The following is a 227,338-nucleotide window of genomic DNA, read 5'->3' on the forward strand; positions in this document are numbered from 1 at the left end:
TGTCGATTGCAGTGCCGAGAACCTTTACCAGTTCGCCGTGATGGGCTCGGTGGCTGCCCAGGCCTTGGGTGTTCATCGCCCGCGCGTGGCGCTGCTGAACATCGGCACCGAGGACATCAAGGGCAACCAGCAGGTCAAGCTGGCGGCCACGTTGCTGCAGAACGCCCGCGGCCTCAACTATGTAGGTTTCGTCGAAGGTGATGGCCTGTACCGTGGCGAGGCGGATGTGGTGGTGTGCGACGGCTTTGTCGGCAACATCCTGCTCAAGTCCAGCGAAGGCCTGGCGACGATGATCGGTGCGCGCATCGAGGCGTTGTTCAAGGGCGGAGTGCTGGCCCGTGCTGCCGGCGCCTTGGCCATGCCATTGCTCAAGCGCCTGCAGGCCGACCTGGCGCCGGCGCGGCACAATGGTGCAAGCTTTCTGGGGTTGCAGGGTATCGTCATCAAAAGCCATGGCTCGGCGGGTGTGCAGGGGTTTCAGAGCGCCATTCAGCGCGCGTTGATCGAGATCCAGGAGAACCTGCCGCAGCGGCTGCATGGTCGCCTTGAAGACCTGTTGCCTTAGGCATTTCGCCGATGAAGTGCTTAAATGTGACCGCTTGGTCCGCGTATCCATCCAAGTTTTCAGATTCCGCGCCAGGCTAACGCCCGGCGTACCCTATCCGACGACAAGATCATAAGGGCTTGTTCAATGTCTGCATCCCTCGCATTCGTCTTTCCTGGTCAAGGTTCCCAGTCGCTGGGCATGCTCGCCGAGCTCGGCGCCCAGAAGCCGGTGATCGTCGAAACCTTCAAGGAAGCTTCCGAAGCTTTGGGCTACGACCTGTGGAAGCTGGTCCAGGAAGGTCCGGAAGAGCAACTCAACCAAACCGACAAGACCCAGCCGGCCATTCTTACCGCCTCCATCGCCTTGTGGCGCCTGTGGCTGGAAGAGGGCGGCGCAAAGCCTGCGTTCGTTGCGGGCCATAGCTTGGGTGAATACAGCGCGCTGGTCGCCGCTGGCAGCCTGTCGCTGAAAGACGCAGTCAAGCTGGTCAAGCGCCGTGGTGAGCTGATGCAGGAGGCTGTGCCGGCCGGTCACGGCGCCATGGCCGCAATTCTTGGCCTGGGCGACGATGAAGTGAAGGCCATTTGCGTCGAGGCGGCCGAAGATGAAGTGGTCAGTGCAGTGAACTTCAACTCTCCGGGCCAGGTAGTCATTGCCGGTAACGTTGCGGCGGTGAACCGTGCCATCGAGTTGTGCAAGGCCAAAGGCGCCAAGCGTGCCTTGCCGCTGCCGGTCAGCGTGCCATCGCACTGCGCCTTGATGAAGCCTGCCGCCGAGCGTTTTGCCGAGTCGGTCAACGCCATCGAGTGGAAGGCCCCGCAGATCCCGGTGGTGCAGAACGTCACCGCCGCCATCGCCGCCGACCTCGATGCGCTCAAGCACGACCTGCTGGCGCAGCTGTACCAGCCCGTGCGCTGGGTCGAATGCGTACAGACCCTGGCCGCCAATGGCGCCGTCAATCTTGTTGAATGCGGCCCAGGCAAAGTCCTTGCCGGCCTCAACAAGCGTTGCGCCGACGGCGTGACCACCTACAACCTCAATACCCCTGATGCCGTCGCCGCCACCCGCGCGGCGCTGGCCTGAATTGGAGAAGCTTGCATGAGCCTGCAAGGTAAAGTTGCACTGGTCACCGGCGCCAGCCGTGGCATTGGCCAGGCCATCGCCCTCGAACTGGGCCGCCAGGGCGCGACCGTGATCGGCACCGCCACATCGGCCTCCGGTGCCGAGCGCATCGGCGCTATCCTGAAAGAGCACGGCATCACCGGTACCGGCATGGAGCTGAACGTGACCAGCGCCGAGTCCGTCGAAGCGGTGCTGGGCGCCATCACCGCGCAGTTCGGTGCACCGGCCATCCTGGTCAACAACGCAGGTATCACGCGCGACAACCTCATGCTGCGCATGAAGGACGACGAGTGGTTCGACGTGATCGACACCAACCTGAACAGCCTCTACCGTCTGTCCAAGGGCGTGCTGCGCGGCATGACCAAGGCGCGTTGGGGTCGTATCATCAGCATCGGCTCGGTCGTCGGTGCCATGGGTAACGCTGGTCAGGCCAACTATGCCGCCGCCAAGGCTGGCCTGGAAGGCTTCAGCCGCGCCCTGGCGCGTGAAGTGGGCTCGCGAGGCATCACCGTCAACTCGGTGACCCCAGGCTTCATCGACACCGACATGACCCGTGAGCTGCCAGAAGCGCAGCGCGAAGCCCTGCAGACCCAGATTCCGCTGGGCCGCCTGGGCCAGGCCGAGGAAATCGCCAAGGTGGTTTCCTTCCTGGCGTCCGACGGCGCAGCCTATGTGACCGGTGCTACCGTGCCGGTCAACGGCGGGATGTACATGTAAAACTGCAACTCAATGTGACGGATTTCGTAAAAAAAGAGTCATACTGCGAGCCTAAAATCCGTTATAAAGCTGCAACCAGATTCCAGGCAGAGGGTCGGGTGACTAATTCGAAGGTGCGTTTAGCTTGAAAAGCGAACGTCTTTCTATAAAATTGGTCACCGGCCAGCTGCCTGACATATGTCCATTAGGAGTGAAAACTAGGTATGAGCACCATCGAAGAACGCGTCAAGAAAATCGTCGCCGAGCAACTGGGCGTCAAGGAAGAGGAAGTGACCAACGAGAAGTCCTTCGTCGATGACCTGGGTGCCGATTCGCTTGACACCGTTGAGCTGGTGATGGCTCTGGAAGAGGAATTCGAGACCGAAATCCCAGACGAAGAAGCCGAGAAGATCACTACCGTTCAAGCCGCTATCGACTACGTCAACAGCCACAAGGCCTAAGACGTTTTAGTCGACGCTACTTGTCGGGAAAAACCGCACTGCCTTTGCTGGCGTGCGGTTTTTTCTTTGCGAGCCCCCCTTGGCTCAAGGGTATCGTTCACCGCGCACCGAGAGCCTGTTGTCATTTCATTCCATCGCATGAATGCAATGCCAAGAGACTCTGTTATTAGAAAAGGAGAGTACTGTGTCGCGTAGACGCGTCGTGGTCACCGGTATGGGTATGCTGTCACCACTGGGTACCGATGTACCGAGTACCTGGCAGGGCATTCTGGCTGGCCGCAGTGGCATCGGTCCGATCGAACATACGGATCTAGCTGCCTACTCCACCCGTTTCGGCGGCTCGGTGAAAGGCTTCGAGGTCGAGCAGTACCTGTCGGCCAAAGAGGCCCGCAAGCTTGACCTGTTCATCCAGTACGGCCTGGCGGCCGGTTTCCAGGCGGTGCGTAATGCCGGCCTGGAAGTGACCGACGCCAACCGCGAGCGTATTGGCGTGGCCATGGGCTCGGGCATCGGCGGCTTGACCAACATCGAAGAAACCAGCCGGACCTTGCATGAGCAAGGCCCGCGGCGCATTTCGCCGTTCTTCGTGCCGGGTTCGATCATCAACATGATCTCCGGCTTCCTGTCGATCCACCTGGGGCTGCAGGGGCCGAACTACGCCATTGCCACCGCCTGCACCACGGGCACCCACTGCATCGGCATGGCCGCGCGCAACATCGCCTACGGTGAAGCCGACGTGATGATCGCCGGTGGCGCCGAGATGGCCGCTTGCGGCCTGGGCATGGGCGGCTTCGGTGCCTCGCGCGCGCTGTCGACCCGTAACGATGAGCCAAGCCGTGCCAGCCGTCCATGGGACAAAGGCCGTGACGGCTTTGTGCTGTCCGACGGTGCTGGTGCCTTGGTGCTCGAAGAGCTTGAACATGCCAAAGCCCGTGGCGCGACCATCTATGCCGAACTGGTTGGTTTCGGCATGAGCGGCGACGCCTACCACATGACCTCGCCACCCGATTCCGGTGAAGGTGCTGCCCGTTGCATGGCCAATGCCCTGCGCGACGCTGGCATCCAGCCTGAAGAGGTCAGCTACATCAACGCCCATGGCACCTCGACCCCGGCGGGCGATGTGGCCGAAGTGGCTGCGATCAAGCGTGTGTTCGGCGAGCATGCCTACAAGCTCGCGGTCAGTTCGACCAAGTCGATGACTGGCCATTTGCTGGGGGCTGCGGGCGCGGTGGAAGCGATCTTCAGCGTACTGGCAATCAACAGCCAGATGGCGCCGCCGACCATCAACCTGGATGAGCCGGACGAGGGCTGTGACCTGGACTTCGTGCCGCACCAGGCGCGCAGCATGCCGATCGACGTGGTGCTGTCCAACTCGTTTGGCTTTGGTGGCACCAACGGCTCGCTGGTGTTCCGCCGGTTCGCTGGTTGATGCACAGCTGGCTCGACGGCCAGCCGGCGGATGCAGTCAATCTGCAGAACCGCGGCCTGGCCTACGGCGATGGTCTGTTCGAGACCATCGCCGTGCGAGGCGGCCGGCCGAGCTTGCTGGCCGGCCACCTTGCACGCCTGGCGCTGGGTTGCCGGCGCCTGGCCATCGACGTCGACCTGGCGTTGGTCGAAGACGAAATCCGGCGTTACGCCAGCCAGCTAGGTGATGGCGTTGCCAAGCTCATCCTCACCCGTGGCGACAGCCAGCGAGGCTATGCCCCGGTTGCCGGTGCGGCGCCGCGGCGCATCCTTCAGGGTGGCCCGCTGCCCAGCTATCCTGTCGAACATGCCGAACTCGGTGTGCAATTGTTCCCTTGCCAGACCCGGCTTGGGGAACAACCGCTGCTGGCCGGCCTCAAACACCTCAATCGCCTGGAGCAGGTGCTGGCCCGTGCCGAATGGCAGGGCGGCGAGCATGCCGAAGGCCTGATGCGTGATGGGCAGGGCAGGGTAGTCGAAGGGGTGTATAGCAATTTGTTTCTGGTGCGTGACGGTGTGCTGCTGACCGCAGACCTCAGCCGCTGCGGCGTCGCCGGCGTGATGCGTGCCGCGTTGCTGCAGCAGGCCCAGGCATTGGCCATCCCCGTACAGGTCCGCGACCTGGCATTCGATGAACTGGAGCAGGCGGATGAGGTATTCGTGTGCAACAGTGTCTATGGTGTCTGGCCTGTGCGGGGTTTTGCCGCGCTGAACTGGTCGCCGGGCCCACTCACCCGTAAACTGCAGGCCGTTGCCCGTACGTTACTGGATACCTGAATTCGTGAGACGCAAATTCCTGCTGCTGCTGGAAATGGGGTTGATCCTGGCCGGCCTGGCTTTGGGCTGGTCGGCCTGGAAGGTCAACTCGGTCCTGGAGCAGCCCTTGCACGTGACGCAGGAGCGCCTGCTCGACGTGCCCAATGGCACCAACCCCAACCGCATGTTTTACCGCATGCAGAACGATGGGCTGCTCGATGACGCCTTCTGGTTGCGGCTTTACTGGCGCTTCAATATGGCTGGCACGCCCTTGCATACTGGGGAGTACCGCCTGACCCCGGGGATGACGGTCGAGCAGCTGTTCGACGCGTGGCGCCGTGGCGATGTGGTGCAGTACAACCTCACCCTGGTCGAAGGCTGGACCTTCCGCCAAGTGCGCTCGGCCGTTGCCAAGCACGAAAAGATCAAGCACACGCTGGACGGCCTGACGGACGCCGAGGTGATGGACAAGCTTGGCCACACCGGCGTGTTCCCCGAGGGCCGCTTCTTCCCGGATACCTATCGCTTCGTGCGTGGCATGAGCGACATCGAGTTGTTGCAACAGGCCTACATGCGCCTGGACGAAGTGCTGGCCAAAGAATGGTCGGAGCGCACCACCGACCTGCCGTATCGCGACCCTTACCAGGCGCTGATCATGGCCTCGCTGGTGGAGAAGGAAACCGGCATCCCACAAGAGCGTGGGCAGATTGCTGGCGTGTTCGTGCGGCGCCTGCGTCTGGGCATGATGCTGCAGACCGACCCGACCGTGATCTATGGCATGGGCGAGCGCTACAACGGCAGAATTACCCGTGCCGACCTGCGCGAGCCGACGCCCTATAACACCTATACCATGACCGGCTTGCCGCCGACGCCGATCGCCATGGTCGGGCGCGAGGCTATTCACGCTGCGCTCAATCCGGCCACTGGCACCAGCCTGTACTTCGTTGCCCGCGGCGATGGCAGCCATGTGTTCTCCGACGACCTGGACGACCACAATTCGGCGGTGCGCGAGTTCCAGCTCAAGCGGCGTGCGGATTACCGCTCGAGCCCGGCACCGCAGGCCCAGCCGGGTGCCAGCGAGGCCACCGAGCCCGATGCGCCCGCAGCGGACCAGCCGTCTGCGCAGCCTGAGCCCGACGCGGCCCCCGCGCAGCAATCGGCCCCGGCCGGCGACCCCGCAGCGGCCGATGCGCCGACGCCCGAAGAACAACCTTAAGGACTGCCTGTGAGCGGCTTGTTTATTACCCTGGAAGGCCCCGAAGGCGCGGGCAAGAGCACCAACCGCGAATACCTGGCGGCGCGCCTGCGCGAACATGGCCTGGATGTGCTGCTGACCCGCGAGCCGGGCGGTACACCGCTGGCCGAAAAGGTGCGCGAGTTGCTGCTGGCACCAAGCGATGAAAGCATGGCGGCGGATACCGAGCTGCTGCTGGTATTCGCTGCGCGCGCCCAGCACCTGGCGCAGGTGATCCGGCCTGCCCTGGCCCGGGGGGCGGTGGTGCTGTGTGACCGGTTTACCGATGCTACCTACGCTTATCAGGGCGGTGGGCGGGGATTGTCCGTCGAGCGCATCGCCACACTGGAGCAGTTCGTCCAAGGCGACCTGCGCCCAGACCTGACCCTGGTCTTCGACCTGCCGGTCGAAGTCGGCCTTGCCCGTGCTGCCGCACGTGGCCGCCTGGACCGTTTCGAGCAGGAAGGCCAGGCATTCTTCGAGGCGGTGCGCCAAGCCTACCTGCAGCGTGCCCATCGCGCGCCGCAGCGCTACAGCCTGCTGGATGCCGCGCAGCCCCTGGAGGCCGTGCAGCGCGCCATCGACGCACTGCTGCCGGGTATCCTGGAGCGTTGCCGTGGCTGAGGCCTACCCCTGGCAGCAAGCCATCTGGCAGCAGTTGGCCGGTCGCAGCCAGCACGCACACGCCTACTTGCTGCATGGGCCGCAGGGTATCGGCAAGCGAGCCCTGGCCGAGCGCCTGATGGCGCGTTTGTTGTGTCAGCACCCTCAGGGGCTGGATGCCTGCGGCACCTGCAAGTCCTGCCTGTTGCTCAAGGCCGGTAGCCACCCGGACAACTACGTACTGGAGCCGGAGGAGGCCGACAAGCCGATCAAGGTCGATCAGGTGCGCGAGTTGGTGGCCTTCGTGGTGCAGACTGCGCAGTTGGGCGGGCGCAAGGTCGTGTTGATCGAGCCGGTCGAGGCGATGAACGTCAATGCGTCCAATGCGTTGCTCAAAAGCCTTGAAGAACCTTCGGGCGATACCGTCCTGCTGTTGGTTACCCATCAGCCCAGCCGCCTGCTGCCGACCATCAAGAGCCGCTGCCAGCAGGTCGTCTGCCCGCAGCCCAGCCTGGCCCAGAGCCAAGCCTGGCTTGCCAATGCGCTGGCCGACAGCGATGAAACCGAGCGCGAAGAGTTGCTGACCCTGGCCGCAGGTTCGCCGTTGAGGGCGGTCAGCTTGCAGGCACAGGGCATACGTGAACAGCGCGCGCTGGTCACCGATGGGGTGAAGAAACTGCTCAAGCAGCAACAGTCCCCTAGCCAGCTGGCCGATGCCTGGAGTGGTGTGCCGCTGCTGCTGCTGTTCGACTGGTTCTGCGACTGGTCGCACCTGATCCTGCGCTATCAGTTGACCCAGGACGAAGAAGGGTTAGGCTTGGCCGATATGCGCAAGGTCGTGCAGTACTTGGCGCAAAAGAGCCGCCAGGCGAAGGTGCTGCAGGTTCAGGCGTGGGTCCTGGAGCAGCGCCAGAAGGTGCTGGGCAAAGCCAACCTCAATCGCGCCCTGCTGCTCGAAGCGCTGCTGGCTCACTGGCAGCAGTTGCCGGGCGCCCGCTGACTTTCCCTTTTATTCATGTGTGCCGTTATCCCATGCTCGTAGATTCCCATTGCCACCTTGACCGTCTTGACCTGAGTGCCCACCAGGGCTCGCTCGATGCTGCCCTGCAGGCTGCGCGTGAGCGCGGGGTCGGGCATTTTCTGTGCATTGGCGTCAGTGCCGACAACGCCGGGGCTGTCAAGGCCCTGAGTGAGCAGTACGCCGATGTCGACTGCTCGGTGGGGGTGCACCCACTGGACCTGGCGCCGGGTGAGACCCCAGCGCTGGAGTGGCTGTTGCGTGAGTTGGCGCACCCGCATGTTGTGGCGATCGGCGAAACCGGCCTGGACTACCACTACGAGCCGGAAGCGGCCGAGTTGCAGCAGGCATCGTTTCGCCTGCACCTGGAGGCATCGCGCCAGACCGGCAAACCGGTGATCGTGCATACCCGTGCAGCGCGGGCCGATACCCTCGCGCTGCTGCGCGAGGCGAACCTGCCTCAGGCCGGTGTGCTGCACTGCTTCACCGAAGACTGGGACATGGCCAAGGCGGCGCTGGACCTGGGCTATTACATTTCGTTGTCGGGCATCGTCACCTTCCGCAATGCTGACGCCTTGCGTGAGGTGGCACGCCAAGTGCCGGTCGACCGCCTGCTGGTGGAAACGGATTCGCCTTACCTGGCGCCGATTCCGTATCGGGGCAAGCCGAACCTGCCGCAGTACGTGCGCGAAGTGGCCGAGTATGTCGCCTCGTTGCGTGGGGCCAGTTATGAGCAGTTGGCGGAGCAGACCACGGCGAACTTCAAGCGCTTGTTCCCCTTGGCACGTGTGGTCTGAGGGCACCCCTTCAAACAGGCAAAAAAAACCCGGGTTCTGGGGGAGGGAATCCGGGTTAAGACCATTAGGAGTAAAACAAAGGTACGCGGTCCCTGAGCACCTTTATCGGCGCGCCACTTGGGGGGGATGCGCCGCGCCAACAGTTCAAGTATTGGTCAGGTTTGGCACAGTGCCAGTCCCTATTGGTCGTTTTTTAAACAGATTTGGAATACGCCCGGTATCCATCCCCGCTCTCAATGCATGGCCAGCCGGCGAACCTGCTGCACAGCTTCGTCAATTAGCTGCTCGCTGGTATAGAAATGCGGTGAAAATCGCACGCCACCGCCCCGTAGGGCACAAATTGTGCGCTCAGCCATCAATGCCTTTTGAATCTGCACGCTATCCTGCCCTTTGATACTGAATGTGACGATGCCCGCCCGCCTGTCGGGATCAGCGGGTGTCTGCAGCAAAACGCCAGGCACCGCAGCCAAGCCTTGATATAACTGCGCCACGCGCTGCTGCAAGCGCTGCGCTACCGTGCTGATCCCGACCTCCTCCAGCAGCGAAAGGCTCGCCTCCAGGGCGCAGGCACCGAGCATGTTCGGGCTACCACATTCAAAACGCCGCGCGCTACGCGCCGGTTGCCATTGGCGCCGCTCGAAATCGCCCAGGTGCTCCAGCATGTGCCAGCCATACGCATTGAGCTCAAGCTGCGGGCGTATTTCGGCGCGGCAATAGAACAGCCCCAACCCCTCGGGGCCGAGCATCCACTTGTGGCCATCGGCCATGGCGAAATCGCATTGAAAGCGCTGCACGTCGAAGGGCAGGGCGCCGACCTGCTGGATGGCGTCGACGCAAAACAGCACATTGCGTACCCGGCAACCTTCACCAAGGCGGGCCAGGTCAAGGCGCAGGCCGCTGCCGAATTGCACGGCGCTGATCGCCAGCAAGCGGGTGCGTGGCCCGCAGGCCGCCAGCAACGTGGCCTCGGGGTCGGGCCCCGCCAGGCTGGCCTGGATCACCTGCACGCCACGGTCGGCCAAGGCTTCCCATACGACGCGGTTGGAGGGGAATTCCTCGTCGCTGATCACCACTTGGTCGCCGTGCGCCCAGTCCAGGCCAAAAGCGACCAGCGACAGCCCCTCGGAAGTGTTCTTCACCAGGGCGATGTCGCCGGGCGAGGGGGCGTGGATCAGCCGCGCCAGCCGCTCGCGCAGGCGCCGCTCGGTCGCCAGCCAGGTCGGGTACTCGCTGGCACCCAGGCAAACGTTGTCGCGGGCAAAGCGTGCCACCGCCTCGGCAGCCCGGCGTGGCCAGGGGGCGATGGCCGCGTGGTTCAGGTAGCGCAGCCCCGGGGTTTGATCGAACTCATCGTGAAACATAGACATGGTTGGATGATCCGTGCAATTTCCCGCAAGTTAGGCATAATAAACCGCTTCGATCGTCAACCAGTCCTTCCTATGCAGAAAGAACCTCGTAAGGTCCGTGAGTTTCGCCGTCGCGAACAGGAAATCCTCGATACGGCGCTCAAGCTGTTTCTCGAACAGGGTGAAGACAGCGTCACCGTCGAGATGATCGCCGACGCCGTGGGTATCGGCAAAGGCACGATCTACAAGCACTTCAAGTCCAAGGCGGAGATCTACCTGCGCCTGATGCTCGACTACGAGCGCGATTTGAACGAGCTGTTGCATTCGGCCGACGTCGACCGTGACAAGGAAGCCCTGTCGCGCGCCTACTTTGAGTTCCGCATGCGCGATCCGCAGCGCTACCGGCTGTTCGACCGCCTGGAAGAAAAGGTGGTCAAGGGCAATCAAGTGCCGGAGATGGTCGAGCAGCTGCACAGCATCCGCGCCTCCAACTTCGATCGCCTGACCCAGCTGATCAAGGGCCGTATCAGCGAAGGCAAGCTCGAAGACGTACCGCCGTACTTCCACTACTGCGCGGCCTGGGCCTTGGTGCATGGCGCCGTGGCGCTGTACCACTCGCCGTTCTGGAGCAACGTGCTCGAAGATCAGGAAGGTTTCTTCCAGTTCCTCATGGACATCGGCGTGCGCATGGGCAACAAGCGCAAGCGCGACCCAGAACCCGCCAACTGACAGAGCAGGGCCGCTGCGGGGCCCTTGCAGTTGACCCGGCATGAACAAGGGGCTTGCAAAAACCTGATTTATGAGTCAGGTTTTGCCAGCCCCGCTTCATCCATGCCGGAGTCATCCATGATTGTCGATCGTCAAGGCAGGCGCTTTCGTAACCTGCGTGTCAGCCTGACGGCTGCCTGTAACTATGCCTGTACCTACTGCGTGCCCGATGGCAAGCGCCTGGTGGCGGCGCAGCACGAGTTGCCTGCCGAGGCGTTGGCGCGGGGCGTTGCCTACCTGATTGAAGCCGCTGGCATCGAGCGTTTGCGCATTACCGGTGGTGAGCCGTTGGTCAGCCCTAGGCTGGACGATTTTCTGGCTGCCGTGGCCAAGCTCCCCCTCGGCGATATCTCGCTGACCACCAACGGCCAGTTGCTTGCGCGCAAGTTGCCACAGCTACGCGCAGCAGGCATCCGCCGTCTGAATGTATCCCTCGATACCCTGGATCCACTGGCCTTTCGCCGCATCGCCCGCGGTGGCGACCTTGCCAGCGTGCTGGCGGGCATGCAGCAAGCCAGCGCGCAGGGTATGCAGATCAAGGTGAACATGGTGCCGATGCGCGGCCAGAACCTCGACCAGGTTCTGCCGATGCTCGATTACTGCCTGGCGCGGGGTTTTGAGCTGCGTTTCATCGAGCTCATGCGCATGGGCCATCTGGCCAATGACCGCAATGCTTTCCTGCAGCAGTTCGTTGGCCTTGACCACTTGCTCGGGCTGATCGGGGCCGAGCATGCCTACGAGCAGGTGGACGCGGCGGTGGATGCCACTGCCCTGCGCTACCAGGTCCCCGGTAAAGGCCATTTCGGTGTGATCGCCAACGAGAGCGTGCCGTTCTGCCGGAGTTGTTCGCGGCTGCGTTTGTCATCCACCGGTTGGCTGCATGGCTGCTTGTCGTCGAGCAATCGCCACTTTGTCGGCGACCTGTTGGAAAAGCCGCGTCATCAAGCGCTTCCCGCCTTGCAGCGGCTGCTGGTCAAGGCCCTGGCAGACAAACAGGATGTGGCGTTTTCCGGGGGGGTGACAGTGATGAAGGTGATCGGCGGCTGAGTCTGGCGCAAAAGCTGCATCCGCCGGCTATTCGCCGGTTTTTCGTCGCCGGCCACTGGAGGAAAGATGCGTAGCCTGGTCTTGCTGCTGGCGCTGATGGCGTTGGGCGGCTGCATGAATGTCAGCGATATGGGCGAGGGCGTCCGTTACCACATGAGCGATGCCGGTCTGCTCGACCACAGCGATACCCGCCGGACCCTATCAATCCGTCTGCAGCCCGACTCGTTCATCTTCATTGGCCAGGGCGCGTTCATGCCCCCCGGTAAAGGCCCGTTGCCGCGGCAAAATGTGGTGGCCGACGAGGCGTTCAAGGGTTTCGTCGAGTATTTCCCGCTGGTGCGCCGCGCCCAAGGCCCGCTTGGCCTGGAGGAAGCGATGGCCGAGGCGCGCTCGGTGGGCGCGGACTATGTGCTGTACACCCGTTTCGCGCGCACCGACGACCGTATCGGCAACGGTGACGAGTGGTATGACGAGCAGGCGGTCGACCGGCTGGGTTTGGATACCGGAGTGGTGCAGATGATGCTCATCGAAACCAATACCCGCTACCTGATCGACACGGCCCGCATCAAGAGTCGTGGCGGTTTGTTGACGTTCCACGACAACACGCCGGAAGATTTGCTTGCCGCGCCGATGCGCGAGTACGCTCGTAGCCTTCTGGGCATGAGCGAATGAGGCAAGTGTGATGAGCGATTCCGGCAAGGCCAATGATCTTCTGGCACAAATCCCCAAAGCAAAGGGGCTGCCGCCGGTGCATCTGTGGAACCCGGACTTTTGCGGCGACATCGACATGCGCATCGCCCGCGATGGCACCTGGTATTACCTGGGTACGCCAATCGGGCGCAAGCCGATGGTGCGGCTGTTTTCCACGATCATCCGCCGCGATGGTGATGACTACTTCCTGATCACACCGGTGGAGAAGGTCGGTATCCGTGTCGATGATGCGCCCTTTGTCGCGATTGCCCTGGAGGTGCTGGGCAGTGGTGAGCAACAGGTGCTGCGCTTTACCAGCAATGTCGATGACCAGGTCGAGGCGGGCCCGGCTAACCCGCTGCGGGTCGAGATCGATCCTGTTACCCAGGAGCCTTCACCTTATGTGCTGATGCGCAGCAACCTCGATGCGCTGATTCATCGCAATGTGTTCTATCAGCTGGTCGAGCTGGCGGTGCCGCGCATCATCGAGGGTGAGGAGTGGTTAGGGGTCTGGAGCCAGGGTGAGTTCTATCTGATCGGGCGTACCTGAGAGCAGGGGCCGTAATAGGCCTCCTGGTTTTTCGCCGCATTGGCCATTTTCCCCAGGCACCACCGGGCCTAACCTGCTGGCAGTCGCCCATCAGGAGTAGCCCATGAAACCCTCATCTTTTGCCATTGCCTCGCTCATCAGCATTGGCCTGCTCGCCGGCCATATCCCCGCCTGGGCGCATGGCGATGCCCCCGATCAGGTCCAGGTCCTGCAAGAAAAACTACCCAGCAACGCCACCGGTAAAAAGGCGGTGATGCTCACCGTCAGCTATGCCCCCGGCCAGGCGTCGCCCGCCCACCAACACCCTGGGGCAGTCATGGCCTACGTATTGGAAGGTGCGGTGGTTTCAAAGCTCAATGATGAGCAAGAAAAGACCTACAAGGCCGGCGAGTACTGGTACGAAGCGCCTGGGACCGTGCACAGTGTGTCGCGCAATGCCAGTAAAAGCAGGCCTGCCAAGCTGTTGGTGTGGAGCCTGGTGGATGAAGGCAAGCCTGTGACCGAGCCGCTGCAGCAGTAGCAGGGCCGGAAATGAAAAAACCTCCAGTGCTTGCGCAACTGGAGGTTTTCAGTGTTTGGCTCCGCGACCTGGACTCGAACCAGGGACCCAATGATTAACAGTCATTTGCTCTACCGACTGAGCTATCGCGGAATCTGCGTTCATCTTACTGATCACCAAGGGGAAGTCAAGCTTCTCCTCGGTAAACTAGAGCAGAATCAAACAGTTACAGGACTTCGACGATGGCCTTGGTGACCACGTGGATGTTGCTCTGGTTCAGTGCCGCTACCGCGATACGGCCAGTGTCCAGCGCGTAGATGCCGAACTCGTTCTTCAGGCGCGCGACCTGCTCTACAGTCAGGCCCGAGTACGAGAACATGCCAACCTGGCGGCCGACGAAGCTGAAGTCGCGCTTGGCACCGTAAGTCGCCAACAGCTCGACCATCTGCTTGCGCATGCCGTGGATGCGCTGGCGCATTTCACCCAGCTCGTCTTCCCACATCTGACGCAGCTCATCGTTGTTGAGCACGGTGGCGACGATGGTCGCGCCATGGGTCGGCGGGTTGGAGTAGGTGGTGCGGATCACGCGCTTGACCTGCGACAGCACGCGGGTGCTTTCGTCCTTGGAGCCGGTCACGATCGACAGTGCGCCCACGCGCTCGCCATACAGCGAGAACGATTTGGAGAACGAGCTGGAGACGAAGAAGTCCAGGCCCGACTCGGCGAACAGGCGTACGGCGAAGGCGTCTTCGGCGATGCCGTCACCGAAGCCCTGGTAGGCCATGTCGAGGAATGGCACGTGGCCTTTGGCCTTGACCACTTCCAGGACGTTTTTCCAGTCGTCCAGGGTCAGGTCGACGCCGGTCGGGTTATGGCAGCAGGCGTGCAGGACGATGATCGAGCCGGACGGCAGGTTGTTCAGGTCTTCGAGCATGCCGGCGCGGTTGACGTCGTGGCTCGGGGCGTCGTAGTAGCGGTAGTTCTGTACCGGGAAACCTGCGGTCTCGAACAGCGCGCGGTGGTTTTCCCAGCTTGGGTCGCTGATGGCCACCACGGCGTTGGGCGACAGGCGCTTGAGGAAATCGGCGCCAATCTTCAGAGCACCGGTGCCGCCAACGGCTTGCACAGTGACGACACGGCCGGCGGCCAGCAGCGGCGACTCGGCGCCGAACAGCAGCTTTTGCACGGCCTGGTCATAGGTGGCGATGCCGTCGATCGGCAAGTAGCCGCGCGAGGCATGCTGGGCAGCACGCTGGGTCTCGGCTTCGATCACGGCGCGCAGCAGCGGAATGCGGCCTTCCTCATTGCAGTAGACGCCCACGCCAAGGTTGACCTTGTCGGTACGTGGATCGGCGTTGAATGCTTCGTTGAGGCCCAGAATAGGGTCGCGGGGTGCCAGCTCGACAGCGGAAAACAGGCTCATTGTTACCTTGGCTCTGAATGGAGAGTGATAGGACGTACACGCTCCAGCCCGAATGCACTGAAGCGGTGCACAAACGGGGAGTCAGTATAGTGATACCGACCGGTCACTGCGACACTCTGGCACAGCTTTTCCAGGCATTTGCACAAATATTTTTTGACCATTGGTCTATTTGCCGTGTCCACAGCAATAAGCGATCACACCCGGGGCTTGAAACCGGCCCCGAATGGGCGCATTTGGGTATAGACTACTGGCTAAATTTACAGTTGCTGCAGCACCGCGAGGTCCCTCATGTCCGAGTTCCAGCTCGTCACCCGTTTCCAGCCGGCCGGCGATCAGCCCGAAGCCATTCGCCAGATGGTCGAAGGCATCGAGGCCGGGCTGTCGCACCAGACGCTGCTCGGGGTGACCGGCTCGGGCAAGACCTTCAGCATCGCCAACGTCATCCAGCAGGTGCAGCGCCCGACCCTGGTGCTGGCGCCTAACAAGACCCTGGCCGCGCAGTTGTATGGCGAGTTCAAGGCGTTTTTCCCGAACAACGCGGTCGAGTACTTCGTTTCCTATTACGACTACTACCAGCCCGAAGCCTATGTGCCGTCGTCCGACACCTTCATCGAGAAGGACGCGTCGATCAACGACCACATCGAGCAGATGCGCCTGTCGGCGACCAAGGCATTGCTCGAGCGGCGTGACGCGATCATCGTCACCACCGTGTCGTGCATCTATGGCCTGGGTAGCCCCGAAACCTACCTGAAAATGGTCCTGCACGTGGACCGCGGCGACAAGCTCGACCAGCGCGCCTTGCTGCGCCGCCTGGCCGACCTGCAGTACACCCGCAACGAGATGGATTTCGCCCGTGCCACCTTCCGCGTGCGGGGCGATGTGATCGACGTGTTCCCGGCCGAGTCCGACCTTGAAGCCATCCGTATCGAGTTGTTCGATGACGAGGTGGAGAACATCGCCGCTTTCGACCCGCTCACCGGTGAAGTCTTTCGCAAGCTGCCGCGTTTCACTTTCTACCCCAAGAGCCATTACGTCACCCCGCGCGAAACGCTGCTGGGTGCGGTCGAGGGCATCAAGGAGGAGCTCAAGGACCGCCTCGAATACCTGCACAAGGGCAACAAACTGGTGGAAGCGCAGCGGCTGGAGCAGCGCACCCGTTTCGACCTGGAGATGATCCTCGAGCTGGGCTACTGCAACGGCATCGAAAACTACTCCCGCTATCTGTCCGGGCGCCCCTCGGGCGCACCGCCACCCACCCTCTACGATTACCTGCCAGCGGATGCGCTGTTGGTGATCGACGAATCGCACGTCAGCGTTCCCCAGGTCGGCGCCATGTACAAGGGTGACCGCTCGCGCAAGGAAACCCTGGTCGAGTACGGTTTCCGCCTGCCCTCGGCGCTGGACAACCGGCCCATGCGTTTCGATGAATGGGAGGCGGTCAGCCCGCAGACCATTTTCGTTTCGGCAACCCCCGGCCCTTATGAAGCGGAACATGCCGGGCGGGTGGTCGAGCAGGTGGTGCGACCGACCGGTCTGGTCGACCCTCAGGTAGAAATCCGCCCGGCGCTGACCCAGGTCGATGACCTGTTGTCGGAGATCCGCAAGCGTGTCGATGCCGGTGAACGGGTGCTGGCGACCACGCTGACCAAACGCATGGCCGAAGACCTCGCCGATTACCTGGCCGATCACGACGTGCGGGTGCGCTACCTGCACTCGGACATCGACACTGTCGAACGGGTAGAAATCATCCGCGACCTGCGCCTGGGTACCTTCGATGTGCTGGTGGGCATCAACCTGCTGCGTGAGGGGTTGGACATGCCGGAAGTGTCGCTGGTGGCGATCCTCGATGCCGACAAGGAAGGCTTCCTGCGTTCAGAGCGGTCACTGATCCAGACCATCGGCCGGGCTGCGCGTAACCTCAATGGCCGGGCCATCCTCTACGCCGACCAGATGACTGGCTCGATGCAGCGGGCCATCGACGAGACCGAGCGGCGTCGGGAGAAACAGATTGCCTTCAACCTGGCCAACGGTATCGTGCCCAAGGGGGTGGTGAAGGACATCACCGACATCATGGAAGGTGCCACGGTGCCTGGCTCGCGCAGCAAAAAGCGCAAAGGCATGGCCAAGGCCGCGGAGGAGAGCGCCCGCTACGAGGCAGAGCTGCGCACGCCGGGCGAAATCACCAAGCGTATCAAGCAGCTGGAAGAGAAGATGATGCAGTTCGCCCGCGACCTGGAGTTCGAGGCTGCGGCGCAGTTGCGCGACGAAATTACCCAGTTGCGCGAGCGGCTGATTACCAGCTGATGCTTCGCCACCTGCACTGGCCTCTTCGCGGGGCGGATCGCCGCACAGCGAAGAGGCCAGTGCAGCTAAGCGCCCATTCAGTGCGCTTCGCCAGCCTTCAACCCCTCCGGCAGCTTGCGCGTCAGCAGCACTGCCACCATGCTCACCGCCAAGCCGATCCCGACAAAATGGAAGGCGTCGTTGTACGCCATGATCTGCGCCTGCCGCTCCGCCAGTTGTGCCAGGCGCTCTGCCACCTGCGGATTGCTCGGCACCAGTGACTCGCGCAGGTAGTCGAAGTACACCTTGGTCCGCGCATCCAGCAAGGTGGCAAGCAGCGCGATGCCGATGGCGCCCCCCAGGTTGCGCAGGCGTTGTCGGGTGGTAGCAGGCTGAACTGGGCGCCGGAGGCTGCGAACAGGCTGTTGACCCGACCCTCGACAGTGTCGTTCGCGCCATTGCTGGAGCCCGGTGCCTGCTCCCTGCTAACATCCCGCCTTTGTTTCATCTTTCGTTCGAGACCTTCCATGACCACCGTACGCACGCGCATCGCGCCATCGCCCACGGGCGACCCCCATGTTGGCACCGCCTACATCGCCTTGTTCAACTACTGCTTTGCCAAGCAGCACGGCGGTGAGTTCATCCTGCGCATCGAAGATACCGACCAACTGCGCTCCACCCGCGAGTCGGAACAGCAGATCTTCGACGCCCTGCGCTGGCTCGGCATCGAATGGAACGAAGGCCCGGATGTTGGTGGCCCGCACGGCCCTTACCGGCAGAGCGAACGTGGCGAGATCTATGCCCAGTACGCCAAGCAACTGGTCGATGCCGGCCACGCGTTCTACTGCTTCTGCACCGCCGAAGAGCTGGAGCAGATGCGCGCCGAGCAGATGGCCCGTGGCGAGACCCCGCGCTACGACGGCCGTGCCCTGTTGCTGAGCGCCGAGGAAGTACAGCGCCGCCTGGACGCCGGCGAGCCCCACGTGATCCGCATGAAGGTGCCGAGCGAAGGCATCTGCGTGGTGCCGGACATGCTGCGCGGTGACGTCGAAATCCCGTGGGACCGCATGGACATGCAGGTGCTCATGAAGAACGACGGCCTGCCGACCTACTTCCTGGCCAACGTGGTCGACGACCACCTGATGGGCATCACCCACGTTCTGCGTGGCGAAGAGTGGCTGCCGTCGGCTCCGAAGCTGATCAAGCTGTACGAGTACTTTGGCTGGGAGCAGCCGAAGCTGTGCTACATGCCGCTGCTGCGTAACCCGGACAAGTCCAAGCTGTCCAAGCGCAAGAACCCGACCTCGGTGACCTTCTACGAGCGCATGGGCTTCATGCCCGAGGCGATGCTCAACTACCTCGGCCGCATGGGCTGGTCGATGCCGGATGAGCGCGAGAAGTTCTCCCTGGACGAGATGGTCGAGCACTTCGACCTGTCGCGCATCTCGCTCGGTGGGCCGATCTTCGACATCGAGAAACTGTCCTGGCTCAATGGCCAGTGGCTGCGTGAGCTGCCGGTCGAAGAATTCGCCACACGCCTGCAGAAATGGGCGTTCAACAGCGACTACATGATGAAGATCGCCCCGCACGTGCAGGGCCGGGTCGAAACCTTCAGCCAGGTTGCACCGCTGGGTGGTTTCTTCTTCGAAGGCGCGCTGAAACTTGATGCCAAGCTGTTCGAGAGCAAAAAGCTGTCGGGCGACCAGGTGCGTCAGGTCATCCAGTTGATCCTGTGGAAGCTCGAAAGCCTGCGCCAGTGGGAGAAGGACCGCATTACCGGCTGCATCCAGGCAGTGGTCGAGGCGTTGGAGCTGAAGCTGCGTGACGCCATGCCGCTGATGTTTGCCGCCATTACTGGCCAGGCCAGCTCGGTGTCGGTGCTCGATGCCATGGAAATTCTCGGCCCGGACCTGACGCGCTACCGCTTGCGCCAGGCCCTGGACCTGCTCGGTGGCGTGTCGAAGAAAGAAAACAAAGAGTGGGAAAAGCTGCTGGCGACTATCGCCTGACGTGGCGTTAGCGCGAACCTGTGGGCGCAGGCTTGCCCGTTACCACAGGTTCAAATGCTCAGAAAACCATGGGAGAACAAAGGGCAGGGCGGTAAGTGATTGTTATCTGTGAAAAAACTTTTGGATAATTTCAAAAATTCGTTTGACAGCCGTGCAATCCGATCTTAATATGCGCCCCGTCCACAGCGATGAGCGAAACGAAACGCCAGCCACCCAGCCAGCGATTCTGCTCAAAGCGACATTGTGGGGCTATAGCTCAGCTGGGAGAGCGCCTGCATGGCATGCAGGAGGTCAGCGGTTCGATCCCGCTTAGCTCCACCACATTCCGCTTAGCAGCCAAGGCTGATAAGCAAGACCGGGTCCAGCAACCGGGTCTTGAAGGTAAGAAGGTTCGTCCCCTTCGTCTAGTGGCCTAGGACACCGCCCTTTCACGGCGGTAACAGGGGTTCGAGTCCCCTAGGGGACGCCAGTTTTGCACAAGCGATGTTTCATTGTGTCGCTGGGCCGAGAGGCTAGAAATCCGGGGCTATAGCTCAGCTGGGAGAGCGCCTGCATGGCATGCAGGAGGTCAGCGGTTCGATCCCGCTTAGCTCCACCAATTTTGCCGCGGTACGTGAAAACGGACCGGCACGAAGGTTACGTCCCCTTCGTCTAGTGGCCTAGGACACCGCCCTTTCACGGCGGTAACAGGGGTTCGAGTCCCCTAGGGGACGCCACTTTTACCCGCGTTTTGCGGGGCTTAAAGAGGCTCATTCGTATATTGGATGAGCCTTTTGTTTTCGGGGCTATAGCTCAGCTGGGAGAGCGCCTGCATGGCATGCAGGAGGTCAGCGGTTCGATCCCGCTTAGCTCCACCAATTTTGCCGCGGTTTGTGAAAATGAACCGGCACGAAGGTTACGTCCCCTTCGTCTAGTGGCCTAGGACACCGCCCTTTCACGGCGGTAACAGGGGTTCGAGTCCCCTAGGGGACGCCATGTTTACCCGCGTTTTGCGGGACTTTAAAGGCTCATTCGCTTATTGAATGGGCCTTTTGTTTTTTCCCCTCCAACTATTCCCGGTACCGACAGGTGGCTGAGAATTCCGCTTGCCAAAAAATATTACGCCTATCATATTACTAGCATAATATTTGAGGTGGCCATGAACGACAAAAAGAGCAAGACCCGCGAACGGATTCTCGAGGCAGCGCGCAGTGCCTTGATTCAACATGGCCCGGCAGAGCCGAGCGTCAGCCAAGTCATGGGCGCCGCCGGGCTTACCGTCGGGGGGTTCTATGCCCATTTCGACAGCAAGGACGAGCTGATGCTCGAAGCGTTCCGCCAGTTGCTGGGCGAGCGGCGGGCCTTGCTGGCCCAGGTCGACCCTAGCCTGGATGGCGAAGCACGCCGCGCCTTGGTGTCGGCCTTCTACCTCTCGCGCAAGCACCGCGACGCTGAAGTTCATGCCTGCCCGCTGCCCAACGCCCTGGGCGAGATGCAGCGGTTGCCAGAGGTGTTCCGCGAGGTGCTGGCCGAGCACATCGAGCTGATGACCGCGAAAATGGTCGATCGCCCCGAAGACAGCGACAAAGCCCTGGCCGACCTTGCACTGATGGTCGGTGGCCTGGCCCTGGCGCGTGCCCTGGGCACTGGCGAGCTGTCCGACCGTGTATTGCGTGCCGCCAAGTCGGCGGTGATCTGAATAACCACAAGGCGGGAGCAAGGCGATGACTACCCTGAGCTGGATTCGTGGCATCAATGGCACCCTGGGCCACCTGGCGCCGGAGCATGTGGCCGGCAAGATGCGCCGCGCCTTCATGACCCCGCGCACGCTGCCGCCAAGAGCGTGGGAACTGCCACTGCTGGCCAAGGCCGAGCGCATCACCCTGCGCTTCGGGCTTTCGGCGTTGCGCTGGGGCAAGGGCCCGACGGTATTGCTGATGCACGGCTGGGAAGGGCGCCCCACGCAGTTTGCCGCGTTGATCGAAACCCTGGTCCAGGCTGGGCACACGGTAGTTTCGTTGGAGGGGCCGGCGCATGGGCGTTCGCCTGGCCATCAGGCTCACGTGGTGCTGTTTGCCCGCGCGCTGCTGGAAGCGGCGGCCGAGCTGCCGCCGCTGCGTGCAGTGATCGGGCATTCCATGGGCGGTGCCAGTGTGCTGCTGGCGCTGCAGATGGGCTTGCGCGCCGAGGCGGCGGTGAGCATCGCGGCACCGGCGCGATTGCTCGGCGTGTTGCGCGGCTTCGCCCATCACCTGGGGCTGCCAGCGCGGGCGCGGGCAGCGTTCATTCGCCAGGTCGAGCGGGATGTCGGGATGCAGATCGCACGCCTGGATGTCAGTGGTTATCAACTGGAGCTGCCAGGCTTGGTGGTGCATGCCGCTGACGATGGCCTGGTGGCCGCCGAAGAGGCCCAGATCATCCACAAGGCCTGGTTCGACAGCCGCCTGATGCTGTTGGAGGAGGGCGGGCACCAACGGGTGCTGGCCGACCCGCGTTTGGGCGAGGCAGTGCTCGAGCTGTTGAGCCGTGCCAGTGCGCCGGCGCGGCAAAGCGCCTGAGCATCCGTTACACTCGCCAGGACCGTGGAGCGCAAAGCGCCGCAATCTCCCCCAAAGAAACCTCTCAGGAGCGCGCATGAGCTGGGACCTGGCAACACCCTTCATCATCGACCTGCGCGTCGGCAGCGAAGACATCGACGGCCTCGGCCACGCCAACAACGCCGCCTACGTCACTTGGCTCGAACGCTGTGCCTGGCGCCATTCCCAGCGCCTGGGTCTGGACCTGGCCGAGTACCGGCGCCTGGACCGCGCCATGGCCGTGGTACGCCACGAAATTGACTACCTGGCCGCCGGCTACGAAGACGACGAGCTGCAACTGGCAACCTGGATCATCGAATGGGATCAGCGCTTGCGCATGACCCGCCGCTTCCAGCTCAAGCGCCCACGCGATGGTGTGACCCTGCTGCGGGCGCAGACCACCTTCGCCTGTATCGAGTTGTCCAGCGGCAAGCCCAAACGCATGCCGGTCGAATTTATCGAGGGTTACGGCCAAGCGCTGATCGGTGCCTGAAGGCGTACGGTTTTTTGCTAGACTGCCGCCTTTTCCCGCCGAGACCCACACATGCAAATTGCCCTGGCCCCCATGGAGGGGCTGGTCGACAACATCCTGCGCGACGTCCTGACCCGAGTGGGTGGCATCGATTGGTGCGTCACCGAGTTCATCCGGGTGTGCGACCGCCTGTTGCCGCCTTCATCGTTCGACAAGCTGGCGCCTGAGTTGCGCCAGGGCGCAAGGACTGCGGCCGGCGTACCGATGCGTGTGCAACTGCTGGGCTCTGACCCGGTGTGCCTGGCCGAGAACGCTGCGCTGGCCTGTGAGCTGGGGGCACCGGTAATCGACCTGAATTTCGGCTGCCCGGCCAAGACCGTGAACAAGTCGCGTGGCGGCGCGGTGCTGCTCAAGGAGCCTGAGTTGCTGCATGCCATCGTCCGCGAGGTACGCCGAGCGGTACCGGCGGACATCCCGGTCACTGCAAAGATGCGCCTGGGCTTCGACAGCCCCGACGGTGCACTGGAGTGCGCCACGGCCCTGGCCGAGGGCGGTTCGGCGCACCTGGTGGTGCATGCGCGGACCAAGGTCGAGGGCTACAAGCCGCCGGCTCATTGGGAATGGGTGGCGCGGGTGCAGGATGTGGTCAAGGTGCCGGTGTTCGCCAACGGCGAGATCTGGACCGTGGACGACTGGCGGCGCTGCCGCGAGGTCAGTGGTGCCGAGCACATCATGTTGGGGCGCGGGCTGGTGTCGCGGCCCGACCTGGGCCTGCAGATCGCCGCTGCCCGCGACGGCCGGGCGTACCAGCCCATGAGCTGGGATGACCTGCTGCCGCTGCTGCGCGAATTCTGGCGTCAGGCCCAGGCCAAGCTGTCCCCGCGTTATGCGCCGGGGCGGATGAAGCAGTGGTTGGCGATGCTGACCCGCAGCTACCCAGAGGCGGTGGTGCTGTTTGCCGAGCTGCGTCGGGAAGATGATTGCGCGCGCATCAGCCGCTTGCTGGGGGTTGAGGCGCCGGCCTTCGAGGCATGCGTGGCCTGATCTGCCGCTGTGCAGTAAAAGCGGGAAAACAGAAAATTTTTTCGTAGCCTCTCTTGAAAGCCGTTTCACCGGCCATATCTTTTGAGTACGCGATGCCGAAGTCGGGTCGCGTAGTGACTTACTTGCTGAATCTCAGGAGTTTATGACCATGACTACCGCTTTCTCTCTCGCTCCACTGTTCCGTCATTCCGTTGGTTTCGACCGTTTCAACGACCTGTTCGAATCCGCGGCACGTAACGAGGCCGGTAGCAGCTACCCGCCCTACAACGTGGAAAAACATGGCGAAGACCACTACCGCATCGTGGTTGCCGCTGCCGGTTTCCAGGAGCAGGACCTCGACCTGCAGGTCGAAAAAGGTGTCCTGACAGTCTCCGGTGGCAAGCGCGACAGCAGCGCCGCTGAAGTGACCTACCTGCACCAGGGCATCGCCCAGCGTGCCTTCAAGCTGTCGTTCCGCCTGGCCGACCACATTGAGGTCAAGGCCGCTGGCCTGGCCAATGGCTTGCTCAGCATCGACCTGCTGCGCATCGTGCCTGAAGAAGCCAAAGCCAAGCGCATCCCGATCAATGGCGATAAGCCAGCGCTGAACTAACAGTCAGCCGGTCGGTAACGAGAAGGGCACCTCAGGGTGCCCTTTTCGCATTCCGGCATCAGAAATCTGCCGGTGCCTCCAGCAACATCTGGCGGAACTCCGACAATGGCAGTGGCCGGCTGTGCAGATACCCTTGGTACAAGTGGCAGCCCAACTGCTCGAGAAACGCCAGTTGCTCGGTCAACTCCACGCCTTCGGCGATCACCGCCAGGTCCAGGCTGTGGGCCATGGCGACGATAGCGCGGACGATTTCGGCGTCATTGGGGTCGATCGGCGCGTCGCGCACGAAGGTCTGGTCGATCTTCAGGGCGTCCACTGGCAAACGCTTGAGGTAGGTCAGTGACGAGTAGCCCGTGCCGAAGTCGTCCATGGCAAAGCTCACCCCGTGCCGCTTCAGTTCGCGCATCTTGCTGATGGTGTCTTCGAGGTTCTGGATGACGATGCCTTCGGTGATCTCGAGCTTGAGCATCTGCCGTGGCAGGCGGTAGTCGTCCAGGCTGCGCAGGACCCGCCCGACGAAATCGTTCTGGCGGAACTGCCGCGGGCTGATGTTCACGCACAGGCTGAAGTCATTAGCGTCGATCAACCCATCCATGAGCATGTGCGCGCACGCGTCGCAGGCTTCGTCGAGGATCCAACTGCCCACTTCCAGAATCAGCCCGCTTTCTTCCAGCACCTGGATGAACTGCGCCGGCGGCTGCTGGCCGAGTTGCGGGTGGTGCCAGCGCAGCAATACCTCGGCACCAACGATACGGTTGTCGCGGGCATCCACCTGGGGCTGGAAGTGCAGGGCCAGCTCACCCCGGGCCAGCGCCAGGCGAAGGTCGTTTTCCATGCGCAAGCGCTCGCTGGCGGCCTTTTGCATGGTGGTGTGGAACAGCTGGGTGGTGTTGCGCCCGGAGTCCTTGGCCCGGTACAGGGCAATATCGGCGCGTTTGAGCAGGTCTGCCGGGGTGGTGCCGTGATCGGGGATCAGCGCCACGCCGATGCTGGGGGTCACCTGCAGGCGTTGGCCATCCAGCGACATCGGTTCGGCCAGCAGCTCACGCAGGGTATCGGCCAGATCGCGCACCTTGCTTTCGACCTGTTCGCGGCTGCCTTCCAGGCCGCTAAGTAGCACCACGAACTCGTCGCCGCCCAGCCGCGCCACGGTGTCTTCCAGACGCACACTGGCCTCCAGGCGCGCGGTGATGATCTTCAGCACGGTGTCGCCCACCGGGTGGCCGAGCGAATCGTTGATGTGCTTGAAGTGATCGAGGTCGAGAAACAGCAGCGCACCTCGCAGGTTGTGGCGTTTGAGCAGGGCGATCTGCTGGCTCAGGCGGTCCATCAGCAGGGCGCGGTTGGGCAGGTTGGTCAGCGGGTCGTGGTACGCCAGGTGGCGGATCTGCGCTTGGGCATTCTTCAGCTGGCTGACGTCGCGGGCGGTCAGCAGCAGGCAGTCGGTCTCGTTCAGGGTGATCGGTTCCACCGACACTTCGACGGTGAGGATATCGCCGCGCTTGTTGCGCCCGAGCATCTCCCGATGGTGCACCCGGCCCCGCTCCTTGAGCTCGGCGAGCAGGGCGCTGCGCTGCTTGTCGTCGGCCCAGATGCCCAGCTCGTAAACGCTGCGCCCGACCACTTCCGCCGCGCTGTAGCCGGTCAGCCGGCAGAACCCGTCGTTGATTTCCAGGTAGCGGCCGCTGTAGCGCTCGGTGATGGTGATGGCGTCAGGGCTGGAGTGGAAGGCCTTGGCGAATTTCTCTTCACTGGACTTGAGCGCCGCTTCGGCGCGTTGCTGCTGGGTAATGTCGCGCAGGGTGGTGACGCTGCAGGGCTGGTCATCGACACTGATCAGGCAGCTGGATATCACGCAGGTCAAGGGTGAGCCGTTGCGGTGGTTGACCACCACGGCCACGTTGCTCAGGGCCTGTTCGCGGATCACTCGCTCGATGCGTTGCGCGCGTTCGATGGACTCTGCCCACAGGCCGATTTGCTCGGCGGTGTGGCCGATCACCTGGTCGGCGTTCCAGCCGAAGGTCTGGGTGAAGGCCGGGTTGATCTCGATGAACTGGCCGGTGTCCTGGCGGGTCACGCAGATCGGGTCTGGGCTGACCTGGAACAGGCTGGCGAACTTTTCTTCCGAGGCACTCAGGCGCTGTTCGCGCTCTACCTGGTCGGTGATGTCCAGCAGCGTGCCAGCCATGCGCAGGGGGTTGCCCTGGTCGTCCCGGTACAGCCGCGCACGGCTTTCGATATAACGCGAAGTGCCGTTGTCCAACTGTACCCGGTAGGTGATCTGGTAATTGCCTGCAGGCCCTTCGCGCAGGCTGCGGTAGGCCTGGCGCATGACGTTGCGCTCTTGCTCCGGCACACCTTCGAAAAAGGCATCGAAGGACTCATGGAAGGGGATGGGGTCAAGGCCGTGCAGTTGCGCCGCGCGGGCCGAGCCATACAGCATGCCGCTGGGGATGTGCCAGTCCCAGGTGCCCAACTGCGCCGAATCCAGGGCCAGATCGAGTCGCTCCTGGCTGTCCTTGAGGGCCTGCTCGGCGCGCTTGCGCTCGGTGGTGTCGACGAAGGTGCTGAGCAGAAAGGTCACGCCCTCCAGTTCGATGCCCTGGGTGCAGAGGATGCCGTCATGCACCTTGTCGTTGCTGGCCCGGAACTGCACCTCCAGGTTCAGCGGGCCGCTGCTGGCGCGGGTGGCGTCGAGCATCTGCTGGCGTTGCTCGGGGTGCACCCACAGGCCCAGCTCCAGGCTGGTCTTGCCGATTACCTGGCTGCCCGGCCAGCCGAACATGTCCTCGAAATGCTGGTTGACCTCGAAGATCATGCCGTCGTGGCGACGGGTCAGCAGGATGGCATTGGGGCTCAGGTGAAACAGCGTGGCGAAGCGCTTTTCCGAGTTGATCAGCGCCGTTTCCCGCTCGCGCTGGCGAGTGATCTCGCGGATCACCCCGATCATCTGCGGCCGGCCATGGCGGTCGTGGGTCAGGCTGCCGTTTATCTCCAGCCAGTGCAGGCTGCCATCCGGCCAGCGGATGCGGTGGCGCATGGCCTGCTCCACGGGCTCGCCGTTGACCACTGCCTGGAACAACTGGCGGGTGCGCGCGCGGTCTTCCTCGGGCAGCAGGTCGAGGTAATCGATGTCGTTGGGCAGCGGGCGTTGCGGGTCGAAGCCGAACAACGCCTGGGTGCCGCGTGACCAACTGACCCGACCGGTTTCGATGTCCCACAGCCAGGCCCCCAGGTGGGCACCGTTAAGCGCGGCCAGCAGCTGTGGGGCGTTTTGCCAGGCCTGCTCGGATTCCTGAGGGTCAGCCGCAGAGATACGCGGCAGGCGCGGAAAGCGGTTTGCTGATTTGGGCATTGGTACCAGACCTTTGGCGTTTGAGGCGTCCTTGAGTTGGAAATGCCGAACTGACGACCGGTCAGGCGGACCCTGCGTGACTGTCGAGCAGGGCCATGAAGGCCCTCGCCGCATTCGATAGCGTTCGCTCCGTGTGCAGTATGTAGCCTAGCTGGCGCGACAGCTGTATGCCGGGTAAAGCGATAGGTGCAACCTGATCGTCGAGCATGGTGCGGGGCAGCACGCTCCAGGCCAGGCCAATGGAAACCATCATCTTGATGGTTTCCAGGTAGTTGGTGCTCATGGCGATGTTCGGCGTCAGCCCCTGGCTTTCGAACAGGCGCTGGACGATGTGGTGGGTAAAGGTGTTGCCGCCCGGGAACACCGCCGGGTGGCGGGCGACATCGGCCAGGCTGACCGCGTGGTTGCTGGCCAGTGGGTGCTCCGGTGCCGCCACGAAGTCCAGGGCGTCGTTCCAGACCGGGATCGCCTTGATCAGGTGGTGGGGCTCGGGTGCCAGGGTGATGACGGCAATTTCAGCGCGGCCATGGAGAATCTCGTCGTAGGCCGCTTCTGAATCCAGGAACTGAATATCCAGTGCCACCGAGGGGTGCTGCCGGGTAAAGGCCCTTAGAAGCGGAGGCAAGCGGTGCAAGCCGATATGGTGGCTGGTGGCCAGGGTCAGTCTACCGCTCACCTGTCCCGTCAAATTGGTCAGTGCGCGTCGAGTATCATCGAGCACATTGAGTATTTGATAGGCCCGTGGCAGCAACGCCCGACCGGCTTCGGTCAGGGTCACTTCACGCCCCAGCCGGTCGAACAGGCGCACGTCCAATTGCTGCTCAAGGCCGGCGATGCGTTTGCTGATGGCAGGCTGGGTCAGGTGCAGGCGTTCGCCGGCCCCGGAGAAGCTGCCGGTTTCGGCAATGGCGATAAAAGCACTGAGGTTGGCCAGGTCCATCTCTCTGATTCCTGATGGTTATGCAAAGCATGAAAATTATGAATTTGAGTTATTCAATCTATCGCCATAGCATCGTCCGTACAAGCCAAGGGGTCTTTGGCATAGAAAGACGCTGATGAGGAACAGTCTGATGGCTGGCAAAACGCTCTACGACAAACTCTGGGAAGCCCATGAGGTCAAGCGCCGTGATGACGGCTCGTCCTTGATCTACATCGACCGACACATCATCCACGAAGTGACGTCGCCCCAGGCCTTCGAAGGCCTGCGCCTGGCGAACCGCAAGCCATGGCGCATCGACACCAACATCGCCACGCCCGACCACAACGTGCCGACCACGCCAGAGCGCAAGGGCGGTATCGAGGCCATCGTCGACCAGGTGTCGCGCCTGCAGGTGCAGACCCTCGACGAAAACTGTGACGAGTACGGTATCGTCGAATTCAAGATGAACGACGAGCGCCAGGGCATCGTCCACGTCATCAGCCCGGAGCAGGGCGCTACCTTGCCGGGCATGACCGTGGTCTGCGGCGACTCGCACACCTCCACCCACGGTGCATTTGGCGCCTTGGCCCACGGCATCGGCACCTCGGAGGTCGAGCACGTGCTCGCTACCCAGTGCCTGGTCGCCAAGAAGATGAAGAACATGCTGGTGCGCGTCGAAGGCCAATTGCCTGCCGGTGTCACCGCCAAGGACATCGTCCTCGCCATTATCGGCAAGATCGGCACCGCGGGTGGCAACGGCCACGCCATGGAATTTGCCGGCAGCGCTATCCGTGGTTTGTCCATGGAAGGCCGCATGACCATCTGCAACATGTCGATCGAGGCTGGTGCCCGTGTCGGCTTGGTGGCGACCGATGCCACCACCGTTGCCTATGTTGAAGGTCGCCCCTACGCGCCGAAGGGCGAGCAGTGGGAGCAAGCGGTAGCGTCTTGGCAAGACCTGGTTTCCGATGACGACGCGGTGTTCGACACCGTGGTCGAGCTGGACGCCGCGCAGATCAAGCCGCAGGTCAGTTGGGGCACTTCGCCCGAGATGGTGCTGGCGGTTGACCAGCGCGTGCCGGACCCGGCCGCCGAGGCCGACCTGGTCAAACGTGGCTCGATCGAGCGTGCCTTGAAGTACATGGGCCTGACCGCCAACCAGGCGATCACCGATATCCAGCTCGACCGCGTATTCATCGGCTCCTGCACCAACTCGCGGATCGAAGACCTGCGCGCCGCAGCCGAAATTGCCAAGGGCCGCAAGGTCGCTGCCACCGTCAAGCAGGCCATTGTCGTTCCGGGCTCGGGCTTGGTTAAGGCGCAGGCCGAGCGTGAAGGCCTCGACAAGATCTTCCTCGAAGCCGGTTTCGAGTGGCGTGAACCGGGTTGCTCGATGTGCCTGGCGATGAACCCGGACCGCCTGGAAAGTGGCGAGCACTGCGCCTCGACGTCCAACCGCAACTTCGAAGGCCGTCAGGGTGCCGGTGGCCGTACCCACCTGGTCAGCCCGGCCATGGCTGCCGCCGCCGCGGTGACGGGCCACTTCATCGATGTACGCGAGTTGATCCAAGGGAGCGCAGCATGAAAGCCTTTACCCAGCACACCGGCCTTGTCGCGCCATTGGACCGTGCCAACGTCGACACCGACCAGATCATTCCCAAGCAGTTTCTCAAGTCGATCAAGCGCACTGGCTTCGGCCCCAACCTGTTCGACGAGTGGCGTTACCTGGATGTGGGCCAGCCCTACCAGGACAACAGCAAGCGCCCGCTGAACCAGGAGTTCGTGCTCAACCACGCACGCTACCAGGGTGCCAGCGTGTTGTTGGCGCGGGAGAACTTCGGTTGCGGCTCCAGCCGCGAGCACGCGCCCTGGGCGTTGGATGAATACGGCTTTCGCAGTGTCATCGCACCGAGCTTTGCCGACATCTTCTTCAACAACAGCTTCAAGAACGGTCTGTTGCCGATCATCTTGAGCGATGAGGAAGTCGACGAGCTGTTCAAGCAGGTGGAAGCCAACCCTGGCTATCAGTTGACCGTCGACCTGCAAGCCCAGGCCGTGACCCGTCCTGATGGCAAGGTGCTGCACTTCGAGATCGATGCCTTCCGCAAGCACTGCCTGCTCAACGGCCTCGACGACATCGGCTTGACCTTGCAGGACAGCGATTCGATCAAAGCCTTCGAAGGCAAGCACCGCGCCAGCCAGCCCTGGCTGTTCCGGGATGCCTGATTGACCGGCTCCCACATTGGCAACGCTGCCGATGTGGGAGCGGGTTCGCCGGCGAAGCCTGCATAGGCAACACAACACCAAAAGGATTGCCCCATGACCAGCACCACCCACACCGATGTGGTCCAACGCCAGTTCGGCGAACAGGCCAGCGCCTACCTCAGCAGCGCGGTACATGCCCAGGGCACTGAATTCGCCCTGCTGCAAGCCGAGCTGGCAGGCCATGCCGAGGCGCGTGTACTGGACTTGGGCTGTGGTGCCGGTCATGTCAGTTTCCACGTCGCGCCTCTGGTGGCGGAAGTGGTCGCCTACGACCTGTCGCAGTCGATGCTCGACGTGGTCGCCAGTGCCGCTGCCGAGCGTGGCCTGGGCAATATCACCACCGAATGCGGTGCCGCCGAGCGCCTGCCGTTCGCCGACGCCTCGTTCGACTTCGTCTTCAGCCGCTACTCGGCGCACCACTGGAGCGACCTGGGCCTGGCCCTGCGCGAAGTGCGCCGCGTGCTGAAGCCGGGTGGGGTGGCGGCGTTCATCGATGTGCTGTCACCCGGCAGCCCGTTGCTCGACACCTACCTGCAAACGGTCGAAGTGCTGCGCGACACCAGCCACGTGCGCGATTATTCTGCCGCCGAGTGGCAGCGCCAGGTCAGCGAAGCCGGCCTGCACGCCCGTAGCCACACGCGTCAGCGCCTGCGCCTGGAGTGGAGCTCGTGGGTAGAGCGCATGCGCACGCCCGAGCCGCTGCGTGTGGCCATACGCCAATTGCAGCAAGCCATGGGTGAAGAAGTGCGGCAGTATTATCAGATTGAAGCCGACGGCTCGTTCAGCACCGATGTCATCGTGTTGTGGGCCGAGCGCTGAGTTTATTTCGCTGCGGCCGAGCTGGCCGCAGCGCTTGAATGGATAGAGGAAAGCATGAGCAAGCAGATTCTGATTCTCCCAGGTGATGGCATCGGCCCGGAAATCATGGCCGAGGCGGTCAAGGTGCTGGAGCTGGCCAACGACAAGTTCCAGTTGGGCCTGAGCCTGGCGCACGACGTGATCGGTGGCGCGGCCATCGACAAGCATGGCGTGCCGCTGGCTGACGAGACCCTGGAGCGTGCGCGCCAGGCCGATGCCGTGCTGCTGGGCGCCGTGGGCGGCCCGAAATGGGACAAGATCGAGCGTGACATCCGCCCTGAGCGTGGCTTGCTGAAAATTCGCTCGCAACTGGGCCTGTTCGCCAACCTGCGCCCGGCCATCCTCTACCCGCAACTGGCCGATGCGTCCTCGCTCAAGCCAGAAATCGTCTCGGGCCTGGATATCCTCATCGTCCGCGAGCTGACCGGTGGCATCTATTTCGGTGCGCCACGTGGTCAGCGTGAACTCGAAGGTGGCGAGCGCCAGGCCTACGACACACTGCCCTACAGCGAAAGCGAAGTGCGCCGTATTGCCCGCGTCGGTTTCGACATGGCCCGTGTGCGCGGCAAGAAGCTGTGTTCGGTGGACAAGGCCAACGTCCTGGCTTCGAGCCAGCTGTGGCGCGAAGTGGTCGAAGACGTGGCCAAGGACTACCCGGATGTCGAACTGAGCCACATGTATGTCGACAACGCTGCCATGCAGTTGGTCCGCGCGCCCAAGCAGTTCGACGTGGTAGTGACCGACAATATGTTCGGTGACATTCTGTCGGATGAAGCTTCCATGCTGACGGGTTCCATCGGCATGCTGCCTTCGGCGTCGCTGGATGCCGACAACAAAGGCATGTACGAGCCGTGCCACGGCTCGGCGCCAGACATCGCCGGCCAGGGCATCGCCAATCCGCTGGCGACCATCCTGTCGGTGTCGATGCTGCTGCGTTACAGCTTCAACCAGCAGGCTGCAGCAGAGGCCATCGAGCAGGCCGTCAGCCTGGTGTTGGACCAAGGTTTGCGCACCGGTGACATCTGGTCGGCCGGCTGCGACAAAGTAGGCACGCAGGAAATGGGCGACGCAGTAGTCGCAGCGCTGCGGAATCTGTAATCTCTCTGGCCCGCCACCGTTTTTGGTCGGTGGCGGCCCACTTTTAGCAAAGGTGTAGTTGCGATGAAACGTGTAGGTCTGATCGGTTGGCGCGGTATGGTCGGTTCCGTGCTCATGCAGCGGATGCTGGAGGAGCAGGATTTCGACCTTATCGAGCCGGTGTTCTTCACCACCTCCAATGTCGGTGGCCAAGGCCCGAACGTGGGCAAGGATACAGCTCCGCTCAAGGACGCGTATTCGATTGAAGAACTCAAGACCCTCGACGTGATCCTGACTTGCCAGGGCGGCGACTACACCAACGAGGTCTTCCCCAAGCTGCGTGAAGCTGGCTGGCAGGGTTACTGGATCGATGCCGCCTCGTCCCTGCGCATGCAGGATGACGCGGTCATCATCCTCGACCCGGTCAACCGCAAGGTCATCGACCAGCAGCTCGATGCCGGCACCAAGAACTACATTGGCGGCAACTGCACGGTCAGCCTGATGCTGATGGGCCTGGGCGGCCTGTTCGAGGCCGGCCTGGTCGAGTGGATGAGCGCCATGACCTACCAGGCAGCTTCCGGTGCCGGCGCGCAGAACATGCGTGAGCTGATCAAGCAGATGGGCGCCACCCACGCGGCCGTGGCCGATGACCTGGCCAACCCGGCCAGCGCCATTCTGGACATCGACCGCAAGGTTGCCGAGACCATGCGCGGTGAAGCGTTCCCCACCGAGAACTTCGGTGTGCCGCTGGCCGGCAGCCTGATTCCGTGGATCGACAAGGAGCTGCCGAACGGGCAGAGCCGTGAAGAGTGGAAGGCCCAGGCCGAAACCAACAAGATCCTCGGTCGTTTCAAGAACCCGATCCCGGTCGACGGTATCTGCGTGCGCATCGGCGCCATGCGATGCCACAGCCAGGCGCTGACCATCAAGCTGAACAAGGACGTGCCGCTGGCCGACATCGAAGGCATGATCAGCCAGCACAACCCATGGGTGAAGCTGGTGCCGAACCAGCGAGAGATCAGCATGCAAGAGCTGACCCCGACCAAGGTCACCGGTACCTTGAACATTCCGGTGGGTCGCCTGCGCAAGCTGAACATGGGCTCGCAGTACCTGGGTGCGTTCACCGTGGGTGACCAGCTGCTGTGGGGCGCCGCCGAACCGCTGCGCCGCATGCTGCGGATTCTGCTGGAGCGTTGATCGCTCTGGTTTGACCGAAAACCCGCGCTGGCGACAGCGCGGGTTTTTTTATGGTGGGTTACGCCTGGTGGCAAACGAATGGCTGTGTTGGCCTCGTCGGGGCAATGCGAGTAAAGTGCCGCTCCCCGTTTCGCCTGAGGCAGCCCGTAGCATGAACCCTTCTCTCGATATCGCCGTCGTCGGCGCCACCGGCAGCGTCGGTGAAACCCTGGTACAGATTCTCGAAGAACTGGCGTTCCCGGTCGCCACCTTGCACCTGCTGGCCAGCATGGAGTCCGCAGGCAGCAGCGTGATGTTCGCCGGCAAAAAGCTCAAAGTCCGCGAAGTGGACAGCTTCGATTTCGCCCAGGTCAAGCTGGCCTTCTTCGCCGCAGGCGCGGCGGTCAGCCGCAGCTTCGCCAGCAAGGCCCTGCAGGCAGGCTGCACGGTCATCGACCTGTCCGCCGGCCTGGACGATGCCCTTGCCGTGGTGCCTGAAGCCAATGCCGAACGCCTTGCCGGCTTGACGCTGCCTGCACGCATTGCCAGCCCTAGCAGCGCAGCCGTTGCCCTGGCCGTTGCGCTGGCACCGCTCAAAGGCTTGCTGGACATCGAACGGGTTCAGGTGATGGCCGCGCTGGCGGTGTCCGCGCAGGGGCGCGAAGCGGTCAGCGAACTGGCCCGGCAGACCGCCGAGCTGCTCAACGCCCGCCCCCTGGAGCCGCGCTTCTTCGACCGCCAGATGGCGTTCAACCTGCTGGCCCAGGTCGGCGCCGCCGACGAACAGGGCCACACCGCGCTGGAGCGGCGCCTGGTCAGCGAATTGCGCGTGCTGCTCGGGCAGCCTGAACTGAAGATTTCGGTGAACTGCGTTCAAGTCCCGGTGTTTTTCGGCGATAGCTTCAGTGTGGCTGTGCAGAGCCGTCGCCCGGTCGACCTGGCTGCGGTCAACCAGGCCCTGGAGTCTGCCGACAGCGTCGAGTTGGTGGAACGCGACGATTATCCGACCCCGGTTGGTGACGCAGTAGGCCAAGACGTGGTCTATGTTGGTCGTGTACGCCATGGTGTCGATGAAGACCAGCAGCTCAACCTCTGGCTGACCACCGACAACCTGCGCAAGGGCGCGGCGCTCAATGCTGTGCAGGTGGCACAATTGTTGATTAAAGACAGGCTGTAAAAGATACTGCGAGCACTTTTGTCCTGCTCTGCATGCAGGTTTCGGGACGATTCATACAAGGGAAGAGGTCATGCTTCGAATTCGCAAACTGGTTCTGGCCATGGCGGCTGCCTCGGCGCTGTCGTCGGGTATGGCCAATGCCCTGGGCCTGGGGGAGCTGACTCTCAAGTCGGCACAGAATCAGCCGCTGGACGCCGAGATCGAATTGCTCGATGTGCGCGACCTCACTGCCGCCGAGGTGGCGCCAAGCCTGGCGCCGCCGGAAGAGTTCAGCAAGGCGGGGGTGGCCTTTCCGACTTACCTCGAAGACCTGACGTTCACACCGGTGATCAACCCCAACGGCAGGAGCGTGCTGCGCGTCACTTCCAGCCAGCCGCTGCCGGGCTCGGTGGTCAAGTTCCTGGTCCAGGTGATGTGGCCGCAAGGGCGACTGCTGCGCGACTACAGCGTCCTGCTCGACCAGGCCAAGGCGCAGGGCAAGCAACCGGCGGCGGCCAATGTGGCGCCGGCGGTGACGGGTGCGAGCAACTACACCACCCAGCGCCGCGACACCTTGTGGCAGATTGCCGCGCGCAACAGCCAGGGCGGTTCGATACAGCAGACCATGATCGCGATCCAGGCGCTGAACCCGGACGCCTTCATTGGCAACAACATCAACCAGTTGAAGGTTGGCCAGGTACTGCGCCTGCCCGATCAGCAACAGGTGCAGAACATCCCTCAGGGCGAAGCGGTTCGCGACGTGGCCGAGCAGTATGCGGCCTGGCGTGAGGGCCGGCGCCTGGGGCCGCGTGCCCGCCAGCTCGACGCCACCCGCCGTGGTGCTGCCGACGCGGCGCCGGAGCGCATTGCCCAAGGTGACAACCTGCGCCTGGTCAGCCCCGGCAACCAGGCTGGCGCAGGGCAGGCCAAGGCGCTCAATGACAAGCTGGCCGTGGCCCAGGAAAGCCTCGACACCAGCCGCCGTGACAACGATGAGCTCAAGAGCCGCATGGCAGACTTGCAGAGCCAGCTGGACAAGCTGCAGCGTCTGATCGAGTTGAAGAACAACCAACTGGCCCGCCTTGAAGCCCAGGGCGCAGCCGGCACGGCCCCGGTCGCCGCCGCGCTGCCAGGCGAGCCAGCACCCACGAAACCGGCGGCAAATGCCCAGCCAGTGGTCAAGCCTGCGCCGGCCGCTGTCGACACCGCGCCGAAAAACGTGCCTGCCGCCAATGCTGCGCCGGCTGCCCAGCCGCGCGGCGCCTTCGACGATGTGCTCGGCAACCCCTTGATGCTGTGGCTGATTGCAGGGTCTGCGTTCCTCGTGCTGCTGCTTCTGCTGGTGCTCTTGATGCGCAAGCGCAAGGCTCAGGAAGAGGCAGAGAAACACCTGCGCATGGCGCGGGCCTTGGCTGAGGAAGAGCAGGGTGCGGGGCTGGACATGGCCTCCGACAGCTTTGAAGGCCTGGATGTTACGGCACCGAGCGTCACGCTGTCGCCAGCCGTGGTCGCGGCCTCCGCCGCAGCTGCCGCCGCCGCGGAAAAACCTGCGGCCCCGGTCACCGAGCCTGTGCTTGAGCCCGACGCCACTGCCGCGCTGCTGGCCGAGGTCGAGCAGAGCGTTGAAAGCGGCCGTCTGAATCATGCCGCCGAGCTGCTCGAAACCGCCCTCGCCGCAGAGCCCGGCCGTGATGAGCTGCGCCTGAAGCTGATGGAAGTGTATGCCCGCCAGGGTGATCACAGTGCGTTCGTCGAGCAGGAGCGTGTGCTGCCGGCCACCGAACAGAACGTGGCTCAGGTTCAGGAAATCAAAGGCCGCTTCCCAGCCATGCTGGGTGTGGCCGCCGCCGGTCTGGGCGCGGCAGCGCTGGCTGCTGAAATGGATGAGCAGTACGTGCAGGGCCTGCTGCAGGACCCGCCTGAGGCACCGGTGGTTGAAGACGTTGTTTCCGAGGGCATGGCAGAGCAAGCGCTTGAGCCTGAGCCAGAAGACGAACCAGCGGTACTGGAGCAGCCCGATTCGGTCGCTGAGGCAGCGCTGGATGACATCGTCGAGCCTGAAACCGAGGCCTTTAGCGAAATGCCTTCGCTTGAGGAATCGGACCTGGACAGCGCCTTCGATCTGAGCCTTGACGAAGACCTGCCCGAGGAAGATCCACTGGCAGCGCCGCTGTTGGACGAGCCGGTACTGGACGAGACTGTACTGGATGAATCGGTGCCGGATGAGCCCGTACTGGACGAGGTGCAGGTAGAGCAACAGCCGGCCGTCGTGGATGCCGAGCTGCAAGCCGAAGCCGAAGCCGATGCTGATTTCGAAGCGATGCTGGCGCAGGCCGAGCCGCAGCCGGTTGCGGACCTGGACGACTTCGACCTTGATGTCAGCGAGCCGGTTGCCCCGGCTGTCGCCGATGAAACCCCGGTGGATGTCGCCGCCGAACTGGCCGCCTTCGACAGCGTGCCGGAGTTCGAGCCGATCTCCGAGCTCGACCTGCCGTCCGATTTCGACCTGTCGCTGTCGCTGGACGACGATTCGCCGGCCGCGAAAAGCTTTGCTTCGGAGCTGGACGACGTCAACGCAGAGCTGGACAAGCTGTCGCAGAACCTCGAGTCGCCTTCGCTGGAGCCGCACTTCACCACTGAGGATGCAGTGGCGCAGCCGGAGCCCGAGCCGCTGGATGACCTGGACTTCGACTTCTTCTCTGGCAGTGACGAAGTGGCCACCAAGCTCGACCTGGCGCGTGCCTACATCGACATGGGCGACCACCAGGGGGCGCGTGACATCCTTGATGAAGTGGTCAAGGATGGCGACGGGACCCAGCGTCAGGAAGCCGAGGAGCTGTTGTCCCGGTTGGTCTGATTCTACTGCTGAAGCGTTGTCGCCGGCGTGTCGGCGACAGGGCCATGACAGGCGTTACCCCCAACGGCAGCCCAACAGGGCTGCCGTTGTCGTTATAATCCCGCCATTGCGTATTCACCACAGGTTTCATGCTCTTGGACATCATCGACACCGCCGCCGAATCCGCGGCCGAAGGCTACTCCCGTATCGCCCTGGGCGTGGAATACAAGGGCTCGCGCTATCGCGGCTGGCAGCGCCAGGCCAGTGGTGTGCCCAGCGTCCAGCAAGCCCTCGAGCAGGCCTTGTCGAAAGTGGCGAACGAGCCTATCTCGGTGATCTGTGCCGGGCGCACCGACGCCGGGGTACACGGCTGCGGGCAGATCGTGCATTTCGATACGCGCGCCATCCGCGACGAACGCGCCTGGACCCTGGGTACCAATTTCAACCTGCCCCACGACATCAGTGTGGTCTGGTCGCGCCCGATGCCGTCAGACTTCCACGCCCGGTTCAAGGCCACGGCGCGGCGTTACCGCTACGTCATCTACAACGACCCGATCCGCCCGGCACACCTGGCCGAGGAGGTGACCTGGAACCACCGCCCGCTGGATGTCGAACGCATGGCCGAAGCCGCCGCGTTCCTGCTGGGCACCCACGACTTCAGCGCCTTCCGCGCCAGCCAGTGCCAGGCCAAGTCGCCGATCAAGCACATCCATCACCTGCGCGTTACCCGCCATGGCCAGATGATCGTGCTGGACGTGCGTGCCACGGCGTTCCTGCACCACATGGTGCGTAACATCGCCGGTGTCTTGATGACCATTGGCGCGGGCGAGCGGCCAGCCACCTGGGCACGTGAGGTGCTGGAGGGGCGCAATCGCCGTGAAGGCGGGGTGACGGCGCATCCGTACGGCCTGTACCTGGTGCAAGTGGAATACCCCGAAGCCTTCCAATTGCCCAAGCGTTACATCGGCCCACACTTTTTGACCGGCTATGAGGCATTGGCTGACTGACGGACGAAAAGTCATTTGCTAACATCCGGCCTTTCACCGCAATAGCAGGGTTCGCAGTCCATGAGCAACGTTCGCAGCAAGATCTGCGGTATTACCCGCATCGAAGACGCGCTGGCTGCCGCCGAGGCGGGGGCTGATGCCATCGGCTTCGTGTTCTACGCCAAGAGCCCGCGCGCCGTGGACGTGCGCCAGGCGCGTGCGATCATTGCCGAGCTGCCGCCATTCGTGACCACGGTCGGGCTGTTCGTCAACGCCTCGCGCTGCGAGCTGAACGAGATCCTCGAAGTGGTTCCGCTGGACCTGCTACAGTTCCACGGCGACGAAACCCCGCAAGACTGTGAGGGTTACAACCGCCCCTGGATCAAGGCCCTGCGGGTGCGCCCAGGCGATGACCTGGAGGCGGCCTGTCGGCTTTACGCTGGCGCCCGGGGTGTGCTGCTGGACACCTACGTGCCCGGCATACCTGGGGGCACTGGCGAGGCCTTCGACTGGTCGCTGGTGCCGGCACGCCTGAGCAAGCCGATCATCCTTGCCGGTGGGTTGTCTGCACAGAATGTCGGCCAGGCCATTGCCCAGGTGCGGCCTTATGCGGTGGATGTCAGCGGCGGGGTGGAACAGGCCAAGGGCATCAAGGATGCGGCGAAGATCGAAGCCTTCATGCGCGCGGTGAAACAGGCGTGACAGTGGATGTGACGGTTGGCGGCGCACCATCGTCCATAGCTATCGCAGCCCCAACGGGGCGGCCGTCGGTGCGACGGTCGAACAATACATTAACGGTGGAGCGGCGCGCAGGAAGCCCCGGCGGCCGGTCCATCATCGTTTCATAAAAGATATTGAGCTCAAGGGCAGGGCAGGCCGGTCACGCTGGCCCCCGCCCGCCGATACTGGAGAAAGAAAGCATGAGCAACTGGTTAGTCGACAAACTGATCCCTTCGATCATGCGTTCCGAGGTGAAAAAGAGCTCGGTGCCTGAAGGCCTGTGGCACAAGTGCCCGGCTTGCGAGGCCGTGCTGTATCGTCCGGAGCTGGAAAAGACCCTGGATGTCTGCCCCAAGTGCAACCACCACATGCGCATCGGCGCACGTGCGCGTATCGACATCTTCCTCGACGCCGAAGGCCGTGCCGAACTGGGCGCCGAGCTGGAGCCGGTCGACCGCCTGAAGTTCCGCGATGGCAAGAAGTACAAGGACCGCCTCACCGGTGCGCAGAAGCAGACCGGCGAGAAAGACGCCCTGATCTCCATGAGCGGCACCCTGATGGGCATGCCAATCGTGGTCAGTGCGTTCGAATTCTCCTTCATGGGCGGCTCCATGGGTGCCATCGTCGGTGAGCGTTTCGTGCGCGCCGCCAATTACGCCCTGGAAAACCGCTGCCCGATGGTCTGTTTCTCGGCCTCTGGCGGTGCGCGCATGCAAGAAGCGCTGATCTCGCTGATGCAGATGGCCAAGACCTCGGCCGTGCTGGCGCGCCTGCGTGAAGAAGGCATCCCGTTCATTTCGGTGTTGACCGACCCGGTCTACGGCGGCGTTTCCGCCAGCCTGGCGATGCTCGGCGACGTCATTGTCGGCGAGCCAAAGGCACTGATCGGTTTTGCCGGCCCCCGCGTGATCGAGCAGACCGTGCGCGAGAAGCTGCCAGAAGGCTTCCAGCGCAGCGAGTTCCTGTTGGAGCATGGCGCCATCGACCTGATCATCTCCCGTGGCGAGCTGCGCCCGCGTCTGGCCCGCCTGCTGGCGCAGATGACCGGCCAGCAAACTCCGGAGCAGGCACGTGAGGCGGCTGCGGTCGCGTGATGAAACAAAGATCCCTGGGCGAATGGCTCGCCTACCTCGAACAGTTGCATCCATCGGCCATCGACATGGGCCTGGAACGTTCGCAGAACGTGCTTGCCCGCCTTGCGCTGGGCAAGCTGGCGCCGCGCGTGGTAACCGTCACCGGTACCAATGGCAAAGGCTCCACCTGTGCCTTCGTCGCTGCGATGCTGCGTGCCCAGGGGCTCAAGGTTGGCGTGTACAGCTCGCCGCACCTGTTGCGTTACAACGAGCGGGTGCTCATCGATGGCCAGGAGGCCAGTGATGAGCGCCTGTGCGATGCCTTCGCCGCCGTCGAGGCGGCGCGGGGCGAAATTTCCCTGACCTATTTCGAGATGGGCACCCTGGCGGCGTTCTGGTTGTTCTACCAGTCGAAGCTGGATGCCGTGGTGCTCGAAGTGGGCCTCGGTGGCCGTCTGGACACCGTGAACGTGGTCGATGCCGACCTGGCGCTGGTAACCAGTATCGGCGTCGACCATGTCGACTACCTGGGTGATACCCGTGAGTGCGTCGCCTTCGAGAAGGCCGGTATCTTCCGCGCCGGCAAGCCGGCGCTGTGTGGCGACCTCGACCCGCCGCAGCCCTTGCTGGACAAGGCACAGGAGCTGGCAGCGCCGTTGTACTTGCGTGGCCGTGATTTCGACCTGGCAAGCAGCGACGCTGCCTGGCACTGGCGCGGGACCACGGCCGAAGGTGGCCGGGTAGAGCTGCGCGATCTGCCATTGCTCGACCTGCCCATGGAAAACGCCACCTTGGCCCTGCAGGCCTATTTGTTGATGGGCCTGCCATGGGATGCCGGGCAAATCCGCCAGGCATTGCTCGATACCCGCATCACCGGGCGCCTCGATCGCCGCCAACTGAACTGGCAGGGCACGCCGGTGGAGTTGCTGCTGGATGTGGGGCATAACCCGCATGCCGCCGCCTACCTGGCGCGGCGCCTGGCCGCTCGACCGCCTAAGGGGCGCCGCCTGGCGGTGTTCGGCCTGCTCGCTGACAAGGACCTGCAGGGCGTTGTCGAACCCTTGCAGGGGCTGGTCGATGACTGGGCGGTGGCACCACTGGATACACCTCGCAGCCGTCCGGCCGCAGAACTGGCGAATGCCTTGACGAACCTCGGCGCCTCGGTGAAGTCTTATGCCAGCGTCGACGCCGCCCTCGAAGGGCAATGCGCGCAGGCGACGGCGGATGACCAGATCCTGCTGTTCGGTTCGTTTTTCTGTGTCGCCCAGGCCCTGGAGTGGTTGGCGCGGCAGGCCCCGGAGGGTTGAGTAGATGGCAGTGCTGGATAAAGGGATGAAACAGCGCATGGTCGGTGCGTTGGTGCTGGTGGCGCTGGCGGTGATCTTCCTGCCGATGCTGTTCACCCGCGAGGACGAGATGCGCCAGGTACGGGTTGAAGCCCCGCAGGCACCGGCCATGCCGAGCCTGCCCGAGGTGAAGGTGGAGCCGGTCGCCGTGCCGGAACCTCAGGTCATTCCTGAGGAGCCACAGCAGCCCCCGGTAGTGATCGACGAGGCTACTGCGCCAGCGAGCACGCCAAGCCAGCCGATCACGCCGTCGCCACAGACCCAGGCCCAGGCCGCCAAGCCGTCAGTGCCCGCACAGAAGGTGGAAACCAAGCCCGCCGCTGCGCCGGCGCCTGCCGTCGCAGTAGCCAAGCCCGCAACGCCGTCCAAAATCGACGTCAATGGGTTGCCGGTGAGTTGGTCCATCCAGCTGGCCAGCCTGTCCAACCGCGCGGGGGCAGAAAGCCTTCAGCAGACCTTGCGCAGCCAGGGCTACAACGCCTACATCCGCTCTGCAGGCGGTATGAACCGGGTGTATGTCGGGCCGCTGATCGAACGCGCCGAGGCCGAGCGTGTGCGTGATGCAATCAACCGCAAGCACAGCCTCAAAGGCTTCGTGGTGCGTTTCCAGCCTGAACGCGGTTGATGGTGCCAGCGCGGTCCGCTCCCACAGGTATCGCGCAGTTGCTGATCGGCCCGACATTCCGCTTACTCCCAGCCCGCTGCTCTGATAAAATGCGCCGCCTCAAACGTCTGTAGGCGGCACCGTGGCATTTACCTGGGTTGATTGGGCGATCATTGCGATCATCGCCGTCTCCACACTGATCAGTCTCAAGCGCGGCTTCGTCAAGGAAGCCTTGTCCTTGCTCATCTGGATCATTGCCGGTGCGGTTGCCTGGATGTTCGGTGGCTCGCTCTCGGTGTATCTTGAAAGCTATATCCAGACACCGTCGATGCGTACCATCGCCGGTTGCGCCATTCTATTTGTCGCCACCCTGCTGGTGGGGGCCATGATCAACTTCCTCATCGGCGAGCTGATCCGCGTGACCGGGCTGTCCGGCACCGATCGTTTCCTCGGCATGGCCTTCGGCGCCGCGCGGGGGGCTTTGCTGGTGGTGGTGGCCATCGGGCTGCTCAGCCTGGGGCCGGTTCAACAAGACACCTGGTGGCAGGAATCACGCCTGATACCACAATTTCTCTTGGTCGCTGACTGGTCGAAAAACCTGATTCTCGGTTTCACCAGCCAGTGGATGTCCAGTGGGGTGATCAGCACACCGGCTGATCTCCCGTTCAAGGAACAGTTGCTCGGGCCTGCAAAGCCCTGAGCGCTATTCACTCAAGTTTCGTCAAAGTAGGGGTTGCGTCGCATGTGTGGCATCGTCGGTATCGTCGGTAAGTCGAACGTCAATCAGGCGCTGTATGACGCGCTTACGGTCCTCCAGCACCGCGGCCAGGACGCTGCCGGTATCGTGACCAGCCATGACGGCCGGTTATTCCTGCGCAAGGATAATGGCCTGGTGCGCGACGTCTTCCAGCAGCGCCACATGCAGCGCCTGGTGGGCCACATGGGCATCGGCCACGTGCGCTACCCGACCGCGGGCAGCTCGACCTCGGCCGAGGCCCAGCCGTTCTACGTCAACTCGCCGTACGGCATTACCCTGGCGCACAACGGCAACCTGACCAACGTCGAGCAGTTGGCCAAGGAGATCTACGAGTCCGACCTGCGCCACGTCAACACCAACTCCGATTCGGAAGTGCTGCTGAACGTGTTCGCCCACGAGCTGGCCGTGCGCGGCAAGCTGCAGCCAACCGAAGAAGACGTGTTCGCTGCAGTTTCCCACGTGCACAGCCGTTGCGTCGGTGGCTACGCGGTGGTGGCGATGGTCACCGGCTACGGTATCGTCGGTTTCCGTGACCCGAACGGTATTCGCCCAGTGGTGTTCGGCCAGCGCCACACCGACGAAGGCGTGGAGTACATGATCGCTTCCGAAAGCGTCGCCCTGGACGTGCTCGGCTTTACCCTGATTCGCGACCTGGCGCCGGGCGAAGCGGTGTACATCACCGAAGAAGGCCAGCTGTACACCAAACAGTGCGCGAAGAGCCCGAAACTGCAGCCGTGCATCTTCGAACACGTCTACCTGGCCCGCCCGGACTCGATCATGGACGGCGTCTCGGTGTACAAGGCGCGCCTGCGCATGGGTGAGAAGCTGGCCGAGAAGATCCAGCGCGAACGCCCAGAGCACGACATCGACGTGGTCATCCCGATCCCGGACACCAGCCGCACTGCGGCCCTGGAGCTGGCTAACCACCTGGGCGTCAAATTCCGCGAAGGCTTCGTCAAGAACCGCTACATCGGCCGTACCTTCATCATGCCCGGCCAAGCCGCACGCAAGAAGTCGGTGCGCCAGAAGCTCAATGCCATCGAGCTGGAATTCCGCGGCAAGAACGTGATGCTGGTGGACGACTCGATCGTGCGCGGCACCACCTGCAAGCAGATCATCCAGATGGCCCGCGAAGCGGGCGCCAAAAACGTCTACTTCTGCTCTGCAGCCCCTGCGGTGCGCTACCCCAACGTCTACGGCATCGACATGCCGAGTGCTCACGAACTGATCGCCCACAACCGCACCACCGACCAGGTGGCCGAGTTGATCGGCGCCGACTGGCTGATCTATCAGGACCTGCCTGACCTGATCGAATCGGTCGGTGGCGGCAAGATCAAGATCGAGCACTTTGATTGCGCGGTGTTCAACGGTGAGTACGTCACCGGCGACATCGACGCGGCCTACCTCGAGCGTATCGAGCAGGCCCGTAATGACCTGGCCAAGGTGAAGACCCAGGCGGTCAGCGCGATCATCGACCTCTACAACAACTGATTAGGGAGCGACGGCATGACGGATCAATGGGATGCCGGGCGCCTGGACAGTGACCTCGAGGGTGTCGGTTTCGACACCCTGGCGGTGCGCGCCGGGCAACACCGTACACCGGAGGGCGAGCACAGCGAAGCGATGTTCCTGACCTCCAGCTATGTGTTTCGTACGGCCGCCGATGCGGCGGCACGCTTTGCTGGCGAAGCGCCGGGTAACGTCTATTCGCGTTACACCAACCCGTCCGTGCGCGCCTTCGAGGAGCGCCTGGCGGCCATGGAAGGCGCCGAACAGGCCGTGGGCACCTCCACCGGCATGGCGGCAATCCTGGCGGTGGTGATGTCGCTGTGCAGCGCGGGCGACCATGTACTGGTATCGCAGAGCGTGTTCGGCTCGACCATCAGCCTGTTCGAGAAGTACTTCAAACGCTTTGGTGTGCAGGTGGACTACGTGCCGCTGGTCGACCTTGGCGGTTGGGAAAAGGCCATCAAGGCCAATACCAAGCTGCTGATCGTCGAGTCGCCGTCCAACCCGTTGGCCGAGCTGGTCGATATCGCCGCCCTCAGTGAAATCGCCCACGCCGGTGGTGCCATGCTGGTGGTGGACAACTGCTTCAGCACCCCGGCGCTGCAGCAGCCGCTCAAGCTTGGCGCTGACATCGTGTTCCACTCGGCGACCAAGTTCATCGACGGCCAGGGCCGTTGCATGGGCGGCGTGGTGGCGGGGCGTAGCGAGCAGATGAAAGAAGTGGTGGGCTTCCTGCGTACCGCAGGCCCGACCCTCAGCCCGTTCAACGCCTGGATCTTCACCAAAGGCCTGGAAACCCTTCGTTTGCGCATGCGTGCGCACTGCGAGAGCGCCCAGGTACTGGCCGAATGGCTGGAGCAGCAGGACGGCATCGAGAAAGTGCATTACGCCGGCCTGCCAAGCCACCCGCAGCACGCGCTGGCCAAGCGCCAGATGAGCGGCTTTGGCGCCGTGGTGAGCTTTGAGGTGAAGGGTGGCAAAGAGGGCGCCTGGCGCTTTATCGACGCCACGCGGATGATCTCGATCACCACCAACCTGGGCGACAGCAAGACCACCATCGCCCACCCGGCCACCACCTCCCACGGCCGTCTGTCGCCGCAGGAGCGTGAAGCGGCGGGTATCCGCGACAGCCTGATCCGCGTTGCCGTGGGCCTGGAAGATGTCGCTGACCTGCAGGCTGACCTTGCACGCGGGTTGGCGGCACTGTGATTGAAATCAGAGGCGGTGCACCGGGCCATAACGGTCGGGTAGCCCTGGTGACCGGTGCCGCTCGCGGTATCGGCTTGGGGATTGCCGCCTGGTTGATCTGTGAAGGCTGGCAGGTGGTGCTAAGCGACCTGGACCGCCCGCGTGGGGCCAAGGTAGCCAAGGCGTTGGGTGACAACGCCTGGTTCATCACCATGGACGTTGCCGACGAGGCGCAGGTCAGTGCCGGGGTGTCCGAGGTACTGGGGCAGTTCGGGCGGCTGGACGCGCTGGTGTGCAATGCAGCGATCGCCAACCCGCATAACCAGACGCTGGAAAGCCTGAGCCTGGCGCAATGGAACCGGGTGCTGGCGGTCAACCTCAATGGCCCGATGCTGCTGGCCAAGCATTGTGCGCCGTACCTGCGTGCGCACAATGGGGCGATCGTCAACCTGACCTCGACCCGTGCGCGGCAATCCGAGCCTGACACCGAGGCCTACGCGGCGAGCAAGGGCGGCCTGGTGGCTTTGACCCATGCCTTGGCCATGAGCCTGGGCCCGGAGATTCGCGTGAATGCGGTGAGCCCGGGCTGGATCGATGCGCGTGACCCTTCCCAGCGCCGTGCCGAGCCGTTGACCGAAGCCGACCATGCCCAGCACCCGACGGGCAGGGTAGGGACGGTGGAAGACGTTGCGGCGATGGTGGCCTGGCTGCTGTCGCGGCAAGCGGCGTTCGTCACCGGCCAGGAGTTTGTGGTCGATGGCGGCATGAGCCGCAAGATGATCTACACCTGAGCTGTAACACTATGAGTTGTAAAGGAAAGGGGCCGAGAAGGCCCCTTTTTTGTTTTTTCGGTGGCGCCTATGCCAGTGGTGTAGCGATGGCAGCAGGCTTACCCTTGAACACGCCAACAGGAACAACCCAAATGGCACAGGGTGTGGAAACCGCTTTTTTGCCTTTTTTGAAAAAAATTCAATGGGGGTATTGACTTAGCATCGGTACCTGCGTAAATTTCGCGGCCTCAGCGAAGCAAACGCAACAAGCAACATCGCGGGGGTGATTAGCTCAGCCGGGAGAGCATCTGCCTTACAAGCAGAGGGTCGGCGGTTCGATCCCGTCATCACCCACCACTTCCTGAGCGTTCCTGACGCAAGACGCTTCGAAAGAAGCCGACCGCCAGAGAGGAACAAGGCCTGATAAGCCACTATGCGCAGCGGTAGTTCAGTCGGTTAGAATACCGGCCTGTCACGCCGGGGGTCGCGGGTTCGAGTCCCGTCCGCTGCGCCACTTTTTAGTAACAGATGGGTGCCTTGCACCGGTCTGAGACCGAAAGGCAAATATGCCTGAGGTCGATCCCAGTTTCAATCGGGCGCAAGCCTGAATGATACGCAGCGGTAGTTCAGTCGGTTAGAATACCGGCCTGTCACGCCGGGGGTCGCGGGTTCGAGTCCCGTCCGCTGCGCCATCTTCGCTTCGAGGCCCCTTGAACGCCTCGAAGCAACAAAAAGAGCGATCAACGTGTCGCTTTTTTTGTGCCTGATAAAACTGTGCCTCTGGCCAGTAAGCAGGCAAAACAGGTTTCACCGGGCGCAAGCCCAAGCGATACGCAGCGGTAGTTCAGTCGGTTAGAATACCGGCCTGTCACGCCGGGGGTCGCGGGTTCGAGTCCCGTCCGCTGCGCCATCTTCGCCTCGAGGCCCTGAACACCTCGAAGCAACGAAAAAAGCGACCTTAGGGTCGCTTTTTTCGTTTTCACGGCCTGCTTGGCCACCTTTACACGAAGCTGACAGACTCTTCACGGATGAACGGTTTCAGTGTCTGTGCGCGCTGATGCACAATAGGCACCTTCTCGACTTACCCGGAATTCGCAATGACCAGATCATCCGTCTTTGGTGCGCTCGGGCTGGCCCTGGTGCTGGCGGGCGTGACCGGTTGTTCCTCGAAAAAAACGGCCATCTACGAGCACGAGAACTTCGACGACTCGGGGACGTTCTCGCGCAGCTTTCCGGTGACCGATGCCGGCTCCTGCGAGGCCGCTCGCCGTGCCTTGCTCAGCCAGGGCTATATCATCACCAGCAGCGGTGCCAACCAGGTTACCGGCAACAAGAGCTTCCAGCAGAACAGCGAAAACCACCTGCAGATCAGTTTCAACGTCACCTGCGCGCCAGACGTGAGCGACGAACAGCGTTCGACCATGTTCGCCAACGCCCTGCAGGATCGCTACAGCCTGAAGAAGTCCAATACCTCCGCCAGCCTGGGTGTGGGCGTGCTGGGTTCGGTGTCGATGCCGATCGGTTCGAGTGACGACTCGATGGTCAAGGTGGCCAGCGAGACGGTGACTGCGGCGCAGTTCTACGACCGGTATTTCGCACTGGTGGAGAGCTATCTGCCCAAGCCCAAGAAGGTCAGCAAGGCCAAGGTCGAGCCTGACGCGCCTGCGCCGAAGGTAGAAAAGCCCGCCGTTGACCTGGGGCTGCCAGAGCAGGCGGCTGCCGCCCCAGCAGCGGTTCCCGCGGCCGCCCCAGCGCCTGCCGCCGTTGCCCCGGCCGCCGAGGTGCCAACGGCGCCTGTGGTCAATGACAGCCAGGGCTCGCAACCTGTAGCACCGCCGGCAGAACCGGCACCGATCCAGGCGCAACCTGCTGAAGCCCCGCCGGCCACCCTCTGAGCCTCTTTGCGCCTGCGGCTACGCGCGGGCACAGCACACATTCCCTGTTACAGACGGGCGGCGATAGCGCGCTCGATACCTGCTACGTTTACTTCTCATGAGCTTGTCATCATTCCTTCACCCAACCTGCTTAGGTTGAAGGCGACACCTACGAAGACAGATGAGAAAAGAGGACGCAGGGCAATGGACGAATATCAGGAAGAGCTGCTCGAGTTCCAGGCATACGAACTGGATACCCCGGAACCTGCCGAGGACGCCACCGAGCTTTAGCCGGCCTGCCGCTGACTGCGGCGAAACTCCCCCGGCGTGAGGCCGGTCCAGCGCTTGAATGCGCGCTGGAAAGCCTCTGCCGAAGCAAACCCCAGCAGATAAGCGATTTCGCCGAAAGCCAGCGCCGTGTCACGGATGTAGGTTTCGGCCAGGTCGCGCCGTGTCTCGTTCAGCACGTCGCGAAAGCGCGTGCCCTCCTCAGCCAGCTTGCGCCGCAATGTCCAGGTGGGCAGTTGCAGGCTCTGGGCCACTTCGTCCAGGTCCGGTTCGCGGCCGCCATTGAGTAACGGGCCAAGCAGGTGCGTGATGCGTTCACCCAGGCTGCGTACCCGTGTGCGCTGGAGCAACTCGGCTTCGCAGAGTTGCAGCAGGTGCTGCCAGGTGCTCGGGCAATGCTGCGGGTTGGCTATCTGTAGCGTGGCGCGGCTCAGGCGCAGTTGATTGCCAGCGGCTGCGAACTGCACCGGGGTACAGCACAGCGGCTGATACTGAGTGGCATAGTCGGGCGCTGCAAATTCAATATCCAGCCGTTCGGCCTGCAGCATGGTGCCTGTCAGGTCGCCCAGTTGTGCCAGCCAGCCGGCGAGCAACGAATCGACCACGAAACGGTTGTACGTGTTGTACGGGCTGATGGAGTAGAAGCGCAGCCAGGCGCCCTGGGCATCTTCCTGAAAGCTTGAGTGGCCTCGGTAGTTGGCAGCGTACAACGGCTCGAAGCGCAGCAAGGTGCGCGCCGCTTCGCCCAGGGTGGGCGCCTGGGCCGCCGTGATGCCCGCCAGGCCGGCATGGGCCAGGCGGCTGAGGCGCCCCATGTGCAGGCCCAGGGCTGGGTCTGCGCAGAGCGCGATGGCGGCATGCCCAAGGTGCATGTAGCGGGGGATCGACAAGCGTGCGCCCGCTTCGGCCAGGCGCGCAGCATCGAGGCCATAGCGCTGCAGCAGGGGCGCTGGGTCGTGGCCCAGCGCGCGCACAGCCTCGGCCAATGGCTGGACGAAGCCTACCGACAAGTCACCCAGGCGCACGCGGGGGCGGGCCACGGGGTCACAACCACAGGTTCAGCAGGCGGGCGCCCTGGCTAGGGTTGCCCGCCAGCAGTTCGCCCGATTGATGGGCAAAGCCCTGGCCGTCGCCGGCCTGCTCCCAGAACTGCCCGCGCATGAACACGCTCATGCTGCTGACACCTGCGCCAGCCGCCTGGGTCAGGCGCTGCCAGGCGGTTTGCTCGCTTACCTCGCCACGCTGCAAGGCAAGCCCGGCCGCCGCTTGCTGGTGGCGGTTGCCGCGCCAGGGCGCCTGCCAGCTACCTTTGCCGCTGAGGAACACCGGGTTGGCGATCAGTTGGACCGACTGTTGCTCCAGTTGCTGGTGGTTTTCCGGGTACCAGCTGTCACTGCCGATCAGTACACCGAGGCGCCCGGCGGGGGTTTGCAGGACCTGCAGCGGGTGCTGGCGGCCATCATGGATGTAGCGGCGCATTTCGCTGTCTGGGTACTGCTGGCGCTGGGGCTGGCCCAGCAGCGAGCCGTCGCCGGCAAACACCACGCTGCTGTTGTACAGCGGGCCACTGCCGGCGTGCAGCACGCCCTGTTTGACATAAGGGGCAGGGAGCACGATAGAGCCAGCCACCAGGGTTACCCCAAACTCCTTGGCCAGGCCACCGAACAGCTGCTGATAGTCGGCGGCCATCTGCTCGGCCTTCATGCGCAGGTGCGCGTCGGTGCGCCAGTCGTCGGCGTTGGCGCGCAGCATCGCCAGGCCATAGCGCAGCGGGTTGCTCAGCTCCAGCCATTGCAAGGCCTCGCGGCTCTGCGTGACCTGGTACAGCTCGTTCTTTTCGCCGCGCGCCCACAGCCAGGTGCCGATGTGCTCTGGCAACACCACCACCGTGCGTGGGCCAACCAGCCCCTGCATTCGGGCCTGCTGCAGATAGGCCGAGAGCTTGCGGTGCAGGCGCTGCAGGTTCTGGTAGTCACTTGGGTAAAGCAGCGGCTCGACGCCCAGCAGGTTGCCGTGTTCGCCCGGCACGCCATGGTTGAGCGCGAGCTCGATGCGCAGGTCGGACAGGTAATGGCCTTCCGGGCGCTGCTGGGTCCAGAAGCCGTAGCCGCACACGGCGGCGATCATCACCAGCGCCAAGGCGCTTGCCAGGAGTTTTCGCATGAAGCGGTACTGCGCCTTGGAAGTCAGAGTTGTCTAGGGTAGCCGTGCTGTGAGGCAGGATCAATAAGTTGTCAGTTTCGATCATTGAGCCTGTTCAAACGCCTGTTTAATGTCATCGGCAGATAAACGACGGGCCCGCCGGCTGGCGAGGTACCCGCATTCCGTGATCACGCCACATGGGGACCTTCCATGGCTGCCGACCTTTATCCGCACCTGCTCGCACCGCTCGACCTCGGCTTCACCACCTTGCGCAATCGCACCCTGATGGGCTCGATGCACACCGGCCTTGAAGAGCGGCCCGGTGGTTTCGAGCGCATGGCGGCCTATTTTGCCGAGCGCGCCCGGGGTGGCGTCGGCCTGATGGTCACCGGCGGCATCGCGCCCAATGATGAAGGTGGGGTCTATTCTGGCGCCGCCAAGCTCAGCACCGAAGAAGAAGCCGACAAGCACCGCATCGTGACTGACGCGGTACACGCCGCGGGCGGCAAGATCTGCCTGCAGATCCTGCATGCCGGGCGCTACGCCTACAGCCCGCGCCAGGTCGCGCCGAGTGCCATCCAGGCACCGATCAACCCGTTCAAGCCCAAGGAGCTGGACGAAGCGGGCATCGAGAAGCAGATCGCCGACTTCGTCAATTGCGCCGTACTGGCCCAGCGTGCGGGCTACGATGGCGTCGAGGTAATGGGTTCGGAAGGCTATTTCATCAACCAGTTCCTCGCTGCCCACACCAACCACCGCACCGACCGCTGGGGTGGTAGCTACGCCAACCGCATGCGCTTGGCCGTGGAAATCGTCAGCCGCGTACGTGAGGCCGTGGGCCCGAACTTCATCATCATCTTCCGCCTGTCGATGCTCGATCTGGTCGAGGGTGGCAGCACCTGGGATGAAATCGAGCTGTTGGCCAAAGCCATCGAGCAGGCCGGTGCGACCCTGATCAACACCGGCATCGGTTGGCACGAGGCGCGCATCCCGACCATCGCCACCAAGGTGCCGCGTGCGGCGTTCAGCAAGGTCACCGCCAAGCTGCGGGGGGCGGTGAACATTCCGCTGATCACCACCAACCGTATCAACACCCCGGAAGTGGCCGAGGCGGTGCTCGCCGAAGGCGACGCCGATATGGTCTCCATGGCGAGGCCGTTCCTGGCCGACCCGGACTTCGTCAACAAGGCCGCCGCCGGGCACGCTGATCAAATCAACACCTGCATCGGCTGCAACCAGGCCTGCCTGGACCACACCTTTGGCGGCAAGCTGACCAGTTGTCTGGTCAACCCGCGCGCCTGCCACGAGACTGAGCTCAACTACCTGCCTGTGCGCGCGGTGAAGCGTATTGCCGTGGTCGGTGCAGGCCCAGCCGGCCTGGCGGCCGCCACTGTGGCCGCTGAGCGTGGCCACCAGGTGACGCTGTTCGATGCCGCTGGCGAGATCGGTGGGCAGTTCAACGTGGCCAAGCGGGTGCCGGGCAAGGAAGAGTTCTTCGAGACCCTGCGCTACTTTGCCAACAAGCTCAGCAGCACAGGCGTGGACGTGCGCCTGAACACCCGCGTCGATGTACAGGCGCTGGTGGACGGCGGCTTCGACGAGGTCATCCTGGCCACGGGTATCGCGCCACGCACCCCAGCGATCCCGGGGGTGGAGCACGCCAAGGTGCTCAGCTACCTGGATGTGCTGCTCGAACGCAAGCCGGTCGGGGCGGCCGTCGCGGTGATTGGGGCCGGCGGTATCGGTTTCGATGTGTCCGAATACTTGGTGCATCAGGGTGTGGCCAGCAGCCAGGACCGTGACGCGTTCTGGCAAGAGTGGGGCATCGACACCCAGCTTGAGGCCCGCGGTGGCGTGGCCGGAATCAAGGCCGCGCCGCACGCGCCGGCACGCCAGGTGTACCTGCTGCAGCGCAAGGCGTCCAAGGTAGGTGACGGTCTGGGCAAGACCACCGGCTGGATCCACCGCGCGGGGCTGAAGAACAAACAGGTGCAGATGCTCAATGGCGTTGAATACCTGAATATCGACGACGCCGGTTTGCACATTCGTGTCGGCGGCGGTGAGCCGCAACTGCTGGCGGTGGACAACGTGGTGATCTGCGCCGGGCAAGAGCCGCTGCGTGAGTTGTACGACGGGCTGGTGACCGCAGGGCAGTCGGTGCATTTGATCGGCGGCGCGGACGTGGCAGCGGAGCTGGATGCCAAGCGGGCGATCAACCAAGGCTCGCGCCTGGCTGCCGAGCTTTGATAGGGCCGGGGGCTGCTTTGCGGCCCCCCGCTGTTTCACTGATAGACTGATGAATCAGCCTCAGGCCCCGATCCATGTCCATCGATTTCTTGAACCTCCCCCAGGCCCCTCTGCACCCCCTGACCCTGCCTTGGCTACAAAACGCCAATGTCGAAGCTGCCATCTTGCGCCTGGACCTGATCGACCCCCTGATCAGCGGCAACAAGTGGTTCAAGCTGCGCCACCACCTTGCACAAGCCCATGAAGCAGGCGCCCCCGGCCTGATCAGCCTGGGCGGTAGCCACTCCAACCACTTGCACGCCCTGGCCGCCGCCGGCAAACGGTTTGGCTTCGCCACCGCCGGCTTGCTGCGTGGCCATGCCCAGGACACCCCGACGGTGCGTGATCTGCAGACGCTGGGCATGCACGTGCACTGGCTGGGCTATGGTGGCTACCGTGCTCGCCATGAAGCGGGGTTCTGGCAACCCTGGCAGGCACGTTACCCCGGCTGGCACTGCATCCCCGAAGGCGGTGGCGGCATGGCGGGCGCGCAAGGCTGCGGTTTGATCGTCGAGCAAGCGCGTGCACAGCTCGCCGGCATCGGTTGGGACGATTACAGCGCCTGGTGGCTGGCCGTGGGTACCGGTACCACGCTGGCTGGCCTGGTGCTGGCAGAGGCCGGCGCGCATGACGTGCACGGCGCGCTGGCGGTGCCAGGCGATCATGGCGTGGCGGAGAATGTGAGCCAACTGGTCGGCGACAGTGGTTATAGGCTGCACGATGCCAGCCGGGGCGGCTTTGCCCGGGTCGACGACGAACTGTTGGGGTTCATCGACGCCTGCGAGCGCAGCACCGGCGTGCCGCTCGAAGCGCTCTACACCGGCAAGGCCTTGCTGGCGCTGCGTGAGCAGGTCGAGGCCGGCGTATTCCCGCCCGGCACCCGCCTGCTCGTGCTGCACACCGGTGGCCTGCAAGGCCGACGCGGTTACTTGTAGGGCAGCATGCGCAGCAGCGTGTTGTCGCGTTGCACGTAGTGGTGATACAGCCCGGCCAGCGCATGCAGGCCGATCAGCCAGTAACCCCAACTGCCGACGCGCTCATGCCAGCCTTTGATGAACTTGGCTTGGTCCGGGTCTGCGCCGATCAGGTGGGGCAGCTCGAGGCCATAGAAGGGTACCGGCTTGTCGGCGGCGCTGAGAATCAGCCAGCCGGCCAGGGGCAGGCCGATCATCAACAGGTACAGTGCCAGGTGCATCAGGTGGGCAAGGCCGGTCTGCCATGCAGGGGGCTTGGGCAGAATGGGCGGGGTGGGGCGGCTCAGGCGTACCGCCAGGCGCAGCCAGACCAGCACGAACACCGTCAGGCCCAGCATGAAGTGCAGGTCCTTCATCAGGTTGCGCTCAGCGCTGTCCTTGGGGAACAGGCCGCGAAACTCGATGCAGGCATAGACGGCGGCCAGCAGCACCAGCATCAGCCAGTGCAGGGCGATGGACAGGCGCGCGTAATGAGGCGTCGGGGTGAGTGAAACCATGCTTGATCCTCGTCATCAGGTTTAAGGTGGCGCTCTTGCTGGCGCTCACGGGTAACTGTAACTGCTGATTTGAGGGGATGCTTTGCGCTGGGTCGGTGAAAGGTGTTTGGCCGGTGGGGAATCGCTTGAGGTTTTCAGCGCCTACGAGATCGAGCGCCGCGCGGGCGGCGCTCGATCTTCTGGGGGGGGGCGCCACAAACCTCAAGCCCTGCGCACAAACCCACCTACTCGCTCAGCGCCGGCCAGCCATCGGCCACCAAAAATACCCGCTCTACTTCATGCCAGGCCCCATCGGCCTGCATGTGCAACCTGACCAGCATCTGCGCCGGCGCCTGCTCATCCAACCCCGCCAGCCAAGCCTCGAACTGCTGCACTGTCCAGCACGCCTCAGCCGTGACCCGCGCTGGCGCCAGCCAGGCATTGCGCGGCAGGGGCTGCCAACGTTCAGCTGTGGCCCTTGGCCAATCCCGCCGGCGTAACCAACGCCCGCGCAGATGCAGCGGGTTGGCCCCCTCAGGCGGTTCTGCATGCCCAGGCCATGGGTAGAACAGATAACCCGCAAGCCACAGATGCGCCTGCACCTGCTGCACGCCAAGCCCGGCCAGCGCCACACGGCTGTGCGCACCACTAGACATGGGCAACTGATGCCCGGCCAGGTGCGCCAGCTTGCTGCCCAATCGGTCGTAACACCCCGGCCCGAGCCACTGTGCGGGGTCGCGACCACCGCTGTGGTCCGGCCCCAGGTAAAGCTTGATCGCCAGCTCCAGGTGGTGGGTGCCTTCAGCGTCGCGCAGCAAGATATCCAGCTCGCCCAGCGTGCGCCCACCTTCGCGGATCGCCAGGTTGGCCGCCAGCAGCTCGATACCCGGCGCCTGGCCCAGGGCGAACTGCCACAGGCTTTCGTAGTAAAGCCCCAGGCGCCGGCTGGTCAGCCTCGCCAGCCCGTCACGCAGCGGCTGGTCATCGGCATCCAAGGCCAACAACCAGGCTTTCAGGCGCTGCGGCTCATCGGCCCAGCCACTGCCTGCCAGCGGGTGGCGCTGGGGGCAGGGCGGGGCGCTGAGCAGCGGTGGGGACAGCAGTGTCCAGGCCAGGTCGCGCACGGCAGGGCGGCGCAACTGGCGGGGCAAGTCGTGGAGTTCGGCGAAGGGCATCATCCAGCGAGCATAGCCGGTTTGCCGCTGCCCGGTCGTTTCGCCCATAATCGGCGCATAGTCACCCGCCGCAGAGCCTCGCAGGAGCCCCATGGAGCAATTTCGCAATATCGGTATCATCGGACGCCTTGGCAGCTCACAGGTGCTCGACACCATTCGCCGACTGAAAAAATTCCTCATCGAGCGCCACCTGCATGTGATCCTCGAGGACACCATCGCCGAAGTGCTGCCCGGCCACGGCCTGCAGACGTCCACGCGCAAGCTGCTGGGCGAGGTCTGCGACCTGGTCATCGTCGTTGGTGGTGATGGCAGCCTGCTCGGCGCCGCCCGCGCCTTGGCCCGGCACAACATTCCGGTGCTGGGCATCAACCGCGGCAACCTGGGCTTTCTTACCGATATCCGCCCCGACGAGCTGGAAGAAAAGGTCGCCGAAGTGCTCGACGGCCACTACCTGGTAGAAAACCGCTTCCTGTTGCAGGCCGAAGTGCGCCGGCACCACGAGGCCATCGGCCAGGGCGATGCGCTCAACGATGTGGTCCTGCACCCCGGCAAATCGACGCGGATGATCGAGTTCGAGATCTACATCGATGGCCAGTTCGTCTGCAGCCAGAAGGCCGACGGCCTGATCGTCGCCACCCCGACCGGCTCGACCGCCTATGCGTTGTCGGCGGGCGGCCCGATCATGCACCCCAAGCTCGACGCCATCGTCATCGTGCCGATGTACCCGCATACCCTGTCGGGCCGGCCTATCGTGGTGGACGGCAACAGCGAACTGAAGATCGTCGTGGCCAAGGACCTGCAGATCTATCCGCAGGTCTCCTGTGACGGCCAGAACCACTTCACCTGCGCCCCCGGCGACACCATCACGGTGAGCAAGAAGCCGCAGAAACTGCGCCTGATCCATCCGCTGGACCACAATTACTACGAAGTCTGCCGTACCAAACTCGGCTGGGGCAGCCGCCTTGGCAGCAGGGACGACTGATGCTCGATCCGGCGCGAAGTTTCGACATCATCGGTGACGTGCATGGTTGTGCGCTGACCCTTGAACGCCTGCTCGACGCCCTGGGTTACAAGCGTGTGGCGGGCGTCTGGCGCCACCCACGGCGCCAGGCACTGTTCCTCGGCGACATCGTTGACCGTGGGCCGCGTATCCGTGAGGCCTTGCACATCGTGCACGACATGGTCGAGGCCGGTCAGGCGTTCTGCATCATGGGCAACCATGAGTACAACGCCCTGGGCTGGGTTACCCCGGCCCTGCCCGGCAGCGGCAAGGCCCATGTGCGCGAGCACACGCCACGTCACGCCCGGCTGATCGACGAGACCCTGACCCAGTTCGCCCACCACCCCGGCGACTGGCATGACTTCGTCAACTGGTTCTATGAATTGCCGCTGTTCGTCGACGCCGGGCGCTTCCGCCTGGTGCACGCCTGCTGGGACCCCCGGTTGATCGAGCCGCTACGCCAGCAATATCCGAATGGGCGCATCGACCAACACTTCATCCAGGCCTCGGCCGTGCCCGGCAGTTTCGCCGCCACGGTGTGCAATCGCCTGCTGCGGGGCACCGACATGCGCCTGCCGGACGGGCTGACCCTGACCGGTGGCGATGGCCTGACCCGCGCCTTCTTCCGCACCAAATTCTGGGAAGAAGACCCGCAAACCTATGGCGACATCGTGTTCCAGCCCGATGCCCTGCCCGAGGCAGTCGCCAGCACGCCGCTCAGCCATACCCAGAAGAACGCCCTGCTGCGCTACGCCGAGGACCAACCCTTGCTGTTCGTCGGCCATTACTGGCGCAGCGGCCGCCCGGCGCCGATACGCGACAACCTGGCCTGCCTGGACTACAGCGCCGTGCTCTATGGCAAGCTGGCAGCCTATCGGCTGGATGATGAAACCCGGATCGACCCGCACAAGTTCGTCTGGGTCGACGTCGATCGCCCACAGGCCAATCAATGAACATAATCGAAGTGATGCGCCTGCCGCTGTCGGTCGACCTCAGCGGCTTCGTCCATCTGCTGCAGCGCTTGCAGGTGCCGCACCGGGTCAGCGAAGAAGGCGATGCCCAGGTGCTCTGGGCGCCCGATACCCTGGCCGAAGACGTGCTGCAACTCTACCAGCGCTTCCCGGACGGCAACGCCGACCTTGAGCTTGCCCAGGCGCCAATGGCAGCGGCTTCAACCGCGACTGCCGCCACCCAGCCCTCCCTGAAGGACCAGGCAAAAGCCTGCAAGGTCACCACCGTGATCCTGCTGCTGTGCTTCATCGTCGCGGGCCTCACCAGCCTTGGCGAAAACTTCTCGACCATCGGCTGGTTCACCTTCCTCGATTTCCGCGTACAAGGCGACTACCTGTACTTCACCCCACTGGCCCAAGGCCTCGCCGAGGGCCAATGGTGGCGCCTGGTGTCACCGATGCTGCTGCACTTCGGCGTGCTGCACCTGGCCATGAACAGCCTGTGGTACTGGGAGCTGGGCAAGCGCATCGAACTGCGCCAGGGCCCGTGGCTGTTGCTGGGCCTGACCCTGTTGTTCAGCCTGGTGTCCAACCTGGCCCAGCACTACACCAGCGGCCCGAGCCTGTTCGGCGGCCTGTCTGGCGTGCTCTACGGCTTGCTTGGGCATATCTGGCTGTACCAGTGGCTGGCGCCCAACCCGCACTTCAACCTGCCCAAGGGCGTGCTGGTGATGATGCTTATCTGGCTGGTGGTGTGCCTGACCGGGGTGGTCGGCCAGCTCGGCTTTGGCCAGATCGCCAATGCCGCCCACGTTGGCGGGTTGCTCATCGGATGCCTGACAGGGCTCTTGGGTGGCGGGATGGCCCGGCGTAAACTGTCGGCTTGAATTAGGAGACGCTATGTCCACTTTCGCGCAAATGATCGAAAACATTACCCCCGAAATCTACGAGAGCCTGAAAACGGCCGTGGAGATCGGTAAATGGTCCGATGGCCGCAAGCTCACTGTCGAACAGAAAGAGCTGTCGTTGCAGGCCGTGATCGCCTGGGAGATGCAAAACCTCCCCGAAGATCAGCGCACCGGTTACATGGGCCCGCAGGAATGCGCGTCGAAGTCGGCGCCGATCGCTAACATTCTGTTCAAGTCGGACTCGGTACATTGATCGAACTCGCTCGTGGCTCTTTGAGCAAGATGGCAGTGCGCCTGGAAGCACCGGTCGTGCAATACAGCTTTCGCCTGGGTGAGGAGCAGGTACCGGTCAACCCGTTGATCGGCCAGCGCCTGCGCCTGGAGTACCTCGGCGCCATTCATTGCAGCCATTGCGGCAAGCGCACCAAGACCAGCTTCAGCCAGGGTTACTGCTACCCGTGCATGACCAAGCTGGCCCAGTGCGACATTTGCATCATGGCCCCGGAACGCTGCCACTACGACGCCGGCACCTGCCGCGAGCCGTCCTGGGGCGAGCAGTTCTGCATGACCGACCACGTGGTCTACCTGGCCAACTCGTCGGGGGTCAAGGTCGGCATCACCCGCGCCACCCAACTGCCCACCCGCTGGCTCGACCAGGGTGCCAGCCAGGCCCTGCCGATCATGCGCGTGGCCACCCGCCAGCAATCAGGTCTGGTCGAAGACGTGCTGCGCAGCCAGGTACCCGACCGCACCAACTGGCGTGCACTGCTCAAGGGCGACGCCGAAGTGCTGGACCTGGTCGCCATCCGCGAACAGATCTTCGATGCCTGCGCCGACGGCCTGCGCGAGCTGCAGGCACGCTTTGGCCTGCAGGCGCTGCAGCTGCTGCCGGATGCCGAAGTGGTGCAGATGCGTTACCCGGTCGAGGCCTACCCGACGAAGATCGTCAGCTTCAACCTGGACAAGAACCCGGTGGTGGAAGGCACGCTGCTGGGCATCAAGGGCCAGTACCTGATTTTCGACACCGGCGTGATCAACATTCGCAAGTACACGGCCTACCAGTTGGCCGTGCTCCAGTAAAAAGGACCTGCACATGCGTACCGAACAACCGCAAGTGATCTACCTCAAGGACTACCAGGCGCCCGAGTACCTGATCGACGAGACGCACCTGACCTTCGAGCTGTTCGAGGACCACACCCTGGTCCATGCGCAACTGGTCATGCGCCGCAACCCGGCACGCGGTGCCGGCCTGCCGCCACTGGTGCTCGACGGCCAGCAGCTCGAACTGCTGCGCGCCTCGCTGGACGATCAGGAGCTGCAGCCAAGCGACTACCAGCTTGAAGCCGACAGCCTGACGGTCCACCCCAGGGCCGAGCGCTTCACCCTCGACACCAGCGTGAAGATCCACCCCGAGAGCAACACCGCGCTGGAAGGCCTGTACAAGTCCGGCAAGATGTTCTGCACCCAGTGCGAGGCCGAGGGCTTTCGCAAGATCACCTATTACCTCGACCGCCCGGATGTGATGAGCACCTTCACCACCACGGTGATCGCCGAGCAGCATCGCTACCCGGTGCTGCTGTCCAACGGCAACCCGATCGGCAGCGGGCCGGCTGAAGAGGGCCGGCACTGGGCGACCTGGGAAGACCCGTTCATGAAACCGGCCTACCTGTTCGCCCTGGTGGCCGGCGACCTGTGGTGCGTCGAGGACAGCTTCACGCGCCAGTCGGGCCGCGACGTGACCCTGCGTATCTACGTCGAACCCGAGAACATCGACAAGTGCGACCACGCCATGGTCAGCCTGAAGAAGTCCATGCGCTGGGACGAGGAAGTCTACGGCCGTGAGTATGACCTGGACATCTTCATGATCGTCGCGGTCAATGACTTCAACATGGGCGCCATGGAAAACAAGGGCCTGAACATCTTCAACTCGAGCTGCGTGCTGGCCCGCGCCGAAACCGCCACCGACGCCGCCCACCAGCGGGTCGAAGGCGTGGTCGCCCACGAGTACTTCCACAACTGGTCGGGCAACCGCGTAACTTGCCGCGACTGGTTCCAACTGTCGCTCAAGGAAGGCTTCACGGTGTTCCGCGACGCCGAGTTCAGCGCCGACATGAACTCGCGCACGGTCAAGCGCATCGAGGACGTCGCCTACCTGCGTACCCACCAGTTCGCGGAAGATGCCGGCCCCATGGCCCACCCGGTACGCCCGGACAGCTTCATCGAAATCTCCAACTTCTACACCCTGACCGTGTACGAGAAGGGTGCCGAAGTGGTGCGCATGGTCCGCACCCTGCTGGGCGCCGAGGGCTTCCGCAAGGGCAGCGACCTGTACTTCGAACGCCACGATGGCCAGGCGGTGACCACCGACGACTTCATCAAGGCCATGGAAGATGCCAACGGCGTCGACCTGACGCAGTTCAAGCGCTGGTACAGCCAGGCCGGCACGCCGCGCCTTGAGGTGAGCGAAGCCTATGACGCGGGTGCCCAGACCTACAGCCTGACGTTCCGCCAGAGCTGCCCGCAGACGCCGGACAAGGCCGACAAATTGCCGTTCGTGATCCCGGTCGAACTGGGCCTGCTGGATGCCGAAGGCAACGACCTGTCACTGCGCCTGGCCGGCGAAGCCGCCGCTGCCGGCAGCAGCCGCGTGCTGTCGGTGACCGAGGCCGAGCAGACCTTCACCTTCGAAGGCATCACGGCCAAGCCGCTGCCCTCGCTGCTGCGTGGTTTCAGCGCGCCGGTGAAGCTGAGCTTCCCGTATGACCGCGACCAGCTGATGTTCCTCATGCAGCATGACAGCGACGGCTTCAACCGCTGGGAAGCGGGCCAGCAACTGTCGGTGCAGGTGCTGCAGGAGCTGATTGGCCAGCATCAGCGCGGCGAAGCGCTGAAGCTCGACCAGCGTCTGATCACTGCGCTGGGCACCGTGCTGGGCAACACGTCGCTGGACGCTGCCATGGTCGCCGAGATGCTGTCGCTGCCGGGCGAGGCCTACCTCACCGAGATCAGCCAGGTGGCCGACGTCGATGCCATCCACGCCGCCCGCGAGTTCGCTCGCCAGCAGATCGCCGAGCAGTTGTTCGATGGCCTGTGGGCGCGCTATCAGGCGCACCGCGAGGCCTCGCGCAGCACGGCCTACGTCGCTTCGGCCGAGCACTTCGCCCGCCGCAGCCTGCAGAACATCGCCCTGTCGTACCTGATGCTGAGCGGCAAGCCGCAGGTGCTGGAAGCGACCCTGGAGCAGTTCGACCAGTGCGACAACATGACCGAACGCCTGACGGCCCTGGCGGTACTGGTCAACTCGCCGTTCGAGGCTGAGCGGGCCAAGGCGCTGGCAACCTTTGCCGAGCACTTCAAGGACAACCCGCTGGTCATGGACCAGTGGTTCAGCGTGCAGGCCGCCAGCTCACTGCCGGGCGGGCTGGCGCGGGTCAAGGCGCTGATGCAGCACCCGGCGTTCACCCTGAAAAACCCGAACAAGGTGCGCGCGGTGGTTGGTGCCTTTGCCGGGCAGAACCTGGTCAACTTCCATGCGGCGGATGGTTCGGGCTATCGCTTCCTGGCAGACCTGGTGATCGAGCTGAATGCGCTGAACCCGCAGATTGCTTCGCGTCAACTGGCACCGCTGACCCGCTGGCGCAAGTATGACGCTGCGCGTCAGGCGTTGATGAAGGGCGAACTGGAGCGGATCCTCGCTTCTGGGGCGCTGTCCAGTGATGTGTATGAAGTGGTGAGCAAGAGCCTGGCTTGATTGCCAGTGGGGCCGCAAAGCGGCCCCAGCCTTTCATGTGCTTAACAAAACATAACGTCCCGCTCGTTGTATCCGCGCAACGTTCCCCGCTACGATCCACTCAAGCTATTGCAGGCCTCTACCACAGGCTTTTCGCAGTACCTGCAAGGCATTGACCCACTAAGAAGAACACAACAGGGGACAGTCATGAGGGAGCAGCTGATGGCGCAGCCCAGGCGTGGTGCCTGGCCGCTGGCCGCCGGTGCGATGCTGGCGCTGGCATTGGGAATGTGGACGGGCAGCGTCGAAGCCGCTGCCGCCGACGAATACTCGACCGAATCGGCCAAGGCCAGCCAGAGCCTGCTGATCGACGCCGTCCACGCCGGCAAGCGCCTGGTAGTGGTGGGCGATCGCGGTCATATCCTGTTCTCCGACGACCAGGGCAAGACCTGGACCCAGGCGCGGGTGCCCACCCGGCAACTGCTCACCGCCGTGTTTTTTCTCGACGACAAGCGTGGCTGGGCAGTCGGCCATGATGCGCAGATCCTCGCCAGCACCGACGGCGACGCGACCTGGAGCAAGCAGTTCGAAGACCTTACCCGTGAAGCCCCGCTGCTCGATGTCACCTTCCTCGACGCCCAGCACGGGTTTGCCGTAGGTGCCTATGGCGCCTTGCTGGAAACCCGCAACGGCGGCCAGCACTGGCAGGACGTCGCCGAGCGGCTGGACAACCCCGACCAGTTTCACCTCAACGGCATCGCCGTGATCAAGGAAGCCGGCCTGTTCATTGTCGGCGAGCAGGGCAGTATGTTCCGCTCCAGCGACAACGGCCAGGCCTGGGCCAAGGTCGACGGCCCTTACGATGGTTCGTTGTTCGGCGTGATCGGCACCGCCCAGCCGCAGACCCTGCTGGCCTACGGCCTGCGCGGCAACCTGTTCCGTTCAACGGACTTCGGTGACAGCTGGCAGCCGATCGCGCTCAAGGCCGCGCGCGGCGCACTCGAATTCGGCCTGGCAAGCGCTACGCTTGTCGAGGATGGCAGCGTGGTGCTGGTCGGTAACGGCGGCAGTGTGTTGCGCAGCCATGACGACGGGCAAACTTTCAGCGTCTACAACCGCGCCGACCGCATCGCCCTGGCCGGCGTCACTGGCCTGTCCACGGGCGGCTTGCTGCTGGTGGGGCAGGGTGGTGTGCACCTGGCCACCGCCGAAGGTGCCGACCAGGCTGCCGAGGAGCCGCGCCCATGACCAGCAGGGAGAGCATCACCATGCACCCGCATCATCAGGACAAGGCCACGCTGCTCGAACGCCTGATCTTCAACAATCGCCCCGTGGTCATCGCCCTGTGTGTGCTGGTCAGCATTTTCCTGTTCTGGCAGGCCACGCAGATTCGCCCCTCGACCAGCTTCGAAAAAATGATCCCGCTCGAACACCCGTTCATCGAGCAGATGATGGAGCACCGCAACGACCTGGCCAACCTCGGCAATACCGTGCGTATTTCCGTGGAGGCGGTCAACGGCGACATCTTCGACAAGGACTACATGGAGACCCTGCGCCAGATCCATGACGAGGTGTTCTACATCCCGGGTGTCGACCGCGCCGGGCTGAAGTCGCTGTGGAGCCCCAGCGTGCGCTGGACCGAAGTGACCGAAGAAGGCTTCTCCGGTGGCGAGGTGATCCCCAATACCTACAATGGCTCGGCCGAAAGCCTCGACGCGTTGCGCGACAACGTGCTCAAGTCCGGCCAGGTCGGGCGCCTGGTGGGTAACAACTTCAAGTCCACTATCGTTGACGTGCCGCTGCTGGAGAGCTACCCCGACCCGCAGGACCAGGGCAAGCAGGTCAAGCTCGACTACCAGCAGTTCTCGCATCAGCTGGAAGAAAAGATCCGCGACAAGTTCCAGGCACAGAACCCCAACGTGAAGATCCATATCGTCGGCTTCGCCAAGAAGGTCGGCGACCTGATCGACGGCCTGGTGATGGTGGTGATGTTCTTCGGCGTGGCCCTGGCCATCACCTGTGTGCTGCTGTACTGGTTTACCTGGTGCATCCGCAGCACCATCGCCGTGCTCATCACCACCCTGGTGGCGGTGGTCTGGCAACTGGGGTTGATGCATGCGGTGGGCTTCGGCCTGGATCCGTATTCGATGCTGGTGCCCTTCCTGATCTTCGCCATCGGCATTTCCCATGGGGTGCAGAAGATCAACGGCATCGCCCTGCAGTCCAGCGACGCCGACAACGCCCTGACTGCGGCCCGGCGCACCTTCCGCCAGCTGTTCCTGCCCGGGATGATCGCCATCCTCGCCGATGCCGTGGGCTTCATCACCTTGCTGATCATCGACATCGGGGTCATCCGCGAGCTGGCCATCGGCGCTTCGATCGGTGTCGCGGTTATCGTCTTTACCAACCTGATCCTGCTGCCGGTGGCGATCTCCTATGTCGGCATCAGCAACAAGGCCGTCGAGCGCAGCAAGAAGGATGCGACCCGTGAACACCCGTTCTGGCGCCTGCTGGCCAACTTCGCCAGTGCCAAGGTGGCGCCGGTGTCGATTGGCCTGGCCTTGGTGATGTTCGCCGGTGGCCTGTGGTACAGCCAGAACCTGAAGATCGGCGACCTCGACCAGGGCGCCCCGGAACTGCGCCCGGACTCACGCTACAACCAGGACAACAACTTCATCATCAGCAACTATTCGACCAGCTCGGACGTGCTGGTGATCATGGTCAAGACGCCGTCGGAAAGCTGCTCGATCCACTCGACAATGGCGCCGATCGACGAGCTGATGTGGACCATGGAGAACACCCCGGGCGTGCAGTCGGCGATCTCGCTGGTGACCGTGTCCAAGCAGGTGATCAAGGGCATGAACGAGGGCAGCCTGAGATGGGAAACCCTGTCGCGCAACCCGGACGTTCTCAACAACTCCATCGCCCGCGCCGACGGCCTGTACAACGCCGACTGCTCGCTGGCGCCGGTGCTGGTGTTCCTCAACGACCACAAGGCCGAGACCCTGGAACGGGTTACCGCCGCCGCCAAGGCCTTTGCCGACAGCCACAACAAGGAAGGCCTGCAGTTTTTGCTGGCAGCCGGCAACGCCGGGATCGAGGCGGCCACCAACGAGGTCATCAAGTCGGCCGAGCTGACCATTCTGGTGCTGGTGTACATCTGCGTGGCGGTGATGTGCCTGATCACCTTCCGCTCGTTCGCCGCGACCTTGTGCATCGTCCTGCCGCTGGTGCTGACATCGGTGCTGGGTAATGCACTGATGGCCTACATGGGCATTGGCGTGAAGGTCGCCACCTTGCCGGTAGTGGCCTTGGGCGTGGGCATTGGCGTGGACTACGGCATCTACATCTACAGCCGCCTGGAAAGCTTCTTGCGCGCAGGCCTGCCGCTGCAGGAGGCCTACTACGAAACCCTGCGTTCGACTGGCAAGGCCGTGTTGTTCACGGGGTTGTGCCTGGCCATTGGCGTGTGCACCTGGATCTTCTCGGCGATCAAGTTCCAGGCCGACATGGGCCTGATGCTGACCTTCATGCTGCTGTGGAACATGTTCGGTGCGCTGTGGCTGCTGCCGGCGCTGGCGCGGTTCCTGATCAAGCCCAAGAAGATGGTGGGCAAGGAGGGTGGGTCGATTTTCGCCCACTGATTGCTGTATCTGGGGGCCGCATTGCGGCCCCAGGGTTATAATGCCGGCACTTCTCTAACTGGTATCCCCATGTCCCCCCTTGCCACCGCCCTCGCAGCCTGCGACATGCTGCTGATCGACGGCCTGCACGCCTTCGACTTCACCGCCAACGAAACCGGCCTCACCGTCGAATGCATGGACGGCCGCCAGCTGCGCCGCTGGGCCTTCACCGCCGAACAGGTCGCCGCCGCCATCGCCACGGGTGACGAGTGGCAGCTCAGCGATGCCCAGGGCGAGCATCGTCTAGTCTGTATGAGTGCCTTTCGTGCCCCGGATGAAGACGACGATGAAGCGAATCTGGACGAGCCTGCTGACCGCTAGCCTGATGACCCTGACCCTCAATGCCCAGGCTGCCACACTGCTGGTGGGCAGCTACACCGATGGCGCCAGCCAAGGTATCTACCGCTACCGGTTTGACAGCACGACAGGCCATATCGACCCCACCCCGCAACAGGTGGTCAAGAGCGTGAGCCCCTCCTGGCTGGTGCTCTCGGCCGACCAGCGGCAACTGTTCGCCGTCAACGAAACCGTTCAGGGCCACGTCAGCAGTTTCAGCGTGAGCAGCAAAGGCGAGATCAAACCCCTCAACCAGGTGGCCAGCCGGGGCGACGAGCCAACCCACGCCAGCCTCAGCCGCGACCAGCGTTACCTGTTCGTTGCCAATTACGCGGTCAAGCCAGACCCCGGTGGCAGCCTGGTGGTGATCCCGGTGGCCAAGGACGGCAAGCTCAAGGCGGTGGTGCAGCAGGCCCGGCACAAGCCAAGTGGCGCCAACCCCGAACGCCAGGCCGGCGCCCATGTGCATTCGCTGGTGCTGTCGCCGGATGGGCAGCACCTGTATGCCAGCGACCTGGGCGCCGACAAGGTGTTCATCTATCGCTACGATGGCGCCAGCGCGGACCACCCACTGACCCCGGCGATTCCTGCTTCAGTGGCCTTGCCGCCGGGCAGCGGCCCGCGCCACCTGCTGTTCGACGGCAAGGGGCGACACGCTTACCTGACCCTGGAAATGAGCGCCGAGGTGGTGATGTTCGATGTTCAGGAAGGCAACCTTGTCGAACGCCAGCGCCTGCCCCTGACCGAGCGCCAGGATGCCGCGGCGAAAGCAAGTGGTGGCTTGCACCTGTCGGCGGACGGGCGCTTCCTGTATGTCAGCAATCGGGGCACGGCCAACGAGATCGTGGCGTTCAGCGTAGGTAAGGATGATGGCCAACTGGCGTTCTTGCAGCGCCGTTCGGTCGAAGGTGATCACCCTCGGGAATTTGCCCTGGACCCCAGCGACAACTTCCTGCTCGTGGCCAACCAGAAGAGTAACCAGATTGTGGTCATGCGCCGCGATCCGCGTAGCGGCAAACTGGGGGACACGGTGCAGACGCTGCCACAGGATGCGCCGTCGGACCTGAAATTCATCGAGTGACTATCGATCAGCGTGATAATGGTTACTGCCGCAATGAATTTCTAGCGGCGACCTTGGCGGCGTAAGTTTGACCCAAGGCCCAAACGGGCCAACGTCAAACCACCGCCGTCGAGGTAAGCCCAGATGAACTTCAATCTCTTCCCGGTCATCGCCGCATCCGCCATCTCCGCTTCGGTCGTGCTGCCGGCACAGGCCCATGCCGACACCAGCAGCAAGGCGTCCAGTACCCACAGCTATACCGAGCAGTACCTGCGCCAGAGCGCGCATTTTCATGCAGCCTTGAGTGGCAAGCACGGCCACTGAGCACTACCCGGCTTTTGTGTAGGAGCGGCCTTGCGTCGCGAACAGGGCTGCGCAGCGGCCCCAGCAATCTGTGTAGCGACACAGAACTTGGGGCCGCTACGCGCCCCTTTCGCGACGCAAGGCCGCTCCTACACAAGGGCCATGTCAGGTCACTTGGCCATGACAGCCTTGAACAGGTCCGACGCCAGCCACCCCTCCAGCCAGCTCCGCACCCGCGGATAAGCCGCCTTGGCGAACCACTGCGGTTCGACCCCGGCAAACTGGCGCATCAGGGGCAGCAACGCGGCGTCGGCCAGGCTCGGGTGATCGGCCAGCAGGTAAGCCCGGCCTTCAAGCAATGCTTCGAGCGCTGCCAGCCAGGTTTCGGCCTGCTGTCGGTAGTGCTCGCGGGAATGCTCAGGGTATCGCTCGGCGTACTTGTACAGGTTCACCTGCGCCTTGAACGTGGAGTCGTTACGGGCGATTAGCGCCTCGGCCTGTTGCGCCGCCGCCGGGTCCGCCCGTAGCCGCCAGTCCTGCGGGTCGTTGCGTTCCAGCGCCCAGCGCATGATATCCAGGCTTTCCTCCAGCACGCCGGTACCGGTGTCCAGCACCGGCACCGTACCCTTGGGCGACAACGCCAGCAGCGCGGCCGGTTTGTTCTTCATCGCCACTTCCTCGACCCGTACTTCGCACCCGGCATAGCGCAGGGCCAGGCGCGCGCGCATGGCCCAGGGGCAGCGGCGGAACGAGTAGAGGATCACCCGCACACCTCGACGTCACTCAGGCCGTTGCCCTGGCGGCGCACCTGGATCTGCACCGGGATGCGTTCATGCATCTCCTGCACGTGGGAGATCACCGCGACCTTGCGGCCCTGAGCCTGCAAGCCGTCGAGGGCATCCATGGCCAGTTGCAGTGATTCTGGGTCGAGGCTGCCGAAGCCTTCGTCGATGAACAACGATTCGATGCGCAGGGTGCTCGAGGCCATCGATGCCAGGCCCAGTGCCAGGGCCAGCGATACCAGGAAGGTTTCACCGCCCGACAGCGAATGCACCGAGCGCAGCTCGTCGCCCATCTCGGTGTCCAGCACCAGCAGGCCCAGGGCACTGCCGCCGCGCTTGAGGCGGTAGCGACGCGCCAGTTGGCGCAACTGGCTGTTGGCATGGTGCAGCAGCAGGTCGAGGTTGTAACCCTGGGCGATCTTGCGGAACACATCGCCAGAGGCCGAACCGATCAACGCATTCAGGCGCGCCCAGCGCTGCCATTGCTGATGGGCCTGTTCGATGTCCTCTGCCAGCGCCTGATACGCCAGTTGGCGACGCTGGTCTTCGGCCTGGGCGGCGCGCAGCTCGGCGCACTGCTGTTCATGGTTGGCCAGCAACGTGCGCAGAGCTGCGAGGGACTGCTCAAGGTCTTCGGCCGTGGCCTCGACGCTGGCTTGCGCGGTATGTTGCTGCAGGCGCTGTTCACGCTCCTGCAACAGCACGCGGCCTTGTTCGATGGCCTTTTGTGCAACTTGCAGACGCTGGCGCAGTTCGCCCACTTGTGCGTCGTCCATGGCCAGCAGGCGGTCGAGGCCGCTATCGTCGAGCTCGGGGTGTGCGGCGCGCCACTGAGCGATTTCACCCTGCAACTGCTGGTGTTCGTGGTCCAAAGCCTGCTGGCGGGTGCTATTGGCCTTGAGTTCGCCGGCCAGCTGCAGGGCATGGGTGCGGGCCTGTTGCAACTGCTCGGCAGTCTCGGCTTCGCCTGTGCGGGCGTGCTCTACCTGTTGCTCCAGATGGCGTTGCCAGTCCTCGGCACGCGGGTGTTCACCCAGCAGCTCGGCCAGGGCGGCGCGGGCCTTGTCCATCTGTTCGGCCAGCCCGCTGACCTGCAGTTGCAGTTCTTGCTGGCGCTGCACGCGGGTTTGCTGCTGGTCGTGCAGGCGCTCCAGCTGTTGCAGGCGCTGCTGATGTTCTTGCAGTTCGTCCTTTTGCTGGTCCAGCTGTTGCTGGCGCTGGGCGATCTGCTGGTCGAGGCTGAGGAAGGCCTGCGCCGGCTCATCGCGCAGGGCCTGCAGCACAGGGGGCGGCAGCAGGTTGGCGAAATCGGCCAAGGCCTGCTCAAGGCGTTCCTGGTCGGCGGCCAGGGCTTGGTGCTGCTGGTCCAGGCGGCGTTGTGCCTGCTGTTGGGCTTCGCTCGCGGCTTGCAACTGCTGATTGAGGCGGGTGGCATCCCTTTGCAGGGTCAGCAGCGTGGCTTGGCGCTGTTCGTCACGGCCGATTTCCTGGTCGAGGCGGCGCAGTTGGCTGTCCAGCCAGGCACTGCGGGCCTTGTCTTCATGGGCACTGAGTGCGGGCCACAGGGCATGGGCCGCCAGTTGCTCGGCCAGCGGCTGCAACTGCTCACTCAGTTGCGCCTGTTGATGCTGATACTCCTTGATCTGGCCATTGACCACACCCACCTGGGTGCGCAACTCGATCAGGCGGCTATTGAAGCGCTCGACCTGTGCCAGGGCCGTGGCTTCTTCGGCCTGGTCATGCCGGCCCAGGCTTTGCAGCAGCGCTTCGGGCTGATGGAAGGGATGCTCGGCGCTGCCACAGACCGGGCAGGGTTCGCCCTCGTGCAATTGCGCACGCAGTTCTTCGACGCTGGTGCTGCGCGCCAAGCGCTGACGTTCCAGCAGTTGCCGGGTGAGCGCCAGCGCCTGCTCGGCAGCTTCAAGCTCGGCCTTGGCGGCGGTGCCTTCGCCAATCAGTTGCTGGCGTTGCTGCAGGGCCAGTTGCTGGCGTTCGCGCAGTGACTGGATACCCTGCTGCAGCTCCTGCTCGCGGGCATGCAGGCGCGACAGTTGTTCCACGGCACGTTGCTGTTTGCGGTTTTCCTGCAGCATGCCGCCCAGCAGGTCGAGCTGTTCGGCCAAGGCCTGGGGCTCTGCTGCGGCTTCGCGGAACAGCACTTCGAGTGCGTCGCGCTGGGTTTGCAACTGCGCATTGGCCTGGCTGGCCTGGGCCTGCAGGCCCGGCAGCTCTTCGCCGCCCTGGTTCAGGCGGTTGCCGATCTGCAGCAACTGTTGCAGCTGTGGGCGATAAGCCTGCCAGGCGCTGGTGAGGGCAGCCAGGGGGGCACTCTCGGCCAGGGCAGTGTCGATCTGCGCCAGTTGCTGCTGGCTGCGCTGCTGGTGCTCGGCCAACAGCTGCAGTTGTTGCTCGAGCTCGGCGGCGGCCAGGTCGGCCTGCTGGCCGGCCTGGCGGGCCTTGGTCAGTTCTTGCTCCAGGCGGGTGAGGGTGTCTTGCTCGGCGAAGGCCTGGCGCAGGCGCGGGGCGTTGTCGCCCTGGCTGGCCTGGGCCTGGCTCAGCGCCTGACGGGCTGATTCGAGGGCCCGTTCAAGTTCGCCGATGCGGCCTTGCAGGTCGCTATGCTGGCGGTGTTGTTCGCTGAGCTCGCTGGCCAACGGCGCGAGCTGCGCCGCCAGGGCCTGCTGACGGTGGAACTGGTGGCGCTGGGGCGCCAGGCGCTCCAGGCGCTCCAGGTCCAGGCGCTGATCGGTGAGGTGCTGCCAAGCCTGCTCGGCGGCCTGCAATGCTGAGCTGGCTTCGCCCTGCTGTACCTGCAGCTGGCGCTGTTCATCGAGCCAGGTACGTTGTTGCTCGAGCTGGCGCTCTTGCGCCTGGTCGGCCTTGAACTGCTGCTGTGCCTGCTCCAGGCGCTGGTCGAGTTCGGCGCGGGCATCGCTCGGCATGGGCAGCAGGTGGCTGGCGCGGTCCTTCAGGGTACTGTGCGCCTCGCCGGCCTCGCGGGCCTTGCTGAAGGCACGCTGGCCAAGGCGGGTATAGATCGCCGTGTTGGTGAGCTTTTCCAGCAGTTCGCTGCGTTCCTTGTCGTCGGCCTTGAGGAAGGCGCCGAACTCGCTCTGGGCCAGCATCACCGCGCGGGTGAACTGCTCGAAGTTCAGGCCCAGGCGCGCTTCGACCAGTTGCTTGTATTCCTGCTTGCCACTGGCCAGTACCTGCTCGCTGTCCAGGTCATAAAAGCTCTGGCGGCTGTGCTGCAGTTTACCGTTGGCCTTGTCGCGGGCGCGGTTGGCTTCCCAGCGGGCACGGTAGCGACGGCCGTCGATGCCGACGAAGTCGACTTCGGCGAAACCGCTGCCGGTGCCTCGGCGCACCAGGTTGCGTGGGTCGGAGGTCGGGATCTCGCCGTCGGCGTCCGGCACCTTGGCTTCGCGGCCAATGTCGTTGAGCCGGGGGACAGTGCCGAACAGGGCCAGGCACAGGGCATCGAGCAGCGTGCTCTTGCCGGCGCCAGTCGGGCCGGTGATGGCGAACAGGCCGGCGCTGGCCAGCGGCTCGGCGGTGAAATCGATGTCGATCGGGCCGGCCAGGGATGCCAGGTTCTTCAGGCGGATGGCGAGAATCTTCATGGCTGTTCCTCTTCCAGCTGTGCGTCCTGCAACAGCAGGGCGAAGTCGGCCAAGGCCTGTTCATCGGCGGGGTTGCCGTAGGCTTGCTCCCAGGCGCGGCTGAACAGGTCTTGCGGGGTCATCTGGGACAGTTCGACGAAGGCCAGGTCGTCGTCCTCGGCGCTGGCGCGCCCGGCATATTCGGCGCCAATGCGGATCAGCCGCACGGCTTTGCCTTGCAGGGCGCCTTCGATTTGCTGGCGCAGGTCGGGCTGCGGTTCGTCCAGCACGACGCGCACTTCGAGCCAGGGCTGGCGGTTAGGGTCTTCGAGCAGGTCGATCACCGGCAGTTCGGCCAGCTGTGCCAGCAGCTCGCCGAGCGGTGCCGGGCCGATGCGTTGCAGGGCCACGGCGCGAGGCACCGGGCGCGCTTCGACGCTGACCAGCTCGGCGCCGTCCAGCTCTACCTCCAGCACCTGGTGCGGGTAGTTGATCTCGGCGAACGACAGTGGGATCGGCGAGCCGCTGTAGCGAATGCGGTCTTCGCGGTTGACCTTCTGCGGCTTGTGCAGGTGGCCCAGGGCGACATAGCTGATGGCCTTGTCGAACAGCTTGGCCGGCAAGGCCTCGGCGTTGCCGATGATCAGGCTGCGCTCGGAGTCTTCCGACACGGCGCCGCCGGCCATGTGGGCATGGCTGATGGCGACCAGCGCCTGGTCCTTCTTGCGTTTTTGCAGGGCGGCGGCAATCAGTTGCTGGTGCACCTGGGTGATGCCTTGCAGGTAGTCGTCACCCAGCTGCGGGCCGGTCACTTCCGCGGGGCGCAGGAAGGGCAGCGCCAGGCACCAGGCGCTGATTTTGCCGCGGGCGTTGGTCAGTGGGATCAGCAGGCGCTCGGCATCCAGCTGGCCTTCGTCGAGCCAGTGCACACGGCCCAGGGCGTGGGTGCGCAGGCGGCGCATCAATGCTGCGGGCAGTTCGATGCGCGAGCCGGAGTCGTGGTTACCGGCGATCATCACGATGTCCAGCTTGGGCTGTTGCTCGTGGGCCTGGACGATGAAGTCGTAGAGGCGCTCCTGGGCTTTGACCGGTGGGTTGACCGTGTCGAAGATGTCGCCGGCGATCAGCAGCGCATCCGGCTGGCGCAGGTGCAGTTGGCCGAGCAGCCAGTGGAGGAAGCAAGCGTGTTCGAAATCGCGTTCCTGGCCGTGCAGGCTTTGGCCCAGGTGCCAGTCGGAGGTATGAAACAGACGCATGGATGACCTGTTGGTGTCGAGTCGAGCAAGCGGGGGGCTTGGCTTGGATGATGGGCGTTGCGCAGAGGGGTATGGTAACTCAATGGTGGGGGAGAGGGGCATGCCTGAGGGGGATTGCCTGTGGGGGAATGGATGTGGGGGTACAGGTGCATGTCATGAGTCTTTCAGCGCCTATCAGATCGAGCGCCGCCCGCGCGGCGCTCGATCTCATAGGCCCTGAGTACGTTGTGGCAAGCACCTGCCAGCCCCGGCGCTCGATCTCATAGGCGCTGAAAATGCCAAGCCCTGCACCCGCTGCAGCCCACATGTCACTTCGGATACAACGGCGGCAACCCCCCCGTATCCCCGGAAGGCAGCAGCACCTGCTCGGCCGGCGGAATGGTACCGATCGCCCGCCACAAATCCTCACCCTGCCAATACTGGCCACTCTCGCTATACAAAGCCCCATTCAGCCCATCCAGCGCATCGGACAACGGCACGAAACGCGCCGCCATCTCCGCCAGCGTCTGCGGTTGCTGGCGTGCCCAGGCGTCGAGCGCCTGGCGCGTGGCCTGCGGGTCGTTGGCCTGGCAGGCGCGCTTGAGGTCGTCCAGCAGGGTGCGTGGGCTGGGGCCTTGTTGCGCGGCGCGCAGCACCGCCGGTTGCGAGCGCGCCCGCCACCACAGGGTGAAGCCTAGCAGCGTAGTCAGGGCCAACACCAGCGTGGCAAGCTGCCAAGGCCACAGCAAGCCGCTGCCAGAACGGCTGTCGCCGACCGGGGTGTCGGCGCTCAGCGCCGGGTTGTCCTGAACGTCCAGGGTTCGCGCCGGCAGGCTGGTGTGCTCGAGGTGATCTTCACGGGTGTTCCACCACGATACTTCCAGCGCTGGCAGGGCCAACTCGCCACTGTGGGTAGGCACCAGAGCCTCACGCTCCTCGCGGTTGGCGGTCATGCCGCGGTCGTTGATTTCGTTGCGCAGCAGCGGCTGGTCGGGGTAGCGGCGCAGGCCGGTGATCTCGGTGGCCGGCAGCGGCGGCAGCTGAGTGCTGGACAAACCGTCAGCGCGCAGGGTGATGTTGCGGGTGAGGGAATCGCCAATCTGCGTCTGCTGGCTGCCTGGGTCGGGGTTCCAGTGCTCTTCAAGGGTCAGGCTGCGTGCGGGCAGCCACGGCGCACCGGCCGGCCAGGCCGCCGGAATCGGGCGCACGGCGAGGCGCAGCGGCAGCGAGCTGACCTGCACCTGGCGGCCGGCACGCGGCGCTGCGGCGGGCGACTGTTCGTCGTCGACGCTGGCGGCGGCGGTGGCGGTAAAGGTCAGGGGGGGGATTTCCAGGCCGCCGCTCTGCTGCGGATAGACGGCATAGCGGGTTTCAATCACCCCGTGGCGCACGCCGTTGATTTCCTTTTCGTAAGTGCGCGACTCGCCCAAAGGCTCGACCTTGGCGTTGTCCAACTGCAGCGGGCTGAGGCTGCTGTCGTCATACAGCGCCACCGAATGGTAGATGCGCAGGGTCAGCACCGCCTGGGCCTGGACATACACATCGGTGCTGTCCAGGGTCGCTTCGATGAACACTTGGGAGGCGCTGTCCTGGCGGCTGGCATCGGCCTGCAGCACTTGCAGGTCGATGGCCTGGCTGCGTGACTGGCCCAGTTGCAGTTCCGGGATGCGCAGGCTGCCGCTGCGCCGTGGCAGCAGGGTGATGATCCAGCGGGTGCTGGCGCGGGTTTCGCCGTCGAGGGTGTGCAGGCTGTTCAACTGACGAGTGCCACGCACCTCGAAGTCGCCCTCCAGGGCACGCAGGTCGGGCTTGCCAAACTGGGTCACGTCCTGGCTTTCGAGGGTCAGTTCCAGGCTTTCGCCGGCGCCCAGGCGGGTACGGTCGACGCTGGCTTGCAGCATCGGTTCGGCCTGGGCCAGCAAGGCCCATAAGAAACCGAGGAGAAAGACGCCGAAGCGACTCATTGTGGGTTGTCCTGATGCAATTGCTGTTCATACCAGAATTTGCGCCGCAGCAGTTCCGCCGGGTTATCGGGGATCTCCCGCAGCCACTGTTCAAGGGCTTGACGCTGTTCGGCGTCGAGGCTGGTGGACACTGGGCGCTGGGGTGGCTGGATGATGTCGTCGGCGGCGCCGCCCTGGTTGCCCGGTGTGGCCTGGCTGTTGTTGCTGCCTTCGCCGGGTTGTTCGGCGTTGGCGTGTTCGTCACTGCCGGGCGTGCCCTGTGCGGGGTTGCTGGCCGAGCTGCTGTTGCCTTCGGTTTCGCTGCCGGGTGTGCCTTGGGCTTCGCTGCTGGCGGCTTGTTGTTCGGCCTTGGCCTCACGCTGTTGCAGCATTTGCTGGACCAGCGCCTGGTTGTCCAGTGCCGGTTGCAGGTCGGGTTGGCGCTCCAGGGCCTGGTCATAGGCGTCCAGCGCGGCTTCCAGCTCACCACTGCGGGCCAGGGCATTGCCTCGATTGTAGTGCGCTGCCGCCGTATTGCCTTCGGAGAAGGCCTGGGCGGCACCGGCGTAATCGCCGGCCTGATACAGCGCCATGCCGCGCCATTGCGCGTCCTGGAAATGGCGCGCGGCGCTGGCCGGGCGGTTCTGTTCGAGCAGGCGCTGGCCTTGCTGGTCGGGGCGCAGCCACAGGTCATTGAACTCGAACGCCTGGCTGGGCTGCGGCAGGGCCAGCAATAGCGGCAGGCAGAACAGCCAGCCGCGACGGCCGGCGCAGGCTGCCAGCAGCAGCAGTGGAATCAGCAACCAGTAGCCCTGGTCTGCCCAGCTATCCAGTTGCAAGGTCTGGCCGTCGTTCCGCAAGGCGCGCGGGTTGTCGAACAGGCCCAGGCCGCGCAGGTCGAGGTCGTCGACCCGGGCATTGCGGTAGCGCCCGCCGGTGCTGCTGACAAATGCCTTGAGGCTGGCGCTGTCCAGGCGTGGCAGCAGGATGCCGCCCTGGTCATCCTTGAGGAATTCGCCGTTGGCCTGCCGCACCGGGGCGCCGTCGCGGCTGCCGATGCCCAGCATCAGCAGGCTTGGGCCCTGGCGGCCGAGGGCCTGGACGATGCCTTGGCGTTCCGCTGCGCTGAGCGAGGAGCCAATCAACAGCAGGCGGCCTTGCCCCAGGCCGCTCTGGGCCAGCAAGGCCAGGCCTTTTTGCACCGCCAGGTCTGCGCGCTGGCCGGGTTTGGGCATGATCGACGGGTCGATCGCCTCCAGCAGGTTGCGGGTGGTACCCAGGTCGTCGGACAGCGGCACCAGGGTGTGGGCGGACCCTGCGTAGACGATCAGTGCGGTCTGGCTGTCGTGGCGGTGTTCGAGCAGGTCGAGGACCTTGCGCCGGGCCTGCTCCAGGCGGTTGGGTGGGCTGTCCTCGGCGAGCATCTGTGGGGTGAGTTCAAGCAGGATCACCAGCGGGTCGGCCGGGCGTTGGCGGTTTTCTTCCACGCGTTGCCAGCTCGGCCCGAGCAGCGCCATGACCACCAGTGCCCAGGCCAGGCCCAGCACGACCCAGGGCAGTTTGCTGGTGCTGCCGCTGCCGCCCCCAAGCAGCACGGCATGGAAGGCCGGCGGCAAGATCATCTGCCAGCGCCCGGCGCGTTTGCGCCGGTGCCAAAGCTTGAACAGCAGCCAGCCGAGCAGCGGCACGACCAGCAGCCAGAGGGGGCGCAACCATTGTGGCCAGAGCTCGATCATCGCCGCCTCCTCAGCCGCAGGCGTTTGAGGCGCTGGCGCCATTCCGGATGCGGCTGCAGAAAGCGCGGTTTGCGCAGCAGGCGCTGCAGACGGTTGTCGGGCCATTGCACGGCCACTACCAGCAGCACGCTGAGCAACAGCGCCAGGGCCAGGGGCCAGGCATACAGGGCCTTGGCGGTGCGCGCCTGGGTCGGTTGCTGGGCCACCGGCTCCAGTTCGTCGAGGGCGTCGCCGATGGCGTCCAGTTCGGCGCCGTCGTGGGCGCGGAAGTAGGCGCCGTGGGTCATGTCGGCGATTTCCTTGAGCGAGGCTTCGTCCAGGTCAAGGCTCGGGTTGAGGCCCAGCAGGCCAGGAGTGCCGCTGGCCTCGGGGTTGGCACCGATGCCGATGGTATAGATGCGCACGCCTTCCTGGGCGGCCAGGCGGGCGGCGGTCAGCGGGTGGATCTGCCCGCCGTTGTTGGCGCCGTCGGTGATCAGCACCAGCACCCGGCTCTGTGCCGGGCGCTGGCGCAGGCGCTTGACCGCCAGGCCGATGGCGTCACCGATGGCGGTGTTCTTGCCGGCGATGCCGATCTGCGCTTCGTCGAGGAAGGTACGCACGGTACGCCGGTCGAAGGTCAGCGGGGCCTGCAGGTAGGCCTGGCTGCCAAACAGGATCAGGCCGACCCGGTCGCCTTCGCGGTCCTGAAGAAAGTCGCCCAGCAGCGCCTTGACCAGGTCGAGGCGGCTGATCTCGTCGTCCTTCCACTGCATGTCGGGGAAGTCCATCGAGCCCGACACATCCACCGCCACCAGCAGGTCGCGACCGCTGGCCGCCACCGGTACTGGGTCGCCGAGCCATTGCGGGCGGGCTGCGGCCAACAGCAGCAACAGCCAGATGATGACGATGGGCGCCTGTTGGCGCCAGGTCGGCAGGTTGAGCCGCGCCCGGCGCCCGGCAAGGCCTTCCAGCTCGTTCAGGAAGCCCACCTTGAGCACCGGCTCGCCACTGTCGGCGGCGGGCAGCATCATGCGTGCCAGCCACGGCAGCGGCAGCAGGGCGAACATCCACGGCCAGGCCAGTTCAAACATGCTTGCGGATCCAGGTTTCGACAGCCTGGCTGAGGCCGACGATGGCTTTGTCGTCGAGTTTGCACTCAGGCTTGTAGGCGCCTTCGACCAGCACCATCCAGCGGGTCAGGCCGGCGGCCGGGCAGCGGTTGTCGAGAAATGCCAGCCACTGGCGACCGTTGAGCGTGTGGCTGTTGGCACCGGGGTAGTGGCTGCGGCACAGGCGCTTGAGCAAGCCGTTGATCTGCTGCAGCCAGGCGCCGGCCGGGGCTCCGTCATAGGGGCGCGGCAGGCGAGCAAGTTCGGCCAGGGCGGCCACGCGCACTGGATCGAGCGGTTGCTCGGCACGCACGATGCGGCGTTTGCCGGGGCGCCAACGGCGCATACGCCACAGGCCCCAGGCAAGCAGCGGCAGCAAGGCCAGCAACACCCACCAACCCGGTGCCGGTGGCCACAGGCCGATTGCCTCTGGGGTGATCAGCGGGTGCAACTGGTCCAGCGGGTTCATTTACTGCTCCCCGCGCGCTGGGCGTTGAGGTACTCGCGCAACTGCTCGATCATCTCGCTTTGGGTGCTCAGCGGCATCAGCACCACGCGCAGCTTCTGTGCCATCAGTTCCCAGCGCTCGATACGCGACTCGGCTTGCTGGCGGTAAGCCTGGCGCAGGCTGGCGTCCAGGGTGTCGAGCTCCAGTTGCGCGCTGCGCTGGGCGAAGCGCAACAGGCCGGCAGCGGGCAAGGCGTGGTCGAGCGGGTCGGAGACGGGCAGCAGCAACAGGTCGCAGTGGCGCGAGAGCATGGCCAGGTGTTGCTCGACCTGGTCGGTCAGCGCGCGTTCGTCGCAGATGATGATCGCCAGGCTGCCAGGGCGCAGCACTTCGCGCGCCCGGCGCAAGGCCAGGCCAAGGCTGTCGGCCTGGGGCGTGGCTTCGGTGTGCAGCGACTGGTTGACCTTGGCCAGGCGGTTGAGCAACTGCAGCAGGCTCTGCTTGCTGCGCCGCGGCTTGATTTCGTGGTGTTCGTTGTCGCCGAACACCAGCCCGCCAATGCGGTCGTTGTGCCCCAGCGCTGCCCAGCCGAACAGTGCTGCGGCCTGGGCTGCCAGTACCGACTTGAACATCAGCCCCGAGCCGAAGAACAGCCGCTGGCTCTGCTCGACCAGAATGAAGATCGGCCGCTCGCGCTCTTCATGGAACAGCTTAGTGTGTGGCTCCTGCGTGCGCGCGGTGACGCGCCAGTCGATGTTGCGCACATCGTCGCCGGCCTGGTAGACGCGCACCTGGTCGAAGTCCACGCCGCGTCCGCGCAGCTTGGAGTGGTGCAGGCCCACCAGCGGGCTGCGCTGGCCGGGCCGGGAAAACAGCTGGATTTCGCGCACGCGGTGGCGCATATCGATCAGCTCGGCAAGGCCGATACGGATGCCGGGCTCGGCCAGCTGCGCGGTGGGCATGGGCTCAGGCAACGGCGACGACGTCGAGGATACGCTGGACCACCCGGTCCTGGTCGATCCCCGCAGCCTCGGCCTCGAACGACAGGATGATGCGGTGGCGCAGCACGTCGAACAGCACCGCCTGGATATCCTCGGGGCTGACGAAGTCGCGCCCGGCCAGCCAGGCATGGGCACGTGAGCAGCGGTCCAGCGAAATCGAGCCGCGGGGGCTGGCGCCGTAGGCGATCCAGTCGGCCAGTTCGGTGTCGAATTTGGCCGGGGTGCGTGTGGCCATCACCAGTTGCACCAGGTATTCCTCGACGGCGTCGGCCATGTACAGGCCGAGGATTTCCTTGCGCGCGGCGAAGATCGCCTGCTGGCTGACCCGGCGCTCGGGCTTGGTCTCGCCGCCCAGTGCTTCGCCGCGGGCCTGCAGCAGGATGCGCCGCTCCACCGCAGCGTCCGGGAAGCCGATTTTCACGTGCATCAGGAAGCGGTCGAGCTGAGCCTCGGGCAGCGGGTAGGTGCCCTCTTGCTCGATGGGGTTCTGGGTGGCCATGACCAGAAACAGCGGTGACAGGTCGTAGGTACTGCGGCCCACGCTGACCTGACGCTCGGCCATGGCTTCGAGCAGCGCCGACTGGACCTTGGCCGGGGCGCGGTTGATTTCGTCGGCCAGCACCAGGTTGTGGAAGATCGGCCCCTGCTGGAACACGAAACTGCCGGTTTCCGGGCGGTAGATTTCGGTGCCGGTAATGTCGGCAGGGAGCAGGTCGGGGGTGAACTGGATGCGGTGGAACTGCGCTTCGATACCCTCGGCGAGCTCCTTGATGGCCTTGGTCTTGGCCAGGCCGGGGGCGCCCTCGACCAGCATGTGGCCGTCGGCCAGGAGCACGATCAGCAGCCGCTCGACCAGCTTCTCCTGGCCTAGGATCTGGGAGGAAAGAAAGGTGCGCAGCGCGATCAGCGCTTCACGGTGTTCCATCGGCGACGGTTCCTGGTATTGGGCCGCAGGCGCGCTGGGGGCAGCTGCCTCGGCAAGGGGTGATACTTTAATCTATCCGGGGGGGTGGCGACTAATGGCGGCTGGCAAATTTATCCAGGCCGTCTGAGCATCATGCGTGAGTTGGCGCTGCGCGCGGGCGTGCCGTTTGCCGAGTTGGGCAACGATGAGGCCTATGCAGTGCCGGATGAGTTGGGCGAAATCAGCCGCAAGCTGCATGATTTTGCCTTGGGGCGTAGTGACCACGCGCATTTGACCGAGCAGGAGCAACGGCTGTTGCGCGAGCGCTACACTCATACATCGGCGAACTGGAACCCTGTTAAAGGGCTGCGCAATAGCACGCTTGACCTGCTGTTCGTCAACCGGCCCGGTGAGGCGGGGCGGGTGGTGCACTCGGGTGGCAGTGTCCGTGGCTGAGGGTAGGAGCGGCCTTGCGTCGCGAAAGGGGTGCGAAGCAGCCCCAGGATCTCAGCTTCGCCGTATAGATTGCTGGGGCTGCTTCGCACCCCTTTCGCGACGCAAGGCCGCTCCTACAGGGGCGTGCGTTACTGGGGTGCGAGCGCGTCCAGCAGCCCTTTGAGGTAGGCACTGCCTTGCGGGTCCAGCGGCTGCAGGGGCAGTCGCGGTGCGCCCACATCCTGGCCCCGCATTTTCAGCCCAGCCTTGATGGTGGTGGGCAGGCCACGGCGGGTGATGTACGCCAGCAATTCGTATTGGCGGTAGAACAGCGCACGCGCCTCTGCCAGCTCGCCGTTCTGCACGGCGTCCCACAAGGCCAGGTTCAACGCGGGGATCAGGTTTGGCGCTGCGGTGCACCAGCCCGTGGCACCGGCAACCAGGGCTTCCAGGGTGAGCGGGTTGCAACCGTTGTAGAACGCCACCTTGCCTTCGGTCGCGGTGTACAGGCGGTGCATGCGCTGAATATCACCGGTGCTCTCCTTGACCATGGTGACATTGGCGACTTCGCCCAGAATACGCAGGATCAGCTCTACCGACAGGTCGGTGCCGCTGGTGCCCGGGTTGTTGTAGAGCATGATCGGGATGTCGATCGCCGCGCCGACCGCTCTGTAGTGGTCGACCACCTCGGCCTCGGTCAACTTCCAATAGGAGACGGGCAACACCATCACCGCCGTGGCCCCGCACGCCTGGGCCAGGCGGGCACGCTGCACGGTACGCGCGGTGGTCAGGTCCGAGACGCTGACCACGCTGGGTACACGGCCGGCGACCTTCTCCAGGCTGAAGCGAACCACAGATTCCCACTCGCTATCGGACAGGTAGGCGCCTTCGCCGGTACTGCCCAGCGGGGCGATAGCGTGCACGCCGGCCTGGATCAGGCTGTCGATGGATCTACCCAATGCGTTCAGATCGACCGAGCCGTCTGCCGCGAAGGGGGTGATGGTGTAGCCGATGACGCCGCGAATTACAGGTGTAGACATGACCAGGTACCTTTGCCGTTGTTCAGGAAGGGGGACAACTTCGATCAGCCCAGGCAGTCGCCATGGGCACGCAAGGCACGACGCGCGTAATAGCTGAACGCGGCGCCATGGCGTTTTGGCGTGGAAATCCAGTCATGGGCTTCTTTGCCAAGTGCTTCGGGGATCGGGCGGATCTCACCGGCGCCCATGGCCAGCAGCTGCATCCTGGCGGCGCGTTCGAACAGTAGAGCAAGCACACAGGCTTCCTCGATCGAGCGGCCGGCGATCAGCAGGCCATGGTGTGAAAGCAGGATCGCCCGCTTGTCGCCGATGGCCCCGGCGATGATCTCGCCTTCTTCATTGCCCACCGGCACACCCGGCCATTCCTTGAGGAAGGCGCAATCGTCGAACAGCGGGCAAAGGTCCATGTGCGAGATGGCCAGCGGCACTTCGAGCATCGACAGGGCGGCGCTGTGCAACGGGTGGGTATGGATGATGCAGTTCACGTCGGGGCGTGCGCGATACAGCCAGCTGTGAAAGCGATTCGCTGGGTTGGCCATGCCGTGGCCGTGCAGCACGTTCAGGTCTTCGTCGACGACCAGCAGGTTGGAGGCCGAAATCTCGTCGAAGCCCAGGCCAAGCTGTTGGGTGTAGTAGGTGCCAGGCTCCGGCGCCCGTGCGGTGATCTGCCCGGCCAGGCCGGAGTCGTGGCCGCCGTCGAACAGGATTCGGCAGGTCAGGGCGAGTTTCTGCCGCGGGGTGTAAGTGTTGTCGGCCAGCGCAGTCAGCATCTGCTGCTGGGCATGTTTGACGAGCTGGTCCTTGGGGGTCTGCATGGTCGTGGTCACGGAGAGTACCTGCATGAGAAGGCGGTAATGACTACCTGGCTGGCACAGCGTGCAAGCCAGGACACACATCGATACTAATGACACTTTGTGTCATAAGCAAGCAATGTGTCATCGCTTCTCGATGATCAGATGCAGGTCGCCATGAAAGGCCCGCGCTTACCGTCCCCCGGCAGCACCGCCATTTTCCAGGATCCTGGCCCCCGATCCCTCCTTGCCCAGCACGTCCTCGGGGTTGCGCAGCGGGCAGTCTTGCAACGACAGGCAACCGCAGCCGATGCAGTTGTCCAGGCTGTCTCTCAGGGCCTCCAGCGTGCGAATGCGGGCGTTCAGGTCTTCTCGCCAGGCCGATGACATCTCGCCCCACTGGGCGGCCGTGAGTTTGCTGTTCGGCGGGTAGCGGCCCAGGGCGCGTTTGATTTCTTCGAGGGGGATGCCGGTGCGCTGGGCCACCTTGATGATGGCGATGGTGCGCAGCACCAATGCGGGGTAACGCCGCTGGTTGCCGGCGGTACGGGTGCCGGCGATCAGCCCTTTGGATTCGTAGAAGTGCAGGGCGGAGACCGCCACGCCACTGCGTTTGGCGACCTCGCCGACGGTGAGTAGCCGCGAGCTGTCGGTGGATGATTTAACTGTCACGCCGGTTGACCTCAAGTTAGCTTGAGCTCTTATAGTCCCGCCCGATCGTTCCTGCAACCACACGCGCCAGGCCAATAGCGAATGGCATGATCTTCAATCGTGACTAGGTCAGCGCCCTGATGTAGTCCATTTCCCAAAAAAACTTCTGCCGACAGCATCTCGTTGCACACCCTCTGTTGGATCACTAATCTGCCTTCCGCAGAGGCATTACCACCTATCAGGAAGGCATTTGTACGTATTCATTTGCGTATTATTTTGCGCAAAATTGTGTGCTATCGAGTCGGCAAGAGCAGCTGCATCCCTTCCTTACTCCCTGTAGTCTTCGGAGGCAATGCAGCAACTGACGGGAGCAAACATGCGATGGGTGGACTAATGACCAGAGCTGAGCAGGCTGTGTCTGCCACGGCGATGGCTAGAACGTTTGGTGCGCGCTTGAAGGAAGTGACCAGCGGGAATGCGACCCATCTTGTCATTTTCAAGGACAACGAGCCGGCCGATGAAGTCTACGAAGCTGCCAACAGGCGTGTGTAAACCTTAAGCCCCACTTTGCCTGTATCGGGCCGCTTCGCGGCTCTTCGGGCTTGTATCAGACCTCGCAGACGAACGTCCCGGTCCCCTGCAGAATGTTCTGCAGCGTTTCCTTCACCTCGTCCATATCGCTCAGTTCGCTGGTCAGGATGATCTCCAGCGTTTCATCCCCCTTCAAGGCATCGCGATCCCCGGCCGCCACTTCGATCAGCAGGCGCTGGGCAGTCAAGGTCACCTTCAAGCCATCCAGCGTCGAGGGCTCGTCATCGAGCGTCAGGTCGACCGTGTCTTCATCCGGGTAGCGGGTGAGCAGGACCATCTGACCCTTGTCGCCGTGGCAGCAGAGGGTCGCCATGTTGTCTTCCTCGTCATCGCAAGGGTTGGCGAAGAGCAGGGCGGTCTTGATTTGCATGAACAGGCTCGGGTCAAAGGAAACGGAAGGGAATTCTGACAGTCTTGTGTACATCCATAAACGTAAAGTTACCGCCCCTTGACCGAAATTGTCGCAGCGCTGCAAGCGTTGGTGACTACTCAGTCGTTAAGCTTCGGCGAGCCCTGAGCGTGCCACGCACGTTCAACGCCTGGTTTAACCGTCCGCCTTGCCACGGGTTGGCTATCGTTGATTCGTACACGGCGCACGCGAGCGACGCTTCAATTATTACAAAGCCCAAGCGGAGTACCACAGATGGCGTTTTTCACCGCAGCCAGCAAGGCCGACTTCCAGCATCAACTGCAAGCGGCTCTGGCGCAGCACATCAGCGAACAGGCACTGCCACAAGTGGCCCTGTTCGCCGAACAGTTCTTCGGCATCATCTCAATGGACGAACTCACCCAGCGCAGGCTTTCCGACCTGGCTGGCTGTACCCTTTCTGCCTGGCGCATCATCGAGCGCTTCGACGCCGAACAACCCCAAGTGCGGGTGTACAACCCTGATTACGAACGCAATGGCTGGCAGTCGACCCACACTGTGGTCGAGGTGTTGCACCACGACCTGCCGTTTCTGGTGGACTCGGTGCGCACCGAGCTCAACCGCCGCGGCTACAGCATCCACACCCTGCAGACCACCGTACTGAGCGTGCGCCGCGGTGCCAAAGGCGAGCTGCTCGAGCTGCTGCCCAAGGGCACCCACGGCGAGGGTGTGCGCCATGAGTCGCTGATGTACCTGGAGATCGACCGTTGCGCCAACGCCGCCGAACTGACGGTGCTGACCCGCGAGATCGAACAGGTGCTGGCTGAAGTGCGTGTGGCGGTCGCCGACTTCGAACCGATGAAGGTCAAGCTGCGCGAAGTGGTGGCGCAGGTCGAGCAGACTGCGTTTGGCCCGGCGCAGCACGAGAAGGGCGAGGTGAAGGCGTTTCTCGAGTGGTTGCTGGACAACCATTTCACCTTCCTGGGCTACGAGGAGTTCACCGTCCAGGGCGGCAGCGATGGCGGCCAGATGGTCTACGACGAGCAGTCCTTCCTCGGCCTGCCGCGGCGCTTGCGCGTGGGGCTGACGTCTGAAGAGCTGCGCATCGAAGACTACGCCGTGGCCTACCTCAACGAGCCACTGCTGTTGTCCTTCGCCAAGGCCGCGCTGCCCAGCCGTGTGCACCGCCCGGCCTACCCGGACTACGTGTCGATTCGCCAACTGGACGCCGAGGGCAAGGTGGTCAAGGAATGCCGCTTCATGGGCCTGTACACCTCTTCGGTGTACGGCGAGAGCGTGCATGCCATCCCTTACATTCGGGTCAAGGTTGCCGAAGTCGAGCGCCGTTCGGGCTTCGACCCCAAGGCTCACCTGGGCAAGGAGCTGGCCCAGGTGCTCGAGGTGCTGCCGCGCGACGACCTGTTCCAGACGCCGATCGACGAGCTGTTCAGCACCGTCATGGCCATCGTGCAGATCCAGGAGCGCAACAAGATCCGCGTGTTCCTGCGCAAGGACCCGTACGGCCGCTTCTGCTACTGCCTGGCCTACGTACCGCGTGAAATCTACTCCACGGAAGTGCGGCAGAAGATCCAGCAGGTGCTGATGGAGCGCCTGAAAGCCAGTGACTGCGAGTTCTGGACCTTCTTCTCCGAGTCGGTACTGGCGCGGGTGCAACTGATTCTGCGGGTCGATCCGAAAAACCGCATCGACATCGACCCGCAACAGCTGGAAAACGAAGTGATCCAGGCGTGCCGCTCGTGGCACGACGACTACTCGACCCTGGTGGTGGAGAACTTCGGCGAAGCCCAGGGCACCAACATCCTGGCCGACTTCCCCAAAGGCTTCCCGGCGGGCTACCGCGAGCGCTTCGCTGCGCATTCGGCAGTGGTCGACCTGCAGCACGTGCTGGGGCTGTCCGAAAGCAAGCCGCTGGCCATGAGCTTCTATCAGCCATTGACCCAGGTCGGCGAGCGTACCCTGCATTGCAAGCTGTACCACGCCGACACCCCGCTGGCGCTGTCCGATGTGCTGCCGATCCTGGAGAACCTCGGCTTGCGCGTGCTGGGCGAGTTCCCGTACCGTCTGCGTCACGCCAATGGCCGTGAATACTGGATTCACGACTTCGCCTTCACCTACAGCGAAGGCCTGAGCCTGGACATCCAGCAGCTCAACGACACCTTGCAGGACGCGTTCATTCACATTGTCGGCGGCGACGCCGAGAACGACGCCTTCAACCGCCTGGTGCTGACCGCCGGCCTGCCTTGGCGCGATGTGGCACTGCTGCGTGCTTATGCCCGCTACCTCAAGCAGATCCGCCTGGGCTTCGACCTGGGTTACATCGCCAGCACCCTGAACAACCACACCGACATCGCCCGCGAGCTGACCCGGCTGTTCAAGACCCGCTTCTATTTGGCGCGCAAGCTTACCCAGGACGACCTGGACGACAAGCAGCAACGCCTGGAACAGGCGATCCTGAGCGCCCTGGACGATGTTCAGGTGCTCAACGAAGACCGCATCCTGCGTCGCTACCTGGACCTGATCAAGGCCACCCTGCGGACCAACTTCTACCAGCCGGACGGCAACGGCCAGAACAAGTCGTACTTCAGTTTCAAGTTCAACCCCAAACTGATCCCCGAGCTGCCAAAGCCGGTACCCAAGTTCGAGATCTTCGTCTATTCGCCACGGGTCGAGGGTGTGCACCTGCGCTTTGGCAACGTCGCCCGCGGCGGCCTGCGCTGGTCGGACCGCGAGGAAGACTTCCGCACCGAGGTGCTCGGCCTGGTCAAGGCCCAGCAGGTGAAGAACTCGGTGATCGTGCCGGTCGGTGCCAAGGGCGGCTTCCTGCCGCGCCGCCTGCCACTGGGTGGCAGCCGTGACGAAATCGCCGCTGAAGGCATTGCCTGCTACCGCATCTTCATTTCCGGCCTGCTCGACATCACCGACAACCTCAAGGACGGTGGCGTGGTGCCGCCGGCCAATGTGGTGCGCCACGACGATGACGACCCGTACCTGGTGGTGGCCGCCGACAAAGGCACCGCGACGTTCTCCGACATCGCCAACGGCATTGCCATCGACTACGGCTTCTGGCTGGGCGATGCCTTCGCCTCGGGTGGCTCGGCCGGCTATGACCACAAGAAAATGGGCATCACCGCCCGGGGCGCGTGGGTTGGCGTACAACGCCACTTCCGCGAGCGCGGCATCAATGTGCAGGAAGACCCAATCACCGTGATCGGCGTCGGCGACATGGCCGGCGACGTGTTCGGCAATGGCTTGCTGATGTCCGACAAGCTCAAGCTGGTGGCGGCGTTCAACCACCTGCACATCTTCATCGACCCGAACCCGGAACCGGCCAACAGCTTCGCCGAGCGCAAGCGCCTGTTCGACTTGCCGCGTTCGGCCTGGAGCGACTACGACACCAGCATCATGTCCGAAGGCGGCGGGATCTTCCCGCGCAGTGCCAAGAGCATCGCCATCAGCCCACAGATGAAAGAACGCTTCGCCATCGAAGCCGACCGCCTGACCCCGACCGAGCTGCTCAATGCACTGCTCAAGGCGCCAGTCGACCTGCTGTGGAACGGCGGCATCGGCACTTACGTCAAGGCCAGTACAGAAAGCCACGCCGATGTCGGCGACAAGGCCAACGACGCCCTGCGCGTCAACGGCAACGAGCTGCGCTGCAAGGTGGTGGGCGAGGGCGGCAACCTCGGCATGACCCAGCTCGGCCGGGTCGAGTTCGGCCTCAATGGCGGCGCGACCAACACCGACTTCATCGACAACGCTGGTGGCGTCGACTGCTCGGACCACGAGGTCAATATCAAGATCCTGCTCAACGAAGTGGTGCAGGGTGGCGACATGACCGAGAAGCAGCGTAACCAGCTGCTCGGCAGCATGACCGAAGAGGTCGGCGCGCTGGTGCTGGGCAACAACTACAAGCAGACCCAGGCGCTGTCCCTGGCAGCCCGTCGCGCCCGCGAGCGGATCGCCGAATACAAGCGCCTGATGGCGGACCTGGAAGGGCGTGGCAAGCTGGACCGTGCCATCGAATTTCTGCCGTCCGAAGAGCAACTGGCCGAGCGCCTGGCCGCAGGCCAAGGCCTGACTCGCGCCGAGCTGTCGGTGCTGATCTCGTACAGCAAGATCGACCTCAAAGAGCAACTGCTCAAGTCGCGAGTGCCGGACGACGACTACCTGACCCGTGACATGGAAACTGCGTTCCCGCCCTCGCTGGTCAGCAAGTTCGCCGATTCCATGCGTCGCCACCGCCTGAAGCGCGAGATCGTCAGCACCCAGATCGCCAACGACCTGGTCAACAACATGGGCATCACCTTCGTCCAGCGCCTGAAGGAGTCGACGGGCATGAGCCCGGCCAACGTGGCGGGTGCGTATGTGATCGTGCGCGACATCTTCCACCTGCCGCACTGGTTCCGTCAGATCGAAGCCCTGGACTACCAGGTGCCGGCCGAGGTCCAGCTGACCTTGATGGACGAACTGATGCGCCTGGGCCGCCGCGCCACCCGCTGGTTCCTGCGCAGCCGTCGCAACGAGCAGGACGCCGGGCGCGACACCGCGCACTTCGGGCCGAAGATCGCGCAACTGGGGCTCAAGCTGGACGAGTTGCTGGAAGGGCCGACCCGCGAGCGCTGGATGGTGCGTTACCAGGGCTTTGTCGAAGCCGGTGTGCCTGAACTGCTCGCGCGCATGGTGGCCGGTACCAGCCACCTGTACACGCTGTTGCCGATCATCGAGGCGGCTGATGTTACCGGCCATGACCCGGCGCAGGTGGCCAAGGCGTTCTTCGCGGTGGGCAGTTCGCTGGACCTGACCTGGTACTTGCAGGAAATCAGCAACCTGCCGGTGGAAAACAACTGGCAGGCCCTGGCCCGCGAGGCATTCCGCGACGACATCGACCTGCAGCAGCGGGCGATCACCATCTCTGTGTTGCAGATGGCCGATGCGCCGCAAGACATGGATGCCCGCGTGGCGCTGTGGGCCGAGCAGCACCGGGTGATGGTCGAGCGCTGGCGCGCGATGCTGGACGACCTGCGCAATGCCACCGGCACGGACTATGCGATGTATGCGGTGGCCAACCGCGAGCTGGTCGACCTGGCAATGAGCGGGCAGGCGGCGGTGGTGCCTTCATAAGTCGCAAGCTGTAAGCTACAAGCTGCAAGCAGACCTTCGCAGGTCTCGCTTGCAGCTTTTGTCTCCGTCACCATTGGCTGTCTTGGCGCAGTCCCGCTTTTTTCTTGTAGCTTGAAGCTTACAACGTGAAGCTTTCTTACTTGAACCGACGCTCCACGCCTTTTTCCACCAGAATCTTCGCCGAAATCTCCTCCACCGAAAAATGCGTGGAATTGATATTGGGAATGTTCTCCCGGCGGAACAGGCTCTCTACCTCGCGGACTTCGAACTCGCACTGGGCAAAGCTTGAGTAGCGGCTGTTGGGCTTGCGCTCGTGGCGAATGGCGGTCAGGCGGTCGGGGTCGATGGTCAGGCCGAACAGCTTGTTGTGGTGCTTTTTCAGCACCGCTGGCAATTGCAGGCGCTCCATGTCGTCTTCGGTCAGCGGGTAGTTGGCCGCACGGATACCGAACTGCATGGCCATGTACAGGCAGGTTGGCGTCTTGCCGCAACGCGAGACCCCGACCAGAATCAGGTCGGCCTTGTCGTAGTAGTGCGTGCGCGCGCCATCATCATTGTCCAGGGCGAAGTTGACCGCTTCGATGCGCTCCATGTAGTTGGAATTACCGCCGATCGAGTGCGATTTGCCGACGGAATACGACGAATGGGCGGTCAATTCCTGCTCAAGCGGGGATAAAAACGACGAAAAGATGTCGATCATGAAGCCGTTCGAGGTGGCCAGGATCTCACGGATGTCCTGATTGACGATGGTGTCGAAGATGATCGGCCGCACGCCATCACGCTCGGCAGCAGCGTTGATTTGCTGCACCATGGTTCGCGCTTTGTCCGGCGAATCGATGTAGGGACGGGTGAATTTGCTGAACGGAATGCTTTCGAATTGAGCGAGCAGGCTTTGCCCCAGGGTCTCGGCAGTGATGCCGGTGCCGTCGGAGATGAAGAACGCGGTTCTTTTCATTTGCACCCTGGGCCTTAAGCTGATGACGTTTCTTGGATATGATAAGTTCGGTTTGCCGAATGCGGCTGTCGGCATTCTCACTTATTTTCCAGGTACAGGCCACAAACGCCCGGCCAAGTCAAAGAAGACAGGCGGGCGCCTTTGAGCTTTTCCAACACAGTTAGTGGAGAGATCACCTTGGTAGAGTACGTAGTTTCCCTCGAAAAGCTCGGCGTCCATGATGTGGAGCATGTGGGGGGCAAGAACGCATCCCTGGGCGAGATGATCAGCAACCTTGCGGGTGCTGGTGTATCGGTGCCGGGCGGCTTTGCCACTACGGCGCAGGCGTACCGCGATTTTCTCGAACAGAGTGGTCTCAACGAGCGTATCCATGCCGCGCTCGATGCGCTGGATGTCGATGACATCAATGCCCTGACCAAAACCGGCGCGCAGATTCGCCAGTGGGTCATGGAAGCCGAATTCCCGGCGCGTCTGGATTCGGAAATCCGTACGGCCTTCGCTGAAATGGCCGCAGGCAACGACAACATGGCCGTAGCCGTGCGCTCGTCTGCCACCGCCGAAGACTTGCCGGACGCCTCGTTCGCCGGCCAGCAGGAAACCTTCCTCAACATCCGTGGCGTCGACAACGTGATCCGCGCGGCCAAGGAAGTGTTCGCCTCGCTGTTCAACGACCGCGCCATCGCCTACCGCGTGCACCAGGGCTTCGACCACAAGCTGGTGGCCCTGTCTGCCGGTGTGCAGCGCATGGTCCGTTCGGAAACCGGCACCGCCGGTGTGATGTTTACCCTCGACACCGAGTCGGGTTTCCGCGACGTGGTGTTCATCACCGGCGCCTATGGCCTGGGTGAAACCGTGGTGCAGGGTGCGGTCAACCCAGACGAATTCTACGTACACAAGAACACCTTGCAGGCTGGCCGCCCGGCGATCCTGCGCCGCAACCTGGGCAGCAAGGCGATCAAGATGGTCTACGGCGACGAAGCCAAGGCCGGTCGTTCGGTCAAGACCGTCGAGGTCGACCGTGCCGAGCGCGCCCGCTTCTGCCTGAGCGATGCCGAAGTCAACGAGCTGGCCAAACAGGCCATGATCATCGAGCAGCACTACCAGCGCCCGATGGACATCGAGTGGGCCAAGGACGGTGACGACGGCAAGCTGTACATCGTTCAGGCCCGCCCTGAAACGGTGAAAAGCCGCTCCAGCGCCAATGTCATGGAACGCTACCTGCTGAAAGAAAAGGGCACCGTACTGGTCGAAGGCCGTGCGATCGGCCAGCGCATCGGCGCCGGCAAGGTCCGCGTGATCAACGATGTGTCCGAGATGGACAAGGTGCAGCCCGGTGACGTACTGGTCTCCGACATGACCGACCCGGACTGGGAACCGGTCATGAAGCGCGCCAGCGCCATTGTCACCAACCGCGGCGGGCGTACCTGCCACGCGGCGATCATTGCCCGTGAGCTGGGTATCCCTGCAGTCGTCGGTTGCGGTAACGCCACCCAGTTGCTCAAGGACGGCCAGGGCGTGACAGTGTCCTGCGCCGAGGGCGACACCGGCTTCATCTTCGAAGGTGAGCTGGGCTTCGACATCAAGCAGAACTCGGTCGACGCCATGCCGGACCTGCCGTTCAAGATCATGATGAACGTCGGCAACCCGGACCGTGCCTTTGACTTCGCCCAGCTGCCCAACGCCGGTGTCGGCCTGGCGCGCCTGGAGTTCATCATCAACCGCATGATCGGCGTGCACCCCAAGGCGCTGCTCAACTACGCCGGCCTGCCGGCAGAGTTGAAGGACAGCGTCGACAAGCGCATCGCCGGCTACGACGACCCGGTCGGCTTCTATGTCGAGAAGCTGGTCGAAGGCATCAGCACCCTGGCGGCAGCCTTCTACCCGAAAAAGGTCATCGTGCGCCTGTCGGACTTCAAGTCCAACGAGTACGCCAACCTGATCGGCGGCAAGCTGTACGAGCCGGAAGAAGAAAACCCGATGCTGGGCTTCCGCGGCGCTTCGCGTTACATCAGCGAATCGTTCCGTGACTGCTTCGAGCTCGAGTGCCGTGCCCTGAAGCGCGTGCGCAACGAGATGGGCCTGACCAACGTCGAGATCATGGTGCCGTTCGTGCGCACCCTGGGCGAAGCCAGCCAGGTCATCGACCTGTTGGCCGAAAACGGCCTGGCCCGTGGCGACAATGGCCTGCGCGTGATCATGATGTGCGAGTTGCCGTCCAACGCGATTCTGGCCGAAGAGTTCCTCGAGTACTTCGACGGCTTCTCGATCGGCTCCAACGACCTGACCCAGCTGACCCTGGGCCTGGACCGTGATTCGGGTATCATCGCGCACCTGTTCGACGAGCGTAACCCGGCCGTGAAGAAGCTGCTGGCCAACGCCATCCAGGCGTGCAACAAGGCCGGCAAGTACATCGGCATCTGCGGCCAGGGCCCATCGGACCACCCGGACCTGGCCAAATGGCTGATGGAGCAGGGCATCGAAAGCGTGTCGCTGAACCCGGACTCGGTGCTCGAGACCTGGTTCTTCCTGGCCGAGGGCCAGGGCGCAGCCTGATACAGTGGATTGCGGGGGCGCGTCTGGCGCGCCCCCGCCTGGTTTGATCCAGGGCGAGTTCCAGTAATGGTTCCCGCCCTTTTTTGTGCACCAAGCAACCTTATGCAAAGCAGCAGCACTTTATTTCCCGTGGCCTTGCTCAGCGCTGAGCGGCGAGGCGACTTGAGCGAAGACGTGTACCGGATCAAGGCCGGCAACAGCCCTGACCCGAGCGTCGAGCTGGCCGTGACCCGCCTTGGCCTGGCCGATCAGGGTCAGGCTCAAGGCGTGCCGGTCATTCTTCTGCACGGCAGTTTTTCCAATCGGCGCTTCTGGTATTCGCCCAAAGGGGTCGGCCTGGGCGCGTTTCTGGCCCGCGCGGGTTTCGATGTGTGGATCCCGGAGATGCGCGGCCATGGCCTGTCGCCGCGCAATCGCCAGTGGCAGCACAACCGTGTCGCCGACTATGCCCGCGATGACTTGCCGTTGATTGGCGCTTTCGTGCTGGAACAAACCGGCCAAGCGCCGCACTGGCTTGGCCATTCCCTGGGCGGGACAACCTTGGCCGCTGCACTGGGTGGCGGCTACCTGCCAACCGAGCAGGTGGCCAGCGCCGCGTTCTTCGGTACCCAGGTCAGCCGCGTGTACTGGCCGTTGAAAGTGCCGCCAGTGGTGTGGGGGGCGAAGTTGCTGCTCAAGCGCTGGCGGCAGATTCCCGGGCAGCGGCTTAAGCGTGGCCCCGAGGACGAACCGATTGGCTTGGCACTTGAAAGCATGCGCTGGCATGGCCTGTTCGGGCGCTTTGGCGACAAGGACAACGACTGGTGGGCGGGCCTGGCGCAGGTGGATGTGCCGGTGCTGGCCGTGGCCGGTGCGGGCGATTACCAGGACCCGGTCTGGGCTTGCCGCAAGTTGTTCGACCAGTTGGGCGGGGAGCGCAAGCAGTTTCTGCGCTTGGGCCGCGAGGAAGGCTTCGATGCGTTCGGGCATGTCGACATGCTGGTCAGCAAGGCCGCGCAGGCACAGGTCTGGCCGTTGGTGGAACGCTGGTTGAGGAACCCGTCTATGCCGGTGCATGCGTCGACTGTTGTGGCGCAGGCTGTGCCAGCCAGCTGATTCCATGCTGCCTGCGCTGGCCCCGCGAAGAGGCCAGTGCCGAAGGAAGGCAACTGACTGCTCGGTCCCGGATGACGTCAACAGCTTCCTCGGTGTAGCCTTGGCCCATACCCGCTTTCGTTGTGACTGACAGGAGCTTCCCATGCAGCATTACGTAACGCCCGACCTGTGTGACACCTACCCTGACCTGGTCCAGGTGCTCGAACCTATGTTCAGCAACTTCGGCGGCCGCGATTCGTTCGGTGGCCAGATCGTCACCCTCAAATGCTTCGAAGACAACTCGCTGGTCAAGGAGCAGGTCGAGCTCGACGGCAAGGGCAAGGTTCTGGTGGTCGACGGTGGCGGTTCGCTGCGCTGTGCGCTGCTGGGCGACATGCTGGCCGAGAAAGCGGCCAAGAACGGCTGGGAAGGCCTGGTGATCTACGGCTGCGTGCGTGACGTGGACATCTTGATCCAGACCGACGTCGGCGTGCAGGCCTTGGCCAGCCACCCGAAAAAAAGCAACAAGCGTGGCGTCGGCGAGCTCGACGTGCCGGTGACTTTCGCCGGGGTGACCTTCCGCTCGGGCGAATATGTGTATGCCGACAACAATGGCGTGCTGGTTTCGCCAAGCCCGCTGAAAATGCCGGAGTGATGCGCCGCACGCGCTGATGGAGCTTTGATGTTCGAGGAAGACAACGCGCAGTGGGGGCTGGTGCATGCCCTGGTGCTCGATGGCAAAGGCGGCGCGCGCTCGATTGCCCGTACCGAGCTGGACGACCTGCAACTGCACCCCCAGGAAAGCCTCTGGTTGCACTGGGACCGCAGCCATCCACAAACCCGCACCTGGCTGCTGCGCGACAGCGGCCTGAGCGAGTTCGCCTGCGAACTGCTGCTGGAAGAAAACACCCGGCCGCGCTTGCTGCCGCTGGTGGACGAACAGTTGTTGCTGTTCTTGCGCGGGGTCAACCTCAACCCGGGCGCCGAACCTGAAGACATGGTCTCGGTGCGCATCTTCGCCGAGGCGCAGCGGGTCATCTCGCTGCGCTTGCGGCCGCTTCGGGCCAGTGACGAGATGCTCCAGTTGCTCGGCGAGGGCAGGGGGCCGAAGTCAGCTTCGGCGTTATTGCTGCTGATGGGTGAACTGCTGACCGAGAAGGTCCAGGGCCTGGTCAGCGACCTGTCCGAGCTGGTCGACTTCGAGGAAGAAAAGGTCGAATCCGACGAACGGTACACTCCCGAGCAGGGTAGCCTGCAGCAGATCCGCCGCCGTGCGGCCGGCTTGCGACGTTTTCTGGCGCCGCAGCGGGAAATCTACGCACAGCTGTCACGCAGCAAGTGGAGCTGGTTCGCTGATGCCGATGCCGACTACTGGAACGAGTTGAACAACAGCCTGATCCGTTACCTCGAAGAGCTGGAGCTGACCCGCGAGCGGGCCGCATTGGTGCTTGAAAGCGAGGACCGGCGGCGCAGCGAGCGCATGAACCGCACCCTGTACCGCTTCGGCATCATCACCTGCATCTTCCTGCCCATGAGCTTCATCACCGGCTTGCTGGGCATCAATGTCGGCGGCATTCCGGGGGCGGAAAACCCCTACGGCTTCTTGTTTGCCTGCATCATCGTGCTGGGGCTGGCGGTAGGGCAGTGGTGGCTGTTCCGTCGGCTGCGGTGGGTCTAGATGTTGAATCCCTTGCCCGCGAAGCAGGCGACAGCGGTTCATTTTGCACCACACGCACCCAGGCGATGTGTGACCCATGCCCCGGCGCCCTCGTCTCTGACAGATACTGCGCGAGGTGCCCATGCACGATCCGTTTGAAGAATCCCTGCGCGACCTGCTCAAGGCGTCGCCGTCCGGCCAGGACCGAGACGACGCCGCCTGCCTGGGTCGTGTGCTGAAAACCGCCAACCGCCAGGTCGGTGCGGGTGATCTGTTCAGCCTGCTTGGCCGTTGGAGCCAGGCGCTGCTGATCGCCGTCAACAATGGCTCGGCGCATGTAGCGCCGGTGCGCAGAAACTCTACCCGCAACGCTGCCACCGGCAGCAAAGCAGATAAGGCCGATTGAATATGGAACTGGATCTCTGGACCCAAAGCCTGGTCACCGCCATGACTGCCCTTTGGACCAAGGTGGCGAACTTCATCCCTAACCTGTTCGGCGCCCTGGTCGTGGTGCTGCTCGGTTTCGTGGTGGCCAAGCTGCTCGATACGCTGCTGTCCAAGCTGCTGGCCAAGCTCGGCCTGGACCGCCTGATGGCAGGTACCGGGCTGACCAAGATGCTGAGCCGCGGTGGCATCCAGGTGCCGATTTCGACCCTCATCGGCAAGATCGTCTACTGGTTCGTACTGCTGATCTTCCTCGTCTCGGCCGCGGAATCGCTGGGCCTTGAGCGGGTTTCGGCGACCCTCGACATGCTCGCCCTGTACCTGCCGAAAGTATTCGGCGCGGCGCTGGTGCTGCTGGCCGGTGTGCTGCTGGCGCAGGTGGCCAATGGCCTGGTGCGCGGCGCTGCCGAAGGCATTGGCCTTGAGTACTCCGCAGGCCTTGGGCGTATCACCCAAGGCCTGGTGATCATCATCAGCATCTCGGTGGCCATCAGCCAGCTCGAGGTCAAGACCGACCTGCTCAACCACGTGATCGTCATCGGGCTGATTACCGTTGGTCTGGCCGTTGCCTTGGCCATGGGCCTCGGTAGCCGCGAAATCGCCGGGCAGATACTGGCCGGTATTTACGTGCGTGAGCTGTATCAGGTCGGCCAGCAGGTGCGGATTGGAGAGGTCGAAGGGCATATCGAGGAAATCGGCACGGTCAAGACGACGCTGTTGACCGATGATGGCGAACTGGTGTCGCTGTCGAACCGTGTGCTGCTTGAGCAGCGCGTCAATAGCCGCTAACCGCACAAAAGCTGTTAATGTATGCCGCCGCGAAATCGACCCCCGGGGTCGCGCGGCGACATTGACCTGACTGTCGGCCAGATTCGTTTTGAATAAAGTTCATTCGCCGCCCATGCGTTATGACCCCCGCGAGCTCACCGACGAAGAGTTGGTGGCGCGTTCGCATGAGGAGCTGTACCACGTTACCCGCGCCTATGAGGAGCTCATGCGGCGCTACCAGCGGACCCTGTTCAACGTCTGTGCGCGTTATTTGGGGAACGACCGGGATGCCGACGATGTCTGTCAGGAGGTGATGCTCAAAGTGCTGTACGGGCTGAAGAACTTCGAGGGCAAATCGAAGTTCAAGACCTGGCTCTACAGCATCACCTACAACGAGTGCATTACCCAGTACCGCAAGGAGCGCCGCAAACGTCGGCTGATGGATGCCTTGAGCCTGGACCCTGTTGAAGAGGCGTCCGAGGACAAGGCTCCGAAACCCGAAGAAAAGGGCGGGCTGGACAAGTGGCTGGTGCATGTGAACCCGATCGACCGGGAAATCCTGGTGCTGCGATTTGTCGCAGAGCTGGAATTTCAGGAGATCGCCGACATCATGCACATGGGCCTGAGCGCGACGAAAATGCGTTACAAGCGCGCGCTAGATAAGCTTCGGGAGAAATTTCACGGGCTCGATGAAACTTAAGCGTGTGCAAATATCTCTAACGAATCGGCGAGTTCTGCTAGACTTGCCGTCGAGTTGTCCCCCTTGTTGTTGGTGGGACTGCTTAACTATCACCAGATGGGGATTTAACGGATGAAATTGAAAAACACCTTGGGCTTGGCCATTGGTTCGCTTGTAGCCGCCACTTCGATTGGCGCTATGGCACAAGGTCAAGGCGCCGTCGAAACTGAAATCTTTTACAAAAAAGAATTCTTCGACAGCCAGCGCGACTTCAAGAACGACGGCAACCTGTTCGGCGGCTCGATCGGTTACTTCCTGACCGACGACGTTGAACTGCGTCTGGGCTACGACGAAGTTCACAACGCTCGTGGCGAAGACGGCAAGAACATCAAGGGCTCGAACACCGCCCTGGACGCCGTTTACCACTTCAACAACCCGTACGACGCCATCCGTCCGTACGTTTCCGCTGGTTTCTCGCACCAGTCGCTGGGCCAGACCGGCCGTGGCGGTCGTGACCACTCCACCTTCGCCAACGTTGGCGCTGGCGCCAAGTGGTACATCACCGACATGTTCTACGCCCGTGCCGGCGTTGAAGCTCAGTACAACATCGACCAGGGCGACACCGAGTGGGCCCCGAGCGTTGGCGTTGGTCTGAACTTCGGCGGTAGCCCGAAGCAAGCTGAAGTTGCTCCGGCCCCAGTTGCCGAAGTCTGCTCCGACAGCGACAACGATGGCGTCTGCGACAACGTCGACAAGTGCCCAGACACCCCGGCCAACGTCACCGTTGACGCCGACGGCTGCCCGGCTGTTGCCGAAGTCGTTCGCGTTGAGCTGGACGTCAAGTTCGACTTCGACAAGTCGGTCGTCAAGCCTAACAGCTACGGCGACATCAAGAACCTGGCTGACTTCATGAAGCAGTACCCATCGACCACCACCACCGTGGAAGGTCACACTGACTCCGTGGGTCCAGACGCTTACAACCAGAAGCTGTCCGAGCGTCGTGCCGACGCTGTCAAGCAAGTACTGACCAATCAGTACGGCGTAGAATCCAACCGTGTTGAATCGGTTGGCTACGGCGAGACCCGTCCGGTTGCCGACAACGCCACCGAACAAGGTCGCGCTGTTAACCGTCGCGTTGAAGCGCAAGTAGAAGCCCAGGCCAAGTAATTGGTTTGATGCTTCATGAAAAACCCGGCCTCGGCCGGGTTTTTCTTTGTCTGTGATTTAGGGGGTGACACTGAGATTCTGGGGCTGCTACGCAACCCTTTCGCAACGCAAGGCTGCGCTTACAGCGCCGGTGACGACCTCGCCGATCACCAGAATTGCCGGGCTGCTTAGCCCGAACGCCCGCGCATCCTCAACCATCCCCTGTACATCACTGCGGCATTCGCGCTGCTGCGCCAATGACGCATTCTCGATCATCGCCACCGGCATATGCGCAGCCATCCCGCCGGCCAGCAGGCCTTGGCGAATCTGCTCCAGCCGCGCAACGCCCATGTACACCACCAGCGTCGTACCGCCCTGGGCCAGCGCCGCCCAGTTCAGCTCGCTGTCATCCTGGGTGTGTGCCGTTACCAGCGTCACGCCGCGGCTCACCCCGCGCGAAGTCAGCGATATACCGCATTGCGTCGCGCCTGCCAGGCCCGCCGTGATGCCGTTGACCAGCTCCACTTCGATGCCATGCCCTTGTAGCCAGGCAGCCTCTTCGCCGCCACGGCCGAAGATGCACGGATCGCCCCCTTTGAGCCTGACCACGCAGCGCCCCTGGCGCGCATGGCGCAACATCAGGCGCTGGATAAAGGCTTGAGGCGTGGACCGGCAGCCGCCGCGCTTGCCCACGGCCATCACCCGTGCCTGGGGACAATGCTCCAGCACTGCGGGGTTGACCAGGTCGTCGATCATCACCACCTGGGCTTGCTGCAATGCGCGCACGGCCTTGAGGGTAAGCAGTTCGGGATCACCAGGGCCGGCGCCGACCAACCAGACTTTCGCATTCATCGTTGTTTCCTCTTCGGCAAGGTGTACTCAGCCCTTGAGCAGGACGAGCAGCACTATCAGGTTGCACAGCAGGGACAGCAGGGCCAGGGTGCGCCAGACTTTCAGCGGTTCGCGCTCCAGCAAGGGCCGGGGGTGGTGGGCCAGCTCCTGGCGGTCGCCGCGTTCGAGTAGCAACAACCAGTGCTCGGCGGTTTCAAAGCGTTGCGCCGGGTCGGCCGCTACCGCTTGCAGCAGGTTGTGCTGCAACCATTCCGGCAGGTCGGGGCGATAGCGCGAAGCGTTGACCGGCTGGCTGAAGCGTGGCCGCTGGAACGGCTCCACTTCGCCATAGGGGTAGTGCCCCGTCAGCAGCTGGTAAAGCGTCACGCCGACGGCATAAAGGTCTTGCCGCGGGCTGGGTGGTTGGCCGTCGAAGGCTTCCGGGGCGATATAGGATGGCGTGCCAGGCAGCTCGTGCTGCGGGTCTTCAGACAAGCCGGGGCAATACGCCAGGCCGAAGTCCAGCAACCGCAGCTGTCCATCGGCGCCCAGGTGCAGGTTGTCTGGCTTGATGTCGCGGTGCAGCAAGTTGCGCCGATGCAGCACGCCGACCGCTTGCAGCAGTTGACGGGCGATCTCCAGCCACTGCGCCAAGGGCAGCGGCCCGTGCTCGGCGAGCAGTGCCGAAAGGCTCTGGCCTGGGTGTTCGCGCATCACGTAATACAGGTGCTGGCGCTGGCTGGCGACGTGGAGTTCGGGGAAGTGTCGCCCTGCGACCCGGCGCAGAAACCACTCTTCCATCAGCAACCCTTGGGCTGCCCCTGGCTCCTGTTCGCGCGCGCTGGGCAGGGTCTTGAGCAGCCAGGGCTGGCCGTGGCCGTCGCGTACCCGGTACAGCAGCGATTGACGGCTGTGCGAGAGCAGGGTGTCGACCTGCCAACCATCGAGCGCCTGGCCTTCACGCAGGGGGCCGGGTACAGGCCACTGTTGCAACTGCGCCAGGGTATCGCCCAGGTTGGCCGTACCCAGCTGTTGCACCTGCACCAGCAGGGCGCTGGCGTTGTCCTGGCTGCCATTGAGGTGAGCGCTGGCGACCAGCGTGTCAGCGGCCAACTGCAGGTCGGGTTGCTCGCGCAATACCGCCTGGATGTGCTGGTCCCCCAGGCTGGCCCAGACGCCGTCGCTCACCAACACGTAGCACTCGCCCGCCTGCAGTTCACCTTCCAGGTAATCGACCAGCAGTTGTTGGTCCAGGCCCAGCGCGCGCTTGAGCACATGCTGCATGCCCGGTTGGTCCCAGACGTGGTCTTCGCTCAGGCACCGCAGGTGCCCTTGGTGCCAGCGGTAGACCCGGCAGTCGCCAACATGCGCCAAGGTAAAACGCCGCCCGCGTAGCACCAGGGCGCTGAGCGTGGTCAGCAGCGGTTGGCCGCTACCCTGGGCACGCAGCCAACGGTTCTGCGCCAGCAGCAGGCGGTCCAGCGCCTGCGCCACGCTCCAGGTGGCGGGGGTGGCGTAGTAGTCCAGGGCCAGGGCCTGCAAGCTGGCGCGTGCTGCCAGGCCGCCATCGGCGCATTGGCTGACACCGTCGGCGAGGGCGAACAGGTAGCCTTTGCTGGCGGCCAGTTCCGGCGCCGGCGTGACCAGGCGCAGGGCATCCTGGTTTTCCGCGCGCGGCCCGGTGGCACTGGCGTGGGCAAAGCTCAGTTGCAGGCTCATCGGCGTGCCTCAGACCCGCGCCGCAGTCACGGCGGCCGAGCCCCAGGTGGTGCGCCAGCGCTGTTTGACGCCATGCAGGCCGAACCAGGCCAGCAGGCCGAGGCTGGCGAACAGCCACAGCCCCAACTGGTAGTCACCGGTGTGCTGCTTGATGGTGCCAAGCCCCGCAGCCAGCAGGAAGCCGCCAATACCACCGGCCATGCCGATCAGCCCGGTCATCACGCCGATCTCCTGGCGAAAGCGTTGCGGCACCAGCTGGAATACCGCGCCATTGCCTGCGCCCAGGCCGAGCATGGCGCTGACGAACAGCGCCAGGGCAGCGGTTGCGCTGGGCAGGTTGAAGCCGACTGCGGCGATGCAGATGGCGGCCACGCTGTACATGCCCAGCAAGGTGCGGATGCCACCGAAGCGATCGGCCAGGGCGCCGCCGAGTGGGCGCATCAGGCTGCCGGCAAAGACGCAGGCGGCCGTGTAGTAGCCGGCGGTGACCGGGCTCAGGCCATATTGGTCACTGAAGTAGCCGGGCAGGGCGCTAGCCAGGCCGATGAAGCCGCCGAAGGTGACGCTGTAGAAGAACATGAACCACCAGCTGTCGCGGTCACCGAGGGCCTTGAGGTAGTCGGCCATGGCCTTGCGCTTGGGCCGCTCAGGTGCGTTGCGCGCCAGCAGGGCAAATACCACCAGGGTCAGCGACAGCGGGATCAGGGCGAAGCCGAACACGTTGTTCCAGCCAAAGCCCGCGGCCAGGGCGGGCGCCAGCAACGCCGCGAACACCGTGCCCGAGTTGCCGGCACCGGCGATCCCCATGGCCTTGCCCTGGTGCTGAGGCGGGTACCACTGCGAGGCCAGCGGCAGCGAAACGGCGAACGAGGCTCCGGCAAAACCCAGGAAGACGCCCAGCAGCAGGGCTTGCTCGTAGCTGTGCACGCCCAGGTACCAGGCGCCGGCCAGGGCAATGATGACCACGACCTGGCCGATCAGGCCGGCGGTCTTGGGCGACAGGCGATCGACCAGCAGGCCCATGGCGAAGCGCAATATCGCACCGGCCAGAATGGGTGTGGCCACCATCAGGCCCCGTTGCTGTGCACTCAGTTGCAAGTCGGCGGCAATTTGCACCGCCAGCGGGCCGAGCAGGTACCAGACCATGAAGCTCAGGTCGAAATACAGGAACGCAGCGAACAGCGTGGGCACATGCCCGGATTTCCAGAAGCTGGTACTCATTGAACACCTCACTCGGCAAAGCAACGGAACGAAAAAGACGCCGCTACCCGGTCCACGGCTGTGGAGGGGTGAGCGACGTCTTTGTCGGGATCAAGTGGGGCAACCGCCGTTGGCTACCGGTGTGGTTTCTTCAGCAAGAGCTGGGCCAACTCGCTCCTTCGGGTTTCAGCCCAACATTTCGTGCATGGCGATGATCTGCTCGGCCACCTGGATCAGCTTTTGTTGCCGGCTCATGGCCTGGCGGCGCATCAGGGTGTAGGCCTGCTCTTCGTTGCAGTCCTTCATCTTCATCAGCAAGCCTTTGGCCTGTTCGATGCGCTTGCGCTCGGCCAACTGCTGGTCGCGCGCCACCAACTGCGCCTTGAGCGCCTGGTCGCTCTCGAAGCGGGCCATGGCCACATCCAGGATTGGCTGCAGCCGCGCGGCGTGGATGCCCTCGACGATGTAGGCGCTGACCCCCGCCTGGATAGCCTGGCGCATCACGCCCGGGTCATGCTCGTCGGTGAACAGCACGATGGGCCTTGGGCGGTCGCGGCTGACCAGTACCACTTGTTCCATCACGTCGCGATCCGGTGAGTCGGTATCGATCAACACGACGTCCGGGTGCACCGTTTCGACGCAGGCGGGCAGGTCGATGGTCAGGCCCGGGGCTTCGATGACGTCGAAGCCGGCCTCGCTCAGGGCCGCCTTGAGCCTGCCCAGCTTGTTTTGAGTGTCGTCGATCAACAAAATACGCAGCATGTTCATCCCCCTCACAGGCCAGCGCAGGCTTCGGGTGTGTCGCCCAGGGCATGCAAGCGGAAGCTGCGGGCATAGCCGTAGGGGTCGCTGCCGTCCCAACGTGTACCGTCGATCAGCAGGCTGCTGCGCATCGGCAGGCCGTGGCAAGGGATGCCCAGGGTGTCTGCGGCTTCGCGATAGAGCCCCAGTTGCTGGACCTGGCTGGCCACGCCGAGGTAGTCGGGGTCGTCGCGCAGCAGGCCCCAGCGGCGGAACTGGGTCATGAACCACATGCCGTCGGACAGGTACGGCAGGTTGGCTTGGCCCTGGTCGAACAGGCGCAGGGCGTGGGGGTCTTGCCACTGGTTGCCCAACCCGTCCTGGTAGTCGCCAAGCAGGCGTGGCTCGATGTTGCCCACCGGGGTGTCCAGGTAGGCATTGGCGCTGAGTAGCTGTGCGGTGCTGCGGCGGTTCTCAGGGCTTTGCTCGATGAAGCGGCTGGCCGCGAGGATCGCCTTGATCAAGGCGCGGGCACTGTTGGGGTACTGCTCGGCGAAGGTGCGGGCGCACGCGAGGACTTTCTCCGGGTGGTCCGGCCAGATCGACTGGCTGGTTGCCAAGGTAAAACCCTGGCCCTTGCCGACGGCATCGGCTGACCAGGGCTCGCCGACACAGAAACCGTCGATGCGGCCTGCCTGGATATGCGCGGCCATCTGTGCCGGCGGTACTACCACGCTGTCGACGTCGCGCAGCGGGTGGATGCCTTGGCTCGCCAGCCAGTAGTACAACCACATGGCGTGGGTGCCCGTGGGGAAGGTCTGGGCAAAGGTCAGGCGTGCGCCATGCTGGTGCACCAGGCGCGCCAATGCCTCAGGGCTGGTCACACCCTTGCGTTGCAGGGCAGGGGACAGGTTGATGGCCTGGGCATTCTGGTTCAGCCCCATGAGCACGGCCATGTCACTGGCCGGCACACCACCAATGCCCAGGTGCACGGCATAGGCCAGGCCGTACAGGCAGTGCGCGGCATCCAGTTCGCCGCTGACCAGTTTGTCGCGCAGCCCCGCCCAGGAACCCTGGCGCTTGAGGTTGAGGGCCAGGCCGTGCTGCTGGGCAAAACCCTGGGTGGCGGCGACCACCACCGAGGCGCAATCGGTCAGGGCCATGAAGCCAATGTTCAGGCTGGGTTTTTCCGGCGCGTCGCTGCCGTTGACCCAGGCCAGGGGCGTTGCTCGGGGTGCTGTGTTCACAAGGTTCCTCGCCCGTACTGAAAAGGCAGTGCGGTGTGCGAAGCAACGCATGTGCCAAGCGGCCGAGGATTTACTGTCATGCCAGCCGTGCGCTGGCTATAATCGCCCCCTCATTCACCCCGAGCCTTGCCCGCCCATGTATACCCTGGCCCGCCAGCTGCTGTTCAAGCTTTCCCCGGAAACCTCCCACGACCTGTCCCTGGACCTGATCGGTGCCGGTGGCCGTCTTGGCCTCAATGGCATGCTGTGCAAGCAGCCGGCGGCCTTGCCGGTGTCGGTCATGGGCTTGAACTTCGCCAACCCGGTGGGCCTTGCCGCTGGCCTGGACAAGAACGGCGCGGCCATCGATGGCTTTGCTCAGCTGGGCTTCGGCTTCGTCGAGATCGGTACCGTCACACCGCGTCCGCAGCCGGGCAATCCGAAGCCGCGGATTTTCCGCCTGCCGGAAGCCACGGCGATCATCAACCGCATGGGTTTCAACAACCTGGGCGTCGATCACCTGCTCAAGCGCGTGCGAGCTTCGCGTTACAACGGCGTGCTGGGCATCAACATCGGCAAGAACTTCGACACCCCGGTCGAGCGTGCGGTCGATGACTACCTGATCTGCCTGGACAAGGTCTATGCCGACGCCACCTACATCACCGTCAACGTCAGTTCGCCGAACACGCCGGGGCTGCGCAGCCTGCAGTTTGGCGACTCGCTGAAGCAGTTGCTCGATGCCTTGGCCGAGCGCCGCGAGCAGTTGGCGGTTACGCAGGGCAAGCGCGTGCCGTTGGCGATCAAGATCGCCCCGGACATGAGTGATGAAGAAACCGCACTGGTGGCTGCGGCGTTGATGGAATCGGGCATGGACGCGGTGATCGCCACCAACACCACGCTGAGCCGTGAAGGCGTCGAAAGCTTGCCCTATGGGGGCGAAGCCGGTGGTTTGTCGGGTGCTCCGGTACTGGAGAAGAGTACTCACACGGTGAAGGTACTGGCAGGTGAGCTGGGCGGCAAGCTGCCGATCATTGCTGCGGGTGGCATCACCGAGGGGCGTCACGCCGCCGAGAAAATCGCCGCCGGGGCCAGCCTGGTGCAGATCTACTCGGGCTTCATCTATAAAGGCCCTGCGCTGATCCGCGAGGCAGTGGATGCTATCGCCGCGATGCCAAGACAACCTTCAGGTTTGTAACCGGCCATAAAAAGGGCCCCATCAAGGGGCCCCTGGGCCTTCGCCCGCCGCCCGGATGGGGCGTGCATGGTAAATCGAATTCAGTGTCCTCGATCAGCCAACGGCGTGATTTTCGTTGAGTCTATGGATGCCAGCGGTGCCAGTCATGCCGTCCCAGTTATCACCGCGACCTTCACGCCAGCCGTTGATCCAGGCTTGGCGAACAGAAGGAAGATTGAACGGGCAAAGTTCGCGGGATTTGCCGGTGACCCCGTATTGGTAGCCACGTGAATATGCTCTTTCCAACGGATCACGCTTAAGTCTTCTCATAGGGTGTTGCCCTCACTTGTTGACTGTAATGTCCCGTCGGCCTCTCCGAGGCCGGGCAGAGTCTTTCTGCCGGTTTGCGCTCGCTGCCGGCGTGGCGAGCTGAAGGTGCCGCCTCGTTGCGAAGCGGCCTAAGACCAGTTCTAACGAATGCGAGTCACGGTGTGAATGATCGATTTGTCATAAGCACGTAACCTTTCCAAGGGTGAAGTGATAAGTAAATAAATGCGACTCAACCTTATTTGGCGTTGAGCCCGCAATGATCGGGGTTTGCCGATCATTGACGTCATTTCGCCAGCGTTGCTGGGCCATGACAGAATTATTTTGAAATGCGACGAAGGGTCACATCGGTCCCTGAATCGCTCGAATTTTTCAAACTGCCTGATGATCTAAGCTGTCTTTGCCCCTGGCGAAGTGCTGATCGGTCAGGCGGCCCGGTCGTTCTGCTGCGCAGTTGTGCAGGGGAGGGCCACTCGGATGCCTGCTGGAAGGGTGTTCGGGCAAACATCGCGGGGCGATGCGTCGCCTCGTCAGTCAAATAGCCAAAGGCTCTGGAATCCTCATGTCGGACCGTTTCGAACTCTATCTCACCTGCCCCAAAGGCCTGGAAGGCCTGCTCGCCGAAGAGGCCAAGGGCCTCGGCCTCGATGAGGTGCGCGAGCACACCTCGGCCATTCGCGGCGCCGCCGACATGGAAACCGCCTACCGCCTGTGCGTCTGGTCGCGCCTGGCCAACCGGGTGTTGCTGGTGCTCAAGCGCTTCAACATGAAGAATGCCGACGACCTCTACGATGGCGTCAACGCGGTTGACTGGGCAGACCACCTGGCCGCCGACGGTACGCTTGCGGTGGAATTCAGCGGCCATGGCTCGGGCATCGACAACACCCATTTCGGTGCGCTCAAGGTCAAGGACGCCATCGTCGACAAGCTGCGCAACCGTGAAGGCCTGCGCCCGTCGGTGGAAAAGATCGACCCCGATGTGCGTGTGCACCTGCGCCTGGACCGCGGCGAGGCGATTCTCTCGCTCGACCTGTCCGGCCACAGCCTGCACCAGCGCGGATACCGCTTGCAGCAAGGCGCCGCGCCGCTCAAGGAAAACCTGGCGGCGGCAGTGCTGATCCGCGCCGGTTGGCCGCGCATCGCTGCCGAAGGCGGCGCCCTGGCTGACCCGATGTGCGGTGTGGGTACCTTCCTGGTCGAAGCCGCAATGATTGCCGCCGATATGGCACCTAACCTCAAGCGCGAGCGTTGGGGCTTCAGCGCCTGGCTTGGCCATGTGCCGGCACTGTGGCGCAAGGTCCATGACGAGGCGCAAGCGCGCGCGCAGGCCGGCCTGGCCAAGCCACCGCTGTGGATCCGTGGCTACGAGGCCGACCCGCGGCTGATCCAGCCTGGGCGCAACAACGTCGAACGTGCCGGCCTGAGCGACTGGGTAAAGATCTACCAGGGCGAGGTCAGCACCTTCGAGCCGCGGCCAGACCAGAACCAGAAAGGCCTGGTCATCAGCAACCCGCCTTACGGCGAGCGCTTGGGCGACGAAGCCAGCCTGCTGTATCTCTATCAGAACCTGGGCGAACGTTTGCGCCAGGCCTGCATGGGCTGGGAAGCGGCGGTGTTCACCGGGGCGCCGGAGCTGGGCAAGCGCATGGGCATCCGTAGCCACAAGCAATACGCATTCTGGAACGGTGCGCTGCCGTGCAAGCTGCTGTTGTTCAAGGTGCAGCCTGACCAGTTCGTCACCGGCGAGCGTCGCGACCCCCAGGCTGAAAACGACGAGGCCCGGCGCCAGGAGCCACAGGCAAGCGAGCCTGCGCGCCTGTCGGAAGGTGCGCAGATGTTCGCCAATCGTCTGCAAAAAAACCTCAAGCAATTGGGCAAGTGGGCCCGTCGCGAGCAGGTCGACTGCTACCGCCTGTACGATGCCGACATGCCCGAGTACGCCCTGGCAGTAGACCTCTACCACGACTGGGTGCACGTGCAGGAATACGCGGCACCCCGCACGATCGACCCAGAGAAGGCCCAGGCGCGTCTGCTCGATGCCCTGGCCGCGATTCCGCAGGCACTGGGTATCTCGCCCCAGCGTGTGGTGCTCAAGCGCCGCGAGCGCCAGAGCGGCACCCGCCAGTACGAGCGCCAGGCCACCGAAGGGCGCTTCCAGGAAGTCAACGAAGGCGGCGTCAAGCTGCTGGTCAACCTCACCGACTACTTGGATACCGGCCTGTTCCTCGACCATCGCCCGATGCGCATGCGCATCCAGCGCGAGGCTGCTGGCAAGCGCTTCCTCAACCTGTTCTGCTACACCGCCACGGCAACCGTGCATGCGGCCAAGGGCGGCGCGCGCAGCACCACCAGCGTCGACTTGTCGAAAACCTACCTGGACTGGGCGCGGCGCAACCTGTCGCTCAATGGTTTCTCCGAGCGCAACCGCCTGGAGCAGGGCGATGTGATGGCCTGGCTGGAAGCCAACCGCGACACCTATGACCTGATCTTCATCGACCCGCCGACCTTCTCCAACTCCAAGCGCATGGAAGGTGTGTTCGACGTACAGCGTGACCATGTGCAACTGCTGGACCTGGCGATGGCGCGGCTGGAGCCAGGTGGCGTGCTGTACTTCTCCAACAACTTCCGCAAGTTCCAGCTTGATGAGCACCTGATGGCGCGTTACGCGGTAGAGGAGATCACCGCCCAGACGCTGGACCCGGACTTCGCCCGCAACAACCGTATCCACCGCGCGTGGCGCCTGCAATTGCGCTGAAGCGACGAGGTGCATTGCGCCGCTAATGGCCAATAGCTATAACTGACGGCAGGGCAAGATAATCCGCAGGACGCTGACGTGACGAGATGGGTTTATGTCCAAGTTTGGCGTACGTGCGAGGTTTCTTGGCCTGTGCAGCGAAGGGGTGTCCGCCTGGGCCGTGGCGCTGGTGGCCTTGGTGGCTGGCGGCCTGCTGTCGGCCACCCTGGCGCTTGCCGCGCACACCTTTTACAAGCAGCAACTGCGCCAGCGCTTCGAGTTGCTGGCCAGCGAGCGCTACAGCCGCATCGCCGAGCGTTTTGATGATCAGCAGCAGCGCCTGGACGGGCTGCGGCGGTTTTTCAGCTTCTCCAATGAAATCACCCCCCGCGAATTCGATGGTTACGCACGGCCCTTGCTGCAGCGCACTTTGGCTTACGCCTGGGCGCCGCGCGTAGAGGCGGCGCAGCGTGCCGATTTCGAACAGCGCACCTCGGCCTGGCTGGGCCAGGGTTATGTGATCCGCGATCAGGATGCGCAGGGCAACTGGCAGCCGGCGCCACTGCGTGACCACTACTTTCCGGTGCTCTACACCCAGTCAGCTGATCAGCCGGCACTCCCTTACGGGCTCGACCTTGCTGGCCAGGGGGCGCGCCATGCAACCCTGGCGCGTGCGCTGGAGCCTGGCAGCATGGCGGTGTCCGAGCCCCTGAACATCATGGATGCCGGGGCTGGGCGGCCGGCAGCGCAGGCGCGTGGCCTGCTGATGGTGGCGCCGGTGTTCTCCGACGCAGCGCCGCATGGCGCGGCGGCGGGGTATGTGATGGCGTTGCTCAACCTGCGCGAGCTCATCAGCGATGGGTTACCGGCCCTGGCCGATGACAATCTGGTCGTGCGCATCGAAGACCCTTCCGGGCAGCAAGGGCCTGAAGTGGTGTTCGACTCCCAGAACGAGGCAGCACCCCTGGCGTTGGCGAGCAGCCAGTTGCTGCACCTGGCTGACCACCCATTCCAGCTGCTTGTGCGACCGAGTCTGGCGTTTCTGAAGGCCAACCGTTCATCGGCTGCGCTGACGGTCGGGCTATTGGGCGGGTTGTTGAGCTTACTGCTCAGTGCCTTGCTCTACAGCCTGTTCAGCCAGCGCCAGCGCGCCTTGACCCTGGTCGAGCAGCGCACTGCAGAGCTTCGAGTCAGCGAGCAATCCCTGCGCGGCACTCACAACCAGTTGCGCAGCGTGCTGGATGCCGCGACCCAGGTGGCGATCATCGCTACCAACCTCAAGGGGGTGGTCAGCACCTTCAATGCCGGAGCCGAGCGCATGCTCGGCTATTCGGCCAGCGAGGCGATCGGCCAACTGCGCCTGGAGGACCTGGTGCTGCCTGAAGAGCTCAGCCAGCGCGCTCATGCCTTGAGCCAGCGCTACGGGCGGCGTATTGCCGGTGGCCAGGCGATGTTTGCCGAAACGGTGCAGGAAAGCGGTGCCGAGCCTGGCGAGTGGACCTTGCTGCGCGCCGATAACAGCCATCTGCTGGCCAACATGCTGGTCACGGCCATGCTCGATGAACAAGGCCTATGGGTCGGCTACCTGGCGATCTGCATCGATGTCACGGAACGACGCCGGGTGCATGAGGCGCTGGCGGCGCGTGACCGGCTGCTGGAAAAACTCAGTGCCGAGGTACCCGGCGGCATCTATCAGTACCGCCTGGATGCCGATGGCAGCTCGTGCTTCCCGTATGCCAGCAAAGGCCTGTACGACATCTACGAGGTCGACCTGCAGCAGCTGCACGAGGACGCCACGCTGGTGTTCGAGCGTATCCACCCCGATGACCTGGACCGCGTACGCCGGTCGGTGCGCTACTCGGCCAACCACCTCACGCCGTGGCGCGAGGAGTACCGGGTCTGCCTGCCGCGTGCGGGCTTGCGCTGGGTGCGCGGCGAAGCGACACCAGAGGTCGGCGATGCGGGGTGTACCCTTTGGCATGGCTACCTGACCGACATCTCCGACCTCAAGGGGGTGGAGGAGGAGTTGCGTGCGCTGTCGGTGACCGACGCGCTGACCGGTATTCATAACCGGCGCTATTTCCAGGAGCGGCTCAAGGTCGAGCTGGATCGCGCTCAGCGTGATGGCTTGGCGTTGGCGGTGATCATGCTCGATATCGATCACTTCAAGCGCATCAATGACCAGTTCGGCCACGCGGTGGGTGACCTGGTGCTGCGCAGCCTGTGCCAGCGCATCGCCTTGCGCTTGCGACGAACCGACGTGTTCTGCCGGCTGGGCGGGGAGGAGTTCATGGTGCTGTGCCCGGGTAGCGATGCCGAGCAGGCGCGGCTACTGGCGATGGAGCTGTGGCAGGGTGTGCGCAACGTACCGATCGAAGGGGTAGGCGAGGTGACCGCGAGCTTCGGTGTGGCGGGGTGGCGGCCAGGCGAAGGAGCCGATGCCTTGCTGTGGCGCGCGGATGCCGGGGTGTATGCCGCCAAGCAAGCGGGGCGGGACCGGGTGGAAGGCGAGTTGCCCTGAGCCCTGCATGGGCTCGGTGGCCGGCAGACACGGGGGGCCGTTCCTGCGGCCCCCCACCGGTGTTTAGGCCGAGACTTGGTCAGTTGGCCGCAGTACTGGTGCCCAGTTTCGGCTGGCGATAGAGGTCCAGCAGTACCTGGTCAAGCACCTGCGATGCGCCCCACGGTTTCGGGTCGTTGAGAATGGCCGCGACCGCCCAGGTATGCCCGTTGCTGTCGCGGCTGAAGCCCGCGATGGCCCGCACGGTATTCAGGGTGCCGGTCTTGATGTGCCCCTCACCGGTCATGGCCGTGCGTTTCAGGCGCTTGCGCATGGTGCCGTCCATGCCCACCAGCGGCATGGAGCTGATGAACTCGGCCGAGTAGGGGCTCTTCCAGGCAGCCTGCAGCAGGGCGGCCATCTCGCGGGTGCTGACGCGTTCGGCACGCGACAGGCCGGAGCCGTTCTCCATCACCAGGTGAGGTGCAGTAATGCCTTTTTTCGCCAACCACTGGCGAACGACGCGTTGCGCCGCACGGGCATCATCGCCATCGGCATCGGTACGGAACTGTGCACCCAGGCTGAGGAACAGCTGCTGGGCCATGGTGTTGTTGCTGTACTTGTTGATGTCGCGGATCACTTCCACCAGGTCGGGCGAGAAGGCCCGTGCCAGCAGGCGTGCGCTCTTGGGCACGTTCTCGATGCGATCGCGGCCCTGGATGTTGCCACCAAGCTCGTTCCAGATCGCCCGCACGGCGCCGGCGGCGTAGGTCGGGTGATCGAGCAGCGACAGGTAGGTCTGCGAGTTGCAGCCATCGCCGAGTTGGCCGCTGACCACCACGCTGACGCCATCGGCCTGGGGCACAGGGTTGTAGCGCACGTCACCCTTGCACTGCTTGGACGCCACGGCCTTGACCTGGTTATCGATGCGGATGTTGGCAATCGGCGGTTCGACGGCGATGGTCACCTTGCCACCATCGTTGCGGGCGACAAAGCGCAGTGCCTTGAGGTTGACCAGCAACGAGTCAGGCTTGACCAGGAACGGCTTGTTGACGTCGCCGCCATCATCGTTGAACTGCGGCAGGTTGGGCTGCACGAAGTGGCTGCGGTCCAGTACCAGGTCACCGCTGATGGTGCGCACGCCGTTGGCCCGCAGGTCACGCATCAGCAGCCACAGTTTTTCCATGTTCAGCTTCGGGTCGCCGCCACCTTTGAGGTACAGGTTGCCGTTGAGCACACCGTTGCTCAAGGTGCCGTCGGTGTAGAATTCGGTCTTCCACTGGAATGTAGGGCCGAGCAGTTCAAGGGCTGCGTAGGTGGTGACCAGCTTCATGGTCGAGGCCGGGTTCACCGAAACATCGGCGTTGAACACGGTCGCGGCGCCTGGCCCATCCAGCGGCAGCATCACCAAAGACAGCGCAGTGTCTTGCAGCTTGTTGGCTTTAAGCGCCTGCTGCACCTTGGGTGGCAGGCTGGTATTGACGGCGGCGGCCTGGCTGGGCAGGGCGAAGGGCAGGAGCAGGCCGGCGAGAACGAGGGGACGGAGCGTTTTGATCATATTCAGTAAATACCCTGCGGCGAGGGAGAAGGACATTGGGGCTGTAAGAGATGATGGCCCCAGGACGAAATAGAACGCGCATTATGCCCCAAGCTTAGCCACGATGGGCCACGTTCGACACAAAAGCGACGCCAACAAAAAAGGCCACCCCGAAGGGTGGCCTTTTCAGCGTGCAAGCCGCTGGGTAGCGCAGGTATCACTCGGCCGCGTTGATCGCGTTGCCCGGATACCATGCGTCGAGCAGCGGGCTGACTTCGATCTTGGTCAGTTCGCTGCGGCCCTTGAGCCAGGCTTCGACGGCAGCACGCTGCTCTTCGGTGACCGAACCGCGTTTGGCCGAGCACACCAGACCGAAATCGTCACCGCCTACGTAGTCGAGGCCGTTGGCGTCCATGGCTTCTTCCAGGAAGGCATCGAGGAATGCGTCGATCGCCTGATCATCCAGGTCTTCCTTGAAGTCCAGGTTCAGCTCGAAGCCCAATTCCTGAAACTCGTCGACACACAGCTTTTTGCGCAGGCGGCGGGAGCGGTTAGTGGCCATGAAACAATCCTCTTAGGTAATATCGCCGCGCAGTCTACCAGCTTCGGCGTGTGGCTGCCTTGCTCATTCAAGCCCGCCGGTAGCCTTGATGTCAGCGGCCAACGCCTTCTCCACCCGGCGCATGTGCCGGGCCAGGGCCTGGCGCCGTAGGCGCAGTTGCGGTGTCGGCAACGTGGTGTTCTGCAGCGCTTCGCACGCCGCCATCAGCTCGGGCGCCTCCAGCATGCGGGCGGCGCTGAGGATCTTGTGCGCCTGGTCGGCAACGGCGTCGGCGTCTTGTGCGGGCAGGCTCATCAGAATCACCAGGTCCGTTTGCAGGCTCTCGTGCAGGGCGGCCAGAAAGCGCTGGCGGTCGTTCGGGGCTTGGCCGACGATCGTGCCCAGGCCCTCCAGGTCGAACAGTTTGCGCCGCCATGGCTGTCGGCCCCGTGGGCTGATGCCGGCCAGGCGCTGGCTCAGGGTGGTCAGGCTGATGGGTTTGAGCAGGCAGTCATCCATGCCGGCATCCAGGCACTTGCGCATGACCTCGGGCTGGGCGTTGGCGGTATAGCCGAGGATGGTGCAGCGCGATCGCCCGTATTGCCGTTCTTCGGCACGTACGGTACTGGCCAACTGGTAGCCGTTCATGTGCGGCATGTTGCAGTCGAGCACCAACACATCGAAGGCGCCTGCGCGCCACAGGCCCAAGCCTTCACGGCCATCCCTGGCGCAGGTGTGGCCCAGGCCCAGGTAACCCAGCTGCTGCGCCATCAACTGCAGGTTGGCGGGATGGTCGTCGATCACCAGCACGTTCAGGCGTGGATCGGGTACGTCGACAGGTTCGATCATCGGCCTCTCGACAGCGTCGGCGCTGACAACTTGCAACGGCATTTTCAAGCGAACCTGGGTGCCGACATCTTCGAGGCTCTTGATGGTCAGCGTGGCTCCCATCATTTCGCACAGGCTCCGGCAGATCGCGAGGCCAAGGCCAGTGCCTGCGCGGGCACCCTGGCTGTGCGGGTTGGCCTGGATGAATGGGTTGAACAGGCGTTGCAAGTCATCGGCGTGAATGCCGATGCCGCTGTCACGTACTTCCAGCTCTAGAGTCGGGTAAGAGGAGGCTTCTGCTTCCTGCAGGCAAACGCAGATGCGTACCTGGCCATGCTCGGTGAACTTGATGGCGTTGCTGACCAGGTTGGACAGCACCTGCTTGAAGCGCAGCGGGTCGAGCAATGCATGGCAGCGGGCAGCCGGTTCGATCATCACCTCCAGGGCCAGGCCCTTCTGCCGCGCCTGGCCATCGAAGATACGGCCCACCGACTCGACCAGTGCGGCCAGGTCGACCGGCTCCGGAGTGAGTGACAGATGCCCGGATTCGATGCGCACGATATCGAGGATATCGCCGATCAGCCCCAGCAGGTCCTTGGCCGAATGGTGGGCCAGTTCCAGGGCTGAACGGTCCACCCGACCCTGGTCGGCACGTTTGACGGCAAGTTCGAGCATGCCGATGACGGCGTTCATCGGCGTTCGGATTTCATGGCTGATGGTGGCCAGGAACGTGCTTTTGGCGCGGTTGGCATCTTCGGCTTGCTGCTTGGCCTGGCGCAGTTCCTGAACCAGCTGGCGCCGTTCGCTGATATCGATCCAGCCGCCGATGATGCCTTGTACTTCGCCCAGCGAGTCGCGGTATGGCAGGATCCAGTGGTAGATGGTCATTTCGCGGCCTTTAACCCGCAGCGGCCGATCGATGATCAGTGGGGTCCCGGCGGCCATGACCTTCAGGTAATCGGCCTGGATCTGGTGAGTATGTTCGCAGTCAGCGAACAGGCTTTGCTCCAGGCGCTTGCCCATGACCTCTTCGCTGCAGGCCTGAACGGCTTCCAGGTAGCTGTCGTTGCAACTTTGCAGGCAACCTTCGCGATCACGCACGTACATGGGGTGCGGTGTGCCGTTGAGCAGCGCACGCATGAATGCCAGCTGGTCGTTCAACGCCCGCTCGGCGCTTTGACGCTGCTTGATCTGCAGGCGCAGGCGGGCATTCCAGATCAGTGCCAGCAGCAGCAACAGCCCGGTACCCAGCAGCACCTGCCAGGCGAGCCGGCGAAAGCTTTGCCAGGTGCTGTCGTCATGCAGGCCGTAACCACGCCAGCGGTTGTTTATCACCCCCAGCTCTTCCGGCGGAATGCTCAACAACGCTTTGTCGAGGATCGATACCAGCGTCTGTGAATGGCTGGCGGCTGCCATGGCGTAGCTGGCCGGCTCGCTGCCGACGGTGGCGCGTATGACCAGGTCGGGGTGGGTGGCCACCGCATGGTTGGCGTCTATCAAGGTGGTGATCACGGCATCTACAGCACCGCTTTTGAGCAGCGCCGTGGAATAGAAGGAGCTCTCGGTCTCGATCCAGCCAATGTGCGGATAGCGCGTGGAAAGGTCATCCATCGCGCTGTAGCGGGTAATCGCGATGCGTCGGTCCTTCAGTTGTTCCAGAGAGGTGTATTGCCCGTTGCTCGCTCGGCTGACCAATACATAGACACTTTCAAGGTAAGGGCGGCTGATTTGCAGGGTCTGCTCGGCCTCACCGTCGGTAGTGAGCGCCGCAATCACATCCACCCGGCCGTCCTTGAGGCGGGCGATCATGTCGGCAATGCCGCTGGCGCGCTGCACCTCGAAACGCAGGCCGGTGCGCAGGCGGATGAGCTCCAGCAGGTCGGCGGTGATGCCCCTGAAATATCCCGAACCATCGAAGAAGGACAAGGGCGCCGCAGTATCGTCGATGGCCACGCGCATGACCGGGTGGTGTTGCAACCAGAATTCCTCAGCCTCTGTCAGTTGCAGCTTGCGGTCGGTCAGGAGCAGGTCGCTGCCGGCACTCCAGCGCTTGAAGATACTGGCGCGCACGGCTGCAGGCTGATTGTCGAGAATGGCGTTGACCAGTTCCAGCAGCAACGCATCCGCCTTGCGCATGGCAAAGCTGAAGCCGATCGCTTCGTGCTTGCTGAAATTGGCGATGCGCAGGCCGGGCAGGTGGCCGCGATTGAGCTGGTAATGGGTGGAGATGGTGTCGCCGATGAACACGTCGGCCTGGCCAAATGCAACGGCATTCAAGGCCTGGGAAGACGAGCCGAAGGCCAGCACCTGGGCCTTGGGGTAGGCACTGCCTATCTCCTGCCTCGGCAGGTAGTGGTAGAGCATGCCCAGCCGCATGTTCTCCAGGCCCAGGTCCAAAGGGCGGCGTTCGTCCTCACGGGTGACCAGCACCGGCTGGTCAATGGCATAGGGGTGCGACAGTGCCAGACCGTCCGTTGTCGCTTCATAGCCGTTGGCACTGCCGAGCAGGTCGATATCGCCGCGTTTGAGTGCCTCTACCGCTGCCTGTCGGCTGTTGAAGCGCAGCACGCGTACAGGCAGCTGCAGGGCAAGGCTGATCAGGTTTGCATACTCGGCGGTGAGGCCTTGATAGTCGCGGCCGCCACTGGTGATGTCGAAGGGCGGATAGTCGGGCGCAGAGGTCCCCAGCACCAGTTCGTGTCGGCTTTCGAGCCATTGGCGTTGCGGGGCCGTAAGAGAAGGCTGTGCTGGCATTACCGGTGAGCGTGCCAGCAGGGCATACGCGGTAACTCCGTGGTGGTTGGCGTGTATTGCGCCGCTGACCAGTGCCAGGGCGAGTAACAGCCGGGCGATATGGCGCGCCATGAAAACCCTCAGACCAGTGCGTTGCGTTTGGCCATTTCGATCAGGTCCACCAAGGTCTCGACCTGGAGTTTGTGCATCAGGCGCTTCTTGTAGGTACTCACCGTCTTGTTGCTGAGGAACATGCCTTTGGCGATTTCCTTGTTGCTTCGCCCTTGGGCAAATAATTGCAGGACCATGAGTTCACGGTCATTGACCTGGCGGAAGAGTTGCAGGTCGGCATCTACCGTTTGATTGTGTTTGATTGCCTGGCTGGGGAAATAGTTGTAACCGGCAAGTACTGCCTTGATCGCGCTGAGCAGTTCGCTGAGGTCTTCCTGCTTGCACACATAGCCCGCAGCGCCCGAGTGCATGCAGCGTACGGCGAACAACGCCGGGGATTGGGCGGTCAGCACCAGAACCTTCAACGGCAGGGACATGGCCTGGAAGCGGGAAAGCACCTCTAGGCCGTCTAGCTTGGGGATGCTGATGTCGAGGATGACCAGGTCAGGGGCGGTTTCTCGAATCATCTGCATGGCGTCAACGCCATTGTCCGATTCGCCGACGATCTTGTAGTTCTGATTTTCCAGCAACATACGAACGGCCAGGCGGATAACGGGATGGTCGTCGACAATAAATACGGAGTGCATGTTCAACTTCCCTGCGGGCGAGTGAGGGTGACGGGTGGCACCTTATCCCAGTTGGAAGTCGTCGGGCATGTGAGGAAGGGCTATTCGCTGTATATGGGAAATGGCTTACAGGATAAAACAAATCGGGCTACGAATTTGGCCTGTGGAGCTTGATGTCAAACCTTGTTTGGTAACTTTTCATTGACTGTTATTCGTGGTGTTTAATCGGCACCTACACAAGTAGGAAGTTTCCTTCAAGAAAGGGTGCAGCCAGAGGCTGTGCTCGGGCTGCACCTGACGGGCTCAGGTCGGGCTGGAGCGCCCCGTCATTTCGCGGGCCATTTCACTGGCATAGCTGTCGGTCATGCCGGCGATGAAGTCGATCATGCGCAGAAAGGCACTGTGCAATGAGCCATGCGGGTCCGGTGCATTGTTGCCGATCAGGTCGAGCACACGCCGGCTCTTGAACGACGGGGTGCGGCCGCCATGCTGTTCGAGGGCCGCGCCGCAGAAGGTGTTCAAGAGGATCTCGAGTGTGGTGTAGGCGCCGATCTCGTGCAGGGTCTTGCGTTTGTCCTGGAAGATCTTGTTGCGCGCCATGTCCTTGGCTTGCAGCACGCAGTGCTTGGCCGGGCCATGCATGTGTTCGACCAGGTCGCCGGGCAGATGCCCGGCGAGCAGTGCCTGTTGCTGTTCGACGAAGGCGTGGGCGGCGGCGTTGGTCAGGTGTTCGATGGCCTTGCCGCGCAGGATCGCCAGCTTGCGCCGTCGCGAGTCGCGCGGGCCGAGTTGGCGATAGGTCTCCGGCAGGTCGTCGCCCACCAGGCCGAGCAGCAGCGCCTCGACTTCGGCATACTCCAGCAACTCCATCTCCACGCCGTCTTCCAAGTCGATCAGTGCATAGCAAATGTCATCTGCGGCCTCCATCAGGTAGACCAGCGGGTGGCGCGCCCAGCGTTGATCTTCCAGTTGCGGCAAGCCGAGTTTGCGGGCGATCTGTTCGAGCAACGGCAGTTCACTCTGGTAGCTGCCGAACTTGTGTTTCTTGTAACCCAGGGCATCGGCATGGCGGGCGCTCCAGGGGTACTTGAGGTAAGTGCCGAGGGTGGCGTACGTCAGCCGGGTACCGCCGTCGAACTGGTGATACTCCAGTTGGGTGAGTACGCGAAAGCCTTGTGCATTGCCTTCGAAGTTGAGGAAGTCGGCGCGCTCGTCATCGCTCATGTCGTCCAGCCAGCCACGCCCTGCTGCCTGTTGGAACCAGTGGCGGATGGCGTCTTCGCCGGAGTGGCCGAACGGCGGGTTGCCGATGTCGTGGGCCAGGCAGGCCGATTGCACGATCATCCCGAGGTCACTCGGTTCGCACCAGTCTGGCAGGCTGTCACGCAGGGTTTCGCCCACCCGCATGCCGAGCGAGCGGCCGACGCAACTGACTTCCAGGGAATGGGTCAGGCGCGTATGGATATGGTCGTTGCTGGTAACCGGGTGTACTTGAGTCTTGCGCCCAAGCCGGCGGAAGGCGCCGGAGAAGATGATGCGGTCGTGGTCCTTGTGGAAAGGGCTGCGCCCGAGTTCTTCGGGGCTGTACAGGGCTTTGCCCAGGCGTTCGCGGGTCAGCAAGGTATGCCAGTCCAAGGCTCGATCTCCTGTCGGTCGATGGGCATAGCTTCCTGTGTCGTGAGTCACCATGCAAGCTGAAGGTTTACGCGATCACCGGCGGGTGATCGCGTCTGTTCAGGTGATGCGAGAACGTCAGTGCCGGCGGCTGCCCTGCAGGTACAGCCGGATCAGTGGCAGCAGGCTGCCGCCCAAGCGCACCAGCCGTGTCAGGTTGCCACTGCGCACGCCCTTGCCGGTGAGAAAGCCCAAGGCGACCACCGCGCCAATCCCCCACAGCGGCGCATGCTTGATGCCAAGCCCCTCGTGCAGCGAACTGCCCATGCCGCGCATGCGCTGCAGTGGCTCAAGCAGTTGCCCCGACTCGTGGCGGATTTCCTGGCGGTGCATCTCCAGACGCAGGCGCAACAGGGCCTTGCGCAGTTCGCGAGGGTTACGGGTATTGGGTAGTTCAGGCAGGCTCATGGCAACAGGCGCTCCCGGTCCTTGGCAAGTTCCTCGAGGGTCGCGCCGAACGGCGATGACTCGTCGAACACTGCAGCCTTCAAACGCAAGCCGCAATACAACGCGGCCACACCGTAGAACACGCACAGGCCGATGATGCCCGCCAGGCGATAGCTGTCCCACAGCAGCACCAGCAGCAGCCCGGACAGCGCCGTCAGCAGCAGCAGGGCGAACACCAGTGCCAAACCTGCGAACAACAGCAGACTCAAGGTGCGGCCCTTCTGCTCCTGCAGCTCGATACCAAACAGCTCGATGTGGCTGTGCAGCAGCCCGAGCATCGCCGCGCCCAGGCGTTTGCCCGAAGCGCCGGCGCCGATGGCGTCATTCTCCATGGGAACCCCTCAGCGCCGATTGGCCAGCAGGCCGATCAACAGCCCCACGCCCGCCGCAATACCGATGGCCTGCCAGGGGTTTTCCTGCACGTACTGCTCGGCGGTGCCAAGGGCTGCCTGGCCGCGGTCGCGCACCGATTCCTGAGTCAGTTGCAGGGTTTCACGGGCCTGAGTCAGGCGGTCATGGATCTGTTCACGCAATTCGTCAGCCTGATCGCCTGCCAGGTTGGCGGTGTCGGCGAGCAGCTTCTCGGTGTCGCGGACCAAGGCCTGAAAGTCAGCCATCAATATCTCTTGAGCAGTCTTTGCCGATTTGCTGGCCATGGGTCTCTCCCTGTTGATGAGTGTTGGTAGTTCGAGTGATAGCACATGCCGAAGGTTCAAGTGGCTGTGCGGGTAACTGGGCTGGTATGGGCCTTGCTAAGGCTTTGCCACGTAGCGGGGCGCCGCTGGCGCGCACTGCGCCGATTCGGGGCGCCCTGCGTGACGAACTACCGTAAACCTTAACCCAATCCTCGACAAACCCAAGAATAAACCATGCAGGCCTCGCCCCATTCAGCAAACGGGGCAGGGGGCTGGCACCGATTCGGTGCAGGGATGCAGGTTCTTGAACTGTCCTGGTGCCTTTTCTGCAGGTCTGCCTATTCATGGAACACATGCACAGCGCGATGGACTCCCTGGTCCACGGTTCGAATACCCTGTTCATTCTCATGGGCGCCATTCTGGTGCTGGCCATGCATGCTGGCTTCGCCTTTCTCGAAGTGGGCACCGTACGGCACAAGAATCAAGTCAATGCCTTGTCGAAGATCCTCAGCGACTTCGCCATTTCGGCGCTGGTGTACTTCTTTATCGGCTATTGGATCGCCTACGGCGTGAGTTTCTTCCAGCCGGCGGCGCAACTGGCCGTCGACCATGGCTATGCGCTGGTCAAGTGCTTCTTCCTGCTCACGTTCGCAGCTGCCATCCCGGCGATCATCTCCGGGGGCATTGCCGAGCGTGCGCGTTTCGTTCCGCAGCTGTGTGCCACCGCGTTGATCGTGGCGTTTGTCTATCCGTTTTTCGAAGGCGTGGTGTGGAACGGCAACTTCGGTGTGCAGGCCTGGCTGCACGCACGCTTCGGCGCGCCGTTCCATGACTTTGCCGGCTCTGTCGTGGTGCATGCCATGGGCGGCTGGCTGGCGCTGGCGGCTGTGGTGTTGCTGGGGCCACGGCGTGGGCGCTACCGCGACGGCCGCCTGGTGGCTAGCATTCCGTTTCTGGCGCTGGGTTCGTGGATCCTGATCATTGGCTGGTTCGGCTTCAACGTGATGAGCGCCCAGACCTTGCAGGGCGTAAGCGGCCTGGTGGCGATCAATTCGCTGATGGCCATGGTCGGTGGCACCCTGGCGGCCTTGCTGGCCGGGCGCAACGACCCGGGCTTCCTGCACAATGGGCCGCTGGCCGGGCTGGTGGCGATCTGTGCCGGTTCCGACCTGATGCACCCGATTGGCGCGCTGGCCACCGGCCTGGTGGCTGGGGTGCTGTTTGTCTGGAGTTTCACAGCGGCGCAGAACCGCTGGAAAATCGACGACGTGCTGGGCGTGTGGCCGTTGCACGGCCTGTGCGGTGTGTGGGGTGGCATTGCCTGTGGCGTGTTCGGCCAGGCCGCCTTGGGTGGCATGGGCGGTGTCAGCCTGGCCAGCCAGTTGCTGGGCAGTCTTATGGGGGTGCTGGTGGCATTGCTCGGTGGCTTTGTCGTCTATGGGGTGATCCGAGCGCTGCATGGCTTGCGCTTGAGCCACGAGCAGGAGTTTCAGGGCGCGGACCTGTCGCTGCACCGCATTGGTGCGACCAGCCAGGATTGAGCGAGGCCAGGTGCGCAGTGGGCGGGACGGACCTAGAATAGGCTTTTCCAAAGCCAAACCGAGAACTGCCCCATGCTGCCTGAATGCCAATTGTTCGGCACCCTCGGCTGCCACCTGTGCGAAGTGGCCGAGGCTGTGCTGATGCCTTTCGTCGATCACGGCCTGTTGGTGGAGCTGGTCGACATTGCCGATAACGAGGCCATGTTCGAACGCTATGGCCTGATCATTCCCGTGCTGCGTCGCTGTGACAATGGCGGCGAGCTGCATTGGCCGTTCGATGCCGAGCAAGTGGTGGCGTTTCTCGCGCAATGATCGCCCAATGGGCACGCGTTCCTCACGCCATGGTTGAGATTACAAGTCGATGATCGGGTGCCGGCCACTGCTGCCGGTGCCCTTGAACTGTCATCGAGAATCTAACCATGTTCATCACGCCTCATTTCACCCTGGATGAAATGACCGCTTCGCAAATCGCCGCAAGGGAAGGGTTTGACAACACCCCTACACCTGAGGCACTGGCCAATCTAACTGTCCTGTGTGGCGTGCTTGAAAAGGTACGTGCGCTGCTCGGCATGCCGATCATCATCAGTAGCGGCTACCGCTGCAGTGCGCTTAATCAGCGTGTCGGTGGGGCACCGTCAAGCCAGCATGTGCTGGGGTTGGCAGCCGACTTCACGGTGATCGACGTCAGCCCGCGTGAGGTGATACGCAGAATCGGCGACAGCGACGTACCCTTCGATCAACTGATCCTGGAGTTTGACCGGTGGGTGCATTTGTCCGTGACCACTGGCACTCCGCGGGGCCAGGTACTGACCATTCGCAGAGGCACTGGTTACTTGCAGGGGTTGCAATGACGCGCTGGCGAATTGACGTGGATGAGGGGAGGTCCGTATGCTGTATATAAATACAGTGTTCGAGGGGAAGGCCATGCTCAACGTCGAGCAACTCAAGTACAGCGTCAACCACATGCCCGTCGAGCGGGTGTGCGATGCCGTTCTGGAACTGCGCCTCGAAGGCCTGGTGACTGAAGATCGAACGCCGTTCGGCAAGGTTCACTTCAATACCTGTTTTGCCGAGATCGAGGCATTGTTCCAGCGTGCCGGTTACCACCGTGGGCTGGACGTCGTAGGTTACCAGGGTTTGTTATATGCCCTGTACGACCCCAACCGCTGGGAGGCCGTGCAAGTACTGCGCTGGTTGAAGGCGCGCAGCGAGGCGACGCTACAGGCTGGTTGAGGTGGAAGGCTTGGAGGATAATGCGCGGCCTCCAACCTTTTGAGCGCTGCCATGACCACGCCTTTCGACCCTGCCCGCCAGCAAGCCAGCACGGTGTGCCTGCCCCCCGGCAACTGGGCGACGGTGCTCGATTGCCTGTGTGACCATTTCAAGGCCATCGATCGGGCGCAGTGGCTTGACCGCTTTGCCCGGGGCCGCGTGCTCGATGCGCAGGGGCAGGCAATCTCTGCTGGGCTGGCTTATAAACGCGGCATGCGCTTGCACTACTTCCGGGAAGTGCCAAATGAGCGGCCGATCCCTGTGCAGGAAACCCTGTTGCACGTGGACGAGCATTTGGTGGTTGCCGACAAACCGCACTTTCTGCCGGTGACCCCGACTGGTGAGTATGTCGAGCAGACTTTGCTGCGCCGGCTGATTCGGCGTCTGGACAACCCGCATCTGGTGCCTTTGCACCGCATCGACCGGCATACCGCAGGGCTTGTGCTGTTCTCCGCCAACCCCCAGACGCGCAGTGCCTACCAGCGCTTGTTCCCCGAGCGGCGGATCGACAAACGCTACCAGGCCATCGCCGCAGCCATGCCCCAGCACAACTTCCCGCTGGTGCACAAAAGCCGCCTGGTGCATGGCGAGCCGTTCTTCCGCATGCAGGAGGTGGAGGGCGTTGACAACAGCGAAACCTTGGCCCAGGTGCTGGAGGCGCGTGGCGAGTTATGGCGCTACGGTCTGTCGCCGGTGACCGGCAAGACCCACCAATTGCGTGTACACATGGCGGCATTGGGCGCGGCAATCTGCAACGATCCGTTCTACCCCGAACTGCTGCAGACCGATGACGATTATCAGCGGCCTTTGCAACTGTTGGCGCAGAGCCTGCGTTTCGAAGATCCGTTGACGGGTGAGGAGCGGTATTTCGAGAGCCGGTTGCAACTGGACTGGTAGGAGCGGCCCGCCAAGGCCGCCCCAATAGCACCCAAGGCTCGGTGTCTTAGCGGTTGAAACGCTCCACCAGCGAATACTGGCTACCGGCAGTGCTGGTCAGTTCCTCGCTGAGCAGCGCCGAATGCTGGGCCTGTTCAGCGGTCTGGTCGGCAAGGTCGGCAATGGTGCTGATGTTGCGGCTGATCTCGTCGGCGACGGCAGTCTGCTCTTCGGTAGCGGCTGCGATCTGGGTCGCCATGTCGGTGATATTGGCCACCGCTTCGCTGATACCGACCAACGCTTCATCGGCCTGCATGACCCGGTCGACCCCTTCCTGTGCCTGGCGGTGGCCGGTTTCCATGGTCAGTACGGCATTGCTGGCTGTCTGCTGCAGCTTGGCGATCAGGCCGTGGATCTGCCCGGTGGATTCGGCGGTGCGCTGGGCCAACTGGCGTACCTCGTCGGCCACGACCGCAAAACCACGGCCCATCTCTCCGGCGCGGGCCGCTTCGATGGCGGCGTTCAGCGCCAGCAGGTTGGTCTGGTCGGCGATGCCCTTGATCACATCGACCACACCGCCGATTTCGTCGCTGTCCTTGGCCAGTTGCGTCACCGTTGCACCGGTTTCACCCACTGCCGCCGACAGGCGCTCGATGGCCTCACGGGTTTCACCGGCAATCTGCCGGCCCTGGCTGGTCAGGCGATTGGCTTCCTGGGTGGCGTCGGCAGTGCGTTGCACATGGTTGGCCACTTCCTGGGTGGTGGCAGCCATCTGGTTGACGGCGGCCGCCACTTGTTCGGTTTCCACCCGCTGGCGCTCCAGCCCCGAAGAGCTCTTGTGGGCCAGGGCATCGGATTGCCGCGCCTGTTCGCTGAGGTGTTCTGCACTGTCCTGCAGGCGTGTCAGGCAGGTTTTCATGCGTGCATCCTGGCTGAGCATGGCCATTTCCAGGCGGGCCTGAACGCCGCGGCTATCGGTGTACATCTGCGCGATGAGGGGGTCGGACGTGGTTTGTTCCGCCAGGCGCAGCAGGCGCTTGAGGCCACGTTGCTGCCAGCTCAGGCCGAGCAGGCCAAGGGGCACCGACAGGGCCGCCGCCAGGCCGAAGCCCCAGGAGTGGCCAAGCCAGTTGCCAATCAGGAAGCCCACCTGGCTTACCAGAATGAACGGCAGCCAGTCCTGCAGAATCGGCAGCCATTGATCACGTCGCGGCACCGCCGACTTGCCCTGGTTCAGGCGCTGGTAGAGGCCTTCGGCCCGGCGGATCTGTTCGGCGGTGGGTTTGACCCGCACCGATTCGAAACCGACCACCTGGTTATTGTCGAAGATCGGCGTGACATAGGCGTTGACCCAGTAGTGGTCACCGTTCTTGCAGCGGTTCTTGACGATGCCCATCCAAGGCTGGCCCTGTTTGAGGGTTTGCCACATGTGGGCGAACACGGCCGCGGGCACATCCGGGTGACGTACCAGGTTGTGCGGCGCGCCGGTCAACTCTTCGCGGGTGAACCCACTGATTTCGATAAACGCGTCATTGCAGTAGCTGATCACGCCCTTGGCGTTGGTGGTGGAGATCAACCGCTGCTGGGCAGGGAAAGTCCGTTCTCTCTGGGTAATCGGCTGGTTGTTACGCATGGGTGGGTAATCCGCAAAGAATCCGCAAGGCTTTCGTGAGGTATCGGCAAGCCGCTGGTTTTATTGAATGGATATTTAATGGGCTTGATTTGTGGCAATGGGCCATTATTCAGATTGAGCTGGGGAACAGGCACGTTTGATCAAAATGGCGTCATTTTTGCGTTTTTAAGGCTGTTTGGTGACGTGTGAGTCTGATGATGACTCAATGGCTGGCCAAGAGCCAGTAGACGATAGCGGAATGAGGCCGCCGAGAGAGGGGGTAGGGGGCGTTGGCTGGGGATTTGCGGTGCCTGTGAAATCCCCAGCCAAGCCTTGCATCTCAACCAGCAATCAACTGGCGCAACACATAATGCAGAATCCCCCCCGCCTTGAAGTACTCCACCTCATTCAAGGTATCGATGCGGCACAGCACCTCGATCTGCTCCTGCTGCCCGTCCTCGCGGGTGATACGCAGCGTCAGGCTCATGCCTGGCCGTAGATGAGCACCGCTCAACCCCAGCACATCGATGCGCTCCCTGCCGGTCAGCGCCAGTTGCTTGCGATCATGCCCGGCCTGGAACTGCAGGGGCAGCACGCCCATGCCCACCAGGTTCGACCGGTGGATGCGTTCAAAGCTTTCTGCCAGCACCGCCTTGACCCCCAACAGATTGGTGCCCTTGGCGGCCCAGTCACGGCTGGACCCTGTGCCGTATTCCTGGCCGGCGATCACCACCAGCGGCGTGCCCTGGGCCTGGTACTGCATGGCGGCATCGTAGATCGACAGCTTTTCGCCCGTTGGCACGAATAGGGTATTGCCCCCTTCCTCACCCCCAAGCATCTCGTTGCGAATACGGATGTTGGCGAACGTGCCGCGCATCATCACCTCGTGGTTACCCCGGCGCGATCCGTAGGAGTTGAAGTCCCGCGGTTCCACACCCTTGCTGCGCAGGTAGCGCCCGGCGGGGCTGTCGGCCTTGATGTTGCCGGCCGGGGAGATGTGGTCGGTGGTGACCGAGTCGCCGAGCAGGGCCAGCACGCGGGCACCCTCGATGTCCTCGACCTGCGGCGGCGGCCCGCCGATGTCGTCGAAGAACGGTGGATGCTGAATGTAGGTCGATGCCTCCTGCCAGACATACGTGGCCGCTTGCGGCACCTCGATGGCCTGCCACTGCGCGTCGCCTTCGAAGACTTCGGCGTACTCCTTGTGGAACATCGCGGTGTCGACCTTGGCCACGGCGGCGGCGATCTCCTGCTGGCTGGGCCAGATGTCGCGCAGGTACACCGGCTGGCCGTCCTTGCCAGTGCCCAACGGGTCGCGGGTCAGGTCCAGGCGCACGCTGCCGGCCAGGGCGTAAGCCACTACCAGCGGCGGCGAGGCCAGCCAGTTGGTCTTGACCAGCGGATGCACGCGGCCCTCGAAGTTGCGGTTGCCCGAGAGTACCGAGGCAACGGTCAGGTCGGCGCTGCCGATGGCTTGCTCGATCGCTTCATCCAGTGGGCCGGAGTTGCCGATGCAGGTGGTGCAGCCGTAACCCACCAGGTCAAAACCCAACTCATCCAGATACGGCGTCAGCCCGGCAGCCTTGAAGTAGTCGGTGACCACCTTGGAGCCAGGGGCCAGCGAGCTCTTGACCCAGGGTTTGCGCTGCAGGCCCTTCTCCAGGGCCTTTTTCGCCACCAGCCCGGCGGCCATCATCACGCTGGGGTTCGAGGTGTTGGTGCAGGAGGTGATCGCGGCGATGACCACTGCACCGTCGCGCAGGGTGTGGGTCTGGCCTGCATGGCTGTAGTCGATTTCGCCCGCCTGGTCGGCGTTGCCCACCGCCACACCGCCGCCGCCTTCGCTTTCCAGGCGGCCGACTTCCTTGGCCAGTGGCTTGGGCTGCAGTTCGATGAAGTGGTCGAACGCCTGGCTGACCTGGCCCAGGGCGACCCGGTCCTGGGGGCGTTTGGGCCCGGCCAGGCTGGCCTCGACGTCGGTCATGTCGAGGGCCAGGGCATCGCTGAACACCGGGTCCTGGCCAGGCAGGCGCCACAGGCCTTGGGCCTTGCAGTACTGTTCGACCAGTTGCACTGTCTGCTCGGGGCGCCCGGTCAGGCGCAGGTAGTCAAGGGTCACCTGGTCGACCGGGAAGAAGCCGCACGTGGCGCCATACTCGGGGGCCATGTTGGCGATGGTGGCACGGTCGGCGAGGGGCAGCTCGGCCAGCCCATCGCCGTAGAACTCGACGAACTTGCCCACCACCCCTTTCTTGCGCAGCATCTGCGTCACGGTCAACACCAGGTCGGTGGCGGTAATGCCCTCGCGCAACTTGCCGGTCAATTTGAAGCCGATCACTTCCGGGATCAGCATCGACACTGGCTGGCCGAGCATCGCAGCTTCGGCCTCGATGCCGCCAACACCCCAGCCCAGTACTCCGAGGCCGTTGATCATGGTGGTGTGCGAATCGGTACCGACCAGGGTGTCGGGGAAGGCATAGGTGCGGCCGTCTTCTTCACGGGTCCAGACGGTGCGGCCAAGGTATTCCAGGTTGACCTGGTGGCAGATGCCGGTGCCCGGCGGTACTACCCGGAAGTTGTCGAAGGCGCTCTGGCCCCAACGCAGGAAGGCATAGCGCTCGCCATTGCGCTGCATTTCGATGTCGACGTTCTCGCTGAACGACTGGGGCGTGCCATAGCGGTCGACCATCACCGAGTGGTCGATTACCAGGTCGACCGGCGACAGCGGGTTGATCCGCTGCGGGTCGCCACCGGCCTTGGCCATGGCGGCGCGCATGGCTGCCAGGTCGACCACGGCGGGTACGCCGGTGAAGTCCTGCATCAGCACCCGGGCCGGGCGGTACTGGATTTCCCGGTCGGAGCGGCGCGCCTCCAGCCATTGGGCAATAGCGCGCAGGTCGTCACCGGTGACGGTCTTGCCGTCCTCCCAGCGCAGCAGGTTTTCCAGCAGCACCTTGAGCGACATGGGCAGGCGTTGCAGGTCGCCCAACTGGCGGGCGGCCTCGGTAAGGCTGTAATAGTGGTACGTCTGGTCGGCGACCTTGAGGGTCTTGAGGGTGTTCAGGCTATCGAGCGAGGGCATTGCCAACTCCTTCTGCGCCGGTGCCCGGCAAATCTGGGTGTTTGCCGGTGTCACCGCTCTGTTTCGATCCGCACGGTACGGACCTGGCTGAATGGTCAGGTTAGACCGGTTTGGCCTGCCTGACCCTTTTCTGGACCGGCGGGACGTGTCGCAGGTTCCGAACTTCCTTTATCATCGCCGCCCTGCCGGCGCCTGTGGTGCGCCCGCCGTAGTGGAGTGAGAGATGAGTACCCTGTTCATGCATTGCCGGCCCGGTTTCGAGGGCGAGGTCTGCGCCGAGATCAGCGAACATGCCGCCCGCCTGGGGGTTGCCGGCTATGCCAAAGGCAAAGCGCAGAGCGCCAGTGCCGAGTTTGTCTGCACCGAGGACAATGGCGCCGAGCGCCTGATGGGGGAACTGCGCTTCGCTGAGCTGATCTTCCCGCGGCAGTGGGCCCGTGGCAGTTTCGTCGAGTTGCCGGAGAGCGATCGCATCAGCGTATTGCTCGAGCACCTGGCCAGCCTGCCTGTGTTCGGCAGCCTGTGGCTGGAAGTGCTCGACAGCAACGAAGGCAAGGAGCTGTCGACGTTCTGCCGCAAATTCGAGGTGCCATTGCGCAAGGCCCTGGAAAAGGCCGGTCGCCTGGTTGAAGACGCCAGCCGTCCACGCCTTCTGCTGAGCTTCATCACTGGCCGGCGGGTATTTGTCGGCCAGGCTGCGGCCAACAACAGCGCGCTCTGGCCAATGGGCATCCCGCGCCTGAAGTTTCCCCGTGAAGCGCCCAGCCGCTCGACCCTCAAGCTGGAAGAAGCCTGGCATCAGTTCATCCCCCGCGAGCACTGGGACCAGCGCCTGGGTGATGACATGACCGGTGTCGACCTGGGCGCCTCGCCTGGCGGCTGGACCTATCAGCTGGTGCGCCGCGGGATGTTGGTCACCGCCATCGACAACGGCCCGATGGCCGAGAGCTTGATGGACACCGGGCTGGTCCAGCACCTGATGGCGGATGGTTTCACCTGGCAGCCGAAGCAGCCGGTGGACTGGATGGTCTGCGACATCGTCGAGAAGCCGGCGCGGACCACCGCATTGATTGAAACCTGGCTGGGGGAAGGGCTGTGCCGCGAGGCGGTGGTCAACCTCAAGCTGCCGATGAAGCAACGCTACACCGAGGTGCGGCGCCTGCTCGACCGCATGCAGGCCACGTTCAAGGCGCGCAAGATCAGGGTTTCGATCGCCTGCAAGCAGCTGTATCACGACCGTGAGGAAGTGACCTGCCATCTGCGCAGGCTGGACCTGAAGCCGCGTTGAGTGCGTGGGCGGCGCGCAGCCCTTGGTGCGCGCCGCACGATGCGCGACAATGATGAACATTTTGGAGCCGCCCATGACTGATTTAACCCCCGACGCCGTCCTCGATGCCACCGGCCTGAACTGCCCCGAGCCTGTGATGATGTTGCACCAGCACGTGCGTGGCCTGGCTGCCGGTGGCTTGCTCAAGGTCATTGCCACCGACCCGTCGACCCGCCGCGACATCCCCAAGTTCTGCAACTTCCTCGGCCATGAACTGCTGCAGCAGCAAGAGGACGCGGGCACCTTCCTGTACTGGATCCGCAAGAAAGCCGACTGAACCGCTCTGGAACACGCCGCGCGTAGCGCCTACACTGCGTTCCCCTGACAGGAGAGCGCCATGCTGATAGTTGCCGACGAGAACATTCCGCTGCTCGATGCCTTCTTCGAAGGTTTCGGCGAGATCCGCCGCTATCCGGGCCGAAGCCTCGATGCCGCCAGCGTCAAGGACGCCGACGTGCTGCTGGTGCGCTCGGTGACCAAGGTCGACCGCCAACTGCTTGAAGGCAGCCGTGTGCGTTTTGTCGGCACGTGCACCATCGGCACCGACCACCTCGACCTGGACTACTTTGCCGAGGCTGGCATCCACTGGAGCAGCGCGCCGGGCTGCAATGCCCGCGGCGTGGTGGACTATGTGCTGGGCAGCCTGCTGACCCTGGCCGAGCTGGACGGTGTCGCGCTACCCAAGCGCACGTACGGCGTGGTGGGCGCGGGGGAGGTCGGTGGCCGCCTGGTGCGTGTGCTGCATGGCCTGGGCTGGAAAGTGCTGGTGTGCGACCCGCTGCGTCAGGCCGCCGAAGGGGGCGATTACGTCAGCCTCGATACGGTACTGGAACAGTGCGATGTGATCAGCCTGCACACCCCCTTGCAGCGGGGCGGCGAGTACCCCACCTGGCACCTGCTGGGCCAGGCGCAACTGGCACGGTTGCGCCCAGGGGCGTGGCTGATCAATGCCAGCCGTGGCCCGGTGGTGGACAACGATGCCTTGCGTGAGCTGCTGTTGGACCGTGAAGACGTGCATGCCGTGCTCGATGTGTGGGAAGGCGAACCGCAGGTCGACCTGCAACTGGCCGACCTGTGCACGCTGGCTTCGCCGCACATCGCCGGCTACAGCCTCGATGGCCGGCAGCGGGGCACTGCGCAGATCTACCAGGCGTTGTGCCGTCACCTGGGCGAAGCGGAGCTGGTGCGCCTGGCCGATTTGCTGCCCAAGCCGCCGCTGGCGCAAGTTGAACTCGATGCCACTACAGACCCGGCCTGGGCCTTGGCCACCTTGTGCCGCGCCGTGTACGACCCGCGCCGTGACGATGCAGACTTCCGCCGTAGCTTGAGCGACGACCCGGCCGAGCAGCGGGTGGCATTCGATCAGTTGCGCAAGCAGTATCCACCTCGGCGTGAAATCGAAGGGCTGGCGGTGCGGATTCGTGGCAAGTCGCCGCAATTGGCGCAGTTGGTCAGTGCGCTGGGTGGGGTGTTGGTCTGAGTGATGTGCCTGCGTCGGCCTTTTCGCCGGCCGAGGCAATAAAAACCCGGCGCAGGCGCCGGGTTGCAATGAATTAGCCGATCAGCCTTTACGGGCTTTAGTACCCCGGCTTTGTTCCAGTTCCTGGCAGGCTTTCTGGATCATCTGCTCGGTGATCGGAACCTCGCGCCCTTGGGCGTCGATGATCGAGCCGCACACCTGGGGTTGCGGGTTGTTCTGGGGTTTCGGGGTATCGCTGCTGTGCTGCAAGCTCATGTCCTGTCTCCTCATCAGGTTCAAGCTCAGGGTAGTCCTGCGCCGTGACTGGCCTGTGACAGATCCTCGACTGTCACGGCCCTGACAGTCCACCAGAAATGGCGGTAAAGCTCCAGAGCCCTTTTAGATCGAAAGGCTATAGTCACCCCCAAGCGTTCCGCGCGCTCCGATGAGTGGTAGTCTGCTGCTTCCTTGCCGCTTTGGTTGCCGCCATGCCCGAATCCGTCTCCCCTGGCCAACGTCGCGCCCTGCGCCTGGGTTGGCAGTTCGTTCGCCCGTATCGCCGGCAAATGCTCCTGGCATTGCTGGCACTGGTGGTCACGGCGGCAATCACCCTGTCCATGGGGCAGGGCATCCGCCTGCTGGTTGACCAGGGTTTCATGACCCGCTCCGCGCACCAGCTCAACCAGACCATTGGCCTGTTCCTGCTGTTGGTGCTGGCACTGGCGGTGGGTACCTTCAGCCGCTTCTACCTGGTGTCGTGGATCGGCGAGCGCTGCGTGGCTGATATCCGCCGTGCGGTGTTCGATCACCTGGTCGGGCTGCACCCTGGGTTTTTCGAAGACAACCGCAGCTCCGAGATCCAGTCGCGGCTGACGGCTGACACAACCTTGCTGCAATCGGTGATCGGCTCTTCGCTGTCGATGTTCCTGCGCAATGCCTTGATGGTGGTAGGGGGCGTGGTGCTGCTGTTCATCACCAACCCCAAGCTCACCAGCATCGTGGTGGTGGCCTTGCCGCTGGTGCTGGCGCCGATCCTGCTGTTCGGCCGGCGCGTGCGCAGCCTGTCGCGGCAGAGCCTGGACCGGGTGGCGGATGTCGGCAGCTACGTCGCCGAAACCCTGGGGCAGATCAAGACCGTGCAGGCCTATAACCATGAGCCGCTCGATCGCGAACTGTTCGCCAGCACCGTCGAGGCGGCCTTCAGCGTGGCCCGCCAGCGTATTGCCCAGCGTGCGTGGCTGATCACCCTGGTCATCGTGCTGGTGCTCGGCGCGGTGGGGGTCATGCTCTGGGTCGGGGGCATGGACGTGATTGCCGGGCGTATCTCGGCAGGCGAGCTGGCTGCCTTCGTGTTCTATAGCCTGATCGTCGGCAGTGCGTTCGGCACGCTCAGCGAGGTGATCGGTGAGCTGCAGCGCGCCGCCGGTGCGGCCGAGCGCATTGCCGAGCTGTTGGCGGCACGCAGTGCAATCCTGCCGCCGCGCGTAGCCGCCTCACTGCCTCAGCGGCGTGCTGTCGGGCGTATTGCGTTGCAAGACGTGCATTTCGCCTACCCGTCGAGGCCTACGGTTGCAGCCATCGACGGCTTGAGCCTGGCGATCGAGCCGGGGCAGACCGTGGCCCTGGTCGGGCCTTCGGGCGCCGGCAAATCGACCCTGTTCGACCTGCTGCTGCGCTTCTACGACCCTCAGCAGGGGCGCATCCTGCTCGATGGCCAGGCCATCACTGAACTCGACCCGGCCGAGCTGCGCCAGCAGTTCGCGTTGGTGGCGCAGAACCCGTCGCTGTTTCGCGGCACGGTCGAGGCCAACATTCGCTATGGCCGCCCAGGGGTGACGCTGGCCGAGGTCGAGGCAGCGGCGCGCGGTGCGCATGCCGACGAATTCATCCAGCAACTGCCGCTGGGCTACCAGACGCCGCTGGGGGAGGGTGGCATCGGCTTGTCGGGCGGGCAACGGCAGCGCTTGGCGATTGCCCGGGCGCTGCTGGTCGATGCGCCGATCCTGTTGCTGGATGAGGCTACCAGCGCCCTTGATGCGCAAAGCGAACACCTGATTCAGCAGGCGCTGCCCAGTGTGATGGCCGGTCGCACCACCTTGGTGATCGCCCATCGTCTGGCCACGGTGCAGCACGCCGATCGCATCGCGGTGATCGACAAGGGGCGCCTGGTGGCAATAGGCACGCACCGCCAGTTGATCGAAGAAAGCCCGCTGTATGCCCGATTAGCCTCGTTGCAGTTCACCACGGGCTAGCCTGTCGTGGTTCTGTAACAATTCTGTAGGAATTGCCTGACACTATTTGTCTCAATTGTTGTGCAAGTGCTCAAGCTGGCTGCTATCGAACGATGGCAGCCTTTTTTTTGCGGTGAGCCTACGGGGACATGGAATGTCTTACCCGGCGCCGCAAGCGTGCGCCGTTCCTTTCCTTTGGTCTTGAGATCGCGATGTTGCGTAAATCCCTCAGAGTGCAAATTCTCGCCCTGCTCGGCGGCAGCCTGGTAGCGATGCTGCTGATCGCGCTGGTGTGTTTCCAGTTTCTGTCTTCCAGCGTGCGCGGCTACGCCGAGCTGGTGGATGGGCCCTTGCGGGCTTCGCAATTGATCGATGAGGCCAACCTGCAGTTCAAGATCCAGGTGCAGGAATGGAAGAACGTGCTGCTGCGCGGACGCCAGCCCGCCGAGCTGGACAAGTACTGGCAGCAGTTCCAGGCCCGCGAGCAGCAGGTGCAGCAGGTGCTTGGGCAACTGATCGACAGCAGCGATGCCAGGCTCAAGGCGCCGCTGCAACAGCTGCGTGCCAGCCATCTGCAACTGGGCCAGGCTTATGCGCAGGGCCGCCAGGCGTTTGTCGCCGCAGGTGGTGACCCGGTTGCAGGCGACCTAGCGGTCAAGGGCGTGGACCGTGCTGCCAGCGAACAGATGAGCGAGCTGGTCGAACAACTGCGCGCCGATGCGCGCGAGCGTGCATCGAGCATCAACGCCAGCGCCGAGCGTACGGTGTGGCTGGGCTTGCTGGTGATGCTGGGCTCGGCGGTGCTGGTCGGCCTGTTCAGCCTGTGGCTGGTCAATCGCAGCCTGATCGAGCCGATTCGCCAGTTGATCGAGTATGTCGCGCAGTTGAGCCAGGGGCGCTTCGTGGCGCGTGTGGACAGCCGCCGTGAAGATGAATTGGGGCGCTTGGCACGTGCGGCCAATACCCTGCGTGATTTTCTTGCCGAGACAGTCGGCCGGCTCAAGGACAATGCCCAGGAGCTGGAAGGCGCCAGTGGCCAGCTGCGCAGCATCGCGGCTGACATGGCCCAGGGCACGCATGACCAGTTCCAGCGCACCGATCAGGTGGCGACGGCCATGCATGAGATGTCCGCCACCGCTCAGGAGGTGGCTCGCCACGCCGCCGATGCCGCCCGCGCGGCCGATGATGCCGATCACAGCGCCCAGGCTGGCGAGCAGGTGATGCAGCAGACCATCGACATCATTGGCGTGGTCAACCGCGAAATCGCCGGTACCGCCGCGGTGATCCGTGACCTGGAGCATGACAGCACGCGGATTGGCAAGGTGCTCGAAGTCATCCGCGGCATTGCCGAGCAGACCAACCTGCTGGCGCTCAATGCAGCGATCGAGGCGGCCCGTGCGGGCGAGGCCGGGCGCGGCTTTGCGGTGGTCGCCGACGAGGTGCGCAGTTTGGCCCAGCGCACCGCTGCATCGATCGCCGAAATTAACCAGATCATCGAAGCGGTGCAGTCGGGTGCGGTAGAGGCGGTCAAGGCCATCGAAAGTGGCCAGCAGCGCAGCGAGGAAGGAGCCGAGCAGGTGCAGCAGGCGGGGCAGATGCTGCAGCGCATCACCTCGGCGGTGGAGGCGATCCGTGACATGAACCGGCAGATCGCCACGGCGGCCGAAGAGCAGACCAGCGTGGCCGAGGACATCTCGCGCAACCTGATCGAAATTACCCGCATCGCCACCACCAACCAGGCAGCGGTGCAGCAAACCGAGCAGGCCGGGCAGCGTTTGCATGGGTTGTCCGGGCAGTTGGGGGAGGTGACTTCGCGGCTGACGGCCTGACCCTCCGGCGCGGGGAAATCCGCCACTGTTGCGCTGAACCTGGTGCAACTGTGGCGGATTGTCGCCATGCGACCGGGTGTCCCACCCCTTAGCCATTGGTCTAATGCCAGTTGGCACACTCTCTGCTTTAGGGCGCCAATCCTTCACTTCAATCGGATTGCGCTACTAATGAAAAAAATCCTGCTGACGCTCCTTTGCCTGAGCGTCATCGGCTGCTCCAAACCCGCAGAGCCGGACAAGACCGTCGACGTCCTGCTGATCGGCGGCGGCATCATGAGTGCCAGCTTGGGCACCTACCTTACCGAGCTGGAGCCGAACTGGAAGGTCGACGTCTACGAGCGCATGGACCAGGTGGGCGAAGAAAGCTCCAACGCCTGGAACAACGCCGGTACCGGCCACTCCGCGTTTTGCGAACTGAACTACACCAGTGTCGGCACGGATGGCAGCATCGACATCAGCAAGGCCGTGGGCGTCAACGAGCAATTCGAAGTCTCCAAGCAGTTCTGGGCCTACCAGGTCGAGCAAGGCGTGCTGAGCAACCCGAAGACGTTCATCAACAACGTGCCGCACATGAGCTTTGTGTGGGGTGACGACAACATTGCCTTCCTCCACAAGCGCGTCGCTGCCCTGCAGCACAGCTCGCTGTTCCGTGGCATGCAGATCAGCGAAGACCACGAGCAGATCCGCCAATGGGCGCCGTTGGTGATGGAAGGCCGTGACCCTCAACAGAAGGTCGCAGCCACGCGCATGGCGATCGGCACCGACGTTAACTTTGGCGAGATCACCCGTCAGCTGTTCGCCTCGATGACCCGCAACCCTAACGTCAGCGTGAACCTCAGCCATGAAGTGCGTGACATCGTGCGCAACGAGGACGGCACCTGGCGGGTGGTGGTGGCCGACCTGGCCAATGGCGGCAACGAAGTGGCGGTCAACGCCAAGTTCGTCTTCATCGGTGCCGGTGGTGGCGCGCTCAAGCTGTTGCAGAAGTCGGGCATCCCCGAAGCCGAAGGCTATGCCGGGTTCCCGGTGGGTGGCCAGTTTCTGATGACCGACAACCCGGACGTGGTTGCACGCCACCAGGCCAAGCTGTACGGCAAGGCGTCGGTCGGTGCACCGCCTATGTCGGTCCCGCACCTGGACACACGTATGATCGACGGCAAGCAGGTGCTGCTGTTCGGCCCGTTCGCGACCTTCTCCACCAAGTACCTCAAGCACGGCTCGCTGCTGGACATGTTCGCGTCGCTGAACAGCCACAACATCCTGCCGATGGTGAACGCCGGCATCGACAACATCGACCTCAGCACCTACCTGATGGGGCAATTGATGCTGAGCTTCGACGACCGCATGAATGCCCTGCGCGAATACTTCCCCAATGCCAAGAACCAGGACTGGAAGCTGCTGCAGGCCGGCCAGCGCGTGCAGGTGATCAAGAAGGACCCGGTGCTCGGTGGCGTGCTGCAGTTCGGTACTGAAGTGGTCGCTGCCCAGGACGGCACTATCGCCGCGCTGCTGGGGGCCTCGCCAGGCGCTTCGACTGCCGCGCCGATCATGCTGACGGTGCTGGAGAAGACCTTCAAGGACCGCCTCAAGAGCCCTGAATGGCAGGCCAGGCTCAAGCAGATCGTACCCAGCTACGGGCAGAAGCTGAACAACAACCTTGAGCTGACCAACCACACCCGGGCATGGAGCAGCGAGCGTTTGCAACTGCTGTACGTGCCCGTGCAGGCCGAGCAGTAAGCCGCGCCTACCGCCCCCTGTGCATGCAGGGGGCATTTTTGGCGCACAACAAAAAGCCCGCGCAAGGCGGGCTTCTTGAATAGGATGTGGTCGGAGAGACAGGATTCGAACCTGCGGCCTTCTCGTCCCGAACGAGACGCGCTACCTGGCTGCGCTACACTCCGATGAACGAAATCCTACTGCATCCCTTTTTTGCACGCAAGCCCTTGTTGTTAAAAGGGCGTTTGCCAAAAAGGGAAGCCAGATCACAGCTCTTTGACGGTACGGATCTGGTCTTTGTTCAGGCGCGTACGCTTGCCATCAAGTTGCTCGAATTCGTAGAAGCCCGAGTCCTCGTCGAACGAAGGGGTGTCCACTGCCTGGATCTCCCGACCATCGTTCAGGGTAATGACGGTTGGCGATGCGCAGCCAGCGAGGGCGCCCAGGCCCAGGGCAAGCAGAAAGGCGGGAAGGGTCCGTTGAATCATCGTGTTTCTCCAGTGCGATGGTGCTAGATGACAGTTATGACGCAGGGCGTCCGCGCAAGTTCCTTTACAGTGCAGCATAGCGGCAAAACCTGAGTATTGACCAAGGGCAAGGGCAAGGGCACAGGGGCGCGCCGCTGTGTCGGGGGTGTGCTGTGTTATAAATGCGCCATCCCATCTTCTTGTGACGGACACCCATGAAAGCCAAGGCAGATACCCCCTTCGTGCCGCTGAACATCGCCGTGCTGACGGTCAGCGACACGCGTACCTTCGACACCGACACCTCCGGCCAATTGTTCGTCGACCGCCTGACTGCGGCTGGTCATCAACTGGCGGCGCGGGTGTTGCTCAAGGATGACCTGTACAAGATTCGCGCCCAGGTCGCGACCTGGATCGCCGAGGAAGGCGTGCAGGTGGTATTGGTTACTGGCGGCACCGGTTTCACCGGCCGCGACAGCACGCCCGAGGCCGTGGCCTGCCTGCTGGACAAGCAGGTGGACGGTTTCGGTGAGCTGTTCCGGCAGATCTCCGTGGCCGATATCGGCACCTCTACCGTACAGTCGCGCGCGCTGGCAGGCCTGGCCAATGGCACGCTGGTGTGCTGCCTGCCGGGCTCGACCAATGCAGTGCGCACCGGCTGGGACGGCATCCTCGCCGAGCAGCTCGATGCCCGCCATCGCCCGTGCAATTTCGTGCCACACCTGAAGCAGGCAGCGGCCTGTGAAAGCCGTGGCTGAGGTCAATCAGGCCCGGCCGCTGATGCCGGTGGAAGACGCATTGGCGCGATTGCTTGCGCTGGCAGAGGCCGCACCGATCCGGGAAACCGAAAACGTGCCGTTGGCCGAAGCCGAGGGGCGCGTGCTGGCCAGCGACCTGGTGGCGTCTCTCGACCTGCCGCCTTGGCCGAACAGCGCCATGGATGGCTACGCCCTGCGCCTGGCGGACTGGCAGGGCGAGCCCTTGCCGGTCAGCCAGCGTATCTTTGCCGGCCATGCCCCACAGCCCCTGCAGCCAGGTACGTGTGCGCGCATCTTCACCGGCGCACCGGTGCCGGCCGGCGCTGACTGTGTCGAGATGCAGGAAAACGCCGACGTGACTGACGACGGTCGGGTACGCTTCCTCGAACCATTGAAAACCGACCAGAACATCCGCCCACAAGGCCAGGAAACGCGTCAGGGCGAGCAGGTGATGAGCGCCGGTACACGCCTGGGGCCGATCGAGCTGGGCTTGGCTGCAACCCTCGGCCAGGCCCGCCTGGACGTGGTGCGCAAGGTGCGCGTGGCCGTGCTGTCTACCGGTGACGAGCTGATCGAGCCTGGCCTGCCCTTGGGGCCAGGGCAGATCTACAACAGCAACCGTCGCCTGTTGGTCAGCTGGTTGCAGCGTTTGGGGTGCGAGGTGCGGGATGCGGGGATTCTGCCCGATGACCTGGCGCGTACCCGTGAATGCCTGGGGGCACTGGGCGATGTTGACCTGATCCTGTCCACCGGCGGTGTCTCTGTTGGCGAGGCCGATTACCTGGGGGCCGCTTTGCGTGAGGCCGGCGAACTGGCCTTGTGGAAGCTGGCTATCAAGCCGGGCAAGCCACTGACCTTCGGCCATTTTCGCGGTGTGCCGGTGATCGGCCTGCCGGGTAACCCGGCTTCCACGCTGGTCACCTTTGGCCTGCTGACGCGGCCGTACCTGTTGCGGCGCCAGGGTGTGGCCGATGTCACGCCGCTGCGCTTCGACATGCCGGCAGGCTTCGACTGGCCCAAACCAGGCATGCGGCGCGAGTACCTGCGTGCCCGCATCGAGCATGGTCAGGTGCGCATCTACAAGAACCAGAGCTCTGGGGTGCTGCGCAGTGCGGCCTGGGCCGAAGGCTTGGTGGAGGTGCGCGAAGGCAGCACGCCCAAGCTGGGTGACAGTGTGCCGTTTATCCCGTTCAGCGAGCTACTTGGCTGAACGACCGAGCCAGCCTCCCAGCAGTTGCATAGCGTCGGTGGGCTGTGCCTGGTGCAGGCGCATGTGCACGTTTTCCAGTTGCTGCGCCGCGACACTCCAGTCGTGACGCTGGCGAGCGAATTGCCGGCCGGCTTCGCTCAACTGCGCCATGCGCCACGGCTGGTTGAGCAACTGGGTGATCAGCAGCGCCAGTTGGTCGCCATCGTCGCTGCCCAGGTAATGCTCAGCGTTGTTCACGGCCAGCCCTGAAACACCCTTGCTGGTGGTGATCACCGGCAGCCCGGCAGCCATCGCTTCGAGCACCTTGGCCTTGGAGCCCCCGGCATAAAGCAGGGGGGCGAAGAACAGCGCCGAGCGGCGCTGCAGCTCGCGCAGGTCGGGGCGATAACCGACCCATTCGATGCGTGGGTCGTTCCAGTGCAGCCTCCAGCTGGCGGGCAGCGCATGGCCGGCAATGGCCAGGCGCACTGCTGGGTTGCTCATCCACACCTGCGGCATGATCTCTTCCAGCGCCCATTCGATGGCCTCCAGGTTGGAGCCATATTCGAAGTTGCCGACAAACAGCAGGCGCTGGCTGTGCAGCGAGGGTTGCACCTGCTGATAGAAGTCGCAGTCCACGCCACTGACCACCACGTTCACCGGGCGGCCGCTGATCTGGGCGATCAGCTCGGCGTCATGGCTGCTGACGGCCACCACTTCAGTGGGTTGGCGCAGTACCCGTTGCTCCCAGCGCCGGTAGCGCCAGCGATCAAATGCGTTGAGCGGGCGCAGCCATAGCGGCAGGCGGTCATGGCGAGCGCCGCCCATGACCGATTCCAAGGTGTGTTCGCTGAGCATGTAGGGCAGGCCGCGGGCCTGCAGGGCCTTCTCGAACGGTTGGAAGCTGTAGCTGTGCTCGATCTGGATGACGTCCCAGGGCTCGTCCAGCAATTGCTCGAAGCGGTGCCTGAGGCAGGGCGCCAGGCCATTGATGATCGCCCGCATGGGGTAGTCGATGATCGGTGATGCCAGTAGGTTTAGCGGGCTGTGCAGGGCACGCCTGGGCAGTACGATCAAGCGTTCGAGCAGGGGCTCGAGGGCTTCGCGGGCAGCGTCGCTCAAGGGGATCTTGGACTGCACCAGCAGGGTGATCCGGTGGCCACGCTGGGCGAGTGCGCGCATCAGGTGGTATTGCCGGGTCTTGCTGCCGCTGGTGGTCGGCCAAGGCAGGTAGGGCAGTGTCCAGAGAATGCGCATGTCCCGGAATCCTCGCTACAGATCGCGGATGAAAAGACGCGCCCATCGGCAGTCAGCTGATCACTGCTGCCGGGGCGCGTCCATGGCTATCGGAAATAGGGGCCCAAGGTTGACCGAGTCAATATGCTGACTCGCAGGGTGATTTTCAGCGCTTGGGTCAAATACTTGTCAACTGTGCGTTTTCTGAGCATAGCCGGGCATTGGCGGGTGTGTGGAAAATGGCTGAAATCCATTGTTTATTGTGTTCGGTATGCAACGATCAGTGTGCGTCAGTGGTCGAGATCAGGGTTGGTCATTTTTCTCGGAGAAGCGCGATGCAAGGGCGCAAGGCAATGTTGATCCTGCACGGCAAGCAGGCGATGAACGAAGCGCTGCGCAGTGCCGTTCTGGCAATGCGCGAGACCGGCTGGGTGCTGGATGTGCGGGTAACCTGGGAGGCCGGGGATGCCCAGCGCCTGGTGGCCGAGGCACTGGCAGCCGGCTACAGCCATATCGTCGCCGGGGGCGGTGACGGCACCTTGCGCGATGTGGCAGAGGCCATGGGCCTGGCGGCGACCGACGCCAGCCTGGCGCTGATGCCGCTGGGCACCGCCAATGATTTTGCCAAGGCTGCGGGGGTGCCCTTGGAGCCGGCAGAGGCGCTGGCGCTGCTGAACAACCCGGCGCAACCAATCGACCTGGGGCAGGTCGGTGATCAGTTGTTTCTCAATATGGCCACCGGTGGCTTCGGCAGCCAGGTCACGGCCAACACCTCCGAGGACCTGAAAAAGGTCTTGGGCGCTGCTGCCTATCTGTTCACGGGGTTGTCGCGTTTCAGCGAGTTGCAGGCGGCGTCGGTAGAGCTGCAGGGCCCGGATTTTCACTGGCAAGGTGACCTGCTGGCCCTGGGTATCGGCAATGGCCGGCAGGCCGGCGGTGGCCAGGTACTGTGCCCGGATGCGCTGGCTGACGATGGCCTGCTCGACATCGCCATCCTGCCGGCGCCGCAGGAGGTGGTGGGGGCATTGCGCGACCTGGTGGCCGGCGATGGGTTGTTTGTGCGAGCCAGGTTGCCGTGGGTTGAAATCAAGAGCTCGCAGGGCCTGGACATCAACCTCGATGGCGAGCCGTTGCAGGCCGACAGCCTGCGCTTCGAGGCAAGGCCAGCGGCGCTGCGCCTGCACTTGCCGGCCGGGTCGCCGTTGCTCAGTCGTCCAGGCTGATGATTTTTTCGCGCACCGCGTACAGCACCAGGCCTGCCACATCGTGAATCTGCAGGCGTTTCATGATCTGCGAGCGGTGGGTTTCCACGGTTTTTATCGAAAGCCCCAGGCCGCTGGCGATCTCCCGGGTCGATTTGCCCCGCACGATCAGGCGCAGGATTTCCAGTTGGCGGGCAGTCAGGGTGTGGCGCTCACCGCTCGGTTGCTTGCGATGCTGGGTATGCAGCAATGCCTGGTTGATGACCGTGTGCGCGATTGCCGGACTGAGGTAGCGCTCGCCGTTGCGCAGGGCGCACAGGGCCTGCTCCAGTTCGGTGGCGCTGGTGTCCTTGAGCAGGTAGCCATGGGCGCCGCTTTCCAGGGCGCGCATGATCAGGTCCGGGTCGGTGTGCATCGACAGGATCAGCACCTTGCAGGTGCTGCCGCTGGCGCTGAGTTGGGTCAGGGCATCCAGGCCGCTGGTCGAGCGCATGGAGATGTCCAGCAAAACGATATCGGGTGCCAGCGTGCGCACCTGCTCAAGTAACAGATTGCCGTCGTCGGCCTCGCCGACCACGCAGTAGCCAGGGATGTCGGAGACCAGCGCGCGCACCCCGGCGCGTATCAGTGAGTGGTCGTCCACCAGCAGCAATTTACAGGTCATGGGCGGTCAAGGTCCTGGCGCGTTCCCGGGTGCGCGGCGGCCACGGGAACAGGGCTTCGATCTGCGTGCCAAGGCCCGGCTGGCTGGTGATCTGCAGGCGGCCTTGCAAGGCTGTCACGCGTTCCTGCATGCCAGCCAGGCCACGCTGGCCCGACGCGGCCGGGTGCCTGGCGGGGAGAAAACCGCGACCATCGTCCTCGATCTTCAAGGCAAGCCCGGCGGGGCTGCGTTGCAGGCGGATCGACAGGTTGCGCGCCTGGGCATGGCGCAACATGTTGGTCACGGCCTCCTGGGTGATGCGAAACACTGCCATCGCGACGGCTTCGTCAATGCCCCTGAGGCGCTGGTTGCATGCCAGGCTCCAGTGCACGTCGGTGTTTTCCAGCGTGCGCAGCAGGTGCGCGCGAAGGCTGGCTTCGAGCCCAAGGCTGGCCAGTTGCCGCGGGTTGAGCAGGGCGGAGACATCGCGCACGTTGCCAAGGGCGTCGTCGAGCGTGGTGCGCAGGGTATCGCAGTGGCTGTGCAGTTCATCGGGCACCCGCCGTTGCAGCCATTGCAACTGAAGCTTGGCGGCGGTGAGCAGTTGGCCGATGTCGTCATGCAGTTCGCGGCTCAGTTGCTGGCGCTCGCCTTCTTGAACCTTGAGCATGCGCTTGGCCAGTTCTGCCGGGTGCAGGCGGATCGACCCTGCCCCTAGGCTTACCTGCAGGCCCACGCCGAGCATCGCCGCAGCGTGCAGCAGCAACAGGCTGGCTGGCATCGGTTTGCCGGCCATGTACAGCAGCAGGTTGGCGACCACCGAGGCCACGCACAATACTATCGTCGTCCAGCGCAGCAGCGCAGTACGGGAGCAGCAGCGCAGAGGAGTCTTCAAGCGTGGGAACATAAATAGAGAAGCCACTGAAGTGTTGCTGATGGAGGCCTTGCACACGTCTTGCCAGAGGCTTTGGCGCATTACTTTCGAAGTTTTGCCGGGTCACGTCCTCAATCAGCCTTGTTACAGACTGCAGGCATTCGCTGGCGAGCATGGTAACACTTCGCGTGGCGTTGGTCGCTGCTGGGCAACGCTTTGAAACCTCATGGTTTACGGGGTATTCCGGGACGTCCGTCCGATTAGCGCAAGTAGCAAAATGCCATCCGTTATTCGGCTGGCAATCACTTTCAGAGCAACTAGCGGGTTAATGCCAGCGGTATTGCGGCCGACACTTGGGGGAACTTCCAAGTTAGACCATCGTGGGCTTGAACAAGGCCCTTAGTTGCTCTTCGGGTGAGTTAATGCGCAGCGCGAGGGCGCGTGTCGGGGGTAGCGTCTGCGTGTGGGTGAAGGCAGTGGCTGCCCTGTTCTTCGCACGAGGCACACGTTTGCGGTAGCGGTTGTTCCAAAACACTGGCCAATTCAGTAAGCAGCGTGACCTGTTCACCGCTATCAAGGTTCAGCTGCCCGGTGCTGGGGTCTGTCAGCTCCAGTTGCCAGGCCAGCAGAGTCAGGCAGGCATCCGTCGCCGGCAAGGCCCCACGCAGCAGGCGTTGCTGCTGGCAGGCGGGTGCCAGCAGTTGCTGCAGTACGGTGGTGTAGTGGGCAACCTCAACCAATTGCAGGCGGCTGGCACGGCGGGCCAGGGTGTCGAGGGCGGTGTTCAGGCACTTGCAGGCATCTGCATCGTTGTCGATCAGCTCCAGGTGCTGCAGGCACTCCTGGGACTGAGTCAGCAAGACATGCGCATCCCGCAGAAACTCCTGCAGGGCAGCTTCAAACGATAAGGCACTGTCCATCAGGACGCTCCAGCGCTTGGAGCTGCAGCAAGGGGCGGACACGGCGATACGATAGCGAGCAAAAGCCTGACTCCATTCATGCAATGAGAATGGTGTCACATTAATGGCTAATGGATATCGCGAACATCAGGTTGCACCCGATTGCCACTAAGGGTTTCCCTGATGTGCGGCTAGGGTGCAACAAGGTGCAAAGCGGCAGACAGCCACCGTGAAGTGCCCGCAGTAAAGCATGATGGTAAAGTGATATCAATTGCCTCGGCGGCATTTTCCAGCAAGGGTCAAGGTGTGCGTGAATCCGCCGATACAGGGTGAAGAACTCAACTTTTCGACTCAAGCCTGGGGGCTTCCAATGGCTGGCATTCTCGACACGGTAGACCAACGCACGCAATTGGTGGGTGAGAACCGCCTGGAAATTCTGATGTTTCGCCTGGCAGGTCGGCAGCTGTTCGCGATCAACGTGTTCAAGGTGCAGGAGGTGCTGCAACTGCCCAAGCTGACGCTGATGCCGCAGCGCCATGCCTTCGTCTGCGGGGTGGTCAACCTGCGTGGGCAGACCTTGCCGGTGATCGACCTGTCCCAGGCGATTGGCATGCGCCCACTGCAGCCTGGGCCGGACAGCACCATCATCGTGACGGAGTACAACCGCTCGGTGCAGGCCTTCCTGGTGGGTGGCGTGGACCGCATCGTCAACATGAACTGGGAAGCGATCATGCCGCCGCCTACCAGTGCCGGGCGCCAGCATTACCTCACCGCCATCACCAAAGTCGACGAGCAACTGGTCGAAGTGATCGATGTGGAGAAGGTGCTGGCTGAGATCGTGCCCTACAACGCCAAGGTCTCCGGCGAGCGCCTCGCCGACCCGGTGCTGGCCCGCGCCAGAGGGCGTGAAGTGCTGCTGGTGGACGATTCCAGCGTAGCCCTGGCGCAGTTGCGCGACACCCTGTCGCAACTGGGCATGAAGTTGCACGTGGCCAGCGATGGCCTGAAAGCCTTGCGCCTGCTCAAGAGCTGGGCCGATGCCGGTGAGGATGTTTGCGAGAAGCTGCTGATGGTGTTCACCGATGCTGAAATGCCGGAGATGGACGGCTACCGGTTGACCACCGAGATCCGCAGCGATGCCCGCCTGCGTCAGCTCTACGTGGTGCTGCACACCTCGTTGTCGGGCAGTTTCAACGAGTCCATGGTCAAGAAGGTTGGCTGTGACAACTTCTTGTCCAAGTTCCAGCCGGATCGTCTGGTCGAGGTGGTCAAGCAGCGATTGCTGCTGGATTCCGCTACTGCGTGATACCGGGCCCTGCGGGGTATAAGCTTGGCGTTTTGAATGACGCGAGGCGGCAGGGATGTTTCTGAGTGAGTTGTATCGGTACCCGGTGAAGTCGGGGCGGGCGCAAAGCCTGCAGGCGTCACCGGTTGGCCAATTGGGGTTGTTGGGTGACCGTCGCTGGATGGTGGTGGAGGCAGACAATGGCCGCTTTCTCACCCAGCGTGCCTGGCCACAGCTCGGCCAGCTCAGGGCGAGCTACGATGCTGCCGGGCAGTTGTTGCTGGAGGCCCCAGGGCAGGCGCCACTTCGCGTGCCCGTACCGCTTGCAGACGACGACCTGCGGGGGGTGACCCTGTGGCGTGACACCCTGCGGGTACCGGATGCCGGCGACGCGGCAGCGCTGTGGCTGTCGGCGCTGCTTGGCAAGGACGTGCGGCTCGTCTATTGCCCGGAACAGCGGGCGCGTTATCTGCCCAATGGTTATGGCCTCAACAGTGACCGTGCAGCGTTTCCGGATGGTTTTCCGCTGCTGTTGATCGGCCAGGGTTCGTTGGACGAATTGAACCGGCGCATTGGCCGGCCGATGGAGATGCTGCGGTTCAGGCCGAATCTGGTGGTGCAGGGTGCAGAGCCGTTTGCCGAGGATGGCTGGAAGCGGATTCGCATCGGCGCGCTGGAGTTTCGAGTGCTCAAGCCCAGTGTGCGTTGCATTTTCACCACGATCGACCCGTTGACCGGCGAGCGCAGCGCAGACCGCGAGCCGATGACCACGCTCAAGACGTTCCGCGAGAAGGAGGGGGATGTGTTGTTCGGCCAGAACCTGGCCGTGGATGGCAGTGGCGTACTTGAAGTGGGGATGGAAGTCGAGGTCTTGTAGGCGCGGCCTTCCGTTGCGAAAGGGCCGCGCAGCGGCCCCTACACGACCCCGACGCAGCTACATATCGTCGAAGTACCGCTCGTGCCACTCCACCAGCGGCTGCGGCGAGTTGAGCTTCTGCCCGTAGATCACCGAATACGACAGCACGTTCTGCACATACTGACGTGTCTCATCGAAGGGTATCGATTCGACCCAGACATCGAAGCTCAAATGCTTGGCGCCCTTGAGCCACTGGCGTACTCGTCCGGGGCCTGCGTTATAGGCCGCAGAAGCCAGTACCCGGTTGCCATTGAACTGGCTGTGTACCTGGCTCAGGTACGCGGCCCCCAACTGGATGTTCTTGTCCGGGTTGAACACCTGCGCAGGCGAGGCCAGCGGGATGCTGAACTTGCGCGCGGTTTCCTTGGCAGTGGCCGGCATCAGTTGCATGAGGCCGCTGGCGCCCACGCTGGAGCGTGCATCTTCCATGAAGGCGCTTTCCTGGCGGGTGATGGCGAACACCCAGCTCGAATGCAGCCCACGGACCTTGGCCTCGCGCACCAGGGTGTCGCGGTGGGCCATCGGGAAGCGGATATCCAGGTCATCCCAGTACTTCGCCTGGCTGATGGTGCGGATGGCCGGGAAGTACCAGCGCAGGTCGTAGGCCAGGCGTGCCTGGGCGACCATCTCGTCGCGGTTGAAGTGGCGGCTGACGTGGTACCACTCGCGGCGCCCATCGACGATCTGCCCGCGGGCATGGAATTCCAGCGCGCGCTGGATGCCCGGGGTGTTGCGCACCTTGCTGACCAGTTGCGGGCTCAGTACCAGTGGCTTGTTGTTCAACTGGTAGGGGGTCTGCGCCCGGTCGGCTGCAAGGAACCCATAGAAATCACGCTCGCGCGCCACGGTCTTGTACAGCAGGGTGACCTGCGGGTTGTTCGGCTGGGCCAGCTCAAGGCTGCGGGCTTGCCAGTACTTCCAGCGGCTACTGCTGGCCAGGTCCTGGGGCAGGCGTTTGGTCAGCTCGTAGGCATCCTCCCAGCGGCCCAGGCGCAGCAGCAGGCGCAGGCGCCATTCGCTGACGGTGTTGTCACGCAGCTCGGGGTCGTAGCGGGTCATCAGGTCGAGCGCGCGAGGGTCGTAACGGCGCGCCAGGGTCAGGCCGATTTCGCGGGCGATGGCGACTTTTTCATCGCGCGAGAAGTGCATGCGCTGGGCGTAGTCGTCGAGCAGCGCCATGGCCCGCTCCGGGTTCTGCCGGGCCAGGCGGCGCAGGCCGAGGCTGACCACGTCGGACATGGCTTCGTTGACCGGGCTGAAGCGCGATGGCTGGTTGAGCAGCTCGGGCTTTTGCGCCACGTCGATCAGCAGACGCCCTTGTGGGCCGAGGGTGGTCAAGGTCTTGACCAGGTTGTTGGCCAGGCCGTAGTTGCGTGCCTGTGCCGCCAGTTTGGCGCGGTTCCAGCGCTTGGCCTCGGTCAGTTGGCCTTCGGCGGCCCACATGCCGAACAGGGTGTCACAGGCCGCCGGTTGCGACTTGCCGACGTTCCACAGCTTGTCGGCCGTGGCATAGCCTTCGGCGCGCAGGCCGTGGCTCAACTGGTACTGGCCGTTGAGGCAGTCCAGTTCGGTGAAATTGAGTTTGGGGTCGTAGTACTTGACGAAAGTATTCCATTCGCCGCGCTCGGCCAGCCAGCGCAACCAGCGCAGTTTCATCCAGTTGGACTGGGGCAGGTCGCCATGCTTGGCCAGGAACCCTTCGATCTCCTCGTTGCTGGCGCTTTTCAGGCGCGCGGTCAGCTCGTCGTACGTGAGGTAAGGCGTCAGCGGGTAGTCGCGCAACTGTTGGGCATAGCGCAGGTAAGGGCCTTTGTCGCCCTTGGCCAGGGCGCGCTTGGCCTCGTCGTAGTACTGGCGTTGTTGAGTGAGGTCGAGGGCCTGCGCCGCGCTGGCGGTGGCGGCGGTAAGCAGCAGGCAGGATGCAATCTGTAACAGGCGGCTGCGCATGATACGTCCGGGCAGTTGAACCATGGGGAAGTGACGGCGAAGCCAGCACTGTTGGAAGCTATGGCCTTAGCTTAGCCGTTTGCCGGCGGCAGATGAAAGCACAGTGCTTGTATCAAGACATTAAGTTCGACCAGATGTCGTAAAGCCCTCGCAGGGTGGTCAACTTAATGCCCTCGGGCCCCAAGTCAGGTAGAATGCGCGCCCGATTTCTGGAGACCAATATGACCCTGCTCAAATTCAGCGATGTGTCCCTCGCATTCGGCGCCATGCCGCTGCTGGACAAAGTGTCCTGGCAGATCGCTCGTGGTGAGCGGGTGTGCATCATCGGCCGCAACGGCACCGGCAAGTCGAGCATGATGCGCCTGGTCAAGGGCGAACAGAAGGGCGACGACGGTGAGATCTGGCGCGCCCCGGGCCTGAAAATCGGCGAGCTGCCGCAAGAGTTGCCGCTGGCCGACGAGCGCAGCGTGTTCGATGTGGTGGCCGAGGGCCTTGACGGCGTGGGTGCGCTGCTGGCCGAGTTCCACCACCTGAGCCAGAACATCCAGGGCGACGAAGACCTGGAAAAACTCATGCACGTTCAGCACGAACTCGAAGCCCGTGACGGCTGGCGCCTGCAGCAAGTGGTGGATAGCACCCTGAGCCGCCTGCAACTGCCCGCCGACAAGACCCTGGCCGAGCTGTCCGGTGGCTGGCGTCGCCGTGTGCTGCTGGCCCAGGCGCTGGTGTCCGAGCCTGACCTGCTGCTGCTCGATGAACCGACCAACCACCTGGACATCGGTGCGATCGCCTGGCTTGAAGAGGCGCTGCGCGGGTTCAATGGTGCGGTGCTGTTCATTACCCACGACCGCTCCTTCCTGCAAAACCTCGCGACCCGCATCCTCGAACTGGACCGCGGTGGCCTGATCGACTGGAACGGCGACTACGCCAGCTTCCTGGTGCACAAGGAAGCCGCGCTGGCCGCGGAAGAAACCGCCAACGCGCTGTTCGACAAGCGCCTGGCCCAGGAAGAAGTGTGGATCCGCCAGGGCATCAAGGCCCGCCGTACCCGCAACGAAGGGCGTGTGCGTGCCCTCAAGGCCTTGCGCGTCGAACGCGGCGAGCGCCGTGAGCGTCAGGGCAAGGCGAACATCCAGATCGAAGCGGCCGACAAGTCCGGCAAGCAGGTCATGGTGCTGGAGAACGTCAGCTTCGCCCATGCCGAAGGCCCGATGCTGGTCAAGGACTTCTCCATGGTCCTGCAGCGCCAGGATCGCATTGGCCTGCTGGGTGCCAACGGTACCGGCAAGACCACCTTGCTCAAACTGATGCTCGGCGACCTGGAGCCTACCTCGGGCAAGGTCGAGCGTGGCACCAAGCTGGAAGTGGCGTATTTCGACCAGATGCGTCATCAGCTCGATCTGGAAAAAACCGTGATCGACAACCTGGCCGAAGGCCGTGATTTCATCGAGATCGATGGCCAGAACCGCCACGTGCTGAGCTACCTGGGCGACTTCCTGTTCAGCCCCCAGCGTGCCCGGACCCCGGTCAAGGCGCTGTCGGGTGGCGAGCGTGCACGTTTGCTGCTGGCCAAGCTGTTCAGCAAGCCGGCCAACCTGCTGGTGCTCGACGAACCGACCAACGACCTGGACGTGGAAACCCTCGAACTGCTGGAAGAGGTGCTGGCCAACTACAAGGGCACGGTGCTGATGGTCAGCCACGACCGGGCCTTCCTCGACAACGTCGTCACCAGCACCCTGGTGTTCGAAGGTGGGGGCAAGGTACGCGAGTATGTCGGCGGCTATGAGGACTGGATCCGTCAGGGCGGTTCGCCCAAGCTGCTGGGGGTAACCGAGAGCAAAGGCGGCAAGTCCGAACTCAACAGCGCGGTGGTTGAGAAGCAGGAAGTGCAAGCGGCACCGGCGCCGGTGGCGGCTGCTGCCGATGCCTCGAAGAAGAAGCTCAGCTACAAGCTGCAGCGTGAGCTGGAGATGCTGCCTGGGCAAATCGACGAGGTCGAACAGCGCATGGCGGCGGCCCAGGAAGAGGTCAATGCACCAGGTTTCTATCAGCGGTCGATCGAAGAGACCACCGCGGTGCTGGCCAAGATCGAGCAGTTGCAGGCAGAGCTGGATGTGCTGGTAGAGCGCTGGGCCGAGCTGGAAGGGTGATCAGCTTTTGATCTGCACTGGCTTCTTCGCGGGTAAACCCGCGAAGAAGCTGGCACAGGTCAACTCATTCCTTCTTCAGCAAGCGCACTGCCAGCACATCGCAGGGTGCGCCGTGCAGTACATCGTTGGCGGTGGAGCCCAGCAGCAACGCCAGGCCATGCCGGCCATGGCTGCCCACGACGATCAGGTCGCACTTCTGGTCCTTGGCCAGTTGGTGGATTTCCTGGCGTGGCTGGCCGTAGGTCAGGTGCGAATCGCCGCGCTTGATGTCCGGGTACTTGTTGAACAGGCGGTCCATGCGCTCTTTGGCCTGGTCGAACTGCTGTTGTTGCAGTTGCGACAGGTCCATGGGGACGTCACCGCCAAAAGCCATGGCCATGGGTTCGACGATGTGCACCAGCGAGACCTTGGCGTTGTACGGCGCTGCCAGCGCCATGGCACGCTTGATCACCGGGTCGCATTCCTCGGTCAGGTCGACGGCAACCAGAAGATGTTCGTAGGACATGAGCGGTACTCCTGACAATCGCGATAGAAGAAGTATGGTCGCTTTCGGGCGGGTCTTCCGTGAAAAATGGCTAACCAGCTCATTTGCAACGCTTTATGGGGTCTACTGATATGACGGTATTGCTGGTGGTGTCAATCCTTGCGCTGATTCTCAGCCCGCTTTCCTGGTTGCGCACGTCGCGCAAGCAGAGCGAGCAGATGAACCTGCGCCTGGAAGCGCGGCGCATGGGGCTGGCCATGCAGCTGGCGCCCCAGCAGTGGCCGCACTGGCTGGAAAAGGAGCCGCCAAGCCCCTGCCCGCAGTACCATCGCGCACGGCGCCGGGGGCGTGAGGACAGCTTCTGTTACTGGCAGGTCACGCCGGGCGTGTGGTGGAACCAGTGGCGCGAGCCGTGTGAGGACCCGCGCCTTGCCGAGGCCTTTGCGCGCTTGCCCGCCAGCGTCTACAAGGTCGAAGCCGACCCGCGCATGATCGCCTTGTACTGGACCGAGCGAGGCGATAAATCTGTATTGCAGGATATTGCCCAGGTCTTCGAAACGCTCGCCTGACACATGGCTTAACGACAAAGCGGCGGCTTGGCAGAGCCCCTGAAGGGGTGGGGTGCCAAGTCGCCGCTTTGCGTTCTGCTGCGCAGAAAAGGCCAGGCAGGCCGGGAATGCTTGAAGCCATTGGCATTGTAGTCGGCTGCCAGTGAAATGCCGGAAAAATCTTCCCCTCGCAGGGTCACGCCCTCCTCCTCGTGGTCAATCGCTGACATGAATGCCCCGTGATCACTGACGTCATGCTTTGTACCCAGACGCTACAAAATGACCGGAAAGTCGTGTTTTCACTCTGTGCGTGAGCATTTGACAACGCTGATCTTTTCGGAGAATGTGTGCACACCCAAATCAAACGGGCGTATGAATTGAGCGTTTGTATGTCACACGGCTCGTTCATAGTCCCGACTAGCGCGCTGACGGGTGTGCCTGGGGCAGGGCCACATGGCCTGCCTGGGCAGCAGCGACCGGCGTGTACAGTTAGCTTCCATATCGTGGAGATCAGTTGATGATTTACGAAGGTAAAGCCATCACGGTTAAGGCTCTTGAAAGTGGCATCGTCGAACTCAAGTTCGACCTCAAGGGTGAGTCCGTCAACAAATTCAACCGCCTGACCCTGAACGAGCTTCGCCAAGCCGTCGATGCCATCAAGGCCGACGCTTCGGTCAAAGGCGTAATCGTCAGCAGTGGCAAGGACGTGTTCATCGTCGGCGCCGACATCACCGAGTTCGTCGACAACTTCAAGCTGCCCGAGGCCGAACTGGTCGCTGGCAACCTGGAAGCCAACCGCATCTTCAACGCCTTCGAAGACCTCGAAGTGCCGACCGTAGCCGCCATCAACGGCATCGCCCTGGGCGGCGGCCTGGAAATGTGCCTGGCGGCCGACTACCGGGTCATGTCCAGCAGCGCCAAGATTGGCCTGCCTGAAGTCAAACTGGGTATCTACCCAGGCTTTGGCGGTACTGTGCGCCTGCCACGCCTGATCGGCTCGGACAACGCTGTCGAGTGGATTGCGGCCGGCAAGGAAAACCGCGCCGAAGACGCCCTGAAAGTAGGCGCCGTCGATGCCGTGGTCGCCCCGGAGATGCTGCAGGCTGGTGCCCTTGACCTGATCAAGCGCGCCATCAGCGGCGAGCTGGACTACAAGGCCAAGCGCCAGCCGAAACTGGAAAAACTCAAGCTCAATGCCATCGAGCAGATGATGGCGTTCGAGACGGCCAAGGGCTTCGTTGCCGGCCAGGCTGGGCCGAACTACCCAGCGCCGGTCGAAGCGATCAAGAGCATTCAGAAAGCCGCCAACTTCGGCCGTGACAAGGCCCTGGAAATCGAGGCCGCTGGCTTTGCCAAGCTGGCCAAGACCTCGGTTGCCGAGAGCCTGATCGGCCTGTTCCTGAATGACCAGGAGCTCAAGCGCAAGGCCAAGGCCCATGACGAAATCGCCCACGACGTGAAGCAGGCTGCCGTGCTCGGCGCCGGCATCATGGGTGGCGGTATCGCCTACCAGTCGGCGGTCAAGGGCACGCCGATTCTGATGAAGGACATCCGCGAGGACGCCATCCAGCTGGGCTTGAATGAAGCCTCCAAGCTGCTGGGCAATCGCGTCGAGAAGGGCCGCCTGACCCCGGCGAAGATGGCTGAAGCACTCAATGCCATCCGTCCGACCCTGTCCTACGGTGATTTCGCCAACGTCGATATCGTCGTCGAGGCCGTGGTCGAGAACCCTAAGGTCAAGCAAGCTGTGCTGGCAGAAGTCGAAGGCCAGGTGAAAGAGGATGCCATCCTCGCGTCCAACACCTCGACCATCTCCATCAACCTGCTGGCCAAGGCGCTCAAGCGCCCCGAGAACTTCGTCGGCATGCACTTCTTCAACCCGGTGCACATGATGCCGCTGGTCGAAGTGATTCGTGGCGAGAAGTCCAGTGATGTGGCGGTTGCCACCACCGTGGCCTACGCCAAGAAGATGGGCAAGAACCCGATCGTGGTCAACGACTGCCCGGGCTTTTTGGTCAACCGCGTGCTGTTCCCGTACTTCGGCGGCTTCGCCAAGCTGGTCAGTGCAGGGGTCGACTTCGTGCGCATCGACAAGGTCATGGAGCGCTTCGGCTGGCCCATGGGCCCTGCATACCTGATGGACGTGGTCGGCATCGACACCGGCCACCATGGCCGCGACGTCATGGCCGAGGGCTTCCCGGACCGCATGAAAGACGAGCGCCGCTCGGCGATAGACGCCCTGTACGAGGCCAACCGCCTGGGCCAGAAGAACGGCAAAGGCTTCTACGCCTACGAGACCGACAAGCGCGGCAAGCCGAAGAAGGTGTTCGATGCCGCCGTGCTCGACGTGCTCAAGCCGATCGTGTTCGAGCAACGTGAAGTCAGCGACGACGACATCATCAACTGGATGATGGTCCCGCTGTGCCTGGAGACCGTGCGCTGCCTGGAAGACGGCATTGTCGAGACCGCCGCCGAAGCTGACATGGGTCTGGTCTACGGCATTGGCTTCCCTCCGTTCCGCGGTGGTGCGCTGCGCTACATCGACTCGATTGGTGTCGCCGAATTCGTCGCCCTGGCCGATCAGTACGCCGACCTGGGGCCGCTGTACCACCCGACCGCGAAGCTGCGCGAAATGGCCAAGAGCGGCCAGCGTTTCTTCAACTGAGCGGCCAACGCAAGAGTAGAGCGAGAGATTTGATATGAGCCTCAATCCAAGAGACGTGGTGATTGTCGACTTCGGTCGCACACCAATGGGCCGCTCCAAGGGTGGCATGCACCGCAACACGCGCGCCGAAGACATGTCCGCGCACCTGATCACCAAGCTGCTGGAACGCAACGGCAAGGTCGACCCTAAAGAGGTCGAGGATGTGATCTGGGGCTGCGTCAACCAGACCCTGGAGCAGGGCTGGAACGTCGCCCGCATGGCCTCGCTGATGACCCCGATCCCGCATACGTCGGCGGCGCAGACCGTCAGCCGTCTGTGCGGGTCGTCGATGAGTGCGCTGCACACCGCTGCCCAGGCAATCATGACTGGCAATGGCGATGTGTTCGTGGTCGGGGGTGTCGAGCACATGGGCCACGTCAGCATGATGCATGGCGTCGACCCCAACCCGCACCTGTCCTTGCATGCCGCCAAGGCTTCCGGAATGATGGGCCTGACTGCAGAGATGCTCGGCAAAATGCATGGCATCAGCCGCGAACAGCAAGATCTGTTCGGCCTGCGTTCGCACCAGTTCGCCCACAAGGCGACGGTCGAAGGCAAGTTCAAGGACGAGATCATCCCGATGCAGGGCTATGACGAGAACGGCTTCCTGAAGGTCTTCGATTTCGACGAGACCATTCGCCCGGAAACCACCCTCGAAGGGCTGGCGTCGCTCAAGCCTGCGTTCAACCCCAAAGGTGGCACCGTTACCGCCGGTACTTCGTCGCAGATTACCGACGGCGCTTCGTGCATGATCGTCATGTCTGGCCAGCGTGCCATGGACCTGGGTATCCAGCCATTGGCGGTGCTTCGCTCGATGGCCGTGGCCGGTGTCGACCCGGCGATCATGGGCTACGGCCCGGTGCCGGCGACCCAGAAAGCCCTCAAGCGCGCCGGCCTGACCATGGCCGATATCGACTTCATCGAGCTCAACGAAGCCTTCGCTGCACAGGCCCTGCCAGTGCTCAAAGATTTGAAAGTGCTCGACAAGATGGATGAGAAGGTTAACCTGCACGGCGGCGCCATTGCTTTGGGCCACCCGTTCGGTTGCTCTGGGGCACGGATTTCCGGCACCCTGCTCAACGTCATGAAGCAGAATGGCGGTACTCTGGGGGTCGCTACCATGTGCGTCGGCCTCGGCCAGGGCATCACCACTGTCTTCGAACGCGTCTGATCGCGTTGCGGGACAGCAGCCGGGGCCATGTGCCCCGGTTTTTGTTTTTTACAAGATTTGTTCAAGAGGGTGAGTAGCATGCAGATACAGCCAGGCGTATACCGGCACTACAAGGGGCCTGAGTACCGTGTCTTCAGTGTTGCGCAGCACTCCGAGAGCGAAGAGTGGATGGTGTTCTACCAATGCCTGTATGGTGATTACGGGTTCTGGGTACGCCCCCTTTCGATGTTCCAGGAGTCCGTCGAGGTTGACGGCGAGCAGGTGCCACGCTTTGCTTTGGTCAAGGCCGAAGAGGGGCTGCCAGGGTTGCTTGGCAAGTCGCACGTGTGAACGACCGCGCTTGACCTCACTCTTTTGCCACTATATATAGCGGTGCCGCGTCTGGCACCTGACGCGTTTTTCATCTTTCAGATTCAGGAATACTCCGATCCATGGGCAAATCGCTGGTCATTGTGGAATCCCCGGCCAAGGCCAAGACCATCAACAAGTACCTGGGCAACCAGTACGTGGTGAAGTCGAGTATCGGCCATATCCGAGACCTCCCCACCAGCGGTTCGGCCAGCGCTAGCAAAGAGCCGGCCGCCAAGCGTGGCAAGGCTGCGGGTGAGGCGCCGGCCCTTTCGCCGAAAGAAAAGGCACGCCGCCAACTGGTGGCGCGCATGGGGGTCGACCCCGATCACGGCTGGAAGGCCAAGTACGAGATCCTGCCTGGCAAGGAAAAGGTGATCGAAGAACTGCGCCGCCTGGCCAAGGACGCCGACACCATCTATCTCGCAACCGACTTGGACCGCGAAGGGGAGGCCATCGCATGGCACCTGCGCGAAGCCATCGGTGGTGACGACAGCCGCTACAAGCGCGTGGTGTTCAACGAAATTACCAAGAAGGCCATCCAGGAGGCCTTCTCGCAACCGGGCGAGCTGGACATCGACCGCGTCAATGCCCAGCAGGCGCGACGCTTCCTCGATCGCGTGGTTGGCTACATGGTTTCGCCGCTGTTGTGGGCCAAGATTGCCCGTGGCTTGTCGGCCGGCCGGGTCCAGTCGGTAGCGGTGAAGCTGGTGGTCGAGCGCGAACGCGAGATCCGCGCCTTCATCCCCGAAGAGTACTGGGAGATCCACGCCGACCTCGGCACCGCCAAGAACGCCAAGGTGCGTTTCGAAGTGGCGCGCGAGAAGGGTGAGGCGTTCAAGCCGCTGAATGAAGCACAGACCATGGCTGCGTTGGAGAAGCTCAAGGCTTCCAGCTACAGCGTGGTCAAGCGAGAAGACCGCCCGACCAGCAGCAAGCCGTCGGCGCCGTTCATTACCTCCACCTTGCAGCAGGCGGCGAGCAATCGCCTGGGCTTCGGGGTGAAGAAAACCATGATGATGGCCCAGCGTCTGTACGAAGCCGGCTACATCACTTATATGCGTACCGACTCGACCAACCTGTCGGCTGATGCCCTGGACATGGCGCGTGGCTACATCGAGCGCGAGTTCGGCAAGCAGTACCTGCCGGAAAACCCGCTGGTGTATAGCAGCAAGGAAGGGGCTCAGGAGGCGCACGAAGCGATTCGTCCTTCCGACGTCAACACCCACCCGACCAAGCTCAGTGGCATGGAGCGCGACGCAGAGCGCCTGTACGAGTTGATCTGGCGCCAGTTCCTGGCCTGCCAGATGCCGCCGGCGCAGTACCTGTCCACCAGCGTCACTGTAGCCGCTGGCGACTTCGAGCTGCGTGCCAAGGGCCGTATCCTCAAGTTCGACGGTTACACCCGTGTGCTGCCGCAACAGAGCAAGCCTGGCGAAGACGACGTACTGCCGGAGATGGTCCAGGGTGAAGCGCTCCAGCTGATCCAGATCGACCCGAGCCAGCACTTCACCAAGCCACCGGCGCGGTTCACCGAAGCCAGCCTGGTCAAGGAAATGGAAAAGCGCGGCATCGGCCGCCCGTCGACCTACGCCGCGATCATCTCGACCATCCAGGACCGTGGCTATGTGACCCTGCACAACCGCCGCTTCTACTCCGAGAAGATGGGCGACATCGTCACCGAGCGCCTGTCCGAGAGCTTCGCCAACCTGATGGACTACGGCTTCACCGCCGGCATGGAAGAAAACCTCGACGACGTGGCCCAGGGCGAGCGTGACTGGAAGAACGTGCTCGACGAGTTCTACGGCGACTTCAGCAAAAAACTGCAGACAGCCGAGTCGGCCGAAAACGGCATGCGTGCCAACCAGCCGACCATGACCAACATTGCCTGCAAGGAATGTGGTCGCCCAATGATGATTCGCACCGCCTCGACGGGCGTGTTCCTTGGCTGCTCGGGCTACACCCTGCCGCCCAAGGAGCGTTGCAAGGCAACCGTCAACCTGGTGCCGGGTGACGAAATTGCAGCGGACGATGAAGGCGAGTCGGAATCCCGTGTTCTCTTGGGCAAGCACCGCTGCCCGATCTGCGCCACGGCGATGGACGCTTACCTGCTGGACGAGAAGCACAAGCTGCACATCTGCGGTAACAACCCGGACTGTGTGGGCTACGAGATCGAAGAGGGTAGCTACCGCATCAAGGGCTACGAAGGGCCGAGCCTGGAGTGCGACAAGTGTGGCAGCGAGATGCAGCTCAAGACCGGCCGCTTCGGCAAGTTCTTCGGTTGCACCAACCCTGCGTGCAAGAACACCCGTAAGCTGCTCAAGAGCGGTGAGGCGGCGCCACCGAAGATGGACAAGGTGGACATGCCGGAGCTCAAGTGCGAGAAGGTCGATGACACCTACGTGTTGCGTGACGGTGCTTCGGGGTTGTTCCTGGCGGCCAGCCAGTTCCCGAAAAACCGCGAGACACGTGCACCACTGGTGTTGGAGATTGTCCCGCACAAGCATGAGATCGATCCGAAGTACCACTTCCTCTGCGATGCACCGCAGAAAGACCCGGAAGGGCGTCCAGCGGTAATTCGCTACAGCCGCAAGACCAAGGAGCAGTATGTGCAGTCCGAGGTCGATGGCAAGCCGACCGGCTGGAAGGCGTTCTACGACGGTAATGCGTGGAAGGTTGAAGACAAACGCTGATTGGCGTTGAACTGGGGGCCGCTTTGCGGCCCCCAGTCATTTCAGGGACATTCAGCTTGCGGCCGGGCAGGGCTTGCCGGAAACTGGCTGCAATCGTTCTGCATCTCAGGGGAGGGCATTGAAATGGCCCAGGAACTCTACACCCGCACCAATCAGAAGCTGTTCTTCGCAGGCCTCGCACTCGAGTCCATGGCCAAGGCCGAACAGGGCCAGGCCATGAACGCCCAGGGCCTGGTCCAGGCCGAACGCGAATCGGCACTGTTCCACCTGTACGGTGCTCTGCTGGGGCTGTGCCATGAGATCGGCGGTTTCTACCGCTTGCCGGCAGGGGCTAATGTCGAGCAGCTGCTGGCTGGCGATGCTTTCAATGAGATTGCTATCCCGGAGGTGGCCGAGCTGCTGGAATTGTCCCGCCAGCGGGAAACCTGGCTGGCGCAAATGCTCAGTGCTTATGCCGATCTGTTCCGACCACCGGTCGCGAAAAAAACGCCTAAAACCGATGTCACCCAGCCGTTGATCCAGGCCGTCAATCTCGATGAGCCCGAGCAACCCGCGCTGTCGCGTGAAGAATTGGAAAGCTGGCGCAGCAACCTCAAAAGCTTGGTGAGACGTTTCCGTGACGCGTTGAGTGAGTGCTGATAGCCGCTGCGGCTGGTACAATGCTGGCCTTTCGTGGAGAACAGCCTTTTATGTCTACGTCTTTTCTGGAAATTGTCGAGTTGCCTGATGGCCGGATCGAACTGCGTCGTGCGGAGGATGAGGGCTCTCTGGTAACCCTGGATTTCTCGGAAGACGCCAAGGTGTTCCTGCAGGGTCAGCATGTGGAAGTGGCCAAGGCCATGCTCAGTGTGGGCGTGCAGATGGCAGGTCGCCTGATGGACGGCGAGCTCGAACGCGAAGAAGGCCCTCGCGTTCTGCATTGATCGGCGTGCAGGGTATCAGCGGTTTCTGAGTGACAGGCAAAGCCTGAACATCAGCCGAGGCGGATGTTCAGGCTTTGTGCGTTTCCGGCACTGGCTGAGCGAAGCAGCAGTTGACGCGCGCTGGCATTGACGCTGCCAAGCCAGCTGACCACGGTGTGGCTGCGGCCCAGGCGCAGCGCTTCGCAAGTGAGTTGCAGTGGGCTCTGATTGCCACGAGGGTGCAGCAGCAGGATGCGTTCGCGGTTGAGGCCGGCATCGCGCAACCAGGCCTGGGTCAGGCTTGCGGGTGGGGCGATCAGGGTCAACCAGCGGGCATCGTCCTCTTCGCTCAGTTCGCGCAGCACCGGGGCCAACAGGCTCTGGCAGTGCCCGGCAGCGCCGCGCAGCGACAGCTCGCTGAACAGATCGGGCTGGCTGATCTTGCGCGCCTGCTCACTGGCTTTCAGGCCGGGCAGGATGGGCTGGGCTAGAAATGCTTCGAACAGTGGCAACTGGGCTTGCTCGGGTGCGTGAATGAACTGCTGCATGGCGCCTCCTGGATCAGCGGCGTATGACGCCGACGCTCAAGCCCTCGATCACCAGTTCCTGTTCTTTCAGGTCGACTTCGATGGGGGCGAATTCGGGGTTTTCGGCAAGCAGCCAGACCTTGGTGCCTTCGCGCTTGAAGCGCTTGACGGTCACCTCGTCACCGATGCGGGCGACGACGATCTGGCCATTGCGGGCTTCGCGGCAGGTGTGCACTGCCAGCAGGTCGCCGTCGAAGATGCCGACATCCTTCATGCTCATGCCGTGTACGCGAAGCAGATAGTCGGCGTGAGGGTGGAAGAAGCTCGGGTTGATGTTGCAAGATTGCTCGATGTGCTGCTCGGCGAGGATCGGTGCGCCGGCTGCGACCCGGCCAATGATCGGCAGGCCGTTCTCTTCGGCCTTGGTTTCAAGGCCCGGGATACGGATGCCGCGGGATGCGCCCGGGGTCATCTCGATGGCGCCTTTGCGGGCAAGGGCCTTGAGGTGCTCTTCGGCGGCGTTGGGCGATTTGAAGCCCAGCTCCTGAGCGATTTCAGCGCGCGTCGGAGGGAAACCGTTGTCTTCAAGGCAACGTTTGATGAACGCGAGAATTTCGGCTTGGCGTGGCGTCAGTTTCAACATGGTGAGCGCTCTGTCTTTTTATACAGTGACTGGGATTATATACAGTACTGGATGAGCTGCAAGCGCCAAGCAGCAACAAAAAGTGCCGCGCGGGCCAACTTGTCGCTTGCAGCGTGTAAAGGGGCGCTTTTAAATGGCGACCGCCCGGTCACCGAGCCTTGACAGAAGCAGGACTGAAACGTATGTTTCAAACACCTGTTTGTCTGGCGGAATAATCATGGCCCAATCGGAAACCGTTGAACGCATTCTCGATGCTGCCGAGCAGTTGTTCGCGGAAAGAGGGTTTGCAGAAACGTCGTTGCGGCTGATTACCAGCAAGGCCGGGGTGAACCTGGCAGCGGTCAACTATCACTTCGGTTCCAAGAAGGCCCTGATCCAGGCGGTGTTCTCGCGCTTCCTTGGGCCGTTCTGTGCCAGCCTCGAGCGTGAGCTGGAGCGTCGTCAGGCGCGCCCGGAGCAAAAGCCCAGTCTCGAAGAGCTGTTGGAAATGCTCGTCGAGCAGGCCCTGGCCGTGCAGCCGCGCAGCAATAACGACCTGTCCATCTTCATGCGCCTGTTGGGGCTGGCTTTCAGTCAGAGCCAGGGGCACTTGCGCCGCTACCTGGAAGACATGTACGGCAAGGTGTTCCGCCGCTACATGCTGCTGGTCAACGAGGCTGCACCACGGGTGCCGCCGCTGGAGCTGTTCTGGCGCGTGCATTTCATGCTCGGCGCCGCCGCGTTCAGCATGTCCGGCATCAAGGCCCTGCGTGCCATCGCCGAGACCGATTTCGGCATCAATACCTCGATCGAACAGGTCATGCGCCTGATGGTGCCATTCCTGGCTGCGGGCATGCGCGCCGACAGCGGGGTTACCGACGAAGCGATGGCAGCGGCCCAGCTGCGCCCACGCAGCAAGACCAGCACCAGCGCCACCACCGCCAAGGCCTGAAGGCTGGGCGGGGCAGGGCGCTTCGGCTAAGCTAGCGCCCATGCCCGATCTCGATTTTTTGCACATATCCCTTGCCGACCAGTGCCTCTATGGGTTCACCCAGGGGCGGCTGTGCGTGCGCATGGTGGTTTCTACGGCGCGCAACGGCGCTGGCGAGCGCAACGGTTCGGGCTGCACCCCGCGCGGGCTGCATCAGGTGCGGGCAAAAATTGGCGCGGGCCTGCCGCTGAACGCAGTGTTGCGCGGGCGGCGCTGGACCGGCGAAGTCTGGTCGCCCGAGCTGCAGGCGCAGTTCCCCGGGCGTGACTGGGTGCTCACCCGCATACTCTGGCTCAGTGGCTGCGAGCCGGGCGTCAACCGCCTGGGTGCGGTCGACACGTTCCGGCGCTATATCTACCTGCATGGCACCCCGCTGAGCGAACCTTTGGGCGTGCCGCTGTCCCATGGCTGCATTCGCCTGCACAACACCGATTTGCTTGCCCTGTTCGACCGGGTGCCGGCCCATTGCCGCGTGCGCATCGAACAGGCGGCTTGCCCCCAGTGGGCTTCTTTAAGTCTTCAATAAAGGATTTCCCATGACCGTCAGCCTGCAAGGCTCCCTGATGGTGGACATCGCCGGTAAATGGCTGACCGCCGAAGACCGTCACCTGCTGCGCCAGCCTGAAGTGGCCGGCTTGATCATTTTTGCCCGCAACATCGACAGCCCGCGCCAGGTGCGCGAACTGTGTGCGTCGATCCGCGCGATTCGCCCTGAGTTGATCCTGGCGGTCGACCAGGAGGGGGGTCGGGTACAGCGGCTGCGCCAAGGTTTCGTGCGCCTGCCGGCCATGCGTGCGCTGGCCGACAACGACAACGCCGAGTACCTGGCGGAACAATGCGGCTGGTTGATGGCCACCGAGGTGTTGGCTGTAGGCCTGGACCTGAGCTTTGCGCCGGTGCTGGACCTGGATCACCAGCGCAGCGCCGTGGTCGGCAGCCGCGCCTTCGAAGGTAACCCGCAGCGTGCCACGCAGTTGGCGGCGGCCTTTATCCGTGGCATGAACGCTGCGGGCATGGCAGCCTGTGGCAAGCATTTCCCGGGGCATGGTTGGGCCGAGGCCGATTCCCATGTGGCCATCCCCACTGACGAGCGCAGCCTTGAGCAGTTGCGCCAGGCGGACCTGGTGCCGTTCACCCGGCTCAGCGGGCAACTGGCGGCGGTAATGCCGGCGCACGTGATCTATCCGCAGGTCGACAACCAGCCGGCGGGCTTCTCGCGGCGTTGGTTGCAGGGCATCCTGCGGGGCGAGTTGGGCTTTGACGGGGTGATTTTCAGTGACGACCTGTCCATGGCCGGTGCGCACGTGGTCGGGGATGCCGCCAACCGGATCGAGGCGGCCTTGAGCGCCGGTTGCGACATGGGCCTGGTGTGCAATGACCGGGCGGCGGCGGAGCTGGCATTGAGTGCGGCGCAGCGGCTCAAGGTCAAGCCTTCGCCGCGCATTGCGCGGATGCAGGGGCAGGGCTTTGCACGTACCGATTACCGCCAGCAGCCGCGTTGGCTGGAGGCGTTGGGGGCCTTGAAAGAGGCGCAGTTGATCGACTGAGTTTGGCCAAGAGGCGTATGTCTTGAGGCTTGAGGTGTGTTGGGGATCGAGCGCCGCCCGCGCGGCGCTCGATTCTGAAGGCGCCGTAAACCCCAAGCGGACGCCGTAAGCTCAGGGCCCGCGCTTGCCAGGCAGCGGCGCGAACAGCGCTTCGATCTCCTCATCCCCCAGCCGCCACTGCCCTGCCTGCCCACCATCGAGCAGGCTCGAGGCCAGTGCCGCCTTCTCCTGTTGCAACAACTGGATTTTCTCTTCCACAGTGCCGCGGGTGATCAGCTTGAACACGAACACCGGCTTGTCCTGGCCAATGCGGTAAGCGCGGTCGGTGGCCTGGTTCTCGCTTGCCGGGTTCCACCAGGGGTCGAAGTGGATCACCGTGTCTGCAGCCGTCAGGTTCAGCCCGGTGCCACCTGCCTTGAGGCTGATCAGAAACACCTCGCTGTCCCCCTGCTGGAATGCCTGCACCGGTGTGCGGCGGTCACGGGTGTCGCCGGTCAGCAGGCTGTAACGGACTTTGCGCTTCTGCAGTTCCTGCTCGATCAGTGCCAACATCGAGGTGAACTGGGAGAACAACAATACCCGGCGGCCTTCACTGAGCAGCTCTTCGAGCATTTCCAGAAGCGCCCCGAGCTTGCCCTTGTCGGCCTGGTTGCCCTTGGTTTCAACGCCCTTCACCAGGCGCAGGTCGCAGCACACCTGGCGCAACTTGAGCAGGGCGTCGAGGATGATGATCTGGCTACGCGAGGCGCCATTGCGGGCGATCTCGTCGCGGACCTTCTTGTCCATGGCCACGCGCACGGCTTCGTAGGTGTCGCGCTGGGCGTCGCTGAGCTCGACCCAGTGGACCATTTCGGTCTTGGCAGGCAGCTCGGTGGCTACCTGCTCCTTGGTTCGGCGCAGCAGGAACGGGCGGATGCGGCTGGCCAGGTGGGCCAGGCGCTCGGTATCGCCATGGCGTTCGATCGGGGTCCGGTAGGCCTGGTTGAAGTGCTTGAGGTCGCCCAGCCAGCCAGGCATCAGGAAGTGGAAGATCGACCACAACTCGCCGAGGTTGTTTTCCATGGGCGTGCCGGTCAGGCACAGGCGTTGTTCGGCCTGCAATTCGCAGACGGCGAGGGCCGCCTTGCTGGTGCTGCTTTTGATGTTTTGCGCCTCGTCGAGCACCAGCAGGTGCCAAGGCTGCGCGCGCAGGTGTTCGAGGTCGCGGGGTACCAGGGCGTAGGTGGTCAGGACCAGGTCGTAGTCGTGCAGCGCGGCAAAATGCTTGCTGCGCCCCGGGCCGTGTAACGCCAGCACGCGCAGGTCGGGGGCGAAGCGTTGGGCTTCGTCGAGCCAGTTCGGTACCAGGCTGGTCGGCATCACAGCCAGGGCCGGGGCGGTCAGGCGCCCGGACTGTTTTTCCAGCAGCAGGTGCGCCAGGGCCTGCAGGGTCTTGCCCAGGCCCATGTCATCGCCGAGGATGCCGCCGGTACCCATTTCGCGCAGGGCCTGCAACCAGTTCAGGCCTTGTTGCTGATAGGGGCGCAGGGTGGCGTTCAGCTGCGTGGGCGGCGCGACCTGCAGGTCGCGCGCATCGCGCAGGCGCTTGCCCAAATCGCGCACATGCGCACCACCTTCCCAGTGCAACGGCAGGTGATCGAGTTCGTTCAGGCGCGCGGCATCTGCACGGTCCAGGCGCAGCGAGGGGCCTGCGGCGTGTTCATGCAGGTACAGTTCGCCAAGGGTGCCCATGACGGCCTTGATGCGGCCGTAGGGCAGGGCGACGCGCAACGCAGGGCTGTCGAGGCGGCCGCGGTTGAGGTCGATCAGCAGGTGTTCGTCATCGCTGCGCCGGACCAGTTCGGTGGCGCGCAGCAGCTCCGGGTTGCTGCGTAGCAACTGCAGCACGATCGGCAGCAGGCTGTGGCGCTGGCCATCGACCACGATGCCCAGCTCCAGGTCGAACCATTCATGGCCGGGGGCTTCGTCGATGTTGGCGTACCAGTCGTCCACCTCTTGCAGGTTGAAGGCAAAATCACGGTGGATATCGATCACCCAGCCGTCTTCACGCAGGCGGGCCAAGTCGTTGCGGGCAAAGTGCAGCCAGGCCTCGTCATCCGGCAACTGGTGCATCTCGCCGGCGCTGTCGGGCAGGGCTTTGCTCTGCCGGGTGGCGGCCTTGAAGCCCAGGTCGCGCAAGGCTTTGCGCAGTGCCTGCTCGGCTTTGGGCTGGCGGCGAATGCGCTGGCTGGTGGCATCGACCAGGCGGGTCAGTGGCTTGTCGTCGTTGCCGCGGGTGCGCAGGCCATCGTAGTCGAACGACAGCGCGGCACGGTGCTGCATCTGACGCTGCATGCGGCCGGTCTTGGGCATGTAGGCGCTGAATTCGAGGCTGCCCAAGGTCAGGTGAGGGCGCGGCTGGATGTCATCGATCTGTTCGCTGCGCACGGTTGTGGGGGTCGGCACCTGCCGGTTCAGCGCATTCAAGCGATGGCTCAACGGAATGATCAGGTGCTCGGGAACCGTGGGTGCACTCGCCAACTGACTGGCAATGAACGGGTCAAGGTCATGCAGCAGCTTGCCGGTCTGCCCGTTCTGGGTGTCCACGTAATAGAGTGGGTCGAGCGGCAGTGCCAACCGGTGGGCATGTTCATCATGGTGCCAGGCGCCGCGATAGCTACCGTTGTCCAGTCGCACCCAGCGAAATTCGGCAGGCAGGTCCGGGCCTTGGGCCAGTGGAGCCTGTTGTTCGTCATACAGCAAGCGGCCGGTGGCCAGCGCATACTCATAGAGTTCGGCGCCCTTTTTGCCTTCCAGTCGCGCGATCGGCAGGCTGTAATCCTTGCCGAGGGCATCGATCAGCCGCAGTGCGCGCAAGTCCTCATCGGTCACGTATTTGGGCGTGTAGTAGATGAGCTCGGGCATCGAACTGGGGCGGCCCAGCTTCAAGGTGCCATCGGCCTGCCGGGTGCCTTTGAAGACGCTGAGCATGCATTGGCCATGGTTGTTGCTCACCACGTAGTAGAGTGCGGGGCCTTTTCGCTTGGCAGGCTCCGCAGTGGGTGCGGCTGGTAGTTCCAGCGCCTCCACCCAGTGCGCGAGTTCGGGGGGCAGTTCAAGGGATTGCTGCGCTGACTGCGTGGCAGCAAGGGGCTGGTCTGGCGCGCCTTCGGTAAAGTCCGGGCCACGTTCCAGCACATAGAGCGCCGCCGCGCAGTGCTTGCAATTGTCACCGACCGGGCACGAGCACGTTCCCTCGCATTCAAGGCCGTCCTCGGTCATGTCCAGTTCGATGCGTTGGTAGTATTCGCGGCCGCCGGAACCCGCACATTGAGCGCGGATGGTCAGGTCGAGGATCGATACGATCTTGCTCCTGCCATCCTCGGCATAATCCAGGCCGCGCTGCAGGGTTTTGCGGTCAAACGTGAACGTCCACCCGTCATGCTCGCGGACGAAGAACTGCGCATCGCTCTCGCTCACATCACTGCTCCATCATCTCCGGGTCCAGTGCCGGCAGTTTGCGCATCCCGGCCGGGGTCACCTTCAGCAGCACCGCCAGGTGCCCGCCGTCGAGGAAGGTCAGCTGGCCAGCCTTGACGTTGCTGTTGCTCTGCTTGAATTGCTCGCTGCGCAGCACGCTACCGTTGCTGTCGAGCTGGTTGACCCAGAAGTTGGCCTGCACGGCAATGAAGCGGCCTTCGGCGATGCTCAGGTTGCCTTCGATGGGGAAGTGGCCGAACTGCTCTTCACCCTCGCTCAGGGCGATGCGGCTGGGCTCGCTGCCGGCCTGCTGCTGCCAAGCCTTGTGCATGAGCACGGTGTAGTCGGCGGTGGCCTGCAGGCGGGTGACCTCGTCCTCCAGGCCCAGCGGGCGCTCGGCCGCCTTGTCCAGGGGGTTGCCGTCGGCGCGCCAGTTTTCGGGCGCGAACGGGCTGGTGAAGGCGGGCACGCTGTTTTGCCGCACCAGGATCATTTCTACCTGATACACCCCTTCGGCGAAGGCTGTTGGCGCGAACAGCGCCAGCAGCAGGGTCAGGCAACGGATGGCACGCATGGATCTTCCTTAGGCAGGCTGTGGGGTCAGGCGCTCGAACAGCGCCTCAAGGGTGTTGAAACGTTCGTCGGGGCGCTCCATCGGGACCAGGAAGCGGAACTGGGTGGCGCCTTCGAATTTGTAGCGTTTGGGCTGGCCCTGGATCAGCTTGATCAAGGTCAGCGGGTCAACCGGTGTTTCGGCCTCGAACTCGAGTTTGCCGCCGTTGGGGCCGGCATCGACTTTCTTGATGCCGAGCTTTTCCGCCTGCAGTTTGAGTGAGGTCAGGCGCATCAGGTTTTTGGTCGGCTCGGGCAGCAGGCCGAAGCGGTCGATCATCTCGACCTGCAGGTCCTTGAGGCCCTCTTCGTCGGCCGCCGAGGCGATGCGCTTGTAGAGGATCAGCCGTGCATGCACATCGGGCAGGTAGTCTTCGGGGATCAGCGCTGGCAGGCGCAGGTTGATCTCTGGGCCGCCACCGAGCGGTTGCTCCAGGTTCGGCTGGTTGCCCTTGCGGATCGCCTTGACGGCGCGTTCGAGCATTTCCATGTAGAGGGTGAAGCCCACGGCCTGGATCTGCCCGCTCTGGCCTTCGCCAAGCAGTTCGCCGGCGCCGCGGATTTCCAGGTCGTTGGTGGCCAGAACAAAACCGGCCCCCAGGTCCTGGGTATTGGCGATGGCTTCCAGGCGTTTCTCGGCGTCGCTGCTGACCTTCTGCCGTGCCGGGGTCAGCAGGTAGGCGTAGGCCTGGTGGTGGCTGCGCCCGACCCGGCCGCGCAACTGGTGCAGCTGGGCCAGGCCGAACTTGTCGGCACGCTCGATGACGATGGTGTTGGCACTGGGCACGTCGATGCCGGTCTCGATGATGGTCGAGGCGATCAGCACGTTGAAGCGCTTGTGGTAGAAGTCGCTCATCACCTGTTCCAGCTCGCGCTCGCGCATCTGCCCGTGGCCGATACCGATGCGTGCTTCCGGCACCAGTTCGGCGAGGTCTGCGGCGCATTTTTCGATGGTTTTCACATCGTTGTGCAGGTAATACACCTGGCCGCCGCGCAGCAGTTCACGCAGCAGTGCTTCTTTGACCGTGCTGTTGTTGTGCTCCATGACGAAGGTGCGCACCGACAGGCGTCGCGCCGGCGGCGTGGCGATAATCGACAGATCGCGCATGCCGGCCACGGCCATGTTCAGGGTGCGTGGAATCGGCGTGGCGGTCAGGGTGAGGATGTCCACTTCGCTGCGCAGCGCCTTGAGCTGTTCCTTCTGGCGTACGCCAAAGCGGTGCTCTTCGTCGATCACCACCAGGCCCAGGTCCTTGAAGCGGACATCGTCCTGCAGCAGCTTGTGGGTGCCGATGAGGATGTCGATCTTGCCCTCGGCAAGGTCTGCCGCAGCGCTGGCCACTTCCTTGGCCGACTTGAAGCGGCTCATCACTTCGACGGTCACCGGCCAGTCGGCGAAGCGGTCGCGGAAGCTGTTGTAGTGCTGTTGGGCGAGCAGGGTAGTAGGCACCAGTACCGCCACCTGGCGGCCGCTGTGCACGGCGATGAAGGCCGCACGCATGGCCACTTCGGTCTTGCCGAAGCCCACGTCGCCACACACCAGGCGGTCCATCGGCTTGGCCGCGAGCATGTCGGCGCGCACGGCTTCAATGGCGTTTTGCTGGTCGGGGGTTTCCTCGAAGGGGAAGCCGGCACTGAAGGTGGCGTAGTCGGCGGCCGGGTCGGCGAAGGCATAGCCTTTGCGGGCGGCGCGGCGGGCGTAGATGTCGAGCAGTTCGGCAGCGACATCGCGCACCTGTTCGGCGGCCTTGCGCTTGGCCTTCTGCCAGGCCTCGGAGCCGAGCCGGTGCAGCGGCGCCAAGGCGTCGTCGCTGCCGGTGTAGCGGGCAATCAGGTGCAGGTTGGCCACCGGCACGTAAAGCTTGGCGTTCTCGGCGTATTCCAGGGTGAGGAACTCAGCGGCCTGGCCGTCGATCTCCAGGGTCGCCAGGCCCAGGTAGCGGCCCACGCCATGGTCGATGTGCACCACCGGCGCGCCTTCGCGCAGCTCGGTGAGGTTCTTGATCACGGCATCGTTGGCGGCTTCGCCACGTTTGTCGCGGCGCCGGCGCTGCATCACGCGCTGGCCGAACAACGGGCTCTCGGCCACCAGGGCGATGGCCGGGTCGTCCAGCACCAGGCCCTCGTCAAGCGGCGCGACGGTGATCGCCAGGCGCTCGGAGCCGGTGATGAAGTCGGTCCAGCCTTCGACGGTGTGGGGGCGCAGCTTGAGGCGCTCGAGCAATTCCAGCAGCACTTCGCGACGGCCCGCCGATTCTGCGGTGAACAGTACCCGCCCGGGGAACTGGTCGAGGAACCCGGCCAGCGCGGCCAGCGGCTGATTGGCCTTGGCCTCGATGGCAAGGTCCGGCAGGGCGCGTGCAGGGAAGCGCTCACGGCCGGCGCCAGGGTCGACGTCTTCGGCGCTGACCACCACCCGCGGCCATTGCTTGAGCTGGGCGAAACAGTCTTCGACCGGCAGGAACAGTTCGGCAGGCGGCAGCAATGGCCGGCTCAGGTCGCCACGGCGGTCTTCGTAGCGCCCGCGCACGTCGTTCCAGAAGTGCTCGGCCGCCTGCTCGACACCGGGCAGGGAAAACACCTGGGTATCGCTGGGCAGGTAGTCGAACAGGGTCGAGGTTTCTTCGAAGAACAGCGGCAAGTAGTACTCGATGCCGGCCGGGATGATGCCGCTGGCCAGGTCCTGGAAGATCGCGCTGCGCCGGAAGTCGACGTCGAAGCGCTCCCGGAAGCGGGCCTTGAAGCGGGTCACTTCCTCTTTCTGCATCGGGAACTCGCGCGCCGGCAGCAGGCGCACCGAGTCGACCTTGTCGATCGAGCGCTGGGTCTCGGGGTCGAAGGTGCGCAGCGTTTCGATCTCGTCATCGAACAGGTCGATGCGGTAGGGCAATTTGCTGCCCATGGGGTACAGGTCGATGAGGGCGCCGCGCACGGCGAACTCGCCATGCTCGTACACCGTGTCGACGCAGCGGTAGCCGCTGGCTTCGAGGCGCGTGCGCATCTGCTCGACGTCGATGGTCTGGCCGATGTCCAGCACCAGGCTGCTGCCCAGCAGGAAGCGGGTCGGCGCCAGGCGATGCAGGGCGGTGGTGATCGGCACCACCAGGATGCCGTGGCTCAGCTCCGGCAGCCGGTACAGGCTGGCAATACGCTGGGAGATGATGTCCTGGTGTGGCGAGAACAGGTCGTAGGGCAGGGTTTCCCAATCGGGGAAGGGCAGCACCGGCAGGTCTGGGGCAAAGAAGCGCAGCTCCTGTTCCAGACGGTCGGCGGCCTGGCTGTCTGCCGTCAGCAGCAGGGTAAAGCGGCCAGCGCTGCTGGCGGCTTCGGCAATGGCAAGGCTGAGGGCGGCACCGGGCAGGTTGCCCCAGGTTTGTTTGCCGGCCGTGGCCGACAGTTGCGGTAGGCGCAGAACTGACACGGGAGATTGCACTCCAAGCGTTGCGGCAAAGAGACCGATTGTACCGGTGCCGGTGCCCGCTGTCAGGCTCCAAAGGCCATGAACACTGGCTCTGGCTACCACGACAGGCGCTCATTGCCCGTTCCGCGTTGGGGCGTCATAATGTAGCCCCTTTTTTCTGTCCCTACATGTGGAAGGTTCCCGTGACTCAGAAGCCCGACCAGTGTCTTGGTGAGTGGATTGATCGTGAAGCGTTGGCTGAAGCGATGATCCCGCTTATCGGTCAGCTCTACCGCAACAACAACGTGGTGAGCTCGATTTATGGCCGCAGCCTGATCAACCGTTCGGTTATCTCGATCCTCAAAGCACACCGCTTTGCGCGTCATCGTCAGGCCGACGAGACCGAACTGTCTGTCCACGAGACGTTCCCCCTGCTCAAGGCCATGAGCGAGCTGAAACTGGGCGCCGCTTCGGTCGACCTGGGCAAGCTGGCCAACAAGTTCAAGCTAGAAGGCAACGGCCGCAGCGCCGAGCAGTTCGTGCGTGAAGAACTGGCCGACGTGGTTGGCCAGCAGAACGCTTCGGCGCGTAAAGGCACCGACGTCGTGCTGTACGGTTTTGGCCGTATCGGCCGCCTGCTGGCGCGCATCCTGATCGAGAAGACCGGTGGTGGCGACGGCCTGCGTCTGCGTGCCATCGTCGTGCGCAAAGGCGCCGAGAACGACCTGGTCAAGCGTGCCAGCCTGCTGCGCCGTGACTCGGTGCACGGCCCGTTCGATGGCACCATCACCATCGACGAAGCCAACAACACCATCACCGCCAACGGCAACCTGATCCAGGTTATCTACGCCAAGAGCCCGAGCGAAGTCGACTACACCCAGTACGGTATCGACAACGCGCTGATCGTCGACAACACCGGCGTATGGCGTGATGCCGACGGCCTGGGCCAGCACCTGGCCTGCCCGGGCGCTGCCCGCGTGATCCTCACCGCACCTGGCAAGGGCGCGCTGAAGAACATCGTGCACGGCATCAACCACGGCGAAATCGCTGCTGATGACAAGATCATCTCGGCCGCCTCCTGCACCACCAACGCCATCGTGCCGGTGCTGAAGGCTGTCAACGACCAGTACGGCATCATCAATGGTCACGTCGAAACCGTTCACTCGTTCACCAACGACCAGAACCTGATCGACAACTTCCACAAGGGCAGCCGCCGTGGCCGCGCCGCGCCGCTGAACATGGTCATCACCGAGACCGGTGCCGCCACTGCTGCTGCCAAGGCGCTGCCAGTGCTCAAAGGCAAGCTGACCGGCAACGCCATTCGCGTGCCGACGCCGAACGTCTCGATGGCCATCCTGAACCTGAACCTGGAAAAGGCCACCACCCGCGAAGAGATCAACGAGTACCTGCGCCAGACGGCCATGCACTCGGACCTGCACAAGCAGATCGACTACGTCAGCTCGCAGGAAGTGGTTTCCACCGACTTCGTTGGTTCGCGCCACGCCGGTGTGGTTGATGCCGAAGCCACCATCTGCAACGACAACCGCGTTGTGCTGTACGTCTGGTACGACAACGAATTCGGTTACAGCTGCCAGGTGGTTCGCGTGATGGAAGACATGGCCGGTGTGAACCCGCCAGCGTTTCCGCGCTGATTCGCTTGTAAGGCAATGAAAAAACGGGAACCTTCGGGTTCCCGTTTTTTTGTCCTGACTATTGTGTTGTCCGGGCTTGCCCCGCGAAGAGGCCGGCCCGGATAGTCGAGTAAGCGAATGTGCGTACAGTTCTTCTCCTGGCATTGATGCTCCTCACCGCCTGCAACCAAGGCCCGACCCTGGAGCGCCTGGGCGGCCCTGCCATGGGCAGCAGCTACAGCATCCAGTACGTGCGCGAGCCCGCAGGCCCGCCCCCGGCCCAGGTGCAGGTGGCAGTCGAGGCAATCCTGCAGGAGATCGACCTGCACTACTCGACCTATCGCAGCGATTCCACCGTCAGCCAGTTCAACCAGCTCGCGGCCAACCAGTGCCTGGCGCTGCCGCGCGACATGCTCGACCTGGTCCGTTTCGGCCAGCACCTGGCTGTGCAAAGTGCCGGCGCCTTCGACCTCACTGTCGAGCCCTTGCTCGACCTCTGGGGCTTCGGCCCCCAGGCCCGTCACGAACAGGTGCCCGACCCGCAAGCCCTGGCCCAGGTGCGCCTTCGCGTGGGCTACCAGCACCTGCGCATCGAAGGCCAGGCGCTGTGCAAGGACGCCCCCATCGAGCTGGATTTCAACAGCATCGCCGCCGGCCACGCCGTTGACCTGATCGCCGAGCGCCTGCGCGCCATGGGCATTGCCAGCTTCATCGCCGAAGCCACTGGCGAGCTCAAGGCCGTTGGCCGCAAGCCTGATGGCAGCGCCTGGCGCATCGCCCTGGAGCTGCCCCGTGAAGACCGCCAGATCGCCCGCCAGGTCATCCCGGTGGATGGCCTTTCGGTATCGACCTCGGGTGACTATCGCCATTATTTCGAGGAGAATGGCCGGCGCTATTCGCACACCTTCGATGCCCGCCTCGGGCGCCCGGTCGCGCACGACCTGGCCGCCGTCACCGTGCTCGATGCCTCGGCGCTGCAGGCCGATGGCTACTCGACCCTGCTGCTGATCCTCGGGCCGGAGCGCGGCTGGGATTTCGCCATCAGCCATGACCTTGCCGCTGTGCTGGTGACTCGGGCGGAGGGTGGCTTCGTCTCCCGAACCACCCCTGCGTTCGAGCGGGCAATGAAAGGCGAGTGAAAGCGCAAGGATGGATGATCGCCAGGGAATCGGTGAACCACATGTAGTGCAGGCAAAATTGGCCTACGACGCGACCAAGGGTTAATGTGCGCGGCGTTCACGCTTGATTAGACTGCAACCGAATTTTCTCATGGCGCCCCGGCGACATGATCGCGCCCCGCGAGCCACCGTGACTCGCGGGCCAGTTCTGAAGGAGTACGCATGGCTGTCTACAACTACGACGTAGTGGTGCTGGGTTCCGGCCCGGCCGGAGAAGGCGCGGCAATGAACGCCGCCAAAGCAGGGCGCAAGGTGGCGATGGTCGACAGCCGTCGCCAGGTCGGCGGCAACTGCACCCACTTGGGCACCATCCCGTCCAAGGCACTGCGTCACTCGGTGCGGCAGATCATGCAGTTCAACACCAACCCGATGTTCCGTGCCATCGGCGAGCCCCGCTGGTTCTCCTTCCCGGACGTGCTCAAAAGCGCCGAGAAGGTCATTTCCAAGCAGGTCGCCTCGCGCACCGGCTACTACGCGCGCAACCGTGTCGACCTGTTCTTCGGCACCGGCAGCTTCGCCGACGAGCAGACCGTCGAAGTGGTCTGCCCCAACGGTGTGGTGGAAAAACTAAACGCCAAGCACATCATCATCGCCACCGGCTCGCGCCCTTATCGCCCGGCCGACATCGACTTCCATCACCCACGCGTCTACGACAGCGACACCATCCTCAGCCTCAGCCACACCCCGCGCAAACTGATCGTCTACGGCGCCGGCGTGATCGGCTGCGAGTACGCCTCGATCTTCAGCGGCTTGGGCGTGCTGGTCGAGCTGGTCGATAACCGTGGCCAGTTGCTGAGCTTCCTGGATTCGGAAATTTCCCAGGCGTTGAGCTACCACTTCAGCAACAACAACATCACCGTACGCCACAACGAGGAGTACGAGCGGGTCGAAGGCCTGGACAATGGTGTGGTCCTGCACCTGAAGTCGGGCAAGAAGATCAAGGCCGACGCCTTGCTGTGGTGCAACGGCCGTACCGGCAACACCGACAAGCTGGGCCTGGAAAACATCGGCATCAAGGTCAACAGCCGTGGCCAGATCGAGGTCGACGAGGCCTACCGCACGACTGTGCCGAACATCTACGGCGCCGGTGATGTGATCGGCTGGCCGAGCCTGGCCAGTGCCGCCCACGACCAGGGCCGTTCGGCTGCCGGCAGCATCGTCGACAATGGCAGCTGGCGCTTCGTCAATGACGTGCCGACCGGCATCTACACCATTCCGGAGATCAGCTCGATCGGCAAGAACGAGCAAGAGCTGACCCAGGCCAAGGTGCCGTACGAAGTGGGCAAGGCCTTCTTCAAAGGCATGGCGCGTGCGCAGATCGCTGGCGAGCCGCAGGGCATGCTGAAGATTCTGTTCCACCGTGAAACCCTGGAAATCCTCGGCGTGCACTGCTTCGGCTACCAGGCTTCGGAAATCGTCCACATCGGCCAGGCCATCATGAACCAGCCGGGTGAGCTGAATAACCTGAAGTACTTCGTCAACACCACCTTCAACTACCCGACCATGGCCGAAGCTTATCGGGTAGCTGCCTACGACGGCCTGAACCGGCTTTTTTAAGCGGCTCCGGCCGGTGGCCTGAGCCGGTCGGGGAGACCGATTTCAGCCCTACCCGAGGGTGGTCTTGGCCAAACCGGGAAAGTCTGTAATCAGGCTGTCCACGCCAAAATCAGCGAGCCGGCGCATCAGTGCCGGTTCGTTGACTGTCCACACCGACACGTGCAACCCCTGGCCCTGTGCCTTGAGCAGGCGCTCGGGGGTGCACAGTGTCCAGTTCAATGCCAACAGCTCGCAGCCGTAGTTCTGCGCGACCTTCAGTGGGTCGAGCCAGGCGTATTCGGCCACCAGCCCGCGCGCCACGTCCGGCACCAGCTCCAGGGCAGCACCCAGCACTTCGCGTGAGCTCGAGGTGATGGTGACTTTGTCCAGCAGGCCGTATTGCTGGGCCAGTTCACGAATCGCCAGCACCGTGCTGGCGGCGCGGGTGCGCGAGGCGCTCTTGACCTCCAGCTGCCAATGCTCGAAAGCGCATTTTTCGAACAGTTCTTCCAGTTTCGGGATGGGGCAGGGCTGCACCCAGCCCGGGCCGCCCTTGCGCGCGTCGATCTTGGTGAGGTCGGCCGCCGGCTGCTCGACCACCTTGCCGCGACGGCCGGTGGTGCGTTTGAGGGTCGGGTCGTGGATCACCATCAGTTCGTTGTCGGCCGACAGGTGCAGGTCCAGCTCGCAGCGATTGACGCCGTGGGACAGGCATTGGCGGAAGCTGTTCAGGGTGTTTTCGGGGGCTTCGCCCTTGGCGCCGCGATGGCCGTAGATCAGGGTCACGTTCGTTCCTTCAATTCAAAGGGAAAGGCTCAGGACGCAGGGTCGTTCTGTTCCAGTTGCTGGCGCCGTTGCTGTTGCTGGCGCTGCAGGATGTAACGGGCCAGCAGTTGGCGCTGGGCGTCGGTCATGTCGATGAATTCGGTGCCGACCTCGAAGCTGCCGTCCGGGCGCGGCTCGCAGTGGCTGACCTTGCCGCGCAGCAGCAGGCCGTGGGCGCGGGGCATCAGCACCATCTTCACCTTGACCCGGGTGCCGGGGGCGATGGGCTGGGCCTGGCTGGACTCGATGCCGCCTTCGGAGATGACCACTGCCTGCGGCTGGCCTATTTCGCCGATGAGGGTCTGCGCGACCACGGCGCTGAGCAGGTCGAGGCGTTTGCTCTGCGCCCGCAGAAACGCCGCGAGGGTGCGGTCTTTGTCGCTCAACTGGCGCAGCAGGTGCTGGGCTTCGAAGTCGGACAGGTGCAGCTCGCTGAGCAGGTTGAACAGCGGTGAATCATCCTGCAACACTTCTGGCTCAAGGGCTTCGGCCGCACTCAAGGGGCTGATTTGAAGTGCGATCTGATCTTCGATGCGGTAGTATTCGCGGCGATCTTCTTCGTCTAATGTCGTCATGGCGAACCCATGGTAGCGGCGGTGGTCCGAGTGTAAAGCCGCCGTAAGCGCCTCGCCACAAGGACGTTCCCTTTCATCCGAACAAGCCCCGACATGTTCAGACCTCTTTTCGCATTTATCGGCACGCGTTATACCCGTGCCAAACGTCGCAATCACTTCGTCTCGTTCATTTCCCTGACCTCGATGATCGGCCTCGCCCTGGGCGTGGTGGTGATGATCGTGGTGCTCTCGGTCATGAACGGCTTCGACCACGAGATGCGTACCCGCGTGCTGGGCATGATTCCCCATGCCACGCTCGAGAGCGGCCAGCCGCTTGACGACTGGCCTGCGCTTGCCCAACAAGTAAAGCAGAATCCGCAGGTGGTGGCGGTTGCGCCCTTCACCCAGATGCAGGGCCTGCTGACCCATGACGGCAAGGTGCAGAAGGTGCTGCTCAATGGCATCGACCCGGCGCGCGAACGCGAGGTGTCGATCATCGACAACTTCGTCCAGCAAGGCCGTCTCGACCAGCTGGCGCCGGGCGAGTGGGGCATCATGATCGGCGACAAGGCCGCGGCCAAGCTGGGTGTCGCCATCGGCGACAAGCTGACCTTCGTCGCCCCCGAGGTCAGTGTGACCCCGGCCGGCATGTTCCCACGCATGAAGCGCTTCACCGTGGTCGGTACCTTCCACGTGGGCGCCGGCGAGATCGACGGTTACCTGGGCCTGACCAACATCAACGACCTGTCCCGCCTGCACCGCTGGAAGCCGAACCAGGTGCAGGGCCTGCGCCTGAAGTTCGACGACTTGTTCCAGGCACCGCGCGTGGCCTGGGACATCGCCCAGCACTTGGGTGACCAGGAGTTCTACAGCCGTGACTGGACCCGCACCCATGGCAACCTGTACCAGGCGATCCGCATGGAGAAGGCCATGATCGGCCTGCTGTTGCTGCTGATCGTGGCGGTGGCGGCGTTCAACATCATTTCCACCCTGGTAATGGTGGTCAACGACAAGCGCGGCGACATCGCGATCTTGCGCACCCTTGGCGCCACGCCTGGGCAGATCATGGCCATCTTCATGGTGCAGGGTACGGTGATCGGTGTGATCGGCACCTTGATCGGCGCGGTGGTCGGCATCCTGGCAGCGCTCAACGTGAGCGCGGCGATTGCCGGCATTGAGACGCTGATCGGGCACAAGTTCCTCAACGCCGACGTCTATTTCATCGATTACCTGCCGTCGCAGATCATGGCCAATGACGTGTACATGGTCTGCGCTGCGGCGCTGGTCCTGAGTTTCTTCGCCACCCTGTACCCGGCCTGGCGTGCGGCCCGCACCCAGCCTGCAGAGGCGCTACGTTATGAGTGAGTCGCGCATGAGTGATAAAGCCGTTCTGAGTTGCCGCAACCTGGGCAAGTCCTACGACGAAGGCCCGGAGTCGGTACAGGTGCTGTCGGGCCTGCAGTTGGAGCTGCACCCGGGTGAGCGCGTGGCCATCGTCGGCAGCTCGGGCTCTGGCAAGAGCACCTTGCTCAACCTGCTTGGCGGCCTCGACACGCCCACCCAGGGCAGCGTCTGGCTGGCGGGTGAGGAACTGTCGGCCCTGGGTGAGCGTGCGCGTGGCCTGTTGCGCAACCGGGCACTGGGTTTCGTTTATCAATTCCACCACCTGCTGCCGGAATTCACCGCGCTGGAAAACGTCTGCATGCCGCTGCTGATCGGCCGCACGCCAATCCCGGAAGCCCGTGAGCGCGCTGAGGCGCTGCTCAAGCGGGTCGGCCTGAGCCACCGGCTCACGCACAAGCCGGCCGAGCTGTCCGGCGGCGAGCGCCAGCGTGTGGCGATCGCCCGTGCACTGGTCAACCGCCCGGGCCTGGTGATGCTCGACGAGCCTACCGGCAACCTCGACCACCACACCGCCCAGGGTATTCAGGAATTGATGCAAGAGCTGTCCAGCGCCTCGCGCACGGCGTTCCTGGTGGTAACCCACGACCTCAACCTGGCGCGCCAGATGGACCGCGTGCTTAAACTCGACGACGGTCACCTGGTGGCGATCTGAGCCGCCTGCACGGGGTGGCCTGAGCCGCCCCGCAACTCTTTCATTGGGTGTTTTACATGTTCAGACCCTTGCCCTTGTTCATCGGTGCTCGCTACACCCGTGCCAAGCGCCGCAACCATTTCATCTCGTTCATCTCGATGACTTCGATGATCGGCCTGTCCTTGGGCGTGCTGGCGATGATCGTGGTGCTGTCGGTAATGAACGGCTTCCAGCGTGAAATGAGCTCGCGCATCCTTGGCCTGGTGCCGCATGCCAGCATCCTGGGCGTGCAGCCGCTGGACGACTGGCACACGGTCGCCGATGCCGCGCTGAAAGACCCGGCAGTGATGGCCGCCGCGCCGATCACCGAGATGGAAGGCATGCTCTCGTACAAGGGCGCGATGCAGCCGATCCAGGTCAGCGGCATCGACCCGGCAGAGGAAGGCAAGGTCTCCATTGTCGGCCAGCATATTGTCCAGGGCCGTTTGCAAGACCTGCAGCCGGGTGAGTTCGGCGTGGTGATCGGTGAGCTGAGTGCGCGCCGTTTCCGCCTGAACACCGGCGACAAGCTGACCCTGATCGTGCCGGAAATCAGCAAGGCACCGGGTGGCATCACCCCGCGCATGCAGCGCCTGACGGTGGTCGGCATCTTCAAGGTTGGCGCCGAGTTGGATGGTTCGCAAGCCTACATTCACGTCGCCGATGCGGGCGAAATGCAGCGCTGGGCACCGGGCCAGGTGCAGGGCGTGCGGCTGAAGCTGCATGACCTGTATGCGGCGCCGCAGGTGTCCAAGGCCATCGTCGCGGGCCTGGGCGATGCCTACCGCGCCGATGACTGGTCGCATACCCAGGGCAGCCTGTTCAGCGCCATGAAGATGGAAAAAACCATGATCGGCCTGTTGCTGATGATGATCATCGCGGTCGCGGCGTTCAACATCATTGCCACGCTGGTGATGGTGGTGAACGACAAGGGGCCGGATATCGCCATCCTGCGTACCTTGGGCGCCACGCCTGCGCAGATCATGGGCACGTTCATGGTGCAGGGTAGCTTGATCGGTGTGGTGGGGACGTTGATCGGGGGTGTGCTGGGGGTGATTGCCGCGTTCAATGTCAGCCAGATCGTGGGCTGGCTGGAGCGGGTCAGCGGCCAGCACATCTTCACTTCGGATGTGTACTTCATCAGCAGCCTGCCTTCGCAGTTGCAGTGGGGGGATGTGGCGATGATCTGTGCGGCGGGGTTGGTGATGAGCTTTTTGGCGACTATTTACCCGGCTTATCGGGCATCGCAGGTGCAGCCGGCGATTGGCTTGGCGGTTTGAGGGCTGTTTGAGCGTTTGGGGGCGCATTGCGCCCTCGGTCACCGACCTTCAGGCAGCTCAATCACAAAGCGCGTCCAGCCGTTTTCACTCGTCGCAGAAATGCTGCCGCCATGGGCTTGCACGATCGAGCGGGTAATCGCCAAGCCTAAACCTGCATGCTCGCTACTGCCTTCCCGTCGCGCCGGGTCCACCCGGTAGAACCGATCGAACAAGCGTGGCAATGCACCCGGTTCGATTGCAGCCCCGGTATTGGCCACGCATATCCGTGAACCAGGCCCCAACGTCACCTGTACCTGCCCACCCGGCGGGGTAAAGCGCAAGGCGTTGTCGAGCAGGTTGGACAGTGCCCGGCGCAGCATATGGCGGTCCCCCTGCAGCAGCAATTGGCCTTCGCGCAACAGCCTTACATCAGAGTCTTCGGCCAGCGGGGCATAGAACTCCAGCAACGCATCCACATCCTCGTGCAAGGCCAGCGCAGCCTGACCGGGCACCAGCAGGCCGTGGTCGGCTTTGGCCAGGTACAGCATGTCGTTGATCATCTGTGCCATCCATTGCAGCTCCTCCAGGTTGCCATGCAGCGCCTCGCGGTACTCTTCGAGGCTGCGCGGGCGGGTGAGGGTGACCTGGGTGTGGGTCAGCAGGTTGGACAGCGGCGTGCGCAGTTCGTGGGCGATATCGGCCGAGAACGCCGACAGGCGCTGGAAGGCATCGTCCAGGCGTTGCAGCATGGCATTCACGGTGGTGGCCAGTTCGGCCAGTTCTTCCGGCATCTGCGCCACTGGCAAACGGGTGGTCAGCGAGCGTGCCGACACACTGGCGGCGACCTGGCCCATCTGCCGCAGGGGCCGTAGCCCGCGGCGTACGGCCCAGGCACCGAGCAGCGCCGTAGCCAGTGCCGAGAGGCCGACGGTAAGCCAGATCAAGCGCTGCATACCCTGCAGAAAATGTTGATGGTGGGTGATGTCGAGGTACAGCGTCAGCTGCGCGGATTGCGGGTCGGCCGGCTTCAGGGGCATGGCCAGGCTGCGGTAGTCGGTGCCGTCCGTGTGCAAGGTCGCAAGCCCGGAGGGCGGCGTGGTGTTGGGCAACTGCGTGCGGCTGTCGAACCACGGTGTGCCGTCTTTACCGCTGATGCGCAGGGCCAGGTCAGCCTGGTGGCTGAGCTCATCGCGCAGGGCCGGGAGCCGGGCCGCAAGCTCGGCGGGTGTGGCGACACCGGCGAGTTGCGTGCGAAACAGCGACAAGCGTGATTCGAGCAGTTGTTGGTCCAGCTCGATGAAGTGCTGTTCGCTGGCACGGTTGAACAGGATGCCGGCACCCAGCGAAACAGCAGCCGTGCAGGCCGCGAACAACAGTGCCAGGCGGCTGCCGAGGGAAAGCCTGCGCATCAATCTTGACGTTCCTCCAGTACATAACCCATGCCGCGCACCGTGTGGATCAGCTTGTTGGCGTGCGGGTCGTCGATCTTCAGGCGCAGGCGGCGAATCGCCACTTCGATGACATTGGTGTCGCTGTCGAAATTCATGTCCCAGACTTGCGAGGCAATCAGTGACTTGGGCAACACCTCACCCTGGCGCCGCAGCAGCAGTTCGAGCAGGGCGAACTCTTTGGCGGTGAGGTCGATGCGCTGGCCGGCACGCTCGGCACGGCGGCGGATCAGGTCCAGGCGCAGGTCGGCCAGGCTCAAGGTGGTGTCCAGGCTGGGGCTGGCGCCGCGGCGCAGCAGGCTGCGTACCCGTGCCAGCAGTTCGGAGAAGGCGAACGGCTTGACCAGGTAATCATCCGCGCCCAGCTCCAGGCCGTGCACGCGGTCCTCGACGGCATCGCGGGCGGTGAGGAACAGCACAGGTGTGTCCAGGCCGGCCTGGCGCACGGCTTGCAGAATCTGCCAGCCGTTGCGGCCAGGCAGCATGACATCGAGGATCAACAAGTCGTGATCGCCGCTTAGCGCCAGGTGCTGGCCGGTTTCGCCATCGGCCGCCAGTTCGGTGGCAAAGCCTGCTTCGCTCAGGCCTTGGCTGAGGTACTGGCCGGTGCGGGCCTGGTCTTCGACGATCAACAGTTTCATGCGGTGTCCACACTATCGGAGGCAGCCCTGTGCGGGCGGTGTGATGACTGAAATGATACGTGACTATATCAAGGGCCGCCCACGCGCCGCCCAAGCTGACAAAGTTGTAATCTTCCTGTCAGGTAGTTGCCAGCCGGCCTTTTCTAAAGTGGCCTTATCCCCGCTGTAAGCTTTGGAGTCATCATGAAACACCTGTTCATCGCCGCCGCCCTTGCTCTGGTGAGCCTGCCCGCCCTGGCTGACGGTGGCAAAAGCTTCGCCTTCGGCGAGCCGGCCCCGGCGGCCAAGGCTACCCGCACGGTCGAGGTCGTGCTCAAGGACATCGCGTTCGAGCCCAAGCGCCTGCACGCCAAAGCCGGCGAAACCGTGCGTTTTGTCTTGATCAACGAAGGCAAGTTGCCCCACGAGTTCAACCTGGGCGACAAGGCCATGCACGCGGAGCACCAGAAGCAGATGGTCGCCATGCAGGGCAAGCTGTTTACCGCAGGCATGCACCACGAGGGCATGGACCACGGCCAGATGGACCACGGCCAGATGGGCCACGCAGACCATGGCCATGACGCGGGCAACACCGTGCTGGTACAACCGGGCCAGCGTGCCGAGCTGACCTGGACCTTCCGCAAGTCGGCGCCCATCGAGTTCGCCTGCAACGTGCCGGGGCACTACCAGGCCGGCATGGTCGGGCCGCTGACCATCGAGTGACTTGCCCTGCAAGGCGGGCGGTAAAAACGGTAGACTAGGGGTATTTCGAACCTTCAGGTCAGTTTCCATGCATCCCGCCGCCGAACACTCCCCGCTGGGCAAGTCCAGCGAATACATCGCTACCTACTCCCCTGAGCTGCTGTTCCCGATCCCGCGTACTGCCAAGTGGGCCGAGCTGGGCGTCACTGCCCAGACCCTGCCATGGCAGGGCGTGGACTACTGGAACTGCTTCGAGTTGTCGTGGCTGTTGCCCTCGGGCAAGCCGGTGGTAGCGATCGGTGAGTTCGCCATCCCTGCCGATTCGCCGAACATCATCGAGTCCAAGTCGTTCAAGTTGTACCTGAACTCGCTGAACCAGACGGTGTTCGCCGCGATTGGCGAGCTGCAGGCTTGCCTGGAGAAGGACTTGTCGGCAGCCGCTGGCAAGCCGGTCAGCGTCAAGGTTCGCACCTTGGCTGAAGTCGAGGCCCAGGGGGTGGTGGCGTTGCCGGGGCAGTGCATCGATGCACTGGATGTGGCCATCAGCAACTATGAACAGCCGCAACCGGAGCTGCTGCGCTGCAACCCGGAGCGTGTGGTGGAAGAGACCGTACACAGCCATTTGCTCAAATCCAACTGCCCGGTCACCGGTCAACCGGACTGGGGGAGCGTCGTGGTCGAGTACAAGGGCAGGGCGCTGGACCATGCCAGCCTGCTGACTTACCTGATCAGCTTCCGTCAGCATGCCGACTTCCATGAGCAGTGCGTGGAGCGGATCTACCTGGACTTGAAGAACCTGCTGCAGCCTGAGCATTTGACGGTGTATGCGCGGTATGTGCGACGAGGGGGGCTGGATATCAACCCGTATCGTAGCACCGGGGCGATCAGCCCGAATAACGTGCGCCTGGTGCGTCAGTAATTCTGACATGACGGGGCCGTTTCTCGGCCCATTCGCGGGGCAAGCCCGCTCCCACAGGTACCGCGCTGCCCTCAAGTACAGCTAATAGCCTGTTGGAGCGGGCTTGCCCCGCGAATGGGCCGAGAAACGGCCCTTGCTATTTCAGATCCCCATGCTGTGCAGCGAATTGGCAATGCTGCGCAGGGTAGCGGTCAAGTCGGGGTGATCAGCCTCGAAGCGTTCAATCGCCAGGTTCACGCCATCCACCAGGTTGTTGTCCGGCGTGGCTTCTTCAAGCTTCAGTTGCGCTTCTATCTGTCTGGCTTCCTCATGCAGGGCGGCCAGCTCTTCTTCCGAAAGCGGTACGTTCCGGTCCAGTTGCTCGCGCAAGCTGTTCAGACGCTCTTGCAATTCGCGGGCAGGCATTGGCTTTTCTCCATCAATGGCTTGGCAAGGCATGGACCTCAGCGAAGCGGCAAAGGTTCTGGCCTGCTTTCAATGTAATCCACTTGCAGCCGCTTTGCATGATCCGCATCAAAGGTGCTGTATCAGGGTTTTTCACCCTTGCGGCGCCGTTGGGCAATGTCCTGCAGGCAGGTGTCCAGCGCTTCGAGGTGATCGATCACCGAGTGCACGCCCAGGCTGAACAGTTCGAGGGTGGCCTTGCCGCGGGCCAGGTCCCGCTCCTGTTGGCTCATGGCTTGCCAATGGCGGGAACTGAGGTCGCAATAAGGGCTGCAGGCGGCCAGGCCCACGGTCCACAAGCCGGCGTTCAGGCCCGATTGCAATAGCGCCGGTTCGCCACTGACCAGTACGCAGCCATCCAGGCGCGCGCTGTCCAGCGCCATCAGTGCCTGCCAGCAGGCGTTCGGTGCCGGCCAGCGCACACCATTAACCGAATGCCCCGGCAACCAGTCGGGCAGCACGTTGGCCAGGCGTTTGCCTTGCGTGGCACTCAGGTCGTCCAGCCAGATGCAGGGCACCTGGCGCTGGCGCAGGCTGGCGAGTGTTGCCAGGGCGCCGGGCGCGGGCAGCGGGTTGCCGTTCGCCCCCTGGACCAGGCAGCCACGCAGGCCGAACAGCACAGCAGTGAAGGCGGATGCATCGTGCATGGCAACTTCCCTGAAATAGTCCGCAGGCTATGCCGCCATTGTTACTGGGCGATGACGGTGCAACATGCGCTCACAAAATCTTGAGCAAAAATGTGTAATGCTGGTGATCAGCCCGTAAGCCCTTATACTTGCGCCTTACCAGCAGCGCGCCCGGTGCGGCTGCGGCCAAGAAATTCGATGGAGAGACATCTATGCGTAGGATCGGTGCCGGTGTGATCGAGCGAGTCACCCAGGCCTGTGTCTGCGCCAGCTTGCTGCTGGCGCCCGTGGCGGCTACCCAGGCGGCCACCGAGGACGACCCGTGGGAGGCGGTCAACCGACCGATCTTCAGGTTTAACGATACCGTCGACACCTATGCCCTCAAGCCATTGGCCAAGGGCTACGAGGCGGTGACGCCGCAATTCCTCGAAGACGGCATCCACAATGTCTTCCGCAACCTGGGCGACGTGACCAACCTGGTCAACAACGTGCTGCAGCTCAAGCCGCATGCGGCAGGGGTGGACACCGCACGCTTGATCGTCAACACCACGTTCGGCATCGGTGGCTTCTTCGACGTCGGCACCAAGATGGGCCTGCAGCGCAGCGACGAGGACTTTGGCCAGACCCTGGGCTACTGGGGTGTGGGCAGCGGCCCTTACGTAGTCATCCCGTTGCTGGGCCCAAGCACCGTGCGTGATGGCCTGGCCAAGTACCCTGACAGCTACACCAAGCCCTACCGCTATATCGACCATGTGCCGACGCGCAACTCGATCTTTGCACTGGACGTGATCGATACCCGCGCCAGCCTGCTGCCGGCGGAAAAACTGATTCAGGGCGACAAGTACATCTTCATTCGCAACGCCTACCTGCAGAACCGCGAGTTCAAGGTCAAGGACGGCGAAGTCGAAGACGACTTCTGATTCTTGAACAAGGGGCTGCCCTGCAGCCCCCGCGTCAATGCATGGCCAGGATGCGCAGGCCGAACTTCTGCTGCCCATCGGGCTGATCGGCGATCCACACCACCTCGGTGCTGGCGTGCAAGCCCTTGAGCGCCGGGTGATCGGAATCGATCCGCACCTCAAGCGTATCCCCCACCTGAAAGCGCTGCGGCGCCTGCACCTGCATGCCCCCGCTGGACAGGTCCAGGCACACCGCCGCAATCACCTGGCCTTCGTGCAGCAGGCTCACCTCGGTATCGATGCGCATGCGGATGAAATCGCGTTTTTCGCTGTGGTTGGAGGGCGTCTGAGGCATGCTGCATCCTTCCCTTTGGGTTGCACGGGTCGGCTTTCTTATAACTCCCGGTGATTTGGCCTGTAAAGAGCAGCGAGGTCGACCCTCGTACGCTTGAAACGCCTGGCGGATGGGAGTACCGTCTGCGCCTTACAGGGTAGCGCTGATAGTTGCCGGGCGGGTCTTCTTGTCCTACAACTCAAGTAGAGTGTTACCACAGAGTATTCCCGTAGCTGGCCGTCAGCTTTGCCGACACCGCTGCACCAACCCAAATCGGCGCCGTTCGCCCACATGCAGAAAACCAGTGCAACGCTGTTGATCATCGATGACGACGACGTGGTCCGTGCGAGCCTCGCCGCCTATCTTGAAGACAGTGGTTTCAGCGTCCTCCAGGCCGGTAATGGCCAGCAGGGGCTTCAGGTCTTCGAAGAACACCAGCCCGACCTCGTGATCTGCGATCTGCGCATGCCGCAGATGGGCGGGCTCGAACTGATCCGCCAGATCAGCGAGCGCGCGCCGCAATTGCCGGTGATCGTGGTGTCCGGTGCCGGCGTCATGAGCGATGCGGTCGAGGCCTTGCGCCTGGGCGCTGCCGACTACCTGATCAAGCCGCTGGAAGACCTTGCCGTGCTCGAGCATTCGGTGCGCCGGGCGCTCGACCGTTCGCGCCTGGTGCTGGAAAACCAGCGCTACCGCGACAAGCTCGAAGCGGCCAACCGTGAGCTTGAAGCCAGCCTGCACCTGCTGCAGGAGGACCAGACCGCCGGTCGGCAGGTGCAGATGAACATGCTGCCGGAAAGCCCCTGGGTAGCCGGCGAGTTCGCGTTCGAGCACCAGATCATCCCGTCGCTGTACCTGTCGGGTGACTTCGCCGACTACTTCCGTGTGGATGACCGCCGCATCGCCTTCTACCTCGCCGATGTCTCCGGGCATGGCGCGTCGTCGGCCTTCGTCACGGTGCTGCTCAAGTTCATGACCACGCGCCTGTTGTTCGAATTCAAGCGCGGCAGCAAGATGCGCGAGTTCAAGCCTTCGCAAGTGCTCAGCCACATCAACCGCGGGCTGATCAACTGCAAGCTGGGCAAGCATGTGACCATGGTCGGCGGTGTGATCGACGAAGACACCGGCCTGTTGACCTATGCCGTGGGCGGCCACTTGCCGCTGCCGGTGCTGTACACCCCGGGCAGTACCCGCTACCTGGAAGGCCGCGGCCTGCCGGTGGGGTTGTTCGACGAGGCCAGTTACCAGGACCTGGTGGTGGAGCTGCCGCCTGTGTTCAGCCTCAGCTTGATGTCCGATGGCATTCTGGACCTTTTGCCGGGTGACACGCTCAAAGATAAAGAAGCCGCCTTGCCAGAAATCGTCAAGGCAGCGGGTGGCAGCCTGGATGGGCTGCGCCAACGATTTGGATTGGCTACGCTTGGGGAGATGCCGGATGATATCGCCCTATTGGTGTTGAGCAGGAACCTTCAATGAGTACCGGTAGAATTCAGTTCGCCGAGCAAAGCGGTACCTTTGTACTGAAATTCGTCGGTGAAGTGCGCCTGACCTTGTGTTCGGCGCTGGATGCGACGATCGAGAAAATCTTCACTGCGCTGAATTTCTCGGCCATCGTCATCGACTTGACTGAAACCGAGAGCATCGACAGCACCACCTTGGGCTTGCTGGCCAAGTTGTCGATCCTGTCGCGCCAGAAGGTTGGGCTGCTGCCGACCGTGGTCACCACCAACCCGGATATTTCCCGGTTGCTGCAGTCGATGGGCTTCGATCAGGTGTTCAACATCGTCGATCGTCCGATACCGTGCCCGGAGTGCCTGACCGACCTGCCGTCGCAGGACCAGAACGAAGAGGTGGTGCGGTCAAAGGTGCTGGAGGCGCACAAGATCCTGATGGGCTTGAATGACTCCAACCGTGAAGCCTTCCATGACCTGGTGAATGCGCTAGAGCGCACCTGATTCATTGCCTTTACCGGCCCGTGGCCGCGGGCTTACCCCGCCAAGAGGTCGGTAAAGGTTAAAACCATCGCTCATTCCGGCGCAACGAACTCTGTCACTTCCCGCCCACCGGCATCCAGCTGAAACACCCGCGCCGGCCGCCCTTGCTCATCAAAGAACACCTGCCCCAACCCCGCACCATTCCACAGCCGTTCCCCCGCCTTACTATGGTTGGGCGTACGCGGCACCACCTCCATCTCCCGCCGCTTGGTAAACCAGTTGAGCGGCGAGCGTGGTGAATACAGCCAACGGTTCAGCCGGTCGAGCACATCGAGCAGGCGCCTGGGGAACTCGTTCTTGATGCCGCTGCTGGTGATCTGCCACAAGTGCGGGCTGCGCTGGCGATGGCGAATCAGTACTTCATACACGAATGAATAATGCACGTCGCCGGAGAGCACCACGTAATGCCCCGGCGTGCGCGAGTGGCGGAAGATATTCAAAATTACCTGCGCCGCGCCGCGGTGTGCCATCCAGTTCTCGGCATCCACCAGCAACGGGTAGCCCAGCCAGCTGAACGCTTTCTGCACGGTTTCGATCAGTTTTACCCCGAAGATCGGCGCGGGTGACACGATAATCGCCGAGGGATGATCGAGCAGCGCCTGCTGCAGCTCGCTCAACGCTTCCCAGTCGAGCAGGCCGGATGGCTTGGCCAGGCTGCTTTCGCTGCGCCAGCGGCGGGTGCGGGTGTCGAGCACCAGCAACGGCGGGTTGCTGGGCAAGCTGTACTGCCAGCCCTGGAACTGCAACGCTTCGCCGATCAGTTCGTCCTGTGCCTGGCTGTCTAGCGTTGTACCTGTCAGCACCTGGCAGCGCTCGACCAGCCCCGCGCAGCCATCCGGGTCGTTGCCCCAGCCCTGGCACAGCAAGTAGCCAAGCAACGCGTTGCCGATGATGCGCCGTGAGAAGGGGTGGCCATAGGCGGTTTCTTCCCACTGTGCCGAGAGGTTCCAGTCGTCGGTGATGTCGTGGTCATCGAAGATCATCAGGCACGGCAGGTGGGCCATTACCCGTGCCACCTGGCCCAGGTTGCTGGCGAAGGCCTCGATCAGTGGCAGCTCTTGCCGATACCGCGCCTGGCGCTCATCAGTGAGCCCGGCGGGCATGTCCAGGTTCACCAGGCGCCAAGGCTCGGGTGACCATACCAGCAGGTACATGGCCATGACTTCAGCGAAGGTGACCAGGTGGTTGTCGGCATTGCTTGACGAGAAGATCGGCTTGCGTTTGCCGCCGAAAAAGCGCTCGCGCAGGCTTTCGTTCTGTTCTTGGGCCGGCAGCAGGTCTGCACGGTGGTAATAGCTGGCCGGGTGCTGGTACAGCGCTGTGCTGTCGGCCACCACCGCACCATCGAGCTGTTCGTCGAACAGCCCCAGGCGCTCGATCAGGCTATGAATGGCCCGCAGCATGGGGCCGGCAACATCGTCGGCATACACCTGGTCACCGCTCATCAGCAGCACGGCAGGGCGCTGTTCGGGCTGTTCGCACTGTGCCAGCAAACGGTCGGCGCAGAGCAGGCCATCCGCGGCAGGGTGGTGCGGCTTGCGACAAGAACCATGCAATAAATGGTCGAGGCGGTCCCGCAGCACAAAGCTTGGGCGCTGGCAGCCTGGGTAGAGCAGGTGGGGTGCCCACTCGGCGATGCCCTGGCCATCGATGCGCAAGTCATAGCCCAGCGCCTGGTTGCAAGGGAGGGGCTGGTCGAAGTGGATATCCAGCAAGTGGATAAACGCGTGCTGGCCTATCGGGATAACCTGGCAAGTGGCGTTGGCTGTACGCGCTGCGCCGTCCAGGGTGAATTCGGGTTGCAAGGGTTGCGTGGCGACCAGCCAGATGGCCAGGCGCTGGGGCTCTAGCCGGCGCAGTACCGGGCCGGCAAGAACGAGGGGTAGGGATGAGGTCATCAACAGCTCTGTTGGCTAGACAGCCCATCCACCCGTGCAGCGACAGCACTGCACCAGTGGCAGCGGGCTTGCCCGCGAATAGGCCATCGAATTCAAAATACCTCTGAAGCCTGGCGCTATTCAGCGCCAAACCAAAAACGGGCGGAAAATGCTGAGCATTTCCCGCCCGTCAGGCAAACCTAATATGTATCAGGCTTTTTCAGCCATCAGTTTCTCCAGCTTCTCCTGATCGCGGGCAAACTGGCGAATACCCTCGGCCAGCTTCTCGGTGCCCATGGCATCTTCGTTCATCGCCCAGCGGAACTGGCTCTCGCTCAACACCTGCTTGGCCTCGCCAGCGTTGCCCGGTTTGAGCACGCGCGGCAGCTCGCCCTGATCATCGCTCAGTTGCTGCAGCAGCTCGGGGCTGATGGTCAGGCGATCGCAGCCTGCCAACTGCTCGATCTGGCTGATGTTGCGGAAGCTGGCGCCCATGACCACGGTGTCGTAGCCATTGGTCTTGTAGTAGTCGTAGATGCGCGTGACCGATTGCACGCCCGGGTCCTCGGCGCCCACGTACTCCTTGCCAGTGTTTTTCTTGTACCAGTCGTAGATACGGCCCACGAACGGCGAAATCAGGAACACCCCGGCATCGGCGCAGGCCTGAGCCTGGGCGAAGGAGAACAGCAGGGTGAGGTTGGTCTGGATGCCTTCCTTCTCCAGCTTCTCGGCGGCGCGGATGCCTTCCCAGGTGGAGGCCAGCTTGATCAGCACGCGGTCTTTGCCGACCCCGGCTTTGTCGTACAGCGCGATCAACTGACGGGCCTTGGCCAGCAGGGCCGGTTCATCGAACGACAGGCGGGCATCCACTTCGGTGGAGATTCGCCCAGGGATGGCCTTCAGAATGCCCGAACCCACCGCCACCGCGAACTTGTCGCAGGCCAGGTCCACATCGCCGTTGGCATCGCCCTTCACCTGCTTGAGCAGTTCCGCATAGCCGGGCATGGCAGCCGCCTTGAGCAGCAGCGACGGGTTGGTGGTGGCATCGACCGGTTTCAGGCGGGTGATGGCGTCCAGGTCCCCGGTGTCGGCGACCACGGTGGTGAACTGTTTGAGTTGTTCCAGCTTGGAGGTCATGGGCGTGCTCTGTCCTGTGCAATGACTCGACATTACCCGAGCCCCGGCGGCCGCTCAAGGCCCGTCGAAGCTGGGCGTGCAAAGCGGCCTTGCCGGGGCGTCGGGCCGGTCGGAAAGGGCTGCGAAAGGTGATGATTCGAGTCCCCTCCCGCCGCGAGGTTCCCAAGTCTGCTGGACTATCTGCTTTTCAGCGCCTCGCCCAAGGTGCCGGATTCCCCTTCCTGGAGCCGTTTGCCGTCGGGCATGATGATTTCCAGCGTGGTCCCCGCAGGCCGAGGTGCTGGTTGTGCCGCCCGCGCCTGCGCCTTCCTAGCTTCAACCCTGCGCTCGATCATGGTTGGGTACTGCGAGGCCACCAACAGGATGATGGCGACCGGAGCAAAAATCGCCAGTGCCACACCCCAAGTGCCCTGGGAGCGCGTGCGCCTTTTCAACGCCCCTCCATCAGTTCCGCCGCTTGATCAAACACCGCCAACGGCTCGGCCGCCTTGTGAATATCCGCCGACAGCAACTGCCGGAACCGCCGAGCGCCCTTGAACCCCTGGGCCAGCCCCAGAATATGCCGGGTGATGTGGTGCATTGCCCCGCCACTTTCCATATGCGCCACGATATAAGGCCGCAGCAGCGCCAACGCCTCGCTGCGGCTGACCACCGGCGCCTCGCTGCCAAACAGTTGCTGGTCGACATCGGCCAGCAGGTAAGGGTTGTGGTACGCCTCACGCCCCAGCATCACCCCGTCGAACGTTTCAAGGTGCGCCTGGCATTGCGCCAAGGTCTTGATCCCCCCGTTGAGCACAAACTCCAAGTCCGGGAAGTCCGCCTTCAACTGTGCCGCCACGTCATAGCGCAACGGCGGCACCTCACGGTTCTCCTTGGGCGACAGCCCCTCAAGAATCGCGATCCGCGCATGCACGGTAAAACTCCGGCACCCGGCCTCACGCACCTGGCCGACGAAGTCGCACAGCTCGGCATAGCTGTCACGGCCATTGATGCCGATGCGGTGCTTCACCGTCACCGGCGTCGAAACCGCATCCCGCATGGCCTTCACGCAATCGGCCACCAGCGCCGGGTGGGCCATCAGGCAGGCGCCGATCATGTTGTTCTGCACCCGGTCGCTCGGGCAGCCGACGTTGAGGTTGACCTCGTCGTAACCGGCCTCTTCGGCCAAGCGCGCGCAGGCCGCCAGGTCAGCCGGCACGCTACCACCCAGTTGCAGGGCCAACGGGTGCTCGGACACGTCGTGACGGAGGAAACGGTTGGCGTCGTTGTGCAGCAGGGCGCCGGTGGTGACCATTTCGGTGTAGAGCAGGGTGTGCTTGGAGAGCAGGCGCAGGAAGAAGCGGCAGTGGCGGTCTGTCCAGTCCATCATCGGTGCAACGCTGAAGCGGCGTGACGGCTCAGGGCGCGTGGGTTCTGGCTTGTAGCCTGATTTTGCGGTCATTTCGTTCAACGTGTTTTGTACCAATTTTCGGGGTTTTGGGGCGTTTTCACCAAGCGCTTGGTACAATGTACCAACCGACAGACGACGTGTACCAATCTCAGATGGCAACGATCAGAACGCGTAAAAAGGCCGATGGCAGCACCAGCTACCTCGTCCAGATCCGCATTAATCGCGACAAGGTGACAGTCTACCAAGAGAGCCAAACGTTCGCCCGCAAACAGGCTGCAGTGGCCTGGGCGAAGCGACGGGAAACCGAGTTGTCTGAGCCTGGTGCTATCGAGCGCGCCAACCGGGTAGGGCACACGGTCAAGCAGATGATTGACCGTTACCTGGTCGAGGCAGAGAAAGCCCGGCCTCTGGGCGAGACCAAGCGACGCACGTTGAACGCCATCAAGAACAGCTACCTGGGTGAGATGGTCGACTCCGACATCAGCCAGCAGGTGCTGGTGGACTATGCCCTATGGCGTATGAGCCCCGCAGGCGGTTGCATCAAACCACAGACAGCCGGCAATGATCTGGCTCACCTGGGTTCAGTGTTGTCGCTCGCTAGGGCAGCGTGGGAGTACGAGATCAACCCCCAAGCTATGCCCGACGCACGCCTTGTCCTGAAACGCCTCGGCTACAACATGAAGAGCCGGGAGCGGGATCGCAGGCCAACGCTTGAAGAACTCGACAAGGTGCTTGAGTTTTTTTTCGAGATGCTAGCCCGGCGTCCGACAGTCATTCACATGCCGAAGGTCGTGGCGTTTGCCATCTTTTCTACACGCCGCATGGACGAGATCGCTCGCATTATGTGGCAGGATCTGGATGAGCACCGCCAGGCGGTGAAAGTGCGGGACATGAAGAACCCCGGGCAGAAGATCGGCAACGATGTGTGGTGCCATCTGCCAAATGAGGCGTGGGCGATTGTGCAAAGCATGCCGCGTCAGTGCACTGAGATCTTCCCTTACAACACTGATTCAATCGGCACGGCCTGGTCCAGGGCATGCAAGATGGTTGGCGTGGAGGACCTGCATTTTCACGATCTGCGCCACGAAGGTGTGAGCCGATTGTTCGAAATGGATTGGGATATCCCGCGCGTATCGAGTGTTTCCGGTCATCGTGACTGGAACTCGCTGCGGCGTTACACCCATCTGAGGGGGCGTGGCGATCGATATATGGAATGGAGTTGGTTGGAGCGGATTGTCCAGGCCCCGGTCACCCTAGGCGCCCGGGCTGAGTAGTTGGTTAGGGAATGCCCAGAATTGACCCTCACTTGTGCTCGTCTTGATGCGCCGGTTGCATCAGACCTGGCCGCCTTCGGCTAGAGGTACGCCTGAAGCCAGCATGCAATAGAACACCGATTGGCAACGGAAGGACGCACGAAGCGATAGGCTAGGATCCCCTCACGCGCGTGATGCCATTGTGATATCGTGCTGAAAAATTTAAAGGGAATTTATCGTGGTTCGGCTAATCCTTTCAATAGTGAAAAATTTCTTCATCAAAACTTGGCAGTTTTTTGCAAGCGTTGTAGTGGTTTTAGTGCTTTTTCTTAGTCAGTTCCATGATTTCAAATCTCCGGACATTGTTCTAGAAGTTACGTCTGTTAAGGCTACGGCCTCACAGCCAGTCGATTTGGTAATGTTTGGGGAGCTCTCTTCTTTAAAGTCTCTTATAGCGCGTGAAGAGCGTGTTTTAGATTCGCGAGGGAGGGAGCGTGACTACTCTCCGGAAGAAATTGATCGAATTCTGTTAACTCATAGAAATAATCTGGCCTCTATGAATATAGAGATTGAGACGTCAGAGAGAAAGCTTGGGGGGACGATGTCGGCGGAGAATAAAAAGTATACATTAGATACTTTAGTTGCTTTAAGTGAGGATCTGGATAGTTTTCGTGGGATGTCTGACCTGTTAGGGTTTTCGGGTCGCTCACTAATAAATGAAGCAGGTGAGGATTCAAATATTGATGATAAAATTGAAAAGCTGCGAGAGTCCATAAATTTGCAGCTTGATACTAAGAGGAAAAAAAGAGATAATTTGAGTGCAAGGTATAAGGAAGCAAATAAGCAGTGGCTGGACTTTAAGTCAAATGTAATGCCGAACAGAGCGAAATTGGTAATTACGTGCGCAGTAGGGAACCAAGGGAGTGGGGCAACCTCACTGAAACCACAGGCTCTATTTCGAGCAAACCTAGGTGAAGGAAATTATCTGGATTTCTCGATGAAAATGAGCGATTACGACAGTTCGCCTGAGGCTGCAACTCTCCAGCCTCAGTCTTATAAGGTAATTAAATTCGAATCCGATGAAATTCAGTCTATGACTGCCGCAGACAGAGAGCGGTTTAAAGCATTCTTGGGGAACGCATCTCCTGCAAGAATTTTTGTGTCTGATGTTAGTGGCGCAGTATATGCGTCCAACTCAGTGCCATTTTCTCCTGGCGTTTATGAACAAAAAATGTTTGACTCGTTAAAGCAGTTCGCATCTTCTAAAAATTCTCGATAAGAATTTTTTTGTTTGTTTACTGATTTTATCTCAAACAGCATGGCGCGGTTGTCGTTTACTGATTTGCGGATATTCGATTGGGTAGAAGGGAGGGATGCAGCCAGATGGTCCGTGTGAATGGCTGACACCCATCAAGTGGGCTGCAATCTCCGTATCAGCCTGTCCGTCACCTTTTATTCAATTGTGCGCACTCTTTGCGCGCAGCATCCCGCTGCTGGTCCAGATAGAGAGCCAGATCGGCAATATGTATGCCACGGGCGCTCTTCTGGCTCGGTTCAAGTCGGGTGATGGGCAGCTTGATCTCCCCGGCCAGCACCTTGCGTTGGAATACGAGCGGCGTGAGGTGCGTGAAGTAGTCAGCGCATACCTGTTCGAGCGAGATAATCGCCATGCCGTTGTACTGCGCCATCAAAATAAACGCTGTATTCACGCATGACCCTCCTGTTCCCGCGAATTCGTCTCTGCGTTGCTGGGGCGAGCGGATTGCCGACCCTCATTGAGCTGGCTTAGCACCTGCTTGCTGGCGAGGTTGAACAGCTCGTCGGTGGAGACCGGGAAGATGGACTGCTCGAAGTTGCGTACGGCGTCAAATCGAGTGCGGTACAGCCCGGCCTGGCCGAGCCATGCGACGGCGCAATGCTCTGCATCTGAGATCGGGCAAGGGGTCGTAAGTCGTTCACCCTGGGAACTTAAGTTGCACTTTTTGCAGATATGCAGGCCCCCGTCGTAAGGGTCCACTGTTTCCCAGTGATGCTTGTGAGTGCTCATGCTGCCTCCCGTTGAGCCACGCTCAAGCCAACGGCAACCGGGCGTACCCAAATCGGCATGCTGCTCAGCACGAAGGTTTCGCCCTGGGCGACCAGTAGAAGGGTTGTGCCCATAACATCAGCTACGGCTTCTGCAGCAGCTGGTGGAACGGCATTGCCGATACGCTCACGCCACGCTTGGTCACTCAGACCGTCCAGCTCAAGCTGTTCTTCTGGTTCGACCAGGCTCTGTATGGCTGCCAGCTCGAAGGTGGTGAAGGGTCGGTGCCATGTTCCGTCCAGCGATTCGATCACGCATGCCAGACGGTCATTGGCGTCGGGAAGGCGCGGATCTGCCACGCTCCAGCGGCCGTTGTCGTGCATGGCACTGGCGGACACTGCGCCGGACGGCCCATCCCAAGGCACAACGCCGTAGTGCCCACCGGTCAGGTAGGCGTCACCTTTGGTGCGGCGCATACCTGGGCGTGGGTCTTGCACGGCAAAGGCGCCTTGACCGGTAGTGCTGCCGGCGATGACGGTTCCCGCTGGGCTGTTGTACGGCGTGACCTGGTACTTGCCGAAACCGGCGCCTGCTCGACGTGGATCGGCAACGCTGAAGGTTCCCTGCCCGGGGCTCTTCACGCCGATTACCGCGCCGCTGGTATCTCCCCAGCGGCGCACACCGTACTGCTGGTACTGCAGAGCGCCGGCCTTGGCGCGCGGATCTGCTACCGAGAACTTGCCATTGGTGGGGCCGCTGCGCGCAGCGACCGTGCCAGCTGTTTCTTGCCAGTCGTGCACGCCCAAGAACCCGTCGCGGAATTGCGGAACGATGATCAGGTCGCGCAGGTAGCCTTCCTCGATCACCAAATCATTCAGGCTGCGCCAGTCTTTACCGGCCTCGACCAAAGCGAGGCGTACCCATGTTTTCCACTGGAGTGACGGTACCCGGTGCATCGGGCCGGCTGCTTCAATGTCGCCGGCCAGCGGCATGCGGCCGAGAATATCGCCAACCGCACGAAGCGACTTCTGCTCAGGCTCGTACAGGAATGGCGGTACCTTCTCAACGTGACGGCCAACCAGCAGAAAGCGCTTGCGGCTCTGCGCGAGGTTCCCAATGCGCCCACAGTCGTGGGTGGTTTCAGCGACGGCGTAGCCAAAGCTGGAGAGCAGGCTGTTGATCTGGTCGAGCAGATGCCGCCCGCGGCTGGCAAGGCGAGGAACGTTCTCGAACACCAGCAGCGGAACCGGGTCATCTGCCCATGCCTCACAGAACAGCCAGATGCAGCGCAGGGTCAGCTCGTTGAGGGCTTGGTAGCGTGGCGTTTGGCTCATCGTTTCCGAGAGCAGCCCGCTTGCACCCTTGCACGGTGAGCTGATGAATACGGCGTCCGGGCGCTGGCCGCCAGCGGCCTTGCGAATGTCCTCCGGTGTGGCCTCGCGCCAACCCGGTGGCGGCTCTTTCCCGTGGAAGCGGATGTACTGATCGCGGGTGAACAGATCAATCAGTGTGCCCTTTACGCCCGACAGGCGTTCGAAGTCGGCTAGGCCGGCAGGATCGACGTCGACCCCACCAATGCACTGCCAGTCGGCTTGGAGGTTGCCCACGATAGGCTTGGAGCGATTGAAGCCTTTTGCCCCTCCGCCCAAGCCACAACACATGTGGAAGTGTTTAAGTACGTGTTTGCGCAGGCTCACAGTCCGGCCTCCTTTCGTCCAACCAGCTGCATGGCTTGGTCGAAGGTCATTGCGCGGGCCTTGAAGTGCCAGACCGGATCGCACTCACTGCTCAAGACCAGCGTATTGAGCAGCGGAGCGGGCTTACCTGGTGTCCAGTTATCAAGTACGTCGCGCAGGCCGAGTGCCTTAGCGATGGCCTGGGCATTGGTGGTCTTGCCGCAGCCAGAGGGGCCGTGCACAAGGCAGCTTCGTGGGGCTTGGGTCGTCATGCCGCCACCTCCGCGCTTGCTGCACTGGCTGGGGTTTCGCGCAACTGGGTGTGAATGCGTTTAGCCAGACCTTCCAGTCCTGCAGCTTGCTGCTTGGCGCGTGATGCCTGCTGAGTTGCCTTCATTGCGTTTAACGTCCGCTCGGTCAGGCTCAGGGTTTCCATGGCGCTGATGAGCAGTTCGTAATCCGACCTTGTCACTGCCAGCCCGGTGTAAGACATGATTCGGGCCTCCAGTTCGCGGATGCTGCCTTTGAGGTGTGCGATTACCGTGTGGTGCTTACGCTGGTCTGCTTCAGATTGAACTCGGGCTTCGTCCAGGTCGTCCTGAAGACCTTTGATCCGCAGCTTCAGATCGGACTTCAGGCTCTGTTTGCCCGTGTCCAAGCCTCTGTTGAACGCGCGCTGGCGGGCTTTCGCGAAGAGGAAAGGCAGGATGGCCAGGGTGATCAGCCAGATAATGCCCATGGCGAGAACTTGTTGGTGCGGTTGCATATGCTGTGCTCCAAGATGCCCAGCACCGGCCGGGAGTGTGGTGGTGGCCTAGTGCTGGATGCGTTGCCCCTGATGGCCGGGGCTGCCTGTGTTACGCCGATTTCGTCGCTTGGGTGTCGAGGTAGTCGGCAAGGTCATGCAGGTAGATCACATACTGCGCTCGGGCTGAGTGGTGCAGCTTTGTAGGCTTCAGCCCAATCTTTCCGGTGTTGATCAGCTCTCTGAACCGACGGTCTGTTTTGATGTGCGGAAAGTAGTGCTCTCGCACGGCAGTCAAGGTCGGGCAGGGGGTGGTCCATTGCTTGCGCAGTTGTCCAAGCGTGTCCGTCATTGGCGGTCCCCGTACCCCTCGGGTAGTTGGCCGAGCTTGGTGCGTACTGCGTTCGCAAGCGTGAGCTTGCAACTGCCGTAAGCAGTCGCGCAGATGTCGCCCTGGTCATTGGTTACAACGGTACCGAAGGGCTGGTCTTCGTCCGTGGTGGGAGTGATGTAAGCGCGCAGACCTTCAGGTAGCACATCGCTCACGCAGTCGAGCGCTTCCATCAAGGCGATGGCTCGCTGGGTCTGTTGGCCCGACTCAGTTCGGCCGTTGGCCACGTCCTGCAGGAAGTTGCGAAGGGCCATGTACTTGGTCGAGTCGCCGCGCGGCAGGGTGATCGAGCCCGTGTAGGGGCCAAAGCGCACCTGCAGGTGGTGGTCGCGGTCGTCGTTCTCAACCTGGATGTGGGCGTCGAGAGAGGTTTCAGGGCGGTTCAGCGGGCAGGTGGTGTTGCCGCCGTTCTCCAGCGTGCGCTCCAGCAGCATCACGCAGCGCAGTTTGATTGTGAAATCACTCATACCGCACCCCGCTAGGTACGGCGCGAACGTGCCCTGATTGAGTGACGATCAGTTGCAGGCCGGTGAAGCGTTGAAACGCTTCAATCGTGGCTGGGCGAGTGCAGGTGGTGGGGTGCAAGTAAACCTTGCACCCGTTTCGGAGCTGTGCAATTGGCATTTCTGGACCTCGGTGGTGAGAGGGTTGCGGTCCAGACAATACTTAAACGAATTTTTCCGGTCAATACCTAAACGAGATGAAGGCTATTCGTTTAGGGGTTAAAAGATTTCAACCTTCGATACGACCACGCCACAAATGGTTGCGTCACTCGGCAGTTCAATGATCGGGTCGGGCCAAGATGGGTTCAGAGGCTTCAAAAAATATCGCTCACCCTCTACCACCAGCTGCTTGAACGTTGCCTCTTTGCTGTTAGCCAGCTTGACGATGACCAAGGAGCCGTTTTCATAGTCCTTAGCCGGGTCGACAAAGATGATATCTCCCTCTCTGAAGGAGCGACGCTCATGAGGGTTAAACATGGAAAGCCCGCGAACCCGCAGGGCAAAAGTCGAACTGCTGTGTGAGACGGCGCAGGGTAACCAGGCTTCTGCAGCCTCAAGTTCAAACGGTTCTTGCATCTCGCACCAGGCTCCGGCCTGTACCCAAGAAATCAGAGGTACGAAACCACGAACCTTCGGTCCTGGTTCCACATTGGCTGTTGGCCCGAGTGGCGGCTGACTGCCACCTTCTCCCTTCCATAGCCAATCAGTAGTCACACCAAGGGCTTTTGCGATCCGCTCGACATTCTCATGCCGAGGGCTAGCCGATGTGCCCGACAGAATCCTATGGATGGTTGGCTGTGGTACTCCCGAACGTCGAGCTAGCTCGCCGCCTGACAGCCCGAGTTCATGCATGCGTTTTGCTACGCGATTCCCTATCACTGCGGATTGCTCTGATTAGTTTGCGTATCACAAGTGTATTGCCCTGACCTATTCGTTTGGGTAACATCTGGTTATTCGTTAACGAATAGGTTGCATCATGTCCATACAAGAGATGCTTGGAGCGCTAATCGAGAGGGGCTTTTCGCAACGCGCGATTGCAGAGAGGGTTGGCGTGACTCAGCCCACCATCTATCGCGCCACGAAGGGTGCGGCGGTTCGCTACGAGGTAGGCAAAGCTATCGAGGCTTTTTACGAGGAGCAGGTAGTAGGAAGTAGATGCAAGAAGGAACACTGAGCTAGGGCCTCTCACCACAAGAATCCCCTAGCTCAGCTTGATCAGCGCTTAGCGCTGAAGGACCCGCCATCCGGTTGCCTCTCACCACAAGAATCGCCGGATGACTAGAACCGCGTGAAATGCCCGCACAGCACGCAAAGCACAACACATCGGTCGTATTCACAGGATAGGGCGTACTTACCCCTGTGACTACACCGTTAATCGAGGTTTAACGGTTTATGAGTCGCATCGACACTCTGCCGGACGCAGGGCCGGCACTTTCTCTCCGGCACGCGCTCTACCGCGCTGGTCGCGAATACAGGGGTGGTCTCACCACTCTGGCCTTCAACATGGGTATGGATTTCGATGCCCTGCAGAAGAAGCTGAAGCACGATGAAGAGCGCCGCTGGCTCAATCCTGACGAGCTGGAAGAGGTGCTGCAATGGACCGCTGACCGTCGTGTCCTCGACGCATTGGGTCGTGCGGCAGGCGTTGTTTGGTACCGCCCTGCGCCGGTCCCCGCAACCAATGAGCAGTTGAAAGCAGTTGGCCTGCTGCTGAAGGAAGCGGCTGAGTTCGTGAGCAGCATGCACGAAGGCGCTGCGGACAACGTCTGGGAGCTACACGAAGTGCAGAAGCTGGAAGCCTGCGGGCTGGACGTGATCCGCCAGGTACTCGCGATTACATCGGGTGCACGCCAAGCCATGGAGGACCAGGGCAATGGCTGATGCAGTCGACTTCGCTAATGATCAAGCTGAATACTTTCTCCAACTGTCGCTGCAGCGCCTTGCGCGACTTCCTGACAGGCCTTCAGCGCAGAACTGCGAAGACTGTGATGACCCTATTCCAGTAGCTCGTCAGCTCTCGGTCGCTGGTTGCGTGACCTGCATCGATTGCCAGGATCTGCGGGAGCGTCGTCGATGAGCGAGCGCCCAGCAGCAACCACGGCCGTATGGGCGCGCCGTTACATTGAGACTTTCGGCCTCGCCCTGGTGCCCATTGAGCCGGGCGAAAAAGGGCCGAAAGGTAAGGCTTGGAATACGCCGGGAGGCTATATCACAGACGCAGACGCGGCAGAGGCGTTCTGGCTGGAGCATCCCGATCACAACCTTGGGGTGGTGCTCGGGCCGAGTCGCGTCTGTTCGCTTGACGTTGATGACGTCGAGTTTTGCCGAATCGCTTTGCGTGAGGCCTTCGGGCTGGATCTCGACTCGATAGCGGCTGCTTTCCCGACCACGGTAGGTAACCCAGCGCGCTTCCGTGTTATGTTCCGCGTTCCGGATGGGGTTGAGCTGAGCCGGCGGTCATTGGCATGGCCCAACCAGGCCGACCCTGATGGATCAATCCTGAAGGCGCTGACCGCTCAAATGGTCGCGGCGAAAGAGGCTGGTGACGAGATCCGCGAAGCAGCGCTCAAGATGGCTGCAGAGCCCTTTAAGAAAATCACCGTGTTCGAGCTGCGCGGCGGAGCGGTTCAAGATGTGCTGCCGCCCTCGATTCACCCTGGCACTGGGCAGCCGTACACATGGCGCATTCCGCCTTCTGCAGACGGGCTGCTTGAGTTGCCGGCTGATCTGCTGAGTCTTTGGCAGGATTGGGACCAGGCGAAGCCTAAGGCGCTGGCTGTTTGTCCGTGGATTCCCAAGCCCGCCGCGGTCGCTTCGTTGCCAGCGACCCGCCCCCGGCCTGTTGGCGTGCCATCAGGTAACTCGCTGCCTGATGTCATCCCTGAGTTCAATCGAACCTGCGACATTGCCACTTTGATCGAGACGCATGGCTACAAGCGCATCGGTGGCAAGTGGCTGTGTCCTCACAGCAGTAGTGGCGACCCTGGGGTGACAATCAGCGAGGGTAAGCTGTATTCCCACCACAGCTCTGATCCGCTGGCCAACGGCCACAAGAACGATGCCTTCGATGTGTACTGCATCCTGGTACACGACGGTAACCAGCGGGAGGCCACTAAAGCGGCAGCGCGGATGCTGGGTTTGGACGCGAAATCGAGGACGCCGGCGCCTCCGCCTATCGGTGAGCTTCCCCGCACCCCATCAGCTAATGAGCCTGTTGCAGGCCAGGATGATGGTCGGGGAGTCGATGATGTGACACAGCACGCAGAGCCCGAGGGCAGCGAGCCCAGCGCGGCCTGCTCCTCGGCCTCCGGGGGGGAGGGGGTGGATGGTCTGGTGTTGAAAAGCGCTATGCGGCGGTTCGCATTGGTCGAGGGCTCCACTAGCGTGTGGGACCTCGATAAAGGTCAGTCGATGAAGCGTCCTGGGTTCGAGGCGCTGGTAGGCAAGCCGCTCGCCAAGCAATGGATGGATCGGACAGACAAGAAGCTGGTTTCGATTGACCAGGTGAAAGAGCTGGAGCAGGTGAAGAGGCTGGCGGCGAAAAAAGGTGGTGCGCTGAAGCTGGACCCGATTGAGCGCTACGTCTACATCGATGGCACTAAGGATGTTTGGGATCGGGAGAAGAAGCGCCGTATCGCTGAGGGGGCCGTGAAAATGGCCATGGGAGAAGAGTACAAGTGGTGGCTCAATAGTCAGGATCGCCGTGTCGTGGATGTCGACCACATCGTATTTGACCCCACCATGACCAAAGACCCTAACCTTTACATCAACACATTCGAGGGACTGCCCCTGGCACCTGTGCGTGATGATGCTGCCTGCGAGAACCTGCGTTGGTTGATTTCGTTCCTCTGCAACCATGACGAGGAAGCACTCGGCTGGCTGACGAAGTGGTTGGCATACCCGCTGCAGAATATGGGAGCCAAGATGGATACGGCGGTGCTGATGCATTCCATCATGGAGGGCTCGGGCAAGAGCCTGTTGTTCGCTGACATTTTCGGCCAGTTGTACGGCCAGTACGCTGCAACTGTTGGTCAGACGCAGTTGGAGGGTAGCTTCAACGCCTGGCAAAGCCGGAAGCTGTGGGCTGTATTCGAGGAGGTCGTCAGTCGGGACCAGCGATACAACCAAGTCGGTAAAATCAAGCACATGATCACTGGCAAGACCGTGCGGATGGAATCGAAGTTCATTAACGGTTGGGAAGAAGCCAACCACATGAATGCGGTCTTCCTGAGTAACGAAATCATGCCGTGGCCTATCAGCGAAGATGATCGCCGGATGCTTGTGATGTGGCCCATGCAAACATTGCCGGTAGATCGCCAGAAGGCTATCGGTCGGGAATTGAGCAGTGGTGGAGTGGCGGCGCTATATGGCTGGCTGCTCGCGGTCGACCTCGGTGATTTCAACCAGCGGACTCGTCCTCCCAAGACTGAGGCGCGGCAACGTTTGGTCGCACTTAGCCGAACCGCATGGCAAACTTTTCTCCATCTCTGGCAAACTGGAGAGCTTGGGCGAGGTCTATGGGGTTGCTGTCTCGCGACCGACTTGTATGCGTTGTTCATTGAGTGGTGCTCGCGCAACAAAGAGCATGCCATGAGTCAGACGAAGTTCTCTCTGATGCTCAGTGCGACGGTCGACAAGACGCGCTCGATCCCATGGACAGAGGGGAATAGTCGCCGATTTGCGGCGTTCTTTTTCCCGGATGATCCCGAGGCTTCCCTACCCCCATCGTTCAATGCGGCCGAGCTGGGGCAGGCCGTTATCACCTGGCGCAGCAAGGCGAAAATTGCGGGGTGGAACGTCGACACGTGGGATCACGTGAAGGGGGCCGCGGCATGAGACCAAGGACTCCTGTGTTGGGTGTGTTGGGTTTGTGTTGGGTCGGTTTGAGCAACCCAACACGCATAGAGCCCCCTGATTTCAAGGCTTCCCGTACCCCTGTGTTGTGTGTGTTGGGTTTGCGCGCACGCGCGCGTGCGGGCGAACTTTTTCTGATGCCTCAGCAGATCAAGAAAAAACTCTATGCGAGGACTCAAAAACCCAACAAACCCAACACACTCAACACACCTAACAGTAATGCCTTGAATTCATTGGTTTTTATCTGTGTTGGGTTTGTGTTGGGTTGCTTGAATGTGTGTTGGGTTCTGTTTTTCGGGGGATTCTGCTGATGAAAAAGGATATTGACGACCTCATGCGCCACTGGGGCGAGCAGCGGGCGCGGTGCGGGTTGGTGTCAGGTTTGGGCAGCCAGTTGGGTACCATTATGGAATGGAAGGGCGCAGCGCCTCGCGGTGGCGCATCGGGCTCAAGGATCCCGGTCAACGGCTTGGGCATGGATCGCGCCGCTGCCGAGGTTGAGGCAGCGGTTGCGGAATTGGAGCGTCGTGATGATCGAGGCCAAACTTTGGCCCGCCTGGCTACCTTCCGATATCTGTACGAGACGACGATCCGCGAGCAGATGAGGGCGGTCGGCTTAGCGGAGGATGCTGAGCGCACCTACTGGAACTGGTTGGATGCGCTGCATTTGCAGGTGGCCAGGATCATCGTCGCCCGTTCCGGGTTGAATCGGACCACTACCGTTCGTCGTGTTGGAATGCGCCGAGCGTGCGCCGAAGTTGCGCCGAAGTAGCGCCGAAGCGGAGTGCCGAAAACAGCCTCTTTTCGGTTTTGCAGTTCCTCGGTAAAAAGGCTCCACGATGTAAAAAGTGCGCTTAGGCGCTTCCCCCATAAGCACTGTGCTGTGCAACCCGCTCCGATCTTTCGGCGCATCGAGAACCCTGCCACCCGGCGGGGTTTTCTATTTTCGGCGCCGTGCTTTGCCAATGAGGCTTACATGAATAGCGAGCAACAAACGTTAGCCGAACTGCCGATCTGGATGGTGATTGTGCTATCCCTGGTCGGCGGTGTTTCGGGAGAGATGTGGCGGGCCGACATGGCGGGCGCTCGCGGTTGGGGGCTGATTCGCCGGTTGGCGTTGCGCTCTGGTGCCTGTGTGACCTGCGGGCTTTCGACCAACATGCTGCTGTACGCCCTTGGCGTTTCAGTATGGGCGGCGGCGGCGGTGGGTTGCTTGGCTGCGATGGCCGGCGCGGATGTTGCGATCAACCTCTACATGCGCTGGGCCGCAAAGCGCCTGGGGCTTGAGCAGGCGCCGCCCCAGGCCGGCGAGCCTGGGCAGTGACCCGGCCGGCAGCCCCGGCGGGGCGGGGGACCCTGGCGATATGGCCGGGGTACGGGGCAGGAAACCCGCGATTCTTTGTTAGCGGGAGGTTCACCCGCTTAGTGAACTGCGGTGAACTGGTTAACCCCCCGAATCCATTGGGTGAACTGGACGATTCAACATGACGTACCTGACGAAATCGGAATTCGCCGCCCGACACGGATGGTCGAAATCCTACGTTTCGAAACTGGCTAAACAGGATCGCCTGGTACTGGCCGCCGACGGCAGGGTCGATGTGGAAGCCACCGAGGCGCTGCTTGCTGAGTCAGCCGACCCGAGCAAGGCGGCCGTTGCGGCTCGGCATGAAGAGAGCCGCATCGAGCGCGATGTCCGAAGCCAGCTCCAGCCCGGCGGCGCTACAACTTCGGTGCAGCCATCAGATCCCGTGCCGGGTACCGGGCACAACTTCCAGCGCTCGAAGGCGCATCGTGAGTTCTACCTTGCGCAGCTGGCCGAGGCCGAGTTTCACAAGGTCCAGGGCAACTTGGTCGAGCGGCTGGCGGTCGAAGACGCCGCGTTCGCTGCTGGGCGGATGCTCCGTGATCAGTTCTTCGGCATTGCGCCGCAGCTCGCCGCCGAACTCGCGGGCATGAGCGATCCCTGGGAGATCGAGAAACACCTTGCGGGCGTCTTTCGCCGCATATTCACAGAGGCCGGCAAGATGAACAGCGCTGACCTTGAACGAGCCATCACACAGAGCTGAGCTTATGCCCACCGGATACGCAGACGGTGCCGAGGTGTACCGCGAAGCGTATTGCCGAGGGCTGATGCCCGACCCCGAACTGTGGGTCGATGAGTGGTCGGATGAGTACATGCGGATCCCGCGTGATACCGGTGCCGCTGAGCCTGGCAAGTACCGCACCGAGCGTACGCCGTATGCCCGTGAACCCATGCGCTGCCTGTCGCCTGCCCACCCGTGCAAGCGGGTGATCACCATGGTGGCCTCGCAGTTGATGAAAACGCAGATTGCCCTGAACTGGATCGGGGCGCTGATTCACATGGCCCCGTCCAACATCCTGACCCTGTTACCCAGCCTGGGATTGGCGAAGCGGGTGTCATCGCGGATTGGCAAGACCATCGCCGCGACGCCCGAGCTGAATGCGCGCGTGGCTGCATCCCGCTCACGAGATGCGCGCAATACCATGGACACCAAAGAGTTCGAGGGTGGCACGCTCTATGCCACCACGGCTGGCTCGGCCGCCAACCTTGCCGAACTGTCGGCGCGGTATGTCTACGGCGACGAGATCGATCGTTGGGATGTTGACGTCGACCAGGAGGGCGACCCCATCAAGCTGGCCGAGGCGCGCGGCAGTACCTTCGGGCGCAACGCCAAGTTCTATTTCTCCAGCTCGCCCACCATCAAAGGGGCGTCGCGGATCGCAGACCTCTTCGAGATGAGCGATCAGCGGTACTACTACGTGCCGTGTCCGAGCTGCGGGCACATGCAGACGCTGCAGTGGGAGCGTCTGCTGTACTCGGCTGACTTCGACACCGTGCACTACCAGTGCGCCGGGCCTGAATGCGACGTGCTGATCGAGGAGCACCACAAGGGCGAGATGCTGGCCAGTGGGGAATGGCGCGCCAACTCGCAGGGCGACGGCGAAACGGTGGGTTTCCACCTCAACGCGCTGTATGCCCCACTGGGCTGGCATTCCTGGGCCATGCTGGCTCGTGAGTTTGAAGACGCCAAGCGCGCTCAGGATCGCGGCGAGCTGGAGCCCATGCAGGTGTTTTACAACACCCGCCTTGCCGAGGTCTGGAACAGCGCAATCGAGCAGACCAAGGCCGAGGTGCTGCAGGCCCGCGCGCTACAGGAAGACTATGTCCTCGGCACTCTGCCTGTGGGGGTGCTTGGGTTGACGGCCTCCGTCGACGTTCAGGCCAACCGCCTGGAGTTGATGGTCATGGGGTGGGGCGCTGGAATGGAACGCTGGGTGGTCGATCACCTGGTGATACCCGGTGACCCAGCGGACGAACGCATTTGGGCGCTGCTGGATGAGCGCCTCAAAGTCCGTTATCGCCACCCCTGCGGTGTCGGCCTGGCCATCCTGGCCACGGGTATCGACTCTGGCGGTCATCACACTCACGAGGTCTACCAATTCACTCGCGTGCGTCGCTGGCGGAACGTGTTCGCACTCAAGGGGGCAAGTAAACCAGGCCGCCCAGTGATCGCCCAGCGCCCGTCGCAGGTGGACGTCACCTGGAGGGGCCAGACCGAGCGCAACGGTGCAGAGCTTTGGATCGTCGGTACCGACACGGCCAAGGACTGGATCTACAACCGCTACAGCTTCGAGACGGGGCCTGGTGCTTTGCACTTCGCAAAGGATCTCCCTGATGAGTTCTTCCAGCAGTGTGTGGCCGAACGCAAGATCGCCCGCTACGTGAAGGGCTACAAACGGATCGAGTGGGTCAAGGGCAAAGCTGACCGCAACGAAGCGCTCGACCTGATGGTTTACAACCTGGCCATGGCCAACTTCCTCGGTCTGCACCGGTACGGCGAACAGGACTGGGACAAGCTGCGGCAGGCGCTCGCGCAGGCCAACTTGTTCGATCAGGGCGAACCCCAGCCAGCTCGGCCCCAGGCCAGCGATATGGACGCCGACGACCAGGCAGAAGAGGTCGCTTCGCCACCCTCTGTCTCTCTCCCAATCAAACGCAACGATCCGCCACCGCCGCCGGCTCCCCGAGCCGCGCCTCAATCTACGCATCGCCGCAGCTCTAGCAGCGGCTACCTGAAGAGACGCTGATATGGCTTACAACAAAGCACACCTCGACGCCGTCGAGCGGGCGATTGCGCGTGGCGAGCGCGTTGTTCGCTACAGCGACCGCACCGTCGAATATCGAACGGTTGATGAACTGATCAAAGCCCGTGATCTGATCCGCACGGAGCTGGCCCAAGCCGCTGGCCCGCGCTCCCGCGTGGTTCGCCTCTACCATGGGGGTAAGGGGCTGTGACCGGTCGCTATATCCCCACGCGCTCTGGCCTGCTGGTGCCTGAGCGAATCAAGGCCAGCTACGAGGGTGCCGCCGAAGGTCGGCGTTCTTCTGGCTGGGACGCCCCGGACACCGGGCCAAACAGCCTGATCATGCCGGCCCTGCGCAATCTGCGTTCGCGTTCTCGGGCCGCTGTGCGCAATGACCCGTATGCGGCGAACGTGATCGACAAGCGGGTCAGCAATCTGATCGGCACAGGCATCACGCCACAGCCGCGCTTGCTCGACAAGGCGTTGCGCAAGGCCATGCAGGTGCTTTGGGAGGACTGGGTAGACGAGTCGGATGCGGATGAACGCACTGACTTCTACGGCCAACAGGCGCTGGTGGCGCGGACGGTTGAGCAGTCAGGCGAGTGCTTTGTGCGCATGAGGCCTCGACGGCTTGAGGACGGGCTGGCGGTGCCGCTGCAGCTGCAGTGCCTCGCCCCCGAGTTTGTGCCGCACGACAAGTTCGAGGTCACCCGCACTGGCAATGTGATCCGCGCGGGTATCGAATTCAACAGCATCGGGCGCCGGGTGGCCTACTGGTGCTACCGCAACCACCCCAGCGACAAGGCATCGCTCAATGCTGGCTACAACCCCGTGGTGCGGGTGCCGGCAGAGCAGATGCTGCACATCTTCGAACCCCTCGAACCTGGCCAATTGCGTGGCGTGCCAAGGCTGGCGCCGATCCTGAAACGCCTGCGCAGCCTAGACAACTACGACGATGCGGTGCTGTTCCGCCAGGAGGTGGCCAACCTGTTCGCAGGCTTCGTTCGTAAGCCTGCACCGGACGGGCCAGGGCATCCACCCATGGACATGCTCACCGGTGCGCCGGTGACCCACGATCGCGATGCGTTTACGCCGATGGTGGCGCTTGAGCCCGGCACGATGCAGGAGCTGGGTCCAGGTGAGCAGGTCGAGTTCTCCGACCCGCCTGACGGCGGCAATAACTACCCCGATTTCATGCGGCAGCAATTGATGGCCGCCGCCGCCGGGGCTGGCCTGCCATACGAGCTGATGACGGGTGATATGCGCGGTGTTAACGACCGGGTGATCAGGGTGGTGCTGAACGAGTTCCGGCGCCGTCTGGAGCAGCTGCAGTTCTCTGTTTACGTCCACCAGCTTTGCCGGCCCGTACGCGCGGCATGGATGGATATGGCAGTGCTTGCCGGAGCATTGGACCTGGTTGACTACAACCAGCGCCGCCGCGAGTACCTGCGTACCCGATGGGTGCCGCAAGGCTGGGCTTACATCCAGCCGGTGCAGGACGTGCAGGCACGCATGCTTGAGGTTAAGGCAGGTTTTGCCTCGCGCAGCGAGATGTGCCTGCGTTCGGGTACCGACGCGGAAATCGTGGACGAAGAGAACGCCGCTGACATCGCCCGGGCCCAGGCCTTGGGCCTCAACTACAGCAGCTTGTCGGCCATCGAGAATGAGCCTGATGAGCCCGACGACAAGGGAAGCACATGAAACAGATGATGCCGCTTCGCATCTTCAACAAGGCCAAGACCAGGCTGCAGGTCGAGGATGAACACTGGTACCAGATCTCGGCTGCTGCCGAAGGCGAGGGCGAGTCGAGTGCCATCGAGGTCTACATCTACGGCGAGATCGGCGGCTGGGGCATCACTGCAAACCAGTTCATCCAGGATCTCAAAGCGATAGACGATGGGATTTCGCCGGTCGTAGTGGCCTTCAACACCAACGGTGGTGACCTGTTTGAAGGCCTCGCCATTCACAATGCACTCAGCCGACTGGGTGAGCGCTGTACGGGTCGCGTCGATGCGCTGGCCGCAAGCGCTGGCAGCGTGGCGGTGTGCGGCGCGCACCGGGTGGTGATGGCAGCGAATGCCATGCTGATGATCCACAACCCTTACACCTGGGCGGGCGGCGATGCCGAGGAGCTGCGCCGGGTCGCTGACGTGCTCGATCAGGCGTTCGAGGTAATCATCGCTGCCTACAAAGCCAAGGCGCCGGACATCGATGAGGTCGAGCTGCGGCGGATGGTCAACGATGAAACTTGGCTCACTGCTCAAGAGGCGCTGGAGCTGGGGCTTGCCGATGAGGTAGGGCAGGGCGTGAAGGTCCAGGCCTGCCTGGGACAGGGTACCGCAATGGCCCGCTATCGCAAGACGCCCCAGGCATTGCTGGATCAGCTCAAGGCCAGCCAGGCCCAACCCACAGAGCCTATCACTCCTGAGCCCGAGAACGATCCTGTGACGCCGACGCCGACGCCGACCGACTCGACAGCGCTGGCGCTGATGATTACCCAGGCCTGCGCCAAGGCGGGCATAAGCAACTTGGTGGAGCCGCTGATTGCTTCGACCAAGCTTGCCGACGAAGCGACCGTACAGGCGGCGTTGACCCGTGCCAAGTCGGTTCGCGATCTCTGCGCTGCAGCGCGCCTGCCGGAGATGACAACCGAATTCGTGCAGGCCGGTCTGGAGCCAGCAGCTGTCCGGGCGCGGTTGTTCGACAAACTGGTGGGCAGTGGCAAAGGCTTTGAAATCGACAACAGCCTACCTCCCGCCGACGACGAGCCGGAGAAGGTAAAGGCGCAGATGCCCAATCCATCCAATATCTGGACTGCCCGACGGCAGGCCGTCAATAAAGGAGCACGACCATGAGCAACATCCGCCAGGAGCCGGTACACGCCGGTGAGTTCCTGCTGTCCGAAGGTGCTGGGAAGATCTCCCGCGAAGCCATCAACGTGGTGGCCGGCGAGGCTTTGATGGCGGGGCAATTGCTTGGGCTGGTCACTGCAGCCGGCGAATTCGCCCCCTACAACCCGGCCGCCGAAGATGGCAGTGAGAACGCTGTGTGCATCCTATTTGCCTCGCTCGGTCAGTCCGACGTTTCCCGCCGTGGTCGAGCCGTTGTGCGCTTGGCTGAAGTGAGTGAAGCGTCGCTGACCGGTCTTGATGCTGACGCAGAAAAAGCCTTGGCGGCGCACTTCATCATCGTGCGCTGACTCAGGTCCGACCTCTACCCACCCCGCCCTGAGCGGGGTTCTTACTTTCTGGAGTACCCCCATGGCTGAAATCGCCATTTTTGAAGACGACGCTTTTGGTGTTGCGGCCCTGACTGCGGCTATCAACGAGCAGGAATATGTGCCAGGTCGCCTGGCCGCCCTTGGGCTGTTCGAGGAAGAGGGTGTCTCCACCCTGACCGTGCAGATCGAAAAAGATGGCGACAAGCTCGCCCTGGTGCCGTCCGGTGAGCGCGGTACATCAGGCCTGGTGGTCGGTGGCAGCAAGCGCATTCTGCTGCCCTTCAATACAGTGCACCTTCCCCAGCGTTTCTCTATCCGTGCGGACGAAATCCAGGGCATTCGGGCTTTTGGCACACAAACCGAACTGCAGGCGGTTCAGGACGTGGTCAACCGGCGCCTGGGCAAGGCTCGGCGTCAGCTGGATGCCACCCACGAATTCCATCGCATGGGTGCGATCAACGGCAAGGTGCTCGATGCAGACGGGTCAACGGTGCTGCTCGACATCTTTGAACGTTTTGGCGTGTCGCGGCAGAGCATGTCGATGGGGCTTAACGACCCGGATTCAAACGTCCAGGTGCAAAGCGTAGAAGCGCTGGACATGCAAGAGGATGCCCTGGGCGCCGCCACTACGAGCGGCGCGCGTGCGTTCTGCGGCAAAACCTTCTGGAAGAAGCTGATTGCCCACGGGTCGGTGGTCGAGACGTACAAAGGTAGCCAGCAAGCTGCCGCCCTGAGGGGGGATGGACGTGAGGCATTTGAGTTCGGTGGCATCGCCTGGGAGCGCTATCGCGGGAAGGTGGGCGGCGTTTCGTTCATTGCTGATGATGAGGCCCGTCTCGTGCCCGAAGGCGTGCCGGAGCTTTTCCTTTCGGTCTATGCCCCGGCCGATTACATGGAGACCGTGAACACCGAAGGCCTGCCGTACTACAGCAAGCTGGAAGTGATGCCGTTCGGCAAAGGCGTGGAGGGTGAGGCGCAGTCCAACCCCTTGCACATTTGCACCCGTCCTCGCGCAATCATCCGCCTGACGCTCTGAACATGGCCTTTCGAGACCTGCTTGTCGACGTTGATGACACAGTTTTCGAGGTGTTAGGTGATCCCGCGCTGATTGATGGGCGTGAGGTGCTGGGGATGTTCTCGGCGCCCTGGCTGCAACCCAAGCTCGGCCAGATCAGAACTGCATTGAGAGAGCCGCACCTGGTCATCCGTGTTGGCGACAACTCCGGCGTCGAGGTCAAGCAGAAGGTCGTTATCGATATGCCGGTTGAGGATGGTGGGGGCAACTACACCATCGCCGGCATTGAGCCAGGTGGGGATGGGCTTGTGACCCTCGTATTGAGGAAAGCGTTATGAGTGTCGGTAGTTACTACAAAACCTCAGCCAGCTCGGGACTGCTGACTCTGCAGATGAGACCTGAGGACGTTAAGGGCTTTGTGGATTTCGCCAAGCTGGTGCCAAAGGCCGTCGTCGCTGCCCAGCGGCGAGCCATCAACAAGACACTGCGTTGGCTACGTGGGCAAGTGGCGCGCGAGGTTGGCCGGCAAGAACGTATTGCCATCGCAGCGGTAAGGCAGCGTATCAAGGCTTTCCCCGTCACCGGCAATGGGCAGGGCAAGCTGTGGTTTGGCATCAGGCCCATTGAAGCAAGTCGCGCTGGCAGGGCGCGACAAACGCGCTCAGGGGTATCCGTGGCAGGGCGTCGTTACCAAGGTGCGTTCTTCAAAAAGGTCTATGGCGGCAAGCCGGATATCTGGATTCGCACAGCCAGCAAACACTTTGACGCTGATGACTACCCAGATAGCGATGTGTCAGGTGGCGGCGGTCGTCGTTCCGGTTGGGTTTCGGAAAACGACAGTCGGTTTCCCCTGGCAAAGGCCAAGATCTCGCTTGAAGACGTTCGACCACATTTCGACGCTTGGATCAATCGGGCTCACGACCGGCTGCTGGTGGTCATGGAGCAGGAGTTGAACTTTGAACTGCACAAATACCTGAAGAGGGCAGGCAATGGTTGATCATCCAATACCCCTCGCCAATCTATACGCGGCGATTGAGCAGCACATCAGTGACGCTATACCCGGGCTTGCTTATATCGGGACCATGCCGGCAGGGATCGAGATCGTGCAGCCTCCTGCAGTCGTGCTTGAACTAGCTGGCTTCGATGACGCAGACAAGGATCCTGGCACAGGCGAAACGGCAGTTGATGCCCGGTTCGAGGCGCGGGTGATCGTTGCGGCAGAAGAAGAGAACTGCTTGCACGTGGCTGCTTTCGTTGCTGCACAGCTGGCAGTGCTGCTGCGTATGCAGTCATGGGGCCTAGCTGTGGAGTTTGCCCAGTTTGTGCGGGCAGAGCGGGACTGGAGTCGTCCCGAGCTGGATAGCTTCGCGGTCTGGGTGGTCGAGTGGACCCAGGTGATTTACCTCGGGGAGGAGGAGTGGCCGTGGCCCCGAGAGTCCGGCCCGCTGGTGGTCGCCTTCGACCCAGATAGTGGTCCGGGCAATGAGGATCAGTACCAGGCACCGGAGCCGCTGGCATGAGTTACCCGCTCGCGCAGCTCGACCGCATGATGGCCGGCCTGGTGATCCCCTGTTACGTGGTGGGGGTGGACCTGGTCGCCGGCAAGGTTCGGGTTTCCGATGGCGGCGATTGGACGAGCGCCTGGGTGCGCTGGCATGCCCTGGCCGCCGGCAAGGCTCGCCACTGGCGTGCGCCGAGCATGGACGAGCAGGGTGTGCTGGTGAGCCCTAGCGGCGAGCCTGCGCAAGGGACGTTCGTTCCAGGGCTGTATGGCAATGCCGGCGCCCAGCCGGACAACCGCGACCATGTCGAGGTCTGGCGTTTCGACGATGGCGGCTCCCTGGTCTACGACTGGGCGGCCAAGAGCTACACCATCAAGCTGCCCACCGGCACGGTCAACATCGAGGTCGGTAGCAGCAAGGCGACGATCACTGACGACGCAATCAGCGCCAAGTCAAAGGCGATCACCGCCGAGGCCGAGACGTACACGGCTATAGCGCCTGAGATTCTGCTGCAGGGCAACGTGAGGATCGACGGCGCGTTACTAGTAACGCTCGACATTCTCGGCCTCGGGAAAATCATCGACACCCTCGGCAACACGCCGAACCACAAACACTGACAGCCCGCATTCGCGGGCTTTGTCTTTTCTGGAGCATCACTTATGGCAGTTAAGAGAACCGCCGCGACCGACGCGGCAGCGGTGGCGGACGAATCCGCAGTTGTACCTGGTGCGCCTGACGGCGCCGACACCGCTGTTGTGGCCGTTGAGCCGTCTGGCGTGACCTTCACCGACAGCGCCTATACCTCGCGCTCGCTGTTCCTGCAGGCCGGTAACGACCTGCGCGAGTTCAAGGTGCAGACCGGCCGCGTGACCGTCCAGGCCGACGACGACGAGGCGCTGGTGTTCCTGCGCGCCCATGCCGACCTGCAGCCGCTGGACGGGTAAGCATGATTGGCGTCGACCGCAGGACCGGCCAGCAATCCACCGGCCTCGATCACTTGAAACAATCGATCGAGGACATCCTGACCACGCCCCTTGGTAGTCGCCGCATGCGACCGGATTACGGCTGCAACCTGCGCCGCTTTGTCGACCTGCCGGTTAACGAGGGATGGAAAAGCGCCGTACAGGCCGAGGTGGCCCGCGCCCTGGGTCACTGGGAGCCGCGTTTGCGGCTGGAGCGGGTCAAGGTCGTTTCCGTGGTCGACGGCCAGATTGGCCTGCAGCTGACCGGCCAATACCTGGGCAGCTCGGCTGTCGTGGAGGTAAGCGCGTGATCGATCTGTCTTTGCTCCCCCCACCCGAGGTGGTGGAAACCCTCGACTTCGAGACGCTGTATCAGGAGGTGCTGAGCATCTTCCGCGCCCATATGGGCGATCAGTGGACCGCGTTACTGGAGTCCGACCCCGTGGTCAAGCTGATGGAGGTCATGGCCTACCGTGAGCTGCTGATGCGCGCGCGGGTCAACGCGGCGGCCAAGGCCAGCTTGCTGGCTTATGCCAAGGGCGCCGATCTGGACAACCGCGCCGCCGACTATGGCGTGCAGCGGTTGACCATCCGGGCAGCGGATCCCGACGCGGTGCCGCCCGTTGCCGCTGTGATGGAAGGTGACGAGGCGCTGCGCTACCGCACGCGGCTATCGCTTGAAGCGCTGTCGGTCGCCGGCAGCAGCGGGGCGTATGAATATCACGCGCTTAGTGCGTCGGCCGACCTGGTACACGTTTCGGTCGACTCGCCCCGGTTTTCCGGGGTGCCGGTGCCAGCCGCGGTTAAAGCGCAGTTGCCGCCCGGGGCCATTGTCGTGGTCTGCGACTACGACGCCGGCCTGGCCAATCCTCTGCCCGGTGACGTGTCGCTTGCGGTGCTGGCCGGGACGAGCAGCACCATGCCCGAGGCGCAGTTGGTGGCCACGGTCCTTAAGGCGCTGTCGGCCGAGGACGTGCGGCCGGTGACAGATCGGCCACGCGTGCAGGGTGGCATCCCGACCGACTTCAAGGTTGAGGCCGTGCTGTGGGTGGAAAATGGTCCAGACCCGGACGTTGTGCTAGCCGCAGCCCGGAAGAGCCTTGATGCCGCCGTTGCCGAGGCGCGCCGCCTTGAGGGGCAATTGCCCGTTTCGGCGATCTATGCCGCGTTACACGTAACGGGCATCAGTCGTGTGGACCTGGTGAAGCCGGTCGAGGGTGTGGTGTGTGACAAGCGGCACTATCCCCGCGCTACGGCGATAGCACTGACGACCAAGGTGGTCACATGAGCCTGCTACCGCACAACGCCACGCTGCTGGAGCGCTCGCTGGAGCGCGCCGGCGAGCTGGGTGTGGACCCGGAAATCATCCGGGGCGTGGCCGACTCGGCACGCTGTCCGCCCAGCTTCCTCCCCTGGCTGGGCTGGGCGCTCAAGGTCGAGGGCTGGGAGGCGGCTTACACCGACGCCCAGCGCCGCGAGCTGATCCGTGAGGCGATTCCGGTTCACAAGACCAAGGGCACTGTCGGCGCGATCCGGCGAGTGCTCAAGGCGGTGCGGGTCAACGCGGAATTCAAGGAGTGGCACCAGATCCCGAACTCCGCGCCGTACACGTTCCAGGTCACGGCCTGGGCGAACGACAACCGGCCGGGCGAGGGCTCGATTATCTCGCCTGAGCTGGGGGAGCGACTGCGCGCCCTGGTCGACGCGGCGAAGAACGAGCGCAGCCACTATGAGTTTCGGCTGGGTGCGCGCTTCGACGGTGGCCTGGTGCTGGTTAACGCCTTCCAGGCGCGCGCCGTGCAGCATCGATCCATGGATGCCCAGGCGGTGCCCTTCGACCCCATGGCGCAGACGGTGCTGTTTGCCAATGCGCTCAATGCGTCCAGCGTATCCCGGCGGTTTGCCGAGGCGCAGGGCGTACCCATTCAAGCAGAAGCTGCCCCGCTGGTGGCCAACGCGGTGCAGGTGCGCGTGGTCGTGCGGGGCTACATGGAGGCTGTTCTATGAGTACAGGCTTGCAACCTGTCATCACCAAGGCCGGCCTGGCGGCGATCCTGATGGCGACGAAAACCGGCCTGTCGGCCGAGATTAGCCATATCGCCCTGGGCAGCCAGGCCTACACCCCGAGCGCCGATCAAAAGACCCTGCGCAACGAGGTGGCGCGGTTCCCGATTTCCAGCGGCGAGAAGCTGAGCGGCACGCTGTTGCACCTGACCGCTGTCGCCGATGGCACAACCGGCTACTGGGTAAAGGAGGTCGGCATTTTCCTCAAGGACGGCACCCTGTTGGCGGTCTGGTCGCACTTGACCGAGGCTTTGACATACAAGGCCGCCAACATCGACCTGCTGCTGGCCTACGACCTGTCGCTGGCTGCGCTACCGGCGGACAGCGTAACCATCACAAGTACGGCCGCCGGCCTCAACTTGACTTTGGCAGCGTCCCTGGCAGCGCAGGCCACAGCACTCATTGATGAGCAGCTGCGCGGTCTGAAACAGCACGACCGGCAACTTAGCCAGGAGCGCCTGCAGCAGATCGCCGGGGAGCAAATCAGCAGCCTACTTGACCGTATGAGCGCCGCTGAAAAGGCGGCGATTCAAACGCGGGATGGCTTGCTGAGTGTAGCGATTGCCAATGCCACCGGGCTGATTGCCCTTCAATACACCGTTATTCAACACATCCATGGAGCATAGGCATGAGCCTTGAAACCGAAATCGCCGCGCTGACCGCGTCTAACAACAAGATGGCGGAGTATTTCCTTGGGAAAAAGGATGCCATCGACAAAGCCGTATCGGCTGCAGTGGCTGCGGCGCCTGCCATCAGTCGAACCTTCTATGTCGACCCTAAGCTGGGTGACGACGCAGGCCTCGGATCGAGTGCCAGCCCATTCAAGACCCTGGCGGCGGCCATTGCCGCAACCCCGGCGGGGGGGCGCTGTGAGGCTTGGTTGCAACAGGATTACACCCTGGCAGAGCACCTCTACCTGCAGGGTCGTCGCTTGTCATTGCGTGCAGAGGCGAACTCCGGGCGCAAGCTGATCCTCAATGAATTCGTGCCATCCAGTGGTCAAGGCCTGCGCATGGGTTGCTTCTGGCAGTCCGATGGTTCGACGCTGGACTTTGCTCAGATGACGATCAGCCTGCCGGCTTCTTCGGCTGGCGACCTCGACACCTATTACTGCCTCGCCTTCGGTAGCGGAGCATCTTCGCCGGTGCTGCATCAGATGCGTTTCTACAATTGCGTGTTTGAGCTTCGTGGCACCTTCCGTGGTCGCCTGTTCGGTCCAAACGCTGCGCTTTATGCCCTTGCAGTTTCCGGCACCTCTATTCCGTCGGCTCTGGCCGGTTCGATCATCCCAGGTGTTGCCGCCGGCACGGATTCCAAGACCCTGGCAAACATCATCACCAACGTTCCAACACTCTGAGGCCCTGCCCATGCAAAAGCAGTTTTTGACCGTCGTTTTCCAAGGCGACAGCTATGTGGGTTTCGACTTCGGGGCGCTGCCCCTGGGGGCGGCTTTGTTAGCTGCTGAACAGCAGATCGAGCAAGCGGCCGATCAGGCCCGTGCATCCGTGCTGGGAGATTCGCTGCGAGCGGTCGAGTATCAGATGGCCGAGGATGAAGCCAAGGCTTACAAGCTGGCCGGTTATGACGGCGACGTGCCGCTGACAGTCCAGGCGGTGGTCGATGCCCAGGGCATCGACCCGCAAGCCGCTGCGGAGGTCATTTTGGCCGAGTCAGAAGCCTGGCGGGCTGCGCTCTGTGCAATCCGCTCGGCCCGCCTGAAAGGCAGGCAGGAGGTGCTCAAGGCTAAGAATCATGATGAGGCCGAAGGTCACGCCGACACGGCAATCAACGCGATCCGCGCCAGTGTGGCCGGCAACGCCTGACCCTCTCCCCGCATTCCCTTGAGCGCCCCGATTTCGGGGCGTTTTCGTTTCTGCAGGGCCGCCGCGTGCGGCCCTTTCTTTTGGAGCATTCCCAATGGCTGCAAGCTTCTTTCACGGCGTTACCGTAACGAGCGTCGACACTGGCGCGCGTAGTGTCTCGCTACCGTCTTCCTCAATCATTGGCCTGGTCGACACCTTCACCGAAGGCGCCGGCGCAACGGCCAAGGCGGGCGACCTGGTGCTGATCACCAACGAGCGCGAGGCCGTTGCCGCGTTTGGCCCCGCCTCGGCAATCACGAAGGCCTGCAAGGCGATCTATGCCCGCGCCAAGGCGGTCATCGTCGCTTCGGGCGTGGCCAAGGCCGTCGACGCAGCCGCGCAGACTTCCTCGATCATTGGCGGCGTGCAGGCCAACGGCAAGCGTACCGGCCTGCAGGCGCTGCTCGATGGCAAGAGCCGTTTCAACGCCCAGCCGCGCCTCATCATCGCGCCCAAGCACAGCGCTACCCAGGCGGTGGCCACGGCGATGGACTCGATTGCAGCCAAGCTGCGTGCTGTCGCCATCATCGACGGCCCTGGCACCACCGATGAGGCGGCAACCACCTACGCCAAGTTGTTCGGCTCCAAGCGTCTTTTCATGGTCGACCCTGGCGTGCAGATGTGGGACACCACCAGCAACGGCACCATCGACGCGCCGGCCTCGGCCTGGGCTGCAGGCGTCTTTGCCTACACCGATAGCCAGTACGGTTTTTGGGCCTCGCCATCGAACAAGGAGTTTGTCGGCATCACTGGCACCACCCGTGCCATCGAGTACCTGGACGGCGACGAGACGTGCCGGGCCAACCTGCTGAACAACGCCAATATCGCGACGATCATTCGTGACGACGGGTTCCGCCTGTGGGGCAACCGCACGCTGTCGAGTGATGCCAAATGGGCGTTCGTCACCCGCGTGCGGACCATGGACATGGTCATGGACGCGATCCTCTACGGCCACAAATGGGCCGTCGACCGCGCTATCACCTCGACCTACATCCGCGATGTGACCGAGGGTCTGCAAGCCTTCATGCGCGACCTGAAAGCCCAGGGCGCAATCATCAACTTCGAGGTCTACGCCGACACGGTGCTCAACACGCAAAGCCAGCTGGAGCAGGGCAAGGTGTATTGGAACATCCGTTTCACCGACGTTCCGCCGGCTGAGAACCCCAATTTCCGCGTCGAAGTCACTAACCAGTGGCTGACCGAAGTCCTCGATCAAGTCGCTTAAGGAGCGCACCACATGGCAATGATTCCCGAAATTCTGGCCAACCTGAACCTGTTCGTGGATGGCGTCAGCTTTCAGGGCGATGTCCCAAGCCTGACCCTGCCCAAGCTCACCCTCAAGATGGAGGAGTACCGCCCTGGCGGCATGGATATGCCGGTTGAGATGGATGTGGGTATGGAAAAGCTGGAGTCCACCTTCGTCACCACCGGCGTGCGGAAGGAGTCGCTGAAATTCTTCGGCCTGGCCGACGGCAATGCCTTCAACGGCGTTTTCCGCGGCTCGTTCAAGGGGCAGAAGGGCGAAACCAAAGCGGTGATCGTTACCCAGCGCGGCACGCTGAAAGAGCTGGATATGGGCGACTGGAAGCCGGGCGACAAGGCAGAGCTCAAGCACGCCGTTGCCCTGACCTATTACAAGCTCGAAGTCGGCGGCGAGGTCATTTACGAGATCGAGCCGATGGCCATGAAACGCGTCATCAATGGCGTCGACCAGCTGGCCAGCCAGCGCCGCGACCTCGGCCTGTAACCCTGCTCAACCTTTCCGCACACCTTCTCGTATCAAGGACAAATCTCCATGAGCAAGCCAGCACCGAAGTACATCGCCCTGACCGCTGAAAACGTCACCATTACCCTGACCAAGCCCGTCGTGCTGAACGGCATCGAGCAGGACAAAATCACCCTGCGTGCGCCGACCGTGCGCGACATTCGCAACTCTTCCAAGACCTCGGACGGCGACGAAGAACAGCGCGAACTGAACCTGTTCGCCTCTCTCGCGGATGTGGGTGTGAAGGATCTGGAAGACCTCGTCTACAAGGATTACAACCGCGTGCAGACGGGTTACACCTTTTTGGTGCGAGAGGACGAACTGTAATCCCGAGACGCTGAAAAGCGCGGCCAAGCGACTGGCGGCGGAGCTGCATTTCTCGGCCGCTGAAATCCTGACCATGTCCTACCAGGATATGGTCTGGTGGCTTTCGGATTGAGCTTGCATAGGGGGTACCGATGGCAAGCAAGCTAGCGTTATCGCTGGTGATTGGGGGGGCTGTCGCTTCATCGGTCGGCGCCGCATTCAAGACAGTAGAAAACGGCATCCAGAAACTGGAGGCCAAAGGCAACAGGGCCAAGGTGCTCAAAAGCACCATCGGAGAAACCATCAAACTGCGCGAAGAATGGAAGCGCGCGCATGACAGCGGCGCCGCCGGCGCCGACAAGTTGTTACGCAAGCTGGACAACAATCTCGATGCTCTGCGCAAGCAAGGCGTCGAGGTTGGGCGTCTCTCCCGTGAGTACCAGCGCCTGGCCCGCGAGTCCAAGGCCGCCGATCTGCAGTTGAAGGGCAACCAGCAACTGCAGGCGGGCAAGTCCGCGCTCAAATCGAACATTGGCCAGGCCGTGGTCGCCACTGGCATGGCCGCCGTGCCAACGATGATCAGCGCGAACTATCAAGCGGTCATCCGTGACATTGCGATCAAGGCTGACATTGCCAACAAGCCGGAAGAGCAGCAGCTTACCCGGACGGTAATCGACACGGCCAAAGACACCGGTATGTCGCGCAATGACGTGGCCGACCTGGTCAACCAGCTGGTCGGCGCCGGCATGGAGCTGGACAAAGCGCTGTCCTATGCGACGGTGGCGGCCAAGTTCGCCATTGGCCAGGGCGCTTCTGGCGTTGATACGGCGTCGATGATCCAGGCGCTGCAGCAGAACGCCAGGATCAGCGACCCGAAGGTCATGCAGCAGGCCCTGGAGGCTATCGCCTACCAAGGCCAGGCGGGCAGCTTCGAGGCCAGTGACATGGCCAAGTGGTTCCCGCAGCTGCTGGCCGGTATGGAGAAAAACGGCATCACCGGGCTGGATGCGGTGACGTCGCTTGGCTCCATGCTGCAGGTGCAAATGAAGACCGCCGGCAGCTCGGACGAAGCCGCGAACAACTTCAAAAACTGGATGGAGAAGATTGGTGCCGGCGACATCAAGAAGGCCTACAGCGATGTAGGCATTGACTACCAGGCGTCGCTGAATACCGGTCTGCAGAAGGGCATGAACGTCATTGAGGCGTCCATGGCCCTGGCCATGAAGTACGTCCAGGCGACTGACCCGGCCAAGGCTAAAAAGATCGAGGAAGCCAAGGCCAAGATCGATAAGGAGGTTGACCCGGAGAAGGCCGCCGCCGCGCTTGAAGCCCTGGAGAAAACCCTGCGTACCGGCGACCTGTTCGCCGACATGCAGGTCAAGGCGGCGCTCACGGCCTACGCGCAGAATCGGGGGCTCTATGAAGAGCTGAAAGCCGATTCTAAGAAGGCCTCGGGGATCCTCGACAAGAACCTTGCCGAGCGCCGCGAGACTTCCGCGCAGCAATGGGCCGAGACGGTCCAGTCGATTGACGACGCCATGCGTAGCATCGGCGATGCCATCCGGCCGGCCACGGATATGGTGGCCACGGGAGTGACCACGGTTGCCCGTGGCTTGACCAAGTTGGCCGACGGGTTCCCGTCGGTTGTGCTGGGCATTGGCGGCATCACTGCGGCGGTTATCGCTTTCATGACCGCATCGAGCGCGCTGAAAATCGGCCGTGGCGTTTTCAATATTGCGCGCGGCCGAGGCCTGGAGCGCTTGGCCGGACGTGCTGGGCGGGGCGAGCTGCCCAAGACGGGCAGCAAGGTGGTCGACACCGGCCTGGGCGTGCTGGGCAAGGTGTTCTCTTCCAGGTCCACCGAGTCGGCCCCGGCCAATGACGGCGAAGCGGGCGGCCACGACCCGCAGCGCGTGTTTGTAGTTAATGCCAGTGCCATCAGCGGGATCGGCAGTAGCGTCGCCAGTAACGGCCCTGCAGGGCCTGGTCGGGGCAGTCGCCGAAGTCGTCGCCGGGAGCGCCGGCGCCTGGCGAAACAGGGGCCTGTGGTACGGCCGGGAGCGAAGGTGGAGGTGCCCAGCGCGTCGGTGCCCAAGCGCCGACTATTTGCTGCAGTGCCGGCGGCGCTGACGGGTGGCGACGAGGTGGGCAAGGTAGCGCGCTCTATTCGTGGGGTCGCCCGTTTGGCTAAGCGCCTGCCCGGAGGCAATGTTGTGGATGCCGGTGCTCAGGCGCTCGACGTCGCACTGAATGCCGAGACCAAGGATGAGAAGGCCGAAGGATACGGTGGCGCCGCCGGCAGTCTTGCGGGCACGCTTGCGGGAGCAGCTGCAGGTGCAGCTATTGGCTCGGTCGTGCCGGTCATCGGTACCGCCGTTGGCGGTGCTGTGGGCGCCATCCTGGGCGGCATGGGTGGCGAAACGTTCGGCGGCTGGCTGGGTAAGCGGTGGTTTGGCGAGGAGCAACCCGAAGGGGAGGCCAAGCCGAAGGCGGAAACGCCGCCGGCGCCTGGTGAGGCGTTACGCGTAACGCTGGAGCCTGGCCAACAGGCCAGGCCGGCGCCGCCAGTCCCTGCAGCAGTCGCCAAACCTGTGCCGGCACCGGTACCGGACCTGAGGAAGACTGTGCGCGAGCCGGTCAAGGCCAGCGCGCCGGCACCGACCGTGGTCAAGCAGGTAATCACGCCGGCGGCGCCCGAGCCAGTGTCCCAGGCACCGGTGGTGGCCCCTGCAGCAGTCGACGGCCAAGAGCGTGTGCCGGTCGCCGAACCTGTGCCAGCGTCGGTACCGGACCTGGGCAAGACCGTGCGGGAGCCGGTCAAAGCCAGTGTACCGGCACCGACGGTGGTCAAGCCGGTGCTCAAGCCGGCGACGGCCCCTGCAGTAGTCGACGGCCGGGAGCGTGTGCCGGTCGCCGAACCTGGGCCGGCGCCGGTACCGGACCTGGGCAAGACCGTGCGGGAGCCGGTCAAAGCCAGTGCCCCGGCACCGACAATGGTCAAGCCGGTGCTCACGCCTGCGGCGCCCGAGCCAGTGCTCCAGGCGCCGATGGTGGCCCCTGCAGTAGTTGACGACCGGGCGCGTGTGCCGGTCGCCGACCCTGTGCCGGCACCGGTGCTGGACCTGAGCAAGACCGTGCGCGAGCCGGCCAAGGCCGGCGCCCCGGCACCGACGGTGGTCAAGCCGGTGATTACGCCGGCGGCACCCGAGCCAGTTCCCCAGGCATCGCTGGTGGCCCCTGCTGCAGCCGACGACCGGGAGCGTGTACCGGTCGCCGACCCTGTGCCGGCACCGGTGCTGGACCTGGGCAAGACCGTACGCGAGCCGGTCAAGGCCAGCGCACCGGCCCCGATCGTGGTCAAGCCGGTGATCACGCCGACAGCGCCCGAGCCAGTGCCCCAGGCGCCGGTGGCGGCCCCTGCAGCAGCCGACGGCTGGGAGCGTGTGCCGGTCGCCGAACCTGTGCCGGCACCGGTGCTGGACCTGGGCAAGGCAGTGCGCGAGCCGGTCAAAGCCAGCGTACCGGCACCGACCGTGGTCAAGCCGGTGATCACGCCGGCGGCGCCCGAGCCAGTGCCCCAGGCGCCGGTGGTGGCTCCTGCAGTAGTTGACGACCGGGAGCGTGTACCGGTCGCCAGTCCTGTGCCGGCGCCGGTGCCTTCCCTGGGCGCTGCTGTGCGTGACCTGGCCAAGGCCATGCCGGCTGCGCCGGCGCCGCTGCTGGTCAAGCCGATGGTCACGCTTGCGCAGCAACCGACGGTCCCTGTGCCACTGGTGGTGCCTGTGGTGATCGACAACCGGGAGCGTCTGCCGGTCGCCGAGCGAGCATCGCCTGATGCCAGGCCTGCAGCGCCGGTACCAGATGCCTCGCTTTCCCTCGGAGAGGTGGTGCGGGGAATGACCAAAGCAGCGCCGCCGGCGCCACGGATGCCCGAGGACAAAGCGGCCGAAGCCCCTGCGCCGGCCAAGGTGCCGGCACCGACGGTAGAGCAGTCGTTTACCTTCGCGCCGTCTATCAAGCTCGACGTGCATGGAGATGTGAAAGACCCCGAGCAGGTGGTGCGTGAACTGGAGCCTCCATTGCGCCGGCTTTGGGAGGCCTTTCAACGTGAGGTTTCCGCGCGCATGTCCTCGGCTCAGCTGTTCGATCAACCACACATCTAAGGAGGGCCTATGGCCTACATGGAACAGCTGGAATCGTCCTTGTCGGGATTGGTTGCAGCAGGGGAGGCTGGGCGAAAGGATCTGGACGGCATGCTTGTGCCCTTGAATGGCGCCATTGGCAGCATCACCGGCGCCGCGTCGGAGCTGGAAAACATACCGTTCGTGGGAGCCGAGGCTGGTGCAAAGCTTGGCCGGATCGTGCGAAGTATCAATGTCGCGCAGTCCCAGGTGGGGCAGGTGGCGTCGATGTATAGCCGAGCCGTCACCGGCGCCGCCCAGGTGCAGGAACGCCTGGGCACGTTCAAGACGATGGCGGCCAAGGTCACGGCCGAGGCGGGGCGGGTGGCGGGGCTGGTTAGCCCGTCACTGGCCAACATCCTGCCCACGGGCGGCTTGATGGGCTCGGCTACACCGCTTCCCGAGGCGGTTGCTCCGTTCCCGCACCTGCTGATCATCCAGCCACATGACCCCAAGCTGCAGCCGTATTACTTCAACCTGGGCACTGCACCCTTCGACGAACTGCGCCGACAGGCGTCGTATCGCTGGGCTGGGCAAGAGCGCCTGCGCCGAAGTGTGGCGCAGCAGGCGGTCGGCTTGGGTGAAGAAAAGATCACGCTCAAGGGCGCGATCTTCCCGCACCACAAGGGCGGCATTAATCAACTGAAGGTGCTGCGTAGCATTGGCCGCAACCTGCAGGCGTTGAAGCTGGTCACGGGCTATGGCGAGGTGCTGGGCGACTGGTGCCTGGTGAGTGTGGAAGAGGAACAAAACCACCTGCTGGCAGGCGGCATCCCCCGTAAACAGGGCTTTAACCTGGAGTTTGTGAGCTATGGCAACGACCTGCAGAACGTCTGACGGGGATCTGCTGGACGTGATCTGCCAGCACTACTACGGGCACCTCAACGGCTCCGTCGAGGCGGTGCTGGAGGCTAACCCGGATCTTGCCAGGGAGGTGCAGCCGTATCGTGCCGGCCTGCTGATCCAGTTGCCCGACTTGTCGGCGCCGGCGGTCGAGCTGCTGCAGCTGTTCGACTGACCCCCCTTAAGTCACGCGTAACGAACCTCGCCCCGCGCGGGGTTTCTTGCATTTGGAGCACGCATGAAACCAACGTATCGAGTCATTGCCGACCGCAAGGACATTACCGCGCTGATCAATGACCGCCTGTTGCTTCTGCGCATCTCGGACAAGCCCGGCATGGAGTCGGACGAGTTTGAGCTACGCATTGACGACCGCGACCAGGCAGTGGCGCTGCCAGCGCGGGGAGGGGTGGTGGAGGTCTTGCTGGGTTACGAGGGCCAGCCCCTTAAACGCATGGGCGCCTACACCGTCGACGAGGTGCAAGTCTCCGGCCCGCCCGATGAGCTGACCATCCGAGGCAAGGCCAGCGACATGCGCGGCAGTGGCAAGACCATCCGCAGCGGCAGCTGGGAAAATGTGCCGCTGTCGGAAATCGTCACCGAAATCGCCAAGCGTAACGGCTGGGAGGTGGTCTGCCCGGTCACGACGAAGGTCGAGCGAATCGATCAGCGCAACGAGTCGGACTTTAACTTTGTCACGCGCTTGGCCCGACAGTACGACAGCACAGCCAAGGTTGCCGAGGGCAAGTTGCTGGTTATGCCCCGGCAGGGCGGCAAGAGCACATCAGGCAAGTCGCTGCAGGTCATCACGGTCAACAAGACGGACGTCTCGCGGTACCAATTCCGGTTATCGGACCGCAGCACGCAGAAGGCAGTGAAAACACAGCATCAGGACCCGAAGACCGGCGCCTTAAAAGTAGTCCAGCTGGACAACGACGAGTCGCCAGACGGTCTGCCCCCGGTTCACACCGACCGCCACGTCTACCCCAACGAGACCGCTGCCAAGCAGGCCGCCAAGGCGCGGCTCGCCGCGTTCAACCGCAGTACGGCGGGCGTGCGTCTGGAAATGGCAGGCCGGCATGACCTGTTCGCGGAGTGCTCGATTAACGCCCAAGGCTTCAAGGTCGGTCTCGATGGCGAGTACCTGGTGGAAAGCGTGGAGCAGGTGTTCAGCGCCAGCGGGTGGACCACGACCGTGGAATGCAACGGCGGCAAGAAGGGTAAGGCCAAGGCCTCGGGCAAGAAAAAGAAAGTCGAAAAGCCGCTCAAGGTTGAGCAGCTCTAATCCCCTCGGCCGCTTTCGGCCATCACTGGAGAAATCAATGGCTATCTCAGTTCAACAGCTGCAACAGATCCTCCCCAACGCCGGCCGCAAAGCCGGCGTTTTTGTTCCTGGCCTCAACGCGACAATGGGCAAGTATTCGATCATCACGCCCAAACGTATGGCGGCATTCCTTGCGCAGGTCGGCCATGAGTCTGGCCAACTGCTGTATGTGCGAGAGCTCGGTAACGATGCCTACCTGTCCAAGTACGACACCGGCCGGTTGGCGCAGCGCCTTGGCAACACGCCGCAGGCGGATGGTGATGGCCAGCGGTACCGTGGCCGTGGGCTTATTCAGATCACCGGGCGCGACAACTACGAAGCCTGCAGTGAGGCGCTGTTCGGTGACAGTCGCTTGCTCAATACCCCCGACCTGCTCGAGCAGCCGGTCTACGCGTCGCTGT

206 protein-coding genes, 12 tRNA genes and 2 pseudogenes (2 of these 220 only partly in view) are annotated in these 227,338 nt (G+C 63.0%); 147 read left to right on the forward strand and 73 right to left on the reverse strand.

From position 1 onward, the window contains the following. From plsX to HU766_RS04125, 10 genes are all read left to right on the forward strand, one after another. A protein-coding gene (gene plsX / locus HU766_RS04080; RefSeq protein WP_077068575.1) for a phosphate acyltransferase PlsX crosses the window boundary here: on the forward strand, positions 1–565 show its 3' portion. Its footprint begins 446 nt before the window's first position; 565 of the gene's 1,011 nt are visible here — the last part of the coding sequence; its start codon lies beyond the left edge, outside the window; its stop codon occupies positions 563–565. 126 nt (positions 566–691) lie between these two features. Further along, the gene (fabD, locus tag HU766_RS04085; protein WP_033700573.1) at positions 692–1,630 is read left to right on the forward strand and encodes an ACP S-malonyltransferase; all 939 of its coding nucleotides are present in this window, start codon (positions 692–694) and stop codon (positions 1,628–1,630) included. 15 nt (positions 1,631–1,645) lie between these two features. Further along, the gene (gene fabG, locus HU766_RS04090; RefSeq protein ID WP_186653803.1) at positions 1,646–2,386 is read left to right on the forward strand and encodes a 3-oxoacyl-ACP reductase FabG; all 741 of its coding nucleotides are present in this window, start codon (positions 1,646–1,648) and stop codon (positions 2,384–2,386) included. A gap of 203 nt (positions 2,387–2,589) precedes the next feature. Further along, positions 2,590–2,826, forward strand: coding sequence for an acyl carrier protein (gene acpP / locus HU766_RS04095; RefSeq protein WP_008096410.1), 237 nt, complete (start codon positions 2,590–2,592; stop codon positions 2,824–2,826). Positions 2,827–3,010: 184 nt separating this feature from the next. Then, positions 3,011–4,255 carry a beta-ketoacyl-ACP synthase II gene (gene fabF, locus HU766_RS04100; protein ID WP_033700571.1) on the forward strand — a complete coding sequence of 415 codons (1,245 nt, stop codon included), beginning with the start codon at positions 3,011–3,013 and terminating at the stop codon, positions 4,253–4,255. After that, complete coding sequence (pabC, locus tag HU766_RS04105) at positions 4,255–5,070, forward strand: aminodeoxychorismate lyase (protein WP_186653807.1); 816 nt, start codon at positions 4,255–4,257, stop codon at positions 5,068–5,070. The genes fabF and pabC overlap by 1 nt, the downstream gene beginning before the upstream one ends. Before the next feature lie 4 nt (positions 5,071–5,074). After that, on the forward strand, positions 5,075–6,265 hold the full coding sequence (mltG, locus tag HU766_RS04110) for an endolytic transglycosylase MltG (protein WP_186653810.1): 1,191 nt from the start codon (positions 5,075–5,077) through the stop codon (positions 6,263–6,265). Between the two features lie 9 nt (positions 6,266–6,274). Then, positions 6,275–6,907, forward strand: a complete 633-nt coding sequence (tmk, locus tag HU766_RS04115; protein ID WP_033700568.1) for a dTMP kinase — start codon at positions 6,275–6,277, stop codon at positions 6,905–6,907. Next, the gene (locus tag HU766_RS04120) at positions 6,900–7,886 is read left to right on the forward strand and encodes a DNA polymerase III subunit delta' (protein WP_186653814.1); all 987 of its coding nucleotides are present in this window, start codon (positions 6,900–6,902) and stop codon (positions 7,884–7,886) included. The genes tmk and HU766_RS04120 overlap by 8 nt, the downstream gene beginning before the upstream one ends. A 32-nt stretch (positions 7,887–7,918) precedes the next feature. Continuing rightward, complete coding sequence (locus HU766_RS04125) at positions 7,919–8,701, forward strand: TatD family hydrolase (RefSeq protein ID WP_033700566.1); 783 nt, start codon at positions 7,919–7,921, stop codon at positions 8,699–8,701. A gap of 233 nt (positions 8,702–8,934) precedes the next feature. Here the strand turns inward: HU766_RS04125 and HU766_RS04130 are convergent, their stop codons facing one another. Next, positions 8,935–10,068, reverse strand: coding sequence for an aminotransferase class V-fold PLP-dependent enzyme (locus HU766_RS04130; protein ID WP_186653817.1), 1,134 nt, complete (start codon positions 10,066–10,068; stop codon positions 8,935–8,937). A gap of 72 nt (positions 10,069–10,140) precedes the next feature. On the opposite strand from HU766_RS04130, the gene HU766_RS04135 reads away from it, so the two are divergent. From HU766_RS04135 to HU766_RS04155, 5 genes are all read left to right on the forward strand, one after another. Beyond that, positions 10,141–10,776 (forward strand): TetR/AcrR family transcriptional regulator, encoded by a 636-nt coding sequence (locus HU766_RS04135; protein ID WP_019473685.1) that lies wholly within the window; start codon positions 10,141–10,143, stop codon positions 10,774–10,776. A 117-nt stretch (positions 10,777–10,893) separates the two neighbouring features. Continuing rightward, entirely contained in the window at positions 10,894–11,862 is a 969-nt protein-coding gene (locus HU766_RS04140; RefSeq protein WP_186653830.1) for a radical SAM protein, read from the forward strand. Positions 11,863–11,928: 66 nt separating this feature from the next. Further along, on the forward strand, positions 11,929–12,534 hold the full coding sequence (locus HU766_RS04145) for a DUF4823 domain-containing protein (RefSeq protein WP_186653833.1): 606 nt from the start codon (positions 11,929–11,931) through the stop codon (positions 12,532–12,534). A gap of 10 nt (positions 12,535–12,544) precedes the next feature. Next, positions 12,545–13,102, forward strand: a complete 558-nt coding sequence (locus HU766_RS04150; RefSeq protein WP_186653843.1) for a DUF1285 domain-containing protein — start codon at positions 12,545–12,547, stop codon at positions 13,100–13,102. Positions 13,103–13,205: 103 nt separating this feature from the next. Next, positions 13,206–13,622, forward strand: coding sequence for a cupin domain-containing protein (locus HU766_RS04155; protein ID WP_186653845.1), 417 nt, complete (start codon positions 13,206–13,208; stop codon positions 13,620–13,622). A 56-nt stretch (positions 13,623–13,678) separates the two neighbouring features. On the opposite strand, the gene HU766_RS04160 is transcribed toward HU766_RS04155, so the two are convergent. After that, a tRNA-Asn gene (locus tag HU766_RS04160) sits at positions 13,679–13,754 on the reverse strand. A gap of 73 nt (positions 13,755–13,827) precedes the next feature. After that, positions 13,828–15,024: an amino acid aminotransferase gene (locus HU766_RS04165; RefSeq protein ID WP_186653847.1), complete on the reverse strand. Its 1,197-nt coding sequence runs from the start codon at positions 15,022–15,024 to the stop codon at positions 13,828–13,830. A gap of 288 nt (positions 15,025–15,312) precedes the next feature. Here HU766_RS04165 and uvrB point away from each other — a divergent pair, with 288 nt between their 5' ends. Further along, positions 15,313–17,328 carry an excinuclease ABC subunit UvrB gene (uvrB, locus tag HU766_RS04170; RefSeq protein WP_033700558.1) on the forward strand — a complete coding sequence of 672 codons (2,016 nt, stop codon included), beginning with the start codon at positions 15,313–15,315 and terminating at the stop codon, positions 17,326–17,328. Between the two features lie 77 nt (positions 17,329–17,405). Here uvrB and HU766_RS04175 read toward each other — a convergent pair. Then, a pseudogene (locus HU766_RS04175) lies at positions 17,406–17,678 on the reverse strand (EmrB/QacA family drug resistance transporter); the annotation flags it as partial. Positions 17,679–17,834: 156 nt separating this feature from the next. On the opposite strand from HU766_RS04175, the gene gltX reads away from it, so the two are divergent. The 12 genes from gltX to HU766_RS04235 all read left to right on the forward strand — a co-directional run bounded on the left by gltX (position 17,835) and on the right by HU766_RS04235 (position 23,979). Then, a complete protein-coding gene (gene gltX, locus HU766_RS04180; protein WP_033700555.1) occupies positions 17,835–19,316 on the forward strand; it encodes a glutamate--tRNA ligase in 1,482 nt (493 codons plus the stop codon). Positions 19,317–19,561: 245 nt separating this feature from the next. Next, positions 19,562–19,637: transfer RNA gene (locus tag HU766_RS04185), tRNA-Ala, on the forward strand. A 72-nt stretch (positions 19,638–19,709) separates the two neighbouring features. Next, positions 19,710–19,785, forward strand: a tRNA-Glu gene (locus tag HU766_RS04190). Positions 19,786–19,838: 53 nt separating this feature from the next. Next, a tRNA-Ala gene (locus HU766_RS04195) sits at positions 19,839–19,914 on the forward strand. Positions 19,915–19,956: 42 nt separating this feature from the next. Further along, positions 19,957–20,032 (forward strand) — tRNA-Glu (locus tag HU766_RS04200). A gap of 65 nt (positions 20,033–20,097) precedes the next feature. Further along, positions 20,098–20,173 (forward strand) — tRNA-Ala (locus HU766_RS04205). A gap of 42 nt (positions 20,174–20,215) precedes the next feature. Beyond that, a tRNA-Glu gene (locus HU766_RS04210) sits at positions 20,216–20,291 on the forward strand. Between the two features lie 163 nt (positions 20,292–20,454). Beyond that, on the forward strand, positions 20,455–20,994 hold the full coding sequence (locus HU766_RS04215) for a TetR/AcrR family transcriptional regulator (RefSeq protein ID WP_047583563.1): 540 nt from the start codon (positions 20,455–20,457) through the stop codon (positions 20,992–20,994). Positions 20,995–21,019: 25 nt separating this feature from the next. Further along, positions 21,020–21,853, forward strand: a complete 834-nt coding sequence (locus HU766_RS04220; protein WP_095064827.1) for an alpha/beta fold hydrolase — start codon at positions 21,020–21,022, stop codon at positions 21,851–21,853. Positions 21,854–21,929: 76 nt separating this feature from the next. Next, complete coding sequence (locus HU766_RS04225) at positions 21,930–22,364, forward strand: thioesterase family protein (RefSeq protein ID WP_033700551.1); 435 nt, start codon at positions 21,930–21,932, stop codon at positions 22,362–22,364. A 51-nt stretch (positions 22,365–22,415) separates the two neighbouring features. Then, positions 22,416–23,387, forward strand: a complete 972-nt coding sequence (locus HU766_RS04230) for a tRNA-dihydrouridine synthase (RefSeq protein WP_186653850.1) — start codon at positions 22,416–22,418, stop codon at positions 23,385–23,387. Positions 23,388–23,535: 148 nt separating this feature from the next. Next, positions 23,536–23,979, forward strand: coding sequence for an Hsp20 family protein (locus HU766_RS04235; protein WP_033700549.1), 444 nt, complete (start codon positions 23,536–23,538; stop codon positions 23,977–23,979). 58 nt (positions 23,980–24,037) lie between these two features. On the opposite strand, the gene HU766_RS04240 is transcribed toward HU766_RS04235, so the two are convergent. Both HU766_RS04240 and HU766_RS04245 read right to left on the reverse strand, forming a co-directional pair. After that, on the reverse strand, positions 24,038–27,334 hold the full coding sequence (locus HU766_RS04240) for a bifunctional diguanylate cyclase/phosphodiesterase (protein WP_186653854.1): 3,297 nt from the start codon (positions 27,332–27,334) through the stop codon (positions 24,038–24,040). Positions 27,335–27,395: 61 nt separating this feature from the next. Beyond that, positions 27,396–28,274 carry a LysR family transcriptional regulator gene (locus HU766_RS04245; protein WP_186653856.1) on the reverse strand — a complete coding sequence of 293 codons (879 nt, stop codon included), beginning with the start codon at positions 28,272–28,274 and terminating at the stop codon, positions 27,396–27,398. A 130-nt stretch (positions 28,275–28,404) separates the two neighbouring features. On the opposite strand from HU766_RS04245, the gene leuC reads away from it, so the two are divergent. The 21 genes from leuC to HU766_RS04350 all read left to right on the forward strand — a co-directional run bounded on the left by leuC (position 28,405) and on the right by HU766_RS04350 (position 48,469). Continuing rightward, a complete protein-coding gene (leuC, locus tag HU766_RS04250) occupies positions 28,405–29,838 on the forward strand; it encodes a 3-isopropylmalate dehydratase large subunit (RefSeq protein ID WP_033700545.1) in 1,434 nt (477 codons plus the stop codon). Further along, positions 29,835–30,479, forward strand: coding sequence for a 3-isopropylmalate dehydratase small subunit (leuD, locus tag HU766_RS04255; protein WP_186653858.1), 645 nt, complete (start codon positions 29,835–29,837; stop codon positions 30,477–30,479). Before leuC ends, leuD begins: the two co-directional genes overlap by 4 nt. 93 nt (positions 30,480–30,572) lie before the next feature. Then, the gene (locus HU766_RS04260; protein ID WP_047583559.1) at positions 30,573–31,337 is read left to right on the forward strand and encodes a class I SAM-dependent methyltransferase; all 765 of its coding nucleotides are present in this window, start codon (positions 30,573–30,575) and stop codon (positions 31,335–31,337) included. Between the two features lie 54 nt (positions 31,338–31,391). After that, complete coding sequence (gene leuB / locus HU766_RS04265; protein WP_186653861.1) at positions 31,392–32,474, forward strand: 3-isopropylmalate dehydrogenase; 1,083 nt, start codon at positions 31,392–31,394, stop codon at positions 32,472–32,474. Between the two features lie 63 nt (positions 32,475–32,537). Then, the gene (gene asd, locus HU766_RS04270) at positions 32,538–33,650 is read left to right on the forward strand and encodes an aspartate-semialdehyde dehydrogenase (protein WP_186653863.1); all 1,113 of its coding nucleotides are present in this window, start codon (positions 32,538–32,540) and stop codon (positions 33,648–33,650) included. A 151-nt stretch (positions 33,651–33,801) separates the two neighbouring features. After that, positions 33,802–34,806, forward strand: coding sequence for an aspartate-semialdehyde dehydrogenase (locus HU766_RS04275; protein ID WP_186653865.1), 1,005 nt, complete (start codon positions 33,802–33,804; stop codon positions 34,804–34,806). Positions 34,807–34,876: 70 nt separating this feature from the next. After that, positions 34,877–37,642: a FimV/HubP family polar landmark protein gene (locus tag HU766_RS04280; RefSeq protein ID WP_186653868.1), complete on the forward strand. Its 2,766-nt coding sequence runs from the start codon at positions 34,877–34,879 to the stop codon at positions 37,640–37,642. 128 nt (positions 37,643–37,770) lie between these two features. Continuing rightward, entirely contained in the window at positions 37,771–38,628 is an 858-nt protein-coding gene (truA, locus tag HU766_RS04285) for a tRNA pseudouridine(38-40) synthase TruA (RefSeq protein WP_033700536.1), read from the forward strand. Positions 38,629–38,688: 60 nt separating this feature from the next. Further along, positions 38,689–39,309, forward strand: a complete 621-nt coding sequence (locus HU766_RS04290) for a phosphoribosylanthranilate isomerase (protein WP_186653871.1) — start codon at positions 38,689–38,691, stop codon at positions 39,307–39,309. Positions 39,310–39,527: 218 nt separating this feature from the next. Further along, positions 39,528–40,421 carry an acetyl-CoA carboxylase, carboxyltransferase subunit beta gene (gene accD / locus HU766_RS04295; protein WP_033700534.1) on the forward strand — a complete coding sequence of 298 codons (894 nt, stop codon included), beginning with the start codon at positions 39,528–39,530 and terminating at the stop codon, positions 40,419–40,421. Then, a complete protein-coding gene (folC, locus tag HU766_RS04300; protein WP_186653873.1) occupies positions 40,421–41,707 on the forward strand; it encodes a bifunctional tetrahydrofolate synthase/dihydrofolate synthase in 1,287 nt (428 codons plus the stop codon). Before accD ends, folC begins: the two co-directional genes overlap by 1 nt. A 4-nt stretch (positions 41,708–41,711) precedes the next feature. Continuing rightward, positions 41,712–42,371, forward strand: a complete 660-nt coding sequence (locus tag HU766_RS04305; RefSeq protein ID WP_186653875.1) for an SPOR domain-containing protein — start codon at positions 41,712–41,714, stop codon at positions 42,369–42,371. Positions 42,372–42,492: 121 nt separating this feature from the next. Further along, positions 42,493–43,050 (forward strand): CvpA family protein, encoded by a 558-nt coding sequence (locus HU766_RS04310; RefSeq protein WP_033700530.1) that lies wholly within the window; start codon positions 42,493–42,495, stop codon positions 43,048–43,050. Positions 43,051–43,092: 42 nt separating this feature from the next. After that, on the forward strand, positions 43,093–44,598 hold the full coding sequence (gene purF, locus HU766_RS04315) for an amidophosphoribosyltransferase (RefSeq protein ID WP_033700529.1): 1,506 nt from the start codon (positions 43,093–43,095) through the stop codon (positions 44,596–44,598). Positions 44,599–44,613: 15 nt separating this feature from the next. Next, positions 44,614–45,825 carry an O-succinylhomoserine sulfhydrylase gene (locus HU766_RS04320; protein ID WP_186653877.1) on the forward strand — a complete coding sequence of 404 codons (1,212 nt, stop codon included), beginning with the start codon at positions 44,614–44,616 and terminating at the stop codon, positions 45,823–45,825. Further along, entirely contained in the window at positions 45,822–46,595 is a 774-nt protein-coding gene (locus tag HU766_RS04325; protein ID WP_186653879.1) for an SDR family oxidoreductase, read from the forward strand. The genes HU766_RS04320 and HU766_RS04325 overlap by 4 nt, the downstream gene beginning before the upstream one ends. A gap of 260 nt (positions 46,596–46,855) precedes the next feature. Further along, positions 46,856–46,931, forward strand: a tRNA-Val gene (locus HU766_RS04330). 80 nt (positions 46,932–47,011) lie between these two features. Beyond that, a tRNA-Asp gene (locus HU766_RS04335) sits at positions 47,012–47,088 on the forward strand. A 101-nt stretch (positions 47,089–47,189) separates the two neighbouring features. Beyond that, positions 47,190–47,266: transfer RNA gene (locus tag HU766_RS04340), tRNA-Asp, on the forward strand. 141 nt (positions 47,267–47,407) lie between these two features. After that, positions 47,408–47,484 (forward strand) — tRNA-Asp (locus HU766_RS04345). A 187-nt stretch (positions 47,485–47,671) separates the two neighbouring features. Next, a complete protein-coding gene (locus HU766_RS04350) occupies positions 47,672–48,469 on the forward strand; it encodes a DUF2242 domain-containing protein (RefSeq protein ID WP_186653881.1) in 798 nt (265 codons plus the stop codon). Positions 48,470–48,735: 266 nt separating this feature from the next. On the opposite strand, the gene HU766_RS04355 is transcribed toward HU766_RS04350, so the two are convergent. Together HU766_RS04355 and HU766_RS04360 are read right to left on the reverse strand one after the other, a co-directional pair. Further along, positions 48,736–49,776, reverse strand: coding sequence for an AraC family transcriptional regulator ligand-binding domain-containing protein (locus HU766_RS04355; protein ID WP_186653883.1), 1,041 nt, complete (start codon positions 49,774–49,776; stop codon positions 48,736–48,738). Positions 49,777–49,780: 4 nt separating this feature from the next. Continuing rightward, positions 49,781–50,899: a nitrilase-related carbon-nitrogen hydrolase gene (locus HU766_RS04360; protein WP_186653885.1), complete on the reverse strand. Its 1,119-nt coding sequence runs from the start codon at positions 50,897–50,899 to the stop codon at positions 49,781–49,783. Positions 50,900–51,088: 189 nt separating this feature from the next. Here HU766_RS04360 and HU766_RS04365 point away from each other — a divergent pair, with 189 nt between their 5' ends. Together HU766_RS04365 and HU766_RS04370 are read left to right on the forward strand one after the other, a co-directional pair. Beyond that, positions 51,089–53,125: an NADPH-dependent 2,4-dienoyl-CoA reductase gene (locus HU766_RS04365; RefSeq protein WP_186653887.1), complete on the forward strand. Its 2,037-nt coding sequence runs from the start codon at positions 51,089–51,091 to the stop codon at positions 53,123–53,125. Between the two features lie 80 nt (positions 53,126–53,205). After that, positions 53,206–54,099 carry a pyridoxal-phosphate dependent enzyme gene (locus tag HU766_RS04370; RefSeq protein WP_186654223.1) on the forward strand — a complete coding sequence of 298 codons (894 nt, stop codon included), beginning with the start codon at positions 53,206–53,208 and terminating at the stop codon, positions 54,097–54,099. Here HU766_RS04370 and HU766_RS04375 read toward each other — a convergent pair. After that, entirely contained in the window at positions 54,090–54,635 is a 546-nt protein-coding gene (locus HU766_RS04375) for a cytochrome b (protein ID WP_033700521.1), read from the reverse strand. The two genes, HU766_RS04370 and HU766_RS04375, sit on opposite strands and share 10 nt — an antisense overlap. A gap of 224 nt (positions 54,636–54,859) precedes the next feature. After that, the gene (locus HU766_RS04380) at positions 54,860–55,882 is read right to left on the reverse strand and encodes a DUF1853 family protein (protein WP_186653889.1); all 1,023 of its coding nucleotides are present in this window, start codon (positions 55,880–55,882) and stop codon (positions 54,860–54,862) included. On the opposite strand from HU766_RS04380, the gene HU766_RS04385 reads away from it, so the two are divergent. From HU766_RS04385 to HU766_RS04435, 11 genes are all read left to right on the forward strand, one after another. Beyond that, a complete protein-coding gene (locus HU766_RS04385) occupies positions 55,881–56,771 on the forward strand; it encodes an NAD(+) kinase (RefSeq protein WP_033700519.1) in 891 nt (296 codons plus the stop codon). The two genes, HU766_RS04380 and HU766_RS04385, sit on opposite strands and share 2 nt — an antisense overlap. Then, positions 56,771–57,742 (forward strand): metallophosphoesterase, encoded by a 972-nt coding sequence (locus tag HU766_RS04390; RefSeq protein WP_186653891.1) that lies wholly within the window; start codon positions 56,771–56,773, stop codon positions 57,740–57,742. The genes HU766_RS04385 and HU766_RS04390 overlap by 1 nt, the downstream gene beginning before the upstream one ends. Next, complete coding sequence (locus HU766_RS04395; RefSeq protein WP_186653901.1) at positions 57,739–58,626, forward strand: rhomboid family intramembrane serine protease; 888 nt, start codon at positions 57,739–57,741, stop codon at positions 58,624–58,626. The genes HU766_RS04390 and HU766_RS04395 overlap by 4 nt, the downstream gene beginning before the upstream one ends. 13 nt (positions 58,627–58,639) lie before the next feature. Next, positions 58,640–58,900 carry a DUF1315 family protein gene (locus HU766_RS04400; RefSeq protein ID WP_033700516.1) on the forward strand — a complete coding sequence of 87 codons (261 nt, stop codon included), beginning with the start codon at positions 58,640–58,642 and terminating at the stop codon, positions 58,898–58,900. After that, positions 58,897–59,727 (forward strand): DUF2797 domain-containing protein, encoded by an 831-nt coding sequence (locus HU766_RS04405; protein WP_033700515.1) that lies wholly within the window; start codon positions 58,897–58,899, stop codon positions 59,725–59,727. The genes HU766_RS04400 and HU766_RS04405 overlap by 4 nt, the downstream gene beginning before the upstream one ends. 13 nt (positions 59,728–59,740) lie before the next feature. Further along, positions 59,741–62,398, forward strand: a complete 2,658-nt coding sequence (gene pepN / locus HU766_RS04410) for an aminopeptidase N (RefSeq protein WP_186653903.1) — start codon at positions 59,741–59,743, stop codon at positions 62,396–62,398. A gap of 150 nt (positions 62,399–62,548) precedes the next feature. Then, complete coding sequence (locus HU766_RS04415) at positions 62,549–63,625, forward strand: YCF48-related protein (protein ID WP_346656648.1); 1,077 nt, start codon at positions 62,549–62,551, stop codon at positions 63,623–63,625. A 20-nt stretch (positions 63,626–63,645) separates the two neighbouring features. Further along, on the forward strand, positions 63,646–66,021 hold the full coding sequence (locus tag HU766_RS04420) for an RND family transporter (protein WP_186654226.1): 2,376 nt from the start codon (positions 63,646–63,648) through the stop codon (positions 66,019–66,021). Between the two features lie 69 nt (positions 66,022–66,090). Next, positions 66,091–66,381 (forward strand): DUF5629 family protein, encoded by a 291-nt coding sequence (locus tag HU766_RS04425; RefSeq protein WP_033700512.1) that lies wholly within the window; start codon positions 66,091–66,093, stop codon positions 66,379–66,381. Further along, positions 66,347–67,477, forward strand: coding sequence for a lactonase family protein (locus HU766_RS04430; RefSeq protein ID WP_202883654.1), 1,131 nt, complete (start codon positions 66,347–66,349; stop codon positions 67,475–67,477). Before HU766_RS04425 ends, HU766_RS04430 begins: the two co-directional genes overlap by 35 nt. 123 nt (positions 67,478–67,600) lie before the next feature. Further along, on the forward strand, positions 67,601–67,780 hold the full coding sequence (locus tag HU766_RS04435) for a hypothetical protein (protein WP_033700510.1): 180 nt from the start codon (positions 67,601–67,603) through the stop codon (positions 67,778–67,780). A 149-nt stretch (positions 67,781–67,929) separates the two neighbouring features. On the opposite strand, the gene HU766_RS04440 is transcribed toward HU766_RS04435, so the two are convergent. From HU766_RS04440 to HU766_RS04480, 9 genes are all read right to left on the reverse strand, one after another. After that, positions 67,930–68,523 (reverse strand): glutathione S-transferase N-terminal domain-containing protein, encoded by a 594-nt coding sequence (locus HU766_RS04440; protein WP_186653910.1) that lies wholly within the window; start codon positions 68,521–68,523, stop codon positions 67,930–67,932. Then, positions 68,520–72,164, reverse strand: a complete 3,645-nt coding sequence (locus HU766_RS04445; RefSeq protein WP_186653912.1) for an SbcC/MukB-like Walker B domain-containing protein — start codon at positions 72,162–72,164, stop codon at positions 68,520–68,522. Before HU766_RS04445 ends, HU766_RS04440 begins: the two co-directional genes overlap by 4 nt. Beyond that, the gene (locus HU766_RS04450; RefSeq protein ID WP_033700507.1) at positions 72,161–73,399 is read right to left on the reverse strand and encodes an exonuclease SbcCD subunit D C-terminal domain-containing protein; all 1,239 of its coding nucleotides are present in this window, start codon (positions 73,397–73,399) and stop codon (positions 72,161–72,163) included. The genes HU766_RS04445 and HU766_RS04450 overlap by 4 nt, the downstream gene beginning before the upstream one ends. A 308-nt stretch (positions 73,400–73,707) precedes the next feature. After that, the gene (locus HU766_RS04455) at positions 73,708–75,342 is read right to left on the reverse strand and encodes a BatD family protein (RefSeq protein WP_186653916.1); all 1,635 of its coding nucleotides are present in this window, start codon (positions 75,340–75,342) and stop codon (positions 73,708–73,710) included. Next, complete coding sequence (locus HU766_RS04460) at positions 75,339–77,057, reverse strand: tetratricopeptide repeat protein (protein ID WP_186653918.1); 1,719 nt, start codon at positions 77,055–77,057, stop codon at positions 75,339–75,341. Before HU766_RS04460 ends, HU766_RS04455 begins: the two co-directional genes overlap by 4 nt. Continuing rightward, entirely contained in the window at positions 77,054–78,130 is a 1,077-nt protein-coding gene (locus tag HU766_RS04465; protein ID WP_186653920.1) for a VWA domain-containing protein, read from the reverse strand. The genes HU766_RS04460 and HU766_RS04465 overlap by 4 nt, the downstream gene beginning before the upstream one ends. Next, the gene (locus tag HU766_RS04470) at positions 78,123–78,617 is read right to left on the reverse strand and encodes a DUF4381 domain-containing protein (protein WP_033700502.1); all 495 of its coding nucleotides are present in this window, start codon (positions 78,615–78,617) and stop codon (positions 78,123–78,125) included. Before HU766_RS04470 ends, HU766_RS04465 begins: the two co-directional genes overlap by 8 nt. Then, complete coding sequence (locus HU766_RS04475; protein ID WP_033700501.1) at positions 78,614–79,558, reverse strand: DUF58 domain-containing protein; 945 nt, start codon at positions 79,556–79,558, stop codon at positions 78,614–78,616. Before HU766_RS04475 ends, HU766_RS04470 begins: the two co-directional genes overlap by 4 nt. Positions 79,559–79,562: 4 nt before the next feature. Next, positions 79,563–80,522, reverse strand: a complete 960-nt coding sequence (locus HU766_RS04480) for a MoxR family ATPase (protein WP_033700499.1) — start codon at positions 80,520–80,522, stop codon at positions 79,563–79,565. 105 nt (positions 80,523–80,627) lie between these two features. On the opposite strand from HU766_RS04480, the pseudogene HU766_RS04485 reads away from it, so the two are divergent. Then, positions 80,628–80,957: pseudogene (locus HU766_RS04485) on the forward strand (hypothetical protein); the annotation flags it as partial. Between the two features lie 128 nt (positions 80,958–81,085). Here the strand turns inward: HU766_RS04485 and HU766_RS04490 are convergent. The 4 genes from HU766_RS04490 to HU766_RS04505 all read right to left on the reverse strand — a co-directional run bounded on the left by HU766_RS04490 (position 81,086) and on the right by HU766_RS04505 (position 84,379). After that, positions 81,086–81,976 carry a dihydrodipicolinate synthase family protein gene (locus tag HU766_RS04490; protein WP_186653924.1) on the reverse strand — a complete coding sequence of 297 codons (891 nt, stop codon included), beginning with the start codon at positions 81,974–81,976 and terminating at the stop codon, positions 81,086–81,088. Between the two features lie 44 nt (positions 81,977–82,020). Next, on the reverse strand, positions 82,021–82,803 hold the full coding sequence (locus HU766_RS04495; protein WP_033701487.1) for an aldolase: 783 nt from the start codon (positions 82,801–82,803) through the stop codon (positions 82,021–82,023). Between the two features lie 156 nt (positions 82,804–82,959). Beyond that, entirely contained in the window at positions 82,960–83,439 is a 480-nt protein-coding gene (gene soxR, locus HU766_RS04500) for a redox-sensitive transcriptional activator SoxR (protein ID WP_033700496.1), read from the reverse strand. A gap of 586 nt (positions 83,440–84,025) precedes the next feature. Next, positions 84,026–84,379 (reverse strand): hypothetical protein, encoded by a 354-nt coding sequence (locus HU766_RS04505; RefSeq protein ID WP_033700495.1) that lies wholly within the window; start codon positions 84,377–84,379, stop codon positions 84,026–84,028. Between the two features lie 273 nt (positions 84,380–84,652). On the opposite strand from HU766_RS04505, the gene HU766_RS04510 reads away from it, so the two are divergent. Next, entirely contained in the window at positions 84,653–89,518 is a 4,866-nt protein-coding gene (locus HU766_RS04510) for an NAD-glutamate dehydrogenase (RefSeq protein WP_033700493.1), read from the forward strand. A gap of 136 nt (positions 89,519–89,654) precedes the next feature. Here HU766_RS04510 and HU766_RS04515 read toward each other — a convergent pair whose 3' ends face one another. Then, positions 89,655–90,473: a pyruvate, water dikinase regulatory protein gene (locus HU766_RS04515; protein WP_033700492.1), complete on the reverse strand. Its 819-nt coding sequence runs from the start codon at positions 90,471–90,473 to the stop codon at positions 89,655–89,657. A gap of 177 nt (positions 90,474–90,650) precedes the next feature. Between HU766_RS04515 and ppsA the strand changes: the two genes are divergently transcribed. The 8 genes from ppsA (at position 90,651) to HU766_RS04555 (ending at position 98,815) form a co-directional block, all read left to right on the forward strand. Further along, entirely contained in the window at positions 90,651–93,026 is a 2,376-nt protein-coding gene (gene ppsA, locus HU766_RS04520) for a phosphoenolpyruvate synthase (RefSeq protein WP_033700491.1), read from the forward strand. Positions 93,027–93,092: 66 nt separating this feature from the next. Next, positions 93,093–94,121 (forward strand): alpha/beta fold hydrolase, encoded by a 1,029-nt coding sequence (locus HU766_RS04525; protein ID WP_047583272.1) that lies wholly within the window; start codon positions 93,093–93,095, stop codon positions 94,119–94,121. 142 nt (positions 94,122–94,263) lie between these two features. Further along, the gene (gene rraA / locus HU766_RS04530) at positions 94,264–94,755 is read left to right on the forward strand and encodes a ribonuclease E activity regulator RraA (protein WP_033700488.1); all 492 of its coding nucleotides are present in this window, start codon (positions 94,264–94,266) and stop codon (positions 94,753–94,755) included. Between the two features lie 27 nt (positions 94,756–94,782). Next, complete coding sequence (locus HU766_RS04535; RefSeq protein ID WP_186653926.1) at positions 94,783–95,778, forward strand: zinc transporter ZntB; 996 nt, start codon at positions 94,783–94,785, stop codon at positions 95,776–95,778. A 121-nt stretch (positions 95,779–95,899) separates the two neighbouring features. Beyond that, positions 95,900–96,163 (forward strand): hypothetical protein, encoded by a 264-nt coding sequence (locus HU766_RS04540; RefSeq protein WP_033700486.1) that lies wholly within the window; start codon positions 95,900–95,902, stop codon positions 96,161–96,163. A 2-nt stretch (positions 96,164–96,165) separates the two neighbouring features. Then, a complete protein-coding gene (locus tag HU766_RS04545) occupies positions 96,166–96,990 on the forward strand; it encodes a mechanosensitive ion channel domain-containing protein (protein ID WP_033700485.1) in 825 nt (274 codons plus the stop codon). Positions 96,991–97,102: 112 nt separating this feature from the next. Then, complete coding sequence (gene sigX, locus HU766_RS04550) at positions 97,103–97,669, forward strand: RNA polymerase sigma factor SigX (protein ID WP_033700483.1); 567 nt, start codon at positions 97,103–97,105, stop codon at positions 97,667–97,669. Positions 97,670–97,780: 111 nt separating this feature from the next. Continuing rightward, on the forward strand, positions 97,781–98,815 hold the full coding sequence (locus tag HU766_RS04555) for an OmpA family protein (RefSeq protein ID WP_047583273.1): 1,035 nt from the start codon (positions 97,781–97,783) through the stop codon (positions 98,813–98,815). Positions 98,816–98,902: 87 nt separating this feature from the next. On the opposite strand, the gene cobA is transcribed toward HU766_RS04555, so the two are convergent. From cobA to HU766_RS04580, 5 genes are all read right to left on the reverse strand, one after another. After that, the gene (cobA, locus tag HU766_RS04560; RefSeq protein ID WP_033700480.1) at positions 98,903–99,646 is read right to left on the reverse strand and encodes a uroporphyrinogen-III C-methyltransferase; all 744 of its coding nucleotides are present in this window, start codon (positions 99,644–99,646) and stop codon (positions 98,903–98,905) included. A gap of 27 nt (positions 99,647–99,673) precedes the next feature. After that, on the reverse strand, positions 99,674–101,344 hold the full coding sequence (locus HU766_RS04565) for a bifunctional protein-serine/threonine kinase/phosphatase (RefSeq protein ID WP_186653928.1): 1,671 nt from the start codon (positions 101,342–101,344) through the stop codon (positions 99,674–99,676). A 9-nt stretch (positions 101,345–101,353) separates the two neighbouring features. After that, on the reverse strand, positions 101,354–102,565 hold the full coding sequence (locus HU766_RS04570) for a nitrate/nitrite transporter (RefSeq protein WP_047583276.1): 1,212 nt from the start codon (positions 102,563–102,565) through the stop codon (positions 101,354–101,356). A 165-nt stretch (positions 102,566–102,730) separates the two neighbouring features. Then, complete coding sequence (locus HU766_RS04575; RefSeq protein WP_186653930.1) at positions 102,731–103,306, reverse strand: ANTAR domain-containing protein; 576 nt, start codon at positions 103,304–103,306, stop codon at positions 102,731–102,733. 11 nt (positions 103,307–103,317) lie between these two features. Then, positions 103,318–104,532, reverse strand: a complete 1,215-nt coding sequence (locus tag HU766_RS04580) for a CmpA/NrtA family ABC transporter substrate-binding protein (RefSeq protein WP_186653933.1) — start codon at positions 104,530–104,532, stop codon at positions 103,318–103,320. 136 nt (positions 104,533–104,668) lie between these two features. On the opposite strand from HU766_RS04580, the gene HU766_RS04585 reads away from it, so the two are divergent. Continuing rightward, on the forward strand, positions 104,669–105,706 hold the full coding sequence (locus HU766_RS04585) for a quinone-dependent dihydroorotate dehydrogenase (RefSeq protein ID WP_186653935.1): 1,038 nt from the start codon (positions 104,669–104,671) through the stop codon (positions 105,704–105,706). A gap of 93 nt (positions 105,707–105,799) precedes the next feature. Here the strand turns inward: HU766_RS04585 and HU766_RS04590 are convergent, their stop codons facing one another. After that, positions 105,800–106,015: a ribosome modulation factor gene (locus HU766_RS04590; protein WP_003248687.1), complete on the reverse strand. Its 216-nt coding sequence runs from the start codon at positions 106,013–106,015 to the stop codon at positions 105,800–105,802. A 559-nt stretch (positions 106,016–106,574) separates the two neighbouring features. On the opposite strand from HU766_RS04590, the gene rlmKL reads away from it, so the two are divergent. Both rlmKL and HU766_RS04600 read left to right on the forward strand, forming a co-directional pair. Then, positions 106,575–108,767 (forward strand): bifunctional 23S rRNA (guanine(2069)-N(7))-methyltransferase RlmK/23S rRNA (guanine(2445)-N(2))-methyltransferase RlmL, encoded by a 2,193-nt coding sequence (rlmKL, locus tag HU766_RS04595; protein ID WP_186653943.1) that lies wholly within the window; start codon positions 106,575–106,577, stop codon positions 108,765–108,767. Between the two features lie 94 nt (positions 108,768–108,861). Then, on the forward strand, positions 108,862–111,267 hold the full coding sequence (locus HU766_RS04600; protein WP_186653952.1) for a diguanylate cyclase: 2,406 nt from the start codon (positions 108,862–108,864) through the stop codon (positions 111,265–111,267). Between the two features lie 79 nt (positions 111,268–111,346). Here HU766_RS04600 and dacB read toward each other — a convergent pair whose 3' ends face one another. The 8 genes from dacB to HU766_RS04640 form a co-directional block, all read right to left on the reverse strand. Then, positions 111,347–112,804, reverse strand: coding sequence for a D-alanyl-D-alanine carboxypeptidase/D-alanyl-D-alanine-endopeptidase (dacB, locus tag HU766_RS04605; protein WP_186653955.1), 1,458 nt, complete (start codon positions 112,802–112,804; stop codon positions 111,347–111,349). 196 nt (positions 112,805–113,000) lie between these two features. Further along, entirely contained in the window at positions 113,001–113,345 is a 345-nt protein-coding gene (locus HU766_RS04610) for a YggL family protein (protein WP_047583280.1), read from the reverse strand. A 63-nt stretch (positions 113,346–113,408) separates the two neighbouring features. Next, positions 113,409–117,017 (reverse strand): transporter substrate-binding domain-containing protein, encoded by a 3,609-nt coding sequence (locus HU766_RS04615; RefSeq protein ID WP_186653958.1) that lies wholly within the window; start codon positions 117,015–117,017, stop codon positions 113,409–113,411. Positions 117,018–117,025: 8 nt separating this feature from the next. Beyond that, positions 117,026–117,643: a response regulator transcription factor gene (locus HU766_RS04620; protein ID WP_033700468.1), complete on the reverse strand. Its 618-nt coding sequence runs from the start codon at positions 117,641–117,643 to the stop codon at positions 117,026–117,028. 282 nt (positions 117,644–117,925) lie between these two features. Beyond that, on the reverse strand, positions 117,926–119,257 hold the full coding sequence (locus HU766_RS04625) for a deoxyguanosinetriphosphate triphosphohydrolase (RefSeq protein ID WP_033700467.1): 1,332 nt from the start codon (positions 119,255–119,257) through the stop codon (positions 117,926–117,928). Positions 119,258–119,374: 117 nt separating this feature from the next. After that, a complete protein-coding gene (locus HU766_RS04630) occupies positions 119,375–119,704 on the reverse strand; it encodes a hypothetical protein (RefSeq protein WP_186653961.1) in 330 nt (109 codons plus the stop codon). Further along, complete coding sequence (locus HU766_RS04635; protein WP_033700463.1) at positions 119,701–120,075, reverse strand: phage holin family protein; 375 nt, start codon at positions 120,073–120,075, stop codon at positions 119,701–119,703. The genes HU766_RS04630 and HU766_RS04635 overlap by 4 nt, the downstream gene beginning before the upstream one ends. Before the next feature lie 9 nt (positions 120,076–120,084). After that, a complete protein-coding gene (locus tag HU766_RS04640) occupies positions 120,085–120,399 on the reverse strand; it encodes a YqjD family protein (protein ID WP_047583282.1) in 315 nt (104 codons plus the stop codon). A gap of 323 nt (positions 120,400–120,722) precedes the next feature. Here HU766_RS04640 and HU766_RS04645 point away from each other — a divergent pair, with 323 nt between their 5' ends. The 5 genes from HU766_RS04645 (at position 120,723) to HU766_RS04665 (ending at position 124,088) form a co-directional block, all read left to right on the forward strand. After that, entirely contained in the window at positions 120,723–121,919 is a 1,197-nt protein-coding gene (locus tag HU766_RS04645; protein WP_186653963.1) for an ammonium transporter, read from the forward strand. A gap of 72 nt (positions 121,920–121,991) precedes the next feature. Further along, positions 121,992–122,231, forward strand: coding sequence for a glutaredoxin family protein (locus HU766_RS04650; protein ID WP_033700458.1), 240 nt, complete (start codon positions 121,992–121,994; stop codon positions 122,229–122,231). 107 nt (positions 122,232–122,338) lie between these two features. Continuing rightward, a complete protein-coding gene (locus HU766_RS04655; RefSeq protein WP_186653965.1) occupies positions 122,339–122,770 on the forward strand; it encodes a D-Ala-D-Ala carboxypeptidase family metallohydrolase in 432 nt (143 codons plus the stop codon). Positions 122,771–122,843: 73 nt separating this feature from the next. Continuing rightward, positions 122,844–123,152 (forward strand): hypothetical protein, encoded by a 309-nt coding sequence (locus tag HU766_RS04660; RefSeq protein WP_033701480.1) that lies wholly within the window; start codon positions 122,844–122,846, stop codon positions 123,150–123,152. A gap of 51 nt (positions 123,153–123,203) precedes the next feature. Next, complete coding sequence (locus HU766_RS04665; protein WP_186653967.1) at positions 123,204–124,088, forward strand: pseudouridine synthase; 885 nt, start codon at positions 123,204–123,206, stop codon at positions 124,086–124,088. 46 nt (positions 124,089–124,134) lie between these two features. Here HU766_RS04665 and HU766_RS04670 read toward each other — a convergent pair whose 3' ends face one another. Together HU766_RS04670 and acnA are read right to left on the reverse strand one after the other, a co-directional pair. Further along, positions 124,135–125,700: a PAS domain-containing methyl-accepting chemotaxis protein gene (locus tag HU766_RS04670; protein WP_033700452.1), complete on the reverse strand. Its 1,566-nt coding sequence runs from the start codon at positions 125,698–125,700 to the stop codon at positions 124,135–124,137. Between the two features lie 319 nt (positions 125,701–126,019). Continuing rightward, complete coding sequence (gene acnA / locus HU766_RS04675; protein WP_186653969.1) at positions 126,020–128,761, reverse strand: aconitate hydratase AcnA; 2,742 nt, start codon at positions 128,759–128,761, stop codon at positions 126,020–126,022. A gap of 223 nt (positions 128,762–128,984) precedes the next feature. Between acnA and rlmM the strand changes: the two genes are divergently transcribed. The 3 genes from rlmM to pdxB all read left to right on the forward strand — a co-directional run bounded on the left by rlmM (position 128,985) and on the right by pdxB (position 131,568). Beyond that, positions 128,985–130,049 carry a 23S rRNA (cytidine(2498)-2'-O)-methyltransferase RlmM gene (gene rlmM / locus HU766_RS04680; RefSeq protein WP_186653971.1) on the forward strand — a complete coding sequence of 355 codons (1,065 nt, stop codon included), beginning with the start codon at positions 128,985–128,987 and terminating at the stop codon, positions 130,047–130,049. A gap of 73 nt (positions 130,050–130,122) precedes the next feature. Next, positions 130,123–130,365 carry a sulfurtransferase TusA gene (gene tusA, locus HU766_RS04685; RefSeq protein ID WP_186653972.1) on the forward strand — a complete coding sequence of 81 codons (243 nt, stop codon included), beginning with the start codon at positions 130,123–130,125 and terminating at the stop codon, positions 130,363–130,365. 60 nt (positions 130,366–130,425) lie between these two features. Further along, the gene (pdxB, locus tag HU766_RS04690) at positions 130,426–131,568 is read left to right on the forward strand and encodes a 4-phosphoerythronate dehydrogenase PdxB (RefSeq protein ID WP_186653975.1); all 1,143 of its coding nucleotides are present in this window, start codon (positions 130,426–130,428) and stop codon (positions 131,566–131,568) included. An 81-nt stretch (positions 131,569–131,649) separates the two neighbouring features. Here pdxB and HU766_RS04695 read toward each other — a convergent pair whose 3' ends face one another. Continuing rightward, positions 131,650–131,823 carry a PA1571 family protein gene (locus HU766_RS04695; protein WP_167334463.1) on the reverse strand — a complete coding sequence of 58 codons (174 nt, stop codon included), beginning with the start codon at positions 131,821–131,823 and terminating at the stop codon, positions 131,650–131,652. Positions 131,824–132,035: 212 nt separating this feature from the next. On the opposite strand from HU766_RS04695, the gene HU766_RS04700 reads away from it, so the two are divergent. From HU766_RS04700 to mqo, 3 genes are all read left to right on the forward strand, one after another. Next, entirely contained in the window at positions 132,036–133,799 is a 1,764-nt protein-coding gene (locus HU766_RS04700) for an ABC transporter transmembrane domain-containing protein (protein ID WP_186653985.1), read from the forward strand. 191 nt (positions 133,800–133,990) lie between these two features. After that, a complete protein-coding gene (locus tag HU766_RS04705) occupies positions 133,991–135,607 on the forward strand; it encodes a methyl-accepting chemotaxis protein (protein WP_186653988.1) in 1,617 nt (538 codons plus the stop codon). Positions 135,608–135,775: 168 nt separating this feature from the next. Beyond that, positions 135,776–137,344 (forward strand): malate dehydrogenase (quinone), encoded by a 1,569-nt coding sequence (mqo, locus tag HU766_RS04710; RefSeq protein WP_186653992.1) that lies wholly within the window; start codon positions 135,776–135,778, stop codon positions 137,342–137,344. A gap of 87 nt (positions 137,345–137,431) precedes the next feature. Here mqo and HU766_RS04715 read toward each other — a convergent pair. Further along, positions 137,432–137,508, reverse strand: a tRNA-Pro gene (locus HU766_RS04715). An 81-nt stretch (positions 137,509–137,589) separates the two neighbouring features. Continuing rightward, on the reverse strand, positions 137,590–137,811 hold the full coding sequence (locus tag HU766_RS04720; protein WP_027596642.1) for a YgdI/YgdR family lipoprotein: 222 nt from the start codon (positions 137,809–137,811) through the stop codon (positions 137,590–137,592). A gap of 194 nt (positions 137,812–138,005) precedes the next feature. On the opposite strand from HU766_RS04720, the gene moaB reads away from it, so the two are divergent. Both moaB and glp read left to right on the forward strand, forming a co-directional pair. Further along, on the forward strand, positions 138,006–138,545 hold the full coding sequence (moaB, locus tag HU766_RS04725) for a molybdenum cofactor biosynthesis protein B (protein ID WP_033700442.1): 540 nt from the start codon (positions 138,006–138,008) through the stop codon (positions 138,543–138,545). Next, positions 138,529–139,755, forward strand: a complete 1,227-nt coding sequence (glp, locus tag HU766_RS04730; protein WP_186653996.1) for a gephyrin-like molybdotransferase Glp — start codon at positions 138,529–138,531, stop codon at positions 139,753–139,755. The genes moaB and glp overlap by 17 nt, the downstream gene beginning before the upstream one ends. Here the strand turns inward: glp and HU766_RS04735 are convergent. Next, the gene (locus HU766_RS04735; protein WP_186654000.1) at positions 139,744–140,991 is read right to left on the reverse strand and encodes a glycosyltransferase family 4 protein; all 1,248 of its coding nucleotides are present in this window, start codon (positions 140,989–140,991) and stop codon (positions 139,744–139,746) included. The genes glp and HU766_RS04735 overlap by 12 nt on opposite strands. A 314-nt stretch (positions 140,992–141,305) precedes the next feature. On the opposite strand from HU766_RS04735, the gene yegS reads away from it, so the two are divergent. Next, complete coding sequence (gene yegS, locus HU766_RS04740) at positions 141,306–142,193, forward strand: lipid kinase YegS (protein ID WP_186654004.1); 888 nt, start codon at positions 141,306–141,308, stop codon at positions 142,191–142,193. Here yegS and HU766_RS04745 read toward each other — a convergent pair. The 3 genes from HU766_RS04745 to HU766_RS04755 all read right to left on the reverse strand — a co-directional run bounded on the left by HU766_RS04745 (position 142,177) and on the right by HU766_RS04755 (position 144,609). Continuing rightward, a complete protein-coding gene (locus HU766_RS04745; RefSeq protein ID WP_033700438.1) occupies positions 142,177–142,836 on the reverse strand; it encodes a response regulator transcription factor in 660 nt (219 codons plus the stop codon). The genes yegS and HU766_RS04745 overlap by 17 nt on opposite strands. Further along, complete coding sequence (locus HU766_RS04750; RefSeq protein ID WP_047583288.1) at positions 142,826–143,722, reverse strand: histidine kinase; 897 nt, start codon at positions 143,720–143,722, stop codon at positions 142,826–142,828. Before HU766_RS04750 ends, HU766_RS04745 begins: the two co-directional genes overlap by 11 nt. Positions 143,723–144,108: 386 nt before the next feature. Then, entirely contained in the window at positions 144,109–144,609 is a 501-nt protein-coding gene (locus HU766_RS04755) for a histidine kinase (protein ID WP_186654008.1), read from the reverse strand. Positions 144,610–144,958: 349 nt separating this feature from the next. Here HU766_RS04755 and HU766_RS04760 point away from each other — a divergent pair, with 349 nt between their 5' ends. Continuing rightward, the gene (locus HU766_RS04760; RefSeq protein WP_033700434.1) at positions 144,959–145,894 is read left to right on the forward strand and encodes a chemotaxis protein CheV; all 936 of its coding nucleotides are present in this window, start codon (positions 144,959–144,961) and stop codon (positions 145,892–145,894) included. Positions 145,895–145,949: 55 nt separating this feature from the next. Next, on the forward strand, positions 145,950–146,750 hold the full coding sequence (locus tag HU766_RS04765) for an MOSC domain-containing protein (protein ID WP_033700433.1): 801 nt from the start codon (positions 145,950–145,952) through the stop codon (positions 146,748–146,750). A gap of 57 nt (positions 146,751–146,807) precedes the next feature. Here the strand turns inward: HU766_RS04765 and HU766_RS04770 are convergent, their stop codons facing one another. Next, positions 146,808–148,736, reverse strand: a complete 1,929-nt coding sequence (locus tag HU766_RS04770; protein WP_186654024.1) for a transglycosylase SLT domain-containing protein — start codon at positions 148,734–148,736, stop codon at positions 146,808–146,810. 221 nt (positions 148,737–148,957) lie between these two features. On the opposite strand from HU766_RS04770, the gene HU766_RS04775 reads away from it, so the two are divergent. After that, positions 148,958–150,886: an ATP-binding cassette domain-containing protein gene (locus HU766_RS04775; RefSeq protein WP_033700430.1), complete on the forward strand. Its 1,929-nt coding sequence runs from the start codon at positions 148,958–148,960 to the stop codon at positions 150,884–150,886. Positions 150,887–150,950: 64 nt separating this feature from the next. Here the strand turns inward: HU766_RS04775 and HU766_RS04780 are convergent, their stop codons facing one another. Beyond that, positions 150,951–151,391, reverse strand: a complete 441-nt coding sequence (locus tag HU766_RS04780) for a universal stress protein (RefSeq protein WP_186654027.1) — start codon at positions 151,389–151,391, stop codon at positions 150,951–150,953. A 110-nt stretch (positions 151,392–151,501) separates the two neighbouring features. Here HU766_RS04780 and HU766_RS04785 point away from each other — a divergent pair, with 110 nt between their 5' ends. The 7 genes from HU766_RS04785 (at position 151,502) to HU766_RS04815 (ending at position 159,757) form a co-directional block, all read left to right on the forward strand. Beyond that, positions 151,502–151,939, forward strand: a complete 438-nt coding sequence (locus HU766_RS04785; RefSeq protein WP_033700427.1) for a hypothetical protein — start codon at positions 151,502–151,504, stop codon at positions 151,937–151,939. A 496-nt stretch (positions 151,940–152,435) separates the two neighbouring features. After that, positions 152,436–154,583: a fatty acid oxidation complex subunit alpha FadB gene (gene fadB / locus HU766_RS04790; RefSeq protein ID WP_186654030.1), complete on the forward strand. Its 2,148-nt coding sequence runs from the start codon at positions 152,436–152,438 to the stop codon at positions 154,581–154,583. 34 nt (positions 154,584–154,617) lie between these two features. Further along, positions 154,618–155,793, forward strand: coding sequence for an acetyl-CoA C-acyltransferase FadA (gene fadA, locus HU766_RS04795; RefSeq protein WP_186654033.1), 1,176 nt, complete (start codon positions 154,618–154,620; stop codon positions 155,791–155,793). A 78-nt stretch (positions 155,794–155,871) separates the two neighbouring features. Then, positions 155,872–156,123: a DUF1653 domain-containing protein gene (locus tag HU766_RS04800; protein ID WP_033700421.1), complete on the forward strand. Its 252-nt coding sequence runs from the start codon at positions 155,872–155,874 to the stop codon at positions 156,121–156,123. A gap of 101 nt (positions 156,124–156,224) precedes the next feature. After that, positions 156,225–158,834, forward strand: a complete 2,610-nt coding sequence (gene topA / locus HU766_RS04805; protein WP_186654036.1) for a type I DNA topoisomerase — start codon at positions 156,225–156,227, stop codon at positions 158,832–158,834. A 123-nt stretch (positions 158,835–158,957) separates the two neighbouring features. Continuing rightward, entirely contained in the window at positions 158,958–159,473 is a 516-nt protein-coding gene (locus HU766_RS04810; RefSeq protein WP_033700416.1) for a DUF6586 family protein, read from the forward strand. Positions 159,474–159,523: 50 nt separating this feature from the next. Continuing rightward, on the forward strand, positions 159,524–159,757 hold the full coding sequence (locus HU766_RS04815) for a hypothetical protein (protein WP_028632474.1): 234 nt from the start codon (positions 159,524–159,526) through the stop codon (positions 159,755–159,757). Between the two features lie 50 nt (positions 159,758–159,807). Here HU766_RS04815 and sulA read toward each other — a convergent pair whose 3' ends face one another. Then, a complete protein-coding gene (gene sulA, locus HU766_RS04820; RefSeq protein ID WP_033700413.1) occupies positions 159,808–160,284 on the reverse strand; it encodes an SOS-induced cell division inhibitor SulA in 477 nt (158 codons plus the stop codon). A gap of 13 nt (positions 160,285–160,297) precedes the next feature. Beyond that, positions 160,298–160,906, reverse strand: a complete 609-nt coding sequence (gene lexA, locus HU766_RS04825) for a transcriptional repressor LexA (RefSeq protein ID WP_033700412.1) — start codon at positions 160,904–160,906, stop codon at positions 160,298–160,300. A gap of 217 nt (positions 160,907–161,123) precedes the next feature. On the opposite strand from lexA, the gene HU766_RS04830 reads away from it, so the two are divergent. The 3 genes from HU766_RS04830 to nagZ are packed head-to-tail and all read left to right on the forward strand — an operon-like array spanning position 161,124 to position 163,423. Then, on the forward strand, positions 161,124–161,837 hold the full coding sequence (locus HU766_RS04830; RefSeq protein WP_033700410.1) for a TetR/AcrR family transcriptional regulator: 714 nt from the start codon (positions 161,124–161,126) through the stop codon (positions 161,835–161,837). A 40-nt stretch (positions 161,838–161,877) separates the two neighbouring features. Then, positions 161,878–162,402, forward strand: a complete 525-nt coding sequence (locus tag HU766_RS04835; RefSeq protein WP_033700407.1) for a L,D-transpeptidase — start codon at positions 161,878–161,880, stop codon at positions 162,400–162,402. Positions 162,403–162,424: 22 nt separating this feature from the next. After that, positions 162,425–163,423, forward strand: coding sequence for a beta-N-acetylhexosaminidase (gene nagZ, locus HU766_RS04840; protein ID WP_186654231.1), 999 nt, complete (start codon positions 162,425–162,427; stop codon positions 163,421–163,423). Positions 163,424–163,534: 111 nt separating this feature from the next. Here the strand turns inward: nagZ and HU766_RS04845 are convergent, their stop codons facing one another. Genes HU766_RS04845 through mfd form a run of 3 tightly spaced genes read right to left on the reverse strand, consistent with a single transcriptional unit; the run spans position 163,535 to position 170,915 of the window. Further along, positions 163,535–166,882: an SNF2-related protein gene (locus tag HU766_RS04845; RefSeq protein WP_186654039.1), complete on the reverse strand. Its 3,348-nt coding sequence runs from the start codon at positions 166,880–166,882 to the stop codon at positions 163,535–163,537. 1 nt (position 166,883) lies between these two features. After that, a complete protein-coding gene (locus HU766_RS04850) occupies positions 166,884–167,456 on the reverse strand; it encodes a CsiV family protein (protein ID WP_033700403.1) in 573 nt (190 codons plus the stop codon). A gap of 9 nt (positions 167,457–167,465) precedes the next feature. Then, entirely contained in the window at positions 167,466–170,915 is a 3,450-nt protein-coding gene (gene mfd / locus HU766_RS04855; protein ID WP_186654043.1) for a transcription-repair coupling factor, read from the reverse strand. Positions 170,916–171,082: 167 nt separating this feature from the next. Between mfd and HU766_RS04860 the strand changes: the two genes are divergently transcribed. The 3 genes from HU766_RS04860 (at position 171,083) to sthA (ending at position 175,260) form a co-directional block, all read left to right on the forward strand. Beyond that, positions 171,083–172,546 (forward strand): glyceraldehyde-3-phosphate dehydrogenase, encoded by a 1,464-nt coding sequence (locus tag HU766_RS04860; protein ID WP_033700399.1) that lies wholly within the window; start codon positions 171,083–171,085, stop codon positions 172,544–172,546. A gap of 119 nt (positions 172,547–172,665) precedes the next feature. Next, complete coding sequence (locus HU766_RS04865; RefSeq protein ID WP_186654049.1) at positions 172,666–173,664, forward strand: FAD:protein FMN transferase; 999 nt, start codon at positions 172,666–172,668, stop codon at positions 173,662–173,664. A 201-nt stretch (positions 173,665–173,865) separates the two neighbouring features. Then, on the forward strand, positions 173,866–175,260 hold the full coding sequence (sthA, locus tag HU766_RS04870; protein WP_033700396.1) for a Si-specific NAD(P)(+) transhydrogenase: 1,395 nt from the start codon (positions 173,866–173,868) through the stop codon (positions 175,258–175,260). A gap of 48 nt (positions 175,261–175,308) precedes the next feature. On the opposite strand, the gene HU766_RS04875 is transcribed toward sthA, so the two are convergent. Both HU766_RS04875 and HU766_RS04880 read right to left on the reverse strand, forming a co-directional pair. Continuing rightward, positions 175,309–176,025 carry a glycerophosphodiester phosphodiesterase gene (locus HU766_RS04875; protein WP_033700395.1) on the reverse strand — a complete coding sequence of 239 codons (717 nt, stop codon included), beginning with the start codon at positions 176,023–176,025 and terminating at the stop codon, positions 175,309–175,311. Positions 176,026–176,054: 29 nt separating this feature from the next. Further along, positions 176,055–176,639, reverse strand: a complete 585-nt coding sequence (locus HU766_RS04880) for a PilZ domain-containing protein (protein WP_186654052.1) — start codon at positions 176,637–176,639, stop codon at positions 176,055–176,057. Positions 176,640–176,732: 93 nt separating this feature from the next. Here HU766_RS04880 and HU766_RS04885 point away from each other — a divergent pair, with 93 nt between their 5' ends. The 3 genes from HU766_RS04885 to HU766_RS04895 are packed head-to-tail and all read left to right on the forward strand — an operon-like array spanning position 176,733 to position 179,972. Further along, the gene (locus HU766_RS04885) at positions 176,733–177,983 is read left to right on the forward strand and encodes a lipoprotein-releasing ABC transporter permease subunit (protein WP_033700392.1); all 1,251 of its coding nucleotides are present in this window, start codon (positions 176,733–176,735) and stop codon (positions 177,981–177,983) included. Positions 177,984–177,990: 7 nt separating this feature from the next. Beyond that, positions 177,991–178,674 carry a lipoprotein-releasing ABC transporter ATP-binding protein LolD gene (lolD, locus tag HU766_RS04890; protein ID WP_177326495.1) on the forward strand — a complete coding sequence of 228 codons (684 nt, stop codon included), beginning with the start codon at positions 177,991–177,993 and terminating at the stop codon, positions 178,672–178,674. A gap of 56 nt (positions 178,675–178,730) precedes the next feature. Beyond that, positions 178,731–179,972, forward strand: a complete 1,242-nt coding sequence (locus HU766_RS04895) for a lipoprotein-releasing ABC transporter permease subunit (RefSeq protein ID WP_186654055.1) — start codon at positions 178,731–178,733, stop codon at positions 179,970–179,972. Between the two features lie 38 nt (positions 179,973–180,010). Here HU766_RS04895 and HU766_RS04900 read toward each other — a convergent pair whose 3' ends face one another. Continuing rightward, positions 180,011–181,363 (reverse strand): heavy metal sensor histidine kinase, encoded by a 1,353-nt coding sequence (locus tag HU766_RS04900; RefSeq protein ID WP_202883655.1) that lies wholly within the window; start codon positions 181,361–181,363, stop codon positions 180,011–180,013. After that, a complete protein-coding gene (cinR, locus tag HU766_RS04905; protein WP_033700385.1) occupies positions 181,360–182,040 on the reverse strand; it encodes a two-component system response regulator CinR in 681 nt (226 codons plus the stop codon). The genes HU766_RS04900 and cinR overlap by 4 nt, the downstream gene beginning before the upstream one ends. 183 nt (positions 182,041–182,223) lie before the next feature. Between cinR and HU766_RS04910 the strand changes: the two genes are divergently transcribed. Then, positions 182,224–182,742 carry a cupredoxin family protein gene (locus tag HU766_RS04910; protein ID WP_186654061.1) on the forward strand — a complete coding sequence of 173 codons (519 nt, stop codon included), beginning with the start codon at positions 182,224–182,226 and terminating at the stop codon, positions 182,740–182,742. Positions 182,743–182,809: 67 nt separating this feature from the next. Continuing rightward, entirely contained in the window at positions 182,810–183,640 is an 831-nt protein-coding gene (gene queF, locus HU766_RS04915; protein ID WP_033700383.1) for an NADPH-dependent 7-cyano-7-deazaguanine reductase QueF, read from the forward strand. Between the two features lie 141 nt (positions 183,641–183,781). Here queF and HU766_RS04920 read toward each other — a convergent pair whose 3' ends face one another. Then, a complete protein-coding gene (locus HU766_RS04920; RefSeq protein ID WP_003248815.1) occupies positions 183,782–184,045 on the reverse strand; it encodes a DUF4404 family protein in 264 nt (87 codons plus the stop codon). 122 nt (positions 184,046–184,167) lie between these two features. After that, positions 184,168–184,731, reverse strand: coding sequence for a hypothetical protein (locus HU766_RS04925; protein WP_033700381.1), 564 nt, complete (start codon positions 184,729–184,731; stop codon positions 184,168–184,170). Positions 184,732–184,922: 191 nt separating this feature from the next. On the opposite strand from HU766_RS04925, the gene HU766_RS04930 reads away from it, so the two are divergent. Further along, positions 184,923–185,630, forward strand: a complete 708-nt coding sequence (locus HU766_RS04930; protein ID WP_033700380.1) for a VacJ family lipoprotein — start codon at positions 184,923–184,925, stop codon at positions 185,628–185,630. A gap of 34 nt (positions 185,631–185,664) precedes the next feature. Here HU766_RS04930 and HU766_RS04935 read toward each other — a convergent pair whose 3' ends face one another. Next, positions 185,665–185,964, reverse strand: a complete 300-nt coding sequence (locus tag HU766_RS04935; RefSeq protein ID WP_033700379.1) for a PilZ domain-containing protein — start codon at positions 185,962–185,964, stop codon at positions 185,665–185,667. 270 nt (positions 185,965–186,234) lie between these two features. Here HU766_RS04935 and rssB point away from each other — a divergent pair, with 270 nt between their 5' ends. After that, on the forward strand, positions 186,235–187,419 hold the full coding sequence (rssB, locus tag HU766_RS04940) for a two-component system response regulator RssB (protein WP_186654064.1): 1,185 nt from the start codon (positions 186,235–186,237) through the stop codon (positions 187,417–187,419). Further along, complete coding sequence (gene rssC / locus HU766_RS04945; RefSeq protein WP_016500715.1) at positions 187,416–187,898, forward strand: anti-sigma factor antagonist RssC; 483 nt, start codon at positions 187,416–187,418, stop codon at positions 187,896–187,898. Before rssB ends, rssC begins: the two co-directional genes overlap by 4 nt. Positions 187,899–187,969: 71 nt before the next feature. Here the strand turns inward: rssC and HU766_RS04950 are convergent, their stop codons facing one another. From HU766_RS04950 to dusA, 4 genes are all read right to left on the reverse strand, one after another. Continuing rightward, positions 187,970–189,835, reverse strand: coding sequence for an alkaline phosphatase D family protein (locus HU766_RS04950; protein WP_186654068.1), 1,866 nt, complete (start codon positions 189,833–189,835; stop codon positions 187,970–187,972). A gap of 189 nt (positions 189,836–190,024) precedes the next feature. Beyond that, positions 190,025–190,951 carry a transaldolase gene (tal, locus tag HU766_RS04955; RefSeq protein WP_033700376.1) on the reverse strand — a complete coding sequence of 309 codons (927 nt, stop codon included), beginning with the start codon at positions 190,949–190,951 and terminating at the stop codon, positions 190,025–190,027. 176 nt (positions 190,952–191,127) lie between these two features. After that, positions 191,128–191,349 carry a hypothetical protein gene (locus HU766_RS04960; RefSeq protein ID WP_227696913.1) on the reverse strand — a complete coding sequence of 74 codons (222 nt, stop codon included), beginning with the start codon at positions 191,347–191,349 and terminating at the stop codon, positions 191,128–191,130. A gap of 32 nt (positions 191,350–191,381) precedes the next feature. After that, positions 191,382–192,392, reverse strand: a complete 1,011-nt coding sequence (dusA, locus tag HU766_RS04965) for a tRNA dihydrouridine(20/20a) synthase DusA (protein ID WP_186654070.1) — start codon at positions 192,390–192,392, stop codon at positions 191,382–191,384. 101 nt (positions 192,393–192,493) lie between these two features. Between dusA and HU766_RS04970 the strand changes: the two genes are divergently transcribed. Continuing rightward, complete coding sequence (locus HU766_RS04970) at positions 192,494–193,615, forward strand: site-specific integrase (protein ID WP_186654072.1); 1,122 nt, start codon at positions 192,494–192,496, stop codon at positions 193,613–193,615. Positions 193,616–193,832: 217 nt separating this feature from the next. After that, entirely contained in the window at positions 193,833–194,873 is a 1,041-nt protein-coding gene (locus HU766_RS04975; protein ID WP_186654074.1) for a hypothetical protein, read from the forward strand. 166 nt (positions 194,874–195,039) lie between these two features. Here the strand turns inward: HU766_RS04975 and HU766_RS04980 are convergent, their stop codons facing one another. From HU766_RS04980 to HU766_RS26550, 8 genes are all read right to left on the reverse strand, one after another. Beyond that, on the reverse strand, positions 195,040–195,303 hold the full coding sequence (locus HU766_RS04980; RefSeq protein WP_186654076.1) for a pyocin activator PrtN family protein: 264 nt from the start codon (positions 195,301–195,303) through the stop codon (positions 195,040–195,042). Continuing rightward, entirely contained in the window at positions 195,300–195,641 is a 342-nt protein-coding gene (locus HU766_RS04985; protein WP_238338557.1) for a hypothetical protein, read from the reverse strand. The genes HU766_RS04980 and HU766_RS04985 overlap by 4 nt, the downstream gene beginning before the upstream one ends. Next, positions 195,638–197,281, reverse strand: coding sequence for a DNA cytosine methyltransferase (locus tag HU766_RS04990; RefSeq protein ID WP_186654240.1), 1,644 nt, complete (start codon positions 197,279–197,281; stop codon positions 195,638–195,640). Before HU766_RS04990 ends, HU766_RS04985 begins: the two co-directional genes overlap by 4 nt. 32 nt (positions 197,282–197,313) lie before the next feature. Beyond that, entirely contained in the window at positions 197,314–197,568 is a 255-nt protein-coding gene (locus HU766_RS04995) for an AAA family ATPase (RefSeq protein ID WP_186654078.1), read from the reverse strand. Then, positions 197,565–198,062 carry a hypothetical protein gene (locus HU766_RS05000; RefSeq protein WP_186654080.1) on the reverse strand — a complete coding sequence of 166 codons (498 nt, stop codon included), beginning with the start codon at positions 198,060–198,062 and terminating at the stop codon, positions 197,565–197,567. The genes HU766_RS04995 and HU766_RS05000 overlap by 4 nt, the downstream gene beginning before the upstream one ends. 91 nt (positions 198,063–198,153) lie before the next feature. Continuing rightward, a complete protein-coding gene (locus tag HU766_RS05005; protein ID WP_186654083.1) occupies positions 198,154–198,393 on the reverse strand; it encodes a pyocin activator PrtN family protein in 240 nt (79 codons plus the stop codon). Beyond that, a complete protein-coding gene (locus HU766_RS05010) occupies positions 198,390–198,899 on the reverse strand; it encodes a hypothetical protein (RefSeq protein WP_186654086.1) in 510 nt (169 codons plus the stop codon). Before HU766_RS05010 ends, HU766_RS05005 begins: the two co-directional genes overlap by 4 nt. A gap of 255 nt (positions 198,900–199,154) precedes the next feature. After that, positions 199,155–199,814, reverse strand: coding sequence for a S24 family peptidase (locus HU766_RS26550; RefSeq protein WP_186654089.1), 660 nt, complete (start codon positions 199,812–199,814; stop codon positions 199,155–199,157). A gap of 112 nt (positions 199,815–199,926) precedes the next feature. Between HU766_RS26550 and HU766_RS05020 the strand changes: the two genes are divergently transcribed. The 32 genes from HU766_RS05020 to HU766_RS05175 all read left to right on the forward strand — a co-directional run. Next, the gene (locus tag HU766_RS05020) at positions 199,927–200,109 is read left to right on the forward strand and encodes a helix-turn-helix domain-containing protein (protein ID WP_238338566.1); all 183 of its coding nucleotides are present in this window, start codon (positions 199,927–199,929) and stop codon (positions 200,107–200,109) included. A gap of 218 nt (positions 200,110–200,327) precedes the next feature. Further along, positions 200,328–200,816 carry a phage regulatory CII family protein gene (locus HU766_RS05025; protein WP_186654095.1) on the forward strand — a complete coding sequence of 163 codons (489 nt, stop codon included), beginning with the start codon at positions 200,328–200,330 and terminating at the stop codon, positions 200,814–200,816. Beyond that, entirely contained in the window at positions 200,809–201,012 is a 204-nt protein-coding gene (locus HU766_RS05030) for a TraR/DksA C4-type zinc finger protein (RefSeq protein WP_186654098.1), read from the forward strand. Before HU766_RS05025 ends, HU766_RS05030 begins: the two co-directional genes overlap by 8 nt. Continuing rightward, entirely contained in the window at positions 201,009–203,771 is a 2,763-nt protein-coding gene (locus HU766_RS05035) for a bifunctional DNA primase/polymerase (protein ID WP_186654101.1), read from the forward strand. The genes HU766_RS05030 and HU766_RS05035 overlap by 4 nt, the downstream gene beginning before the upstream one ends. A 328-nt stretch (positions 203,772–204,099) precedes the next feature. Then, positions 204,100–204,561, forward strand: a complete 462-nt coding sequence (locus HU766_RS05040; protein WP_238338558.1) for a hypothetical protein — start codon at positions 204,100–204,102, stop codon at positions 204,559–204,561. A 204-nt stretch (positions 204,562–204,765) separates the two neighbouring features. After that, positions 204,766–205,113: a phage holin family protein gene (locus HU766_RS05045; protein WP_125854740.1), complete on the forward strand. Its 348-nt coding sequence runs from the start codon at positions 204,766–204,768 to the stop codon at positions 205,111–205,113. A gap of 160 nt (positions 205,114–205,273) precedes the next feature. Further along, entirely contained in the window at positions 205,274–205,855 is a 582-nt protein-coding gene (locus HU766_RS05050; RefSeq protein WP_186654104.1) for a terminase small subunit, read from the forward strand. Positions 205,856–205,859: 4 nt separating this feature from the next. After that, a complete protein-coding gene (locus tag HU766_RS05055) occupies positions 205,860–207,899 on the forward strand; it encodes a phage terminase large subunit family protein (protein ID WP_186654107.1) in 2,040 nt (679 codons plus the stop codon). Position 207,900: 1 nt separating this feature from the next. Next, positions 207,901–208,107, forward strand: a complete 207-nt coding sequence (locus HU766_RS05060) for a hypothetical protein (protein ID WP_186654110.1) — start codon at positions 207,901–207,903, stop codon at positions 208,105–208,107. Then, positions 208,104–209,597: a phage portal protein gene (locus tag HU766_RS05065; RefSeq protein WP_186654113.1), complete on the forward strand. Its 1,494-nt coding sequence runs from the start codon at positions 208,104–208,106 to the stop codon at positions 209,595–209,597. The genes HU766_RS05060 and HU766_RS05065 overlap by 4 nt, the downstream gene beginning before the upstream one ends. Beyond that, entirely contained in the window at positions 209,594–210,751 is a 1,158-nt protein-coding gene (locus HU766_RS05070) for a head maturation protease, ClpP-related (protein ID WP_186654117.1), read from the forward strand. Before HU766_RS05065 ends, HU766_RS05070 begins: the two co-directional genes overlap by 4 nt. Beyond that, positions 210,748–211,095, forward strand: a complete 348-nt coding sequence (locus tag HU766_RS05075) for a head decoration protein (RefSeq protein ID WP_186654120.1) — start codon at positions 210,748–210,750, stop codon at positions 211,093–211,095. Before HU766_RS05070 ends, HU766_RS05075 begins: the two co-directional genes overlap by 4 nt. 61 nt (positions 211,096–211,156) lie before the next feature. Next, complete coding sequence (locus HU766_RS05080; RefSeq protein ID WP_186654122.1) at positions 211,157–212,152, forward strand: major capsid protein; 996 nt, start codon at positions 211,157–211,159, stop codon at positions 212,150–212,152. A gap of 2 nt (positions 212,153–212,154) precedes the next feature. After that, entirely contained in the window at positions 212,155–212,469 is a 315-nt protein-coding gene (locus HU766_RS05085; protein ID WP_186654124.1) for a hypothetical protein, read from the forward strand. Then, positions 212,466–213,128, forward strand: coding sequence for a hypothetical protein (locus HU766_RS05090; RefSeq protein WP_186654127.1), 663 nt, complete (start codon positions 212,466–212,468; stop codon positions 213,126–213,128). The genes HU766_RS05085 and HU766_RS05090 overlap by 4 nt, the downstream gene beginning before the upstream one ends. Next, positions 213,121–213,651 (forward strand): hypothetical protein, encoded by a 531-nt coding sequence (locus HU766_RS05095; protein ID WP_186654131.1) that lies wholly within the window; start codon positions 213,121–213,123, stop codon positions 213,649–213,651. Before HU766_RS05090 ends, HU766_RS05095 begins: the two co-directional genes overlap by 8 nt. Next, positions 213,648–214,250, forward strand: coding sequence for a phage baseplate assembly protein V (locus HU766_RS05100; protein ID WP_186654134.1), 603 nt, complete (start codon positions 213,648–213,650; stop codon positions 214,248–214,250). Before HU766_RS05095 ends, HU766_RS05100 begins: the two co-directional genes overlap by 4 nt. A gap of 42 nt (positions 214,251–214,292) precedes the next feature. Beyond that, positions 214,293–214,577 carry a hypothetical protein gene (locus HU766_RS05105; protein ID WP_186654137.1) on the forward strand — a complete coding sequence of 95 codons (285 nt, stop codon included), beginning with the start codon at positions 214,293–214,295 and terminating at the stop codon, positions 214,575–214,577. Positions 214,578–214,579: 2 nt separating this feature from the next. Further along, on the forward strand, positions 214,580–214,906 hold the full coding sequence (locus tag HU766_RS05110; protein ID WP_186654142.1) for a GPW/gp25 family protein: 327 nt from the start codon (positions 214,580–214,582) through the stop codon (positions 214,904–214,906). After that, positions 214,903–215,883, forward strand: coding sequence for a baseplate J/gp47 family protein (locus HU766_RS05115; RefSeq protein WP_186654146.1), 981 nt, complete (start codon positions 214,903–214,905; stop codon positions 215,881–215,883). Before HU766_RS05110 ends, HU766_RS05115 begins: the two co-directional genes overlap by 4 nt. Further along, positions 215,880–216,602 (forward strand): phage tail protein I, encoded by a 723-nt coding sequence (locus HU766_RS05120; protein WP_186654150.1) that lies wholly within the window; start codon positions 215,880–215,882, stop codon positions 216,600–216,602. The genes HU766_RS05115 and HU766_RS05120 overlap by 4 nt, the downstream gene beginning before the upstream one ends. Before the next feature lie 8 nt (positions 216,603–216,610). Then, the gene (locus tag HU766_RS05125) at positions 216,611–217,285 is read left to right on the forward strand and encodes a phage tail protein (protein WP_238338559.1); all 675 of its coding nucleotides are present in this window, start codon (positions 216,611–216,613) and stop codon (positions 217,283–217,285) included. A 2-nt stretch (positions 217,286–217,287) separates the two neighbouring features. Then, positions 217,288–218,016, forward strand: a complete 729-nt coding sequence (locus tag HU766_RS05130; RefSeq protein ID WP_095065295.1) for a hypothetical protein — start codon at positions 217,288–217,290, stop codon at positions 218,014–218,016. A 10-nt stretch (positions 218,017–218,026) separates the two neighbouring features. Then, positions 218,027–218,482 carry a hypothetical protein gene (locus tag HU766_RS05135; RefSeq protein WP_095065293.1) on the forward strand — a complete coding sequence of 152 codons (456 nt, stop codon included), beginning with the start codon at positions 218,027–218,029 and terminating at the stop codon, positions 218,480–218,482. Between the two features lie 94 nt (positions 218,483–218,576). Next, the gene (locus HU766_RS05140) at positions 218,577–219,746 is read left to right on the forward strand and encodes a phage tail sheath family protein (RefSeq protein ID WP_186654159.1); all 1,170 of its coding nucleotides are present in this window, start codon (positions 218,577–218,579) and stop codon (positions 219,744–219,746) included. 12 nt (positions 219,747–219,758) lie between these two features. Continuing rightward, a complete protein-coding gene (locus tag HU766_RS05145) occupies positions 219,759–220,268 on the forward strand; it encodes a phage major tail tube protein (protein ID WP_186654162.1) in 510 nt (169 codons plus the stop codon). A 48-nt stretch (positions 220,269–220,316) separates the two neighbouring features. Beyond that, complete coding sequence (locus HU766_RS05150) at positions 220,317–220,613, forward strand: phage tail assembly protein (RefSeq protein WP_186654165.1); 297 nt, start codon at positions 220,317–220,319, stop codon at positions 220,611–220,613. Between the two features lie 131 nt (positions 220,614–220,744). Next, positions 220,745–224,755: a phage tail tape measure protein gene (locus tag HU766_RS05155; protein ID WP_186654168.1), complete on the forward strand. Its 4,011-nt coding sequence runs from the start codon at positions 220,745–220,747 to the stop codon at positions 224,753–224,755. Positions 224,756–224,764: 9 nt separating this feature from the next. Then, the gene (locus HU766_RS05160) at positions 224,765–225,610 is read left to right on the forward strand and encodes a phage tail protein (protein WP_186654171.1); all 846 of its coding nucleotides are present in this window, start codon (positions 224,765–224,767) and stop codon (positions 225,608–225,610) included. Next, positions 225,585–225,791 carry a tail protein X gene (locus HU766_RS05165; protein ID WP_186654173.1) on the forward strand — a complete coding sequence of 69 codons (207 nt, stop codon included), beginning with the start codon at positions 225,585–225,587 and terminating at the stop codon, positions 225,789–225,791. The genes HU766_RS05160 and HU766_RS05165 overlap by 26 nt, the downstream gene beginning before the upstream one ends. 63 nt (positions 225,792–225,854) lie before the next feature. After that, positions 225,855–226,898: a contractile injection system protein, VgrG/Pvc8 family gene (locus HU766_RS05170; protein ID WP_186654176.1), complete on the forward strand. Its 1,044-nt coding sequence runs from the start codon at positions 225,855–225,857 to the stop codon at positions 226,896–226,898. A 37-nt stretch (positions 226,899–226,935) separates the two neighbouring features. Continuing rightward, positions 226,936–227,338: the 5' portion of a glycoside hydrolase family 19 protein gene (locus tag HU766_RS05175; protein ID WP_186654177.1), read on the forward strand. The gene runs 167 nt beyond the window's last position; the window shows 403 of its 570 coding nt (coding positions 1–403); it begins with the start codon at positions 226,936–226,938; the stop codon falls past the right edge of the window.

It is taken from the genome of Pseudomonas sp. SWRI77, assembly GCF_014269105.1.
GTDB lineage: Bacteria > Pseudomonadota > Gammaproteobacteria > Pseudomonadales > Pseudomonadaceae > Aquipseudomonas > Aquipseudomonas capeferrum.

Excerpts from the sequence above, each read along its gene's own strand:
- fabD (WP_033700573.1), top strand. The coding sequence starts at position 692 with ATGTCTGCATCCCTCGCATTCGTCTTTCCTGGTCAAGGTTCCCAGTCG.
- fabG (WP_186653803.1), top strand. The coding sequence starts at position 1,646 with ATGAGCCTGCAAGGTAAAGTTGCACTGGTCACCGGCGCCAGCCGTGGC.
- acpP (WP_008096410.1), top strand. The coding sequence starts at position 2,590 with ATGAGCACCATCGAAGAACGCGTCAAGAAAATCGTCGCCGAGCAACTG.
- pabC (WP_186653807.1), top strand. The coding sequence starts at position 4,255 with ATGCACAGCTGGCTCGACGGCCAGCCGGCGGATGCAGTCAATCTGCAG.
- HU766_RS04125 (WP_033700566.1), top strand. The coding sequence starts at position 7,919 with ATGCTCGTAGATTCCCATTGCCACCTTGACCGTCTTGACCTGAGTGCC.
- HU766_RS04130 (WP_186653817.1), bottom strand. The coding sequence starts at position 10,068 with ATGTCTATGTTTCACGATGAGTTCGATCAAACCCCGGGGCTGCGCTAC.
- HU766_RS04135 (WP_019473685.1), top strand. The coding sequence starts at position 10,141 with ATGCAGAAAGAACCTCGTAAGGTCCGTGAGTTTCGCCGTCGCGAACAG.
- HU766_RS04140 (WP_186653830.1), top strand. The coding sequence starts at position 10,894 with ATGATTGTCGATCGTCAAGGCAGGCGCTTTCGTAACCTGCGTGTCAGC.
- HU766_RS04145 (WP_186653833.1), top strand. The coding sequence starts at position 11,929 with ATGCGTAGCCTGGTCTTGCTGCTGGCGCTGATGGCGTTGGGCGGCTGC.
- HU766_RS04150 (WP_186653843.1), top strand. The coding sequence starts at position 12,545 with ATGAGCGATTCCGGCAAGGCCAATGATCTTCTGGCACAAATCCCCAAA.
- HU766_RS04155 (WP_186653845.1), top strand. The coding sequence starts at position 13,206 with ATGAAACCCTCATCTTTTGCCATTGCCTCGCTCATCAGCATTGGCCTG.
- HU766_RS04165 (WP_186653847.1), bottom strand. The coding sequence starts at position 15,024 with ATGAGCCTGTTTTCCGCTGTCGAGCTGGCACCCCGCGACCCTATTCTG.
- uvrB (WP_033700558.1), top strand. The coding sequence starts at position 15,313 with ATGTCCGAGTTCCAGCTCGTCACCCGTTTCCAGCCGGCCGGCGATCAG.
- gltX (WP_033700555.1), top strand. The coding sequence starts at position 17,835 with ATGACCACCGTACGCACGCGCATCGCGCCATCGCCCACGGGCGACCCC.
- HU766_RS04215 (WP_047583563.1), top strand. The coding sequence starts at position 20,455 with ATGAACGACAAAAAGAGCAAGACCCGCGAACGGATTCTCGAGGCAGCG.
- HU766_RS04220 (WP_095064827.1), top strand. The coding sequence starts at position 21,020 with ATGACTACCCTGAGCTGGATTCGTGGCATCAATGGCACCCTGGGCCAC.
- HU766_RS04225 (WP_033700551.1), top strand. The coding sequence starts at position 21,930 with ATGAGCTGGGACCTGGCAACACCCTTCATCATCGACCTGCGCGTCGGC.
- HU766_RS04230 (WP_186653850.1), top strand. The coding sequence starts at position 22,416 with ATGCAAATTGCCCTGGCCCCCATGGAGGGGCTGGTCGACAACATCCTG.
- HU766_RS04235 (WP_033700549.1), top strand. The coding sequence starts at position 23,536 with ATGACTACCGCTTTCTCTCTCGCTCCACTGTTCCGTCATTCCGTTGGT.
- HU766_RS04240 (WP_186653854.1), bottom strand. The coding sequence starts at position 27,334 with ATGCCCAAATCAGCAAACCGCTTTCCGCGCCTGCCGCGTATCTCTGCG.
- HU766_RS04245 (WP_186653856.1), bottom strand. The coding sequence starts at position 28,274 with ATGGACCTGGCCAACCTCAGTGCTTTTATCGCCATTGCCGAAACCGGC.
- leuC (WP_033700545.1), top strand. The coding sequence starts at position 28,405 with ATGGCTGGCAAAACGCTCTACGACAAACTCTGGGAAGCCCATGAGGTC.
- leuD (WP_186653858.1), top strand. The coding sequence starts at position 29,835 with ATGAAAGCCTTTACCCAGCACACCGGCCTTGTCGCGCCATTGGACCGT.
- HU766_RS04260 (WP_047583559.1), top strand. The coding sequence starts at position 30,573 with ATGACCAGCACCACCCACACCGATGTGGTCCAACGCCAGTTCGGCGAA.
- leuB (WP_186653861.1), top strand. The coding sequence starts at position 31,392 with ATGAGCAAGCAGATTCTGATTCTCCCAGGTGATGGCATCGGCCCGGAA.
- asd (WP_186653863.1), top strand. The coding sequence starts at position 32,538 with ATGAAACGTGTAGGTCTGATCGGTTGGCGCGGTATGGTCGGTTCCGTG.
- HU766_RS04275 (WP_186653865.1), top strand. The coding sequence starts at position 33,802 with ATGAACCCTTCTCTCGATATCGCCGTCGTCGGCGCCACCGGCAGCGTC.
- HU766_RS04280 (WP_186653868.1), top strand. The coding sequence starts at position 34,877 with ATGCTTCGAATTCGCAAACTGGTTCTGGCCATGGCGGCTGCCTCGGCG.
- truA (WP_033700536.1), top strand. The coding sequence starts at position 37,771 with ATGCTCTTGGACATCATCGACACCGCCGCCGAATCCGCGGCCGAAGGC.
- HU766_RS04290 (WP_186653871.1), top strand. The coding sequence starts at position 38,689 with ATGAGCAACGTTCGCAGCAAGATCTGCGGTATTACCCGCATCGAAGAC.
- accD (WP_033700534.1), top strand. The coding sequence starts at position 39,528 with ATGAGCAACTGGTTAGTCGACAAACTGATCCCTTCGATCATGCGTTCC.
- folC (WP_186653873.1), top strand. The coding sequence starts at position 40,421 with ATGAAACAAAGATCCCTGGGCGAATGGCTCGCCTACCTCGAACAGTTG.
- HU766_RS04305 (WP_186653875.1), top strand. The coding sequence starts at position 41,712 with ATGGCAGTGCTGGATAAAGGGATGAAACAGCGCATGGTCGGTGCGTTG.
- purF (WP_033700529.1), top strand. The coding sequence starts at position 43,093 with ATGTGTGGCATCGTCGGTATCGTCGGTAAGTCGAACGTCAATCAGGCG.
- HU766_RS04320 (WP_186653877.1), top strand. The coding sequence starts at position 44,614 with ATGACGGATCAATGGGATGCCGGGCGCCTGGACAGTGACCTCGAGGGT.
- HU766_RS04350 (WP_186653881.1), top strand. The coding sequence starts at position 47,672 with ATGACCAGATCATCCGTCTTTGGTGCGCTCGGGCTGGCCCTGGTGCTG.
- HU766_RS04360 (WP_186653885.1), bottom strand. The coding sequence starts at position 50,899 with ATGCGAAAACTCCTGGCAAGCGCCTTGGCGCTGGTGATGATCGCCGCC.
- HU766_RS04365 (WP_186653887.1), top strand. The coding sequence starts at position 51,089 with ATGGCTGCCGACCTTTATCCGCACCTGCTCGCACCGCTCGACCTCGGC.
- HU766_RS04375 (WP_033700521.1), bottom strand. The coding sequence starts at position 54,635 with ATGGTTTCACTCACCCCGACGCCTCATTACGCGCGCCTGTCCATCGCC.
- HU766_RS04385 (WP_033700519.1), top strand. The coding sequence starts at position 55,881 with ATGGAGCAATTTCGCAATATCGGTATCATCGGACGCCTTGGCAGCTCA.
- HU766_RS04380 (WP_186653889.1), bottom strand. The coding sequence starts at position 55,882 with ATGGGGCTCCTGCGAGGCTCTGCGGCGGGTGACTATGCGCCGATTATG.
- HU766_RS04390 (WP_186653891.1), top strand. The coding sequence starts at position 56,771 with ATGCTCGATCCGGCGCGAAGTTTCGACATCATCGGTGACGTGCATGGT.
- HU766_RS04395 (WP_186653901.1), top strand. The coding sequence starts at position 57,739 with ATGAACATAATCGAAGTGATGCGCCTGCCGCTGTCGGTCGACCTCAGC.
- HU766_RS04400 (WP_033700516.1), top strand. The coding sequence starts at position 58,640 with ATGTCCACTTTCGCGCAAATGATCGAAAACATTACCCCCGAAATCTAC.
- pepN (WP_186653903.1), top strand. The coding sequence starts at position 59,741 with ATGCGTACCGAACAACCGCAAGTGATCTACCTCAAGGACTACCAGGCG.
- HU766_RS04420 (WP_186654226.1), top strand. The coding sequence starts at position 63,646 with ATGCACCCGCATCATCAGGACAAGGCCACGCTGCTCGAACGCCTGATC.
- HU766_RS04425 (WP_033700512.1), top strand. The coding sequence starts at position 66,091 with ATGTCCCCCCTTGCCACCGCCCTCGCAGCCTGCGACATGCTGCTGATC.
- HU766_RS04430 (WP_202883654.1), top strand. The coding sequence starts at position 66,347 with ATGAAGCGAATCTGGACGAGCCTGCTGACCGCTAGCCTGATGACCCTG.
- HU766_RS04435 (WP_033700510.1), top strand. The coding sequence starts at position 67,601 with ATGAACTTCAATCTCTTCCCGGTCATCGCCGCATCCGCCATCTCCGCT.
- HU766_RS04445 (WP_186653912.1), bottom strand. The coding sequence starts at position 72,164 with ATGAAGATTCTCGCCATCCGCCTGAAGAACCTGGCATCCCTGGCCGGC.
- HU766_RS04450 (WP_033700507.1), bottom strand. The coding sequence starts at position 73,399 with ATGCGTCTGTTTCATACCTCCGACTGGCACCTGGGCCAAAGCCTGCAC.
- HU766_RS04455 (WP_186653916.1), bottom strand. The coding sequence starts at position 75,342 with ATGAGTCGCTTCGGCGTCTTTCTCCTCGGTTTCTTATGGGCCTTGCTG.
- HU766_RS04460 (WP_186653918.1), bottom strand. The coding sequence starts at position 77,057 with ATGATCGAGCTCTGGCCACAATGGTTGCGCCCCCTCTGGCTGCTGGTC.
- HU766_RS04465 (WP_186653920.1), bottom strand. The coding sequence starts at position 78,130 with ATGTTTGAACTGGCCTGGCCGTGGATGTTCGCCCTGCTGCCGCTGCCG.
- HU766_RS04470 (WP_033700502.1), bottom strand. The coding sequence starts at position 78,617 with ATGAACCCGCTGGACCAGTTGCACCCGCTGATCACCCCAGAGGCAATC.
- HU766_RS04475 (WP_033700501.1), bottom strand. The coding sequence starts at position 79,558 with ATGCCCACCGCGCAGCTGGCCGAGCCCGGCATCCGTATCGGCCTTGCC.
- HU766_RS04480 (WP_033700499.1), bottom strand. The coding sequence starts at position 80,522 with ATGGAACACCGTGAAGCGCTGATCGCGCTGCGCACCTTTCTTTCCTCC.
- HU766_RS04490 (WP_186653924.1), bottom strand. The coding sequence starts at position 81,976 with ATGTCTACACCTGTAATTCGCGGCGTCATCGGCTACACCATCACCCCC.
- HU766_RS04505 (WP_033700495.1), bottom strand. The coding sequence starts at position 84,379 with ATGCAAATCAAGACCGCCCTGCTCTTCGCCAACCCTTGCGATGACGAG.
- HU766_RS04510 (WP_033700493.1), top strand. The coding sequence starts at position 84,653 with ATGGCGTTTTTCACCGCAGCCAGCAAGGCCGACTTCCAGCATCAACTG.
- HU766_RS04515 (WP_033700492.1), bottom strand. The coding sequence starts at position 90,473 with ATGAAAAGAACCGCGTTCTTCATCTCCGACGGCACCGGCATCACTGCC.
- HU766_RS04525 (WP_047583272.1), top strand. The coding sequence starts at position 93,093 with ATGGTTCCCGCCCTTTTTTGTGCACCAAGCAACCTTATGCAAAGCAGC.
- rraA (WP_033700488.1), top strand. The coding sequence starts at position 94,264 with ATGCAGCATTACGTAACGCCCGACCTGTGTGACACCTACCCTGACCTG.
- HU766_RS04535 (WP_186653926.1), top strand. The coding sequence starts at position 94,783 with ATGTTCGAGGAAGACAACGCGCAGTGGGGGCTGGTGCATGCCCTGGTG.
- HU766_RS04540 (WP_033700486.1), top strand. The coding sequence starts at position 95,900 with ATGCACGATCCGTTTGAAGAATCCCTGCGCGACCTGCTCAAGGCGTCG.
- HU766_RS04545 (WP_033700485.1), top strand. The coding sequence starts at position 96,166 with ATGGAACTGGATCTCTGGACCCAAAGCCTGGTCACCGCCATGACTGCC.
- sigX (WP_033700483.1), top strand. The coding sequence starts at position 97,103 with ATGCGTTATGACCCCCGCGAGCTCACCGACGAAGAGTTGGTGGCGCGT.
- HU766_RS04555 (WP_047583273.1), top strand. The coding sequence starts at position 97,781 with ATGAAATTGAAAAACACCTTGGGCTTGGCCATTGGTTCGCTTGTAGCC.
- cobA (WP_033700480.1), bottom strand. The coding sequence starts at position 99,646 with ATGAATGCGAAAGTCTGGTTGGTCGGCGCCGGCCCTGGTGATCCCGAA.
- HU766_RS04565 (WP_186653928.1), bottom strand. The coding sequence starts at position 101,344 with ATGAGCCTGCAACTGAGCTTTGCCCACGCCAGTGCCACCGGGCCGCGC.
- HU766_RS04570 (WP_047583276.1), bottom strand. The coding sequence starts at position 102,565 with ATGAGTACCAGCTTCTGGAAATCCGGGCATGTGCCCACGCTGTTCGCT.
- HU766_RS04575 (WP_186653930.1), bottom strand. The coding sequence starts at position 103,306 with ATGCTGCGTATTTTGTTGATCGACGACACTCAAAACAAGCTGGGCAGG.
- HU766_RS04585 (WP_186653935.1), top strand. The coding sequence starts at position 104,669 with ATGTATACCCTGGCCCGCCAGCTGCTGTTCAAGCTTTCCCCGGAAACC.
- HU766_RS04590 (WP_003248687.1), bottom strand. The coding sequence starts at position 106,015 with ATGAGAAGACTTAAGCGTGATCCGTTGGAAAGAGCATATTCACGTGGC.
- rlmKL (WP_186653943.1), top strand. The coding sequence starts at position 106,575 with ATGTCGGACCGTTTCGAACTCTATCTCACCTGCCCCAAAGGCCTGGAA.
- HU766_RS04600 (WP_186653952.1), top strand. The coding sequence starts at position 108,862 with ATGTCCAAGTTTGGCGTACGTGCGAGGTTTCTTGGCCTGTGCAGCGAA.
- dacB (WP_186653955.1), bottom strand. The coding sequence starts at position 112,804 with ATGATCAAAACGCTCCGTCCCCTCGTTCTCGCCGGCCTGCTCCTGCCC.
- HU766_RS04610 (WP_047583280.1), bottom strand. The coding sequence starts at position 113,345 with ATGGCCACTAACCGCTCCCGCCGCCTGCGCAAAAAGCTGTGTGTCGAC.
- HU766_RS04615 (WP_186653958.1), bottom strand. The coding sequence starts at position 117,017 with ATGGCGCGCCATATCGCCCGGCTGTTACTCGCCCTGGCACTGGTCAGC.
- HU766_RS04620 (WP_033700468.1), bottom strand. The coding sequence starts at position 117,643 with ATGCACTCCGTATTTATTGTCGACGACCATCCCGTTATCCGCCTGGCC.
- HU766_RS04630 (WP_186653961.1), bottom strand. The coding sequence starts at position 119,704 with ATGAGCCTGCCTGAACTACCCAATACCCGTAACCCTCGCGAACTGCGC.
- HU766_RS04635 (WP_033700463.1), bottom strand. The coding sequence starts at position 120,075 with ATGGAGAATGACGCCATCGGCGCCGGCGCTTCGGGCAAACGCCTGGGC.
- HU766_RS04640 (WP_047583282.1), bottom strand. The coding sequence starts at position 120,399 with ATGGCCAGCAAATCGGCAAAGACTGCTCAAGAGATATTGATGGCTGAC.
- HU766_RS04645 (WP_186653963.1), top strand. The coding sequence starts at position 120,723 with ATGGAACACATGCACAGCGCGATGGACTCCCTGGTCCACGGTTCGAAT.
- HU766_RS04650 (WP_033700458.1), top strand. The coding sequence starts at position 121,992 with ATGCTGCCTGAATGCCAATTGTTCGGCACCCTCGGCTGCCACCTGTGC.
- HU766_RS04655 (WP_186653965.1), top strand. The coding sequence starts at position 122,339 with ATGTTCATCACGCCTCATTTCACCCTGGATGAAATGACCGCTTCGCAA.
- HU766_RS04660 (WP_033701480.1), top strand. The coding sequence starts at position 122,844 with ATGCTCAACGTCGAGCAACTCAAGTACAGCGTCAACCACATGCCCGTC.
- HU766_RS04665 (WP_186653967.1), top strand. The coding sequence starts at position 123,204 with ATGACCACGCCTTTCGACCCTGCCCGCCAGCAAGCCAGCACGGTGTGC.
- HU766_RS04670 (WP_033700452.1), bottom strand. The coding sequence starts at position 125,700 with ATGCGTAACAACCAGCCGATTACCCAGAGAGAACGGACTTTCCCTGCC.
- acnA (WP_186653969.1), bottom strand. The coding sequence starts at position 128,761 with ATGCCCTCGCTCGATAGCCTGAACACCCTCAAGACCCTCAAGGTCGCC.
- rlmM (WP_186653971.1), top strand. The coding sequence starts at position 128,985 with ATGAGTACCCTGTTCATGCATTGCCGGCCCGGTTTCGAGGGCGAGGTC.
- tusA (WP_186653972.1), top strand. The coding sequence starts at position 130,123 with ATGACTGATTTAACCCCCGACGCCGTCCTCGATGCCACCGGCCTGAAC.
- pdxB (WP_186653975.1), top strand. The coding sequence starts at position 130,426 with ATGCTGATAGTTGCCGACGAGAACATTCCGCTGCTCGATGCCTTCTTC.
- HU766_RS04695 (WP_167334463.1), bottom strand. The coding sequence starts at position 131,823 with ATGAGCTTGCAGCACAGCAGCGATACCCCGAAACCCCAGAACAACCCG.
- HU766_RS04700 (WP_186653985.1), top strand. The coding sequence starts at position 132,036 with ATGCCCGAATCCGTCTCCCCTGGCCAACGTCGCGCCCTGCGCCTGGGT.
- HU766_RS04705 (WP_186653988.1), top strand. The coding sequence starts at position 133,991 with ATGTTGCGTAAATCCCTCAGAGTGCAAATTCTCGCCCTGCTCGGCGGC.
- mqo (WP_186653992.1), top strand. The coding sequence starts at position 135,776 with ATGAAAAAAATCCTGCTGACGCTCCTTTGCCTGAGCGTCATCGGCTGC.
- HU766_RS04720 (WP_027596642.1), bottom strand. The coding sequence starts at position 137,811 with ATGATTCAACGGACCCTTCCCGCCTTTCTGCTTGCCCTGGGCCTGGGC.
- moaB (WP_033700442.1), top strand. The coding sequence starts at position 138,006 with ATGAAAGCCAAGGCAGATACCCCCTTCGTGCCGCTGAACATCGCCGTG.
- HU766_RS04735 (WP_186654000.1), bottom strand. The coding sequence starts at position 140,991 with ATGCGCATTCTCTGGACACTGCCCTACCTGCCTTGGCCGACCACCAGC.
- yegS (WP_186654004.1), top strand. The coding sequence starts at position 141,306 with ATGCAAGGGCGCAAGGCAATGTTGATCCTGCACGGCAAGCAGGCGATG.
- HU766_RS04745 (WP_033700438.1), bottom strand. The coding sequence starts at position 142,836 with ATGACCTGTAAATTGCTGCTGGTGGACGACCACTCACTGATACGCGCC.
- HU766_RS04750 (WP_047583288.1), bottom strand. The coding sequence starts at position 143,722 with ATGTTCCCACGCTTGAAGACTCCTCTGCGCTGCTGCTCCCGTACTGCG.
- HU766_RS04755 (WP_186654008.1), bottom strand. The coding sequence starts at position 144,609 with ATGGACAGTGCCTTATCGTTTGAAGCTGCCCTGCAGGAGTTTCTGCGG.
- HU766_RS04760 (WP_033700434.1), top strand. The coding sequence starts at position 144,959 with ATGGCTGGCATTCTCGACACGGTAGACCAACGCACGCAATTGGTGGGT.
- HU766_RS04765 (WP_033700433.1), top strand. The coding sequence starts at position 145,950 with ATGTTTCTGAGTGAGTTGTATCGGTACCCGGTGAAGTCGGGGCGGGCG.
- HU766_RS04770 (WP_186654024.1), bottom strand. The coding sequence starts at position 148,736 with ATGCGCAGCCGCCTGTTACAGATTGCATCCTGCCTGCTGCTTACCGCC.
- HU766_RS04775 (WP_033700430.1), top strand. The coding sequence starts at position 148,958 with ATGACCCTGCTCAAATTCAGCGATGTGTCCCTCGCATTCGGCGCCATG.
- HU766_RS04780 (WP_186654027.1), bottom strand. The coding sequence starts at position 151,391 with ATGTCCTACGAACATCTTCTGGTTGCCGTCGACCTGACCGAGGAATGC.
- HU766_RS04785 (WP_033700427.1), top strand. The coding sequence starts at position 151,502 with ATGACGGTATTGCTGGTGGTGTCAATCCTTGCGCTGATTCTCAGCCCG.
- fadB (WP_186654030.1), top strand. The coding sequence starts at position 152,436 with ATGATTTACGAAGGTAAAGCCATCACGGTTAAGGCTCTTGAAAGTGGC.
- fadA (WP_186654033.1), top strand. The coding sequence starts at position 154,618 with ATGAGCCTCAATCCAAGAGACGTGGTGATTGTCGACTTCGGTCGCACA.
- HU766_RS04800 (WP_033700421.1), top strand. The coding sequence starts at position 155,872 with ATGCAGATACAGCCAGGCGTATACCGGCACTACAAGGGGCCTGAGTAC.
- topA (WP_186654036.1), top strand. The coding sequence starts at position 156,225 with ATGGGCAAATCGCTGGTCATTGTGGAATCCCCGGCCAAGGCCAAGACC.
- HU766_RS04810 (WP_033700416.1), top strand. The coding sequence starts at position 158,958 with ATGGCCCAGGAACTCTACACCCGCACCAATCAGAAGCTGTTCTTCGCA.
- HU766_RS04815 (WP_028632474.1), top strand. The coding sequence starts at position 159,524 with ATGTCTACGTCTTTTCTGGAAATTGTCGAGTTGCCTGATGGCCGGATC.
- sulA (WP_033700413.1), bottom strand. The coding sequence starts at position 160,284 with ATGCAGCAGTTCATTCACGCACCCGAGCAAGCCCAGTTGCCACTGTTC.
- lexA (WP_033700412.1), bottom strand. The coding sequence starts at position 160,906 with ATGTTGAAACTGACGCCACGCCAAGCCGAAATTCTCGCGTTCATCAAA.
- HU766_RS04830 (WP_033700410.1), top strand. The coding sequence starts at position 161,124 with ATGGCCCAATCGGAAACCGTTGAACGCATTCTCGATGCTGCCGAGCAG.
- HU766_RS04835 (WP_033700407.1), top strand. The coding sequence starts at position 161,878 with ATGCCCGATCTCGATTTTTTGCACATATCCCTTGCCGACCAGTGCCTC.
- HU766_RS04850 (WP_033700403.1), bottom strand. The coding sequence starts at position 167,456 with ATGCGTGCCATCCGTTGCCTGACCCTGCTGCTGGCGCTGTTCGCGCCA.
- HU766_RS04860 (WP_033700399.1), top strand. The coding sequence starts at position 171,083 with ATGTGGAAGGTTCCCGTGACTCAGAAGCCCGACCAGTGTCTTGGTGAG.
- sthA (WP_033700396.1), top strand. The coding sequence starts at position 173,866 with ATGGCTGTCTACAACTACGACGTAGTGGTGCTGGGTTCCGGCCCGGCC.
- HU766_RS04880 (WP_186654052.1), bottom strand. The coding sequence starts at position 176,639 with ATGACGACATTAGACGAAGAAGATCGCCGCGAATACTACCGCATCGAA.
- HU766_RS04885 (WP_033700392.1), top strand. The coding sequence starts at position 176,733 with ATGTTCAGACCTCTTTTCGCATTTATCGGCACGCGTTATACCCGTGCC.
- lolD (WP_177326495.1), top strand. The coding sequence starts at position 177,991 with ATGAGTGATAAAGCCGTTCTGAGTTGCCGCAACCTGGGCAAGTCCTAC.
- HU766_RS04895 (WP_186654055.1), top strand. The coding sequence starts at position 178,731 with ATGTTCAGACCCTTGCCCTTGTTCATCGGTGCTCGCTACACCCGTGCC.
- cinR (WP_033700385.1), bottom strand. The coding sequence starts at position 182,040 with ATGAAACTGTTGATCGTCGAAGACCAGGCCCGCACCGGCCAGTACCTC.
- HU766_RS04910 (WP_186654061.1), top strand. The coding sequence starts at position 182,224 with ATGAAACACCTGTTCATCGCCGCCGCCCTTGCTCTGGTGAGCCTGCCC.
- queF (WP_033700383.1), top strand. The coding sequence starts at position 182,810 with ATGCATCCCGCCGCCGAACACTCCCCGCTGGGCAAGTCCAGCGAATAC.
- HU766_RS04920 (WP_003248815.1), bottom strand. The coding sequence starts at position 184,045 with ATGCCTGCCCGCGAATTGCAAGAGCGTCTGAACAGCTTGCGCGAGCAA.
- HU766_RS04925 (WP_033700381.1), bottom strand. The coding sequence starts at position 184,731 with ATGCACGATGCATCCGCCTTCACTGCTGTGCTGTTCGGCCTGCGTGGC.
- HU766_RS04930 (WP_033700380.1), top strand. The coding sequence starts at position 184,923 with ATGCGTAGGATCGGTGCCGGTGTGATCGAGCGAGTCACCCAGGCCTGT.
- HU766_RS04935 (WP_033700379.1), bottom strand. The coding sequence starts at position 185,964 with ATGCCTCAGACGCCCTCCAACCACAGCGAAAAACGCGATTTCATCCGC.
- rssB (WP_186654064.1), top strand. The coding sequence starts at position 186,235 with ATGCAGAAAACCAGTGCAACGCTGTTGATCATCGATGACGACGACGTG.
- rssC (WP_016500715.1), top strand. The coding sequence starts at position 187,416 with ATGAGTACCGGTAGAATTCAGTTCGCCGAGCAAAGCGGTACCTTTGTA.
- HU766_RS04950 (WP_186654068.1), bottom strand. The coding sequence starts at position 189,835 with ATGACCTCATCCCTACCCCTCGTTCTTGCCGGCCCGGTACTGCGCCGG.
- tal (WP_033700376.1), bottom strand. The coding sequence starts at position 190,951 with ATGACCTCCAAGCTGGAACAACTCAAACAGTTCACCACCGTGGTCGCC.
- dusA (WP_186654070.1), bottom strand. The coding sequence starts at position 192,392 with ATGACCGCAAAATCAGGCTACAAGCCAGAACCCACGCGCCCTGAGCCG.
- HU766_RS04970 (WP_186654072.1), top strand. The coding sequence starts at position 192,494 with ATGGCAACGATCAGAACGCGTAAAAAGGCCGATGGCAGCACCAGCTAC.
- HU766_RS04985 (WP_238338557.1), bottom strand. The coding sequence starts at position 195,641 with ATGAGCACTCACAAGCATCACTGGGAAACAGTGGACCCTTACGACGGG.
- HU766_RS04990 (WP_186654240.1), bottom strand. The coding sequence starts at position 197,281 with ATGTGTTGTGGCTTGGGCGGAGGGGCAAAAGGCTTCAATCGCTCCAAG.
- HU766_RS04995 (WP_186654078.1), bottom strand. The coding sequence starts at position 197,568 with ATGACGACCCAAGCCCCACGAAGCTGCCTTGTGCACGGCCCCTCTGGC.
- HU766_RS05000 (WP_186654080.1), bottom strand. The coding sequence starts at position 198,062 with ATGCAACCGCACCAACAAGTTCTCGCCATGGGCATTATCTGGCTGATC.
- HU766_RS05005 (WP_186654083.1), bottom strand. The coding sequence starts at position 198,393 with ATGACGGACACGCTTGGACAACTGCGCAAGCAATGGACCACCCCCTGC.
- HU766_RS05010 (WP_186654086.1), bottom strand. The coding sequence starts at position 198,899 with ATGAGTGATTTCACAATCAAACTGCGCTGCGTGATGCTGCTGGAGCGC.
- HU766_RS05020 (WP_238338566.1), top strand. The coding sequence starts at position 199,927 with ATGCTTGGAGCGCTAATCGAGAGGGGCTTTTCGCAACGCGCGATTGCA.
- HU766_RS05025 (WP_186654095.1), top strand. The coding sequence starts at position 200,328 with ATGAGTCGCATCGACACTCTGCCGGACGCAGGGCCGGCACTTTCTCTC.
- HU766_RS05030 (WP_186654098.1), top strand. The coding sequence starts at position 200,809 with ATGGCTGATGCAGTCGACTTCGCTAATGATCAAGCTGAATACTTTCTC.
- HU766_RS05035 (WP_186654101.1), top strand. The coding sequence starts at position 201,009 with ATGAGCGAGCGCCCAGCAGCAACCACGGCCGTATGGGCGCGCCGTTAC.
- HU766_RS05040 (WP_238338558.1), top strand. The coding sequence starts at position 204,100 with ATGAAAAAGGATATTGACGACCTCATGCGCCACTGGGGCGAGCAGCGG.
- HU766_RS05045 (WP_125854740.1), top strand. The coding sequence starts at position 204,766 with ATGAATAGCGAGCAACAAACGTTAGCCGAACTGCCGATCTGGATGGTG.
- HU766_RS05050 (WP_186654104.1), top strand. The coding sequence starts at position 205,274 with ATGACGTACCTGACGAAATCGGAATTCGCCGCCCGACACGGATGGTCG.
- HU766_RS05055 (WP_186654107.1), top strand. The coding sequence starts at position 205,860 with ATGCCCACCGGATACGCAGACGGTGCCGAGGTGTACCGCGAAGCGTAT.
- HU766_RS05060 (WP_186654110.1), top strand. The coding sequence starts at position 207,901 with ATGGCTTACAACAAAGCACACCTCGACGCCGTCGAGCGGGCGATTGCG.
- HU766_RS05070 (WP_186654117.1), top strand. The coding sequence starts at position 209,594 with ATGAAACAGATGATGCCGCTTCGCATCTTCAACAAGGCCAAGACCAGG.
- HU766_RS05075 (WP_186654120.1), top strand. The coding sequence starts at position 210,748 with ATGAGCAACATCCGCCAGGAGCCGGTACACGCCGGTGAGTTCCTGCTG.
- HU766_RS05080 (WP_186654122.1), top strand. The coding sequence starts at position 211,157 with ATGGCTGAAATCGCCATTTTTGAAGACGACGCTTTTGGTGTTGCGGCC.
- HU766_RS05085 (WP_186654124.1), top strand. The coding sequence starts at position 212,155 with ATGGCCTTTCGAGACCTGCTTGTCGACGTTGATGACACAGTTTTCGAG.
- HU766_RS05090 (WP_186654127.1), top strand. The coding sequence starts at position 212,466 with ATGAGTGTCGGTAGTTACTACAAAACCTCAGCCAGCTCGGGACTGCTG.
- HU766_RS05095 (WP_186654131.1), top strand. The coding sequence starts at position 213,121 with ATGGTTGATCATCCAATACCCCTCGCCAATCTATACGCGGCGATTGAG.
- HU766_RS05100 (WP_186654134.1), top strand. The coding sequence starts at position 213,648 with ATGAGTTACCCGCTCGCGCAGCTCGACCGCATGATGGCCGGCCTGGTG.
- HU766_RS05105 (WP_186654137.1), top strand. The coding sequence starts at position 214,293 with ATGGCAGTTAAGAGAACCGCCGCGACCGACGCGGCAGCGGTGGCGGAC.
- HU766_RS05110 (WP_186654142.1), top strand. The coding sequence starts at position 214,580 with ATGATTGGCGTCGACCGCAGGACCGGCCAGCAATCCACCGGCCTCGAT.
- HU766_RS05120 (WP_186654150.1), top strand. The coding sequence starts at position 215,880 with ATGAGCCTGCTACCGCACAACGCCACGCTGCTGGAGCGCTCGCTGGAG.
- HU766_RS05130 (WP_095065295.1), top strand. The coding sequence starts at position 217,288 with ATGAGCCTTGAAACCGAAATCGCCGCGCTGACCGCGTCTAACAACAAG.
- HU766_RS05135 (WP_095065293.1), top strand. The coding sequence starts at position 218,027 with ATGCAAAAGCAGTTTTTGACCGTCGTTTTCCAAGGCGACAGCTATGTG.
- HU766_RS05140 (WP_186654159.1), top strand. The coding sequence starts at position 218,577 with ATGGCTGCAAGCTTCTTTCACGGCGTTACCGTAACGAGCGTCGACACT.
- HU766_RS05145 (WP_186654162.1), top strand. The coding sequence starts at position 219,759 with ATGGCAATGATTCCCGAAATTCTGGCCAACCTGAACCTGTTCGTGGAT.
- HU766_RS05150 (WP_186654165.1), top strand. The coding sequence starts at position 220,317 with ATGAGCAAGCCAGCACCGAAGTACATCGCCCTGACCGCTGAAAACGTC.
- HU766_RS05155 (WP_186654168.1), top strand. The coding sequence starts at position 220,745 with ATGGCAAGCAAGCTAGCGTTATCGCTGGTGATTGGGGGGGCTGTCGCT.
- HU766_RS05160 (WP_186654171.1), top strand. The coding sequence starts at position 224,765 with ATGGCCTACATGGAACAGCTGGAATCGTCCTTGTCGGGATTGGTTGCA.
- HU766_RS05165 (WP_186654173.1), top strand. The coding sequence starts at position 225,585 with ATGGCAACGACCTGCAGAACGTCTGACGGGGATCTGCTGGACGTGATC.
- HU766_RS05170 (WP_186654176.1), top strand. The coding sequence starts at position 225,855 with ATGAAACCAACGTATCGAGTCATTGCCGACCGCAAGGACATTACCGCG.